The sequence below is a fragment of the Gordonia prachuapensis genome (assembly GCF_036350515.1).
Taxonomy (GTDB): domain Bacteria; phylum Actinomycetota; class Actinomycetes; order Mycobacteriales; family Mycobacteriaceae; genus Gordonia; species Gordonia prachuapensis.
The window spans coordinates 286060-512085 of the sequence record NZ_JAZDUE010000001.1 but is presented as its reverse complement, the minus strand read 5'-3'; the positions used below and the strand labels follow the sequence as shown (position 1 = coordinate 512085).

225 protein-coding genes, 2 tRNA genes, 1 other RNA gene and 1 pseudogene (2 of these 229 cut by a window edge) are annotated in these 226026 nt (G+C 67.3%); 110 read left to right on the top strand and 119 right to left on the bottom strand.

Going from position 1 to position 226026, the window contains the following annotated elements; translation table 11 throughout:
- Positions 1-279: the start of a WS/DGAT domain-containing protein gene (locus V1Y59_RS02340; RefSeq protein ID WP_330503201.1), read on the bottom strand. Its footprint begins 1053 nt before the window's first position; the window shows 279 of its 1332 coding nt (coding positions 1-279); it begins with the start codon at positions 277-279; its stop codon lies beyond the left edge, outside the window.
- Between the two features lie 120 nt (positions 280-399).
- On the opposite strand from V1Y59_RS02340, the gene V1Y59_RS02335 reads away from it, so the two are divergent.
- On the top strand, positions 400-705 hold the full coding sequence (locus V1Y59_RS02335; RefSeq protein WP_330503200.1) for a hypothetical protein: 306 nt from the start codon (positions 400-402) through the stop codon (positions 703-705).
- 152 nt (positions 706-857) lie between these two features.
- Positions 858-2108 carry an HNH endonuclease gene (locus V1Y59_RS02330; RefSeq protein WP_330503199.1) on the top strand — a complete coding sequence of 417 codons (1251 nt, stop codon included), beginning with the start codon at positions 858-860 and terminating at the stop codon, positions 2106-2108.
- A gap of 272 nt (positions 2109-2380) precedes the next feature.
- Here V1Y59_RS02330 and V1Y59_RS02325 read toward each other — a convergent pair whose 3' ends face one another.
- Positions 2381-2899 (bottom strand): hypothetical protein, encoded by a 519-nt coding sequence (locus V1Y59_RS02325; RefSeq protein ID WP_330503198.1) that lies wholly within the window; start codon positions 2897-2899, stop codon positions 2381-2383.
- A gap of 131 nt (positions 2900-3030) precedes the next feature.
- On the opposite strand from V1Y59_RS02325, the gene V1Y59_RS02320 reads away from it, so the two are divergent.
- From V1Y59_RS02320 to V1Y59_RS02300, 5 genes are all read left to right on the top strand, one after another.
- Positions 3031-5418 carry an acetyl-CoA acetyltransferase gene (locus V1Y59_RS02320; RefSeq protein WP_330503197.1) on the top strand — a complete coding sequence of 796 codons (2388 nt, stop codon included), beginning with the start codon at positions 3031-3033 and terminating at the stop codon, positions 5416-5418.
- Between the two features lie 115 nt (positions 5419-5533).
- Positions 5534-6745: an AI-2E family transporter gene (locus V1Y59_RS02315; protein ID WP_330503196.1), complete on the top strand. Its 1212-nt coding sequence runs from the start codon at positions 5534-5536 to the stop codon at positions 6743-6745.
- Positions 6746-6793: 48 nt separating this feature from the next.
- On the top strand, positions 6794-7090 hold the full coding sequence (locus V1Y59_RS02310; protein ID WP_330503195.1) for a YiaA/YiaB family inner membrane protein: 297 nt from the start codon (positions 6794-6796) through the stop codon (positions 7088-7090).
- Between the two features lie 215 nt (positions 7091-7305).
- Complete coding sequence (locus V1Y59_RS02305) at positions 7306-8541, top strand: acyl-CoA dehydrogenase family protein (protein WP_330503194.1); 1236 nt, start codon at positions 7306-7308, stop codon at positions 8539-8541.
- A gap of 12 nt (positions 8542-8553) precedes the next feature.
- Entirely contained in the window at positions 8554-9699 is a 1146-nt protein-coding gene (locus V1Y59_RS02300) for an acyl-CoA dehydrogenase family protein (protein WP_330503193.1), read from the top strand.
- Positions 9700-9713: 14 nt separating this feature from the next.
- Here V1Y59_RS02300 and V1Y59_RS02295 read toward each other — a convergent pair whose 3' ends face one another.
- Entirely contained in the window at positions 9714-10325 is a 612-nt protein-coding gene (locus V1Y59_RS02295; protein WP_330503192.1) for a TetR/AcrR family transcriptional regulator, read from the bottom strand.
- Positions 10326-10424: 99 nt separating this feature from the next.
- Here V1Y59_RS02295 and V1Y59_RS02290 point away from each other — a divergent pair, with 99 nt between their 5' ends.
- Positions 10425-11759, top strand: a complete 1335-nt coding sequence (locus tag V1Y59_RS02290) for a cytochrome P450 (protein ID WP_330503191.1) — start codon at positions 10425-10427, stop codon at positions 11757-11759.
- 81 nt (positions 11760-11840) lie between these two features.
- Here V1Y59_RS02290 and V1Y59_RS02285 read toward each other — a convergent pair whose 3' ends face one another.
- Positions 11841-14102, bottom strand: coding sequence for a glycoside hydrolase family 3 C-terminal domain-containing protein (locus V1Y59_RS02285; RefSeq protein ID WP_330503190.1), 2262 nt, complete (start codon positions 14100-14102; stop codon positions 11841-11843).
- A gap of 111 nt (positions 14103-14213) precedes the next feature.
- Between V1Y59_RS02285 and V1Y59_RS02280 the strand changes: the two genes are divergently transcribed.
- From V1Y59_RS02280 to V1Y59_RS02265, 4 genes are all read left to right on the top strand, one after another.
- Positions 14214-16514 (top strand): carbon starvation CstA family protein, encoded by a 2301-nt coding sequence (locus V1Y59_RS02280; protein WP_330503189.1) that lies wholly within the window; start codon positions 14214-14216, stop codon positions 16512-16514.
- Positions 16514-16705 carry a YbdD/YjiX family protein gene (locus V1Y59_RS02275; RefSeq protein ID WP_330503188.1) on the top strand — a complete coding sequence of 64 codons (192 nt, stop codon included), beginning with the start codon at positions 16514-16516 and terminating at the stop codon, positions 16703-16705. The genes V1Y59_RS02280 and V1Y59_RS02275 overlap by 1 nt, the downstream gene beginning before the upstream one ends.
- 82 nt (positions 16706-16787) lie before the next feature.
- Positions 16788-17423 (top strand): HhH-GDP family DNA glycosylase, encoded by a 636-nt coding sequence (locus tag V1Y59_RS02270; RefSeq protein WP_330503187.1) that lies wholly within the window; start codon positions 16788-16790, stop codon positions 17421-17423.
- Between the two features lie 289 nt (positions 17424-17712).
- Positions 17713-18036 (top strand): transglycosylase family protein, encoded by a 324-nt coding sequence (locus V1Y59_RS02265; protein ID WP_330503186.1) that lies wholly within the window; start codon positions 17713-17715, stop codon positions 18034-18036.
- A 72-nt stretch (positions 18037-18108) separates the two neighbouring features.
- Here V1Y59_RS02265 and V1Y59_RS02260 read toward each other — a convergent pair whose 3' ends face one another.
- From V1Y59_RS02260 to V1Y59_RS02245, 4 genes are all read right to left on the bottom strand, one after another.
- On the bottom strand, positions 18109-19311 hold the full coding sequence (locus tag V1Y59_RS02260; protein WP_330503241.1) for a cation:proton antiporter: 1203 nt from the start codon (positions 19309-19311) through the stop codon (positions 18109-18111).
- A gap of 129 nt (positions 19312-19440) precedes the next feature.
- Positions 19441-19824, bottom strand: coding sequence for a hypothetical protein (locus V1Y59_RS02255; protein WP_330503185.1), 384 nt, complete (start codon positions 19822-19824; stop codon positions 19441-19443).
- Positions 19825-19923: 99 nt separating this feature from the next.
- Positions 19924-20577 (bottom strand): response regulator transcription factor, encoded by a 654-nt coding sequence (locus V1Y59_RS02250; RefSeq protein ID WP_330503184.1) that lies wholly within the window; start codon positions 20575-20577, stop codon positions 19924-19926.
- Entirely contained in the window at positions 20574-21737 is a 1164-nt protein-coding gene (locus V1Y59_RS02245) for a sensor histidine kinase (protein ID WP_330503183.1), read from the bottom strand. Before V1Y59_RS02245 ends, V1Y59_RS02250 begins: the two co-directional genes overlap by 4 nt.
- Positions 21738-21870: 133 nt before the next feature.
- On the opposite strand from V1Y59_RS02245, the gene V1Y59_RS02240 reads away from it, so the two are divergent.
- Both V1Y59_RS02240 and V1Y59_RS02235 read left to right on the top strand, forming a co-directional pair.
- Positions 21871-22785 (top strand): ABC transporter ATP-binding protein, encoded by a 915-nt coding sequence (locus tag V1Y59_RS02240; protein WP_330503182.1) that lies wholly within the window; start codon positions 21871-21873, stop codon positions 22783-22785.
- Positions 22782-23600: an ABC transporter permease gene (locus tag V1Y59_RS02235; protein ID WP_330503181.1), complete on the top strand. Its 819-nt coding sequence runs from the start codon at positions 22782-22784 to the stop codon at positions 23598-23600. The genes V1Y59_RS02240 and V1Y59_RS02235 overlap by 4 nt, the downstream gene beginning before the upstream one ends.
- Positions 23601-23690: 90 nt before the next feature.
- Here V1Y59_RS02235 and V1Y59_RS02230 read toward each other — a convergent pair whose 3' ends face one another.
- Together V1Y59_RS02230 and V1Y59_RS02225 are read right to left on the bottom strand one after the other, a co-directional pair.
- Positions 23691-24740 carry a PHP domain-containing protein gene (locus tag V1Y59_RS02230; RefSeq protein ID WP_330503180.1) on the bottom strand — a complete coding sequence of 350 codons (1050 nt, stop codon included), beginning with the start codon at positions 24738-24740 and terminating at the stop codon, positions 23691-23693.
- A complete protein-coding gene (locus tag V1Y59_RS02225) occupies positions 24737-24916 on the bottom strand; it encodes a hypothetical protein (RefSeq protein ID WP_330503179.1) in 180 nt (59 codons plus the stop codon). Before V1Y59_RS02225 ends, V1Y59_RS02230 begins: the two co-directional genes overlap by 4 nt.
- Positions 24917-24950: 34 nt before the next feature.
- Here V1Y59_RS02225 and V1Y59_RS02220 point away from each other — a divergent pair, with 34 nt between their 5' ends.
- Complete coding sequence (locus tag V1Y59_RS02220) at positions 24951-25655, top strand: guanylate cyclase (protein WP_330503178.1); 705 nt, start codon at positions 24951-24953, stop codon at positions 25653-25655.
- 260 nt (positions 25656-25915) lie between these two features.
- On the opposite strand, the gene V1Y59_RS02215 is transcribed toward V1Y59_RS02220, so the two are convergent.
- On the bottom strand, positions 25916-26950 hold the full coding sequence (locus tag V1Y59_RS02215; protein WP_330503177.1) for an oxygenase MpaB family protein: 1035 nt from the start codon (positions 26948-26950) through the stop codon (positions 25916-25918).
- Positions 26951-27066: 116 nt separating this feature from the next.
- Between V1Y59_RS02215 and V1Y59_RS02210 the strand changes: the two genes are divergently transcribed.
- The 3 genes from V1Y59_RS02210 (at position 27067) to V1Y59_RS02200 (ending at position 29503) form a co-directional block, all read left to right on the top strand.
- Positions 27067-27663 carry a TetR/AcrR family transcriptional regulator gene (locus V1Y59_RS02210; RefSeq protein ID WP_330503176.1) on the top strand — a complete coding sequence of 199 codons (597 nt, stop codon included), beginning with the start codon at positions 27067-27069 and terminating at the stop codon, positions 27661-27663.
- Positions 27664-27759: 96 nt separating this feature from the next.
- Positions 27760-29163 (top strand): S1C family serine protease, encoded by a 1404-nt coding sequence (locus V1Y59_RS02205; protein WP_330503175.1) that lies wholly within the window; start codon positions 27760-27762, stop codon positions 29161-29163.
- 151 nt (positions 29164-29314) lie between these two features.
- On the top strand, positions 29315-29503 hold the full coding sequence (locus tag V1Y59_RS02200; protein ID WP_330503174.1) for a hypothetical protein: 189 nt from the start codon (positions 29315-29317) through the stop codon (positions 29501-29503).
- Positions 29504-29540: 37 nt separating this feature from the next.
- Here the strand turns inward: V1Y59_RS02200 and V1Y59_RS02195 are convergent, their stop codons facing one another.
- Both V1Y59_RS02195 and V1Y59_RS02190 read right to left on the bottom strand, forming a co-directional pair.
- Complete coding sequence (locus V1Y59_RS02195) at positions 29541-30512, bottom strand: isopenicillin N synthase family dioxygenase (RefSeq protein WP_330503173.1); 972 nt, start codon at positions 30510-30512, stop codon at positions 29541-29543.
- Positions 30509-31045 carry a nucleoside deaminase gene (locus V1Y59_RS02190; protein WP_431309082.1) on the bottom strand — a complete coding sequence of 179 codons (537 nt, stop codon included), beginning with the start codon at positions 31043-31045 and terminating at the stop codon, positions 30509-30511. The genes V1Y59_RS02195 and V1Y59_RS02190 overlap by 4 nt, the downstream gene beginning before the upstream one ends.
- 86 nt (positions 31046-31131) lie before the next feature.
- On the opposite strand from V1Y59_RS02190, the gene V1Y59_RS02185 reads away from it, so the two are divergent.
- The gene (locus V1Y59_RS02185; RefSeq protein WP_330503171.1) at positions 31132-32697 is read left to right on the top strand and encodes a helix-turn-helix domain-containing protein; all 1566 of its coding nucleotides are present in this window, start codon (positions 31132-31134) and stop codon (positions 32695-32697) included.
- 9 nt (positions 32698-32706) lie between these two features.
- Here V1Y59_RS02185 and V1Y59_RS02180 read toward each other — a convergent pair whose 3' ends face one another.
- The 4 genes from V1Y59_RS02180 to cynS all read right to left on the bottom strand — a co-directional run bounded on the left by V1Y59_RS02180 (position 32707) and on the right by cynS (position 36308).
- On the bottom strand, positions 32707-34125 hold the full coding sequence (locus V1Y59_RS02180) for a purine-cytosine permease family protein (protein ID WP_330503170.1): 1419 nt from the start codon (positions 34123-34125) through the stop codon (positions 32707-32709).
- 90 nt (positions 34126-34215) lie between these two features.
- Positions 34216-35397: an RNA polymerase sigma factor gene (locus V1Y59_RS02175; RefSeq protein WP_330503169.1), complete on the bottom strand. Its 1182-nt coding sequence runs from the start codon at positions 35395-35397 to the stop codon at positions 34216-34218.
- Between the two features lie 9 nt (positions 35398-35406).
- On the bottom strand, positions 35407-35778 hold the full coding sequence (locus tag V1Y59_RS02170; protein WP_330503168.1) for a YciI family protein: 372 nt from the start codon (positions 35776-35778) through the stop codon (positions 35407-35409).
- A 77-nt stretch (positions 35779-35855) separates the two neighbouring features.
- A complete protein-coding gene (cynS, locus tag V1Y59_RS02165; protein WP_330503167.1) occupies positions 35856-36308 on the bottom strand; it encodes a cyanase in 453 nt (150 codons plus the stop codon).
- A gap of 116 nt (positions 36309-36424) precedes the next feature.
- Between cynS and V1Y59_RS02160 the strand changes: the two genes are divergently transcribed.
- From V1Y59_RS02160 to V1Y59_RS02145, 4 genes are all read left to right on the top strand, one after another.
- Positions 36425-36886: a PNPOx family protein gene (locus V1Y59_RS02160; RefSeq protein ID WP_330503166.1), complete on the top strand. Its 462-nt coding sequence runs from the start codon at positions 36425-36427 to the stop codon at positions 36884-36886.
- An 11-nt stretch (positions 36887-36897) separates the two neighbouring features.
- Positions 36898-38274, top strand: coding sequence for a diacylglycerol/lipid kinase family protein (locus V1Y59_RS02155; RefSeq protein WP_330503165.1), 1377 nt, complete (start codon positions 36898-36900; stop codon positions 38272-38274).
- Positions 38275-38334: 60 nt separating this feature from the next.
- A complete protein-coding gene (locus tag V1Y59_RS02150) occupies positions 38335-38688 on the top strand; it encodes a Fe-S protein (RefSeq protein ID WP_330503164.1) in 354 nt (117 codons plus the stop codon).
- A 191-nt stretch (positions 38689-38879) separates the two neighbouring features.
- Positions 38880-39776 (top strand): formate/nitrite transporter family protein, encoded by an 897-nt coding sequence (locus V1Y59_RS02145; RefSeq protein ID WP_330503163.1) that lies wholly within the window; start codon positions 38880-38882, stop codon positions 39774-39776.
- 3 nt (positions 39777-39779) lie between these two features.
- Here V1Y59_RS02145 and V1Y59_RS02140 read toward each other — a convergent pair whose 3' ends face one another.
- From V1Y59_RS02140 to V1Y59_RS02120, 5 genes are all read right to left on the bottom strand, one after another.
- Entirely contained in the window at positions 39780-40865 is a 1086-nt protein-coding gene (locus tag V1Y59_RS02140) for a YihY/virulence factor BrkB family protein (protein WP_330503162.1), read from the bottom strand.
- Positions 40866-40943: 78 nt separating this feature from the next.
- Positions 40944-42890: a hypothetical protein gene (locus V1Y59_RS02135; protein WP_330503240.1), complete on the bottom strand. Its 1947-nt coding sequence runs from the start codon at positions 42888-42890 to the stop codon at positions 40944-40946.
- A gap of 166 nt (positions 42891-43056) precedes the next feature.
- Positions 43057-44322 carry an ATP-grasp domain-containing protein gene (locus tag V1Y59_RS02130; protein ID WP_330435384.1) on the bottom strand — a complete coding sequence of 422 codons (1266 nt, stop codon included), beginning with the start codon at positions 44320-44322 and terminating at the stop codon, positions 43057-43059.
- Positions 44323-44486: 164 nt separating this feature from the next.
- Positions 44487-44864, bottom strand: a complete 378-nt coding sequence (locus V1Y59_RS02125) for a type II toxin-antitoxin system VapC family toxin (protein ID WP_330503161.1) — start codon at positions 44862-44864, stop codon at positions 44487-44489.
- Positions 44861-45058: a type II toxin-antitoxin system VapB family antitoxin gene (locus tag V1Y59_RS02120; protein WP_330503160.1), complete on the bottom strand. Its 198-nt coding sequence runs from the start codon at positions 45056-45058 to the stop codon at positions 44861-44863. Before V1Y59_RS02120 ends, V1Y59_RS02125 begins: the two co-directional genes overlap by 4 nt.
- Before the next feature lie 112 nt (positions 45059-45170).
- Here V1Y59_RS02120 and V1Y59_RS02115 point away from each other — a divergent pair, with 112 nt between their 5' ends.
- A complete protein-coding gene (locus V1Y59_RS02115; protein WP_330503159.1) occupies positions 45171-45773 on the top strand; it encodes a class I SAM-dependent methyltransferase in 603 nt (200 codons plus the stop codon).
- An 11-nt stretch (positions 45774-45784) separates the two neighbouring features.
- On the opposite strand, the gene V1Y59_RS02110 is transcribed toward V1Y59_RS02115, so the two are convergent.
- Complete coding sequence (locus V1Y59_RS02110; RefSeq protein ID WP_330503158.1) at positions 45785-46279, bottom strand: GNAT family N-acetyltransferase; 495 nt, start codon at positions 46277-46279, stop codon at positions 45785-45787.
- Positions 46280-46368: 89 nt separating this feature from the next.
- Between V1Y59_RS02110 and V1Y59_RS02105 the strand changes: the two genes are divergently transcribed.
- Together V1Y59_RS02105 and V1Y59_RS02100 are read left to right on the top strand one after the other, a co-directional pair.
- Positions 46369-47412 (top strand): TIGR03086 family metal-binding protein, encoded by a 1044-nt coding sequence (locus V1Y59_RS02105; protein WP_330503157.1) that lies wholly within the window; start codon positions 46369-46371, stop codon positions 47410-47412.
- Positions 47413-47563: 151 nt separating this feature from the next.
- On the top strand, positions 47564-48271 hold the full coding sequence (locus V1Y59_RS02100) for a DUF427 domain-containing protein (protein ID WP_330503156.1): 708 nt from the start codon (positions 47564-47566) through the stop codon (positions 48269-48271).
- A 5-nt stretch (positions 48272-48276) separates the two neighbouring features.
- On the opposite strand, the gene V1Y59_RS02095 is transcribed toward V1Y59_RS02100, so the two are convergent.
- The 8 genes from V1Y59_RS02095 to V1Y59_RS02060 all read right to left on the bottom strand — a co-directional run bounded on the left by V1Y59_RS02095 (position 48277) and on the right by V1Y59_RS02060 (position 55006).
- Positions 48277-49158, bottom strand: coding sequence for an acyl-CoA thioesterase (locus tag V1Y59_RS02095; RefSeq protein WP_330503155.1), 882 nt, complete (start codon positions 49156-49158; stop codon positions 48277-48279).
- A gap of 104 nt (positions 49159-49262) precedes the next feature.
- The gene (locus V1Y59_RS02090; RefSeq protein WP_330503154.1) at positions 49263-50210 is read right to left on the bottom strand and encodes a glycoside hydrolase family protein; all 948 of its coding nucleotides are present in this window, start codon (positions 50208-50210) and stop codon (positions 49263-49265) included.
- Positions 50211-50317: 107 nt separating this feature from the next.
- Positions 50318-50755, bottom strand: coding sequence for a VOC family protein (locus tag V1Y59_RS02085; RefSeq protein WP_330503153.1), 438 nt, complete (start codon positions 50753-50755; stop codon positions 50318-50320).
- Between the two features lie 201 nt (positions 50756-50956).
- Entirely contained in the window at positions 50957-51196 is a 240-nt protein-coding gene (locus V1Y59_RS02080) for an AbrB/MazE/SpoVT family DNA-binding domain-containing protein (protein WP_330503152.1), read from the bottom strand.
- Positions 51197-51500: 304 nt separating this feature from the next.
- Positions 51501-51728: a PIN domain-containing protein gene (locus V1Y59_RS02075; RefSeq protein WP_330503151.1), complete on the bottom strand. Its 228-nt coding sequence runs from the start codon at positions 51726-51728 to the stop codon at positions 51501-51503.
- Between the two features lie 355 nt (positions 51729-52083).
- Entirely contained in the window at positions 52084-53163 is a 1080-nt protein-coding gene (gene ychF / locus V1Y59_RS02070; protein ID WP_330503150.1) for a redox-regulated ATPase YchF, read from the bottom strand.
- A gap of 132 nt (positions 53164-53295) precedes the next feature.
- A complete protein-coding gene (locus V1Y59_RS02065) occupies positions 53296-54546 on the bottom strand; it encodes an AI-2E family transporter (protein WP_431309074.1) in 1251 nt (416 codons plus the stop codon).
- Between the two features lie 79 nt (positions 54547-54625).
- Complete coding sequence (locus V1Y59_RS02060) at positions 54626-55006, bottom strand: hypothetical protein (protein ID WP_330503149.1); 381 nt, start codon at positions 55004-55006, stop codon at positions 54626-54628.
- A 123-nt stretch (positions 55007-55129) separates the two neighbouring features.
- On the opposite strand from V1Y59_RS02060, the gene V1Y59_RS02055 reads away from it, so the two are divergent.
- The 4 genes from V1Y59_RS02055 to V1Y59_RS02040 all read left to right on the top strand — a co-directional run bounded on the left by V1Y59_RS02055 (position 55130) and on the right by V1Y59_RS02040 (position 59718).
- Positions 55130-56728: a DNA-3-methyladenine glycosylase 2 family protein gene (locus V1Y59_RS02055; RefSeq protein WP_330503148.1), complete on the top strand. Its 1599-nt coding sequence runs from the start codon at positions 55130-55132 to the stop codon at positions 56726-56728.
- A 74-nt stretch (positions 56729-56802) separates the two neighbouring features.
- Positions 56803-57363, top strand: a complete 561-nt coding sequence (locus V1Y59_RS02050; RefSeq protein ID WP_330503147.1) for a methylated-DNA--[protein]-cysteine S-methyltransferase — start codon at positions 56803-56805, stop codon at positions 57361-57363.
- A 38-nt stretch (positions 57364-57401) separates the two neighbouring features.
- Entirely contained in the window at positions 57402-58607 is a 1206-nt protein-coding gene (locus V1Y59_RS02045) for a DNA recombination protein RmuC (RefSeq protein ID WP_431309073.1), read from the top strand.
- A 34-nt stretch (positions 58608-58641) separates the two neighbouring features.
- The gene (locus tag V1Y59_RS02040) at positions 58642-59718 is read left to right on the top strand and encodes a DUF6542 domain-containing protein (protein ID WP_330503145.1); all 1077 of its coding nucleotides are present in this window, start codon (positions 58642-58644) and stop codon (positions 59716-59718) included.
- Positions 59719-59775: 57 nt separating this feature from the next.
- Here V1Y59_RS02040 and V1Y59_RS02035 read toward each other — a convergent pair whose 3' ends face one another.
- The 5 genes from V1Y59_RS02035 to trhO all read right to left on the bottom strand — a co-directional run bounded on the left by V1Y59_RS02035 (position 59776) and on the right by trhO (position 64795).
- Positions 59776-60546: a fructosamine kinase family protein gene (locus V1Y59_RS02035; protein WP_330503144.1), complete on the bottom strand. Its 771-nt coding sequence runs from the start codon at positions 60544-60546 to the stop codon at positions 59776-59778.
- A complete protein-coding gene (locus V1Y59_RS02030; RefSeq protein ID WP_330503143.1) occupies positions 60546-61478 on the bottom strand; it encodes an SDR family oxidoreductase in 933 nt (310 codons plus the stop codon). Before V1Y59_RS02030 ends, V1Y59_RS02035 begins: the two co-directional genes overlap by 1 nt.
- 51 nt (positions 61479-61529) lie before the next feature.
- Positions 61530-62669, bottom strand: coding sequence for an N-acetylmuramoyl-L-alanine amidase (locus tag V1Y59_RS02025; RefSeq protein WP_330503142.1), 1140 nt, complete (start codon positions 62667-62669; stop codon positions 61530-61532).
- A gap of 162 nt (positions 62670-62831) precedes the next feature.
- Positions 62832-63914 (bottom strand): CobW family GTP-binding protein, encoded by a 1083-nt coding sequence (locus V1Y59_RS02020; protein WP_330503141.1) that lies wholly within the window; start codon positions 63912-63914, stop codon positions 62832-62834.
- On the bottom strand, positions 63911-64795 hold the full coding sequence (gene trhO, locus V1Y59_RS02015) for an oxygen-dependent tRNA uridine(34) hydroxylase TrhO (protein WP_330503140.1): 885 nt from the start codon (positions 64793-64795) through the stop codon (positions 63911-63913). The genes V1Y59_RS02020 and trhO overlap by 4 nt, the downstream gene beginning before the upstream one ends.
- A 136-nt stretch (positions 64796-64931) precedes the next feature.
- On the opposite strand from trhO, the gene V1Y59_RS02010 reads away from it, so the two are divergent.
- The 3 genes from V1Y59_RS02010 (at position 64932) to V1Y59_RS02000 (ending at position 66908) form a co-directional block, all read left to right on the top strand.
- A complete protein-coding gene (locus V1Y59_RS02010) occupies positions 64932-65597 on the top strand; it encodes a hypothetical protein (RefSeq protein ID WP_330503139.1) in 666 nt (221 codons plus the stop codon).
- A 198-nt stretch (positions 65598-65795) separates the two neighbouring features.
- Entirely contained in the window at positions 65796-66134 is a 339-nt protein-coding gene (locus tag V1Y59_RS02005; protein WP_330435432.1) for a histone-like nucleoid-structuring protein Lsr2, read from the top strand.
- 48 nt (positions 66135-66182) lie between these two features.
- Positions 66183-66908, top strand: coding sequence for an alpha/beta fold hydrolase (locus V1Y59_RS02000; RefSeq protein WP_330503138.1), 726 nt, complete (start codon positions 66183-66185; stop codon positions 66906-66908).
- A gap of 58 nt (positions 66909-66966) precedes the next feature.
- Here the strand turns inward: V1Y59_RS02000 and V1Y59_RS01995 are convergent, their stop codons facing one another.
- On the bottom strand, positions 66967-67578 hold the full coding sequence (locus tag V1Y59_RS01995) for a DUF1707 SHOCT-like domain-containing protein (RefSeq protein WP_330503137.1): 612 nt from the start codon (positions 67576-67578) through the stop codon (positions 66967-66969).
- Between the two features lie 91 nt (positions 67579-67669).
- Here V1Y59_RS01995 and V1Y59_RS01990 point away from each other — a divergent pair, with 91 nt between their 5' ends.
- The gene (locus V1Y59_RS01990) at positions 67670-68581 is read left to right on the top strand and encodes a PaaI family thioesterase (protein ID WP_330503136.1); all 912 of its coding nucleotides are present in this window, start codon (positions 67670-67672) and stop codon (positions 68579-68581) included.
- A 25-nt stretch (positions 68582-68606) separates the two neighbouring features.
- Here V1Y59_RS01990 and V1Y59_RS01985 read toward each other — a convergent pair whose 3' ends face one another.
- Positions 68607-69017 carry a TIGR03667 family PPOX class F420-dependent oxidoreductase gene (locus V1Y59_RS01985; protein WP_330503135.1) on the bottom strand — a complete coding sequence of 137 codons (411 nt, stop codon included), beginning with the start codon at positions 69015-69017 and terminating at the stop codon, positions 68607-68609.
- A 118-nt stretch (positions 69018-69135) separates the two neighbouring features.
- Between V1Y59_RS01985 and V1Y59_RS01980 the strand changes: the two genes are divergently transcribed.
- Positions 69136-70392: a DUF3500 domain-containing protein gene (locus tag V1Y59_RS01980; protein WP_431309081.1), complete on the top strand. Its 1257-nt coding sequence runs from the start codon at positions 69136-69138 to the stop codon at positions 70390-70392.
- 89 nt (positions 70393-70481) lie between these two features.
- Here V1Y59_RS01980 and V1Y59_RS01975 read toward each other — a convergent pair whose 3' ends face one another.
- Both V1Y59_RS01975 and V1Y59_RS01970 read right to left on the bottom strand, forming a co-directional pair.
- Positions 70482-71330: an oxidoreductase gene (locus V1Y59_RS01975; protein ID WP_330503133.1), complete on the bottom strand. Its 849-nt coding sequence runs from the start codon at positions 71328-71330 to the stop codon at positions 70482-70484.
- Positions 71331-71423: 93 nt separating this feature from the next.
- Positions 71424-73022: a DUF222 domain-containing protein gene (locus V1Y59_RS01970; protein ID WP_330503132.1), complete on the bottom strand. Its 1599-nt coding sequence runs from the start codon at positions 73020-73022 to the stop codon at positions 71424-71426.
- A gap of 131 nt (positions 73023-73153) precedes the next feature.
- On the opposite strand from V1Y59_RS01970, the gene V1Y59_RS01965 reads away from it, so the two are divergent.
- Both V1Y59_RS01965 and V1Y59_RS01960 read left to right on the top strand, forming a co-directional pair.
- Complete coding sequence (locus tag V1Y59_RS01965; protein WP_330503131.1) at positions 73154-73531, top strand: VOC family protein; 378 nt, start codon at positions 73154-73156, stop codon at positions 73529-73531.
- A gap of 54 nt (positions 73532-73585) precedes the next feature.
- Positions 73586-73807, top strand: a complete 222-nt coding sequence (locus V1Y59_RS01960; RefSeq protein ID WP_330503130.1) for an amphi-Trp domain-containing protein — start codon at positions 73586-73588, stop codon at positions 73805-73807.
- A 58-nt stretch (positions 73808-73865) separates the two neighbouring features.
- Here the strand turns inward: V1Y59_RS01960 and V1Y59_RS01955 are convergent, their stop codons facing one another.
- Positions 73866-74432, bottom strand: a complete 567-nt coding sequence (locus tag V1Y59_RS01955) for a dihydrofolate reductase family protein (RefSeq protein WP_330503129.1) — start codon at positions 74430-74432, stop codon at positions 73866-73868.
- A gap of 68 nt (positions 74433-74500) precedes the next feature.
- Positions 74501-75385 carry an oxidoreductase gene (locus V1Y59_RS01950; protein ID WP_330503128.1) on the bottom strand — a complete coding sequence of 295 codons (885 nt, stop codon included), beginning with the start codon at positions 75383-75385 and terminating at the stop codon, positions 74501-74503.
- Between the two features lie 129 nt (positions 75386-75514).
- On the opposite strand from V1Y59_RS01950, the gene V1Y59_RS01945 reads away from it, so the two are divergent.
- The gene (locus tag V1Y59_RS01945; RefSeq protein WP_330503127.1) at positions 75515-75940 is read left to right on the top strand and encodes a winged helix-turn-helix transcriptional regulator; all 426 of its coding nucleotides are present in this window, start codon (positions 75515-75517) and stop codon (positions 75938-75940) included.
- Between the two features lie 146 nt (positions 75941-76086).
- On the opposite strand, the gene V1Y59_RS01940 is transcribed toward V1Y59_RS01945, so the two are convergent.
- Entirely contained in the window at positions 76087-76689 is a 603-nt protein-coding gene (locus V1Y59_RS01940; RefSeq protein ID WP_330503126.1) for a DUF998 domain-containing protein, read from the bottom strand.
- A gap of 618 nt (positions 76690-77307) precedes the next feature.
- Here V1Y59_RS01940 and V1Y59_RS01935 point away from each other — a divergent pair.
- Complete coding sequence (locus V1Y59_RS01935; RefSeq protein WP_330503125.1) at positions 77308-77706, top strand: VOC family protein; 399 nt, start codon at positions 77308-77310, stop codon at positions 77704-77706.
- 171 nt (positions 77707-77877) lie between these two features.
- On the opposite strand, the gene V1Y59_RS01930 is transcribed toward V1Y59_RS01935, so the two are convergent.
- Both V1Y59_RS01930 and V1Y59_RS01925 read right to left on the bottom strand, forming a co-directional pair.
- The gene (locus V1Y59_RS01930; RefSeq protein ID WP_330503124.1) at positions 77878-78528 is read right to left on the bottom strand and encodes a dihydrofolate reductase family protein; all 651 of its coding nucleotides are present in this window, start codon (positions 78526-78528) and stop codon (positions 77878-77880) included.
- Positions 78529-78713: 185 nt separating this feature from the next.
- Positions 78714-80507: a multicopper oxidase family protein gene (locus V1Y59_RS01925; RefSeq protein ID WP_330503123.1), complete on the bottom strand. Its 1794-nt coding sequence runs from the start codon at positions 80505-80507 to the stop codon at positions 78714-78716.
- A 126-nt stretch (positions 80508-80633) separates the two neighbouring features.
- Here V1Y59_RS01925 and V1Y59_RS01920 point away from each other — a divergent pair, with 126 nt between their 5' ends.
- Positions 80634-81242, top strand: a complete 609-nt coding sequence (locus V1Y59_RS01920; RefSeq protein ID WP_330503122.1) for a TetR/AcrR family transcriptional regulator — start codon at positions 80634-80636, stop codon at positions 81240-81242.
- 49 nt (positions 81243-81291) lie between these two features.
- Here V1Y59_RS01920 and V1Y59_RS01915 read toward each other — a convergent pair.
- The 3 genes from V1Y59_RS01915 to pgm all read right to left on the bottom strand — a co-directional run bounded on the left by V1Y59_RS01915 (position 81292) and on the right by pgm (position 83885).
- Positions 81292-81367 (bottom strand) — tRNA-Ala (locus V1Y59_RS01915).
- A gap of 105 nt (positions 81368-81472) precedes the next feature.
- Positions 81473-82186, bottom strand: coding sequence for a DsbA family protein (locus V1Y59_RS01910; protein WP_330503121.1), 714 nt, complete (start codon positions 82184-82186; stop codon positions 81473-81475).
- A gap of 58 nt (positions 82187-82244) precedes the next feature.
- Positions 82245-83885: a phosphoglucomutase (alpha-D-glucose-1,6-bisphosphate-dependent) gene (gene pgm / locus V1Y59_RS01905; RefSeq protein WP_330503120.1), complete on the bottom strand. Its 1641-nt coding sequence runs from the start codon at positions 83883-83885 to the stop codon at positions 82245-82247.
- Between the two features lie 101 nt (positions 83886-83986).
- Between pgm and V1Y59_RS01900 the strand changes: the two genes are divergently transcribed.
- Positions 83987-84607: an alpha/beta hydrolase gene (locus V1Y59_RS01900; RefSeq protein WP_330503119.1), complete on the top strand. Its 621-nt coding sequence runs from the start codon at positions 83987-83989 to the stop codon at positions 84605-84607.
- Positions 84608-84631: 24 nt separating this feature from the next.
- Here V1Y59_RS01900 and ssrA read toward each other — a convergent pair.
- From ssrA to V1Y59_RS01850, 10 genes are all read right to left on the bottom strand, one after another.
- Positions 84632-85004: a transfer-messenger RNA gene (gene ssrA / locus V1Y59_RS01895) on the bottom strand.
- 118 nt (positions 85005-85122) lie between these two features.
- A complete protein-coding gene (locus V1Y59_RS01890) occupies positions 85123-86349 on the bottom strand; it encodes a glycoside hydrolase family 27 protein (RefSeq protein ID WP_330503238.1) in 1227 nt (408 codons plus the stop codon).
- 46 nt (positions 86350-86395) lie between these two features.
- Positions 86396-86869, bottom strand: coding sequence for an SsrA-binding protein SmpB (smpB, locus tag V1Y59_RS01885; protein ID WP_330435458.1), 474 nt, complete (start codon positions 86867-86869; stop codon positions 86396-86398).
- Between the two features lie 72 nt (positions 86870-86941).
- Positions 86942-87850: a permease-like cell division protein FtsX gene (gene ftsX / locus V1Y59_RS01880; protein ID WP_330503118.1), complete on the bottom strand. Its 909-nt coding sequence runs from the start codon at positions 87848-87850 to the stop codon at positions 86942-86944.
- A 91-nt stretch (positions 87851-87941) separates the two neighbouring features.
- Positions 87942-88628, bottom strand: coding sequence for a cell division ATP-binding protein FtsE (gene ftsE, locus V1Y59_RS01875; RefSeq protein ID WP_330435462.1), 687 nt, complete (start codon positions 88626-88628; stop codon positions 87942-87944).
- Positions 88629-88695: 67 nt separating this feature from the next.
- Positions 88696-89277 (bottom strand): Rv3103c transmembrane domain-containing protein, encoded by a 582-nt coding sequence (locus tag V1Y59_RS01870; protein ID WP_330503117.1) that lies wholly within the window; start codon positions 89275-89277, stop codon positions 88696-88698.
- Positions 89277-90218 carry a mechanosensitive ion channel family protein gene (locus tag V1Y59_RS01865; RefSeq protein WP_330503116.1) on the bottom strand — a complete coding sequence of 314 codons (942 nt, stop codon included), beginning with the start codon at positions 90216-90218 and terminating at the stop codon, positions 89277-89279. Before V1Y59_RS01865 ends, V1Y59_RS01870 begins: the two co-directional genes overlap by 1 nt.
- Positions 90219-90231: 13 nt before the next feature.
- Complete coding sequence (gene prfB / locus V1Y59_RS01860) at positions 90232-91347, bottom strand: peptide chain release factor 2 (RefSeq protein WP_330435466.1); 1116 nt, start codon at positions 91345-91347, stop codon at positions 90232-90234.
- Positions 91348-91411: 64 nt separating this feature from the next.
- The gene (locus tag V1Y59_RS01855) at positions 91412-91813 is read right to left on the bottom strand and encodes a hypothetical protein (RefSeq protein ID WP_330503115.1); all 402 of its coding nucleotides are present in this window, start codon (positions 91811-91813) and stop codon (positions 91412-91414) included.
- 10 nt (positions 91814-91823) lie between these two features.
- The gene (locus tag V1Y59_RS01850; RefSeq protein ID WP_330503114.1) at positions 91824-92147 is read right to left on the bottom strand and encodes a hypothetical protein; all 324 of its coding nucleotides are present in this window, start codon (positions 92145-92147) and stop codon (positions 91824-91826) included.
- Between the two features lie 58 nt (positions 92148-92205).
- On the opposite strand from V1Y59_RS01850, the gene hisN reads away from it, so the two are divergent.
- Positions 92206-93036: a histidinol-phosphatase gene (hisN, locus tag V1Y59_RS01845; RefSeq protein ID WP_330503113.1), complete on the top strand. Its 831-nt coding sequence runs from the start codon at positions 92206-92208 to the stop codon at positions 93034-93036.
- Positions 93037-93163: 127 nt separating this feature from the next.
- Here hisN and V1Y59_RS01840 read toward each other — a convergent pair whose 3' ends face one another.
- Positions 93164-93823, bottom strand: coding sequence for an MBL fold metallo-hydrolase (locus V1Y59_RS01840; RefSeq protein ID WP_330503112.1), 660 nt, complete (start codon positions 93821-93823; stop codon positions 93164-93166).
- Positions 93824-93904: 81 nt separating this feature from the next.
- The gene (locus V1Y59_RS01835) at positions 93905-94390 is read right to left on the bottom strand and encodes a DUF2752 domain-containing protein (RefSeq protein WP_330503111.1); all 486 of its coding nucleotides are present in this window, start codon (positions 94388-94390) and stop codon (positions 93905-93907) included.
- A gap of 145 nt (positions 94391-94535) precedes the next feature.
- On the opposite strand from V1Y59_RS01835, the gene V1Y59_RS01830 reads away from it, so the two are divergent.
- On the top strand, positions 94536-95927 hold the full coding sequence (locus V1Y59_RS01830; protein ID WP_431309080.1) for an acyl-CoA dehydrogenase family protein: 1392 nt from the start codon (positions 94536-94538) through the stop codon (positions 95925-95927).
- A 29-nt stretch (positions 95928-95956) separates the two neighbouring features.
- Positions 95957-97180 carry an acyl-CoA dehydrogenase family protein gene (locus V1Y59_RS01825; RefSeq protein WP_330503109.1) on the top strand — a complete coding sequence of 408 codons (1224 nt, stop codon included), beginning with the start codon at positions 95957-95959 and terminating at the stop codon, positions 97178-97180.
- A gap of 81 nt (positions 97181-97261) precedes the next feature.
- Here V1Y59_RS01825 and crcB (V1Y59_RS01820) read toward each other — a convergent pair whose 3' ends face one another.
- The 4 genes from crcB (V1Y59_RS01820) to V1Y59_RS01805 all read right to left on the bottom strand — a co-directional run bounded on the left by crcB (V1Y59_RS01820) (position 97262) and on the right by V1Y59_RS01805 (position 100757).
- Positions 97262-97630 carry a fluoride efflux transporter CrcB gene (gene crcB, locus V1Y59_RS01820; protein WP_330503108.1) on the bottom strand — a complete coding sequence of 123 codons (369 nt, stop codon included), beginning with the start codon at positions 97628-97630 and terminating at the stop codon, positions 97262-97264.
- Entirely contained in the window at positions 97627-98130 is a 504-nt protein-coding gene (gene crcB / locus V1Y59_RS01815; RefSeq protein WP_330503107.1) for a fluoride efflux transporter CrcB, read from the bottom strand. The genes crcB (V1Y59_RS01820) and crcB (V1Y59_RS01815) overlap by 4 nt, the downstream gene beginning before the upstream one ends.
- A gap of 15 nt (positions 98131-98145) precedes the next feature.
- Entirely contained in the window at positions 98146-100026 is a 1881-nt protein-coding gene (locus tag V1Y59_RS01810; RefSeq protein WP_330503237.1) for a propionyl-CoA synthetase, read from the bottom strand.
- Between the two features lie 119 nt (positions 100027-100145).
- A complete protein-coding gene (locus V1Y59_RS01805) occupies positions 100146-100757 on the bottom strand; it encodes an MSMEG_1061 family FMN-dependent PPOX-type flavoprotein (RefSeq protein WP_330503106.1) in 612 nt (203 codons plus the stop codon).
- A 133-nt stretch (positions 100758-100890) separates the two neighbouring features.
- Between V1Y59_RS01805 and V1Y59_RS01800 the strand changes: the two genes are divergently transcribed.
- From V1Y59_RS01800 to V1Y59_RS01790, 3 genes are read left to right on the top strand one after another with little or no spacing between them, the layout of a single operon-like run.
- A complete protein-coding gene (locus V1Y59_RS01800) occupies positions 100891-101289 on the top strand; it encodes a phage holin family protein (protein ID WP_330503105.1) in 399 nt (132 codons plus the stop codon).
- Positions 101286-101537 carry a DUF3618 domain-containing protein gene (locus V1Y59_RS01795; RefSeq protein WP_330503104.1) on the top strand — a complete coding sequence of 84 codons (252 nt, stop codon included), beginning with the start codon at positions 101286-101288 and terminating at the stop codon, positions 101535-101537. Before V1Y59_RS01800 ends, V1Y59_RS01795 begins: the two co-directional genes overlap by 4 nt.
- Positions 101534-101803, top strand: coding sequence for a DUF4235 domain-containing protein (locus V1Y59_RS01790; RefSeq protein WP_330503103.1), 270 nt, complete (start codon positions 101534-101536; stop codon positions 101801-101803). The genes V1Y59_RS01795 and V1Y59_RS01790 overlap by 4 nt, the downstream gene beginning before the upstream one ends.
- A gap of 154 nt (positions 101804-101957) precedes the next feature.
- Here the strand turns inward: V1Y59_RS01790 and V1Y59_RS01785 are convergent.
- Positions 101958-102034: transfer RNA gene (locus V1Y59_RS01785), tRNA-Met, on the bottom strand.
- 291 nt (positions 102035-102325) lie between these two features.
- Between V1Y59_RS01785 and V1Y59_RS01780 the strand changes: the two genes are divergently transcribed.
- A complete protein-coding gene (locus V1Y59_RS01780) occupies positions 102326-102619 on the top strand; it encodes a hypothetical protein (RefSeq protein ID WP_330503102.1) in 294 nt (97 codons plus the stop codon).
- 55 nt (positions 102620-102674) lie between these two features.
- Here the strand turns inward: V1Y59_RS01780 and V1Y59_RS01775 are convergent, their stop codons facing one another.
- The gene (locus tag V1Y59_RS01775; RefSeq protein ID WP_431309079.1) at positions 102675-105635 is read right to left on the bottom strand and encodes a UPF0182 family protein; all 2961 of its coding nucleotides are present in this window, start codon (positions 105633-105635) and stop codon (positions 102675-102677) included.
- A gap of 232 nt (positions 105636-105867) precedes the next feature.
- Here V1Y59_RS01775 and V1Y59_RS01770 point away from each other — a divergent pair, with 232 nt between their 5' ends.
- Positions 105868-106464 (top strand): PPA1309 family protein, encoded by a 597-nt coding sequence (locus V1Y59_RS01770; RefSeq protein ID WP_330503100.1) that lies wholly within the window; start codon positions 105868-105870, stop codon positions 106462-106464.
- An 18-nt stretch (positions 106465-106482) separates the two neighbouring features.
- Here the strand turns inward: V1Y59_RS01770 and V1Y59_RS01765 are convergent, their stop codons facing one another.
- Positions 106483-107523 carry a YlbL family protein gene (locus V1Y59_RS01765; protein ID WP_330503099.1) on the bottom strand — a complete coding sequence of 347 codons (1041 nt, stop codon included), beginning with the start codon at positions 107521-107523 and terminating at the stop codon, positions 106483-106485.
- Positions 107524-107677: 154 nt separating this feature from the next.
- Here V1Y59_RS01765 and V1Y59_RS01760 point away from each other — a divergent pair, with 154 nt between their 5' ends.
- The 3 genes from V1Y59_RS01760 to V1Y59_RS01750 all read left to right on the top strand — a co-directional run bounded on the left by V1Y59_RS01760 (position 107678) and on the right by V1Y59_RS01750 (position 111583).
- Positions 107678-109156 carry a zinc-dependent metalloprotease gene (locus V1Y59_RS01760; protein ID WP_330503098.1) on the top strand — a complete coding sequence of 493 codons (1479 nt, stop codon included), beginning with the start codon at positions 107678-107680 and terminating at the stop codon, positions 109154-109156.
- 84 nt (positions 109157-109240) lie between these two features.
- Positions 109241-110182 (top strand): hypothetical protein, encoded by a 942-nt coding sequence (locus V1Y59_RS01755; RefSeq protein ID WP_330503097.1) that lies wholly within the window; start codon positions 109241-109243, stop codon positions 110180-110182.
- An 84-nt stretch (positions 110183-110266) separates the two neighbouring features.
- Complete coding sequence (locus V1Y59_RS01750; RefSeq protein WP_330503096.1) at positions 110267-111583, top strand: ABC1 kinase family protein; 1317 nt, start codon at positions 110267-110269, stop codon at positions 111581-111583.
- Positions 111584-111753: 170 nt separating this feature from the next.
- Here the strand turns inward: V1Y59_RS01750 and V1Y59_RS01745 are convergent, their stop codons facing one another.
- From V1Y59_RS01745 to V1Y59_RS01715, 7 genes are all read right to left on the bottom strand, one after another.
- The gene (locus V1Y59_RS01745; RefSeq protein WP_330435498.1) at positions 111754-112044 is read right to left on the bottom strand and encodes a WhiB family transcriptional regulator; all 291 of its coding nucleotides are present in this window, start codon (positions 112042-112044) and stop codon (positions 111754-111756) included.
- A gap of 548 nt (positions 112045-112592) precedes the next feature.
- Complete coding sequence (locus tag V1Y59_RS01740; protein WP_330503095.1) at positions 112593-114638, bottom strand: ATP-dependent DNA helicase UvrD2; 2046 nt, start codon at positions 114636-114638, stop codon at positions 112593-112595.
- Between the two features lie 96 nt (positions 114639-114734).
- Complete coding sequence (locus V1Y59_RS01735; RefSeq protein ID WP_330435501.1) at positions 114735-115019, bottom strand: mycoredoxin; 285 nt, start codon at positions 115017-115019, stop codon at positions 114735-114737.
- A 71-nt stretch (positions 115020-115090) separates the two neighbouring features.
- Positions 115091-116023 (bottom strand): NAD(+) diphosphatase, encoded by a 933-nt coding sequence (gene nudC / locus V1Y59_RS01730; protein WP_330503093.1) that lies wholly within the window; start codon positions 116021-116023, stop codon positions 115091-115093.
- Positions 116023-117096, bottom strand: coding sequence for a potassium channel family protein (locus tag V1Y59_RS01725; RefSeq protein WP_330435506.1), 1074 nt, complete (start codon positions 117094-117096; stop codon positions 116023-116025). The genes nudC and V1Y59_RS01725 overlap by 1 nt, the downstream gene beginning before the upstream one ends.
- Positions 117097-117131: 35 nt before the next feature.
- Positions 117132-120512 (bottom strand): ATP-dependent helicase, encoded by a 3381-nt coding sequence (locus V1Y59_RS01720; protein WP_330503092.1) that lies wholly within the window; start codon positions 120510-120512, stop codon positions 117132-117134.
- A complete protein-coding gene (locus tag V1Y59_RS01715; protein WP_330503236.1) occupies positions 120505-123981 on the bottom strand; it encodes an ATP-dependent helicase in 3477 nt (1158 codons plus the stop codon). Before V1Y59_RS01715 ends, V1Y59_RS01720 begins: the two co-directional genes overlap by 8 nt.
- Before the next feature lie 96 nt (positions 123982-124077).
- Between V1Y59_RS01715 and V1Y59_RS01710 the strand changes: the two genes are divergently transcribed.
- Positions 124078-124869, top strand: a complete 792-nt coding sequence (locus V1Y59_RS01710; protein WP_330503091.1) for an alpha/beta fold hydrolase — start codon at positions 124078-124080, stop codon at positions 124867-124869.
- A gap of 2 nt (positions 124870-124871) precedes the next feature.
- Positions 124872-125183, top strand: coding sequence for an MGMT family protein (locus tag V1Y59_RS01705; RefSeq protein WP_330503090.1), 312 nt, complete (start codon positions 124872-124874; stop codon positions 125181-125183).
- Between the two features lie 260 nt (positions 125184-125443).
- Here V1Y59_RS01705 and V1Y59_RS01700 read toward each other — a convergent pair whose 3' ends face one another.
- From V1Y59_RS01700 to V1Y59_RS01675, 6 genes are all read right to left on the bottom strand, one after another.
- Positions 125444-126190, bottom strand: a complete 747-nt coding sequence (locus V1Y59_RS01700) for a sirohydrochlorin chelatase (protein WP_330503089.1) — start codon at positions 126188-126190, stop codon at positions 125444-125446.
- Positions 126187-127368 carry a uroporphyrinogen-III synthase gene (locus V1Y59_RS01695; protein WP_330503088.1) on the bottom strand — a complete coding sequence of 394 codons (1182 nt, stop codon included), beginning with the start codon at positions 127366-127368 and terminating at the stop codon, positions 126187-126189. Before V1Y59_RS01695 ends, V1Y59_RS01700 begins: the two co-directional genes overlap by 4 nt.
- Complete coding sequence (gene nirD / locus V1Y59_RS01690) at positions 127365-127799, bottom strand: nitrite reductase small subunit NirD (RefSeq protein ID WP_330503087.1); 435 nt, start codon at positions 127797-127799, stop codon at positions 127365-127367. The genes V1Y59_RS01695 and nirD overlap by 4 nt, the downstream gene beginning before the upstream one ends.
- The gene (gene nirB / locus V1Y59_RS01685; protein ID WP_330503086.1) at positions 127796-130366 is read right to left on the bottom strand and encodes a nitrite reductase large subunit NirB; all 2571 of its coding nucleotides are present in this window, start codon (positions 130364-130366) and stop codon (positions 127796-127798) included. Before nirB ends, nirD begins: the two co-directional genes overlap by 4 nt.
- 37 nt (positions 130367-130403) lie before the next feature.
- Positions 130404-131876 (bottom strand): nitrate/nitrite transporter, encoded by a 1473-nt coding sequence (locus tag V1Y59_RS01680; RefSeq protein ID WP_330503085.1) that lies wholly within the window; start codon positions 131874-131876, stop codon positions 130404-130406.
- Between the two features lie 175 nt (positions 131877-132051).
- Positions 132052-132906 carry a TIGR02569 family protein gene (locus tag V1Y59_RS01675; RefSeq protein WP_330503084.1) on the bottom strand — a complete coding sequence of 285 codons (855 nt, stop codon included), beginning with the start codon at positions 132904-132906 and terminating at the stop codon, positions 132052-132054.
- Between the two features lie 148 nt (positions 132907-133054).
- Here V1Y59_RS01675 and V1Y59_RS01670 point away from each other — a divergent pair.
- Together V1Y59_RS01670 and V1Y59_RS01665 are read left to right on the top strand one after the other, a co-directional pair.
- A pseudogene (locus V1Y59_RS01670) lies at positions 133055-134009 on the top strand (RNA polymerase sigma-70 factor).
- Positions 134006-134470 carry an SRPBCC family protein gene (locus V1Y59_RS01665; protein WP_431309072.1) on the top strand — a complete coding sequence of 155 codons (465 nt, stop codon included), beginning with the start codon at positions 134006-134008 and terminating at the stop codon, positions 134468-134470. Before V1Y59_RS01670 ends, V1Y59_RS01665 begins: the two are co-directional and overlap by 4 nt.
- Before the next feature lie 9 nt (positions 134471-134479).
- Here V1Y59_RS01665 and moeZ read toward each other — a convergent pair whose 3' ends face one another.
- Together moeZ and V1Y59_RS01655 are read right to left on the bottom strand one after the other, a co-directional pair.
- Entirely contained in the window at positions 134480-135655 is a 1176-nt protein-coding gene (moeZ, locus tag V1Y59_RS01660) for an adenylyltransferase/sulfurtransferase MoeZ (RefSeq protein WP_330503081.1), read from the bottom strand.
- A gap of 109 nt (positions 135656-135764) precedes the next feature.
- A complete protein-coding gene (locus V1Y59_RS01655) occupies positions 135765-136808 on the bottom strand; it encodes a DUF3152 domain-containing protein (protein ID WP_330503235.1) in 1044 nt (347 codons plus the stop codon).
- A 203-nt stretch (positions 136809-137011) separates the two neighbouring features.
- On the opposite strand from V1Y59_RS01655, the gene fasR reads away from it, so the two are divergent.
- On the top strand, positions 137012-137677 hold the full coding sequence (gene fasR / locus V1Y59_RS01650; protein ID WP_330503080.1) for an HTH-type transcriptional activator FasR: 666 nt from the start codon (positions 137012-137014) through the stop codon (positions 137675-137677).
- 97 nt (positions 137678-137774) lie between these two features.
- Here fasR and V1Y59_RS01645 read toward each other — a convergent pair whose 3' ends face one another.
- Together V1Y59_RS01645 and V1Y59_RS01640 are read right to left on the bottom strand one after the other, a co-directional pair.
- Positions 137775-138008, bottom strand: coding sequence for a DUF3107 domain-containing protein (locus tag V1Y59_RS01645; RefSeq protein WP_330503079.1), 234 nt, complete (start codon positions 138006-138008; stop codon positions 137775-137777).
- Positions 138009-138147: 139 nt separating this feature from the next.
- The gene (locus tag V1Y59_RS01640) at positions 138148-138849 is read right to left on the bottom strand and encodes a ferritin-like fold-containing protein (protein ID WP_330503078.1); all 702 of its coding nucleotides are present in this window, start codon (positions 138847-138849) and stop codon (positions 138148-138150) included.
- 330 nt (positions 138850-139179) lie between these two features.
- Here V1Y59_RS01640 and V1Y59_RS01635 point away from each other — a divergent pair, with 330 nt between their 5' ends.
- A complete protein-coding gene (locus tag V1Y59_RS01635) occupies positions 139180-140787 on the top strand; it encodes a DEAD/DEAH box helicase (protein WP_330503077.1) in 1608 nt (535 codons plus the stop codon).
- Between the two features lie 45 nt (positions 140788-140832).
- Entirely contained in the window at positions 140833-142125 is a 1293-nt protein-coding gene (locus V1Y59_RS01630) for an Rv3212 family protein (RefSeq protein WP_330503076.1), read from the top strand.
- Positions 142126-142275: 150 nt separating this feature from the next.
- Here V1Y59_RS01630 and V1Y59_RS01625 read toward each other — a convergent pair whose 3' ends face one another.
- Positions 142276-143067, bottom strand: coding sequence for a ParA family protein (locus V1Y59_RS01625; RefSeq protein ID WP_330503075.1), 792 nt, complete (start codon positions 143065-143067; stop codon positions 142276-142278).
- 76 nt (positions 143068-143143) lie between these two features.
- A complete protein-coding gene (locus tag V1Y59_RS01620; protein ID WP_330503234.1) occupies positions 143144-143554 on the bottom strand; it encodes a hypothetical protein in 411 nt (136 codons plus the stop codon).
- 219 nt (positions 143555-143773) lie between these two features.
- Between V1Y59_RS01620 and V1Y59_RS01615 the strand changes: the two genes are divergently transcribed.
- A complete protein-coding gene (locus tag V1Y59_RS01615) occupies positions 143774-144742 on the top strand; it encodes a diacylglycerol/lipid kinase family protein (protein ID WP_330503074.1) in 969 nt (322 codons plus the stop codon).
- On the opposite strand, the gene V1Y59_RS01610 is transcribed toward V1Y59_RS01615, so the two are convergent.
- Positions 144655-145842 carry an MFS transporter gene (locus V1Y59_RS01610; RefSeq protein ID WP_330503233.1) on the bottom strand — a complete coding sequence of 396 codons (1188 nt, stop codon included), beginning with the start codon at positions 145840-145842 and terminating at the stop codon, positions 144655-144657. The two genes, V1Y59_RS01615 and V1Y59_RS01610, sit on opposite strands and share 88 nt — an antisense overlap.
- A 470-nt stretch (positions 145843-146312) precedes the next feature.
- On the opposite strand from V1Y59_RS01610, the gene V1Y59_RS01605 reads away from it, so the two are divergent.
- On the top strand, positions 146313-146567 hold the full coding sequence (locus V1Y59_RS01605) for a WhiB family transcriptional regulator (RefSeq protein WP_005170735.1): 255 nt from the start codon (positions 146313-146315) through the stop codon (positions 146565-146567).
- Positions 146568-146696: 129 nt separating this feature from the next.
- Here the strand turns inward: V1Y59_RS01605 and V1Y59_RS01600 are convergent, their stop codons facing one another.
- Positions 146697-148208, bottom strand: a complete 1512-nt coding sequence (locus V1Y59_RS01600; RefSeq protein ID WP_330503073.1) for a sensor histidine kinase — start codon at positions 148206-148208, stop codon at positions 146697-146699.
- Positions 148209-148290: 82 nt separating this feature from the next.
- The gene (locus tag V1Y59_RS01595) at positions 148291-148506 is read right to left on the bottom strand and encodes a biotin/lipoyl-binding carrier protein (protein ID WP_330432545.1); all 216 of its coding nucleotides are present in this window, start codon (positions 148504-148506) and stop codon (positions 148291-148293) included.
- Between the two features lie 87 nt (positions 148507-148593).
- Here V1Y59_RS01595 and V1Y59_RS23675 point away from each other — a divergent pair, with 87 nt between their 5' ends.
- The gene (locus V1Y59_RS23675; RefSeq protein ID WP_370452957.1) at positions 148594-148668 is read left to right on the top strand and encodes a 50S ribosomal protein bL37; all 75 of its coding nucleotides are present in this window, start codon (positions 148594-148596) and stop codon (positions 148666-148668) included.
- Between the two features lie 184 nt (positions 148669-148852).
- Here V1Y59_RS23675 and rsrA read toward each other — a convergent pair whose 3' ends face one another.
- Both rsrA and V1Y59_RS01585 read right to left on the bottom strand, forming a co-directional pair.
- Entirely contained in the window at positions 148853-149176 is a 324-nt protein-coding gene (gene rsrA / locus V1Y59_RS01590) for a mycothiol system anti-sigma-R factor (protein ID WP_330503072.1), read from the bottom strand.
- On the bottom strand, positions 149173-150054 hold the full coding sequence (locus V1Y59_RS01585; protein ID WP_431309071.1) for a sigma-70 family RNA polymerase sigma factor: 882 nt from the start codon (positions 150052-150054) through the stop codon (positions 149173-149175). Before V1Y59_RS01585 ends, rsrA begins: the two co-directional genes overlap by 4 nt.
- A 148-nt stretch (positions 150055-150202) precedes the next feature.
- Between V1Y59_RS01585 and V1Y59_RS01580 the strand changes: the two genes are divergently transcribed.
- Positions 150203-150697, top strand: a complete 495-nt coding sequence (locus V1Y59_RS01580) for an aminoacyl-tRNA deacylase (protein WP_330503071.1) — start codon at positions 150203-150205, stop codon at positions 150695-150697.
- A 64-nt stretch (positions 150698-150761) separates the two neighbouring features.
- Positions 150762-151568, top strand: a complete 807-nt coding sequence (locus V1Y59_RS01575) for an SOS response-associated peptidase (RefSeq protein WP_330503070.1) — start codon at positions 150762-150764, stop codon at positions 151566-151568.
- Positions 151569-151683: 115 nt separating this feature from the next.
- Here the strand turns inward: V1Y59_RS01575 and V1Y59_RS01570 are convergent, their stop codons facing one another.
- Positions 151684-152712: a zinc-binding alcohol dehydrogenase family protein gene (locus V1Y59_RS01570; protein WP_330503069.1), complete on the bottom strand. Its 1029-nt coding sequence runs from the start codon at positions 152710-152712 to the stop codon at positions 151684-151686.
- A 37-nt stretch (positions 152713-152749) separates the two neighbouring features.
- Complete coding sequence (locus V1Y59_RS01565; RefSeq protein ID WP_330503068.1) at positions 152750-154240, bottom strand: flavin-containing monooxygenase; 1491 nt, start codon at positions 154238-154240, stop codon at positions 152750-152752.
- Between the two features lie 136 nt (positions 154241-154376).
- Between V1Y59_RS01565 and V1Y59_RS01560 the strand changes: the two genes are divergently transcribed.
- The gene (locus V1Y59_RS01560) at positions 154377-154799 is read left to right on the top strand and encodes a globin domain-containing protein (protein WP_330503067.1); all 423 of its coding nucleotides are present in this window, start codon (positions 154377-154379) and stop codon (positions 154797-154799) included.
- A gap of 59 nt (positions 154800-154858) precedes the next feature.
- Positions 154859-156103: an MFS transporter gene (locus V1Y59_RS01555; RefSeq protein ID WP_330503066.1), complete on the top strand. Its 1245-nt coding sequence runs from the start codon at positions 154859-154861 to the stop codon at positions 156101-156103.
- Here the strand turns inward: V1Y59_RS01555 and malQ are convergent.
- From malQ to V1Y59_RS01510, 9 genes are all read right to left on the bottom strand, one after another.
- The gene (gene malQ / locus V1Y59_RS01550; protein ID WP_330503065.1) at positions 156100-158247 is read right to left on the bottom strand and encodes a 4-alpha-glucanotransferase; all 2148 of its coding nucleotides are present in this window, start codon (positions 158245-158247) and stop codon (positions 156100-156102) included. The two genes, V1Y59_RS01555 and malQ, sit on opposite strands and share 4 nt — an antisense overlap.
- Positions 158248-158362: 115 nt before the next feature.
- Complete coding sequence (locus tag V1Y59_RS01545) at positions 158363-159742, bottom strand: FAD-binding oxidoreductase (RefSeq protein WP_330503064.1); 1380 nt, start codon at positions 159740-159742, stop codon at positions 158363-158365.
- Between the two features lie 51 nt (positions 159743-159793).
- Positions 159794-160441, bottom strand: coding sequence for an SDR family oxidoreductase (locus V1Y59_RS01540; protein ID WP_330503063.1), 648 nt, complete (start codon positions 160439-160441; stop codon positions 159794-159796).
- 247 nt (positions 160442-160688) lie between these two features.
- Positions 160689-160958, bottom strand: coding sequence for a GlsB/YeaQ/YmgE family stress response membrane protein (locus V1Y59_RS01535; RefSeq protein ID WP_330503062.1), 270 nt, complete (start codon positions 160956-160958; stop codon positions 160689-160691).
- Between the two features lie 83 nt (positions 160959-161041).
- Positions 161042-161332 carry a hypothetical protein gene (locus tag V1Y59_RS01530; RefSeq protein WP_330503061.1) on the bottom strand — a complete coding sequence of 97 codons (291 nt, stop codon included), beginning with the start codon at positions 161330-161332 and terminating at the stop codon, positions 161042-161044.
- A 41-nt stretch (positions 161333-161373) separates the two neighbouring features.
- Positions 161374-162066, bottom strand: a complete 693-nt coding sequence (locus V1Y59_RS01525; RefSeq protein ID WP_330503060.1) for an LpqN/LpqT family lipoprotein — start codon at positions 162064-162066, stop codon at positions 161374-161376.
- A gap of 37 nt (positions 162067-162103) precedes the next feature.
- Positions 162104-162613 carry an O-acetyl-ADP-ribose deacetylase gene (locus tag V1Y59_RS01520; protein WP_330503059.1) on the bottom strand — a complete coding sequence of 170 codons (510 nt, stop codon included), beginning with the start codon at positions 162611-162613 and terminating at the stop codon, positions 162104-162106.
- A gap of 20 nt (positions 162614-162633) precedes the next feature.
- Entirely contained in the window at positions 162634-162861 is a 228-nt protein-coding gene (locus tag V1Y59_RS01515; protein ID WP_330503058.1) for a hypothetical protein, read from the bottom strand.
- A gap of 69 nt (positions 162862-162930) precedes the next feature.
- Positions 162931-163443, bottom strand: a complete 513-nt coding sequence (locus V1Y59_RS01510; protein WP_330503057.1) for a hypothetical protein — start codon at positions 163441-163443, stop codon at positions 162931-162933.
- A gap of 98 nt (positions 163444-163541) precedes the next feature.
- Between V1Y59_RS01510 and V1Y59_RS01505 the strand changes: the two genes are divergently transcribed.
- Positions 163542-164015, top strand: a complete 474-nt coding sequence (locus V1Y59_RS01505) for an NUDIX hydrolase (RefSeq protein WP_330503055.1) — start codon at positions 163542-163544, stop codon at positions 164013-164015.
- A gap of 8 nt (positions 164016-164023) precedes the next feature.
- Here V1Y59_RS01505 and V1Y59_RS01500 read toward each other — a convergent pair whose 3' ends face one another.
- The gene (locus V1Y59_RS01500) at positions 164024-164554 is read right to left on the bottom strand and encodes an SRPBCC family protein (protein WP_330503054.1); all 531 of its coding nucleotides are present in this window, start codon (positions 164552-164554) and stop codon (positions 164024-164026) included.
- On the bottom strand, positions 164551-164940 hold the full coding sequence (locus V1Y59_RS01495; protein WP_330503053.1) for an ArsR/SmtB family transcription factor: 390 nt from the start codon (positions 164938-164940) through the stop codon (positions 164551-164553). Before V1Y59_RS01495 ends, V1Y59_RS01500 begins: the two co-directional genes overlap by 4 nt.
- Before the next feature lie 107 nt (positions 164941-165047).
- Between V1Y59_RS01495 and V1Y59_RS01490 the strand changes: the two genes are divergently transcribed.
- The 13 genes from V1Y59_RS01490 (at position 165048) to V1Y59_RS01430 (ending at position 180637) form a co-directional block, all read left to right on the top strand.
- A complete protein-coding gene (locus V1Y59_RS01490) occupies positions 165048-165989 on the top strand; it encodes an NADP-dependent oxidoreductase (RefSeq protein WP_330503052.1) in 942 nt (313 codons plus the stop codon).
- 62 nt (positions 165990-166051) lie between these two features.
- Complete coding sequence (locus V1Y59_RS01485; protein WP_330503051.1) at positions 166052-166885, top strand: aldo/keto reductase; 834 nt, start codon at positions 166052-166054, stop codon at positions 166883-166885.
- 59 nt (positions 166886-166944) lie between these two features.
- On the top strand, positions 166945-168120 hold the full coding sequence (locus tag V1Y59_RS01480) for a pyridoxal phosphate-dependent aminotransferase (RefSeq protein WP_330503050.1): 1176 nt from the start codon (positions 166945-166947) through the stop codon (positions 168118-168120).
- Positions 168121-168187: 67 nt separating this feature from the next.
- On the top strand, positions 168188-169411 hold the full coding sequence (gene acmB, locus V1Y59_RS01475) for a methyl acetate hydrolase AcmB (protein WP_330503049.1): 1224 nt from the start codon (positions 168188-168190) through the stop codon (positions 169409-169411).
- Between the two features lie 212 nt (positions 169412-169623).
- On the top strand, positions 169624-171261 hold the full coding sequence (locus V1Y59_RS01470) for an aromatic/alkene/methane monooxygenase hydroxylase/oxygenase subunit alpha (protein ID WP_330503048.1): 1638 nt from the start codon (positions 169624-169626) through the stop codon (positions 171259-171261).
- Between the two features lie 302 nt (positions 171262-171563).
- Positions 171564-172604, top strand: coding sequence for a 2Fe-2S iron-sulfur cluster-binding protein (locus V1Y59_RS01465; RefSeq protein WP_330432568.1), 1041 nt, complete (start codon positions 171564-171566; stop codon positions 172602-172604).
- A 26-nt stretch (positions 172605-172630) separates the two neighbouring features.
- Entirely contained in the window at positions 172631-173737 is a 1107-nt protein-coding gene (locus V1Y59_RS01460) for an aromatic/alkene monooxygenase hydroxylase subunit beta (RefSeq protein ID WP_328712963.1), read from the top strand.
- Between the two features lie 8 nt (positions 173738-173745).
- A complete protein-coding gene (mimD, locus tag V1Y59_RS01455; protein ID WP_330432570.1) occupies positions 173746-174084 on the top strand; it encodes a propane 2-monooxygenase effector subunit MimD in 339 nt (112 codons plus the stop codon).
- A gap of 90 nt (positions 174085-174174) precedes the next feature.
- Positions 174175-175221 carry an amidohydrolase family protein gene (locus tag V1Y59_RS01450; protein ID WP_330503047.1) on the top strand — a complete coding sequence of 349 codons (1047 nt, stop codon included), beginning with the start codon at positions 174175-174177 and terminating at the stop codon, positions 175219-175221.
- Positions 175218-175985: an iron-sulfur cluster assembly protein gene (locus tag V1Y59_RS01445; RefSeq protein ID WP_330503045.1), complete on the top strand. Its 768-nt coding sequence runs from the start codon at positions 175218-175220 to the stop codon at positions 175983-175985. The genes V1Y59_RS01450 and V1Y59_RS01445 overlap by 4 nt, the downstream gene beginning before the upstream one ends.
- Entirely contained in the window at positions 175982-177007 is a 1026-nt protein-coding gene (locus V1Y59_RS01440; RefSeq protein ID WP_266062310.1) for an NAD(P)-dependent alcohol dehydrogenase, read from the top strand. Before V1Y59_RS01445 ends, V1Y59_RS01440 begins: the two co-directional genes overlap by 4 nt.
- A 33-nt stretch (positions 177008-177040) precedes the next feature.
- A complete protein-coding gene (groL, locus tag V1Y59_RS01435) occupies positions 177041-178705 on the top strand; it encodes a chaperonin GroEL (RefSeq protein WP_330503044.1) in 1665 nt (554 codons plus the stop codon).
- 186 nt (positions 178706-178891) lie between these two features.
- Complete coding sequence (locus V1Y59_RS01430; protein WP_330503231.1) at positions 178892-180637, top strand: sigma-54-dependent Fis family transcriptional regulator; 1746 nt, start codon at positions 178892-178894, stop codon at positions 180635-180637.
- An 8-nt stretch (positions 180638-180645) separates the two neighbouring features.
- Here V1Y59_RS01430 and V1Y59_RS01425 read toward each other — a convergent pair whose 3' ends face one another.
- On the bottom strand, positions 180646-181314 hold the full coding sequence (locus tag V1Y59_RS01425) for a DUF6891 domain-containing protein (RefSeq protein WP_330503043.1): 669 nt from the start codon (positions 181312-181314) through the stop codon (positions 180646-180648).
- 159 nt (positions 181315-181473) lie between these two features.
- Between V1Y59_RS01425 and V1Y59_RS01420 the strand changes: the two genes are divergently transcribed.
- The 5 genes from V1Y59_RS01420 to V1Y59_RS01400 all read left to right on the top strand — a co-directional run bounded on the left by V1Y59_RS01420 (position 181474) and on the right by V1Y59_RS01400 (position 186385).
- Positions 181474-182130 carry a class II aldolase/adducin family protein gene (locus tag V1Y59_RS01420; protein WP_330503042.1) on the top strand — a complete coding sequence of 219 codons (657 nt, stop codon included), beginning with the start codon at positions 181474-181476 and terminating at the stop codon, positions 182128-182130.
- Positions 182127-183029, top strand: a complete 903-nt coding sequence (locus V1Y59_RS01415) for a carbohydrate kinase family protein (protein WP_330503041.1) — start codon at positions 182127-182129, stop codon at positions 183027-183029. The genes V1Y59_RS01420 and V1Y59_RS01415 overlap by 4 nt, the downstream gene beginning before the upstream one ends.
- A gap of 109 nt (positions 183030-183138) precedes the next feature.
- The gene (locus tag V1Y59_RS01410; RefSeq protein ID WP_330503040.1) at positions 183139-183549 is read left to right on the top strand and encodes a RidA family protein; all 411 of its coding nucleotides are present in this window, start codon (positions 183139-183141) and stop codon (positions 183547-183549) included.
- Positions 183550-183748: 199 nt separating this feature from the next.
- Positions 183749-185134, top strand: coding sequence for an FAD-binding oxidoreductase (locus tag V1Y59_RS01405; RefSeq protein ID WP_330503039.1), 1386 nt, complete (start codon positions 183749-183751; stop codon positions 185132-185134).
- A 111-nt stretch (positions 185135-185245) separates the two neighbouring features.
- Entirely contained in the window at positions 185246-186385 is a 1140-nt protein-coding gene (locus V1Y59_RS01400; RefSeq protein WP_330503038.1) for a LuxR C-terminal-related transcriptional regulator, read from the top strand.
- Positions 186386-186613: 228 nt separating this feature from the next.
- On the opposite strand, the gene V1Y59_RS01395 is transcribed toward V1Y59_RS01400, so the two are convergent.
- Positions 186614-187198, bottom strand: a complete 585-nt coding sequence (locus V1Y59_RS01395; protein WP_330503037.1) for a TetR/AcrR family transcriptional regulator — start codon at positions 187196-187198, stop codon at positions 186614-186616.
- Positions 187199-187303: 105 nt separating this feature from the next.
- Between V1Y59_RS01395 and V1Y59_RS01390 the strand changes: the two genes are divergently transcribed.
- From V1Y59_RS01390 to V1Y59_RS01360, 7 genes are all read left to right on the top strand, one after another.
- On the top strand, positions 187304-189079 hold the full coding sequence (locus tag V1Y59_RS01390) for an acyl-CoA dehydrogenase (protein ID WP_330503036.1): 1776 nt from the start codon (positions 187304-187306) through the stop codon (positions 189077-189079).
- Positions 189080-189118: 39 nt separating this feature from the next.
- Positions 189119-189880 carry an SDR family NAD(P)-dependent oxidoreductase gene (locus V1Y59_RS01385; protein ID WP_330503035.1) on the top strand — a complete coding sequence of 254 codons (762 nt, stop codon included), beginning with the start codon at positions 189119-189121 and terminating at the stop codon, positions 189878-189880.
- A gap of 44 nt (positions 189881-189924) precedes the next feature.
- On the top strand, positions 189925-190704 hold the full coding sequence (locus tag V1Y59_RS01380) for an SGNH/GDSL hydrolase family protein (RefSeq protein WP_330503034.1): 780 nt from the start codon (positions 189925-189927) through the stop codon (positions 190702-190704).
- Between the two features lie 13 nt (positions 190705-190717).
- Entirely contained in the window at positions 190718-191218 is a 501-nt protein-coding gene (locus tag V1Y59_RS01375) for a PH domain-containing protein (protein WP_330503033.1), read from the top strand.
- Positions 191205-192731 carry a PH domain-containing protein gene (locus V1Y59_RS01370; RefSeq protein ID WP_330503032.1) on the top strand — a complete coding sequence of 509 codons (1527 nt, stop codon included), beginning with the start codon at positions 191205-191207 and terminating at the stop codon, positions 192729-192731. Before V1Y59_RS01375 ends, V1Y59_RS01370 begins: the two co-directional genes overlap by 14 nt.
- A gap of 137 nt (positions 192732-192868) precedes the next feature.
- A complete protein-coding gene (locus V1Y59_RS01365) occupies positions 192869-194680 on the top strand; it encodes a hydroxysqualene dehydroxylase (protein WP_330503031.1) in 1812 nt (603 codons plus the stop codon).
- Between the two features lie 45 nt (positions 194681-194725).
- On the top strand, positions 194726-195346 hold the full coding sequence (locus V1Y59_RS01360) for a TetR/AcrR family transcriptional regulator (protein ID WP_330503030.1): 621 nt from the start codon (positions 194726-194728) through the stop codon (positions 195344-195346).
- A 7-nt stretch (positions 195347-195353) separates the two neighbouring features.
- Here V1Y59_RS01360 and V1Y59_RS01355 read toward each other — a convergent pair whose 3' ends face one another.
- Positions 195354-195959 carry a L,D-transpeptidase gene (locus tag V1Y59_RS01355; RefSeq protein WP_330503029.1) on the bottom strand — a complete coding sequence of 202 codons (606 nt, stop codon included), beginning with the start codon at positions 195957-195959 and terminating at the stop codon, positions 195354-195356.
- Positions 195960-196116: 157 nt separating this feature from the next.
- Here V1Y59_RS01355 and ykgO point away from each other — a divergent pair, with 157 nt between their 5' ends.
- From ykgO to V1Y59_RS01340, 3 genes are all read left to right on the top strand, one after another.
- Entirely contained in the window at positions 196117-196239 is a 123-nt protein-coding gene (ykgO, locus tag V1Y59_RS01350) for a type B 50S ribosomal protein L36 (protein WP_330432590.1), read from the top strand.
- A 107-nt stretch (positions 196240-196346) separates the two neighbouring features.
- Positions 196347-196628 (top strand): DUF1490 family protein, encoded by a 282-nt coding sequence (locus V1Y59_RS01345; RefSeq protein ID WP_330503027.1) that lies wholly within the window; start codon positions 196347-196349, stop codon positions 196626-196628.
- 9 nt (positions 196629-196637) lie between these two features.
- Entirely contained in the window at positions 196638-198827 is a 2190-nt protein-coding gene (locus V1Y59_RS01340) for a heavy metal translocating P-type ATPase (RefSeq protein WP_330503230.1), read from the top strand.
- A gap of 73 nt (positions 198828-198900) precedes the next feature.
- Here the strand turns inward: V1Y59_RS01340 and V1Y59_RS01335 are convergent, their stop codons facing one another.
- From V1Y59_RS01335 to V1Y59_RS01300, 8 genes are all read right to left on the bottom strand, one after another.
- The gene (locus tag V1Y59_RS01335) at positions 198901-200115 is read right to left on the bottom strand and encodes an MFS transporter (protein WP_330503026.1); all 1215 of its coding nucleotides are present in this window, start codon (positions 200113-200115) and stop codon (positions 198901-198903) included.
- Between the two features lie 46 nt (positions 200116-200161).
- Positions 200162-201169: an ABC transporter substrate-binding protein gene (locus V1Y59_RS01330; protein WP_330503025.1), complete on the bottom strand. Its 1008-nt coding sequence runs from the start codon at positions 201167-201169 to the stop codon at positions 200162-200164.
- A 1-nt stretch (position 201170) separates the two neighbouring features.
- Positions 201171-201995 (bottom strand): ABC transporter ATP-binding protein, encoded by an 825-nt coding sequence (locus tag V1Y59_RS01325; RefSeq protein ID WP_330503024.1) that lies wholly within the window; start codon positions 201993-201995, stop codon positions 201171-201173.
- A complete protein-coding gene (locus V1Y59_RS01320) occupies positions 201995-202996 on the bottom strand; it encodes a FecCD family ABC transporter permease (RefSeq protein WP_431309078.1) in 1002 nt (333 codons plus the stop codon). The genes V1Y59_RS01325 and V1Y59_RS01320 overlap by 1 nt, the downstream gene beginning before the upstream one ends.
- Before the next feature lie 227 nt (positions 202997-203223).
- On the bottom strand, positions 203224-204081 hold the full coding sequence (locus V1Y59_RS01315; protein ID WP_330503022.1) for a mycofactocin-coupled SDR family oxidoreductase: 858 nt from the start codon (positions 204079-204081) through the stop codon (positions 203224-203226).
- Between the two features lie 87 nt (positions 204082-204168).
- Entirely contained in the window at positions 204169-205683 is a 1515-nt protein-coding gene (locus V1Y59_RS01310; protein WP_330503021.1) for a VWA domain-containing protein, read from the bottom strand.
- Between the two features lies 1 nt (position 205684).
- On the bottom strand, positions 205685-206626 hold the full coding sequence (locus V1Y59_RS01305; RefSeq protein ID WP_330503020.1) for a magnesium chelatase ATPase subunit I: 942 nt from the start codon (positions 206624-206626) through the stop codon (positions 205685-205687).
- Positions 206623-206853: a hypothetical protein gene (locus V1Y59_RS01300; protein ID WP_330503019.1), complete on the bottom strand. Its 231-nt coding sequence runs from the start codon at positions 206851-206853 to the stop codon at positions 206623-206625. Before V1Y59_RS01300 ends, V1Y59_RS01305 begins: the two co-directional genes overlap by 4 nt.
- 244 nt (positions 206854-207097) lie before the next feature.
- Between V1Y59_RS01300 and V1Y59_RS01295 the strand changes: the two genes are divergently transcribed.
- The 7 genes from V1Y59_RS01295 (at position 207098) to V1Y59_RS01265 (ending at position 213599) form a co-directional block, all read left to right on the top strand.
- Entirely contained in the window at positions 207098-207985 is an 888-nt protein-coding gene (locus tag V1Y59_RS01295) for a fructose bisphosphate aldolase (RefSeq protein ID WP_330503018.1), read from the top strand.
- A 68-nt stretch (positions 207986-208053) separates the two neighbouring features.
- Positions 208054-208278 (top strand): hypothetical protein, encoded by a 225-nt coding sequence (locus tag V1Y59_RS01290; protein WP_330503017.1) that lies wholly within the window; start codon positions 208054-208056, stop codon positions 208276-208278.
- Positions 208279-208342: 64 nt separating this feature from the next.
- On the top strand, positions 208343-209506 hold the full coding sequence (locus V1Y59_RS01285) for a GTP-binding protein (protein ID WP_330503016.1): 1164 nt from the start codon (positions 208343-208345) through the stop codon (positions 209504-209506).
- Positions 209503-210636 (top strand): hypothetical protein, encoded by a 1134-nt coding sequence (locus V1Y59_RS01280; RefSeq protein ID WP_330503015.1) that lies wholly within the window; start codon positions 209503-209505, stop codon positions 210634-210636. The genes V1Y59_RS01285 and V1Y59_RS01280 overlap by 4 nt, the downstream gene beginning before the upstream one ends.
- A gap of 24 nt (positions 210637-210660) precedes the next feature.
- Entirely contained in the window at positions 210661-212007 is a 1347-nt protein-coding gene (locus V1Y59_RS01275; RefSeq protein WP_330503014.1) for a dihydroorotase, read from the top strand.
- 171 nt (positions 212008-212178) lie between these two features.
- Positions 212179-212544 (top strand): hypothetical protein, encoded by a 366-nt coding sequence (locus V1Y59_RS01270; protein WP_330503013.1) that lies wholly within the window; start codon positions 212179-212181, stop codon positions 212542-212544.
- 131 nt (positions 212545-212675) lie between these two features.
- On the top strand, positions 212676-213599 hold the full coding sequence (locus V1Y59_RS01265) for an enoyl-CoA hydratase/isomerase family protein (RefSeq protein WP_330503012.1): 924 nt from the start codon (positions 212676-212678) through the stop codon (positions 213597-213599).
- Positions 213600-213653: 54 nt separating this feature from the next.
- On the opposite strand, the gene V1Y59_RS01260 is transcribed toward V1Y59_RS01265, so the two are convergent.
- From V1Y59_RS01260 to V1Y59_RS01250, 3 genes are read right to left on the bottom strand one after another with little or no spacing between them, the layout of a single operon-like run.
- Positions 213654-214367, bottom strand: coding sequence for a cation efflux transmembrane domain-containing protein (locus V1Y59_RS01260; protein ID WP_330503011.1), 714 nt, complete (start codon positions 214365-214367; stop codon positions 213654-213656).
- Positions 214367-214699 (bottom strand): ArsR/SmtB family transcription factor, encoded by a 333-nt coding sequence (locus tag V1Y59_RS01255; RefSeq protein ID WP_330503010.1) that lies wholly within the window; start codon positions 214697-214699, stop codon positions 214367-214369. Before V1Y59_RS01255 ends, V1Y59_RS01260 begins: the two co-directional genes overlap by 1 nt.
- A 48-nt stretch (positions 214700-214747) precedes the next feature.
- Positions 214748-215416: a metal ABC transporter ATP-binding protein gene (locus V1Y59_RS01250; RefSeq protein WP_330503009.1), complete on the bottom strand. Its 669-nt coding sequence runs from the start codon at positions 215414-215416 to the stop codon at positions 214748-214750.
- A 46-nt stretch (positions 215417-215462) separates the two neighbouring features.
- Here V1Y59_RS01250 and aztB point away from each other — a divergent pair, with 46 nt between their 5' ends.
- From aztB to V1Y59_RS01215, 7 genes are all read left to right on the top strand, one after another.
- A complete protein-coding gene (aztB, locus tag V1Y59_RS01245; protein WP_330503008.1) occupies positions 215463-216356 on the top strand; it encodes a zinc ABC transporter permease AztB in 894 nt (297 codons plus the stop codon).
- Positions 216335-217534 (top strand): hypothetical protein, encoded by a 1200-nt coding sequence (locus tag V1Y59_RS01240; RefSeq protein ID WP_330503007.1) that lies wholly within the window; start codon positions 216335-216337, stop codon positions 217532-217534. Before aztB ends, V1Y59_RS01240 begins: the two co-directional genes overlap by 22 nt.
- On the top strand, positions 217531-218451 hold the full coding sequence (gene aztC, locus V1Y59_RS01235) for a zinc ABC transporter substrate-binding protein AztC (protein ID WP_330503006.1): 921 nt from the start codon (positions 217531-217533) through the stop codon (positions 218449-218451). Before V1Y59_RS01240 ends, aztC begins: the two co-directional genes overlap by 4 nt.
- Before the next feature lie 43 nt (positions 218452-218494).
- A complete protein-coding gene (gene aztD / locus V1Y59_RS01230; RefSeq protein WP_330503005.1) occupies positions 218495-219706 on the top strand; it encodes a zinc metallochaperone AztD in 1212 nt (403 codons plus the stop codon).
- A 157-nt stretch (positions 219707-219863) separates the two neighbouring features.
- On the top strand, positions 219864-221759 hold the full coding sequence (locus tag V1Y59_RS01225) for an ABC transporter ATP-binding protein (protein WP_330503004.1): 1896 nt from the start codon (positions 219864-219866) through the stop codon (positions 221757-221759).
- Entirely contained in the window at positions 221756-223516 is a 1761-nt protein-coding gene (locus V1Y59_RS01220) for an ABC transporter ATP-binding protein (RefSeq protein ID WP_330503003.1), read from the top strand. Before V1Y59_RS01225 ends, V1Y59_RS01220 begins: the two co-directional genes overlap by 4 nt.
- Before the next feature lie 9 nt (positions 223517-223525).
- Positions 223526-224188, top strand: coding sequence for a TetR/AcrR family transcriptional regulator (locus tag V1Y59_RS01215; RefSeq protein WP_330503002.1), 663 nt, complete (start codon positions 223526-223528; stop codon positions 224186-224188).
- A 30-nt stretch (positions 224189-224218) separates the two neighbouring features.
- On the opposite strand, the gene V1Y59_RS01210 is transcribed toward V1Y59_RS01215, so the two are convergent.
- A complete protein-coding gene (locus V1Y59_RS01210) occupies positions 224219-225049 on the bottom strand; it encodes a class I SAM-dependent methyltransferase (protein ID WP_330503001.1) in 831 nt (276 codons plus the stop codon).
- Positions 225050-225156: 107 nt separating this feature from the next.
- Here V1Y59_RS01210 and V1Y59_RS01205 point away from each other — a divergent pair, with 107 nt between their 5' ends.
- A protein-coding gene (locus tag V1Y59_RS01205; protein WP_330503000.1) for a LysR family transcriptional regulator crosses the window boundary here: on the top strand, positions 225157-226026 show its 5' portion. It continues 99 nt past the right edge of the window; the window shows 870 of its 969 coding nt (coding positions 1-870); it begins with the start codon at positions 225157-225159; its stop codon lies beyond the right edge, outside the window.

The window sequence follows — 226026 nt, the reverse complement described above, 5'->3', positions numbered from 1 at the left end:
CTTCACCAGGCATTCCGGCCAGGACAGCATGCCGCGGTGAACGACGACCTGCTCGTCGTCGACGGAATCCTCGACCCATATGGGGCGGTCGAGGGAGCCGGGGATGTCCAGGACCCGAATGTTCAGGTCCGGGATCGTCGCCGCGCGTCGGCGGAGTCCGTCAGCGAGGTCCCCGAGCGGAACATCCTGGTACTCAAAGGCATACAGCAGGAACTGGTCGCTGGGTATCACCTTCGACATCCAGTACGTCCGCGCGTCGGCGGGCGCCATGCGCTCCATGGTCGAACGGTAGCGCATCGCGCACGGCACCGTGACCGACGGATCTGTGCGTTCACGCCCGAGGGCGCCGACTCCGGTGCAGCATGGGCCAAGGGCCACCACCGGGAAGAGGAGTTGGCAATGTCGGAACGATTCGCCAGGAGACTGCTCATCGAGGCCGTCGAGGGATGCGGGATCAGGCATTGGGCGCGGATCGACGCCTGGGACGGCGTGGGGTGTGCACGTATCACCGACCTCGGTGGCGAGACATTCGAGCTGAACGTGGAGAACCTGTCGTCCGCACTCGTCGTTCACCTCGACGACAACACGCCCCGGTACCCACTGGATGTCGACAGTTATCTCGCCGACGAGATCGTCCAGACCATGCTGTTCGGTGTCGTCATCTACCGCAGCGAGATCAGGCGGCGACCGGCGCTGCAGTCGTGACCGGCCGGCGACCTCGCCCCTGATGGGGCCAATGTGATTTCTGTTCACTGCAGTCCACCACGGTCTACCGCTGTTCACTGAAGGTGCTGGATGTGTTTGCACCACTTCACAATTCACCTTGATTCGAACATATGTTCGTGTACTCTGGAGGCATGAGAACTTCGGGGGATCTCACCACCATCAGCGATCTATTACGCGACCTATGTGTTGATGACCTTTCGGGTCATGACGCGTTCGAGGCGATGCAGGGCGTCCTCACGATGCGCAATCTCATCGACCATCACGCCGCACGCCTCGCCGGCATGCTGGAACGGCTCGGCGTGGCCAGAGACCACGGCCGCAGCACCCGCGAACTGCTCATCGTGATGGGCTTCGCACCATCGGTCGCCCAACGGCTCCTGCGTATCGCCGGATCGCTGGAGGCGTTACCGACCCTGGACGCCCACGCCACCGACGGCGCCATCTCCGCCGAACACGTCGACGCCATCGCCCGCGGAGTCAGCCACATCGCCAGCAGATCAACGGAACCGATCGACGACGCGCTGCGTCTAAACCACGTGACCGACCTTCTCGGACAGTACTTCTCCGGCGCCACCCCCGCCGACATCGACAAACGTGCCCGCACCCTGGGCAACCAACTCGCCGACGACACCGACGGCCTGCCCGCCGCCGAAGACCGCGAACTCAACGAACTCGCCACCCACATCGACGACGACGGCCGCCTGCACCTCACCGCCGACCTCGACGTCGAAGTCGGCGAAAAACTCACCGCCGCCCTCGAAGCACTCGGCAAGCCACGACCCGAACCCGACGGCCGCACCGACCTGCGCACCACCGCGCGACGCCACGCCGACGCCCTGGACACCCTGCTCGACATCGCCGCCCGCATCGACACCGCCGGCGCCATGTCCGCACCCAAAACCCAAGTCCTGCTCACCGTTCCCGCCGACACACCCGACCAGTCCAGCCTGGAGTTCATGGGATCGATCACCGACGCCACCCTGCGCCGCCTCTCGTGTGACAGCAGCATCACCACCATGATCGTCGACGGCGAACGCGTCCCCCTCGACATCGGCCGCGAACAGCGCCTGTTCCCCGCCCACCTGCGACGCGCCCTACACGTACGCGATCAGGGCTGCATCAAATGCGGCGCACCCGCCACCCGAGCCCACGCCCACCACATCATCCACTGGGCCGATGGCGGCGAAACTTCCTTGGACAACGGGTGTTTGCTGTGTCCGGCCTGCCACACCGACATCCACCACAACGGCTGGGACGTCATCATCGGCGCCGACCACCACCCCTGGCTCATCCCACCAGCCACCGTCGACCCGCAGCGCCGACCCTTGCCCGCCCACAACCGACGAACGTTGAACCTCGACAACCTGCCCGCCGCCGCCTGACCCTGCCCCAGCACTAGGCGCCCCACAGATCTCGATACGCCACCTCGCCCAGCGGCTCGGCGGCTACCCGATCAACAAGACCGCACCCGACCCGGTCGGGACCGCATCCGTACCTTGACAACTCCACAGAGTGAAACACCCACGCCACCAACCGGTGTCGCGCACCCGACGGCCACGGCCCGACCCTTCACCAGGTCGGCGCGGTGCGCGGTCCGCGACACCGCCGTCGGGGGGCCAACACGGTTCCGCGGCGTGACTCGCGAGCGGCCCCGTCAGTCGACCGTGGGACCGGCGTCTCGGACCTCGTCCACCCGGCGCATGGCGTCGCGAAGCTCGTCCAGCCACGAATCCGTGTGCTGACCAACGAGTTTCACACACCACGCCAATGCGTCGGACCGGCTCCGCGCTACACCCGCCGAGACCAGGGTGTCGAGTACCTGGCGCTGCGGTTGGCGGAGCCTCGTCATCACCGGCACCGCGAGATGCGTGAACAATTGAGAGGAGTCACCGCACCGCACACCCCACGCGACCTTTCGATCGAAGCGGTGTTCGGCTTCGCGGGCGATCTTGATCCGCTGATCCCGTGTCGATTCGCGGAACCGCGAGATGCGACCCGCCTCGGCCTGTCGGGTCGCCGTCGCATCGGCGTCTGCCTCGACGTCCGGCGGTGCGATCGTGCCGACGATGGTGATCTCCTCACGATCCACCCGGACCTCTGGCGCCTCCGTGAACAGGCCATCGGGAAGTCGTCCCGCGAGCCACCCGGTCACGCCTGCTTGCGTCTCGGACATCGTTCCTCCTACGTCCGGATGATTACTTGTAATCATAGTATTCCGGTAATAGTCGGCCGTCCAGCGTCGCGGCGCAGCAGGTTCCGGGGTCGCGCGGCGGAGCCATCACCTCAGGTGGATTAATGGAACCCATGTCGACATCTGTTCCCACCGAAGCCCTCGACCCGTCCACGCCCGTCATCGTGGGGGTCGGTCAAGCGTCGGAACGCCTGGGCGACTCCGGCTACCACGGACTGTGCGAGGCGGACCTGGCAGCTCGGGCCGTCGAATCGGCCATGGCCGACACCGGCGCACGCGTGCCGTCCATAGCCGCCGAGATCGACACCGTCGTCGGGGTTCGCACCTTCGAGGAATCGAGCCCGTTGTCATCGTCACCGCTGGGCCGCCCGGACAACATGCCACGCGCGGTGTCGAAGCGGATCGGCATGGATCCCCGCCGGGCCGTGCTGGGCGTGACGGGCGGTCAGAGTCCACAAAGCCTGGTGACCGAGTTCGCCGGCGAGATCGACGCCGGACGATGCTCGGCGGCAGTCGTGTTCGGCGCCGAGGTCATGTCGACCGTTCGGCATCTGGTGTCGACCGTCGCCGACGACGAACGACCCGACTTCACCGAAGAGGTCGGTGGCCAGCTCGAGGATCGTGGTTATGCGATCGCCGGGCTCACCTCCCACCAGGAGGCCAAGCACGGCTTTCTGTCGCCGTTGATGCAGTACGCGGTACTGGAGAATGCGCGTCGTCACCGGCTCGGCGAGTCCCGCGGGCGATACGCGCGCAGGATGGGTGAACTCTTTGCGCCGATGTCCCGCATCGCCGCGACGAATCCGCACTCCGCCGCACCGGTGGCGCGTAGTGCGGAGGAACTGGTGACCGTCGACGAGAGCAACCGGGTGGTCGCCGACCCGTACAGCCGATTGATCGTTGCCCGCGACCAGGTCAATCAGGCAGCGGCCGTTGTGATCATGTCGGTGGGGACGGCGCGCGACCTCGGGATCGATACGTCGCGGTGGGTATTCCTTCACGGCCATGCCGACACCCGGGAACGCACTCTCATGAAGCGCCCGGACCTGAGCACGGGACCGGCGGCTGCAGCCGCGGTGCGGCATGCCCTCGAGGTCGCCGAGGTCGACCTCGACGAGGTCGACCACCTGGACATCTACAGTTGCTTCCCGATCGCGGTGTCCAACGTGATCGACCCGCTCGCGCTCGGCGGGGACGACCGACGCGGTCTGACGCTGACCGGCGGCCTGCCGTTCTTCGGGGGGCCGGGCAACAACTACTCGATGCACGCGATCGCCGAGGCCGTCGACCGTTGCCGCAGCACACCGGACTCGTATGCCCTCGTCGTCGCCAACGGCGGTGTTCTCAGCAAGACCTCGGCCGGGGTGTACAGCACGCGGCCGACGCCATGGGTGACCGACGACTCGGCAGGAGTGCAAGAACTCCTCGATACCGTTCCGGCGGTACAGACACGCGACTACGCCGACGGCCCGGCGACGCTCGAGTCGTTCACCGTCATCCCGGGACGGGACGGGAAACGCACGGGCATCGTGATCGGCCGTCTCGGCGACGACGCGCGATTCATCGCGAACGTCCACGCCGACGACGACGCGATGTTCGACCTGCTCGCCGCAGATCACGCGATCGGCAGCAGGATCCATGTGCGGTCGTCGGCCCGCGGCAACCGGGTGTTCACCGACCGGGCAGCGATGCTGCGTCGCCATCCGCCGAGTTCGCCGTCGTTCCGGACGTCGTACGACCACGTCGAGATCCGTCGCGACGGTCACCTGCTGGAGGTGACGATCAATCGTCCCGCCGCCCGAAACGCCTTGCATCCCGCGGCCAACGCCGAGCTCGACGAGGTGTTCGACGCATACTTCGCCGACCCGGATCTCTGGGTGGCGATCCTGACCGGAGCCGGCGACGCCGCGTTCTCCGCGGGCAACGATCTGTCGCAGACCGCGGGTGCCGGACTGGAGGTACCGAAGAACGGATTCGCCGGTCTCACTTCTCGCCGACATCTACCGAAGCCGATCATCGCGGCCGTCAACGGCTACGCCCTCGGTGGTGGCTGCGAGATCGCGTTGGCGTGCCACATCATCGTCGCGGACGAGCGCGCCACGTTCGGCCTGCCCGAGGTCAAGGTCGGGCTCGCGGCGCTGGCGGGCGGACTCGTCCGTCTGCCGGCCGCGGTCGGCGGCGCCCTGGCGCGCGACATGATCCTCACCGGACGCCGCCTCGACGCCGCCGAAGCGCTCGCCGCCGGACTGATCAGCCGGATCGCTCCTGCGGGCGAAGTGATGAACCTGGCTCGCGACGTCGCCGCCGAAGTCCTCGCCGCATCGCCGACGTCTGTCCGGGAGTCACTGCGCGCCATGGAGACCGCAGGCGCCATCCCCGACGAGATCGACGCGATCGACTCGACCGCGAAAGTCATCGACAGCCTGCTGGTCAGCAAGGACACGATCGAGGGGATCACCGCCTTCGTGTCCAAACGTCCACCGCGTTGGACCGGCCGCTGACCGCCCGACCCGAAACGAACACGGCGACCCGAAACCACCGGGCGGAGGTTACGATTCGTCCCGACCATCGGCGCAGTCGGACGCCGCCACCCAGGACGACACGAGAGGCCCGGGAATGACGCTTGAGCAGGCAGGCACCGAAGAGCCGAAGGGATGGTCCATCCCCCGCGGCACGATCGTCTTGCTGTCGGTCACCGGTCTGATCGTCACGGTCGGCGGCATGAAGGCGGTTGCCGGCCTGGTGGGTCCCATCTTCCTGGCCCTCATGCTGACGGTGGCGGTCCAACCGATTCCGGCGTGGCTGCGCCGCAAAGGGCTACCGACCTGGTTGGCCTTCCTGGCGACGCTGCTCGCGGTGTACGGAATCCTGTTGGGCCTCTTCGGCTCTCTCGTCTTCTCGGTTGCCCGGCTGGCGACGATCCTGCCGGAGTACACCGACAAGTTCCAGGGCCTCATCGACGACTTCCAGCAGGTCCTGACCGACCACGGCATCAGCTCGGACAAAGTGCAGGAGATGATCTCCCACGTCGACCCCGGGAAGGCCCTGAGCTATGTGTCCGCAGTGCTCGAGAGCACGCTGTCCGTCGCCTCTGCACTGATCCTGGTCCTCACCCTGCTGCTCTTCATGGCGGCCGACGCCTTGTCGTTCGACAAGCGCATCGCAGCGGTGAGCGACATGCGCCCCGACATCGCCACAGCCTTCCGGAGTTTCGCCCAGGGCACTCGGAGCTACCTGTTGGTGTCGACGGTCTTCGGTCTCATCGTGGCCGTCTTCGACTCGGTGGCGCTGTGGATCATCGGTATCCCGCTGCCGATCCTCTGGGGCCTCCTCTCGTTCATCACCAACTACATCCCGAACGTCGGATTCGTCATCGGCCTCGTCCCGCCGGCACTCCTGGCGCTCCTCGACGGGGGCTGGGGCCAGATGCTGGTGGTCATCGCCGTGTACAGCGTGATCAACGTCGTGATCCAGTCGGTGATCCAACCCAAGTTCGTCGGCGACGCCGTCGGCTTGTCCACCACACTGACCTTCTTGTCATTGGTGTTCTGGGCATGGGTGATCGGACCATTGGGCGCCATCCTCGCCGTACCGCTGACCCTGATGTCGAAGGCGCTGCTCATCGACATCGACCCGTCGACGCGTTGGGCAGACATCCTGTTGTCGTCGTCTGCGCCCAGTGACGACAAACCCGGTGACGACAAACCGGCTGACGACAAACCCGGTGACGACAAACCGGCCGACAGAACCGCATCCTCGGGCGCCGAGTCTCCGCCGGGTAGCGGCACCGGCGACTCCGATTCGGGTGGCTCCCCCCAGCCCGCCTGAGTATTCACACGCATCCCTTCGGGGGCGGCCCCTGGGAACCTGATCGTCATGAGCGCATCCAACGAGATCCCCCAGGCCCCCACCACCGCCGCCTTCTTCCTGCAGGCCGCCATCGCCTTCGCCGTCAGCCTCGGTACGGCGGTCATCGGCATCCTCTATCTCCCCATCGACCCGTGGCAACGCGGATTCCTAGCCATCACGATGCTGTTCCTCACGTCGAGCACGTTCACGCTCGCCAAGGTCGTGCGCGACCGGCAGGAACAGACATCGGTGCGCGCACGCATCGACGGCGCCCGCATGGACAAGCTGATCGCCGAGCACGACCCGTTCAAGAACGTCGCCTGACCGTCGTAGCGTTGCCCCGCCCGACACCCCACCGCAGTCACCTTTCGAGCCCGGATCGCGTGGGACGAGCGCCCCTCATCCCGCGCAATCCGGGCTCCGACCTTTTCTGCGGCAGGCGCCCTCAAGTACATTCGGCGTGTCACATATATTTGATACGTCAGCTTGTGACACGCCCGTGAGCACGGCGTCAGCGAAGACAGGGGTGACAGCTCGAGATGGACATGACATGGTCGGATGCCGACAACGCCTTCCGCGACGAGGTTCGCGAATTCATGGAGGCCAACCTGACCCCTGACCTGCGTGCCGCCGGACGGTTGCGAACCAGCGTGTACGCCGATCACGAAGCCTCGATGAAGTGGCAGGCGATCCTCCACGAACGCGGTTGGGCCGCACCGGCGTGGCCGGTCGAGTACGGCGGCTGCGATTGGAGCCTCGGCCAGCACTACATCTTCAGCCGCGAATCGATCCTCGCGGGAGCTCCGGCGCTGTCGCCGATGGGCATCCGGATGGTGTCGCACGCGATCATGGCGTTCGGCACCCAGGAACAGAAGGATTTCTTCCTGCCCGGCATCCTCGACGGCAGCGTGTTCTTCTGCCAGGGCTACTCCGAACCGGAGGCCGGCTCGGATCTGGCGTCGCTCTCGATGGCCGCGGTCGACGACGGCGACGACTTCGTCGTCACCGGCAGCAAGATCTGGACGACCCATGCCGCCGAGGCCAACTGGATCTTCTGCCTGGTGCGCACCTCGCGTCAGGAGCGCAAGCAGCAGGGCATCACCTTCCTGCTGATCGACATGACCTCCCCCGGCATCGAGGTGCAGCCGCTCGTCATGGCGTCCGGCGAGCAGGTGCAGGCCCAGGTGTTCTTCGACGGCGTCCGGGTACCTAAGGCCAACGTCCTCGGCAAGGTGGACGAGGGCTGGACCGTGGCGAAGTACCTGCTGATATTCGAGCGCGGCGGCGGCGCTGCGGCGCCCGCCCTGCAGGTCATGACCGAGAACATCGCCGAGCGTGCCGGCGCGATGACGGGCCCGTCGGGGGTGCCGTTGATCGAGGAGCCGGCGTTCGCGGCCAAGCTCGCGGATGCACGGGTGCGCGCCAAGATCCTGGAAGTCCTCGAGTACCGCGCGCTCGCGGCGATGAGTTCCGGCGGCGACGCGGGTTCGCTGGCGTCCATGCTCAAGATCCTCGGCACCGAGCTCAGCCAGAAGATCACCGAGCTCGACCTGGAGGCCGCGGGTGTGCACGGCCGCGTGTACCAGCCGCACGCCGCTGCGCCCGGCGGACCGATCAATCGCTACGAACCCCCCGCCGACGGCTACGTCAGCGGCGAGGCCTGGCAAGCGGTCGCGCCACTGATGTACATGAACGATCGCGCCGGCTCGATCTACGCAGGCAGCAACGAGATCCAGCGCAACATCCTGGCCAAGGCCACCCTCGGACTCGGATAGGAACCCGACCTCATGGATTTCACTCTCACCCCCGAACAACAACTCCTGCGCGACGGCCTCAGCAAGTTCCTCGGCGCCCGCTACGACCTCGAGGCCAGCCGTGAGGCGGCCAAGGTCGGTGCCGGCTGGCAGCCCGAGATCTGGCGGTCGTTCGTCGACGAGCTCGGCGTCATCGGCGCATGTCTCCCCGAATCGGTCGGCGGGGACGACGGAGGCCCCGAAGAACTGATGGTCGTCACCGAGGCACTCGGGCATGCACTCGTCATCGAACCGTTCGTGGACACGGTCGTCCTGGGCGCGCGGCTGCTGGCGCGCACCGGAAGTCCCCGCGCGGCCGCCGTCGCCGAGAAGGTCGCCGCCGGCACCGCGCTCACCGCGCTCGCCGCGGTGGAGGACGGTTCGGGTGGCATGCTCAATCATGTCTCGACGCGGGCGGAGCGCTCCGGCGACTCGTGGGTCATCAACGGCGCGAAGGCCGTCGTCACCACCGCGCCACTGGCGGATCATCTGATCGTCAGTGCCCGTACGTCGGGCGACACCCGGGATCGCGACGGAGTGTCGCTGTTCCTCCTGGACCTCGGTGATGGCGCGCCCGAGGGCCTGACGATGCACGCCGTGCGCACGATCGACGATCGTCGGGCCGCCGACCTCACCTTCGCGGACGTCCGGGTCGACGCCGACGCGCTGATCGGGACCGAGGGCGAGGCACTGCCTCTCCTCGAACACGCGTGGGACGAGGCAACGGCCGCGGTGGTCTCCGAAGCGGTCGGCGCGATGCGCAAGGTCTTCGACGACACGGTCGAGTATGCCAAGCAGCGACAGCAGTTCGGCCAGTCGATCGGCAGTTTCCAGGCCCTGCAGCATCGCATGGTCGACATGTACATCGAGCTGGAACAGGCTGTCGCCGCACAGTATTACGCGATCCTGACGCTGAACGCGCAACCCGCCCAGCGGGCTGCGGCGGTGTCCGCGGCGAAGGCCACCGCCAGTCGCGCGGCCCGGTTCATCGGACAGAACGCCGTCCAGCTACACGGCGGGATGGGCATGACCGAGGAGTTGGCCATCGGCCACTACTTCCGTCGACTCACCGCAGTCGAGTACGAATTCGGTTCGGCGGACGCCCATCTGGCGCGATTCGCCACACTGACGAGCAGCTGATCGCCCAGTGGGCGTCAACGACCGATGTTGGCGCCCACCAAGGCGATGCACGCGCCCACCACCGGTTCCACGATGGTGTACAGCGACCGCTTCTGCTCCACCGCGGACGCCGCCAGTTCGCGTATGCCGCCCCAGATCATCACCGCGGTCTCGTGTGTCATCGGCGATATGCCCGACTCCCGCATGCGCGGCGTGTCGGTGAGTGGCACCAGCACGGCGATCAACGACTCCATCGCGTCCACCTGGATGCGTCGAGCCGACTCACCCAGCGCCGGTAGTTCGCGAATCCAGCTCCACGCGATCTCCGGGTTCTGCTCGGTGACCTCCACATAGGCCTCGACAGCCTGACGGATCTGCGCGGTCCATTCCGCATCAGGATCGACGTTCTCCGAGATCGCCGCGATCATCGCGTCGTTGGTGGTGCGAAGCAACTCGACGAAGCACGCCTGCTTGTCGTCGAACTCTTGATAGAACGACCGCCGCGAGGTCCGGGCGACCCGCACCACGTCGGCGACCGTGGTGTCCCGATATCCCCGCTCCATCACGCACGTGGCCATCGCCTCGAGCAGCCGCCCCCGCACCGGGGATCCGACGTCCGGGGAGACCGTGACGGTGTCGGGAACCATTCCCCTACGATACGACCCCCTTGCCACCAGCTGGAACGTTCGCGTACCGTTCGGTGGTACGCCGATGTACCAGCTCACCCGTGGAAGGGGGTGCGGGCGATGAGCACCGCACACACCACCGCACACGCCACTGAGGTCATGCCGATGCTGCCGCCGGGGCCACGGCTGCCGGCCGCCGTGCAAGGCCTGGGGTTCGCGCTCCGCCGGCGGCAGACCATTGCCACCCTCGCGCGCCGGCACGGACCGGTCTTCACGATCGCGATTCCACTGTTCGGCGATGTCGTGGTGATCGCCGATCCGACCTTGGCCCGGCAACTGTTCACCACGTCGACCGACCGGGTCGTCAACATCCGGCCCAATCTGGGCCGCGTCCTCGGATCGGGGTCCATCTTCTCGCTCGACGGTGGCGACCACCGCCGGCGACGTCGCCTGCTCACTCCCCCGTTGCACGGCAAGCGTATTCGACTCTATGAGGCTGTCGTGGCCGAGGAATTGGAGGCCGAGTCGCGAAGCTGGCCGATCGGCACTCCGTTCCCGACGCTCGAGCCGATGATGCGGGTGACGCTCAACGTCATCCTGCGCACCGTGTTCGGCGCGCAGGGCACCGAGCTGCGCACTCTCCGCGAGATCATCCCGCCGATGGTGGAGGTCGGCTCGCGGATGGCGACCATACCCGACATCCCGATCGCGTTGGGCCGCATCGACCCACGACGTCGGTTCGCGGCGCGGCGCGCGACCTATGACCGTCTCGTCCGATCACTGATCACCCAGGCCCGCAACGACTCCCGGCTCGACGAGCGCGACGACATCCTCGCGTTGATGGTGCAGAGCCGCTACGACGACGGTTCGGCGATGACCGATGCGGAGATCGCCGACGAACTGCTCACCCTCCTCGTCGCCGGTCACGAGACCACGGCCACCACCCTGGCCTGGGCGATCGAACGGCTGCAACGCCATCCGGCGATACTCGACGCTCTGGTCACCGAGGTCGATGCGGGCGGTGACGAATTGATGGCCGCCACGATCACCGAGATCCAACGCAGCCGCCCGGTGATCGACTTCGCCGGTCGACACGTCATCGACGACATGCTCGAGCTCGGGCCCTACCGGATTCCCAAGGGCTACAACATCATGGTCGCCATCTCGCTGCTCCATGACGACAGCCGCCACTTCCGCGATCCGGAGCGCTTCGACCCGAAGCGTTTCCTCGGGAGCACTCCCGGCCCGGCCTGGCTGCCGTTCGGCGGTGGTACCCGTCGGTGCATCGGGGCGGCTTTCGCGCAGATGGAGATGGACGTCGTGCTGCGAACTCTCTTGCGCGACTTCACCGTCGAGTCGACGACGAGACCCGGCGAGCGTTGGCATTCACGCGGCGTCGCCTACGCGCCGGGCGACGGCGGGCGGGTGACTCTCCACCGACGACACGACCACTGACCTGCGGGGTCGGTCGGCAGCAGGGTCGACAGGCAGCAAGGGTCGACAAGCAGGAAGGGTCGGTCAGGCAGCAAGGGCCGGTTAGTCCAGCAGATCTCGCAGCCGCTCGCCGTCGAGTCCCAGCATCGGCGCGACCCGTCGGATCGGGAACGACGAGACGAGCATCAGCATCGTGGGGTCGAGGTCCTCGACACCCATCGTCGTGGCCACCGCGGACCGCACCACGGGTCCGGCGGTGGGGTGCTCGAGCACCTCTCCCACGGTCGCCGACCGGCCCAGCCGCATCGCACGCCCATCACCCTCGACGTCGACGGCCGTACGCGCGCGGATGTCGCGGCTCGAAGCACCCACCTCGATCCGGTACCGTCCGGACTCGACCACCCAATCGTCGAGGTCCCGATCCCAGTAGGCGAGTTCGGACCTGGGAATCTCGAGGTCGAGCACAGTCGTACCGCCCGGTTCGAGGTCGGCCACGCCGATCGCCTTGAGTTCCCGAGGCGGGCGGGAGACTCTCGAGGAGTCGAGGCCCACATACACCTGGCCGACCGCGCGGCCGCCACGCCGACCCGTGTTGGTCACCCTCACAGCCACCCGCACTCCGTCGCGCGTCGCCGACACCTCCAGGTCGCCGAAATCGAAGGTGGTGTAGGACAGTCCGTGCCCGAACGGGTATCGCACGGGGATACGGCGGGCGTCGTACCAGCGGTATCCGACGAACACGCCTTCGCCGTAGCGGACGTGGAGCTGCTCTCCCGGGAAATCGAGGAAGGCCGGGCTGTCCTCGATGCGGTGCGGGATCGTCTCCGCCAGTCGACCGGACGGATCGACCAGCCCGTACAGGACGTCGGCGACCGCGCCGCCGCCGGCCTGGCCGAGCAGCCACGACTCCAACACCGCGGGCGCCTCGTCGATCTCGGTCAGATCTACCACTCCCCCGTTCGACACGACGGCCACGGTGCGTGGGTTGACGTCCAGGACCGCTCGCAGGAGCGCCAACTGGGGTTCCGGCAAGGCCCAGCCCGAACGGTCGAATCCCTCCGATTCGTCGTCGTCACCGAGGCCGAGGAAGACGACTGCGATCTCGGCGGCCGCGGCCGCGGCCACCGCAGTGTCGTGCAGGTCCGGGTCGGATTCGGTTGCGCCGACGGCGAATCCGGGAGCGAAGGAGATCGCGCCGTGGTCCGCGATGGCCTGCATCTCGTCGAGTGCGGCGTCGAGGCGAAATGGATTGATCCTGGAACTGCCGCCGCCCTGGAATCGCGGGGTACGCGCGAACTCGCCGATGACGGCCACCCGCGACCCCGGCCGCAGGGGCAGCAGCGATTCGCCGCCGACCGGATCGTTCTTCAGCAGGACCGCACACCGGCCGGCCACCTCGCGGGCCAGACGGTGATGCGCCTCCCGGTCGTAGGTCGCACCCGACACCCGGTTCGCGTCCGCGGCCAGGGCGAGGGCGACGACGCGCCGCGCCGCGGTGTCGAGCGCCTCGGATGAGAGGTCGCCGTCGGCGATCGCCTGACGCACCGCGGCCGGACCAACGTCGCCGCTCGACGGCATCTCCAGGTCGACGCCCGCCGACAACGCTGCCACCCGGTCGTCCACGGCCATCCAGTCGGACACGACGAGTCCGTCGAAACCCCACCGTCGGCGAAGGGTGTCGGTGAGCAGCCACGAGCTCTCGGTCGCATAGACGCCGTTGATCTTGTTGTAGGAGGCCATCACCGTCCAGGGGCGCGCGGTGCCGACGATGTGTTCGAACGCCCGTAGGTAGATCTCGTGCAACGGCCGCGGGTCGACATCGGCGCTCACCCGAAGTCGTTCGTGCTCTTGATTGTTCACGGCGAAGTGTTTGACCGAGGTGCCGACACCGTGCCGCTGGATACCGCGGATCAGGGCGGCACCGATGCGCCCGGTGAGATAGGGATCCTCGGACAGGTACTCGAAGTTGCGGCCGCCGAGCAGCGAGCGCTTGATGTTGACTCCGGGCCCCAGGATCACCGACACATCCTCGGCGAGACATTCTCGCCCCAACGCATCCCCGACCCGTTCGATCAGTTCCGGATCGAACGACGATGCCATCGCGACGGCCGGCGGAAAGCACACCGCCGGAACGGAATCGTTGATCCCGAGCGCATCGGCATCCCCGCGCTGCTTGCGGATTCCGTGTGGGCCGTCGGTGAGCATCACCGATGCGACACCGGCGTCGGTGATCGCGGCTGTGTGCCAGAAGTCCGCCCCGGTGGTGAGCGACGCCTTGTCCGCGGTCGACAGCCGGGCGACGATCTGCGCCGCCTGCCGTTCGTGGTCGCCGGGGCGTGCGGTCTGGGCGGTCGGACGAGACATGGCGCCCAGATTGCCCGACTTGGCATCTCGTTTCAACGGTGCGGGCAGCAGAGGCAGCGGCTGCGCGTATAGTGACGCGGGCCACACTCGCTACTCGAGGAAGGTGCCACCATGGCGGTGACCGACGAGCGCGCAGATGATCCGAACATCACCTACCTCCGGACCGACCCGGACCTGCCTCCGGTGGCCATCGTGGATCGCTCGCCCATGACCGTCGGCAAGCGCATCCTGTTCGCGGTCATCGGGCTGATCGGCGCCGTGGCCTGGGCCATCATCGCCCTGGTCCGCGGCGAATCGGTCAATGCGGTCTGGTTCGTGCTGGCCGCGGTGTGCACCTACATCGTCGCCTACCGCTTCTACGCCCGACTGATCGAGATGAAGGTCGTCAAACCCCGCGACGACCACGCGACGCCGGCCGAGATCCTCGACAACTCGCGCGATTACATGCCCACCGACCGCCGGGTCCTGTTCGGTCACCACTTCGCCGCGATCGCCGGCGCGGGACCGCTCGTCGGCCCGGTCCTCGCCGCGCAGATGGGCTACCTGCCCGGCACCATCTGGATCATCATCGGCGCGGTCCTGGCCGGCTGTGTTCAGGACTACCTCGTCCTCTCGATCTCCACCCGCCGTCGCGGGCGCAGCCTCGGCCAGATGGCTCGGGACGAACTGGGGGCGGTCGGCGGCACGGCGGCGATCGTCGCGGTCTTCGTCATCATGATCATCCTGATCGCGGTCCTCGCGCTCGTCGTGGTCAACGCCCTGGCCGAAAGTCCGTGGGGCGTCTTCTCGATCGCCATGACGATTCCCATCGCCCTGTTCATGGGGGTGTATCTGCGCTTCTTCCGGCCCGGCCGGGTCAGCGAGGTGTCCGCCATCGGGGTGGTGCTCCTGTTGGCAGCAATCGTGGCCGGCCGATACGTCGGCGAATCCTCCTGGGGCAACGACTGGTTCAGTCTGTCACCGGTGGCGCTGAGCTGGGCGATCATCATCTACGGTGTCGCCGCCGCCATCCTGCCCGTGTGGCTGCTGTTGGCACCGCGCGACTACCTGTCGACGTTCATGAAGGTCGGCACGATCGCACTGCTCGCCGTGGGCATCCTGCTCGTCCAGCCGGTGATGCAGGCGCCGGCGGTCAGCGAATTCGCCTGGAACGGACAGGGCCCCGCGTTCGCCGGTGCGCTGTTCCCGTTCCTGTTCATCACGATCGCGTGCGGCGCGCTGTCCGGTTTCCACTCGCTGATCGCCTCGGGCACCACACCGAAGCTGCTCGCCAAGGAGGGTCAGGCCCGGATCATCGGGTACGGCGGCATGCTCACCGAATCGTTCGTCGCGATCATGGCGCTGATCACCGCGTGCATCCTCGATCAGCATCTCTACTTCGCGATGAACGCCCCCGCCTCGGTCACCGGTGGCGATGCCGCGGGCGCCGCGGAGTACGTCAACGGCCTGGGGCTCGACGGAGCACCTGTCACGCCGGAGTACTTCGAGCAGGCCGCCGAGGGCGTCGAGGAGGCGTCGATCGTCTCCAAGACGGGCGGCGCACCGACGCTGGCGATGGGCATGGCCGAAACGCTGCAGCAGGCGATCGGCGGAGAGTCGTTGCGCTCGTTCTGGTATCACTTCGCGATCATGTTCGAGGCGCTGTTCATCCTCACCACGGTCGACGCCGGGACGCGCGTGGCACGCTTCATGCTCTCCGACGGCCTCGGCAATCTACCCGGCGCCCGCCGGTTCAAGGATCCGTCCTGGCGACCCGGAGCCTGGCTGTGCACCGTGATCGTCTGCGCCGCCTGGGGTTCGATCCTGCTGATGGGCGTCACCGATCCGCTCGGCGGCATCAACACGCTGTTCCCGCTGTTCGGTATCGCCAACCAGCTGTTGGCCGCGGTCGCCCTCACGGTGGTGACCGTCGTGTTGTTCAAACGCGGCCAGTTCAGGTGGGCGTGGATTCCCGGTGTGCCGTTGGTGTGGGATCTGATCGTCACGATGTCGGCGTCGTGGCAGAAGATCTTCTCCGACAACCCGTCCATCGGCTACTGGGCACAGCACCGCGACTTCGTGAACGCCCGCGATCAGGGGTTGACCACCTTCAAGACGGCCACGAGCAGTGACGAGATCGACGCCGTCGTGCGCAACACGTTCATCCAGGGGACGCTCTCGATCATCTTCGCGTCGCTGGTCCTGATCGTCGCCGTGGTCGGCGCGTACCTCTGCGTGAAGGCAGTCCGAAGCGGCGGGCTGCCGACCACGGAGGACGAACCCGTGCCGTCCCGGATCTTCGGACCGCGAGGACTGCTCACGACGCCCACCGAGCGTCGCGTCCAGAAGGAATGGGACGAGTTCCTGCACGACCATCCGCCGGGCTCCCCTCCTGAGCCGGCGACCACCGGCGGCGAGAAGGGTGCACCGTGATGGGTCGTCTGCGGCGCGTGGTCGACGCGGTCCGGTGGTACGTCGGGAGCCTGATGGGTGACCACGACTACCGGCGTTACGTCGAGCACATGGCGCGCACCCACCCGCGTGAACCGGTGCTGTCCGAATCCGACTACTGGCGAGGCCGATACGCCGACCAGGACCGCCGACCCGGCGCGCGGTGCTGCTGATCGCACGGTTGATCGGTGCCCGGACCGGGTAGCACTGCCGGACGAGACCACACGACGTCCATCTCGCCCGGGAGGAGCAACCGTGTCGAAGAAGCAGCAGGACACCGCGACGGCGCTGATCCACCGCGCCGGCCGCACCTACGCCGACGAGGCAGGGATCACCCTCAAGGACACACCCGCGCCACTCTTCCAACTGCTGGTCCTGTCGCTACTGCTGAGTGCGCGCATCTCGGCGGATATCGCGGTCGCCGCCGCGCGCGAACTGAACTCCGCGGGATACCGGACACCGCAGAAGATGGCCGACGCGCCATGGCAGAGCCTCGTCGACGCGCTGGGCCGTGGCCACTACGTGCGCTATGACGAGAGCACCGCAACTCGCCTCGGTGAGGCCGGCCGCAAGGTCGTCGACGACTACGCGGGCGACCTCCGCCGCCTCGCGACGAACGCCGACGGCGACACCGAGCGCGCCGCAGACCTCCTCCAGGAGTTCACCGGCATCGGCCCGACCGGTGCATCGGTGTTCCTGCGGGAGGTCCAGGACATCTGGGGATGGGTGGCGCCCTATTTCGACAAGCGCGCCCTGTCCGCTGCTGCCGACCTCGGTCTGCCCGACGATGCGGCGGCCCTCGGACGCCTCGCCGACGGTAGCCCGGCAACCCTCGCCGCGGCCCTCGTCCGCGCGTCGCTCGACGACTCACTGCGTGCTGACCTGACCTGACGTCCGGGCCCCCGAGAACCCGACCCGGACGCGCCGCAGATGCAGTGACCGATACCACATTTCGGTTGTGCAGTTTCTCACACTGAATCGGATGTCGAATCGTGATCCCGAAGCCGCGACACGCCGCGGTGCGCTGGTACTTCGCGGAATCTCACCCCTGTTACCAACGCGTGATCCAGATGCCGCAGGTAGCTGCGTTGATGTGACCTGTTCGTTACCAGCTTGTACGGTCGCCACCGGTCCGAAGATCAGCCGCCCAGCCCGCTATGGGGTGGCGATAGGAGGAACGATGACCATGAGTTTCAAGAAGCTTGCTGTGCGCGCCGGAGTCGTCGGTGCGCTGTCCCTGGCCCCGTTCGCCGCCGTCGCCGGCACCGCCTCGGCCGCCAACAACTGGGACGCCGTCGCCCAGTGCGAGAGCGGCGGCAACTGGTCGATCAACACCGGCAACGGCTACTACGGCGGCCTGCAGTTCTCGCAGAGCACCTGGGAGGCCAACGGTGGCACCGGCAACCCGGCGAACGCCTCGAAGGCCGAGCAGATCCGGGTCGCGGAGAACACTCTGGCCAGCCAGGGTCCCGGCGCGTGGCCGACCTGCGGCGCCTACCTCTGACCGCGGAGTCCGACCGCTGACATCTCAGCGCGATCGTGATGTGGCCGTTGTCCCGACTGTTCGGGGCGGCGGCTACACGCGTTCGGTGGGCTTGACGAGGCGAGCGATGAGCGGGAACACCAGCACCGTGGTCGCTCCCGCGGCCACCAGACTCGACGCGAGTTGCAGTGACATCAGCTCGGATTCCGTCGCCACCTCGGTGACCGCGACGATGATCGGAAGGCCGGTCGCGGCGTACAGGGCCAGCTGAGTTCGCTCGCGCTTCTCCGTCAGATTCGATCCGTGCGGGATGTAGCGCTCACTCAGCCACACCGGCAGACCTCGGGCGAGGCCGATCGCCACGACGAGGACGACCCACAGGACCGGTTCGCCGAGGACCGCGGTGATGTCGATACCCATTCCCGAGGTCACGAAGAAGATCGGGATCAGCACACCGAACCCGATGACCTCCAACGACTTCCCGACGTCGTGGTTCGCCGGCCCGATCAGCCGCTGCAGGATCAGCCCTGCTGCGAATGCGCCCAACACGACGTCGAGCTCGAACACCGCGGCGACCGTCATCAGCGACACCAGCAGCAGGAACACCACCCGGATCGGCAACTGGAAAGTGCCACCGCTCATCTCGGACAGGGCGTAACGCAACCCGGGGATACGTTCGAGGAGTCGCTGCGGCACCGCACCGATCAGCAACGCGGCCACCCCGAACAGGATCAGCACCACGATGGCGCCGCCGACACTGCGACTGGTGAGCAACAACGACATCGCGAGAATCGGACCGAGCTCACCGACGGCGCCATGGGCCATCACCGAACGGCCGAGCGGCGTATCGAGCAGACCGTCCTGTTTGATGATGGGCAGCAGCGTGCCCAGCGCGGTGGAGGTGAGCGCGATGGCGACCGCGATGTGCGCGGCGAAATCCTCGTCGGGGACTGCCAGGGTGACCGCCACGAGCGCGATCAACAGACCCGCCAGCCAGGTGAACCGGGCGACCCGACCTGATTTGCCGCCCAACAACTTCGGCTCGAGTTCGTAGCCGGCGAGCAGGAACAGCATGCCGAGTCCGAGTTCGCTGAGGATCTCGACACTGTCCCGGTCGGCCCAACCGAGCACATGCGGTCCGATCGCCATGCCGAAGACGAGCAGGACCACGGCGTCGGGAACGTAGCCGCGGAAGATGCGCGAGACGATCGGTGCGACGGCCGCTGCAGCAGCGATCCAGAAAAGTGATTCGATCGCCACGGTATCGGCTGCCGACGACGCCTCGGCGATCACCATCATCCGGTCATCGTGGCACAGTCACCGACCGGATGATCACCGGGACAGCCCGTCACGTCGCCGCACCGCCACCGATGCGAATGAGGCCGGCGGGCACCGCAACGCGCTGCGTCGGCCCGGTACAGCCGTTCACGCCTCGGGCGAATCGTCCTCGTCGAGCGCGCTGACCGTGATCCCGTACGGCAGGAACCGCACCTTGCGTCGGGGGTCGGTGTTGTGCTTGTTGGCGCGCAGCGCGTCGAGCTCGGAGGCATAGACCTGTTCGACCCGCGCACCGCCGTCGTCGCTGACGACGAAGACGGCCCACACGCCGGTTCCGGTCTCGCCGGTGGTCTCCGGTTCGCGGCGCCGCGTCCGACCGGCGTCCTCGAACAGGGTCGACCACGCGCCGGCCGCCGAACCGGGCCCCGTCAGGAACTTGCCGACCATGTCGCGGACACCCTCCGATGCCTCGCGCGCGAAGCGATCGAAATCCTCCGGGTTCATCCCGAACGGGTTGTTGTTGTCCGCCATTGCGACCTCCTGACACCGCGGGTCGGCGTGATAGCCGTGTGCCATCCAGTGTCCACACGATCCGACCGGTGCGCCACCACCGCAGCATCTGCGCGCAGGTCAGGCCAGCCCCGCGTCGTGCAGGATGATCGCCACCTGGACCCGATTGGTGGTGCCGAGCTTGGCGAAGATGTGCGAGATGTGGGCCTTCACCGTCGCCACACTCATGAACAACTCGGCGGCGATCTCCGCGTTCGACGCTCCTTTCGCCACGCCGATCGCGACGTCCCGCTCCCGGTCGGTGAGGGTGACCACCGCGTCGCGTGCCTCCGGCGACCGCGGATGCGCGCCGCCGTCGACGACCTGCTTGATCAGCGTCGCGGTCACCGAGGGGCTGAGTGCCGGCTCGCCGCGCAGCACGTTCTTGATCGCCGCGACGATGTCGTGTGGTGGCGTGTCCTTCAGGAGGAATCCGTCGGCCCCCACGGCGAGTGCACGCACCACGTACTCGTCGGCGTCGAAGGTGGTCAGCACGATCACGGCCGGCGGGTCGTCGGCAGCCTTGAGCTCGCCCGTGGCCGCGATGCCGTCCATGACCGGCATCCGCAGATCCATGAGCAGCATGTCGACGGGCTCGGCGGCGTGCCGGTCGATCGCCTCACGCCCGTTGCCGGCCTCCGCCGTGACCTCGAACTCCGGGTCCCCACCGAGCAGCAGGCGCAGCCCGGATCGGACCAGCGGGTCGTCGTCGACGACCATGATGCGCGCTGTCATGGATGCCACGGTAGCCACACGTGCAAGACGAAGTGGCGGTCGTCGGTGTGCACCGCGGAATGTCGGCCGCCACTGAGCGCAACGCGCTCGGCCACACCCACCAGTCCGAGTCCGGAGGGCGGCGGCGTGACCGTCTCTGCCCGGAGCGGGAGCGGGTTGTCCACCAGCAGGTCGACTCCCGTCGACTCGTCACCCTTGATGCGGACGGTGACCGTGGCGGCCGGCGCGTGTTTGCGGGCGTTGGTGAGTGCCTCCTGCAAGCACCGGTAGAGGGTACGGAAGACCGTCGGCGAGAGTGCCGACAGATCGGCGGTGCAGAGGTATTCGACGCGCATCCCGTTGCGGCGGTTGTCCTCGACCAGAGCGTCGAGATCGGCGGGAACCGCTTGCGGGGACTCCGGATCGGCGTCGCCCGGACCCTCACGCAGGACACCGAGCACTTCGCGCAGTTCGGTGAGGGCCAGACGCGAGGTCTCGTGGATGGTCTGGGCGGTGGCACGGATCTCGTCCCGCCCGAGGTCCTCCCGGAACGCCAACGCACCGGCATGCATGCTCACCGTCGAGATCCGGTGTGCCAGAACGTCGTGCATCTCACGCGCGATCTGAGCGCGCTCCACTGAACGGGCCCGACGCATCTCCGCATCCCGTTCGGACTCCGCGAGCATGGCACGCGCCCGCCAACTGGCCAGGAGCTCACGCCTGGATCCGATGTACATGCCCCACGCAACCATCGTCGCGATGACCGCGACCATGATGCCGTAGCGGAGAATCCAGGGCTCGGCGACATCCGGCACGTTGAAGAACTCCTCGGCGACCACGCCACACACGAGGGCGAGGGCCACCTGGGGGATGATCTCGGGCCACCGGCGACGAGTCGAGAGCGACACCATCGCCAGCGTGGCCGGGCCTGCCGCGCTCGCCGAGATCGCGGTTGCGATGTTGCCGAAGGCGGTCACGGCCACCGGATGCGAGCGCCGGAACCACACGGCGACGTAGGTCAGGAGCCCGATGGTGAGGTCGGCGACGAACCACCAGCGCGCCTGCTCCCATTGGTAGCCGACGCGCGAGCCCCACGCGACCGCGGAGATGAGCAGCATCAGCGCGAGACGCCAGACGTGACTGGCCGCCGACAGACGCGGCTGATAGTCCTCGGGGCGCACCCCTACACCGTAATCGGGGTCGAGTCGGGGTCACCTCAACCATGCGGCCAGACTCGTCTCCGACTTTCGGCTATCCGCATTCTGTCCGCACGGCCGATGCGGGCCGGGGTGCCGGCGAACGACGATGGACGTCATGATCACTGTCGAAAACCTCACGAAGAGATATGGCGACCACACGGCCGTCGACGACGTCTCGTTCAGCTGCACGCCCGGCCAGGTCACCGGATTCCTCGGTCCGAATGGTGCGGGGAAATCCACCACGATGCGAATCATCGCCGGGCTCACCCCGGCGACCTCGGGATCGGCGACCGTCGGTGGGCGCGCCTACCGCGAGATCCCCAACCCGGCGACGCAAGTCGGTGTCCTGCTCGACGCGTCGGCCCAGCACGCCGGGCGCACCGGCGCCGAGATCCTCCGGCTGACGGCGATGACGCTGGGCGTCAACCGGTCTCGGGTCGATGACATGCTCGAGATGGTGAGCCTGACCCCGAAGGAGGCGAACCGACGCGTCCGCAACTACTCGCTCGGCATGCGCCAGCGGCTCGGGATCGCCAACGCGCTCCTCGGTGACCCGCACATCCTGATCCTCGACGAACCGGCGAACGGCCTCGACCCGGCGGGCATCCACTGGATGCGGACGCTGTTGCGCGACTATGCGAATCGGGGTGGAACCGTCCTGCTGTCGTCGCATCTGCTGCACGAGATCGAGATCATCGCCGACGACATCCTGGTCATCGGCCACGGGCGAATCGTCGCCCAGGGCACCAAGTCCGATCTGCTCGCCGCCCAGGGCACCCGGGTCCGCTCTCTGGACGACGCCGCGCTCACCGCCGCCTTGGCGGGCGCCGGAATCCGGACACAGCCGGCCACCGATGGGGGATTCACCACCGACGCCGCACCCGAGGAGGTCGGGCGGGTCGCGGCCACCGCCGGGATAGCCCTGATGGAGTTGCGACCCGGCGACGGCGCGCAACTCGAGGAGATGTTCCTCGAACTGACCCAACAGACCCAACGTGAACAACCCGTCCTACAGGGAGTCCCGTCATGACCGTCCAGAACCCCGTCCGCACCGAGATACCCGAGCCGAGCGTCGATCTCGACGTGCGCAGCACGCCGATCCCGCTGAGTCGACTCACCCTCGTCGAACTCCGCAAACTCGTCGACACGCGGGCCGGTTTCTGGCTGACCGCGTCGATCGGTGTGTTGTCGGTCGTCGTCGCGGTGGCGATGCTGATCACGGAGCGCAACAGTCCGGAGAACCTCAACTTCGGCGAACTGTTCGGTGTCATGAACATCCCGACCGGGATCATCCTGCCGGTCTTGGCGATCCTGCTGGTGACCGGCGAGTGGAGTCAGCGCGCCGCGCTGACCACATTCACGATGGAGCCGCGACGGGAACGCGTGGTGACGGCCAAGCTGCTCGCAGCGCTGATCACCGGCGTCGCCGCGGTGATCATCGCGCTGACGATGGGCGCGGTCGCCACGGTGATCGCCGACATCGTCTACACCGATCCGGCGGGTGCCTGGTCGTTCACCGCGGCCGGTCTGTTCAACTCGTTCCTCTTGCAGATTTTCGGGCTCCTGCTCGGATTCGGTTTCGCCGCGCTCATCCTGAACACCCCGGGCGCGATCGTCGCCTACTTCGCCCTACCGACCGCCCTGATGCTGATGACCGAACTCGTGCCGTGGTTTGCCGACAACCTCGGACAATGGGTCGACACCGGGCTGACGTTGCTGCCATTCCAGTCCGGCGAGTGGGCCACCGGCGGTGAGTGGGCGCGGCTGGCAGTCTCCGCGATCGTGTGGATCGCCATCCCATTGACGCTGGGGGTGATCCGCGTACTGCGCTCGGAGGTCAAGTGAACCGAGAACTCGGGTCGGTCACCGACCGACCTCTGTAGAGCGCACACGCCGACCGGCGGGCCCATTCTCCCAGGACCCGCCGGTCGGCTGTCATGTACCTGCGGCCCAGTCGATCACGCGGTCGACGGTCCAGGTGGTGACGATGCGCTCAGGCTCGATCCCGAACTCTTCGGCGCGGTGCGCGCCGAGCGCCTTGAAGTCCAGTTGACCGGGTGCATGGGCGTCGGAGTCGATCGCGAAGAGGCACCCGAGGTCGCGGGCCAGTTCGATCAGCTCGTCGGGCGGATCCACCCGTTCCGGCCTGGAATTGATCTCCACCGCGGTGCCGTGCTCGGCACAGGCGCTGAATACCTCGCGGGCGTCGAACTGCGACGGCGGCCGAGCGCCCCGGCCCCGCACCACGCGCCTGCCGGTGCAGTGGCCGAGCACGTTGACCCGCGGGTCGCACACGGCGGCGACCATCCGACGCGTCATCGGGGCCGAGTCCATCCGGAGCTTCGAGTGCACCGAGGCGGTGACGACGTCGAGGCGGTCGAGCATGACGTCGGTCTGGTCCAGGGTCCCGTCGTCGAGGATGTCCACCTCGATCCCGGTGAGCACCCGGAGTTCGTCGCCGAGCAGATCATTCAGGGTCGCGATCTCGTCGAGCTGGCGGGTCAGGCGTTCCTCGCTGAGTCCGTTGGCCACGGTCAACCGCGGCGAGTGGTCGGTGATCGCGAGCCACTCCTGGCCGAGCACTGCTGCCGCGGAGGCCATCTCGTCCAAGGACGCGCCACCGTCGCTCCAGTCGGTGTGCGCATGCAGGTCACCACGCAGCGCCGCATACAGGTCGTCACCGCCCTCGGCGAGCGATGCCGGCGCGGTGTCCTGGAGTTGCTGCAGATATCCCGGTACCTCACCGGCCACCGCCTCGGCGATCACCGCTGCGGTGCTCTTGCCGACACCTCGGATGTCGGTGAGCGTGCGCGCCGACGCGCGACGCCGCAGCTCGTCGTCGCCGACCTCGCCTGCGGCGCGGGCCGCCTTCCGGAACGCCTCGACCCGATAGGTGCTCTGCCGGTCACGCTCGAGCAGCCACGCGATGCGGGTCAGCGCGGCCACCGGGTCGACCGGTGCGGTGAGCTCGGGCAGGCTCCTCACGACGGTGGGTCCGCGGCGTCTGCGGCCTGCGCCTGTTCGTGGCGTCGGTGCAGTCGTTCACGGACGTCGTCGGCGCTGTAGGCGTTGCGCTGACGCTGATCACGGGCCACCAGCACACCACCCGCCGCGACGCCGACCGCACCGGCGAGTCCCAACCACTTCCACGCGTTGCGCATGGCTCGAGGATAGTGGCTCGTCTAGTCTGCTCTGGTGCGCACAGACGACGAGTTGGGCGACCGCGGGATCGATCTCGACGAGGCCCTGGACGTGACGCGCACCGGCGACGTGTGGCTGTTCCGCGGGCGCTCCGGACCGGACCGGGCCATCCGCACCCTCACCAACGCGCCCGTCAACCACGTGGCGATGACCGTCGCCATCGATGACCTGCCGCCCCTGCTGTGGCACGCCGAGCTCGGTGACAAGCTCACCGACGTCTGGACCGGCAGCAACCACCGCGGCGTTCAGTTACACGATGCGCGCGAAGCGGTCCGGCAGTGGATGGACCGCTACGACCAGGACTGCTGGCTGCGCCAGCTCACCCCCGAGGTGTCCGTCGCGCAGGAGGACAGCCTGTTGAAGGTGATCGCCCGCCTGGACGGGACGCCGTTCCCGGCGACCGCACGCTTGGCGGGGCGGTGGTTTCGGGGTCGGCTGCCCAACAGTGTCGACGTGGTCCGCGGCGTCCCGTATCTCGACCGGCTCGCCCGCGACCGGCGCGCGCGCCGACACGCCCACGACGCCGGTCTCGAATCGGCGTACTGCGCCGAGGTCGTGGCGATCACCTACACGGACATGGGTCTGCTCGACGCGTCCAAGGACTCCAGCTGGTTCGATCCGGGACGTTTCTGGAGCGGCGACGACCTACCGTTGGCGTCCGGTTTCCGACTCGGCGAGGAGATCGCCGTGCGGCGCTGACACCGTCCCGTTGATCGGCAGCGCACCGTACCTCCCGCTGATCGAGTAGCGACGAGCCGCTACGCGAGTCGCGTATCGAGATCCCGTGTCCCTCCGCTGATCGAGATCCCGTGTCCCTCCGTTGATCGAGTAGCGGCGAGCCGCTAGGCGAGTCGCGTATCGAGATCCCGTGCAGCCGAGAAGGTCTCGATACGCCGCTCGCCTAGCGGCTCGCGGCTACTCGACCAGCGGTGGTGGGGGCGGCCGGCGGTTGAGGGCGATCAGAGGGCGGCCTCGACCTCCGCTCGGTCCAGGGCGGGATCGGTGCCGACGACGTACTGCGGCTCGGTGTGCGCGACGGCGACACCGCCGGCGACGCGGGCGCGGGCCGCGGCGAACTCGGGCAGCTCCCCCATACTCGTCTGAAGACCGTTCAACGCACTCCACACCACACTGCGCCGCGCCCGACGTTCGATCGGGTTCGGCGGGCGATGCATCACGAGCTGGGCCGCCCACTCCGGCATCGTGTCGCGGATCGCCCAATCCACCGCCCCCTGCGCCGGGTTGGTCAGGTTGATGCCCGTGGCAATCGCATTGCCATGTGTCAGAGCAAGTCTGGGCAGGTACTCCTCCAGGCATGCCAGGGTCTCCGCCTTGGTGGCCGGCAGGTCGGTGCCGCCGAGTGCGTGGCCCACCCGGACGAACTCGGCGTAGTAGCGGTCGAGTGCATCGCCACGCAGCGGTCGCGGGTGGTAGATCTCGTGCGCGGTGGCGATCCCCCACACGACCGTCGCATAGTTCCATCGCAGCCAGTCAGGATCATCGGCGTCATAGGCGAGTCCGTCGGGGCGAGTGCCCTTGATGGTGTGGTGCATCGCCCGCACCGTCCGCGCCAACTTCTCGGCCGTGTCGGTCGAGCCGTACGCGGTACCGATGAAGAACGCCAACGAGTGTCCCAGGCGGACCGCCGCACCGGCAGGGTCGATGCGGCCGGTCGGCTCGCCGTCGTCCGACTTCTCCACCAGACGCGAATGATGGACACCCATCCAGAAGATGCTCGGGTCGAGGCGCTCCAGGTACGAGGCGCACTGCAACCCGAAGATCAGCGTCGGCGTGTGCGCGTGGACGTACCACGTGGCACTGTCCGGGCCGAACCATCCGGGGTCACCTTCGGGCTCACCGAACTCCATGCCGCGAAAGAACTTCGCACGCACCGCATCGTCGAAGCGGCCGTTGAGCCACATCCCCATCAACTGGTGTGGCAGCGGAAACGGCAGCACGTTCGGGATCGATGGTGCGCCCAATGTCAATGGCATGTCCCGGTCCTTTCGTGTGTCGATGGCGTGAACTCGATGACTCCAGCATAGATTCTGGTGACGGCCGTGACCAGACTTTGGTTTCCATCTTGCTGACCTCGTCGTACGCTGGGTCGATGTCGAGTCCGACCCGCTGGGCAGGTGTGCCACTCACCGATCGCCGCACCGAGCGGAGGGGGCTGTTGATCGACGCCGCGTTCGAGGTGTTCGGCGCCGCGGGCGCCGCCGGGATATCGGTACGGTCGGTCTGTCGTGAATCAGGGTTGAACACCCGGTACTTCTACGAGAGTTTCACCGACACCGACGAACTACTCGGTGCCGTGTACGACATGGTCGCCGAACGGCTCGCCGTCCGTGTCAGCGAGGCGATGTCGTCGGCCGGTTCGTCTGTTCGCACACGAACGTCGGAAGGCGTCCGGGCGGTCCTCGGTTTCGCCTCCGACGATCCCCGATGCGGACGAATCCTGTTCACCGAAGGCCGTGCACACCCCGTGTTGGCCGCCCGGCGTGCGGCTACGCAGGACCTGCTGATGGATCTCGTGCTCGCCGAGACCGCGTCCGCCCGGCCGGCCCCGGATCCACTGACGTTGCGCACCGGTGCCGCGATGTTCACCGGGGCGATGGCCGAGCTCGCACAGCAGTGGCTGACGGGCACACTCGGCGACGACCTGGACGCGGTGGTCTACCGCACCGTCGCACTCGTGCTGCGCTGAACTTCGGATTTCGCTGAGATCCGACGCAGGAAACTGTCAGCGAATCCGGAGCCCGCCTCTTGAGTTCTTCTCAACCTTCATCGGCATCGTGGTGTCGTGAACCAATCCGATCCCTCCGGCCGCGACGACCGCGGACCCTCGAACAGCCCCGCCGAGCCCGACCCGGCCACCGAACCCATCGCGGCCCAGTCTGCGTATCCGACCGCGCCCCAGCAGCCGTGGTCGGCCGGTCATCCGCTGTACGGCCCCGCACCCCACCAGGGTCCCGCAGCCCACCAGGGTCCGGCACCGCATCAGGGTCCGGCACCGCAGCCTGGTAGGGAGTCACGGTCCCGGACGGTCACGCGGCCCCTCGTCGTGACGGCACTGATCGCCGGCCTGCTCGGCGGTGCTGTCGGCGTCGGCGGCAGCGCCCTGCTCGACAGCGCCGCACCCGCAGGCGTTCCCGTCCTCAGTTCACAGCAGGGGAACGCCCAGCAGGCGGCCGACGTGAAACCGGGATCGGTCACCTACGCCGCCCAGGTCGCCTCCAAGTCGACCGCCGACATCCAGGTGGCGACCGCCCAGGGCACCGCCGTCGGGAGCGGCATCGTGCTCTCCCCGGACGGTTACGTCCTGACCAACAATCACGTGGTCGCCGCGGCGGGCAGCGGCAGCACCATCCAGGTCACCACCGGGGATGGAAAGTCCTACACCGCGAACATCACCGGCACGTCGCCGTCCTACGACCTCGCGGTGATCAAGCTCGACGGCGCCTCCGGCCTGACCCCCGCGACGCTCGGCGACTCCGACACTCTGCAGGTCGGTCAGCAGGTGGTGGCCGTCGGCAGCCCGGAGAACCTGTCCAACACGGTGACGTCGGGCATCGTCAGCGCCCTGTCGCGCACCGTCACCGCCGCGGACGAGAGCGGTTCGGCCGTCACGGTTTACAACGGACTGCAGACCGACACCCCGATCAATCCAGGCAACTCCGGCGGGCCGCTGGTGAACCTGCAGGGCGAGGTCGTCGGCGTGAACTCCGCGGTCAACACCGGGCAGGCCGCCGCCGGCGGTGTGCAGGCCTACGGTCTCGGTTTCGCCATCCCCGTCAACGAGGCCAAGCGGATCGGCGACGAGCTGCTGCAGAACGGGAAGGCCACCAAACCTGTTCTCGGCGTGACGGGTTCACTTGCGTCCACGTCCGGCTCGGAATCCGGCGCGCAGATCTCGGGCGTGGAGCCCGGCGGCGCGGCGGCCGACGCCGGGATCGCCGAAGGCGATGTCATCACCAAGATCGGCGACACCAAGATCAGCAGCTACGCCGACCTCATGGCGCAGGTCCTCACCTATTCACCCGGCGACACGATCACCGTCACCGTGGGTTCGGGTGACGACGCCCGAACCGAGCAGGTCACGCTGGGCAGTGCCGTCGACGAGGCGCAGACCACGATTCCCGAATCCGGCGGCCAATCCGGTCAGCCCCGGTCGCCGTTCGGTGGCGGCTTCGGACTCGTGCCCTGACACCCCGGGGAACGGGGCGGCTCCGTCGATCATCTGATCGACGGAGCCGTTTTGCGTTGCGGAGACACATCCCGCGCCCAAGCTGACCCCAAGTGCGAGCCAAGCGGCCGACGCGATGCTTCTTCCACGACATCCCGAGAGGACTCACGTCATGGCAGTCATCGAATCGCCGAATGCGATCAGCACCGACTCATCGGAAGACGGCGCAAGCCAGGACCGCGCCCGGCACACCGATCCGGCGCACATCGACAACCCGGCCACGGGCCTGCTGTGGCGCAGCGCCGTGATGATGCTGTGTCTCGCCGCCGTCGTCGTCCTCGCGGCAACCGGGTGGTGGTGAGCGGCGCGACGCCGCGTGCTGAGACCGGCGGCCGACTTCACCCGACGGAAATGGCGTCGAGCCGTTCCTTGATGAAGTCTCCCGAGACCACCGGCGGTAGCCCGGAACGTCGCGCCAGCGGCGGAGAAATCGGCGACACGACCGCATCGTGGTCGAGCTCGTAGAAAAAGATCAACGACACCAGATCCTCTTCGGGCGCATCGGGTTGCGGCGGCAGCACGCGATGCCGTCCCGCCGGCCATCGGCCACCCGACCAGTACTCGAGCAGATCACCGATGTTGATGGTGAGCGCGTCGGGCTCGTACGGGGCGTCCGCCCACCCGGACTCGGCGCTGTAGACCTGCAGTCCGCCGGCGCCGGGTTCGCGGTCCAGAACGGTCACCGTGCCGAAATCGGTGTGCGGCCCGATGCGGAACTGACCGGGCTCGGGATCACCCACCACCGCCATCGGCGGGTAGTGGTTGATGTTGGACGTCCAGGTCGAGTTGCCGGCGAGGTCACGAAACGGGTTCGCGTCTCCGGTGAATCCCAGCGACGCCGACATCAGGGCGAGCAACTCGTCCGACAGCGCCTTCACCTGGGTGGTCCACGCGGTGAACAGCGCGCGCAGTTCGGGCGACTCCGTCGGCCAGACGTCCGGGGCGAACCAGTAGTCGTCGACCTCCCGGTCGCCGACCGGGGTCTGTGCGCCGCAGTTGTAGGTCTCCTTGAGATCCGGTGGCGTCTCGGTCCCCTCGGCGTAGCCGTTGGCCTCCATTCCCGGGCCGATCCAGCCGCGCCCACCCACGCCGACGGCATACCGGGACTTGACCTCGGCGGGCAGGGCGAAGAACTCGCGGGCCGCGTGGCGCAGGCCCGCCGACAGTGCGGGATCGACGCCATGACCTCGGACCAGCAGGAAGCCCGCCTGCTGCAAGGACTCATCGACGGCTGCGCACACCCGGTCGGCGGCGGAACCACCCGCGCGCCAGTCGCGTAGGTCGACGGTGAGAATCGGACTGTCGGTCATGAATTCGCGCTCCGGATCGGGTCTGACGGGGTCGGGCTGGTCGGGGTGCTGGTCGGCGTGTCGGCGACGCCGATGTCCTCATGCCACAGCGAGGGATGGGCCGCGATGAACTCGGTCATCATCGATGTGCAGAGGGCGTCGTCGAGGATGGTCACCCGTACGCCGAGTTCGGCCAGCCACTCCTCCCCGCCGCTGAACGTACGGTTCTCGCCGATCACCACCGCCCCGATGCCGAATTGGCGGATCAAACCGCTGCAGTACCAGCACGGTGCGAGTGTCGTCACCATGATCGTCGATCCATAGTCACGCTGGCGCCCGGCAGCCCGAAACGCGTCGGTCTCCCCGTGGACCGACGGATCGTCGTGCTGCACCCGGCGGTTTCGTCCTTCGCCCAGCAGGGTGCCGTCACCCGCGAACAGCGCCGCGCCGATCGGGATGCCTCCTTCGTCGAGTCCGCGTTGCGCCTGCCGGCGGGCGGTGCCGAGCAGGAGCGTCGGGTCGATGTCGGACCACGCGTCCGCGCGAAAGGTCATGTGTCGAGCCTGCCGTCGCTTTCCGAGCACGACAACCGACAGTCCGTCGTGCTGCAGCGTGACGGACATGTGCATATCGTCAGCTGGTGCCGACGTTCTCGTCTCCTACGTCCTCCGCCACACTTCCGAGTCTGCGTGAGGTCATCGCCCTGCACCTCGCCGCCGCCGACCCACGCGTCCTCACCGCACACGAGCGGCTCGGCAATCCGGTGAGGTGGGTGCATTCCAGCGAGATCTTCGAGATCGGACCGTTGCTGACGGGCGGTGAACTCCTTCTCACCACCGGACTCGGCCTGCGCGGACTCGACGCCGGCACACGGCGTCACTATGTCCGTGACCTCGCCGAGCGAGGTGTCGCCGGGCTCGCCTTCGAGGTGGGCCGGACGTTCGACGTGCTCCCCGACGAGATGGTGCAGGAAGGATCTGCGTCCAGGTTGCCGATCATCGAACTGCGTCGCGTGCAACCGTTCATCGATATCTGCCGCCGCGCCAACACCGCCATCGTGGCGGCCGAGGTCGACGAACTGAGATTGCGCGCCCGGCTCGACGAGGCCCTGCACACCGACCTCGTCTCCCCCGGCGGAGTCGCCGGAATGCTCGGTTCTGTCGCGGAGGCGACCGGGTGTCCGGTCGTGTTGATCGGGTCGGGCGGGGCCCTGCTCGCAGCACATGGCGTCGACGACGACCGGTCGGCATGGCGGATCGTCGAGGCCGCCTCGGCAACGACGCCGGTCGTCGTACGTGGCCGCGAGATAGCGCGCCTCGTCGCGGGCACGGGTGCCGGCCATCCTTCCGATCGGGTCGAACGGCTACTCGAGGTCGCCGCAGGCCCGGTCGCCGCGACCCTCACCCGATCGGGGACCCGGGGCTCGACTGTCGGAACACGGCTCGTCGAGGAGATCGTCGGGGGCCGCGCGATCCGTCGCGCCGACCTGCTCGCCCGATTGGTGAGCGCAGGTGTGGGACGTCAGGACTCGGCGCGGCTGGTCACTGTGGCCGCCGAGGCGCCGGACCCCCGGATGGCCGACGCGGCCTTGGCGCGCGCGGCCGGCAGTGTCGGCGGCATCGTGTCGGCGACTGTCGACGCGACGGTGTACGCCCTGATGGTCACGACCTCGGCGACCGACCCGGTCGGCGAGACCGCAGATGCGATCGCCGCGGTCCGGGGCATCGCCGGCGGGATGACGACGGTCGTGGGTGACGCACACCGGCTCGACGACGCTCCGCCAGGCATCGAGTTGTCCGCGCGGCTCGCCGAATCGCTTCGTCGCGCCGGGGAGCGGATCGGTCTCGCGAACGACCTGTCGATCGCGGATCCGACCCGTCAGGTGTTCACCAGCCGCGAACTCGTCACCCACGCAGCTGTCCGCGCTGTCGACGACGACGTGCGTGCGGAGATCGCAGATCTGTTGTCACCGCTCATCGTTCACGACGGGCCGGATGGCCGACTGCTGACGACACTCGAGACCCACCTGCGGCTCGGCTGTAGCGCCACCAGGTCCGCGGAGGTGCTGCACATCGGACGTCAGAGTCTCTATCAGCGGCTCGACCGGATCCGGGGCGTACTCGGGTTCGACCCGACCGCGCCGGACATCTACACCTCGGTGCTGCTCGCGATCGCGGTGGAACGGACCGGCGGACGGCGACGGTGACCGCGCCGATCAGCGATACGCACGCTGCGATTCCTCGACCTGACCACGGGCGAGGACCAGGTAGCCCAGGAACGCGATGACGAATCCGACGAAGGCACCGATGTCACCCAGCTCGGGTACGGCCCGCACCACGATGCCGACGAACTTCTCCTGATTGCAGAAGAGCAGCACCGAGCCGACCAGCGCGACGACGAACGCTGCCACCCCCGCCCAGTTGCGGTAACCGGTGTCGTACAACAGGGCCAACGGGGGCTGCTCGCGCCGCAGGAGCCGATCCGCGAACACGACACCCAGCCACGGCCCGATCCAGTACGCGACCAGCAGCAGGAACGCCTCGTAGGAGGCGGCCGCGTCGTCGAGGGCCCACCACGCGACGAGGAATCCAACGACACCGAAGAAGACGGTGACCAACGCCCGTTGCAATCCCACCGGCAGCCGGAAGCCCATCGTGACGAACGCCATCGCGCCGGAGTACACGTTGATGGCGTTGGCCGCGACGGCTCCGATGGCGATGGCCAGCAGTGTCAGATCCGCCACCGCCGACGGGAGGTTCGCGGTGAACGCTTCGGTCGGGTTGTCGGAGACGGGATCTCCGATGGTGATCGACGCCGCACCCACGACCATGAGGAACGTTGTCGACAGGAACAACCCGGCGGAGGCGAACAGCCCGGTCTGGATCTTCGAGACGGTCGGGGGCAGATACCGGGTGTAGTCGGCCGCGTAGGGTGTCCAGCCCGCCGTGTAGCCGAACGCGGCACCGACGGTCAACAGGAAACCGCCGGTGGAGAATCCGCCGTCGGCCGACGGTGCACCGAGCTGCGATTTGCCGAAGATGATGACGGCCCCGATCACGAAGATCACCGCCAGGATCGGTGCCGCGATGCGTTCGAACCGTTGGACGAGGTTGTGCCCGAAGAACGCGAACGACGTCTGCAACACCACGATGACGACGAGGCCGACCAACGGGGTCATTCCGAACAGGGACGACAACGCGAAGGCGCCGCTGACGCTGTTGGTCGCGAACCAGCCGACACCGCACATCACCGCCATGAACGTCGCCGGGATGACATTGCCCCGATAACCGAAAGCCAGGCGCCCCAACACCATCTGCGGCACTCCGTGCAACGGCCCCTCCGCGGACAACAGGAAATGGGCCGCGGCCCCGAGAAGGTTGCCGAGCGCCATCGCCGCCACGGCCTGCCAGAAGGACAGCCCGAAGTAGAGCACCGAGATCACCCCGACGAAGATCGTCGCGAACTCGAGGTTGGGCGCTGTCCAGGTCCAGAAGAGCCCCCGCGGGGTGCCGTGGCGTGCCTCGAGCGGGATCTGTTCGTTCCCGCCCGGCTCGACCGCGAGAACCTTGTCGCGGTAGTCGGCCTGCGGGGCGGCATGCGCGTCGGGTTGGTCGGTGGGTGCGCCGATGGTCATTGGGCCACTCTGCGGCCTGGTCGGCGCACGATCAACGGACGGAATGTCTACTTCCCTCGGCGCTCGACGCGACAGACCGGTCGGGTCGACCTACCGGGTGTCGAGGTCGGTCCTCCGCCGAGTGAGGTAGTCGCGTTCGGTTGCGTCGATCGTGAGGCTGATCGCTTTGTGGTAGGCCTGCGCGGCGTCGGAGGTACGCCCCAGTCGTTCGAGCAGGTGCGCCCGGGTCACCCATGCCGGTTGGAACCGATGCGCACCATCGAGCGACTCCAGTTTCGCCAACGCCGCTTCGGGGCCGTCGGTCTCGGCGACGACGGCTGCCAGCGCCTGCAGGGACTCGTGCAGTCGGCGCAGCACGTCCCAATCGGGCGGACGGCCGGGCAGGCGCGCGCAGTGCACCGCCCCGATCGCGGCCTCCAACTGGAACCGTCCGATCGACCTCAGCCGGTGGGCCTCCCGAAGGTGAACGTGCGCGTCGGCGATGAGGTCGGCGTCCCACCGCGCCGGGTCCTGCTCCGACAGCGGGACGAAGTTGCCGTCGTCGCCGGTGCGGGCCGGCAACCGCGCCGACGACAACTCCATCGCGGCGACCAGTCCGTGCGCCTCGGCATCGTCGCGCAACACCTCGCTGATCACCTGGCCCAGACCGAGCAACAGTGCGCGTCGTTCGCGCGCGACGGTCGGCCACTCGATACTGAAAGCCGCCCATACGGATTCGAGCACCGGAGCCACCCGACGCCCGACCTCGTCACCCGACGGCACCACGAACTCAAGAGCCCGCTCCTTGATGTGTCGCTTCGCGCGCACCAGTCGCGCCGCCATCGTCGACGTCGGTATCGCGAACGCGCGCCCGATCTGTTCGGCCGTGTAGCCGAGGACGGTGTTCAGCATCAACGGTGCGTGCACACCCGCACTGATCGCCGGATGCGCGCACACGAGTAGCAGTTCGAGTCGACGGTCACGCAACGGTGACACGACTCCGTCCGGCGCGACGCCGGCGTGGATGAACTCGTCGAAGGGCACCGCGGTCCGGAACGCCGCCGAACGCCACAGGTCGCGCTGACGATTGCGAGCCACCGTGAGCAGCCAGGCGTCCGGCTCCGTCGGCACACCGTCGACCGGCCAGCGCCGCAGGGCACGCTCGAATGCGTCACCGAGCGCGTCCTCGGCGGCGGCCACGTCGTGTGTGGCCGCCGCCACCGCGGCAAGCAGCCGACCGTAGGACTCCCGGGCGGCACGCTCCGCGACCTCGGATGCCGATCTCGTGGTCACACGACTGCTTCAGTGCGCCCAGGCACCGTCGACACACGACAGCGCTGCCTGACGCACCTCGACCACCGCGTACTGCGTCGCCGGCAACTTCTCCGCCCAGGTCATCGCCGCGTCGCGGTCGGGCACATCGAGCAGGAAGACGCCGGCCAGAGCCTCACGGGTGTCGGCGAACGGACCGTCCTGGACGCGTAGGTCCCCATCGCGTCGCGTGACCGTCTGGGTGCGTGCGGTGGGCTCGAGGATCTCGGCCGCCACCAGGACGCCGGCGGCGTTCAGGGCGTCGGTGTAGCCGCTCATCGCGACCTGCATCTCGGCGATGGCCTCGTCGGGTATCTGTCCGGGTTCCGGCTCGGCGTTGTTGATCAGTAGTGCGAATCGCATGATGTCCTCCTCGTCTCAGTGTCTCCCCGTGGTGGGAGCCACACCATCAAGACGATCGACGATCCGCGAAATCGACATCACCACCGATAGTCGAGGAACTTTCCGTCGAAGGTCACCACCACCCGGTCACCGTCGGGATCGGGGCGGCGGGACACATCGACCTTGAAGTTGATGGCGCTCATGATGCCGTCGCCGAACTCCTCGTGGATCAACTCCTTGAGCGCCGGCCCGTACACCGCAAGAGCCTCGTGGAACCGATAGATCGTGGGATCGGTGGCCGCCGCGTCGTCGGCCACCCGCGTGGGCTGCTGTATGAGGCTTTCGGTGACGCCCTCACCCAGACCGAGCATCTCGACGACCATGGTGGCCTTGTCCGCAGGCACCGGATGCTTGCCGAGCAACGCGGCGACGGTCCACACGACGGGTGCGCCGATGCGTTCGGCGATGTCGGACCACTTGAGGCCCTGCCGGATTCGCGCAGCGACGATCAGGTCGGCGGCGTCGGACTTGGGCATGATCGGAGCGGTCATGTGCTCTCCTCGTTCGGGTTCAGGTCCTTCCACCTTGCGTCGAGCGGACGATGTCTGCCACACGAGCAGCGCGCGGATCGGTCGCGGGCGCATCGCCGATGGGTACCCTGACTGTCGTGACGAGTCCGGATGCGCCGCAGAAGATGAAGTATCAGGACGCCGCCAATCGGCTCGTCCGAGGCGTGCTGGCCACCCCGGGTCTGCACACACTCGTCAGCGGCCGGTTACTCACCCTCTACGTCATGGGCCGCACGACGGGCCGGCGCTACACCCTCCCGGTGGCCTACAGCCGTGTCGGCGACACATTGCTGATCGGAACCCACTTCCCGTGGCGCAGAAACCTGGTGACGGGCACCCCGATCGAGATCAGGCTGCGACGTCACCGGCACACCGCCGACGTCGAGGCATTCACGGACGAAGCCGACGTCGTCGCCCACTACGGCGAGATCTGTCGCGACCAGCCGCAATTCGCGAAGATGAACAACGTCACGATCCACCCGGACGGAACACCCGACGCCGACGACCTGCATCGCCTGTACGGGGTCGGCGCGCGGTCGTTCCGCCTCACCCCTCGCTGAGCGGTGACGCAATGGGCCGTTCCACCACCGACCACCCCGACGCAGTCGGCAGACCGGGACCTCGACGCCGCGTCGGAGCGATCATCTCTCTGATCGGTCTCGGCGTCTTCCTGGCACTGACAGTGGGCTTCGTCGTACACAGCGTCGCGTCCGTCGCGATCGGCGTGGCCGGCCTACTCACCGCGGTCGCCGGCGCATGGTGGGTGGTGACCGAGCGCGATCGCCGACGCATCTGGGGCGCGATGGCCATCGCCGCGGGTCTCGTGGTCGTCACGTGGGCGATGGGTCACGCGCTGCTCGCGTTCGATGCGATCGTCGTTCGGCTGACGGTCACGGTCCTGGTACTCGGTGTATCGATCGCGTGCGCCAGGTACGCGCTCGTCCCGGACCTGCACGCATTGGATCGTCGACGCGAGTCCCGACCACCCGCCAAGCCGGTACTGATCTGCAATCCACGCTCCGGCGGCGGGAAGGTGCAGCGATACGGGATCCGCGAGGCCGCAGCCGAACTGGGTGTCGAGACGGTGGTCCTCGAGCCGGGCGATGATCTCGAACAGATCGCACGGGACGCGGTGGCCTCCGGGGCCGACTGCCTGGGGATGGCCGGCGGGGACGGTTCGCAGGCCCTCGTCGCCTCCGTCGCGGTGGAGCACGATCTGCCGTTCGTCTGCGTCAGCGCGGGGACGCGCAACCATTTCGCGCTCGATCTCGGACTCGACCGCGCCGACCCTCGCACCACCCTGCGGGCGTTTCGTGACGCCGTGGAGCGCCGGGTGGATTATGCGACCGTCAACGGGCGCCTCTTCGTCAACAACGTCTCGCTCGGTGTCTACGCGACCATCGTGGCCGAGGAGTCCTACCGCGACGAGAAGGCCCAGACCGCGGCGATGCTGTTGCCCGACCTGCTGGGTCCGACCGCGCAGCCCTTCGATCTGCAGTTCACCGCACCGTCGGGCCGCGAGGTCGACGGTGCGTTCATGATCCTCGTGTCGAACAACCCCTACGTCACCGCGACATCGCTGGACGCCGCCACGCGTCGGCGGATGGACACCGGCACGCTCGGGGTGATCGCGGTGTCCACCTCCACGGCCGCCGAGGCTGCGCGGCTGATGGCGCGCTCGGCGTTCGGGCTCCGCAAGACCAGCCCGTTCTGGCACGAGTTCACCGCCGAGTCGGTGGTGATCGATTCCCGCGGCGGCCACGCGGCCGTCGGCATCGATGGTGAGTCCATGGATCTGACCACGCCGTTGACCTTGCGCAGCCACCCCCGCGGTCTGCGTCTGCTCGTGCCCTCCGACAACCGGACAGCCGCCGCGCGGCGCGAGGCCCGCGATGTCAATGTGCGTGCGCTGATCGATGTCGCAGCAGGTCACGAGCCCCACCTGTAGCATCTCGAGTCCATTGACGAGTCCGTAGTGGACACTGCCCGTGTCCGATAATCTGGTCGCGTGGAACTACTACGCAACGTCGTCGTCCTGCTGCACATCGTCGGCTTCGCGGTGACGTTCGGCGCGTGGGCCGCCGAAGCGGCCGCGCGCCGGTTCCGTTTCACCCGGCTGATGGACTATGGCCTGCTCCTCTCCCTGCTCACCGGTCTGGCCCTCGCCGCGCCGTGGCCTGCCGGCATCGACCTCAACTACCCGAAGATCGCCGTGAAGCTGGTCATCCTGCTCGTCCTGGGCGGTGTACTGGGGATGGGTAGCGCGCGACAACGCAAGACGGGCGAGTCTGTGCCCCGGGCCATGTTCGTCGCGGCCGGCGTGCTGTCGCTGACGGCAGCGGGGATCGCCGTCATCTGGTGACCGACGAGATCCCCCGGCGTGGACCCACTTTCGTGCGCCACGTCACAGTGCCACTTCCCCCAGCCACGCAACATCACACGCGTCTGGGGCCATCGTGAGGAGGATGTAACACCGTTTCGTCGCCATGACACAAAAACGACATTCCGGCTCGATTGACTGACGGGCGTTCACTGTCTACCTGAGGAGCTCGCATGTCGTATGTGAAGCCCGCCGAATTCGCCAAACAGATGGTCGATGCCGGCGAGGCAAAGACATTCCTGTCCACCCGGGACACCCTGATCCGCGCCTACATGGCGGGCGCGATCCTCGCCCTCGCCGCGGCGTTCGCGGTCACGATCACGGTACGGACGGGCGAGCCGCTGCTCGGAGCAGTGCTGTTCCCGGTCGGCTTCTGTCTGCTGTACCTGATGGGCTTCGACCTGCTGACCGGCGTGTTCACCCTCGTACCCCTCGCGCTGCTGGACAAACGTCGAGGCGTGACCGTCAAGAGCATGCTGCGCAACTGGGGCCTGGTGTTCGTGGGCAACTTCCTCGGCGCGATCACCGTCGCGTTGTTCATGGCGATCATCGCCACGTACGGCTTCAGTGTGGACCCCGACGCGGTCGGACAGCAGCTGGGTGAGATCGGCCATTCACGCACCGTCGGATACGCCGAACACGGTGCCGCCGGAATGCTGACCCTGTTCATCCGCGGCGTGCTGTGCAACTGGATGGTCTCCACCGGTGTGGTCGCCGCGATGATGTCGACATCGGTGCCCGGCAAGGTCATCGGCATGTGGATGCCGATCATGCTGTTCTTCTACATGGGCTTCGAGCACTCGATCGTCAACATGTTCCTGTTCCCCTCCGGCCTGATGCTCGGCGGCGACTTCTCGATCGCCGACTACCTGGTGTGGAACGAGATCCCCACCGTGGTGGGCAACCTGGTCGGCGGACTCACCTTCGTCGGCGTCATGCTCTACGCGACGCACTACCGCACCGGGCCGTCCCGACGGCTCCCGGAGGGCACCACCGAGATCGACGTACAGGAGGAGATCGCGGAGAAGAAGGCCGACGCCAAGGAACGCGCCGTCGTCGCCGATTCCTGATCTTCACTTCTGATCTCTGAGCCGTTCGTCCCCCGGGACTTCGCAACTCCTCTCTGGAACTCGAGGAGAGTCTGGCGAAACCCGGGGGACGAACTGTGTTCTGAGCTGACGTCGCCGTGCGATCCGGCGGACGCGAGCGAGCCCACTGGTGCCGAGCTCGACCGGTGACCGTCGACGCGGCGGCGGCCAACCGTTGGCCGGATGCGCTTTCTCGATCTCGGCGTTGAGTTCGGCACCGAACAGCAGCACGATCGCCACCAGCCACACCCAGACGAGGATGGCCAACGGTGCCGCGAGCGGGGCATACACCGCGTCCCCGCCGAAGGCGTTACCGGTGTAGAGGCGCAGACCGGCGCTCACCGCCAGCCCGCCGACCGTGGCCAGCAGCGCACCGGGCAGATCCCGATGAAACGGTGTCCGACGCGGTGTCGCCCAGTGGAAGAGCGTAGCCACCACCAGGGTGAGAACCACGACCGCCACCGGCCAGTACGCCACGGTCCACGTCTCGCCCAACATCAGACCCTCGAGCCCCCAGCGCCGTTCGACGATGAAGCCCAGCTGCGGACCGGCGACCACCAGCGGCACCAACACCACGCCTATGACCAGGCCGATCACGGAGAACACCAACCCCAGCACCCGGGCCATCCAGGTGGGACGTTCGTCGTCCAGGTCGTAGGCGATGGTCACCGCGAGGACCACGACGCGCAGAATCCGGCTGGCGGTGAACACCGCGATCAGGAACGAGATCGAGAACACCGACGGCGAGCCCTGGATCAGCAGCTGATCGAGCATTGCCGCGATGACGTCGTCGACGGTCTGCTGCCGGAACACCTGACCGGCGATCTCCTCGATCCGCTCGATGAGCTGGGCGCGGGCGTCGGACCCCAGGACCGGATCGAGCAGCCCCGCCAGCGACACCATCGCGATGGTCACCGCGGGCAGGCTCAGCAGCACCCAGAACGCGATCTCGCTGGCCAGCCCGGTGATGCGGTCGTCGCCGGAGTCCTTGAAGGTCGCGACGGCGAGATCGAGCGCGGAACGCACCCGCCGCGGCAGGCGGGCACGGAACCGCTCCCACAACGCATGCATCGAGGCAACCGTACCGAAGCCCGAGTCCGAACCACCGCGCCGACCGAAGGCGTCAGCTCGATGGTCGGCCCGCCGGACTCAGATCCGCTCCACCTGCCCGTCGGCAGATGCGTTCGGCCGGATCGTGCGGTCGGCACCCCAGCTGCGCTCGACGTAGCCGACGACCTCCGCGACATCCTCGGCCGGCACGTCGTCGGTGGCGCCGTCCTCGAGCGGGTCGGCATGGAAGATGTAGAGGCGCGACGCGAACTGGGCGAACGGCAGCGATCCCTCGCCGGGGCGCTCGCCGTTGCCGGCCGTGCCGACCACGACGCCGTCGCCCCAGTCCTGCCCGCTGTCGTTGTTCGGATTGAAGAAGTAGACGCGGATGTCGCCCGCCGGGTCGGTCGCGACCCGCAGGATGGTGATCGCATGCCAGCCGACGTAGCGCGCCGCGCTGTCGGTGAAGGCGATGCCCGCCGGTTGCGGGTGGATCAGCGGCTGATTGCCGTTGAAGGCCGGATGATAGGCCGCATAGAACTGGCGGACGAAGTCGTCGAGGTCGATGATGTCCCCGGTGGCGACGTCCACGTTGATGCGGAACCCTCGCGCCGACCACCAGCCGTGGAACTCGGGATTCACCCATCGGTGCGGGTCACCCGGACGGTCGGCGCAGCGCCGGACCATCTCGGCGTAGATCCGGTCCAGATGTGGAACCACGAGGAGCGACACGGGATCCAGGTCGATCGGGTCGGCGGTGGCGACGCCACCGACGCTTTCGGTCGACGAGATCGCCTGCCCTTCGAAATGCGCGACCACCTCGTCGTCGCGGGCCGCCCAGGCGACGACCTGAAGCAGATAGTCGGGGTCGTTGTACGCCCACATCGACAACGCCCGCGCCGACTGGCAGGTCGGATTGTCTCCCTGCCCGACACCCAGCGGTTGGCCCAGCATCGACAGCAGGCCACCGAGCAGCAGCGCCTCGGGTTCGGTCGCGGGGCCGAACGCCGACGCCAACCGTTCCCGCACGTCCGGTGAAAGTCGCAGCGCCACCTGACGCCACAGCGACGGGACGACGGGCGGCTGGTGCAGGATGCCGCGATCGAGCAGCAACGCCAAACCGTAGAGACATTGCGCATGTTGCGGGTGCACCGTGCGGACGATCAGCTCGTGCACCAGATCCGAGTAGCGCAACAGGCAGTTGCGCCCCACCTCCGACAGGCCCAGCGCCTCCGGCAGCAGATACACGTTGTCATCCACCAGGAACCGGACGAGGACCGCGTGATAGCCGGACACCAGACCGGTGTCGTGCATGGCCCGCGCGAACCCGCGCGCCTCGAACTCCAGCCCCTCGGCATCCATCGCGGACAGTCGCGACAGGTAGACGTCGACACCGGGGTCTTCCCGGCAGGCCTCGGTGGGGCCGAACAGCGCGGTGGTCAATCGGTCGAGCCCCTGTGCGGCCGTGCCGAGATCGACGTCGGGGTCGCTGCGATGGATTGCCATCCGCGTCACCATCGCCTTCACGTGATCGACCTGGATGGGCCGCTGACGCAGGATTCGCCAGATCTCCTCGACGAGCTCGTCGAGGACACTGTCGTACCCGATCTCGTCGAGCACGTAGGCGAACACCGCCCGGGCCACCCGCCCGGCACCGCCCTGACGTGTCCGTTCGGTCTCCGACGGCGCGGCCAGCAACAGATCGAGGTTCAATGCGAGCACCTGGGACAGGAACCGCCGCGCGTCGTCGGCGGTCAGGTCCGGGTGCTCGTAATCGCCCGCCGCGATCGCGACCAGTCGCAGCTCACTCGTCGACTCCAGGATCACCGTGTCGGTCTGCGCGCTGTGCAGACTCGGACCGGCGAGCGACGGCACCAGGATCGCCGGCTGATCCCAGTCCGAGCCGGCGAAGACACCCGCGCGCTCCAGCACGGCGGCTCTGTCCCGGACCGCCCCGCAGCCGCCCTCCTGGGTCAGCACCCGCCGCAACGAATCCAGCACGCGACGCAGCTTGCCCGGCTTGGCGAAGTCCGGGGCCTCGGCCATCGCCGTGATGGCGTGGTCGAGCTGATCGATCCTCGCGGCCAGGCGGGAGTCCTGGGCACGGCCGGTGTCGGTGTGGTCGATTGATGGCACGGGCACCCTTTTGTTCTCACGATCCGCGTCACGCGGCCGGTCGTCGCCGCGCAGCGCCGTCCCAGACAGCGGAATCTCAGACGTAGAAATCGAGCTCTTCCTGCCGTTTGAGCAGATCGCGCATCCGGTAGGGGTCCTCTCCGAAGAAGTACAGCAGACCCCAGTGGGTTCCGAACGCGGTGCGTTTGGTGACGGTCTCCTCCAGGGGTTCGGAGAGGTCGTTGGTCTCGTAGTAGTCGTCGTCCGCCGTCTCTTCGGGGACCTCGAGATGAGAGACCACACGACGACGCGGATACACGCCGAAGCAGCCGGCGACACCGCTCGCGTCGACCACCTCGCGCGGGAAGAACGCGTCGATCTCCTCCTCGGTGGTCTTCGGATCGAACGAGAGCACCAGCGCCTGGTAGGCGTTGAAACCGTAGGCGCGCTCGAGCAACTCGAACACCTTGAAGCCCGGCGGCCGGTAGGCGACCTCACCGAAGTACATCTCGCCGTCGTTGGTGACGAAGTACTCGGGGTGTACGAACCCGAAGTCGATGTCGAAGGTCTTGATCAGCTTCTCGATCTGCGCCGTGATCGCCGGACGGTACTTCTCCAGCTCGGGGGTCGCCGGAACGAACACCGAGTACCCGAGCGTCACGTATTCGGAGATGTTGAGGAACTTGATCTTTCCGTTGTGAATCCACGCCTCGACCGCGAACTCCCAGCCGTCGAGGTGCGATTCCATCAGCACCGGGAACTCTTCTTCGGGGATGGTGTCCACCTCGTCGGGCGTCCGGATCACCCGGTGCCCGAGGCAGCCGGCCTTGTCGAAGGCCTTCAGGTGGATGGGGTCATTGGGGTCGCCGTCGAGCTTGAGGAGCGTCTGGTTGACGCGACGCAGGAAACGGACGACGTCGTCGCGGTCGTGTGCCTCCTCGAAGATCCCCACCCGGATCCCGCCGAGCTGCGCGCGACGCTTCATCAGCGCCTTGTCGCGCAGGAGCATCGCCTGACCGAACAGGCGCGGCTTGTCCATCAGGACCGAGTTGATCGCCCCGGCCCACTCCACGGTTTCCTCGAACAGCGGGATCGCGACGTCGACGCCCATGTCCTGCAGCGTCTCGGCGATCTCCATCGAGCGGTCGTTGAGTCGCTCGAAGTTCCACGACAGGTAGGGGATGTCGTGCTCGGCGCAATACTCTTCGGCCCATTCGGGGGCCACCACCACATATCGGCGGTCGAATCGGTCGAGGGCCTCGATGGCCCCCAGACTCCAACCCAGCAGTGCCACGTACCCCTTCGAGGGGTCCTTCGGCGTCCTCGCAGGCGCGTCCTTCGGTGTCGTCGCAGGCGCGGTCATGCATGTCCTTTCGCTCGGATTCGTGCGCGGTTCATGCTTCGTACTCCGATCAACCGTACCGAAGTGTGAATGAACCGCCCTGCGGAGGACCTTCGCCGGGGCCGCCTGTCGGGGCGTATCGGGGTGCGGGAAACAATCACCAGAAGCGCCGTCGTGACGCGATGTCACCGACGCGCCGCGTCATCGAACAGGGGCACGCCGTGGTCCGTGCAGGCAGCGCGGAGGCGTTTGTCGCGAGTCCACATCTGGCCGCCCTCGATGAGAACGGCAGCCATCAGATGTGCATCGACAGCACTCAGGCCACGACCCCACAAGTGTCCGCGGTCGACCATCAGCAAGAGTTCCTCATGGCCGACGTTCGGGAACCCCCGCAGGCTGCCGAGGAGATCGAGCACGGTAGCGCGGTCCTTGATCGAACCCAGTGCCAGCTCTTCGATGACCAGCGGATGGCAACCGACCTCATCCATGCCGAGCAGGTCGACCAGGTGCGACTCGGTGGAGTGCAGGTGATCGATCCACACGGAGGTATCGACGAGGATCACGGGTTGGCCGAGCGACCCCGCGGAGCGGACGAGGCAGTTGGATCGGTCCCGCCGAGAGCGGCGAGGCGCCGCGCACTCTCCACCCTGATCAGCGTCTGCAGCCCGTGCCTGAGTAGGGCGACATTCTCGTGAACACCCGTGAGCTCGGCCGCCCGGGCGAGCAGTTCGTCGTCGATGGTGACCGTTGTTCTCATCTCCGCACCTCCAATGACATCAATGATGTCATACGTGATGCAGAGCACGGGCCGCTTCAAACAAGATCGCGCAGAAACCAGGCTGCAGAGCGTGGGTTCGTAGACTGTGAGCGTGCCGGAATCGGAGATCGCAGACAGTTACTCTGCGATCTCCGACTCCTACATCAGACTGTTCGGCTCCACTGCCGCCGTCGATGCCCCCGACCTCGTGTTCCTCGAGCGACATCTCGGACGCCGCGAAGGCGTCGTGGTTGATGCCGGGTGCGGACCGGGACATCTGACCGCCTACCTGTCCGATCGAGGTGTGACGATCCGAGGCCTCGACGTGGTGCCGGCCTTCGTCGACAACGCCCGCTCGAACTGGCCACATCTGGAGTTCGAGGTCGGGTCGATGCGGACGCTCGAGGTTCCCGACGGCACCCTGGGCGGCATCCTCGCCTGGTACGCGCTGATCCACATCGAGCCGACCGCACTCGGCAACGTGCTCACCGAGTTCCGTCGAGCAGTGGCGAAAGGCGGCGTCCTCGTCGTCGGCTTCTTCGAAGGACCTGAGGTCGAACCTTTCGATCACAAGGTCGCGACTGCCTTCCGGTGGCCGGTCGACGCCATGTCACACGTTCTGGCAACGGCCGGATTCACCGAGCTCGAACGTCTCAGCCGCCCCGGGCACGCCGGCGTCCGCCCGCACGCCGCCCTCGCTGCTCGCGCCGAGTGACTCCGTTCGTTTCACGAGCCGGGAGCCGTCCACACCATGACGCCGTCATCTCGTCGTCCCGCCACGTCGACGAAGCCGAGGGACAGATACAACCCGCGCGCTCGCGTATTTCCCGACTCGACCGAGAGACTCACCGCCGCGATGTCGCGGTCGCGCGCGGCGCGGAGGAGCCGTTCTGCGATCGCTCGACCCAACCCTTCGCCTCGGCACCGGGGTGCCACCCACAGGCTGAACTCGGGCGTGCGGTCGCCGACGTGGCCGTAGCCGGCACGTTCGGTGGGCAGGAACAGTGCCCAGCCGACACCGACCGGATCCGGACCACGTTGCGCGACCACACCGAAGTCACCACGGGCAGAGTCGAACTCGACATAGTGGCGAAACTCAGGTCGCGCCCAGACGTCGTCTCGATCGAATCGCGGAGCAGACCAATTCAGGTTCTCCAACGTTGCCGTGACGAGAAGATCGAGGTCGTCGGCCGTCAAGGAACGGAAGGCAATCCCGGGCACACGGTCCACATCTGCAGGTATAGCGCGATGAATCCGACCGCGCAGCCTGGTCACACCAGTACAGAAGAACGCATACCGACGAAAGGCCGATGGTGATCGATTTCCGCGAAGCGTGCGTCGAACTGGGCGAGTTGGTCAGGGCGGTGACCGACGACGACCTCACCGCCCGGACCCCGTGTGCCGACTACGACGTCGCGGCCCTGCTCGGTCACATCGAGGAGTTCGCGACGGGCTTCACGGCGATGGCCGACGCAGAGTCTCCCCGAGCGCAGCAGACGGATTCCCGCGTCGACATCCGGACCCAAGCCGGTCGGCAGCGACTCGCCGACCACCTGATCGACGTCGGCCGCGCGTGGGCACGCCCCGAGCCCTGGTCAGGTGTGAGTGACAACGCCGGACTCGGACTGAGCAACGCCACGTGGGGGCGCATCGTCCTGACCGAGGTGATCGTGCACGGCTGGGACCTCGCCGCCGCGCTCGATGCACCGTTCGCCCCGCCCGCCGACCTCGTGCGCGCCTGCCATGATCACGTGACGGAATTCGTCCCCACCGCGCCCGTGCCCGAGCTCTGGGGTGAGCATGTCGCACTCGACGACGCCGGCATGTTGGAGGCAACCGTGGCCGCGACCGGACGCGATCCACGACCGTGGCCGACGACCACGCGGGGACGGACCGACCAGGCATCACGAGTCATCCGGGCACCGCTACCACGCGTCTTCGCAGCACTCGTCGACCCTGACGCTCTGGTCGAATGGCTTCCCCCGCAAGGGATGACCGGAAGGTTCGACCACTTCGACGCACGTCGGGGCGGGTCGTACCGACTGACTCTGACCTACGCGGTCGCGCCGGCCTCGGGCGGCAAGTCCGGAGCGGACGCCGACATCGTCGAGGCACGCTTCGTCGAGATCGTCCCCGATGTCCGGGTCGTGCAGGCCATCGACTTCGAGTCAGACGACCCCGACTTCGCCGGCACGATGACGATGACGTGGTCGGTATCCGAGGTGGAGTGTGGCACGCACGTACAGATCACGGCCGAGGACGTGCCGCGAGGCGTCTCGGCCGAGGATCACGCCGCCGGTATGACCTCGTCGCTGGCACAGCTCGACGCCTTCCTCAGCGGCCCGCCCGCCTGACGCGGACCGACGACCGCAGCGGAGGTATTGACCCGACATCCGGAGCAGGGCAACCTTCTTCTCCGGGTCGGATGTCGGGAAAGGCGGACCAACACATGAGTCGACGGATCGTCCGTGCGCTGTCGGTGAATCCCTTTGTCGAGGGCGGCCGGTGAGTCTCGTCGCCGGTCGGGGGCCGCTGAGCCCGGACCCCGCCGGGTGGTATTCGAGCCCGGTGCCGGCCGGTCTCGTGTTCGTCGAGCCGCATCCGCGACGCATCCAGGCGGTGCGCGACGGCCAGATCGTCCTCGACACCGAGCAGGCCCTGATGGTGCATCGCCCGTACCAGTTCCTGAGCTACGTGTTCCCCGTCGACGAGGTCGGCGACCTGCCCGGCGAGCCGGAACCGGAGGCGCCGGGCCACGTGCGCGTGCCGTGGGTGGCGGTCGACGAGTGGTACGAGGAAGGCCGCAAGCTCGTCTACTATCCGCCGAATCCCTACCACCGGGTCGATTGCCGCCCGACCAGTCGACGCTTGCGCGTCGAGGTCGCCGGCACGACGCTGGTGGACACCACCGACACCGTGATCGTCTTCGAGACAGCGCTGGAACCGGTGCTCTACGTCGCGCCGTCGCATGTCCGCACCGATCTGCTACACCGCGGTGACCTGACGACGTACTGCAACTACAAGGGCACATCCACCTATTGGACGGCGGTCATCGGTGACACCGTCGTGGAGAACGTCGCCTGGAGCTATGCGGACGCGCTACCCGAGAGTTCGGTCATCAGTGGGTATCTCGGCTTCGACCCGGCCAAGGCCGACGTGATCGCGGAACTGCCGACGCCGGGTGGCCTGGCCGATCGCGGCGGCCATTCCTAGCCTGATCAGAGGCGGGCGCGTGACTCGACGGCGCTGTCGGCCGGGCGCAGCGGGCGGATGAGTCCCTCCTGTACGAAAGACGCCAGCAGCGCACCGTCCTCGCTGTGCACGGTTCCGCGCACATAGGACATGCCGGCACCGACCTGAGTGCTCTCGTGGGAGTAGAGGATCCATCCGTCCCATTCGACCGGCTCGTGAAAGCCGACCGTGATCGTCATCGGGGCGGTCGACACCGTGAGGTGGGCCTGGCTGGTGCCGATCCCCTTGTGGGCGCGCATCGTTGTCGAGATCCCGAGGTGACCGGTGAAGTGCGCCAGCAGCGCCTTGGCCAGGTCGTCGCGTTCAGGGACGGGTTCGTACCGCAGCCACGCGTACAACTCCGGCGGACCGACCTCGTCGGGGCTGTTGACCTCGGTGACGTCGACGAGGCGCACGTCGCGGCCGGGCAGGAGCATCCGGGAGGCGTGGGCGTCGGACGGCGAGGCGACTTCCGGACGTGGCACATGATGGGTGATCAGGTCGTCCGTCGGGACGTCGGCCAGCACCGTGACGGTGACGCACCGCTTGGCGTTCTGTGTCGCCGTGACCACCGCGGTCGCGACGGAACGTCCCTCGTGCACCACATCGAGGTCGAACTCCACCGGCGGGCCGACCGTGACCGCCCGGGCGAATACCGCATGGGCCGATCTGACCGTCTTGTCGGCGAACCGCTTGGCGACCGCGACGATCGCCTGGGCGAGCACCTGCGAGCCCTCCACCACGACACGACCTTCTTCGCCCTCGATCCCGGTCTCGCCGGTGAACCGGTCGGCCCCGGTGCGCGTGACGTCGAACAGGTCGAGCAGAACGTCGAGCGACCAGGCGGTCTCGTCGGTGTTCGTCGGCATGACCGATCATTCCCCGTTCGTGTCTCGGAGTTTCGCTGCGCCGAACGCTACGCCATCTGCCTCTGCGGCCATGACCGGATCGCACGCCCGGCCGCGGAGTCGCGTCACACCGCCTCGCGCAGCACCCCGATGTGCCGCACCGTGCCCGACAGACCGGGAAGCTGCTTCCGAGGCGTCCACGTCCGCAGTCCGTCCGCACTGTCGGAGTAGTAGTACCTGCCCTCCTTGTAGGCGTCGAAGTACATCCGCCACACCCCGTTCGGCAACTGAACCAGGGTCTGACCTTCGACGAACGTTCCCCAATTACCGCCCGGCACAAACGAATAAGGTCCCATGAGTGACGACGCGACCGCGTGGCGGATGATCTTCTTCGACCGCGGCTCCTGCTTGGTGAACGCGTGGAATGTCGGGCCCACCTTCACCACGGTGGTGTCGATGTGGTTGGCACCGATGCCGGGGAGCGGGACCGGCGGGCTCCACAACCGGAAATCCGGGGTGATCGCCGTCATCAGGTACGGGATGAAGCCGCCGCCGGTGGACATGGACAGGATGATGTGGACCCGGCCACCGTCCACGAACCATTCGGGCGCCCAGGCCTTGGTCGTGAACGGCGACAGCGACGGCCCGTCGCTCGACCCGGCCGAGCCCGATGACCCGGGGCCGCTCGACGATCCGAAACCTCGGCCGTCACCGGTGCCCGGCAGCAGTGCGCAGCAGAACGGAACCGGATACTGGTGCAGGAACGTCCAGTTCATGCGGTCGCGGCTGCGCGCGAAGCCGATGTTCGCGCCGTCGGCCGTTGTGTAGGTGATGTAGTAGAACCCGTCGGAGTTGCGGAAGATGCTCGCGTCGCGCACGCGACCCGTCGGGGGGCGATACGCGGACTTCTTGACGAGTCGGAATGTGGTGCCGTCGCGTGACTCGTAGACGTCCATGTCGCGGTCGCTGGCGTTGCTGAACGCCACCATCGTGTACCGCCAGGGCGACGGGGCGGCGTCGCCGATCGCGGGTACCGAGACCACAACACTCGCGGCAGCGAGGATCACGGTCACGATTGCACAGGCGCTTCTCGTCGAAAGGATCACCGCTGCAGTATCGACGACGAGTGGTCCACGATGCAGAACTTTGGTCGACTGTGCGTCACCTGGCCACGAAGCCGTCAGCTCTTGGTCAGGTCCTGGGCCAGCATCACGATGATGCCGCTGGGCCCGCGGACATAGGTGAGTTTGTACAAGTCCTGGTAGTTGCCGACACCGCGGAGCGGGAGGCAGCCGTGCCTCGCGGCGATCTCGAGGGCGGCATCGATGTCGTCGACGGAGAAAGCGACGCGGTGCATCCCGATCTCGTTGGGTCGGGTCGGCGCCGTTTCGATGGCTTCGGGGTTGATGTACTGGAACAGCTCCAGGCGGCCGTTGCCGTCGGGCGTCTGGAGCATCGCGATGTCGGAGTGGTTGCCGTCGAGTCCGACCGCCGTGTCGGTCCATTCGCCGCTGACGGTGTCACGTCCGAGGAGGGTGAGACCGAGGTCGACGAAGAACGCGATCGCCGCGTCGAGGTCCTCGACTGCGATCCCGACGTTCTCGAGTTTGATGGCCATGGCTCTACGCTAATAGCCCGGGGTTACCCCACGATCTCCTCGACCCGAGCCCCCACCGCATCGTATGTCGGACGTGCCCGGGCATCTCGCGTGCAAGCGACCGGCGGCCGACCTAGCATCGAACAATGTCGTGAGCAGGGTGAGACGCAACGAGAAACGGCACCGCAACGCTTGTGTCCACGGCGAATCGTCGACGCACGCTCACCGTCTACTGGAATCGATCAACGCGAACATGACATCGTCAGTCACCGTTGTGTCAGACTTTGCGAGCAGATGCCCGTCGGCCCCCTTCGCCAGGCGTGCGGTCCGCCCAGCCGGAGTCACCAGCAGTCCCGCGCCGTACAGCGAGATGTTCACGGTGGAGCCCGGCGTGATCCCCAACTGTTCCCGAAGTGCTTTCGGCAAGAGCAAGCGCCCGCCCGAATCGATCGTGGCCTCCATGGGAACAGGCTAGTGTGCCGCGCCAGAAATTCGTTTCACGAGTTCGGCCTTCCAGGCGGATGCACCGCGAGGCGGCGGAGGAGGCGGGTACTCGATGTACCTGCGACGACGCCAACGAAGCAAGGCGCCGCATGCGGCGAAATTAACTACGAATTTCCGGTGCGGGACACCTAGCTACCAGCGGAATCCCATTCCCAGCAGCGTCGATTGATCCTTGCGGCCATCGGCTATTTCGTCGTTGCCACCAGACATTGCCGCCGGCACTAACAGCTCCCGATTCGATTGGGCCCCAACACCGTAGAGGTCATGGCGAGGGTGCGACGTATTCGCATTGCAAGTCGGACACCCTCGCAATGTGCTCGAAGTCATGGTCCGCGGCAAGTACCGTCGCATCGTTCACGATGGCGTAACCGGCGATGAGGATGTCGAGCGAGCCCGCTGCGCGGACCAATCCTGCATTGCATAGTGCCGCCTGAATATCGAGCACGAGCGATTCGTCCGGCGCGTGCTCAAGCGGAAATCCGAGGGACATCTGTTCGCGGTAGCGCAGGTGCTCGTCGCGTGTCCGGGCGCTGTGGCAGAACTCGAGCGCCTGGGGCAGACACGTGACGAACAGGTCAGCCGGTGCTCGTTCAATGCGGTGCAGCCTCGCAGTGACGCCCCCGCGCCACTGCCGGCATACAACGCAGCTACTCGATCTGGTCGGCTGCGGACCCTGAGGTCGTCGAGCGACTCTGCCGATCCCACCTGACGAAGTTTGGCAACGCGACCCGCTGAATCCGCGGATCGAGCGAGCGAGCGCGTTCACGACGCCACAGGCGTTCGGTGTCCTTGTTGCCGAACGACCGGATCACGCGATCAGAAAATACCGCGATGCGTTGATAACGCTAGACGTTGAACCGGAACTCGACCACGTCCCCGTCGACCATGACGTAGTCCTTGCCCTCCATGCGGACCTTGCCGGCAGCTTTCGCCGCGGCCATCGTGCCGGCCGAGTCGAGATCGTCGAAGGACACGATCTCGGCCTTGATGAAGCCCTTCTCGAAGTCGGTGTGGATCACGCCTGCGGCCTTGGGGGCGGTGTCGCCGCGGTGGATCGTCCAGGCGCGCGACTCCTTGGGGCCGGCGGTGAGGTAGGTCTGCAGCCCCAGCGTGTGGAAGCCGGCACGGGCCAGCGACCGCAGGCCCGGCTCGTCCTGGCCGATGGAGTCGAGCAGTTCCTGCGCGTCGTCCTCGTCGAGTTCGAGGAGTTCGCTTTCCACCTTCGCGTCGAGGAACACCGCGTCGGCCGGCGCGACGGCGTCGCGGAGCTCCTGTTTGCGGGCATCGTCGGTGAGGACGGACTCGTCGGCGTTGAACACGTACAGGAACGGCTTGGCGGTCATCAGGTGCAGGTCGCGCACAGCAGCCAGGTCGAACGAGTCCTTCTGGGAGAACAGGGTTTTGCCCCCGTTGAGGATCTCCTGCGCCTGCTGCGCGGCAGCGACCGTCTCGGCGAGGTCCTTGTTCTTTCGCGCGTCCTTCTCCATCCGCGGCAGCGCCTTCTCGATGGTCTGCAGGTCGGCGAGGATCAGCTCGGTCTCGATGATCTCGATGTCGGACATCGGGTCGACCCGACCGTCGACGTGCACGACGTCGTCGTCGGCGAAGACGCGCACGACCTGGCAGATCGCGTCGGCCTCGCGGATGTTGGCGAGGAACTGGTTGCCCATCCCCTCCCCCTCGGACGCGCCCTTCACGATGCCGGCGATGTCGACGAAGGACACCGTCGCGGGCAGGATGCGCTCGCTGGAGTGGATCTCGGCCAGCCGGTTCAACCGCGGATCGGGTAGCTCCACCACGCCGACGTTGGGTTCGATGGTCGCGAAGGGATAGTTGGCCGCGAGCACGTCGTTGCGGGTCAACGCATTGAACAGGGTCGACTTGCCGACGTTGGGAAGACCGACGATTCCGAGGGTGAGACTCACGGGCATCCAGTCTATCGGCCGATGAACGGCGAACGTCGTCGGCATCTGCCCGCGCGGGTTGTGTCGGCGAGATTCCGGGTTCTGTCGGCGAAATTTCGGGTTCTGTCGGCGGGATTCCGGGTTCGCTCGGCGCTACTTCTCGCTGGACGTACCCGGGTCGTCGGCGGGTTCGGGAGCGTCGTCGTCGGGCTCCGCGTCGGGCACACCGACATGCGCGGTCACCGGAGTGCTGTGCGGGGGCAGCGTCTCGCCGGCGCGTTCGGCGATCTGCTCGTTGATGTAGCGCAACACGACCGCGAGCGCGGCGGCGGCGGGGACGGCAAGGAACGCTCCCGTGATGCCGAACAGGGTGCCGCCGAGGGTGACCGACAGCAGCACGATCACCGCATGCAGATCCATCGACTTGGACTGCAGCCAGGGCTGCAGCACGTTGCCCTCGAGTTGCTGCACCGCCAGGATGATGCCGAGCACGATCAGCGCAGTCGTGAATCCGTTGGACACCAACGCGATCAACACGGCGAGTGCGCCCGCGACGAACGCTCCGACGATCGGGATGAACCCGCCCAGGAAAGTGATCACGATCAGCACCGCCGCCAACGGCACCCCCAGGATGAACAGGCCCGCACCGATGAGCGCGGCGTCGACGAAACTGACGATCGCCTGGGTGCGGATGAAGCCGCCGAGGGTGTTCCACATCCGGAGCAACACCTCACCGATGTGGGTGCCGGACGGCCTGCCGATGGTGCGGTCGATCCACGGGAGGAACTTGGGTCCGTCCTTGAGGAAGAAGAACACCAGGATGAGCGTGGTGAAGAGGGTGACCACCATCGACGTCGCGGTTCCCACCCCGCTGAACACGCCGGCGGCGATGGTCGAAGCGCTCGACTGCAGGCGTTGGGTGACGGTGTCGACGATGTTGTTGAGCTGTTCGTCCTGCACGTTGAGTGGCGGGCCCTGAATCCACTCCTGCAGGGTGCGCACGCCGTCGGTCGCCCGCGATGCGAACTCGGGCGCCTGGTCGACGATGGACGGCACGATCAGGCTGACCACGCCGGCGAGAACACCGAGGCCCAACAGCATCATCAGCAGCGACGCGAGCGCACCCGGTAGACCGCGTTTGCGGAGCCACCGCGCGGGGGGCCAGAGGACGGTGGAGATGATGATCGCGAAGAGGATCGGCAGCAGGATGACCCACAGCTTGCCGAGTACCCAGATCAGCACCCAGAACGCGGCGACGACCAGCACGAACTGCAGGCAGACGATGGACGTGGACCGCAGGCCGGATAGAACGACCTGTACGCGGCTGGGATAGGACTTGGCCTGCGAGTCCTCGTCGTTGGGTGCCGTTGCGGCAGGGTCGGCCGAACCCGATTGTTCTGTCACGCCCAAATCGTCACACACTCATCGGGCCGACCATGTGAACCGACGGTGACGAATGTCCGCCGCGTCGGCGATCGCCGACTCAGTGTCGCTTGAGCTTTCGCTCCAGATACTTCACCAGCTCGTTGATCGCCTCGAGCTCGATGACCAGCGGCGATGGCGGCGGGACGGTCTGAGAATCCTGCGACGACCCGGACGGACTACCCCGAAACACCGGATCAACGGGCCCAGGATCGGCCTCGTACGCGACCGATGTGCTCCGTACTGATGTGTTTTGTACCGGACTACCGTCGGGCAACTCGGCCCCGACCGCAGGGTTATCGGTCACCTCCTCGGCGCAGGCACGCTCGATCGTGTCGGGCCCGTACAGCCCCATCATGATCTCGAGGCCCCACGCAGGCAGTTCGGACAGTGTCGGTTCGTGGGCCCGTCGTCGTTGACGGCCACCGAACGGTGCGTTCATGAGACACATCGTGCCAGTGATTGTTATCTACGTCACTCAAATGGTCGATTATGCGACGACGATCGTCATGTCCGATTCCCGCGAGGTTTCCACCGCGGAGAATGCGAGAGTGGACGGGTGACAATGTCCGCCGTAACCAGGACCCTCGATTTCGACAGCTGCTACCGCGCCGTGTCGTCCCGTGACAGCCGGTTCGACGGCCAGTTCTTCGTCGCCGTCCGGACCACCGGGATCTACTGCCGGCCGTCATGCCCCGCCCAGACGCCCCGGCCGCAGAACGTGCACTTCGTCCTCACAGCCGCCGCCGCACAGCAACAGGGGTTCCGCGCCTGCCGGCGTTGTGCACCCGATGCGGTGCCCGGGTCGCCGCGGTGGAACTGCGGCGCCGACATGTCGTCACGGGCGATGCGGATGATCGCCGACGGCGCGGTGGAGCGCATGGGGGTCAACGGCCTTGCCGATCATCTCGGCTACACGGCACGCCACCTCAACCGGGTGCTGACGGCCGAACTCGGCGCCGGACCACTCGCTCTCGCCCGGGCCCACCGTGCCGGGACGGCACGGGTGCTGATCCAGCGCACCACGATGTCGATGGCGGACATCGCGTTCGCGTCCGGTTTCCAGAGTGTGCGTCAGTTCAATGACACGATCCGCGACATCTTCGGGCTCACACCGTCGCGGCTGCGAGCCCTCGGCTCCCCCGTCCGTGATGCGGCACCGGCTGCGCTCGGTGAGGTCAGTTTGCGGCTCGCCCACCGGCCACCCCTTCATCTCGGATGGTTGCGCTGGTTCCTCACCGCGCACGCGGTGGACGGCGTCGAGACGGTCGAGTCGACAGACGCCCGCGGCGGGTGGCGGCACCGGCAATCGGTCGAGCTGCCGCACGGACCCGCGTTGGTCACGGTCGAGCCGTCGGCGACGCGGGTCGACGTTCGGATCGCGCATCTGGACATGCGGGATCTGGGCGTCGCGATCAACCGCGTGCGACGTCTGCTCGACCTGGACGCCGATCCGGTCAGCACCGACTCGGCCCTCGCCGGCGACCCCGCGTTGGCCGCGCTCGTCCACGCCGCACCGGGCCTGCGTGTCCCCGGCACGATGAGCCCCGCCCAGACATTGATCGCGACGATGGTCGGTCAGCAGATCAGCGTGAAGGCCGCCCGCCACCATCTCGCCCGGCTGACCGACGAACTCGGCGCACGCACGATGTGGGGCTCGTCCACAGACGACACGGAGTGCGCGCCGCCGGAGGGCGGATGGCGATTGTTCCCGTCGCCGGAGGCGATCGCCGAACACGGCCACCGGGTCCTGCGCGGACCGCGCCGTCGCATCGACGCGATCGTCTCCGCGGCCTCGGCCGTGGCCGCGGGACACATCGACATGCACCCGGGTCGTTCCTCCGACGATCTGCGCGCCGAACTTCTCGCATTGCCTGGAATCGGACCGTGGACCGCCGACTATGTGGCGGTGCGGGTCACCGGCGACCCCGACATCATGCTCGAGCACGATCTCGTCGTCCGGGGCGCCGCGGCCGACCTGGGGCTGGACCTCGCGTCGGCACAGCCGGCCTGGTCACCGTGGCGTTCGTATGCGTCGATGCACCTGTGGCGTCACCGCCTGTCGGTGTCCGAGCCGATACTGGGTGACCAGACGACAGCACCGTCCCACGCGGACCACGACCGGTCGACGACGACGCATTTCACGAGGGCTCCGACATCGTGATCGCAATCCATGCGATCGAACCCACCTCGCCGGACGCACACCGGCGAGCCCTTGGAAGGAACACCATGACGTCCATGACCATCTCCACCCCGCAGGCTTCCACCCCCGAGGCCACCGGTCCTGCGGTCAGCACGGCCCGATGGGCTTCCGTATGCACCCCGGACGGCACCTTCACGGTGCTCGCCGACGCTGCCGACCGGGTCCTCGCATCCGGATGGACCGACGACCCGGACTATCTGACCGCCCTCATCCATCGGTCACTCCGCCCGGAGGCCACACAACGCGCGGACAGCCTCGGCGCGATCACCGACGCGGTCGCCGCGTACTACGCGGGCGATGTCGCGGCCCTCGACGTGGTCGAGGTCCACCAGGAATCCGGGCCGTTCCTCCGCAAGGCCTGGCCCGTCCTGCGGACGGTCGCCCCCGGGGAGCCGGTGACCTATGCCCGTCTCGCCGAACTCGCGGGCGCACCCACCGCGATACGCGGGGCCGCGGCCGCCTGTTCTCGGAACGCCGCCGCCCTGTTCGTACCGTGTCACCGGGTGCTGCGCAGCGACGGATCGCTCGGCGGGTTCCGCTACGGGCTGCCGATCAAGCGGGCCCTGCTCGAACGTGAGGGGTACACCCTCGCCTGATCCGCGGGGGCGGCACTCTGTCGTACCCGTCGGACACGATGGCGGCCATGGATTTCTCCGTCATCGTGGCCGTGCTCGCCGGTCTGCTCGCCGGACTCGTCATCGGATGGTTGGCACAGGCGTCACGCTCCACCGCGGCGCTGGCCGCGACCCGCGCCGAACTGGACTCCGTCCGGGCATCACACGACCTGGCGGCGCGCTCGTTGTCCTCGGCTTCCGAGGATGCGGCGCGTCGCCAGTCGTCCGCGATCGGGTCGCAGGTCGCGCACATCGTCGATCCTTTGCGGGGCCTGCTGGCACAGCTGTCGGACGAATTGCGGCGCACCGAGCATCACCGGATCAGCGCCTACGCCGGGCTCAGTGAACAGGTCCGGGGCATGCACGCCGCCTCGGCGCAGCTCACCGATCAGACCCGGCAGCTCGCCAACGCGCTGCACACACCCCAGATCCGCGGGCGGTGGGGTGAACTCCAGCTCGAACGCGTCGTCGAACTCGCGGGTATGTCGCGTCACTGCGACTTCACCACCCAGGTGAGCGCCGACGGTTCCGCGGGAGCGGTGCGCCCCGACATGGTGGTCCATCTCGCCGGCGGCCGCGACATCGTCGTCGATGCGAAGGTGCCGCTGCACGCCTACCTCCAGGCGATCGAGGCCGACGATCCCGAGTCCTCGGCGCACCTGCACACCGAACACGCCCGCGCCGTGCGCGCCCACATCGTGCAGCTCTCATCCAAGGCGTACTGGTCGGCATTCGAGAACACCCCGGAGATGGTCGTGCTGTTCGTCCCGAGCGATCCGGTCCTCGAGGCGGCGGTCCGCGCGGATCCCGATCTGATCGAGTTCGGCTTCACCAAGAACGTCGTGCTCACGACGCCCGCAACCCTCGTCGCCCTGCTCCGCACCGTCGCGCTCGGCTGGCGACACGATGCGATGGCCCGCGACGCCGCCGCGATCCACCAACTCGGCACCGAACTCCATCACCGACTCGGCGGGGTGCTCGGTCACCTCGATCGGCTCGGCGGTTCCTTGCGTCGAGCGGTGGAATCGTTCAATTCGACGATCGGTGCCGTGGATGCCCGAGTTGGGGTCACGGCGCGCAAACTCGCCGAGCTCGACGCGTTGCAGGGTGAGCCGCACCACGCCCCGACCGCACCCATCGACATCACCGTTCGCAACGCCGGGGGCATCCGGACCAGCGACGACGCGACCGACGACGACCAATGGGCAACATCACGCGGTGGTTAGCGGAATTCACGAGCCCAACCGGTACCGTCTAGATGTGCCTTCTGCCCAACAGCGTTCAGCGGTGCCGCTGGATCAGCAATCCGTGCTGCCCACGGTCCGCGGTGTCCCCTGGTGGGGTGCGGTGTTGGTGGCGACCGTGGTCACCGCCATCGGCGCGGCGATCGACGCGAGCAACACCGAGGGCCTCGGTGCGGTGTTCAAGTTCTGCTATCTCCTCGGATGTGTGACCGCCGCCCTCGCGGTCCGTCGTCGCGCCCTGTTCACCGCTGCCGCGCAGCCACCGTTGATCGCGTTCCTCGTCGGGGTGATCACCCTGTACGGGCTCAACGCGGAGCAGGCGTCGTCCGGCGTCAGAGGTCTGATCTTCCAGGTTCTCCTGCCGATCGCCAACGACTTTCCATGGATGGCGTTGACTTTCGTGGTCACTCTGGGACTCGTCCTCGCCCGGTGGTTCCTCACCCGGGAACCGACCACCGGAGATCGCCGACGCGTCGATGGACCGAAGCGTCCCACCGCCCCCAACCGGAAGTCGACATCGCCGGACGGGGCGAAGCCGAAGAAGAACGAGGCCGCGAAGTCCGCGACGAGTTCTGCCGCCACCGCGAAGGGCACGACTGCCAAGAGCCGGTCTGCGAAAAGGCCGGGAGCGGCCACAGGCGAGCCGGCCAAGCGCGAACCGGCGAGGAGAGACGCGGCACCGGGTGCGACGACGTCGCGGACGGCCGGACCCGAACGGAAGAGTCGACCGGCACCGAAGAACGCCACCCGCCCGTCGAAACCGACAGCCAAGGATCCGTCGCGGCGCGCGCCGACCAACGGTGCATCCGACGGCCCGTCCACTGAATCGCCTGCACCCGCCAAGCCGAACCGGGCGGTGCCCCGGCCGCGGCCGGAGGCCCCGTCGGGCACGCAGCGCTCGACCGCAGGCGCAGTGTTCCGAGCGGGCGCCGGCGAGCAGATAGATGCGATCGACGGGCGAGGCGGTCAAGTGGCCGCTCCGGCATCGACGATCGTGGGGTCGGCCGCAGCCGATGACGACCGCTATGTGCCGGCCGCCCGCCAGACAGCACCGGCCCGGTACCAATCGACCCGCGGACGCAATCAGGCCTGACCCGGATCGCGACCCCACCATTGGCGGAACCAGGCGGCGCGGGCTGTTCCCGGCTGGTCAGCGCTCTCCCGCCGCGGCGACACACGCGCGCGCCGCTCGCCCGAGCGCCGTCCCATACGACGGCCCATGACCTGCGGCATGCACCGCCAGCGGATGGAGCTGATGCAGCGGGATACGCTCACGCCACCCCGACCGCAGCGGGTGATGCGCCTCGTAGCCGGCAATCACCGCGTCGAGCTGTGGGCAGCCGAACAGGTCGAGCATCGCCAGATCGGTCTCACGGTGCCCACCGTGCGCGGCCGGGTCGATGAGGACGACGCCGTCCGGCGTCCACAAGACGTTCCCACTCCACAGGTCGCCATGGATCCGAGCGGGTGGTTCCCCGTCATCGAAGGTCCCGGCGGCGATCAACGCACATGCGCGACGAGTGAACTCGGCGTCATCGGCATCGAGGAATCCGGCGTCGATCGCCGGGGCCAGGTACGGCTCGACGCGCTCGGCTGCGTAGAACTCGCCCCACGTCGAGTGGGTCTGTGAACTCAGCCGCCGGTTCCCGATGTACTGCTTGCCGCCGTACCCGTCGGGTGGGCTCCCGAAGCGCGCGGCGCCCGCATCGTGCATCCGGGCCAGCGCCATGCCGAACTCACGAGCGGAATCGACGCCGGGCCGCGCGGACGCCAGCCGCTGCAGTTCGATGAAGTCGTCGCCGACGTCGAGGACCTCGACCACCGGGCCACCGCCGTCACGCAGCCACCGCAGTCCGGCCGCCTCCGCACGGAAGAAGTCCGGGTCGACGTCGGCGCGGCGCTTGGTGTGGGTGGCCGCCATCAGGGCGTCACGTCGGTGCCGTCGGGGCTCTCACTTCGCCGACGTGCGGATTCCTTGGTGATGGCGGCGAGGCGGTCGAATCGGTCGTTGGCGACCCGCATGACGACTTCGTACGGCAACGCGAACTTGCGCGCCCACCAGTAGCCGAAGCGGACGTCGAAGGACGTGTAGACCAAGAACCTGTTACGCCGAACGCCCGCCAGGATCGCCGCCGCCGCCTTCTCCGGGCTCACCGCGATCGTGTGGAAATGGGCGACCTGCGCCTTGACGCGCGGATCGTCGCGGTCGACGCCGACGATGTCGACCGAGTCCACCAATGGCGTGTCGACCCCGCCCGGGCACACCAGGGAGACACCGATGCCGTGCCGTCGGAGGTCGAACCGCAGCACCTCCGACACCCCCCGCACCCCGAACTTGCTCGCGCTGTAGGCCGCGTGCCAGGGGAAGGCGAGCAGACCTGCCGCCGACGACACGTTGACGAGGTGCCCGCCCGTCCCCCGATGGATCATCTGCGGCACAAAACACTCGATCACGTGGATCGGACCCATCAGGTTGACGTCGACCATCGTGCGCCAATGCCGGTGCTCGAGGTTCTCGACGGTGCCCCACGCGGACACACCCGCGACGTTCATCACCACATCCATGACGCCGACCTCGGCGTCGACCTGCCGGGCGAACGCGCGCACCCACTCGTAGTCGGAGATGTCGCCGGCCTGGTGATACACCACCTCGCCGCCGGACCGGTTGATCGCGGCCACGACGTCGTCGAGGGCATCGGAGTGCAGGTCGGTCAGCACCAGCTGCGCCCCCTCGCGGGCGGCCGCCTCCGCCGTCGCCCGGCCGATCCCGCTGGCGGCGCCGGTGATCAGGACCGTCCGGCCACCGAGAGTGGGCACCGGTGTCTTCATCAGGATCAGGTCCTTGAGCCCCATGGCCCCACCATAGTTGCCGAGTCCTCGATCCGACTCCGACGTGCCGGACGGTCAGCCGATCGGCAGTTCCCCGCCGAACAGTCCGTACACGACGGTCAGCATCGCCTTGAGCACCTGCGCCGACACGTCTTGGCCCTCACCGAGGAGCAGTTCGGCGATCTCGGTCGGGTCCTCGGTGGTGAGCAGCTTCTGGACGAACGGGATCACGATCGACAGTCCCTGGTCGGCGTCGCTCTCCGGCGCGGGAGGCGTGGTCGCCGCAGGATCGGTGCTGTTCGGGGCCGGGTTTGCGGGGGCCGCCCCCTCGGGAGCGGGCGTCGCCGGTTCAGCTGTCGGTGCCGCCCCGCCGCGGACGTGGTTCAGAATCCCGTCGGTGATGGCCATCGCGTACTTGAGCTGCCCGTCCTTGCCCGAGAGCGCCGCGGCCTCCTGCGGGTTCGACAGATTGCCCATCTCGATGAAGACAGCCGGCACCGTGGTGAGGTTGACGGCCGCGATGTCCGATCGCGTCTGGATTCCGTCCTTGACACCCGCGTAGTTCGCCGGCGCGAAGCCGGCCTTGACGAAGGCGTCACGCATCGTCTCCGACGCCTTTCGTCCGTCCCCGGCCTGGGCCCGGTCGGCTGCGGCATCCGGGATCGGCAGCGCGGGCACGATCATGTGGAAGCCCATTTTCGACTCGTCCGCACCCCGGGTGGTCGAGTCCGCGTGCAGACTGACCGCGACGGCCGCACCCGATCGGCTCGCCGCCGCGGCGCGTTGATCCACGCATCCGCCCCAGCCCGTGTCGTCGGGCCGGCTGAGCACCACCCGGGCACCTTGGCTCTCCAGGCCGGCCTTGACCAGCTGCGCGATGTCCCAGTTGACGGTGTGTTCCTTCGCCCCGGTGACGGCCGTGGCGCCGCTGGTCTGGCAGGCCTTCTTTCCGCCACGACCATCGGGGACCTGGGCGTTCATGTCGTGACCGGCTGCGCTGCCCTGGTGGCCGGGGTCGAGGAAGATCGTCTTGCCCGCCGCGGCGTTGCCCGGGGGCGCCGGCACCGGCGCCGCGGTCGCCTCACCGGCCGACAGGGCGGTCAGCGAGCCGACGGCGAGCGCGACGGCGGAGATCGCCGCGACCGCCCCTCGGCGCCGAGTGAACCGGGCGGCCCGACGACGCTTCGTGGTGGACGTGATTCCTGGGATCGTCATGCGTTGCTGGGTCATCACACATCGGGTGCCGGCCGACCCCATTCGGTCGCCGCCACCTCTCTCCTTCCGAGACGCAACACTGGCCACATCAGTCACATTTGTAACAAGTGAAACAGCCGGCTGTCGAAATGGAAAATTCGCGACCAGGCCTGATGGAAACCGTTAGTGAGCTGTGACCAGGTGACGCGTGATACTCAAGATCCCGTGCTCGTCGGGCCGATCGTCCCGGAGATCGGCGCCGACGACGATGGCGTCGAGCCGGCGGCGGACTTCGTCGCGGTCCATCCCCGCCCCGATGACCACGACGCTCGATGTGCGCTCCTCGCGTCCCCATCCACGCCGTTCCACCCGGACGAACCCACCGACCGCGTGGACGACGAACTTCTGCCGGTGCCCCGGCACGTCGAACGCGACCACGCCCTTGATCCGGTAACACCCGGTCGGCGGCCGTTCGAGGAACTCGGCGAGCCGGCGAGGATTCAGCGGGCGCGTCGAGGTGAACTCGACCGAGCCGAACTCGTCGTGCAGGTGCCGATGGTGGTGCCCACCGTGTCCCCCGTCACCGTGACCGACGCACTCGTCGGTGTCCGCCTCGAGAAGTTCATCGAGCGTGAGTTGCCGACTGCGAGATTCGTTGTCGACGGTCCGGGGCCGCGGATCGAACAGCATCGCCGCATCCACGACGCCGTCGGCGGTCACCACCGTCGGTGCGCTGTCGTTGACGCGGCGCACGTCGTCGCACAGCGCCGACAACTCGTCGTCGGTGACCAGGTCCGCTTTGTTCACGACCACCAGGTCCGCGATCTCGACGTGACGGTCGATCTCCGGATGGCGTCGGCGGACCTCGGTGTTCGTGGCTGCGTCGACGACGTAGACGAGTCCCCCGTAGCGCATCCGCGGGTCGTCCATCCCGGTGATCATCCGGATCAGTGCCCGCGGTTCGGCGATACCGCTCGCCTCGATCACGATCGCGTCGATAGCGGACTTCGGCCGCAGCAATCGCGCCAGCGCACTCTCGACACCGTCCGCGTCCACGCTGCAGCACATGCAGCCGTTGGACAGACTCACCGTGTCGTCGGCCTGACCCGCGATCAGCATCGCGTCGATGTTGATCGAGCCGAAATCGTTGACCAGCACCCCGATTCGCGTGCCGTCGGCGGTCCGGAGCAGGTGATTCAGGAGGGTCGTCTTGCCGGACCCGAGGAAACCGGCGACCAGGATGACCGGAATCGTCGGACGGTTCACGACGCCGAGCGCTGCGGATCGGCGTCGTCGGCGACCTCTCGTTGGCAATCGGCGCACAGCACGGCGAGGTCCCGCCCGAGCGAATCCGGATAGTTCGCGACGGCCTTGGTGGGTGACCCACACCGGGTGCATGTCCCGATGACGGCGGCATGGTCGGAGAAGTCGACGGTCATCCGGTTGTCGAAGACGTACAACGAGCCCTGCCACAGCCCGTCGTCGCCGAATTCCTCTCCGTACCGCACGATCCCGCCGTCGAGCTGATAGACCTCACGGAATCCCCGCGAGCGCATCAACCCACTGAGGACCTCGCATCGCACGCCGCCGGTGCAGTAGGTGACGACGGGCCGGTCCTTGAGGTGATCGAAGCGGCCGCTGTCGAGCAGGGGGACGAAGTCACGGGTGGTCTGCGCGTCGGTGACGATCGCACCCGAGAACCGACCCACTTCCGCCTCGATGCGGTTGCGCCCGTCGAAGAACACGACGTCGTCGCCGCGCTCGGCGATCAGGTCATGGACCTCTCGCGGCGTCAGGTGGGTGCCGCCCCCGACGACGCCGTCGGTGTCGACGCGGACCTCCTCGGGCACGCCGAAGGTGACGATCTCGGGTCGCACCCGAACGCTGAGACGGGGGAAGTCGTCACCGGTTCCGTCGGACCACTTGATGTCGGCATCGGCGAACGCCGGATAGGACCGGGTGGCCCTGACGTACCGTTTGACCTGTCTGATGTCGCCACCGACGGTGCTGTTGATGCCGTGTGGTGACACGATGATCCTGCCGCGCAGTCCGTGCTGTTCACACAGCGCCTGCTGCCAGAGGCGGATGGCCTCCGGGTCGGCGAGTGGGGTGAACACGTAGAACAACACGATCTTGGGGGTCGACACAGTGCAAGGGTACGGACACCTGGGCCGCCGCCCGGAGCGCCTGTCGACGGTTGCCGTCGGGACCCTCATGGTGGCGGTACTCGTGGCCGTGGTCGCGGGGTGTTCGTTGTCCGCCGATCCCCAACCGTCGCAGATCGTGCTGCCGCCCACCGATGTCCTGTCCACCGAAACAGAAATCGAGACGACCATCTCGACGACGACCGAGGAGTCGATCGAGGACACCGCCGATGCACCGTTGCCGGATTGGACGATCGGTCGGGTGATTGCGCTTGCGCCTCGCGTCGACAATTCGAGGTATCACCAGGGTTCGACCACACCGGAATCGGCATTGATCGAGACCTCCGACTTTCACTTCTCGCCGCCGGATCGCGCCGTGAACTGTTCTGCCGACGGCCAGACCCTGGCGTGTCGCCTCAACACACAAAGGTCGGGGCCGACGCCGTCGAACGTGCCACGAGGGTGCGAGTGGAAGGGAAATCTCGTGACCCTCGACACGCAAGGCACAGAAGACGGGGTCTGTTCCGAACAGTTTCCCGTTCTTTACCGCAGCACAATCGTCGACTTCGGCCACACAATCTCCATTTCGCGGCTTTCCTGCCTGGTGGAAACAGCCGGCCTCTTCTGCCTCGAGTCACGTTCCGACGCCGGATTCGCAATCACCCCAACGGGTTACCGCGAGATCACTTCTTCCGACCGGGCCCCCCGCGAGCTCCTCGGACTTGCCGGATCGTCCGCTGTTCCGCCCGGCGCCGGTACGGACGTACCGCAACCGCCGACAACGACGGTGGCCCCGACCAACTGATGTGGCGACGACTACCACTCGCCGAATTCTTTGCATACCCGGACGAATGGTGAGTCTCTCAGGAATAATTCATTTTCTGCCCGGTAGTATGTGATCCGACGAGAATACGAAACAATGCCGGACACAGCCCTGGTGCGCCAACCCCGCACCCATTCACTCGAGAACAGATTGTCACGACCAGGAAAGACGGAGTTCACTATGGCGAAGAAGGAAATCGTTCAGGTCATCGACGACATCGACGGAAAGGTTCTCGAAGACTACGAGACCGTTCGGTGGTCTCTCGACGGAAAGACCTACGAGTTCGACACATCCGCAAAGCACGCCGCACAGTTCCGGGATTCGCTGGCGAAGTACATCTCCGTTTCCCGCGTCACCTCCACGTCCCGTGCCGCGAAACGCGCCACCCCGGTGCCGGCCGGTCGCAGCAAGGAACAGACAAAGGCGATTCGCGAGTGGGCGAACAAGAACGGCTACGAGGTCAGCGATCGTGGCCGGATTCCGCTGAACGTCATCGAGGCGTTCGAAGCCGCGCACTAGGCGCACCACGCGCACTGGGCCTCATTCGATTGCAGGTCGGAGAACGACATGGCGACGTTTCTGCTGATTCCCGGGGCGGGCGGCAGCGCGTGGTACTGGCATCGCGTCGTTCCCGAACTGCGCTCTCGGGGACATCGCGCCGTGGCCGTCGAGTTGCCGGCAGGCGATCCCGCCGCGGATCTCCATTCCTACGCCCGAACCTGCGTGGACGCGTATCGCGACGCGTGCGCAGGTTCCCCATCCGGGGGCACGACCGTGGTTGTCGGACAATCGCTCGGTGGTTTCACCGTCCCCCTGGTGGCCGAACAGATCGACTCCGATCGGATCGTCCTGGTGAACGCGATGATCCCGCTGCCGGACGAAACACCCGGCCATTGGTTCGAGAATTCGGGTGCAGGCGAGGCGCGGGCGGAGATGGCCGTCCGGGACGGCAGAGACGTCGGTGCCGGCATCGAACCTATGAACGACTTCTTCCATGACGTGCCCGACGACGTCGTCGCGGCGGCCATGGCACAGGGCGAACCCGACCAAGCGGGCGAGGTCATGGGTTCGGTGTGCACGTTCGACGACTGGCCCGCCCCGGTCACCGTCGTCGGCGGAGCCGAGGATCGCTTCTTCCCCATCGATTTCCAGCGTCGTCAGGCCCGGGAACGGCTCGGCGCCGACATCACCGTCCTGCCCGGCGGGCACCTGATCGCATTGAGCCGACCGGTCGAGTTGGCCGAAGTCCTCCTCGCGGTCGCCGGCGACTCCGTTTCGCCGACAACCGACTGACGCGCTCCGACGGCGGATCCCCGACCGAGAACCAGCGCCGACGGACGGCACCGATCACCTACGGCGCACCGGCGCGTTTGATCTTCACCGACGTCATGGCCGACACGGACCCGGAGACCACGACCACCGCGCCACCGGGACGGCGCGGCGGCCCGGCCTTGTCCTTGATGGTCGACCAGCCCGATGCCTTGAGGTCCGAGGTCTGCACCTCGTCGTCGGCGCGGATTCGGAGCTTGACCGTGGCGGTGGAGACCTGCAGGTGCACTTCGACCGACGGCCCGGGGAAGACGGCGTCAGTGAAGTCCAGATCGACCGTGCCCATCCACCCGGTGACCAACACGCTGCGCGGGACCTGCCACACCCCCTTCCGCCGAACCGCGCTCCAGTCCGCGTCCCACTCGACCGGGGTGACGGCTGAGCCGTCGATCTGCGCCGGCGGCCCGGGCGACTCTCCCGGGAACAGCAGCCCCGCGTTCGGCAGGTCGGCCAGGGTCTCGCGGAGCTCACCCCGGGTGCGGCCCTGCAGAATTCGGTCGGATCGTTGCTCGAACTCGACGATCTCCAGATAACCGGACGAAAACGCGTCGTTCAGCAGCGCGATGGCCCGCTCCCGTTCCGGATGTCCGACACGCACCGCGTCGTCGGAGTTGCTCTCGACCCAGCCAGCCACCCTATCGGCGGGTCGACGACGGCGGGCATGACCGCCGAGAATGCTATTCTCGGAATATGCATGCGATATTTCCGACGTCGGTTGATCGGCGATGAGCACCACGACACCGGCCACCGCCGACGCGGTGAAGACAGCGGTGACGGAGACGAACACCTTCACCTCCGATTTCGGGCTCGTGTCGCTGCAGCCGTGCGCCGAGCGATCCTTCATCCGCGCCGACCTCACCGACCTACTCCGATCCCATGCCGGGACGGCTCCCGTCGGCATGCTGGTGACCGTGCTCGATTTCGTGGCATCGGACCCGGCACTCGTCGCCGCAGCACCGGATTGGACGGCCACCCAGGATCTCGCGCTCCACATGGCCGAGCCGGTCATTGAGGGACCGATCGTCATGGACAGCAGGTTGATCCGGGTGGGCAAGAAGGTCGTGGTCGTATCCGCCGACATCTACGACGCACACGGGCGCACCGACCTGCGAGACATCGCGGCGGCGATCGATACAGGATCCGACCGACCGGGCGGCCCCACGCTCGCCGCCCGCGGGTTGGTGACGTTCGCACGTATCCCCCGCTCCGCAGCTTTCGGAGCGGACGCGTACACGCCCGATCAGTGGATCGGCCAGGTCCGCGAGCGCGCGGTCGTACCCATCGCCGAACCCATCCACGCTCGCCTCGGCATCCGTGCGGTGGAACCGTCGTCCGGCGTCCTCGAACTCGATCGAACACCTTTCGTGGCCAACCAGATCGGCACGATCATGGGTGGTGCGCAGGCATTGCTGATCGAGTGCGCGGCGCAGGCGATGCGACCGGACCTGCTCCCGATCGACATGCAGATGCATTTCCTGGCGCAGGTTCGGGTCGGACCTGCGAGAACCTATGGCACGGTGGTCCGGGACGGCACCGACCACAGCGTGGTGAACATCCGCATGGTCGACGCCGGAGCCGACGACATGACACTCACTCTGGCGACGGTGACACTCGCCCGTACCGGTTCCCGACACTGATGACACGCCACCTCCGGCGACCGGATCACCAGGCGCGCAGCCGCTCCGGTGTGACACGGACGAGAACGGAGTACGAGCGGGCGAATTCGTCGGGCGTCATGTCGATGGAGACGAAGCCGTGCGCATATTTGGTGGTGAAGGCCGCCCACTCCTCGTCGGTGGGGCCCGCGTCGTCGACCTTCGCCTGCCCGGTGAACACTGCGACATCCCCGCCGTGGTCATCCGAGTTCAGGTTGAGCGCGACAGCGGACTCGGCATCGATGTGGCGTAATTTCGCGGTGCCGGGCTGACTGAACAACAGGAAGCTGTCGTCGAACCACAGGAACCAGACCGGTGTCGGCACCGGCCCGTGCCGGGCGTTTACCGTGCTGAGCCAGATGACGTCCTCTGCTGCCAGCCGATCGGACACGCGGGGCGACAGGTGGAATGCGGCCATGTCTGTCGAAACGCCCCTGCGCGACCTGGCATTCCACATCCCGGCTGCGACGTTGGCGGCCTCCCAGCCGGCTGACAGCGTCTTTCCAGTTTCGGGATCTACCGTTCATGCCATGAACATTTCGCCCTCCCATCGCGGCGCGACGATCGTCGCATCTCTTCTTCTCGCGGGTGGTCTCACGCTGGTCGGGTGTACCTCGGGTACCGACGACGCCACCTCTACGACATCGGCGACCTCGACGTCGGCGGCCACTGTCGACAGTTCGGGCACGACGAACCAGGATTCGGCGACGTCCGCGGAGACGATCGCCGCCACGACCGACGCTGCCGCGCAGTTCCTCGACACGTTGACAGACGAGCAGCGCGAGGCAGTCGTGTACGCCTACGACGACGAGACCAAGACGACGTCGTGGTCCAATTTTCCGGTCACCTTCGTCGAGCGTGCCGGACTGAATCTCAACGATCTCGACGAGGAACAGCGACGCGCGGCGATGGAGGTGCTCGAGGCGTTGCTCAGCGACGACGGGTACGAGACCGTGACCGGCATCATCGGCGGTGACGAATTCCTGCTCGACAACAGCAGCTCGTCCGAGGATTCGTTGGGCCAGTACTACATCGCGTTCTTCGGCGACCCGTCCGACACCGAGTCATGGCAGGTCCAGTTCGGCGGTCATCACCTCGGCATCAACGCCACGTTGAACGGGACCGACTCGTCGATCACGTTCGCACCGACCCACCTCGGCGCGCAGCCGGCTGTCTACACCGATGCCGACGGCAACGAGGTGCAGCCGCTCGCGGGGATGTATGAGACGGCGTTCGCCTTCTACGACAGCCTGACCGATGAGCAGAAGGCACAGCTGTACCAGGGAACCGATGTGTCGAACCTGGTGTGCGGTCCCGGCGATACCTGCGACTACCCCTCCGGCACGGGGATCTCGGGCGCGGATCTCACCGATGAGCAGAAGAACCTGCTGTTGGACGTGATCGCCAACTGGGTGGGGATGTCCGACCCGGAGACGACCGAATCAGCGTTGTCGGCGATCGAGGCGACGATCGATCAGACGTACGTCAACTGGTCGGGTGCCACCGAGTACGACATGTCCCAGGGTGACGGAATCTATTTCCAGATCTCCGGTCCCGACGTCTACATCGAGTTCTCGAACCAGCAGGGTTCGGCGGGCGCCGACGTCGATGGGTACACCACCTCCGGATGGGGCCACATCCACACGATCTACCGAGACCCCACCAATGACTACGCCGGTAGCGTGACCCAGCAGGAGGCGTCCGGACCCGGCGGAGCAGGTGGACCCGGCGGAGCAGGTGGACCGGGTGGACCGGGTGGCCCCGACGGCCCCGGCGGGCAACCCGGAAACTGAGTCCACTCGCCTTCCCGTCACGCACGCAGATCTCTCGACGAATCCCGCGCTGATGGCCGCGGGATTCGTCGACGGTCTCCGGTCGCGGATCAGGGACGCGGCACCGAGAACTGGGTGCGCATGGCGAGGTCCCACACCCGGTCGGGAGTGATCCTGCGTTGCGCAATGGCGAGTTTCGCCGACGCGGTGACGGTATAGCGCGGCCGTGGCTTGTCCGCGGTGACGGCCTTCCGGATGGTCTCGGCCACGTCGTCGGGGCCACCACCGAGCACCTTCGCGACCGGACTGCGGTAGATGGAATCCATCGTGTCCGCGACAGCGTTGTTGAAGTGCCCGTAGGGCCCATCGCCGTCGAGACCCGACATCGATGACGTCGCCGCGTTCGCGAACTCGGTGGTGATCAGGCCCGGCTCGATGAGAACCACCTGAATACCGAAGCCCTGCACCTCGAATCGCATGGCATCCGAGATCGCCTCCACCGCATGCTTCGTCGCGTGATAGATGCCGCCACCGGGGAAGGTGAGTTTGCCGCCCATGGAGCCGATGTTGACGATGCGTCCCCGCCCTGCCTTGCGCATTCCGGGCAGGACCAGTTGACTCATCCGGACCAATCCGAACACATTCGTCTCGAACTGCCGCCGGATGTCGTCGAGCGACACCGACTCCACGGCACCGGATTGCGAATATCCGGCGTTGTTGACCAACGCACCCACTGCGCCATGCTCGGCCTCGACCGCTCCCACGGCAGCACTCATCGACGCCTCGTCGGTGACGTCGAGCGCCAGTGTTCGACATCCGGCTTCGGCGAGTTCCTCGAGGGTTTCGGGCTTTCGGGCAGTCGCGTACACGGTATGCCCGTGGCGGACCAGGTCGGCGGCCGCCGCCGCACCTATCCCACTCGAGCATCCGGTGATCAGAATCGCGTCGCCGGCATCCATCCGGGCTCCCTTCCGTCGCGCTCATGCTAACGCGATCGGATGATCCGCACGACCAGCCGACTACCCCAGAATCGGAGCAGCGGCGGGCCCGCGTCATCGGCCGAGAACGAGCATCATGGCCAGGCGTGCTTCGAGAACCGAGGGCGGAGCGATGGTTTGCCTCAGCTGCAGTTGGCCGTGCGTGTCTGCGGTGTCGATCTCCGCGTCGGGCGGATCTGCGCCGGATTCCGGCTCGACTGGACCATGGATGTCGGTGCGGACTTTCGCGAGATTCTCGTCGAACAGCTTTCCGACATCGGGGAGCCGATGCACCCGAGCCGGATTGGGCGGGGCCCCGGGCTCACCGTTCCGGCGCCACCAGGTGCGTCCGGCGTCGGGCCCGATGTCGTGGACACCGGTGGTGAATCCGCCGACCCGATCGTTGACCATACGATTGTGCCTCGGGCATGCCGGTGCCAGGTCGACGATGTCGGTCTTGCCGCCCTCGGCGAAGTCGAGTCGAGAGTGATGCATCTCCACTTGGGTGGCCGGCTGGTCGCAGCCGGGCGTTGAGCAGAACTCGCCGTCGGGACGGGCGAACGAAGCCAACCGCTGCGGCGTTGACGCGAAGCGCTTGCCCCGTCCGAGGAAGAGTGGGATCGCGGTGGCGTCCTCGAACACCGCCAGCCAGGGCTGCGCCTTCGCGGCGAGCCGGATGACATCCGACATCGGCAACAGCGCCCCACTTGCCGTCGTGCCGAAGCCCGCCTCTCGGACGAGATCGCTGAGATCGGCTTTGATGATCAGCTGGACGGGCAGGCCGCGATGGGTCTTTCCGAGCATGCCGTCCTCCAGGACCGCTTTCAGTAGTGCCTTCATCGCATCGTGGTTGCGTTGCGCCGGGCTTCGGCCGTCACGGTCGGCTGCTGCTTTCAACGCGTCCGGGTCAGCGTCCTCGACAGCGCCGGAAGGCGATTCGGGGTCGTCGGGATTATTGAGCCCGGGTTTGGCCCACGTCGCCAACATGACGTCGAGCAGTGCACGCGTCTCCGGATCCAGATGACCGGTCAACTTCGACATCTGATCCGCGCCTTGACGGTTGTTCCACAGGTTCCGTCGGCGGGCACGGTCCTTGTCGTCGGTGATCTCGCCATCGGGATCGAGATGCGCGAGCAGGCGCGCACCGAGGGTGTTGATCTCGGCGGGTGTGTGGTGACGGGCCAGGTCGGCCAGCGTGGCCTCGGCGGCCACCTGCTGATCGTGGGGGACGCTGTGGGGCACCTTGTCCAGCACCTCGATGGTCTTGCGCACATGCGCGGGTCCGATGTCACCGTCGGCGAACGCGTCGGCCAGATTCGGGTACTTGGGTTGTTGCTCCTGCCCGTCAAGGCTGCAAAATCGGCCGGTCGCCACGATGTGGTCACGTCGTCGGCTTGGATCGCTCACCCGTAGATCGACGTTCATGAAGTTGGTGAGCGAGCGATACCCCATCGACCAGTACAGACCCCGATCCGAGATCGCGGTGATCTGCCGATTCCCTTGATACATCAGTCGATTGATCGCGCGTTCGTTCACGCGGGCGACCTCGACCAGTTCGTCATCGGAACACGACGACACATCCGCCGAGGCGAGCCGGTCGAGGACATCGTTCAGTTCGGCGAGCAATCCGGGCACGTCCGACAACGACGCCTCGGCCCGCGGATGTTCAGCCATTCGACCCCCCTCCCCTGGTTTCGAACGTATGTTCGAGTGTAAACCACTGCCGGGCGACGCGCAACCCCATGCCCGAGATTTCTCCGTGATTTCGACGATGGACCGGCGACCTGGGTGACTACCCTTGACCCATGATCACCGCACTTCACACGTTGATCTACTGCGACGACCCCGACGCCACCCGCGCCTTCTTCCGGGACGTCCTCGGCTTGCCGTCGGTCGACACCGGTGGCGGATGGCTGATCTTCAAGACCGGCCCCAGCGAGTTGGGCGCGCATCCCAGTTCGTGGGAGTACCAGGGGACCTCGGGCGGCACTGATCAACGGTTCGACGTGTCATTCATGTGCGACGACCTCACGGCGACGATGGACGAACTCTCGGCGAAGGGCGCCGAGTTCTCCGGCCCGCGGACCGAGGAGCCGTGGGGTGACACCGTGGGGGTGAAGGTTCCGGGCGCCGGCGAGATCACGATCTACGAGCCAAAATACGATCCGCCGGCCCTGAGCTGAGCGATTCCGTGGAGACACCTTGACCCGCCGATTCGCATCGGCTCAGATGTACGCATGGGCGACGAGCTGTTCGAACACGAGACCAAGACCGAGTTGAGCCGGGAAGAGGCCGCGCAGCGGCTCCGTGACCTCGCCGACGCGATTGCGCGGCACAACGAGGTGTCCTATGTGGAGAACAACAAGACGGTGCGCGTGGACATCCCGCCGAAGGTCCAGCTGAAGATCGAGTTCGAACGTGGTGAGGAATCCGAGATCGAGGTCGAGATCTCCTGGTAGCTCCGTGGGCCACCGACCTCCGCACACCCGGGGACAAGCCACATTCAGTCGGGGTGAGTCAGTCGGGATCAATCGGTCGGTATCGCACGGCGACCACCCCCGACCGCAACTCCGTGCGCTCCACGAGCTCCAGCTGGATCTGCTCGCGCAGACCGGCGAGCAATGTCGGTCCGCGTCCGGCGAGCACCGGCTGTACGAGGAACTCGTATTCGTCGATCAGTCCCCGATCGGCCAGCGCGCGAGGCAGCGACACACCACCGACCCACAGGCTCCCGCCCGACTCCTGCTTGAGCTGTTCGATCGCGTCCCCCACGTCCCCGTGCACCAGCTCGGCGTTCCAGTCGACCTCGCTCAGCGTGCTGGAGACGACATACTTCTTCGCCCGGTCGATGGCCTCGGCGAACGGAACCTCCCACTCGCTCATCCAGTCCGGCCACGTGCCCGAGGCCGGTTTCCGCCAGGCCGCCTCCATCATCTCGTAGGTGACCCGACCGAACAGCAGGGCATCGGCCCGTTCCATCTCGGCGGTCCAGTACCGCATCGACTCCTCGTCCGGGGGGAGGCCCGCCTCATGATGGCAGCAGCCGTCAAGGGTGACGTTGATCGAATACCGAAGTGCTCTCATCTCATTCCTCTCCCTGGGCGTGCTCTGTGTTCCTCAGACCCACGTCTCGAAGCGGGTCAGCGGGGCTATCAGCAGGCTATGCCCTCCAGGTGCGCCACGTCCTCGGCGGCGAGCGCAAGCCCCGCAGCGGCGATGTTTGCCCGAAGATGCACAGTGTTCGACGTTCCGGGGATGAGCAGGATGTTCGGGGAACGCCGCAGCAGCCACGCGAGCGCCACGGCCATCGGTGTCGCGCCGACGCGGTCGGCGACCGCGGACAGCGCCTCGGACTGCAGCGGCGTGAAGCCGTCGAGCGGGAAGAATGGTACGTAGGCGATGTCGGCGGCCGCGAGGTGGTCGACGAGGTCGTCGTCGCGGCGGTGCGCGAGGTTGTACATGTTCTGCACGCACACGATCGGAGCGATCTCTCGCGCTTCATCGACCTGATCGGCCGTGACATTGCTGAGGCCGAGATGTCGGATCAGCCCCTGCTGCTGCAGGTCGACGAGGGTCTCGAACGCCTCGGCGAGGGATCCGGATCGCGGGCCGGTCGCGTCGCCCATGCGTAGGTTCACCAGGTCGAGGACCTCGACCCCCAGCGATTCGAGGTTCTCGCGGACCTGAGCACGGAGTTCGTCCGGGCGCCGGGCGGTTGGCCAACCACCGACGGCATCGCGCGTCGCACCGACCTTCGTGGCGATGAGCAAGTCCGGAGGGTAGGGGTGCAGTGCTTCTCGGATGAGCTGGTTGGTGATGCGCGGGCCATAGGCGTCGCTTGTGTCGATGTGGGTGATTCCGGCAGCGACTGCTTCGCGCAGCACGGCGACCGCGCCGACCCGGTCGACCGGTGGGCCCATCACGCCGGGCCCTGCGAGCTGCATTGCGCCATAACCGAATCGGCTGACGGTTCGACTGCCGGCCTGGTCGCTGATGCGCCAGCTGCCGCCGGGAAGAGTGGAGGTGGGAGAGGTCATCGCGAAGTCCTTCATGATGCGAATCTGATGTGGCGGTCGGTGAGCTCACGTATCAGTATTGGAGAGCAGCTCCCCACTGGGAAGTACGCACCCGGAAGTGCGTTACCCACTGCCCGAAAGGTGTCGGTCATGGCGACGAGGAACGCGGCCCAGAAGCGGTCGCAGGCGAAGATCGAGTACAACGCGTTTCTGGCCGTGTGCCCGAGCCGCCGGCTGCTCGACAGGATCTCCGACAAATGGGTGGTGCTGGTCCTCTGCGCGCTCGGCGGGGACGGCGCAGGGTCCGCCGGACGACCGGCCTCGATGCGCTACTCGGAGCTGGCGCGACTGATCGCCGGCGTCAGCCAGAAGATGCTCACGCAGACGCTGCGCTCACTGGAGCGCGACGGTCTCATCACCCGCACGGTGACCCCCACCGTTCCGGTGACCGTCGAGTACGAACTCACCGAACTCGGCGTATCGCTCTACACCACCACACGACAGCTGCGAATGTGGGCGCAGGAGCACATGAACGACGTCGACAGACACCGCGAGGAGTACGACGCCGACAGCTGACACGGCACGGGTGAAAGCGACCCTCGAGCACTTTCGCCGCGTTCGTAGACCGTGCGCGTCAGCTCGATCACGGGCCTGGAGAAGACACCACCGTCGGTGGGCGCGTCGTCGGGCGCGCGGCGACCTCGGCATCGGGTTGTCCACTCTCACGCGGCGAGGCTCACCCCGATCACCACGATCCAGACGTAATAGACCGCGAGGAGCAGGCGTTGCACCAGTCCGGTCAGCGCGGCATCGCGACTGTACGCGACTGCTGTGCAGACCATCAGCGCGAAGCCGATGACGGCCGTCACGGCCGAATAGGCTGATAGCCAGCCGTCGAGCGCGGTCGACACGGCGACACAGCCGCCCAGCAACGCCAGGAACATCAACGGTCCGCACGCATCGTGAATCCGTGCGTGCACACTCGGGAGCTGCGTCGCGGTCCGCACCGAGAACCGGGGCGGGAAACCCCGGACCGCGTCCGGCGTGAACACGCCCGACAGAAGGTTTCCGACAGCGAACGCACCGAGACACACGAAGCCGACGACGGTGCTCAGTGCGTCAAGAATCGCCACCGCGTAAGCGGTCATCCCCACGGACATGCCCACGAACGTCCAGCGCATGATCCAACCACCCTCGCCGAGTTCCAATTCGCTCCCGGTGTGGTACTTCCATCGATATCCCGGTCGACGGGCTCCCTCGATCGCCACGACCGTCCCGAACAGTACGGTCGTGGCGACGCCGATCCACAGCAGAACTTCTGTCACATGCGTCACTCCGTCGGGTTGCTCGACAGTGCCGACGATAACCGGTTTCAGTCCGGGCCACGATGGCAGTGCTTCTGCGGCTGATGTTGTCGAATCTGTTGTCAGCACACCCACTGCGGGTGGTCCGCCAGGCTGAACTCGGGAACGTGTGGCCCTGGGTCAGACACCAACTCCGGTCGCACCTCCCGCTCTCCCCATCGATCTGCGTAACCCACCCGTAGGCAGTCGGATTCGAGACAAGTGGCACTTTCGGATCATCGCGCAGCGGCGATATCAAAGGCATGACCGCCACAGCCGACGACACCGTGCACCTTCACCGATCTCAACCTCTACCTCGACCTTCCCGCTCAGCGGACACACATGGCGTCGACTTCGGTTTGCACTTAGGCGATCTCGTCCCGAATCCACTCCGAATCGCCTCACGCCGTTACATTCCCGCAACCGACACTTTCTCGCACACAACGTTTTTGGACTCGCGCATCCCGTCGCACGACGCGTCCGGCCCGGCCGGAATCTTCTCCGCGACGTCGCGCCATCGACGTTGTCCCGGTTCCACCGCTGGTGGGGCCGATGTACGGTGAAGTGACGCTGACTCTCCCACCAGGAAGGACCAGGGTCATGTCATTTCCAACGCTCACGCACATCGCCGTCACGGTGTCCGACCTCGATGCGAGTACACGATGGTATTCGGCCCTCTTCGATTCCGAGCCGGTGCTCGACGAAGACGAGGAGTCAGGGGACTTCCACCACACAGCGTTCGAACTCGACCACGGCACGCTGTTCGGTCTACACAAGCACACGACCACCGGGCCGGCCGAAGGATTCGACGAGCGACGCGCAGGCCTCGACCACGTCGCGTTCGCGGCGACCCAGGGCGAGCTCCCGGCATGGGAGAAGCGCCTCGACGAACTCGGTATCGAGCACAACGGCATCAAGCACGCGCATTACGGGTCAGGCATCTCGTTCCGCGATCCCGACGACATCGCGCTCGAGTTCTTCGCCCCGCCTCCAGAGTGAGCCCGTTCGCCGAACACCGTCGCCCGGCGCTCGACCGTGTGGTTGTGCTCCCGGTCGCGGATCGTCGGGCCGAATCTCGGATGCCGTGTACGCGGTCCGCCACACCGCCCGGACAGACCTCAGGTCCGTAGGGCGCTCGCGGCCGCGATTCCGGCGTACCGGTCTGGCGGTCTACTCGCTGATGAGTCCGTACTGCGGCGCACCCTTGCTGCGGTATGTCCCTATGACCACACCCGCCGATGTCGTCCGGGAGTCGGTGAGCTCGAATCCGGTCGGCAACGCCTCGGTCGGGAACAGTCGGCGGCCGGTACCGAGAATGACCGGGAAGGTCAACAGGTTGAGGACATCGATGAGTCCGGCGGCGAGTATCGTCTGGGCGAGTCCGCCACTGCCGTGCATCTGCAGCTCTCGACCCGGCTCAGCTTTCAGCGCAGATACCGCGGCGACCGCGTCGCCGCCCGGCACCTCGGTCCCCTCCCAGTCGGCACGGCCGAGAGTGCGAGATGCGACGTACTTGGGCAGCGAGTTGAACGCCTTTGCGATCACGCCCTCGGCGCCGTCTCCGTCGACACCGATCTTCGGCCAGTACGAGGAGAAGATGTCGTATGTCCGCCGGCCGAACAAGAATGCGTCTGCCCTCTCGAATACCGAGACCATGTATCCGAAGTCATCCTCGACGAGGTACGGAGCGGTCCACCCGCCGTGTACGAAACCGCCGGAGGGATCCTCATCGGGGCCGCCGGGTGCCTGGTACACGCCGTCGAGGGTGATGAACTGTGTCAGCGATAGCTCCATGTCGGTCTTCTCTCCGTTGTCGGCCACGCCTCGCCCGGGCCATCACCAATGCTGACCATCCGGAGGATGCAAACTCATCGGACGGACGGACCGGCTCGCGATGCTGCGCGAGCTGGGCGGCACGGCCCGGGCATTGAGACGATCGCCGCGTTCGTCTCGGCAGTCCTGTGCCGAACCCATACACGATCCGCCGACGATGGGTGTCCCGGACGTCACGGCACCACTCGATAGCGCAACATCATGTCGTGGTCCTCGTGATCGAGGATGTGGCAGTGCCAGACGTACCCCTGGAGATCCTTGGTGACCATGCCGTGCACCGGGGTGGCCTCGGCATGGTGGTGGTGTCCGGAAGCGGACGGGGTCACCGCGTGGCCACCCGATGGCCGGGTCCATGTCTGCGTCGGGTCGGAGGAGAAGATCGCGTCCGGATCGAACCCGAGTTCGTCGGCGGTCGGGAACCGCACGACGATCGACGTGACGTGCCCACCGACGGCGTGCACCGTGTCCTTCCATCCGGCCTCCCACGCCAACGGGCCGCGCATCGGTCCGGCGTAGAAGTCGCTCGGATCCGGCGCCCAGTGGGTTCCGATGGGCGGCTGCGGATGTGCCGCTTGATAGGCGACGGTGCGCAACGGCCGACGTCCCAGGATGCGGAACATGACCAGGTGCAGATGAATCGGATGCGGGTCAGGTGTGATGTTGATGATGTCCCAGCGCTCCGTGGTGCCCGCGCGTGGCTTCTCGATCTGCGGATCGGCGTAGCGGAGGTTGTTCAGCGACATGATGGCCGGCGGGACGCGCAGTTCATAGGGCTGCGAGACACTGACCCGCCGGACCCGCTGCGGTGTCGCGATCGGCGGGATGCGGGCGGGTTGTCCCCGACCGCCGCGCAGCGTCGTCGGCACCGGCCGTCGGTCACCGCGATCGGCGCCTGCGACGAACCGGCAGAACCGGGACATGGCGACCTCACCGAGCATGGCCGCCTGGAACGGCGGCGCCAAGTCGTTGCACAGTTCCACCGACTCCCCCGGCGCCAGCGAGCTGAAGTCGACGAGCAGGTCGAATCGCTCCGCCGGCGCTGCGGCGAACGATCGGGTCCGGACCGGCGCGTCGAGCAGGCCGCCCTCGTTGCCGATCACCCAGAACGGCATCCGGTTGGAGAAGAACAGATTCCAGACCGAGAACGATGCCGCATTGATCAGCCGGAACCGATAGAGCCCGCGATCGACCGTCATCGTCGGCCAGACCTTGCCGTTCACCAGACCCCGGTCGCCGACCGCGCCGCCCTCCCACATACCTTGCGGCACAATCGGTGTCGAGCGCAGTGACTGGTGACCGTCCGCGCGGAAGATCTTCTCCTGCAGGATCAACGGGATCTCGTACTCGCCGGCCGGTAGGCCCAGCGGATTGCCTGGCTTTCCGGTGTCGTGGCCGTCGCGCAGGAAATACATCCCGGCCAGGCCCGCGTAGACGTTGGCGCGGGTGATCGCCATCGCGTGGTCGTGATACCAGAGGTGGCCGGCTTCCTGGCGGTTGGGGAACTCGAACAACGCGGTCCCGTGGTGGGGCAGCATCAGGCGCTCCGGGTTGCCGTCGAACTCCGGCGGGGTGACGCCACCATGCAGGTGCATGGAGGTGACAGGTTGGCCCCGATAGCGGTCGGTCACCCCGTGCAGCGAGGTGTCCAGATCCGCGGCGAAGGTGTGCTGACCGAGCTCGCTGCGATAGTGCACGGTGGTCTGCTCCCCGACGTGCGCCTCGATGGTGGGGCCCAGATAGGACTCGTCGTTGTAGGCCATCGCGGGCGCCTTCGGCTGATCCCGGTGGAATCTGGTGCTGGTGCTGCGCGCGACGATCTCGATCGGCTGCGTCGGCGACGAGGTGATGCTGCCCGGCACCGACAGTTCGTCGACATACTTGCGCATGTCCGGCGAATGGAAGATGGTCGGCAGCTTGATTGCCGGCGGATCACCACCCGCCGACCCGGCACCGAGGCGCCCCGCCATCACACCCGAGGCGGCGACTGCCGCTGTCCCCCAAAGGAATCGCCGACGATTCACGTTCTGGCCCACCCGGTTCCCCCTACTCGGCCACTTCGAGACCGGTGAACCATACCATCGGTATGGTGGGGCATGACCAGCTCCCGCCACACCAGACGACTCAGCGCCACCGACTGGGTGGATGCCGCGCTGACTCTGGTCACCTCCGACGGTGTACAGGCGGTCACCATCGCCCGGCTGTGCACGACGCTGAACGTCACCAAGGGCAGCTTCTACTGGCACTTCACCGACCTCGACGCCCTGCGGGAAGCGATGGCGGTGCGTTGGCGGGGGATGAACCGCGCGCGTGTCGCCGACCTCGAAGGTCTGTCCGAACTACCACCCGACGATCGGCTCGCCGCACTGTCAACGATGCTGATCAGCGACGACCACCTGGCGGTGGAGCGCGCCATCCGGGGTTGGGCGCGTAGCAACGACGGCATCGCGCACACGGTCCGCAGCATCGACGAGGAGATCTTCGACGCCATCGACGCCGCATTGCGAGAACTCCAGATGAGTCCGCGCCAGGCCCGCGTGCTGGCCGGCCTGCTGGTGTACGTCGGGATCGGCTATATCCACGGCCACGAGGGACTACCGACCATCTCGGCGCAGGACGTGCAGCACACACTGCCGGGCCTGTTGTCGTTCACCGTCGGGCGGTCGCAGCCGACCGCCGACCGCCGACGCCCAGCGGAGGATTGACATGAACGGAATCGAAAAAACCCCTCCGATGCTGTTCGGAGGGGTTTTCTGGTGGAGCTAAGGGGACTCGAACCCCTGACCCCCACACTGCCAGTGTGGTGCGCTACCAGCTGCGCCATAGCCCCGTATCCTGTTGTTCACCCTCATCAAGGGCAAAGGGAAAACTACACCATCGCTGCGACTCGGACCAAATCCCCAGTAGTCTGATGGCCTACCGCCGGTTCCCCCGATCAGCCGTTGTCGGCCAGCAACGCATCCAGCCACCCGGTCCCGTTCATGATCTTGTCGACCGGTTCACCTCCGGAGAGGACCGTCGGCGTGCCGACCTGGCCGCTGGCCTTCTCGAGCTGGTTACGCGACTGCTCCGCGGCTTCCTGCGCTTCGGCCACCTTCGCGCCGGTCGCCACACACTCCCGGGTCCGGGCCGAGGCGCCCTGGTCCGCCGCCAGCCGTGCCATGTCGGCGTTGCTCAGGTCGCTGTCGCCGCCTTCTTCGGGCTGGTTGTCGAACAACGCCGCGTGGAATCTCTCGAAGACCTCTTTGTCCTCGCCCGCGCCGACACACTGTGCCGCCCCCGCCGCGCGGGTGGAGTAGTCGCCGGAGGCCGACCGATCGTCGAGGAAGGTGAGCATGTGGTAGCGCACACGCAGCGAGCCGTTGTTGATGGCCTGCGTGATCGCTGTCCCCGACTGCTGTTCGAACTCGCGGCAGGCCGGACACATGAAGTCCTCGAAGACGTCGATCGTCTGCGGTGCGGACGGCTCCCCGATGATGAGTGCCGCGTTCTCACTGAGCACCGCCTCGTCGACACCGCCGCCGGACTCCTCGCGGCTGTTCCACAGGAACCCGCCGACGACGAGCGCGACGACGATCAGTGCGGCCACGCCGCCGAGGATGTAGGTGGTGCGGCTCGACGTCGCGCGCGGCTGGTACTTCTCGCTCACCCTGCCGACTCTAATTCACCCGGAAATGCGAAGGTCTCGCAGTCGGGCGCGAACGCACTCAGACGAGCACCGAATCCACCAGCTCCTGCGCCTGGGCCTGCACGGTCGCCAGATGGTCGGCGCCGTTGAACGACTCGGCGTAGATCTTGTAGACATCCTCGGTACCCGATGGGCGCGCCGCGAACCAGGCGTTCTCCGTGGTCACTTTGAGACCGCCGATCGGCGCCCCGTTGCCCGGCGCCTCGGTGAGCACCGCGGTGATCGGTTCACCGGCCAGCTCCGTCGCCTTGACCTGATCCGCGGAGAGCTTGCCGAGCAACGCCTTCTGCGCCCTCGTCGCCGGCGCATCGATACGGGCGTACGCACTCTCGCCGTACCGGTCGGCCAGCTCCCGATAGCGCTGCGACGGCGTCTTCCCGGTCTTCGCGAGCATCTCCGAGGCCAGCAACGCCAGGATGATGCCGTCCTTGTCGGTCGACCACGGACGCCCGTCGAAGGTGAGGAACGACGCGCCCGCGCTCTCCTCCCCACCGAACGCGATGCTGCCGTCGAGCAGTCCGTCGACGAACCACTTGAAGCCGACAGGCACCTCGAGCAAGCGACGATCGATGCCTGCGACCACCCGGTCGATCAGCGACGAACTGACGAGCGTCTTGCCCACCGCCGCCTGTGCCTGCCACCCCGGCCGGTGGGTGAACAGGTACTCGATCGCAACCGCCAGATAGTGATTCGGATTCATCAGCCCGCCATCCGGGGTGACGATGCCATGACGATCGGAGTCCGCATCGTTGCCCGTGGCGATGTCGTAGCTGTCGCGGGCGGAGATCAGCGACGCCATCGCATTCGGCGACGAACAGTCCATCCGGATCTTGCCGTCGGTGTCCAAGGTCATGAAGCGGAAGGTCGGATCGACCGTCGGGTTCACGACCGTGAGATTGGCCAGGTTGTAGCGGAACCCGACCTCGGCCCAGTATCCGACCGAGGCCCCGCCGAGCGGGTCGGCGCCGATGTGGATGCCGGCGTCACGAATCGCCGCCATGTCGACCACCTCATGCAAGTGGTCGACGTATGTTGCGGTGTACGGGAAGTCACGGATGTACTCACTACGGCGCGCCTGTTCGAACGGAATTCGCTTGACCCCGTTCAACTTGTCCGCCAGGAGCTCGTTGGCGCGGCGCGCGACCACGCTGGTGATACTGGTGTCCGCCGGACCCCCGCTGGGCGGATTGTATTTGAAGCCACCGTCGCGAGGCGGGTTGTGGGACGGCGTCACGACGATGCCGTCGGCGAGCACACCGGGGTTGGCCTGGTTGAACCGCAGGATCGCGAAGCTCACCGCCGGGGTCGGCGTGAACTTCTCGTTCTCGGCGATGTAGACGGTGACCTCGTTGGCGGTGAGGACCTCGAGCGCGCTGCGCCAGGCGGGTTTCGAGAGGGCGTGGGTGTCGAAGCCGATGAACAGGGGCCCGCTGATACCGGCGGACCGCCGGTACTCGACGATCGCCTGGGTGGTGGCCAGGATGTGCGCCTCGTTGAACGCCCCATCGAGGCTCGACCCACGGTGACCAGATGTACCGAACACCACCTGCTGCATCGGATCCTCGGGATCGGGCACCGTGTCGTAGTAGGCGCGCTCGACGGCAGCGACATCGATCAGATCCTCGGGGAGCGCGGGTGTTCCTGCTCTCGGATGTGCCATGAGCGCAATTCTGCCATCGGAACCAGTCCGAACGTCGGCAACGAACGAACAGATACTGTGGGCACGAACGAGCCGAGTCGAGGAACTGCGAGTGAGTGGGCATGTTGAGACGCGCACCTGACCCGGTGGAACTGATCGTCCTGGTGCTACCGGGTGGGACCGATCACAGTTATCAGCCCTTCAGCCCCCGGCAGCCCGCGGCACTGCGGATGTATCCGTTCACCTGGTCGCTGCGCGCCCGCTTCGGCCGACGCGTCCTGGTCCGTCAGGTGAGATACCGCTTCTACGGCTGGAACGGGGCGCAGAACAGCCCGATCCCGTACGCCCGCAAGGCTCTCGACGACCTGTCCCGCGAGCACCCGGGAGTTCCGGTCGTCCTCGTGGGCCACTCGATGGGTGGCCGCGTCGGCGCCCATCTGGCCGCCGATCCACGCGTCGTAGGCCTCCTCGCGCTGGCGCCGTGGTGGCAGCACGCAGACTGGCGGTTCATCCATGACGCCGTCCGCGTCGTCGCGATCCACGGCACCGCCGACCAGCGAACCCTTGCTCGTCGCACCGAGAAAGGTGTCCGCGAGCTCGTCGCACGCGGCGTCGACGCCACGTATGTGCCCGTCCCGGACGGTGGTCACGGCATGCTCGATCACATCGGCCTGTGGCAACGGGCCGCGCTGGACTTCGTGGGGCGGACACTCGCCGGCGTCCGCACACGCGAACGGCCCTGACCCGAGATCCGGGCCAGGGCCGTGTCGTGGAGCTGCCGGGAATTGAACCCGGGTCCTCCGTCGCTTCGGTAGGGCTTCTCCGTGTGCAGTCCGCTATGCCTCTACTCGGATCTCTCGGTCACGCGAACAAGCCGAGATGACGATCCCAGTCGCTGTTAAGTGTCCCGTTGCCGTCCGCGACCGACGACAGCGGTGAGCTCCCTGAGATGATGCCGGCGACCGGGCTGGGAGCAGACCCGGGCCGACAGACTAGCCGTCGCTGATCAGGCAGCGAGGGCGTAGTCGCGCTGATTCTTATCGGCGCTTAATTGGTTGCTACGACGCTTAACGGTGGTCTCTAGCCTGCACCGACACGCTTCCCCTACCTCGACGCACGCAGTCGAAACCGATCAGCCCCGAGGTGGCACCCGTCGAATTTCGACGAGCACTTCAGTCTAACAACGTCCGCAACCCGTTTCATCCCGGTCCGGATCGCCCACCGCTGTGCGGCCTCCCGACCCCAGCCGATCTCAACGTCACGCGATCTGCAGCAGCACGGTGTCGTTCACGCCGACGTCGACGGTGATCTCGCCGGCCTCGGCCTGATAGCGACGGCCGGTCCACGCGTCGATCGCGCTCACGGTGGCGTCGCCGACCAAGCCCAGGCTGCTCAGCGACACCGACATCGGACGCGGGTGGTCGTCACGATTGGTCAACGACACCACGAGTCCCTTCTCCCCGATGGCGCGTGCCCAGATCTCCGGATCGTCGTCGACGGGCGCACCCGCACTGACCCGCTCGTCCTGGTCGATCGCGATGACGGCACGGTTGCGGAGCAGGTCGAGGGTCTGCGTCGACATCCTGGTCAGGTCGTTTCCGGCGATCAGCGGGGCCGCCATCATCGCCCACATCGACATCTGGGTGCGCTGCTGGGCGAGGGTGAGGCCGGGGTTGCCGTCGACGCCGACGACGAGCATGTCCGGATCGTTGAACGCCGACGGTCCGACGCGTGGGGCCAGCGTCGACGCGGCGTCGACGATGTCGATGACGCCCTGCGGCCCCGAGGCGTCGGCGTTGGTGGACCACACCGGAGCGATGTCGTTGGTGATCCGGGTCATCGTCGCCACGCCACCCCAGTCGTACTCCGCGCCGGGGACCACGTCGGCGACGCCGCTGTTGGGGTTGATGCTGTACACCATCGGGCGGCCGGTGTCGCGGATCGCGTCGCGCATCGCGGTGAATGCCGCGACCTGTTCGACATGGTCGGAATCGCTTGAACACCAGTCGTATTTGACATAGTCGACCTGCCAATCGGCGAACGTTCGCGCGTCCTGCTCCTCGTGACCCCGGCTTCCCGTCGACCCGGGGTAGGTGCCGAGGAACTGCGTGCACGTCTGGTCACCCGCCCCGGAGTACAGGCCGAACTTCAGGCCCCGCTCGTGCAGGTACTGCCCGAGGGCCGCCATACCGGAGGGGAATCGGCTCGGCTCGGCCTGCAACGACCCGTCAGCAGCGCGTATCGGCGCCACCCAGCAGTCGTCGACGATCACGTGGCGGTATCCGGCATCGCGCAGGCCGGTGACCACCAGCGCATCCGCCTGTTCGCGGACGATCTGTTCGGTGATGTTGCAGCCGAAAGTGTTCCAACTGTTCCACCCCATCGGGGGCACCGCAGGCAGGCCCTCGATCGCGACCCCGTCGCCGCCGATCCGGCCCTCGGGGTCGGGCGTACACGCCACGACACCGAGGAACGCCAACATCATCACCGCGACGGCGACGAACCCACGATCACGTTGTCGGCGCACCGGCTCACATCCCCTTGACGCGCCGACCCATCTCGCGCTCGACCTCGCGTTGCGCGGTGCGTCGTGCGATGTCCTGGCGCTTGTCGTGTGCTTGCTTGCCGCGGGCGAGAGCCAGTTCGACCTTCACCTTGCCGTCGTTGAAGTACAGCGACAACGGGACCAAGGTCAGATTGCCGTCGCGGATCTTGCCGATGAGGTTGTCGATCTCGCGCCGGTGCAGCAACAACTTCCGGTTGCGGCGCGGCGCATGGTTGGTCCACGATCCGCTTCCGTATTCGGGGATGTGCACTGCGCGCAGCCAGATCTCACCGTCGTCGACGGTCGCGAACGCGTCCGCGAGCGATGCCTTGCCCTCGCGCAAGCTCTTCACCTCGGTACCCAACAGCGCGATCCCGGCCTCGAAGGTGTCGAGAATGGCGTAGTTGTGCCGCGCCTTGCGGTTGGTCGCGATGACGTTGCGACCCTTCTCCTTCACCATGTTCCCACCTCCTTGTCCGGCATCCCTCGTGAGTCTGCCTGTCGTGAATCCGTCTGTTGTGAATTCGTGCGGCTACTCGCGAACATAGACCCGCAGCGTCACATATGCGGTGATCCCTGACAACAGAATTCCGCCCAGGATGAGCCACGGCGACACGAACAACACGTCGGAGACACCGATGCGGGCGAGAATGTTCACACCGTACAGATCGCGCAGGGCGTTGTCGAAGAAGAAGACCTTGGCCGCGAACAGGCCACCGATGGCCAGGAAGGCGCCGACGAGCGCCGCCACCACCGCCTCGACCAGGAACGGCAGCTGGGTGTACCACCGGGTGGCGCCCACGAGCCGCATGATCGACACCTCGGTTCGCCGGGTGAACGCCGCGACCTGAACCGTGTTCACGATCAACAGGATCGCGGCGACCGCCAGCACCAGCGCCACCGCGAACGCCGCGTTCCGCGTGCCGTCGAGCACGCTGAAGATGCGCTGGACCAACTCACGCTGGTCGAGCACTCCGTCGACCCCGCGGTCGCGCGCTCCGGAGTACTTGTCGAGCACCGCGCCGAACTGTGTCGGGTCGGACATGCGGACCTTGAGCGACGCCGGGATGGTGCCCTCCCGGATGTTGTCGGCGATGTCCGGGTTGTCCTTGAACGTCTCCTTGGCCGCCTCGAACGCCTCCTCTCGGTCGATGAATGTCACCGATCCGACTCCCGGTTCGTTCTCGATGTCGGCCCGCAGCTCCGCGCACGGAGATTCCTGACAGTTCGGGTCGGCGTCCGAAACCGCGTCGTTGATGAAGAACTGCATCTCGACCCGGTCGAGGAAGATCTGCTGGCTCTTGTCGGCCATCTGGATCACCAACAGGCCGCCACCGAACATGCCGAGGGTGATCGCCGTGGTCAGCACCATGGCGACGGTCATCGTCACGTTGCGGCGGAAACCGTTGAGGACCTCGCTGATGATGAAGTTCGCTCGCATGGGTTGTGCGCAGTCCTAACAGAAGTCGAGGGCGGAAGCGTGGCGCGGAGGCGACGCCTCGCGGTCGGTCTCGTGCGGGGTGGCGTCGGCCTCAGCCGATGCCGTACACCCCTTGCGGGTCGTTGCGGACCAATCGGCCGTTGTCGAACTCGAGGACGCGACGTCGCATCGCGTCGACGATGTGGCGGTCATGGGTGGCCATGACGACGGTGGTGCCACGGCGGTTGACCCGATCGAGGACGTCGACGATCTCTTCGCTGGTCTCCGGATCGAGGTTGCCGGTCGGTTCGTCGGCGAGCAGCACCAGGGGCCGGTTGACGATCGCCCGCGCGATCGCCACCCGCTGCATCTCACCGCCGGACAGTTCGTACGGCATGCGGTCGGCCTTTCCGGAGAGACCGACATAGTCGAGCACCTCGGGCACGATGCGCCGGATGGTCGACGGCGACTTGCCGATGACCTCCAACGCGAACGCGACATTGTCGGCGACCGACTTCTGCTGCAGCAGACGGAAGTCCTGAAACACGCAGCCGATCGACTGGCGCAGCTTCGGAACCGTGCGGCCCTTGAGCGTGTTGACGTGGTACTCCCCCACGTACACCTCACCCGATGTGGGTTTGTCCTCTTTGAGCAGCAGCCGGAAGAAGGTGGACTTCCCAGACCCGGACGGGCCGATCAGGAACGCGAACTCCCCTTTGTCGACCTCCAGGCTGAGGTCGGCCAGGGCAGGCCGGCTCGACGCCTTATACTGCATCGTGACGTTCTCCAGCTTGATCACGAGATGCCAGTGTAGCCACGGGCGCTGAGACGAACGCTCAGGTTCCAGGGCGGGGTGTCTCGCCTGGTCAGCGCTCGGGAACCGTGGTCGTCTCCTGGTTGCCGCCGAAATTCGGGAACGGAAGCTGCGGGAGCCCCGGCCCGGTGGTCTCGGTCGTCGTCTGTTCCTGGCCGGTCTCCGCGCCGGTCTGCGGTTCACCGTCGGTCCCGGTCTCCACCGAGTCGGTCGTGGTGGTCGTGGAGGTGACCGTGCTCGACGGGGTCGAGGTCCAGCTGGGCTCGGTGGTCGTCGACTGGGTGGACCGGGGCGCGGGTGCGGTCGGCGGTTCGACGACGCCGTAGCGCTGCGAGGTGTAGCCGTAGAGGATCACCGAGCCGAGGAACGCGATGACCAGTACCGCGGTACTGGTGCGGATGCGGGTCTTGTAGACGTGGCCCCAGTCGCGGAAGCGTTCCGGGATGATCGGCTTGCGTTCCTCCGGGGCGGCCGTCTTCTCGGCGGCGCTCCGGTCGGCGGCGACCGCCTCCTGCTCGGCCGCGGTGTCCGGTGTGGGCTCGATCTTCATCTCGCGGGTCGGCGTCTCGTCGGCGGGCGTGTCGTCGTCGGGGGTTCCGTCGGGCGTGCCATCGGCGCTGTGTTTCGGGGACATCAGGAATCACGCACCTTTCCGGCCTCGTCGGCGAGCGTCGCGGGTGGACCGCCACCCGCGTCCACCTCACGTCCGGGCGCCACGGTGATGCCCTCGCGAGCCAGCGCGCGCACGATCTCGATGCGCAATGCCCGACTCACGTCGAACTGTTTGCCGGGCAGGGTGCGGGCGACCATCCGCACGGTGATCGAATCGAGTTCGAGGTCGATCACGCCGAGCGGCGACGGCGAGTCCAGCAGCAGGGCGTGCCAACGATTCTGCTCGTAGAACTCATCGCCGATCCGATCGAGCGTCTCGTTGACGAGCGCGATGTCCGCATCGGCGGGCACGGGGACGTCCACGACGGCGCGGGCCCAATCCTTGGACAGGTTGGTGGCCTTGATGATCTGCCCATTGGGCACGGTGATCACCTCGCCCTCGCCGGTGCGGAGCTTGGTCATCCGCAGGGACACATCCTCCACGGTGCCCTCCGCCGTACCGTTCGCGGTGGTCGTCAGGTTGACCACGTCGCCGTACCCGTACTGCTTCTCGGCCACCACGAAGAACCCGGCCAGGATGTCCTGCACCACCCGCTGCGCGCCGAAACCCAGCGCGGCACCGAGCACCGCGCCCGGACCGGCGAGCCCGGTGACGGGTACGCCCAGGATCAGCGCGATCCGGACGATGACGATGATCGCCACGATCACGATCAGCGTCCACGCGACGACGTCGACCAGCGCGCGCCGATGCTTGGCGTCCTCGGTCTGAACGATGAGGTCGCTGGAATCGAACTGGGTCTTGAGCCGAGCGGCGTAGCCGTCGGCGCCCCATCGGATGAAGCGGATGACGAGCAGGCCGGCGAGAATCCAGATCAGGATCTCCAGGCCGTTGGTGGCCAGCCACACGTAGAAGCGTCCGAGCACAGATTGGGTCGCGCCGGGCGCGAAGGCGAGCGACGTCATGGTCGGTCCCATGTCAGGCGTCTGCAGCGGCCATACGCCAGCGGATGCCGGCCTCGATGAACTTGTCGATCTCACCGTCGAGGATCGAGCTGGGATTGTTGTCCTCGACGTTGGTGCGCAGGTCCTTGACCATCTGATACGGGTGCAGCACGTAGGAACGCATCTGGTTGCCCCAGCTCGAGCCGCCGTCGCCCTTGAGGGCGTCGAGTTCGGCGCGTTCCTCCTGACGCTTGCGTTCGAGCAGCTTCGCCTGCAGCACGCGCATCGCGGCCGCCTTGTTCTGGAGCTGGCTCTTCTCGTTCTGACAGGTCACCACGATGCCGGTCGGCATATGGGTCAATCGGACCGCGGAATCGGTGGTGTTGACCGACTGGCCACCCGGGCCCGACGAGCGATAGACGTCGACCTTGACCTCGTTCTCGTCGACCTCGATGTGGTCCGTCGTCTCGACGACCGGGAGGATCTCCACCTCGGCGAACGACGTCTGACGGCGGCCCTGGTTGTCGAACGGGCTGATCCGGACGAGACGGTGGGTGCCCTGCTCGACCGACAGCGTCCCGTACATGTAGGGCGCCTTCACGGCGAACGTCGCGCTCTTGATCCCGGCCTCTTCGGCGTAGGAGGTGTCGTAGACCTCGACGCCGTACTTGTGCTTCTCGGCCCACCGGATGTACATCCGCATCAGCATCTGCGCCCAGTCGGCGGCGTCGACCCCACCCGCGCCCGAGCGGATGTTGACGAGCGCATCGCGCTGGTCGTATTCGCCGGCGAGCATCGTCTTGACCTCCATGGCCTCGACGTCGGCCTTCAGCGAGGCCCGCTCGGAGTCCGCATCGGCGAGCGCGGCCGTCCGGTCGTCGCCCTCTTCCGCGTCGGCCAGTTCGTAGTGCACGGGCAGATCGTCGAGACGCTGGCGGAGTTCGGACACGCGACGGAACTCGGTCTGCGCGTGCGACAACTCGCTGGTCACCTGCTGGGCGTGATCCTGGTCGTTCCACAAATCGGGATCGGAGGCCTGCATCTCCAGTTCCTCGATCCGCCGACGCAACTCATCGAGGTCGAGCACCTTCTCGACCGTGGTCAAGGTGGCGCCGATGGATTCGAGATCTGCTGCTACGTCGGGATGCACGGTAATCAAGCCTACCGCCGCGAAACGCGGCAGGCCTCCCCGCCCGAGGTTCGGGCGCAAACGCTCAGGCGGGCGGGACCTGTCCGGGTGGCACGGTCGGATCTGCCGGCGGCAGCTCGCCGAATCGCCACGACGACGTCGCCTTGCCCGGCTTGTACACCACCGGGAGATCGGCGCCGATCTGCGGCCACGGGTCCGTTTCGCCGAGGACCAGCGTGCCGTACACTTCCGCGGGGTCGGTCTGCGGTCCGACGATCGTGCCGGACACCGTGCAGAACCGCTCCCCCTTGGCGTCGCCCTGCTCGGGCCGTTCACTCACGCCGGTGACCGTGAAGGTCCCCTGGACGAACTGGGCTGCGCGAGAACCACTCAGCGGACGCGGATTGCGGCCACGCTGCCATTGGACGACGAACGCCACGACGACTGCCGCAAGGATGACGGTGAAACCGATCGCGAGCAGATCCATGACGGTCACCCTACCGGTCGGCCTCGGGCAAATCGGACGTTCGTGGGTTCACCTGCGCCCGGCGCTGCGCACGGATTCGGACGACGGGGTCCGGCGAATCGAGGTCGGCCACCGGCCCGGATGTCCGGGAACGCGGCGCGGGACGCGAGACCGTGCGGTCATGAGCGCGCACCGGGAGGGCGTTCCAGGGTCCGAGACCGGGATCATGGTCCGGGAAGCCTCCGCGGCGCTTCTGCTTGCGCCGGGCCAGGATCAAGGACACGGGCACGGCCAGAGTCGCGACCACGGCGAACGTGACGAAGATCGCGGTTTCGACGGTCTCGTGTGATGGCACCCCGACATCATCGCCCGTCGTGACTCTGGACGTCGCGGCGGTGGCCTAACCTACCGGCATGCCTCCCGACAGCGCTGCAGGCCGTAGCGAGCCGTACGCCATCACCGATGATCTCGAACTGGCGTTGTCTCTCGCGGACTCGGCCGATGCCTTGACGATGGAGCGATTCCTGGCGGTCGACCTCCGGGTAGACGACAAACCGGACCTGACACCTGTGTCCGACGCCGACCTGGCGTGCGAGACGATGGTGCGGCAACGGCTGGCGGCCCGTCGTGCCGACGACGCGGTGCTGGGCGAGGAGTTCGGCGGCGACGCGGTCCTCACCGGCCGGCAGTGGGTGGTGGACCCGATCGACGGCACCAAGAACTTCGTCCGGGGTGTGCCCGTGTGGGCCACCCTCATCGCACTGCTCGTCGACGGCACCCCACGAGTGGGCGTGGTGTCCGCACCCGCACTGCGCCGCCGCTGGTGGGCCGCCGAAGGCCACGGCGCATTCGCCGTGTTCGACGGCGAGGAGTTTCCCCGACGAGTGAGCGTCTCCGGCGTCGCCGAGGTCTCGTCGGCGAGCCTGGCGTTCTCCAGCCTGTCCGGGTGGCGTGATCGCGGTATCCGCGACGAGTTCATCGCGCTGACGGACGCGGTCTGGCGGGTGCGCGGGTACGGCGACTTTTACAACTACTGCCTCGTCGCCGAGGGCGCGGTCGACATCGCGGCCGAGCCGGAGGTGTCGCTGTGGGACCTGGCGGCACTCGACATCATCGTGCGGGAGGCGGGTGGACGCTTCACCGCCCTCGACGGCACCGTCGGCCCGGCGGGCGGCAGCGCGGTCGCCACGAACGGAGTACTGCACGACGGGGTGCTCGACGCCCTCTCGCCCACCGCCCCCTGACGCCCGGCGCCCGCCGGCGCCCCGCACGGATGGCGTTCGTCCCCCACGAATCGTTACATCCCCCAGTTGCAGCTGGCGGATGTGACGACTCGTGGGGGAAGAACGGCGTCAGACCCAGGGTTGGGTGTCAGACCTCGGTTGCCGACTCCTTGTCCAGGACCATGAAGTCGGTGGAGGGTGCCTTCATGTCGGCCAGCCGTCCGTAGTGCACGCCGGACCCGGCGTCGGACAGGATCGCCTGATGGATGGGGACCGCGATGCGCGGTGCCATGGCCCGGAGGTAGTCGACGGATTCGCTGAGCTTCATCCACGGCGCGGCCGACGGCAGGGCGAGGACGTCGATCCTCTCGAACGGGATGTAGAACGAGTCGCCCGGATGCATGAAGCGTCCGGTCATCGACTTGGTGTCCAGCACGTAGGCGACGTTGTCGACGACCGGGATCTCGGGATGGATCACCGCGTGCCGCCCCCCGGTGAATCGCGCGGTGACAGCCCCGATCTGCGCGTGCGAACCGGCATTGGCGGTCGTCCAGGGACCCGCGACGTCGTCGCCGTTGAGCTGGGCGGCGGTCTGCGGGTCGGCGAAACGCATCGCCTGCGGATTGGCCGCGACGAGATCGGGCAGTCGTCCGGTGTCGCAGTGGTCGGGATGCTGATGGGTGATGAGGATCGCGTCGAGGTCGGTGACGCCCTCGAAGCCGTGCGAGAAGCTGCCCGGGTCAAAGAGGATTCTGGTGCCGTCGATCTCCACCAGGACGCACGAGTGACCGAAGTGTGTGATCTGCATATGCCCACTCTGCTATCCATCGGCGGCCGCGTCACGTCTCGGAGCGACTCCGTGTCGTCGCGGCGCCCGTTCCAACGCGATTCAGGTGATCGCCGGGAACCAGCCCCAGCCGAATCCCGCATCGGCGAGCCGCACCAGGCCGTAGCCGGCCCACAGACCGACGACGATGAGCATCGGGCGACTCGTCAGGACCGCACGAACCCGATCCAACCCATGCGCGCCGGTGGCCGCCGACCACAGTGCGACCGCGGTCACCACGATGGCCAGCACCATGAACACCGGCCCGAACACATTGAAGGACACCGTCGCCTCGAGGTCGCCGTGCCCGAGCGCCACCCAACTACGGGTCAGTCCGCAGGCCGGGCACGGCAGTCCGGTCATCCGAGCGAACGGGCACAACTCCGGGCCGTCGGCGACCACCTCGGGCTGCACCACGACGGTTGTCGCGAGCGCAGCCAGACCCACCGTGCCGAGGCCCGCAGCGGTCACCCGGGCGCCGGCGTCGATCCGTCGCTGCCCGGTCGTCGACGACGCGGACGAGTCGGCGGAGCGGCGGTCTACGGTCACCCGACCAGCGTAGATCGGCCGGCACGGCGTCGTCTCGAGCAACTACGTGACAAGCTCCTTACCGAATAGTAAGGTCTGTACTTACTACCGAGTAAGATTGCGGTGCGGCCATCCGGTGCGCACCCGACCCGCCCGAGAATTGCTGGTGATCATGACCTCTCACACCGAAACGCGGCACTCCGACCCGCGCGACACCTCCGCAGTCGGCAAGAACCCGCACCCCCGTAACTTCATCGGCACCGCGATGCGCGTGTTGACGACCGTCACCGGGTCGGAGTTCGCCGACAAGTACAAGATCCGCGAGCCACTCAACCGCATCGCCTACCAGGGCACCAAGACCGGTTTCCAGACGCTGGGTGCGGCCAACCGTGCGTTCAAGGCCGCCCAGGGCGGGTCCGGGCAGGCCAAGCGGCTGACCACCTCGCCCAAGGGTTTCTTCAACCTCAACCCCGACGACGAGCAGCAGATGATCGCGGAGACGGTGCGCGAGTTCTCCACCGAGATCCTGCGACCCGCCGCCTACGACGCCGACAACGCGGCCGAGGCACCGGCGGATCTGGTGAAGCGCTCCGCTGAGCTCGGCATCACGATGATCAACGTTCCCGAGGACTTCGACGGCGCAGCGACCGAGCGCGGCGTGGTCACCAACGCGCTCGTCGCCGAGGCGATGGCGTACGGCGACATGGGCCTGGCCCTGCCGCTGTTGGCCCCGAGTGGCGTGGCCACCACGCTGACGAACTTCGGCACCGACGAGCAGCAGCGCACCTACCTGCCGGACTTCGCCGGCGAGGACGTACCGCAGTCGGCCGTCGTGATCGCCGAACCCAAGCCGCTGTTCGACGCATTCGACCTGGGTACCAAGGCAACCCGGGTACCCAGCGGCTACCGCCTCAACGGCGTGAAGTCGTTCGTTCCGGCAGCGGGCTCGTCTGAGCTGTTCATCATCGGAGCGCAGCTCGACGGCCGCCCGGCCCTCTTCATCGTCGAATCCGACACCAAGGGCCTGATCGTCGAGGCCGACCCCGGCATGGGCGTGCGCGCCGCCGGCATGGGTCGCCTGCTGCTGCAGGACGTCGCCGTTCCGGCGTCGGCGCTCCTGGGTGGCGCCGAGGGCGACGCCGCCTTCGCCGCGTACCGCGACGTGGTGCGCCTGTCGCGTCTGGGCTGGTCGGCACTCGCCTCCGGCACCGCCAAGGCCGTCCTCGACTACGTGATCCCCTACGTGAACGAGCGCGAGGCGTTCGGCGAGCCGATCTCCAACCGACAGGCGGTGGCATTCATGGTGGCCAACATCGCCACCGAGGTCGATTCGATCCGGCTGGTGACATTGCGTGGTGCCGCGCGTGCCGAGCAGGGCCTGTCGTTCGCCCGCGAAGCCGCACTGGCCCGCAAGCTCACCATCGACAAGGGTCTGCAGATCGGACTCGACGGCATCCAGTTGCTGGGCGGCCACGGCTTCACCAAGGAACATCCGGTGGAGCGTTGGTATCGCGACCTGCGCGGTGCGGGTATCGGCGAGGGCGTCGTCGTCCTCTAGACGACCGGATCCGGTGAGGAATATCTGACATGAGCATCAATCTCGAACTGCCCAAGAAGCTGAACGCGACGATCGATCAGGCCCACCAGGCCGCGGCCGAGATCTTCCGGCCGATCTCGCGCAAGTACGACCTGCGCGAGCACGACTATCCCGTGGAACTCGATACCCTGGCGAGCCTGTACGACGGTCTCTCGGAAGCCGGTCAGGCCGGCGCGGGCGCCGACGGCGGACGCAGCCAGAAGAAGTCCGACAAGCCGCGTGCGGAAGGCGCCGTGGTCAACGGCGGCAACATGCAGTCGGTGATCAACACGATGGAGACCTCGTGGGGCGACGTCGGCCTGATGCTGACGATCCCGTATCAGGGTCTCGGCAACGCCGCGATCGCCGCGGTCGCGACCGACGACCAGCTCAAGAGCTTCGGCAAGGTGTGGGCCGCGATGGCCATCACCGAGCCCAGCTTCGGCTCGGACTCCGCGGCGGTGTCGACCACGGCGACCCCCGACGGCGACGACTACGTCCTCAACGGCGAGAAGATTTTCGTCACCGCCGGTTCCCGCGCCACCCACATCGTGGTGTGGGCGTCGGTCGACAAGAGCCTCGGACGCGCCGCCATCAAGAGCTTCGTCGTCCCGCGGGAGCACCCGGGCGTCGAGGTGGTGCGGCTCGAGCACAAACTGGGCATCCGCGTGTCCGACACCGCGGTGATCCGATTCGAGAACTGCCGCATCCCCAAGGACAACCTGCTCGGCTCGCCGGAGGTCGACACCAAGAAGGGCTTCGGCGGGGTCATGCAGACCTTCGACAACACGCGGCCCATGGTCGCCGGTATGGCCGTGGGTGTCGCCCGGGCAGCCCTGGAGGAACTGCGACGCATCCTCGAGGAGGCCGGCATCGAGATCGACTACGACCGCCCAGCCGCCGACCAGCATGCCGCCGCAGCGGAATTCATCCGGATGGAGTCGGACTTCGAGGCCGCATACCTGCACACCATGCGTGCCGCGTGGATGGCCGACAACTCCGAACCCAACTCGCTCGAGGCGTCGATGTCCAAGGCCAAGGCCGGCCGGACCGGCACCGACATCACCAACAAGGTGGTGGAACTGACCGGCACCCTGGGCTATTCGGAGCGCCTGCTGGTGGAGAAGTGGGCCCGTGACTCGAAGATCCTCGACATCTTCGAGGGGACCCAGCAGATCCAGAACCTCATCATCGCGCGTCGTGTGCTGAACAAGAGCAGCGCCGAACTGAAGTGAGCGGCTCCGCCGGTCGGGTGGCGAAACGCTACCCGACCGGCGGCGCCACACGACCGGCCGGGCACCCCGACCCACGAGGGCTCACACGACCCACGCCAGGTACAGGCCCAGCCCGCACGCCGCCGCGCTCCCGAGCACAGACACGAGCACATTGAGCACCGCGGCCATCGACCGCCGTTGCTCCAGCAGCCGAACAGTTTCGAAGCTCGCCGTGCTGAATGTCGTGTAGCCGCCGCAGAATCCGGTCCCGACGACGGTCTGCACGTCCGGCTCGAGCGTCGCGAACATCACCGAGCCGGCGATCAGGCCGAGGAGCAACGATCCGCTGATGTTGATCAGCAGCGTCGCCCACGGAAACGTCGTGGGTCGCCACTGCTTGATCGCGCCGTCGAGGATGAATCGCGTGCCGGCGCCCAGGGCACCGGCGACCATCACCAGTACGACGATCACGTGGTCGCCTCCGGCCGCCGACGAACTGCCGCCTGGGCCGCCACGATCCCCAGCCACGCACACAGCACCCCCGCGCAGACACTGGCGATGCCGTAGCCGACCGCGACGGGGAGTGCATCCCGGTGGGTGAGCAGCGACATCTCGAGCGCGAAACTGCTGTAGGTGGTGAACGAGCCACATAGTCCGGTGCCGAGCAACAGTCGATTCCGACGTCGCCCGCCGGCGTCCTCCCCGGAGCGCGCCAGTCCCTCGAGGAGGGCGCCGAGCGCGAACGCACCGACGAAATTCACCAGGAATGTTCCCCAGGGCCAGGCGGTGTCCTCGTGCGGCAGAAGCTCTTCCACCCAGTACCGGAGCCCGGTCCCGCACGCTCCGCCGACGAGCACCCACGCGATCGCGCTCGGCCGCAGGTGCAGGGGACGCACCACATCGGGGTCGGTGGGGAGTTCCCGGTGCGAATCGGCTCGCGATGCTCCGTCAGGCGGGTCTTCTGCCCCCATCGTCCCCCCGCGTCCCTACCCGCCGAGCTGCTTCGCCAGGTCGGCGAGCACGTCCGGATCCTCGATCGTCGACGGTACCGCGTACTCCTCGTGATCGGCGATCTGGCGCATGGTCTTTCGGAGGATCTTGCCCGACCGGGTCTTCGGCAGCGCGGCCACGACGGTCACGTCGCGGAAGGTCGCGACCGCACCGATCTCGTTGCGCACCTTCGCGACCAGCTCGTCACGCAAAGTGTCCGGATCGATTTCCGCTCCGGCCTTGAGGACCACGTAGCCGCTCGGCCGTTGGCCTTTCAGGTCGTCGTGGATGCCGACCACCGCGCATTCGGCCACCGCCGGGTGCGCGGCGACGACGGCTTCGATGCTGCCCGTCGACAGCCGGTGCCCAGCAACGTTGATGACGTCGTCGGACCGCCCGAGCACGAACACGTACCCGTCGTCGTCGAGGTATCCGGAGTCGCCGGTGAGGTAGTACCCGGGGAAGGCCGACAGGTACGACTTGCGGAAGCGCTCCTCGTCGCGCCAGAGGCCGGTCAGCGTCCCCGGCGGCAGCGGCAGCTCGATGACGATGCTGCCCTCCTCCCCCGCCCCCAGCGCGGTGCCCTCGGCGTCGACGATGCCGACCCGGTAGCCCGGCACCGGTACAGTCGGCGAGCCCGCCTTGATCGGCATCGGTTCCAGGCCGCGGAGATTCGCGGCGATCGCCCAGCCCGTCTCGGTCTGCCACCAATGGTCCACGACCGGAACGCCGAGTGTGGCGCTCGCCCACTCGAAGGTGTCCGGGTCCAGGCGCTCCCCGGCGGCGAACAGGGTCCGCAGCGTCGTCGTGTCGTACTTCGTGAGTTCGGCGGCCTCGGGGTCGGCCTTGCGGATGGCGCGGATGGCGGTCGGCGCGGTGAACAGGGCGTTGACCCCGTGGTCGGCGATCACCCGCCAGAACGCACCGGCGTCGGGGGTGCCGACGGGTTTGCCCTCGTACATCACCGTGGTCGCGCCGACGAGCAGCGGACCGTAGACGATGTAGGAGTGTCCGACGACCCACCCGACGTCGGAGGCCGTCCACCACACGTCGCCGGCGCGGATGTCGTAGATGTTCGGCATGGACCATGTGAGTGCGACGGCGTGGCCGCCGTTGTCGCGGACGACTCCCTTCGGTTTGCCGGTGGTGCCCGACGTGTAGAGGATGTAGAGCGGGTCGGTCGCGGCGACCGGCGTCGGGCCGACCGGCGACGCGGACGACATCAGTTCGTCCCAGTCGAGCCATCCGTCGTGATCCGATGCGTCGCCGGCGATCTCGGGCCGGTTCTTGACGATCACGGTCGGTGGCGGCGACGCGGCCAGGTCGAGGGCCTTGTCGATGATCGGCAGATACTCCACCGCACGTCCCGGTTCCAACCCGCCGGACGCGGTCACGATGGCCACCGGCTCGGCGTCGTCGATCCGCGTGGCGAGCTCGCGTGCGGCGAACCCGCCGAACACAACCGAATGAACCGCGCCCACGCGCGCGCAGGCGAGCATCGCGATCGCGGCTTCCGGAATCATCGGGAGATAGATCACCACCCGGTCGCCGGCCGCGACCCCGTTCGCCGACAGCACTCCCGCGAAGCGCGAGACCTCGTCGAGCAGTTCGGCGTAGGTGTACGTGCGGACCGTGCCGACCATGGCCGAGTCCCAGACCATCGCGGTGCGGTCGCCGGCTCCCGCGGCCACGTGCCGATCCAGCGCGTTGTAGGACGTGTTGAGGGTTCCGTCGGGGAACCATCGGTAGAAGGGCGCGGCGGAATCATCGAGCGCACGCGTCGGCGGGGAGATCCAGTCCACCGCATCGGCGGCAGCCAGCCAGAACTCCTCGCGGTCGTCTCGTGCCCGGTCGAACGCTTCGCGGTAGTGGCCCATCATGTCCCCTCGACAGCTGGTCGTCATCGATCCGTGTCCGCACTGAGGTTAACCACGACCGCGAGGGCGCGGCCTCACTTCACCACAGTGATGTCGTGCTCGGGTCGCCCGAGGGCCGTTCAGTACAGCCACTTGCGGAACTCGGGTTCCGCGTACGCCTTCTCGAGTTCGTCGAGGTCGAGTTCGGGCATCAGTGCCTTGGAGATCTGCGCAGTGCTGGGCAATGCGGTCGGACGCCAGGTCTCCGGCCGCCACAGATCCGACCGCAGGAAGGCCTTGGAGCAGTGGAAGAAGACCTCTTCGACGTCGATCTCGACGGCGAGGATGGGCCGGGACCGTTTGACGGTCAGAAGGTCGAAGTAGTCGGCGTCGTCGACGATGCGTGCGCGGCCGTTGACCCGCAGGGTGTCGCCGCGACCCGGGATCACCGCGATGGTGCCCACCTGCGGGTTCTGCAAGATGTTGAGGAATCCGTCGACGCGCCGGTTGCCCGGGCGTTCGGGGATCGCGATCGTCGTCTCGTTCACGACATGGACGACCTGACCCGCCGGGTCCCCTTTCGGCGAGACATCGAGGCGTCCGGCACGGTCGGCGGTCGCGAGGAAGACCATCGGGGTCGCGGCCAACCAGTCGATGTGGATCTGCTGCAGCGTCGGTCGGACCTTGTTCGCCACGGTCTCGTGCGGATGGCCGATGACCGCCCGCAATTGCTCCTCGCTCGTGATCTCCACGTATCCATGGTGGCACCGGGTGCGGGAATCGAGAAACCCGGCGTCGTTTGAACTCGGTGGGACCCGGTTTATCGCTCCGATGGGCGGGTAATCGGTGTCACCTCAGATGGTCGTCCGTGATGAGGAGGTATCGATGAGTGAACTCCCACCCGAGGAGCTCTCCACGGTTCAACTGATCGAGAGGCTGCAGCGCCAGAGCACCGACCTGGTCAAGACGGAGATCCGTAACGCGATGGACGAGGTGAGTGCGAAGGGCACCCGCCTCGGGGTGGGCATCGGGGTCTCGGGAGCGGGTGCGCTGCTCCTGCTGTTCGGGCTCGGCACCCTCGTGGCCGCGGCGGTGCTGGGTCTGGCAGAGGCGGTACCCGCGTGGTTGGCGGCCGTCATCGTCGCCGCAATACTCATCCTGGTCGGCGCGGTGACCGCGCTGGTCGGTGCTCGACGTGCGCGCGCCGCGGTCCCGCCCACACCCGAGCAGGCCACCCAGAGCGTCCGCGACGATGTGACCACCGTGAAGGAGCACCTCCGATGACCACTCCGTCCGATGACGGCGTCACCGACGACGCCCTGCCACCCGTCGAGCAGCAACGTGCAGAACTCGCCGAGACGGTCGACGCGCTGGCACGCAAAGCCGACGTCAAGGCCCGCGTCCAGGATTCGGCCGCCGACCTGGCCCAGACTGCTCGCAACAACCAGAACACCCTGGCCGCAGGCGGTGCCGCCGCGCTCGGCCTCGTGGCCGTGCTCGTGATCACCCGGCGATGGAGGAGGAACCGATGAGCGCCGTATCCAAGGCCATGTACAAGCCTCTGTCGATCGCGACGAGCGTCCTCGGCGGCGTCGTTGCCAGTGCAGCATTCGGTCAGATCTGGAAGCGCATCTCCGACGAACCCGACGTCCCCGATCCCAAAGACCTGCGCCACGGCACCACCGAGGTTCTTGTCGGAGCAGCCGTCCAAGGGTTGATCTTCGCGCTGGTGCGCGCCTCGATCGACCGTGCCGCGGCCCGCGGATACAAGGCGGTCACCCACGAGGACCCGACGTGACCCAGCCGTACGATCGTTGACTTCACGCGGGTCGTCTCTACTCGCGCGGGTCGCCTCGGGTCACGCGAGTGGTCGACGATCCGCGCGACAACGGACGACCCGCGTCGGACATGAAAAAGGCCCACGGTCCCTGTCGGAACCGTGGGCCTTTCCTTGGTAGCGGGGACAGGATTTGAACCTGCGACCTCTGGGTTATGAGCCCAGCGAGCTACCGAGCTGCTCCACCCCGCGTTGGTGAACACAACGTTACACACACGTTCGCGGCAAAGGCAAATCGCCTCCCTCGGCCATCGCGGAATCTCCGCCGAACTGCGAAAACCGCTGTGACGCAAGACACTTTGGTGCCGCCATGAGGACATGGGCGGCAGGAAAACGGGCCCGAATCGACCCGGATGCCGAGTCGACGACCGCGCCCGGAACGGCCTCGGCCACGCGGCTGCGAGGTGGTTCGACTGTGACAAAAATCACAAGGAGGTAGTCTGGCGGTGTACACACGAACACCGTTCAGATCGAGGAGGAACGATGGCATCTCATCATCTGCACATGCCCCATCACGAGAGCCACGGAAATCACCCGATGAGCGTTGTCGGGTATCTGCTGGTGCTCGTCGGATTCGCATCCGCGGCCCTGTGGTTGGTGTCGATGGCCGGCGGTCACGTCGCACTGGCGATCGTCTTCGGACTGATGATGGTGGGCGCGTTCGCCGGCGCCACCGCGATCTTCATGTCTCTGAGCCACCGTCATCACCACAGCCCGGTTCTGCCCGACAACACCGATGCCGAGCTCGGCCGCTACCGCAGTCGCTATCGCGAATGAGTGATCCGGCCGGGTTCCGATTCGTTGCGAACCGGAACCCGGCCGGAGATCCTCACTAATTCGGCAGTGACTCGTACTGCTCCACGGCCGCGTTCAGCTGGTCGAGGGCCTCACCGTAGGCGGTGAAGTTGCCCGAGCTCTGCGCCTCCGCCAGCGCGTCGAGCGCCTGGCTGATCGCCTGGAGCGCGGCGTCGCGTTCCGCGGAGGAACCCGCCGCAGGCGGTGCCGGAACTGCGGCCTGCTGCTCGCCGTCGGGCTGCTGCTCCCCCTCGGGCTGCTCGGTGGCCGGTGGTGCCGCCTCACCGGGTACCAGCGCGGCACCCTGCGGCGAGATACCCACCTGTGAGAGCGCACCCGCCGTGGTCGGTGCGTAGCCGACACGGTTCTCGTATCGCGTGATGACCCGGAACAGGCGCGGGTAGGTGCCCTCGCCACGAGCCTGCGCGTACATCGGGACGACGTACAGGATGCCGCTGTTGCCCACGGGCAGGGTCAACAGGTTGCCGAACATGACGTCGACGTTGCCCTGGAAGTTACGTCGGCTCTCGGCAACCCGGTCGTCCTGCTGCATCGGGTTGAACGCCTGGCGCGGGCCGTCCCGCTGCGTGTTGGTCGGGATCGTCTTGACGGTGATCTCGCCGTAGGACCCGGGATCGGAGGACACCGTCATGTATGACCCCAGGATGGGACGGTTGAGTCGGGTCAGCACCGAGGTCAGCTGGAACGACGGATCCGCGGTGCGCGGCGACGACGCCACGAAGTAGTACGGAGGCTGATCGAGCCCCTGCGCGTCGGCGTCCTCGTTCGTCGGATCCGACGGCACCGACCAGAAGTCACTGCCCTCGAAGAACTGCTGCGGATTGGTGACGTGATACTTCGTCAACAACGACCGCTGGATCTTGAACAGGTCCTCCGGGTAGCGGACGTGCTCGGCCAGTGATTCCTGCTGGTCAAACTCGGAACGCGACTTCACCGTCCCCGGAAAGACGTTCATCCACGTCTTCAAGACGGGGTCCTGATCGTCGAACTGGTAGAGCGTCACTTCGCCCGTGTAGGCGTCGACGGTGGCCTTCACCGAGTTACGGACGTAGGAGACCGTGCGGTTCACCTGGGTGCGGCCCGTCTGGCCCTGATTCAGTTCCTGCGCATCGGTGGTCGCCGCCTGCAGGGAGGTCCGCTGCGCGTACGGATAGTTGTCGAGGGTGGTGTACCCGTCGACGATCCACTTGATCGAACCGTCCTCCATCACCGCCGGATACGTCTTCGAATCGACGGTCAGCCACGGGGCCACCTGCTCGACACGGTCCCGCGGGTCGCGGTTGTAGAGCAGTTTCGAGTTCTCGTTGATCTCACCGGAGAGCAGGAAGTTCCGCTCGGCGAACCGCACCGAATACAGCAGGCGACTGAAGTAGTTGCTCAGCGACACACCAGCGTCGCCCTCGTAGGTGTAGGTGGAGTCCTGTGTGTCGTACTCGCGGGACTGATCGTTGTTCGAGCCGACGATCGCGTAGTCGGGATCCACCTGGGCGATCAGTTCGCCGAAGTAGATGCGCGGCTGCGTGACCTTGATGGGCGCCTCGGCCTGATACTCGTCGGTCTGGAAGTTCGACAGGTCGCTGACGTAGAAGACCGGCGAGCCGCCGCCCTCGACGTCGTCGGATGCCGGCTGATTGACCCGGTTGGCGGGCGCGGCGATGAACCCGTTGCCGTGGGTGTAGACGAGGTGCTTGTTGAGCCAGTTGGTCTGGTTCCCGACCAGGCGTCCCGGGTCGATCTCACGAACGGCGACCACGAAATCGCGCATCTCGCCGTCGATCTCGTACCGATCGAGCGCCAGCTGCGTGGGGAATCCATAGAAGTTCTGCCGCTGCTGCAGCTGCGTGAACGCCGGCGAGACGATGTTCGGATCCAGGATGCGCAGGTTCGACAGCGTCGGGACGTCGGCATCGACGGTGGCCTGATTGACCGGCTCCGCGGTCCAGTTCGGTTGTGTGGTGACCTGTTCGGGCCCGATGCCGTAGGCCTGCTCGGTCGCCGTGATGTTGCGCGCTATGTATTCCGATTCCTTCTGCGCCGCGTTCGGCCGGACCGAGAACTGCTCCATCGCCAGCGGCCAGCCGACACCGATCACCAACGCCGACAACACCATCAGTGCCGTCGCCAGCGCCGGCACGCGCAGGTCGCGCAGCACGATGCCGGCGAAGAATGCGACCGCACAGATGATCGCGATCGACATGAGGATCAGCTTCGACGGCAGCACCGCGTTGATGTCGGTGTAGCTGGCACCGGTGAAGATCTCCTGTTTGCGCTGGCTGGACAGCAGCGAATACCGGTCGAGCCAGTAGGCGGCCGCCTTCAGCAACAGGAAAGTCCCGGCGAGGGCGGCCAGCTGGATGCGCGCCGCGGTCGAGATCGACGGGCCGTTGCCGTTCGAACCGCCGCCGGCGAGGCGGATACCGCCGAACAGGTAGTGCGTCAGCAGGTTCGCCAGGAATGCGATCACCACGACGACGAACAGCAGGTTCAGGATCAGCCGGATGAACGGGAGGTCGAACGCGTAGAAGCTCACGTCCATGCCGAACTGCGGATCGGTGACGCCGAAGCTCTCTCCGTGCAGGAACATCTGCACCGTGGCCCACGACCCCTGGGTGACCAGGCCGGCCAGCAGGCCGATGATGATCGCGGGGATCACCGCGAACCACTTGGTGCGGCCCATCACCGTGGCGCGGTAGCGCGCCAGCGGATCATTCGGCCCCGACGCCGGCACGAAGACCGGCCGGGAGCGGTAGGCCATGGCGATAGCACCGAACACCAGCAGGCCGACCACCAACGTCGTGATCAGGAACAGGATGATCCGGGTCCACATGACCGTCGAGAACACCCGGGTGTACCCGACGTCGGAGAACCACAACCAGTCCGTGCCGAGCCCGACGAGCCGAGGCCCGACCAGGAGCAGCACCAGGATGCCGACACCGATCCCGATGGCGATCTTGCTCCTGCGCGACAGTGTCGGCATGCCTGCCGGCCCGCGAACGCCCACCTGACCCACTCTCCAAAGTTCTCATTCCGGACATCGGCCCGACCGGCGTGAGTGCCCGCCTGACTCGTGCACCCAACTGTACTGGTCCGTCCCGACCCGCATCGACGGGCCACATTGCGCCACCCGCGACCGACAAGGCAACGATCGGCTGCGCGGGTGAGTTCCACGTCACATCCGGATGGGTCGGGGCGGCTTGCGAGGCGGCAAGATGGGACGCGTGAGCACCGAACCCGATCCGGCCACCGAGCCCACCCCGTCCGTCGACGACCTCGGCGCCGCCCTCCGCGACATCGTCGAGTTCGTCGACGCGCAGGGCTGGGGCCTGCCACCGATGCTGTTCGCGCTCGTGCCGACCGCCGTGCTGGCCGCGACCCAGCCCGGATTGATCGACCCGGACGACGATTCCGTGCTCAGTCCGGTGGCCCAGGAACCCATTCCCACAGCCGGGCACGACGAGGACCCGGGTACTGCGCTCGAACAGGTGCTCGCGACGACGACCTGGCCGGAGATGGTCGCGGGCGCGGCCGTCATCCAGGAGATCGTGGTGCTGCCGCCCGGCGCCGACGCAACCGGCGCGCCGCACACCCACCCGGATCGGCGAACCGCCCGGCTCGTCGTCGGCGCACTACGGAACCGGACGACGCTGGCGCTTCTCCACCTGCAGCCGGACAGCGCGCAGCACGACGAGAACGGCTCCGAAGCCTTGGCCGAGATCGAGCTGCTCACCCGCCACGATCTGGCGACCGACCTGCGAAACGCACTCGCCCACACCTTCGACGACCCGACACCTGACACAGCCGGCTGAGCACTGCGGAGGCGATGGTCAGCAGTGCGGCGCGTCCCGACCTTCCCCGATGTCGTCGAGCGCGTCGACCGCACCCTGGAGATCGGCCACCCGCACCAGGGTCAAACCGTCCGGGACGTCCGACGCCGCCTCGGCGCAGTTGCGTTCGGGCACCAGGAAGACCGAGGCACCCGCGTCGCGTGCCGCGCGGGTCTTGTGGGTGATCCCGCCGATCGGCCCGACCGCACCGTCTTCGTCGATGGTGCCGGTACCTGCGATGAAGTCACCGTTCGTGAGCTCGCCCGGACTGAGCCGGTCGATCACGGCCAGGCTCAGCATCATGCCCGCGGACGGCCCGCCGATGTCGCCGACGTTGTAGGAGATCTCCAGCGCGGGATCGGCATTGACCACCTCCGGGGTGACCCCCAGGTAGCCGGCCTCGGCGTCGTCGGGTCGGGCCGCGAGGGTCACCGACACGGTCTGCCGCGCTCCGCCGCGATCGATCTCGACGGGCACCGGGTCGCCCGGCGCCTGGGACATCACCGCGTCCTGCATCTCGGCGGTCGTCGACACCGGACTTCCGGCGACGGTCAGCACCTGGTCCCCCGGTTCCAGCTCCCCCGCGGCCGGACCGTCGTCGGCCACCGAGACGAGCACCAGTTTGGTCGGCCGATCCAGGTAGCGCAGGGCCGCGGCCGTCGCGCTCTCCTCCGACCCCGTCATCTCCTGCTGGTTGCGTTCCCGCACCTGGTCGGGCGTCTGGTCCGGCGGGAAGAGTCGGTCGCGTGGCTCGATGCTGTACGTGCCCGACATCCACATTCCCAGTGCCTGGAACAGCGACATCCCATCGGTGACCGACACGGTCGTCAGGTTGAGATTGCCGGTGGTCGGATCGGTGGGCACCCCGGCGATGTCGACCACCGGCTTGTCGTCGAGTTCCCCCAGCGTGTTGACCGTCGGTCCGGGGCCGAGGGCCACGAACGGGACCTGCACCGAGGTGCCGACGAACAACAGGGCCACGAACACCAGCGCCGTCACGGCGACTGTCGCTATCCGACGATGGCCGGGCTGGAGACTCATTCCGCTCACAGTAGTTGACCTCACCTGTCGATCAGCCCGACGCCCGGCGAGCCCCTACGCGCCCGCCCGGAGGCAATCCACCCTGGTCGCAGGCATTGAGCGGCGTACGCTCAAGGCGAACGCCGAGCGCGAGACCGGGCGGTACCGTGGAGATATGAATGATCTGCCCTTCGGGTTCTCCCCATCCGGCGACGGCGACGACGACCGCCGCGGTGACAACGATCGCCGCAAGAACGAGGGATCTTCGGGCGGCGAGACCCCCGGCGGCGCGCAGAATCCATTCGGCTTCACGCCCGGCAGTGGGGGTTTCGACCCGTCGTCCTTCGATCCGTCCCAGTTGGGACAGATGTTCTCGCAGCTCGGGAACATGCTCAGCGGCATGGGCGCCGGGATGACCTCCGGCCCCGGTGGCGGCGCGGTGAACTACCAGGTGGCGACCAACCTGGCGCGTCAGCAGATCGGCAACTTCACGCCGGTCCTGGACAAGGAGACCACCGCGGTCACCGACGCGGTGCGGCTGGCCGAGGTCTGGCTCGACGACGTCACCACGTTCCCCAGCGGGGTGCGGCAGTCGGTGGCATGGACTCCGGTGACCTGGCTCGAGGAGTCGATGCCGACGTGGAAGCGCCTCTGCGACCCCGTCGCCGAACAGTTGTCGCGCACCTGGGAACAGAACCTTCCCGCCGAGGCCGCGCAGTTCGCCGGCCCGATGATGGGCATGCTCACCCAGATGAGCGGTATGGCGTTCGGCACCCAGCTCGGCCAGGGCCTGGGCCATCTGGCCAAGGAGGTACTCACCTCCACCGACGTCGGACTGCCGTTGGCACCGGAAGGTGTGGCGGTCCTGCTACCGGAGGCCATCGCCACCTTCGCCGACGGACTCGAGCAGCCCGCACAGGAGATCATCGTCTTTCTTGCGGCGCGTGAGGCTGCGCATGTGCGGCTGTTCACGCATGTCCCGTGGCTTCGGCAGCGGCTGCTGTCCACGGTCGAGGAGTACGCACGCGGCATCAGCATCGACTTCAGTGGCATCGCCGACATGACCTCCGACGTGGACCCGCAGGAGCTGTTGTCGAACCCGTCGAAGCTGGAGGAGCTGATCGGATCGTCGGCGTCGTTCGAGCCGACCACGACGCCGGAACAGCAAGCCGCGCTCGCCCGCCTCGAGACGTTGCTCGCGCTCGTCGAGGGCTGGGTGGAGCAGACGGTCTCCGCCGCCCTGTCCGACCGCATCCCCAGCGTCGGCGCCCTGACCGAGACGATGCGTCGTCGCCGCGCGTCGGGCGGACCGGCCGAACAGACCTTCGCGACCCTGGTCGGCATGGAGTTGCGACCGCGCAAGGTCCGCGAGGCGTCGGCACTGTGGCGTCAGCTGCTCGAGGCCGGCGACATCGCCACCCGCGACGGTGTGTGGGCACACCCCGACCTGATGCCCGACGCCGAAGACCTCGACAACCCGGCCGGATTCATCGACGGCGTCATCGGCGGTGCGGTGAGTTCGTTCGACGACCCGATCGCGCAACTCGAGGCGACGCTGGCCCAGGAACGTGCTGCCGAGAAGTCATCCGACGACACGGCCGACGACAACGATTCCGGCCCCGATCGTCCCGACACCGACAAGCGCGACGACTGATCGGCTCACACAGGGTTGTCCACCGGCCGTCCGGCCTGTGGACAACTCTGCGGCGCCGACGCCGGGAGGTGGCACAGTGACGCCATGTCCGATCGAGGTGTGCCGCATGCCGTTCCCGACCACAGCCGGTCCCGGGACGCGACGGCGCCGCCCCCGGACGATCGGAGCGCGTTTCCGCTGATCCGGCCCGGCACCCCCGTGATGGTGCGGCCCGGCAATCGTGTGCACGTGGGTAGCGATCCGCGTCGCAGCCTGGTCGTCGACCTCATGTCGCCACTGCGGGCCGACGATGTCGCGGCGCTCTTGCGTGGCCTGACCCGACCACGATCGGGCGCCGACATCATCCGCCGCGCGGAGCTGATCGGGCTCGCCGCCGCCGATCTCGGCGCAATCCTCGCGCAACTCACCGACGCGGGACTCGCCGTCGCGGCACCGTCACCGGTGACACCGCTGCGGATTCGACTCCACGGACGAGGTCCCATCACCGATCTCCTGTCCATCTCGCTCACCGACGCCGGCATGGCACCTCGACGCTCGACGCGCCGGCTGTCGCTGGCAGCGAGCACCGACGGCTGGACGTCGAACCTGGTGGTGCTCACCGACTACCTGGTCCATGACCCGTCGAACATCAAGGCACTCAACGCCGCTCGTGTCCCACACCTCCAGGTCCGGGTGCGGGACGGAGTGGGGGTCGTCGGCCCGTTGGTGCTGCCCGGCCTGTCGAGTTGCCTACGCTGCGCCGACCACCACCGCGCGACGATGGAGCCGGACTGGCCGATGCTGGCCGCGCAGATGGTCGAGCAACGTGGCCACGCGGCCGCGGGAACCGTACGCGGTACCGCGGCCATCGCACAGGTGCAGATCGAGGATCTCGCGGCGGCATTGGGGTCGGGCACCACCCGGCCGCCACCCCAGTTGCTCAACCGGGCACTGGAGTTCCGACCGGGACCGGCCGAGTTGGTGGCCACCGAATGGCCGCCGCATCCGTTGTGTGATTGCCGGCCCGCCATCGCTCGTGCCGGTTGACCGATCCCGACCGGACACATCCGTGGAGTGCGTGTGGCCGGCCCGATCGGCCGGTCCTCTATTCTGTTGTGGGGAAAGGACGCTATGAGTGACATCGCTCGGGGGCAGGGACGACGGAACGCGAGACTCGCGTCGCTGCCGATCGGAATGGCAGGACGAGCTGCGGCCGGGCTCGGCAAACGTATGGTCGGCCGGGACAAGGACGAGGTCCAGCAGGAGATGCTGGAGCGGGCCGCCGAACAGCTGTTCGCCGTTCTCGGGGAGCTCAAGGGCGGGGCCATGAAGGTCGGGCAGGCCATGTCCATCATGGAGGCCGCGATCCCGGACGAGTTCGGGGAACCGTTCCGCGAGGCCCTGACCAAGCTGCAGGCCGAAGCGCCGCCATTGCCTGCACCGAAGGTGCACAAGGTTCTCGACCAACAGCTCGGGACGAAGTGGCGTGAGCGCTTTCGCGACTTCTCCGACGAACCCGCCGCCTCGGCGAGTATCGGGCAGGTCCACAAGGGCATCTGGTCCGATGGCCGCGAGGTGGCCGTCAAGGTCCAGTACCCGGGCGCCGACCACGCTCTGAAGGCCGATCTGAAGACCTTGTCGCGGATGTCGGGTGTCCTGCAGAGGCTGTCGCCGGGCACCGATGTCAAGGCGATGATGGACGAACTCATCGACCGCACCGAGGCGGAGCTGGACTACCTCGGTGAGGCCGACAATCAGCGGGCATTCGCGAAGGCGTTCGACGGCGATCCCGACTTCGTCATCCCCAAGGTGGTGGCCAGCGCACCCAAGGTCATCGTCTCGGAATGGCTTGTCGGCACACCGTTGTCGAAGATCATCGTCTCCGGCGACCAGCAGACCCGCGACGACGCGGCCGCGAAAATGGCGACATTCGAGGTGAGTTCACCGTTCCGGTCGGGACTCCTGCACGGCGATCCGCATCCGGGGAACTTCTTCATCACCCCGGACGGTCGTTTCGGTGCGCTCGACTTCGGTGCCGTCGGCCACTACCCCAACGGGCTGCCCGCCGAGACCGGACCGATCCTCCGTCTCGCCCGCGACAAGCAGTACGCCGAGCTCAAAGAGCTCATGGTGCAGACCGACTTCATCCTCGCGTCGCGGGCCGATCGGGTCAGTGCGGCCGACATCGAGGCCTACCTCAAGCCGTACGTCGATCCGCTGTACTCCGAGTCGTTCCACTTCACCCGCAAGTGGATGCAGCGGGCCGCCGGCAAGGCGACCGACGTCCGCGGTGACGTGTACAAGACGTCGCGGAATCTGAACGTGCCCAAGAACTATGTGATGGTGTTCCGGGTTCTCGCCGGTTGTGTTGGTATCGCCTCGCAGCTCGAGGCGAATGCGCCCTACCGGGCGATCATGGAGAAGTGGGTGCCCGGGCTCGCGGACTGAGCCCCGGACGGCGGGGCCGGTCAACGCGCACCGTCCGACCAGACGCGCAGGCCGCACGGTGAGCGCGTGGTAGGACGCCGCGCGTTCACTCGCCCTGCCGGCAGCGCCGCCGACAAACACCTACGCGCACCGTCCGTAAGGATCGGTGCGCGTAGGTGTCGATACGGTCGTCACGCGACGTTCTTGCGCGGCCGTCCGCGGGGGCGCTTGCGCGCGATCACCGCGCCGCGCTCGAAGATCTCGCCGCCCCAGACCCCCCAGGGCTCTGCACGGTCGAGTGCGGCCTGCAGGCAGGCACGCTGCAAAGGGCATTCGGCACACATGGCCTTCGCCCGCTCGAGATCTCGGGGATCCTCGGCGAACCACAGATCGGCGTCGGCCACCTGGCAGGGCAGGTCAAGGCGACCGACCGACTCGCGGTCCGCCGAAAGACAGGACTCGAGAACGCATTCGACAGTCATTCTGCTCTCCACATCTGCTCGTGTTGGGTGTTGGTGCACCCGAGTCCCGATGTGAGATTCCGATTGCGGAATGTCGACCTCGACGCCCATCCACTGGGATGAGTGCCGGATGAGGTCATTCACAAAGGGCCACGGGTTCGCCTTCGCGATTCGCCCGTGGCCCGAAGTCGGAGTCAGTGACTCCGAGAATTTCGTATCTGCACGGGGAACCGCTGCGGCGCTCGCGCTGCGGCGATTGCGGCGCCTGCGGGTGCGTTCGCTACCCGCCCGGCTGCCGGATGGAGTGCCATCAGGCGCACTCGGGTCTCGTCGACCCAGGAGCGGTCGCGACGGAATGCGCCGATGGCGAGAGCCATACACGGCTTTGCGACAGGCGCGCCGAGGCTCGCCTGAATGTGGATTCCGTTCACTGATCCGCTCCTTTCTGTGCTCGAGGGCTTCCACTCATGAGGTGACCCGTTACGGACATACGGATCTCTCCCCGTGCTGACGAATCCAGAGTAGAGGTCGCGGCAAAGATCGCACAACCTATTTTTGACCTGCGGTTTTCACCCTGCCCGATTCGTCTTGACGAGTTCGACGAGTTCACCGCCGAACTGCTCGAGCTTCACCGGGCCGATCCCGGGAATGGCCCCCAGTGTCCGGGTGTCGTCGGGTCGGCGGTCCGCGATCGCCTCCAGCATCGCGTCGGTGAGGATCGCGAGTTCGCCGACGCCCCGTTCGCGGGCGTGACTGCTGCGCCAACTGCGCAGGGCCGCGAGCAGGCCGTCACCGCGTTCCTCGATGCGGCAACTCCCGCACCGGCCACGCACGCGGGACTCGGGGTTCACCAGCTGGGCGCCGCACTCACGGCACCGGCTGCTGCGGCGCGGATCGAGGTCGATGCCGTCCAGGAACCGGGTTCGGCGCCTGCTCACGCGGCCACTACCGGTCCGGGACAGGCTCCACGAGAGATACAGGTGCTCACGGGCACGCGTGATGCCGACGTAGAAGAGCCGACGCTCCTCCTCGATCGCCCGAGCCCCGTGCCCGATCGCCTGCGCGATCGGCACCGACCCCTCCGTCAGGCCGACGAGGAAGACCGCATCCCACTCCAGACCCTTGGCCGCATGCAGCGACGCCAGCGTCACGCCGGTCCGTTCGGGTGTGTGGCGCTCTTCGGCACGCATGGTCAGCTCGGTCACCAGGCGCCGCAACGACATGCCCGGCTCGTCGGTGATGAGTTCGTCGACGACGGACATCAACGCGCGCAACGACTCCCACCGTGCCTTCGCGTGCGGCCCGACCGGCTCATCGTCGGTCAGCCCGAGCGGGGCGAGCACCGCACGGACCACGCGGATCGGTTCGGCGTCGGCCGGCAGGTCGTCGCGGTCAGCGGTCGCGGTGAGCTTGCGCATGGCCTGAACGATCTCGGTCCTGGTGAAGAATGCCTCCGACCCACGCACCTGATAAGGGATTCCGACCTCGGTGAGCGCCTCCTCGAAGCGCTCGGACTGTGCGTTGACCCGGTAGAGGATCGCGATCTCCGCCGGGTCGGTGCCGGCACCGACCAGATGTTTGATCTGCGCGACGACCCCGCGGGCCTCCCGCATGTCGTCGGCGAACTCCGCCGGGCGCGGGACGGGACCCCGGGGGCGCTGCCCGATGAGCTCGAGGCGGGTGCCGGGACTGCGTTCCTCGGCCGCGGCGATGACCTGGTTGGCCACCGCGACGACTTCGGGGGTGGAGCGGTAGTCCCGTTCCAGCCGCACCAGTGTGGCCTCCGGGAAGCGGCGGGTGAACCCGAGCAGGTAGTCGGCCGTCGCCCCGGCGAACGAGTAGATCGTCTGGTTGGCGTCCCCGACGACCGTGAGGTTGTCCCGTTCCCCGAGCCAGACGTCGAGCAGACGCTGCTGCACCGGCGTGATGTCCTGATACTCGTCCACGACGAAACACCGGTAGCGAGAACGGAAGTCGGAAGCGGCGTCGGATTCGGCGAGGACCTCGGCGGCGTAGATGATCAGGTCGTCGAAGTCGAACATCAGGTGCGCACCGTCGCGCTTGGCCACCTCATAGGTGTCGAACACGGCGGCCACCGACTCGTGGTCGTACGGGGTTTCCCGGCCCGCCGCGGCGGCGCGCGCCACATAGTCGTCGGGGGTGATCAGAGATCCCTTGGCCCATTCGATCTCGGAGGCGAGGTCTCGCAGCGTCTCGCTGGTCGTCGTGATGCCGACGTGCCGGGCGGCCCGGGCCACCACCGGGAGCTTGTGATCGAGCAGTTCCCAGGTGAGGCCACGCGGCCAGAAATACCGCAGCTGCCGGAGCGCGGCGGCGTGAAATGTCTGTGCCGCGACTGGCGCGCCGGGTCCGATGGCATCGAGCGATCGCAGGCGGGCGCGCATCTCGCCGGCGGCCCGCGTGGTGAAGGTGACGGCGAGGACGTGGGCGGGGCCCACCTGTCCGCTGTCGATCAGATGCGCGATTCTGCGGGTGATGGTGCGGGTCTTGCCGGTGCCGGCGCCGGCGAGAACACACACCGGTCCCCGCGGTGCCAGCACCGCACGCTGCTGCTCGGGGTCGAGACCGTCGAGGATGCGGTGGGGATCGGGCACCGGTCCACTATGCCACCGGCCGCCGACAGCGCGGCCGCGTCACCATGAGGCGTCCGCGCCTCCGTGGCCCTCAGGATGGCGCGTCGCCAAGAACGGTCAGACGCCCAGTTTCGCCTTGACGTCCGCGATCGACGGATTGGTCGCCGTGGTGCCGTCGGCGTAGAGCACGGTCGGGACGACGTGGTTGCCGCCGTTGACGCTGCCCACGAACTCCGCGGCATCGGGGTTCAGCTCGATGTCCACCTCCTGCCACTTCAGGCCGAGGCTCTTCAGCCCGGTCTTCAGTCGTGCGCAGTACCCGCACCAGCTGGTGGTGTACATGGTCAGCTCGCCGGTGTCGGAGACCCGGGCCGAGGCGTCGTCGTCGATCACGTTGCTCATGTCATCCACAACAGCAGATGCCGGGCGCGTGTTCCCGACCGGGCGTCCACGGTCGGCCCCGCCGCCGGACGTCAGCGCTGCCCGTAGGCCCAGGCGCTGATCAGGGACCGCGCGATGGAGATCGAGCCGGGAAGTCGAAGCCGCCGCTCCCCGGCTTCGGTCCCCACCGAACCGTCGCCGCGCACCCATTCGGTCCCGGTTTCCAGGGCGTCGATGACCTCGGCACGGTCGAACCAGGCGGCGTCGCCGATCTCGCCGTCGAGGAACTCCAGGCGCGCGTCCGGGTCGCCGATCGCGGCGAATCCCAACATCAACGACCGCGGGAACGGCCACGGCTGGCTGCCGAGGTAGCGGGGGTCGGTCACGGTGATGCCGACCTCCTCGTGGACCTCCCGGACCACGCACTGTTCCAGTGACTCACCCGGCTCGACGAACCCGGCCAGGGTCGAATACCACCCGTCCGGCCAGACGGACTGCCGGCCCAGCAGCAGCCGGTCGGCGCCGTCGTGGACCACGGTGATGATGGCCGGATCGGTTCGGGGGAACTCGTCGACCCCGGTCTCCGGATGGCGGCGCACCCACCCGCCCCGCGCGGGATGGGTGGGTGTTCCGTCGACCGGCGAGAACCGTGCGGTGGCATGCCAGTTGAGGATGCCGAGCGCGGTGGCCAGCAGGCCCGCCTCGTCGGCTGCGAGACCGTGCGCCCCACGCCGCGGGTCGTCGGTACGGCCGTCGAGCGTGTCGGTGCGCATCGCCCACAGGTCGGTGCCGGCCACACCGAGGAAGACGGCGTCCGCCGGCGGTTCCCTTCCGAGGTCGGTGGCGTCGGCCCACCGCAGCCCGCCGTCCTCGGATACCGGGTAGCGTCCCGCGGCGTCGATCTGCAAGACCAGGGCACCCGGCCACCCCGACCGCATCCGGTCGGGATCATCGCGGATGTCGTCGGCGCGATCGACCGTCGACCGCGCCAGCAGCGGCGGCTCCGCCAGGATGAAGTCACCCATCAGTCCGAGGATCCCTTGCGCACATACAGGAGCCGGTCGCCGACTTCGATCTGCTCGACCTCGCTGTCGTCGACGCGGTGCAGCACGCCGTTGCGCACCACTCCCAGCACGATGTCGCGCGTGTGGGCGGGCGAACCGCCCGACTCTGTCGGCTCGACCTCACGTTCGGCGATCGCGTATCCGGCGTCGGGGGTGAGCAGGTCCTCGATGACCTCCACCACCGACGGCGTCATCGTCGCGATACCGAGCAGGCGGCCCGCGGTCTCCGACGACACCACCACCGAGTTCGCACCGGATTGGCGCATCAGATGGGTGTTCTCGGACTCCCGGATCGACGCGACGATCTTGGCGCGTGGGTTGATCTCGCGGGCGGTCAGGGTGGCCAGGACCGCGGTGTCGTCGCGGTTGGCGGCCACGACGATGCTGGCTGCGTGCGCCACACCGGCCAGCCGCAACACGTCGGACTTGGTGGCGTCGCCGCGCACCGTGACGAGTCCGTCCGACGCGGCCGCGTCGAGCACGTTCGGGTCGGCATCGACCACCACGATCTCCGACGGCTTGGTGCCGTCGCCGATCATCGCATCCACGGCGGTCCGGCCCTTGGTGCCGTAACCGATGACGACGGTGTGGTTGCGCACGGCGTTCCTCCAACGTTGGATCTTGAGTGCCTGCCGCGACTCCTTGGTCAGCACCTCCAGTGTGGTTCCGATCAACACGATCAGGAACAGCACGCGCAGCGGGGTGATGATCAGCAGGTTGGTCAGGCGCGCGAACGGGGTGATCGGGGCGATGTCGCCGTATCCGGTGGTCGACAGGCTCACCGCGGAGTAGTACATCGCATCCAGGAAGCTCAGTCCGTCGCCCTGGGTGTCGCTGTAGCCGTCCCGGTCGAGATAGACGAGCACGGCGGTGGAGAACAGCGCCACGAAGGCGTACACGACGCGCTTGCCGATGGCCCGCGCCGGACTCTGCCGCAGCTCGGGGATCCGGACGACATCGACCAGCGCATAGTCGGGCCCCTCGGACAGGTGCTCGGAACGCAGGCGCCGCCGGAAACCGGACGGTCGCCTCACGTGTGCTGCCGTTCGCTCACGAAGGGGAATCTAGCTCATTTCGCCAACAGTGCAGCGAGAGCGGGTCGATCGGGCAGGTCATCGGGCTCCAGGGTGTAGCCGGAGCGCACGTAGTGGAATGCCGCCCGGACCTTCTCCAACGGCACCCCGGCGAGTTGGGCCCAGGCGATCCGGTAGGCCGCGAGCTGAACGAACAACGACTCGCGTCGCGCCGGTTCGGGGACCGATCCGGTCTTCCAGTCCACGACCAGCCACCCGCCGTCGGGTTCGGCGAAGACCGCGTCGATGCGGCCGCGGATGACCGTCGGACCGATCACCGTCTCGAACGGCACCTCCACCTCGGTCGGGCTGCGTTGGGCCCACCGGGACGCCAGGAATGCCTCGCGCAGCTCGTCGAGATCCGTGTCCGGGGCCGCGGTGGCGTCGGCGGCGCCGGGCAGTTCGTCGATGTCGAGCAGGCGCGTCGCGCCGAACCACCCTTCCACCCAGGCATGGAAGGCCGTGCCGCGGCGCGCCGTCGGGTTCGGCGCGAAAGGGGTGGGCCGACGCAGGCGGCGCGCGAACGCGGCTTCGTCGGCGTCGAGTTCGACGAGTTGACTCACCGAGAGGTGCGTCGGCAACGCGACATCGATCTCTGCCTGATTGGTGCGGTGGTGCTCGGCGAGCAGCGCGTCCACCTCCGATCGCCACGCGGCGATCTCCTCGTCCTCGCTCGTGGACACACCGTCGGTCGCGAGGGTGTCCGGTGTCGGGTCGAACAGTGCCGGGGTACCGCGCCGGGAGATGGCGTCGGCGACCAGACGCGACGCGTCGGCCACCGCGTCGCGCCGCTCCCCCAACGGATCTCGCGGCCATGGCGCGCTGACGACCTGGTCGGCCAGCGGATTCGTCGCGCCGTCGGGCGGTTCCGGCGTGTCGATCGCGATGGCCATGCCCGTCGACTCGATCGTCGGGTCGTCGATCGCGGCGGCGACGATCCCGCGGATCTCGGTGAAGAACGACGATCCGCCCCGGGGCCGGTCCCCCGTCTCCGACCAGTGGTGCGCCGAGATCAGCAGCGAGTGTTTGGCCCGGGTCAGCGCGACGTAGAGGAGGCGCCGGTCCTCCTCGAGTCGGCGCTGCGCGATCGCCTCCTTGTGTTCGGTCAGCGCCGCCTCGAGTTCCTTGCGGTCGGCCGCCGCGCGCAGGTCCAACGGCGGGAACCCTTCCGCGTTGGTGTCGTCGGCGAGATCACCCCGCAAGCCGGCCGGCAACTCCTTCGCGCTGCCGAGCCACGTGGTGTCCGCGCGGCCGCCGGGAAAGATGTTCTCGCACAGATGCGGTACCACCACCACATCCCATTCCAGACCCTTCGCCGCATGCACGGTGAGGATCTGCACCCGCTGCTCGGCCACCTCGATCCGGCCGGGTTCGAGTCCTTTCTCGATGGTCTCCGCGGTATCCAAGAAGGCCAGCAGGCCGGGCAGATTGGCGCCGGGCCGTTCGGCGTAACTGGTGACGTACTCCGCGAACGCGTCCAGATGCTCACGGCCGGTGATCGCCCCGCGCATGCGGCGGGCCCGGATCTGGGCCTCCACGGCCACGCCGATGGTGTTCTCGACGTCGGCGACCAGTTCCGGCAGCGGCTGCCCGATCCGGCGGCGCAGCGACTCCAGTTGTGCGCCGAACGCCCGGATGCGTGCAAAACCCTCGGAGCTGTACCGGTGAGCCTCGCCCGGATCGACGAGGGCGTCGGCGATTCCGGCACGATCGACGATCTCGGTGGGCAGCACCGCGTCGAGAGCCTCGTCGAGCTCTTCCCGAGAGGCGACGACGCCGCCGGACGCGGTGAACTCCACGGCCGCGAGTTCGGTGGCCCGCTTCCACAATGCGGCCAGGTCGCCCGCGCCGAGCTGCCATCGCGCGCCCGTCAACAGCCGCATCGCCGCGGTGCCGGCCATCGGGTCGGCGATCAGTCGCAGCATCGCCACCACGTCCTCGATCTCCGGAACATGCAGCAGCCCGCCGATGCCGACGACCTCGGCGGGTATACCGCGGCTCTCGAGTTCGGCGGCGATGGGCGCGGAGTCGTCGTTGCGGCGGACCAGGACGGCGGTGGTCGGCGGCGCATCTCCGGCGGTCTCGGCGCCCCGATAGATCCGCTCGATGTGCTCGCCGATCCAGCGCCGTTCGTCGACCACGGTCTCGGTCAACGCCACGTCGACACTCCCGGTCGGGGCATCCGGCCTGGGCCGCAGCACACTCACCGGTATCCCCTTGCGGCGAAGCTCTTCCGACGTCTCGTTGGCCAGCCGCAACGCGTGGGCCGCGTTGCGCCAGCTCGTCAGCAGTTCCAGCCGCTGCGCCGGTGACGAGTCGGACTGCCGGAAATCGTCGGTGAAGCGGGGCAGGTTGGCCGCCGACGCGCCGCGCCAGCCGTAGATCGACTGGATCGGATCGCCGACGGCGGTCACCGCCACCGAGGTGTCGCGTGCGGCAGCCCGCTTCGGCTTCCCGGGTGCGCGACCGAACAGCGTCGCGAGCAGCACCCGTTGCGAGTGACCGGTGTCCTGGTACTCGTCGAGTAACACGGCCTTGAACGATTCCCGCTCGGCGGCAACCACTTCCGGATTCCGCATGACCAGCCGGGCGGCCAGTGACATCTGGCTGCCGAAGTCGAGGGCGGTCGCCGCCCGCATCGTCTCACCGAGCGCGATGACCATCGGGATGAGTTCGCGCCGTTCGTCGATGACGTCTTTGACCTTCAGCAATGCCTGGGTCGGGGTGTCGCGCTGACGGGGGCCCTTCGGCAGGGTGTCGATCAGTTCGTACAGATCGTCACCGGCGCGGCGCAGATCATCGATGTCGACGAGATGCTCGGCCATCTCCCCGTAGAGCTTCAGCACCGCCTCGGTGACGCTGGCCGGGACCTTCGTGGTGCGCAACTCGCCCGTCCAGTTCGACACCACCGCAAAGGCCATCTGCCACAACTCGGTTTCCGACAGCAGGGTCGAGTTGGGTTCCACCGGTAGCAGCAGTCCGTAGTCGGCGATCAGGCGTCCGGCGTAGGCGTGATAGGTGCTGACCTCGGGGTCGCCACCACCGAGTCGGGCGGCGATCGAACCGTCCGGGTCCCAGCCGCGCAGCGCGGGTGAACCCGCCAACATCGACAGTCGGCGCCTGATGCGCGCGCCGAGCTCGCTGGCCGCCTTGCGTGTGAAGGTGAGACCGAGGATCTCGTCGGGTGCGACTAATCCGTTGGCGACCAGCCACACGACCCGCGCCGCCATCGTCTCCGTCTTGCCCGCACCGGCGCCGGCGACGACCAGCACCGGTTCCATCGGCGCCTCGATCACTGCGACCTGTTCCGGGGTGGGTGTCGGGAGCCCGAGAGCGGCGGAGATCGCCACGGCCGAGATGGTGGGCCGGTCAGTCATCGATCACCGACTTGCCGCGCAGCTGCGCCGGGCAGCTGGTGGACAGGGCGCAGTGGCTGCAGCCGGGGTTGCGGGTCGCGGCGAACACGGGCCCGATGCTGGCGCGGGCGGCGCCCCGCACCACGGAGATCCATTCGTCGACCTGTTCGGTGGTGAGTGGGTCCTGCACCCGCTCCGCGGCGCCGGTGTTCTTGTTCGCCGACGACACGTACACCAGCCGCCCACCGCCCGGTTCGGCAGGCGCCGTGCCGGATTCCGCGGTGCCGCCGAGCGCCAGGGCGAGCTGATACGTCGCCAACTGTGCGTGGTCCTGCGCGTCTGCCTTGGACACCGCCGACTTTGCGGTCTTCACGTCCACCACCACCGGCCGGCCCTGGGCGTCACGTTCCAGGCGGTCGATCCGCCCGCGCAACCGAACCGCCATCTCGGTGTCGTCGGGCCCGCGCTCACCGGTATCGGGGGCACCGGGGTCAGGGGCACCGGGACCTGCGGGCACCGTCGCGTCGATCTCGGCCTCGACCCCGATCTCCGACAGGTCATCTCGCGAGATCCGCAGCCAGTCCCGGAAATTCGTCAGCATCCCCTCGGCACGTTCGAGCTCACGAACCGAATACCACGCCGCGCCGGTGTCCACGCGGTCCCAGATCCCGCGCAGCGCGGCGGTGACCTCGGCCGGGTCGATCTGTCCGGCGACTGCCTGGACGAGCGTGTGCACGAGGCTGCCCGTCAGCGCGGGCGTACCGTCACCGTCGCGCCCGCCGTGGCGTTCGAGGACCCACCGCAGCGAGCAGCGGGTCAGTGATTCGACGTTGGACGGCGACAAGGTGACCGGCCCCCGGTCCGGGGTCCACAGGGCTGTCTCGGTACTCGGACCGCCCAGTCCGAACCAGTCACGTGGCGCAGCGCCGGCAATGTCGGAATCCGCCAGCTGCGCAAGCAGTTCGGCGGCGGCGACGGCCCGCGGCCCGGGTTCGCCGTCGGGTGAAAGTCCGCGCATGCCCGCGACGACCTCCGACCGCAGCGTCGCCACCAGCGATGGCAACGACAGAACCCGGTCGACGCCCGGATCGAGGGGCAACTCGGCGAGGGCGACGTCCGTCTCGTCGTCTGCGTCCGCCGGGGCCAGGCCCCGATACCGCCGGATCGCGTCGGCGACCTCGACGACGAACCGCGAGGGCGATGCGTCCCCGCCGCCGTCGTCCACGGCGGTGACCAGGAGCCGTCGGCGTGCCCGGGTACACGCCACCAGCAGCAGCCGGCGTTCGTCGGCGAGCGCCGAGGTCGACCGCGCCACGGTGTCGAGGGCATCCGGATCGACGCCGTCGAGGAGGTCGACGAGCTGGCCGGTCGCCAGGACACTGCCGCGACTGCGCAACGACGGCCACAACCCGTCCAGCACACCGGCCACCGCCACCACGTCCCATTCGCGGCCCGCGGCGGCGTGCGCCGAGAGCACCGTGACCGCGTCCGAGGCCGACCCGGCGAGGCGACTGTCCCGCGGGATCTGCAACGCTCCCAGATAGCGGACGAAACCAGCCGGGCCGGCGGCCGGCAGCGTGTCGACGAAGTTCGCGGCCGCCTCGAACATCGCCATCACCGCGTCGAGATCCCGGTCTGCCTGCTCACCCGCCGGGCCACCGCGGATCGCGCTCGATGCCCAGCGTCGTTCCAGGCCGGTGGTCTGCCAGGCCGCCCAGAGGGTTTCCTCGATGCCGCGGCGCGAGCGGTGTGCCCGATCGGCGGCGTCGATGACGTCGAGGGTCCGGACCAGCGGTCGGGCCTCTGCGTCGGTGAGCCCGCGGATGTACTTCTCGGCCGACGTGCGGTCGATCAGCGCGTGCCGGATCGCGATCAGCGAGTCGGTGGCGGCGCCCCCGCCGGTGCGTTCGTCGAGCCGCCGCACCCCGCGCCGCAGGCGCCGCATCGCCCCCGGGTCGGCGCCGCCGATCGGACCGCCCAACAGGGCGACCGCATCGTCGACGGTGAATTCCTCGGCAGCCACGTCCGGTTCGGCCTCCCGCGCCGCCACCACCCGCAGCACCTGCATCAGGGCGGCGACCGCGCGCTGGCGATGCAGCGGCAGGTCGCTCGTCGGAGTCGTGACCGGCACGCCCGCCGACCGGAACGCCCGACGAAGCGCGGGCAGCGCCAGCGAGACCGAACGCACGATGACCGCCATCCGCGACCAGGGCACGCCGCCGAACAGGTGGGCACGTCGCAGCAGGTCGGCCACCGCGGTGGCCTCCTTGGCCGACGAACTGAACACCCTGACCTCCGCGCCGTCGCCGAATCCCGTAAGAGCTTCGGCGCCGTCGCGCTGGAGATCCTCCGGGTACGGGTGCGGGCGTGCGCCGGGTAGGCGCGCGGTGAGCGCGGCCCCGACCGCGGCGATCTCGGGATGGGTACGAAAAGAGCTGTCCAGCAATATGTCCCGCGCTGATCCGGACTCCGCGAGCCCGTCGACGAACCGCGGGCTCGCTCCGCGGAAGCCGAACACCGATTGGTCCGTGTCGGCGGCGATGATCGTCGAATCGGCACCCGTCCCGATCAACGTCACCAGCCCTGCGGCCTGCGGATCGAGGTGTTGTGCGTCGTCGACCAACAGATGCCGGATGCGACGCCGCTGCCCGGCCAACAGGTCGGGGTCGGTGGCGAACGCGGACAGCGCCGACCCGATGAGTTCCGCCGCGTCCACCGCGGGCGCCGAGGCGCCGGGAGCATCGGCACCCACCACCCCGCGCAACAACATGTTCTGCTCGTACTGCGCGTAGGCACGACCGGCCGCCACCCATTCGGGTCGGCGGTGCTCGCGGCCGAGTGCGCCGAGCTCCTCCGGACCCACGCCCCGTTCCGCTGCGCGCATCATCAGGTCGCGCAGGGCCTGTGCGAATCCGTCGGTGCCCAACGCGGGTCGAAGCCGCTCCGGCCAGTACTGTGCGCCGTCCTCGATGTCGCCGGCGAGCAGTTCACGCAGCACCATGTCCTGCTCGGAGCCGGTGATCAGCCGGGGCGGAGGATTCCCGTGGGCCGACGCCTGCAACCGCAGCACCGCGAACGCATAGGAATGCACGGTTCGGACCAGGGGCTCGCGTAGGGCCCGATCCTCCGGGCCGGCGCCGGCCACGTCGGGAGACGCAGCCAGGACCCGCCGGGTGATCTCCTCGCGCAAGGATGCGGCGGCACGCCGTGACGCGGCGAGCACCAGCACGGACTCGTCGTCGACGTCGTCGCGCAGCAGACGTGCCACCGCGGCGTCGACGATCACCGAGGTCTTGCCGGTGCCGGGGCCGCCGTGCACCCGGATCGGCGACCACGCGCGGTCCGTCTCACGGGTCACCGGTGAGTCGATGACCCGGGACACGTGGGCCGGCCACCGTCGTCGCCGGTCGTCGACGGTCGGGGCGGGGGTGAGCCGGGTACGCAGAGCGGACCCGCCACCCGGGGCGGTGGCATCGCTGCGTCGGACCATTTCCCCATCGAAGCATGCGGTCCCGACAACGGTCGCGACGGAGCCGGGCCCGATGCGCACGTCGCCGGCGCGTGCCCACTGCGGCAGGATGGCGTCATGTCGTTGACCACTCATGTGTTCGGGCCGGAGGCGCCGGCGACGCCGACCGTGCTGGCGTTGCACGGGCTGACGGGGCACGGGCTGAGGTGGCAGGCGCTGGCGCGCGAGCATCTGGCCGACGTCCGGGTCGTGGCGCCCGACCTGCTCGGGCACGGCCGGTCACCGTGGACGCCGCCGTGGTCGTTCACCGACCATATCGACGCGCTGGTGGCGGTCGTCGCCGAGCACATCCCGGGTGATGCGGAACCGTTCGTAATCATCGGTCACTCGTTCGGCGGCGCCCTGGCGGTCCGTCTCGCGCATCGGCTCGCGGACGCCGTCCGTGGGCTGGTGCTCCTGGACCCGGCGCAGGGCCTGGACCCGGCGTGGGCCTTGCAGGTCGCCACCGACAGTCTGGCGCACTGGGATTACGCCGATGCAGACGCAGCGCGCGCCGCGAAACGCGAGGAAGGCTGGGCAGACATCCCGGAGTCGTTGCTGGACAGGGAGATCGAAGAGCATCTATGTCCCCTGGACAACGGCCGGGTCGGCTGGCGGGTCAGCGCGGCCGCTGCTGCGACGGCATGGAGTGAGATGGCTCGCGACGCCGTGTTGCCGCCGAGAGGCATCCCGACGAGCATCGTCGTCGCCGACCGGGTGGACCCGCCGTTCGTGCGCCCGGCGTTTCTCGAGGCCTGCGCCGAGGAGGACTCGGTACGTGTCGTGCACGCCGACTGCGGGCACATGGTGCCCTACCTCGAGCCGGCGCTCACCGCACGGCTGATCCGCGAACGGCTGGACGGGGCCTGAGCGTGGCCGCCGTCACCGACGCCGACGTCGAACGGGTCCGCAGCCTCGTCGCGGCGATCCCAGCCGGCAGTGTCACCACGTACGGCGACCTCGCCCACGCGGCCGGATTGTCGAGTCCGCGCATCGTCGGATGGATCATGCGTACCGACTCGGCCGACCTGCCGTGGCATCGAGTGGTCCCGGCCTCCGGGCGGCCGGCCGCGCATCTGGCCTCCCGGCAGCTGGAAAGGCTTGCCGCCGAAGGCGTGCCCATTCACTCCGGGCGGATTGCCCTGCGGGAGTGTCGGTGGACGCCTCAACCGATGGTCGAGTAGCCACGACTCCCCCGATGGTCGAGTAGCCACGAGGCGCTAGCCGAGTGGCGTATCGAGACCTATTTGAGCCGCAAGAGGTCTCGATACGTCGCTCGCCTAGCGGCTCGCTCCTACTCGACCAGCGGTAAGAGGGAGTGCGGCGGCCCCGACCAGCGGTGAGAGGAGTGCGGCGGCCCCGACCAGCGGTGAGAGGAGTGCGGCTACTCGACCACCGGAAATGAAAAAGCGGCCACACAACCAACGGGAACGGAATGGGCCAGTCAGCCACTGACCCGCGCCTGCCGACGGTATGGGCTGATCGCCGCGCGCATGCGGGTCACGATGAGGTCGACGATGCGGCGGTCGGCGCCGAGCGGATCGGCGACGGCATCGGCGCCGTAGGTATGGAGTCGCTGATGAAACAGCCCGGGCGCCAACAGGTAGCTGGCGATCACCACCCGACGGCCGTGGCGCGCGGCACGTTCCACCGCCTCGGGAACCGTCGGCGTCGCCGTCGTGATGAACCCCACCTCGACCCGTCCACCGATGATCGACTCGAGCTGCCGCGCAGCGAGATGCACCTGACCACAAGCGCTCTCGTCGGAGGAACCGGCAGCGGCGAGTACGACGGAGTCGCCGGGTTCCCATCCCGCCTCGACCAACCGCAGTCGCGCGACGTCGGCGATCGCCGGGTCGGGCCCGAGGGCACGCGTCACCACCGTGTCGGCACGCCCGGCGGCCTCGACATGGTGCGGGAGATCTTTGCGCACATGGTATCCCGAGGCGAGGAACGCCGGCACCAACACCGCGGGGCGGTCGACGTCGCCGATGACCTCCGCCGGGGTGGGGCCGAGGACGTCGACGAACGCGGTCCGGGTGGTCCCGACGCGCTCGCCGACCTTCTCGGCGATCTCCGCGATGACGTTGACGCCATGGGGATTCCGGGTCCCGTGTGCAACGAGGACCGGGCTGATGTCACGCAGCCGGTCACCGAACGGCAGGTATTGACGGGTATGACGATGTCTCACTCGCCGTCCTCCTCTCCCTCGTACTCCAGGTCGACCGCGAGGCGGTATCCCCGCTTGACCACGGTCTGGATCATCTTCGGATCACCCAGCGCGTTGCGCAGTCGGGCCACGGCCACTTCCACGGCATGGGTGTCGGAGCTGTCGCCGGGCAGTCCGGCCAGCAGTTCCTGGCGCGAGACCACTCGGCCGGGCGACGCCGCCAACGCCTTGAGCATGATCAGGCTGGTCGCCGACAACTCGCGCAGTTCCCCGTCGACGATCACCGCCTGTCCTCGAATCGCGGTGTCGTGGCCGTGGACTCGCAAGTTGTGGCTTCTCCGGGGCAGCTCGTCGGTGATCAGCCGCGCAAGCGCGCCGAGCCGAAACCGTTTCGGGTAGGTGGTGGGGATCTGCAGCGCCTCGAGCGGACCGGCGGTCACCGAGCCCACACACATCACCGGCACCGCGGTGCGCATGGCGTGCAGGAACTGCTGCAGCTTCCCGAGCTCTTTGGCGCGCGTGAGGATCGACGCGGCGGCCGGCGCGCTGGTGAAGGTGATCGCGTCGATGTCACCACGGATCACGGCGCCGATCATCCGGTCGATGCGATCCACGTCGGGGTGCATGTTCCAGCGGTACACCGGGATCGGCAGCACCTCCGCACCTGCGGCGCGCAGCACGGCGCAGAAATCGGGCAGCGGCTCCCATTCGGTCGTCGCCCCGTGCAACTGCACCGCGATACGCACACCGTCGACCCCCTCTTCCAGGAGACGGTCGAGGACCTCCGACGACGATTCGCTCTCCGGCGACCACTCCTCTCGGAGTCCGGCCGCACGGATCGCGCCCTTCGCCTTGGGTCCTCGCGCGATGAGCCGGCTCTTACCCAAAGCGGTGATCAGTGGCTCGGCACTTCCCCACCCGTCGGCGGCCTCGACCCAACCGCGGAAGCCGATCCCCGTGGTGGCCACCATCAGATCCGGCGGGTCGCCGATGATCGTCTCGGTGACCTCCTCCAGTTCGGTGTCGTCCACCAGCGGCAGGATGCGGATCGTGGGTGCCGCCATCACCTCCGCACCTCGGCGGGTGAGCAATGCCGCGAACTCTTCGGCGCGGCGGGCCGCGGTGATCCCGATCGTGAATCCGGCAAGGGGCAGCGTCTCGGCGTCGTCGGCGAGGGCCGAATCTCTCCTGTTGTTCATCGGCGCTGGAAGTACACCTCGACGATGTCGTCGACGACACGTACGGCGTAACTGGGCACCGACATCGACTCGTCGTCGAGGCAGATACCGGTGCGCAGGGAGAACACCTGCTTGCCCAGCGGACTCGCGACGGTCGGTTCGCCGCCGCGGTCACCGGCCACCCCGCGCGACAGGACCGCGGCACGGGAGAACGGGTCGATGTTGCCGATTGCGTAGAGCCGGGTTCGTCCGACGACGGCCTCACGGTCGGTCTCCATCGCGGGAATGCGGAACAACGCTGCCTGCTCGAAGTCCGGGCCGAGAACACCTGCCCCGCGTCCGATCGCCAGGTCCGAGATCGCGCAGGCGCGCACCCAGGTGCCGGGCACCGCATCGGGGGAGGTCGTCGGGTCTGCGGGCTCGTTCGCCGCCGACTGCTCAGCGACTGTCATGTCGGCACTCCTTCTCGTTCGGTGGCCTCGCGGACGTCGAGCTGACCGTCGGCGCGGCCGGGCATCGACGGCATGTCGAGCAGGACCGGGATCTTGCGTTCGGTGTCGGCGTCGGTGAACTGGATCGTCGGGTCGACCACCTCCGGTGCGTTCACGAACGAGACGAAGCGCTTGAGCTTCTCCTCGTCTTCGAGTACCGCTGCCCACTCGTCGCGGTAGCCGACGACATGGCGTTCCATGGCCGATTCCAGATCGGCCGCGAGACCCAGGCTGTCGTCGCAGACCACCGCCTTCAGATGATCGAGTCCGCCCTCCATCGCCTCCAGCCACGGCGCGGTGCGCTGCAGGCGATCGGCGGTGCGGATGTAGAACATCAGGTAACGATCAATGTAGGCGACCAGCGTCTGGTCATCCACTCCACTGGCCAGCAGCTGGGCATGCTTCGGGCTCTGCCCACCGTTGCCGGCGACGTAGAGATTCCACCCGTGCTCGGTGGCGATGACACCGACGTCCTTGCCCCTCGCCTCGGCGCATTCGCGGGCACAGCCCGACACACCGAACTTCAGTTTGTGCGGCGACCGCAGGCCGCGGTAGCGCTTCTCCAACAGGACCGCCATGCCCACCGAATCCTGCACACCGTAGCGGCACCAGGTGGACCCGACGCAGCTCTTCACCGTGCGCAGGCTCTTGCCGTAGGCGTGCCCGGATTCCATGCCGGCATCGACGAGGCGACGCCAGATCTCCGGGAGCTGGTCGACGCGGGCGCCGAACAGGTCGATGCGCTGACCACCGGTGATCTTGGTGTACAGACCGAAGTCACGGGCGATCTCACCGATCACGATGAGCTGTTCGGGGGTCACCTCCCCGCCCGGCATGCGCGGGACGACCGAGTAGGAGCCGTTCTTCTGCATGTTGGCGAGGAAGTGGTCGTTGGTGTCCTGCAGGGACGCCTGCTCGCCGTCGAGGATGTGGTCGCTCGACGTGGAGGCCAGGATGGACGCCACCGTCGGCTTGCAGATGTCGCAGCCCTGTCCGGATCCGTATCGCTCGATGATCTCGGAGAACGTGCGGATGCCGGTCACCGAGATGATCTCGAAGAGTTCCGCACGGGACTGTTCGAAGTGCTCACAGAGCGCCTTGGACAGTTCGACACCGGATGCGGCGAGCAACGACTTGACGCTCGGCAGACAGCCACCGCAGGTGGTTCCGGCGCAGGTGGTCTTCTTGATGTCGGCGATCTCGCAGGCGCCGTCGGCGATCGCCGAGCAGATGGTTCCCTTGGAAACGCCGTTACACGAACAGATCTCGGCCTCGTCGGGCAGCGCGTCGACGCCGACCGCGGGACCCGAGGCGGGTGCGATGAGTGCCGCGGGGTCGCCGGGGATCTCGCTGCCCACCATCGGTTTGAGCAGCGCGTATGCCGACGCATCACCCACGAGGATGCCGCCGAGCAGTGTCTTGGCGTCGTCGGAGACCACCACCTTGGCGTACCGCCCGGCAACGGGGTCGTGGTAGACGATCTCCAGCGAGTTCTCGGTGGTCGCCATCGCGTCGCCGAAACTGGCGACATCCACACCCAGCAACTTGAGCTTGGTGGACATGTCGGCGCCCGGGAACGTGGTCTGCTGGCCGAGGAGTTGGTCGGCCACGACCTCGGCCGTGCTGTACCCCGGCGCGACGAGGCCGTAGCAGCGACCCTCGACCGCGGCCACCTCGCCGATCGCGTACACGTCGGGATCGTCGGTGCGACAGGAGGTGTCGACGAGCACGCCGCCCCGCTCACCGACCGCGAGTCCCGCGTCACGGGCGACCTGGTCGCGCGGCCGCACACCGGCCGAGAACACCACCACGGCGGCGTCGAGTTCGGTGTCGTCCGACAGGGTCACGGTGAGACCGCCCGACTCGGAATCGGCGATGTTCGCCGTGCCGACCCCGGTGTGCACCGTGAGGCCGAGGTCGGTGACGAGGTTCTCCAGCACCGAGCCGCCGCCGTCATCGACCTGCATCGGCATCAGTCGCGGCGCGAACTCCACGACGTGCGGCGACATGCCCATCAGCTTCAGCGCGTTCGCCGCTTCCAGACCGAGGAGACCACCGCCCACGACGATCCCGGGCGCGCCCGGGCCGGCGGCGTCGGCCGCCGCCCGGATCGCATCCAGGTCGTCGAGAGTCCGGTACACGAAGCACTTCTCGTTGTCGTGCCCCGGCACCGGCGGGACGAAGGCGTACGAACCGGTCGCGAGCACGAGTGCGTCGTAACCGATCTCGCGTCCGGTCGACGTGATCACCCGACGACCGGCGCGGTCGACGTCGGTCACGGCCTCCCCCAGGTGGGTGACCACCTGGGGGTCGCCGACGTAGGTGTTGCCGTCGAGTGCCAGCGAATCCCGCTGCCAGGAACCGACGTACGAGGACAGCCCGACCCGGTCATAGGCGGGATCGGCCTCTTCCGAGACCACCTCGATTCGCCAGGTGTTGTCGGTGTCTCGGGCACGGAGGGTCTGTACGAAACGGTGACCCACCATGCCGTGGCCGACCACGACGACTGTCTTCGATGCTTCGGTCACTGGTAACTCCTTGATGTTTCCGGTCTGGGGCGGCGGCTCAGGCCATCGCCTTGTCGGCGGGTCCCGAACCGTCCTTGGCCTCGGTGGCCGCTGTCTTCTCCGCGGCCACCTGCAGGTCGGTGGTCTCGCTGATGACCATCGGACGACGGACGTAGAACAGATAGGTGATCACACCGGCGAGGACGTAGAAGCCCATGAAGATCCAGAACGCCACGGTGGCCGACTGATTCGACTGATAGCTGGCCCGCAGCACGAGGTTGATACCCACACCGCCGAGACCGCCTGCAGCGCCGGCGATTCCGATGAGTGCGCCGGACATGCTGCGCGACCACTTGGTCTTGCCCAGGGCGTTGAGACCGCCCAGTTCCTTGGACTTGTTCTCCCAGATGGTCGGGATGATCTTGTAGACCGAGCCATTGGAGATGCCGGAGAGCAGGAACAGCAGGATGAAGCCGATGACGAACGCGGTGAGCGTTCCACCGCTGATGGTGCCGTTGCTGTCGGCGATGGTGCCGGCGATCACGAGGATCGACGCGGACAGGGTCATCGCGGCGAAGCACCACAGCGTCACCTTGCCACCACCGATGCGGTCGGCGAGCTTGCCTCCGTACGGCCGTGAGATCGAACCCAGCAGCGGGCCGATCCACGCGATCTGAGCGGCAGCCAGGGCGGGCTTGTCCGCGCCGGCCTCGGTGAAGCTGATGTTGAGCACCTGGGCGAACGCGAATCCGAAGCCGATGAACGAGCCGAAGGTACCGATGTAGAGCAGGCAGATGAGCCAGGTGTCCTTGAACTTCAGGCAGTCGATCATGGCCCGGCCGCTGGAGGTCTGGTGATCCAGGTTGTCCATGTAGATCGCGGCGCCGACACCGGCCACCGCGAGTGCGACGAGGTAGATGGCACAGACGATCTCGGGCTGGTCGGCGAACAACCAGATCACGGCCAGACCGATCAGCTGGACGACCGGGACACCGATGTTGCCGCCACCCGCGTTGAGGCCCAGGGCCCATCCCTTGAGGCGTTGCGGATAGAACGCGTTGATGTTGGTCATCGAGCTGGCGAAGTTGCCACCACCGAAGCCGGTCATGGCTGCGACGGCCAGGAACCAGCCGAACCCGAACTCGCCGGGGTTCATCATCAGCATCATCGTCAGCCCGGTCGGGATGAGCAGCACGATCGCACTGAAGATGGCCCAGTTACGTCCGCCGAAGATCGCGGTCGCCTGGGTATAGGGAATCCGCAGGCAGGAACCGACGAAGGTGGCGGTGGCCGCGATGATGAACTTCTGGTCCAGGGAGATGCCGTACTCGGGTCCCATGAACAGGGCCATCACGGAGAACAGCGACCACACCGAGAATCCGACGTGTTCGCAGATGACCGACCAGATCAGGTTGCGCTTGGCGACGGCGGCGTTGCCGTTGTCCCAGGCTTCGCGGTCCTCCGGGTCCCAGTCGGTGATCCGGTGGTCGCGCGCCAACGCGGTCCGCACGGAGGCGGGAAGTACGGGCATGAGTCATCCAATCGTTTGAGTGAGGCTGATTGACCGACGACTCTGTCGGACGATTGGTGACAAAGTTAGGGAGCCAGTGTTGCCGCGATTTTCCCTCGCGTGACCTGAGAGTCACGTTGTGCTCACATCCGGGGCGATCCGATGTGAGAAGGAAGTGGTGGACGCTGACCTGCGACTACAGCATCAGCCGGACGAGATCGACCACTCGTTGCAGGCCCGGGAGTGCGCCTGAGGTGGCACGGGGATGTAACGCGTGGACGGCCAGGCGAAACATGACGGCGCGCAGCATCATCTGCGACCACTCCGGTTGATCGGCCCAGCGTCGCACGAGATCGTCGTCGGCGCCACCCCATGCCAGGGAGTCGACCACCACCACCGCCGCCGCCCACGATGCCGGGCGCCAGTACGGGACGATGTCGGTGATCCCGGGTGCCGCGGCCCCGGCGAACAGCACGGTGCCAAACAGGTCCCCATGCACCACCTGTGACTCGAGAGAGACGTTCTTACGAAGGGTGGCAAGGGTTTTCAGCATCTGAACGCTGTCCTGGCCGTCCGGAGTGGTCGGCTCGCCCAGACCGGCTGCCCGCGCGGTGCGCAGCGGGACGTCCTCCCAGGCCGCCCGGTCCGCGGCGGTGAACACGTCGACGTCGGTGTGCGGCGGGGCCGGCGACTGCAGCAGGAACCTGGGGCGCTCCAGCCCCGCGGTGGCCGCGTGCAGCCGGTCGGCGACGAGGACGACCTCGTCGTGGCGCGGCTCCGGCGCACCGGCGATGTAGGTGTCCGCCCGCCAGCCGGACACCACATACCGACCGTCGGTGGCGCGGAACGGACGCGCGATGCGCAGGCCTTCGACGTACAGGTTCTCGCGGACGGTCGCCGACCAGGCGGCCCGGGCGTGATCGGGGACCAGCGACAACACGACCTCGCCGACCCGCCACCCACCGATCCAGGAGTCGCCCATCGGGATCGGCGGGTGCGCGGTCAGCCCGAACGTGTTCAGCACGTGTTCGGGTGGCTCGACGGTGTTCACGCCTGCAGAGATTACCGAGCGTTGCAGGCGAAATGCGGCAACGACTCGGGTCTGGCGTGCGCACACGCGCGCGCCGCCACTCGATTTCTGTGATGCACGACACACCCAATGCGCGTCACACCAGGGTCGGGAGCGGTGTCATTGGTACGTGCCCGAGGCTTCCGGAACCGACCACGACACGGTGTTCACCGAACTGCGTCCACTCCTGTTCACCGTGCTACGACATTCTCGGCTCGGCCACAGATGCCGAAGACGTCGTTCACGACTGCTACCTGCGCTGGCGTGCCCAGGACGCCGGTCCGATAGCCGATCCGCGTGCCTACCTGGTGACGGCGGTGAGTCGCACCGCGCTGAACCACCTGCGAACACTGCACCGCAGGCGCGAGACATATGTCGGCGAGTGGCTGCCGGAACCCATCCGGACCGAACCCCATGGGGGCACCGGCGACGCCGCCGACGATGTCGTGCTGGCCGAGTCGGTGTCGATGGCCATGCTGCTTGTCCTCGAGACGCTGTCACCGGTCGAGCGGACCGTGTTCGTCCTTCATGAGGTCTTCGACTACCCGCACGAAGAGATCGCGGCGATCGTCGACAGGTCACCGGCCACCGTGCGTCAGATCGCCCATCGGGCGCGGCGGCACATCTCGGCCCGCCGACCACGCGCGGCGGCGCGCCGGCCCGGGAACCACGTGGATCGTGAACGTCAGGAACACGACCTGGTGGTCCGGTTCCTGCAGGCCTCCCGCACCGGCGACCTCGGCGAACTGCTGTCGGTACTCGCCTCGGATGTGGTGCACATGTCCGACGGCGGCGGGCGGGTCTCCGCCGCGCGGCACGCGGTGCACGGCGCCGACCGGGTGGCCGCCTTCTCCATCGGCCTCGCGCGATCGGCGATGTCGGACGCCCGCGTCGAACTCGCACGATTCAACGAGGCCCCCGCGGTCGTGTTCCGTATCGACGACGTCATCGATTCGGTTGCGGTGTTCGACTGCCGCGACGACCACATCGTCGCTGTGTATGCCGTCCGTAATCCCGACAAGCTGCACCGCATCGACGACCTCCATCGTCTCGACAGAGGAAGGACATCACCATGGAAACCGTGACCGCAGAACGCGTCATCGAAGCCCCCGCCGAGGCCGTGTTCGACTGGATCAGCAACGCGCACAACTACACCGGCATCCCACTTGTGCTTACCGAACGCCTGGCCACACTCGGCCGTGAGGCGCCGTACGGCACCGGCGCGGTACGCGTCCTCGGTTGGGCGGTCGGCTGGTTCTGGGAGCGGATCACCGCCTACGATCCGCCGCACTCGTTCGAGTACGACGTGTACCGCAGCATTCCACCGTCCCGTCATCGCGAAGGCCGGGTGACATTCGACAGCTCGATCGGCGACGACGGCGTCGCGGCCACGCGAGTCGTCTGGCAGACGACGTTCGAACTGTCCATCCCGGTGATCGGCGGCTTCCTCACGCGACGCGTCGGCGTCCCGCTGCTGACCTACGCGTTCCGCCGAATACTCGAAGCCGCCGAGCGCGAGCTCGTCACGGAGCGCGCACTCAGGTGATCGACTAGATCAGTAGACCGGCAGCGTCTTGTCGACCTGATTGGCCCACGCGGTGACTCCGCCCTGCAGGTGGGTGGCGTCCGCGAAACCGGCACGTTTGAGAGCGGCGAGCGCCTCGGCCGACCGGACCCCGGTCTTGCAGTAGAGCACCGTGGGCCGGTCCTGCGGCAGTTTGGCCAGACCGGCGCCCGAGAGGATCTCGTCCTTCGGGATGAGGGTCGCACCGTCGATGTGGACGATGTCCCACTCCACCGGCTCTCGGACGTCGATGATCGCCAGCCGGTCACCCGCGTCGATCTTGTCCTTGAGTTCGGCGGCCGTCAGCGTCGAACCGTCCGCGGCGTCGGCCGCCTCGGTGGACACCACACCGCAGAAGTCGTCGTAGTCGATGAGTTCGGTGACCCGCTCACCCTCCGGATCCTTGCGGATCCTGATGGTCCGGTAGCTCATGTCGAGCGCGTCGTACACCATCAGTCGGCCGAGCAGGGGTTCACCGATACCGCAGATGAGTTTGATCGCCTCGGTACCCATGATGGAGCCGATCGAGGCACAGAGGATGCCCAGCACGCCACCCTCGGCGCACGAGGGCACCATCCCGGGCGGCGGGGCCTGCGGATAGAGGTCGCGATAGTTGAGTCCCCGGCCGTCCGGTGCGTCCTCCCAGAACACCGACGCCTGACCCTCGAACCGGAAGATCGATCCCCACACATACGGCTTGTGCGCCAACACCGCCGCATCGTTCACGAGGTAGCGGGTGGCGAAGTTGTCGGTGCCGTCGAGGATCAGGTCGTACTGCGAGAACAGCTCGATCGCACCTTCGGGTTCCAGACGCTCGTCGTGGATGTTCACGGTGACGAACGGGTTGATCTCGACGATCGAGTCGCGCGCGCTCTCCGCCTTCGGACGCCCGATGTCGGACTGGCCGTGGATCACCTGGCGCTGCAGGTTGGACTCGTCGACCACGTCGAACTCGACGATGCCGATCGTCCCGACACCGGCCGCGGCCAGGTAGAGCAGGGTCGGCGAGCCGAGACCGCCGGCGCCGATCACGAGTACCTTCGCGTTTTTCAGCCTCTTCTGACCGTCCATCCCCACGTCCGGGATGATCAGATGGCGGCTGTAGCGGGCCACCTCTTCGTTGGACAATTCCGCTGCGGGCTCGACCAGCGGTGGCAAGGACGACACAGGCTCCTCCAGTACGTCTGACGATCTTCGGCGATCTCGTTCTGCGTGATCTCCACTCGGGCGATCTGCTTTAGGGCGATCTACTGAGTCAACAGCCGCGACCGCACGGTCATTCCGAATCCGCCCGGACCGCTCCGCCGTTCGGGAACGGCCACGGATTCGGCTTGCACACGAGGTTGCGGTTGGCCTGCATGTCGGGATCGAGCGCCATGATCTCGCTGTTGGCCACCCCGAACGACTGCTGCATCATGACCGGGGCCAGTGCGCCGTCTTCCCGGCAGGGCTCGTGCGCCTCGTAGCCGATCCCGTGACCCGTCTCGTGATTGATGAGGTATTGGCGGTAGGACAGGTCGTCGCCGCTGTAGGACAGCGCGCCGCGCACCCATCGCGCCTCGTTGAGCGTGACCCGCTCTTCCGGCGGGTAGAAACACGACGTCTCGAGTTGGATCTGATAGCCGCACAGCTCCCGGGTGGTGGCCGGCGAAGCCAACGTGATGCGGAGGTCCGGGTCTCCCGAATCGATTCGCCGGAAGCTGACCTTGCCGTCACCGATCCAACTGCGAGGGTTGGCGAGGGTGGAGTCGACCATCCTCGCGAACGACTGGTCACCGCCGAAGTCCCGGGCATTCACGCCGTTCTCCACTTCGACGGTGTAGGTGTACACCTCACCGCCTGTCCCCACTTGCGGGCCGGCGCCGGGAACGACGTGGTAGGTCTCGCGACCCTGCTCGGTGTAGGGCCCACCTGCTGGCAGCGTCCCCGCGGGCAGCGCCTCGGGCTCGATGGTGCCGGTCGGCGCACCGACCGGCGCGGTCTCCTCGCTCACGTCGGTGTTGCGCGACGCCTCATCCGGATTGACGTCGGCAGCGGACACGGAGGCCGAATCGTCTGCCGTGCGGACCGTCACGACGATGAGCACGATGGTCAGGATGAACAAGACCGGGATGGCGTAGGCCCGCCACCCGTAGGTCGCGACGAACTTGCCCAAAGCGCTCTGCTTCTTGCGTTCCGGCTGGGCGTCGCGGTCCACGCGGGGCCGGCCGGTGTCATCGGTGGGATCCCAGCGGGCCCGCAGCGGCTGGTCCGGTCTCGGCCGCGGCCTGGCGGCCTGGGTACCGACGCCGGTGTCCGGTCGCGGACGCCGCGGCCCCACATCCCGCGCGCGAACGCGTCCGTCGCCGACCCCCCCACCGCTCGTACCGGCCGTCCCGGCACCCGCGTTCCCGGAGTTCGACCCGCCTCCTGGGTGACTCACAGGACAACCTTCTCACAGGTCAACGCGCATCCGTGGAGCGGAGTGTCGGGGTGGGAGTGTGCGGCTCCGTCGTCGCCGACGGCCGCGAGTACTCTCAACGCATGTCGACCACCACAAATCCGTCGCACGGTGCCGCGCGCAACACACGGCTGCCGCGCAGCGCCCGCCGCATGCAGCTCCTCGACGCGGCGAGCGAGATCTTTGTGGAGCGCGGCTATCACTCCGCGGGCATGGACGAGATCGCGGTCCACGCCGGTGTCAGCAAACCGGTGCTGTACCAGCACTTCCCGTCGAAGCTGGATCTGTACATCGCCGTGGTCGATTCCCACGCCGAGAAACTGGTCAGTGACGTCAACAAGGCACTGCTGACGACCACCGACAACAAGCAACGTGTCCGGGCCGCGGTGGAGGCGTTCTTCGACTTCATCGACCAGGACAATTCCGGCTATCGGCTCATCTTCTCGTCGGATGCCAAGGACCCGGCCGTGATCCGGCGGGTCGAGGGGGCCACCGAGGCCTGCGTCGACGCGGTCTACGGACTGGTGATGCACGACTCGGGACTCGATCCGTACCGGTCGCGGATGCTGGCGGCGGGGCTGGTGGGCGCCAGCCAGGTCAACGCACGCTACTGGCTGGAGGCCAAGCGTCCCGTCGACAAGCGCGCGGCCGTGGACACGACTGTCGCGCTGTTGTGGGGCGGTCTGTCGCATGTGCCGCTGCAGGGCATGTCGCCCGAGGGCGGGTCCCCCGCCGAACCAGACGCCTAGGGTCCCGCGAGACCAGACACCACAGACCGGCCGCCGTCGATCATGTCGACGGCGGCCGGTCTGTTGATTCTGATTCGCAGGTCGGTGAGTCGTCAGCTCAGGTGGCGACGAAACCGACCCGACGGTTCTCGGTGCTGCCGACCTCGACGTAGGCGATCTTCGTCACCGGCACCAGGAAGCGGGCGCCCTTGTCGTCGGTCAGTGCCAGCAGAGACTGATCACCCGTCAGAGCCGCCTCGATTTCCGCATATGCCTTGTCGCTGGTGAGCGCGGTGTGGATGGACAGCTCACGCGGACTGTCGGTGATACCGATCTTCACTTCAACGGCCATGGCCACCCTTCCGAAGATTTCGCCGCGGCGCGATGTGACGCCGCCCGGCACAACATGTCTGCGGCCCCAGGCTAGTTCAGACCGTTTCGCGGACGACATGGGCTCCGCTCACAGCGGAACCCGGCCTCGCCGGACCGACCTATCCGAGGCCGAGGTCGCGCATCCGTTTGTCGTGTTCGGCGGTGATCGCGTCGAAGAAACCGGCGATACCGTGCAACGACGCCGAGCCCGCGAACAGCAGGTCGGTGACCTCCTCTTCGGCCGCCAACACCCACTGGGCATGCGTGACCGCTTCGCCGAGCAGGCGGCGCCCCCACAAGGTCAGCGGCGACTTGAGTGACGGGTTCGCCGCGACCGCGGCCGAGACCTGCTCCCGCGCGAAGTGTGAGTTGGCGGTCTCGGCCATGACCTCTCTGATCACCGACTGCGCGTCGGCCGGCAACGCACCGGAGACCTCGGTGTAGAAGTCCGCCGCGAGCCCGTCGCCGACATACGCCTTCACCAAGGCCTCGTACCAGGTCTTCGGGGTGGTCACCCGGTGGTAGCGATCGAAGATGGAGCGGTAGCGCTCCACGGCCTGGGTCGGGTCGATGTCGTGTGCGGCGACCTGTTCGGCAAGCGCGTCGAAGTGTCGCATCTCGGACGCCGCCATCCGCGCGATGGCCACCTGGCTGGCCACATCCGGCGCCATTCGTGACTCGTCGACGAGCCGATAGAAAGCGGCGTACTCCCCGGCCAGCAACACCGCGAAAAGCTTGGCGATCGCACCGCCGTCTTCGCTGGTCACGGCGCTGGTCGGCGGATCGGGAGAGACCCCGGACGGGGGCGGCGCAGTCGACATGGTGGTGATGGTATGCGGGGTCCGGGCGTTCACCAAGTACACTTGACGACGGTGTACTGACGCGATCATGACGATCCGGTGCCGTTTCGTCCGGCGAACGCCGGTCGGACCGAATCCGGATCACGCGCGGTCACCGGACAATGTGCGCGCACTCGTCGCCGGGCGTCGACGCCCGAGCGGAGCCACCACACAGTCACCGAAACCGGTTTGCGTGGTCCCTTCCGGACCCCGACGACGCGGTCCGACCAGGACCCTTCCGACGCAGACCGCTCGACCCCACTGTGGTGCCTTTCGTGCGTGCGGGAAATGCAGAAAGGCATACAACCTCACATGAGCGAAACCACCGGGACCGATTCCCGAGACGACATCCAGACCACGATCGTCGACGAGACCCACACGTCGCCGACCTTCGCCGAACTCGGCGTCGACGACAAGATCGTCGCGGCCCTGACCGCCGACGGCAAGACCCACACCTTCGCGATCCAGGAACTCACCCTGCCGCTGGCGCTCAGCGGCGATGACCTCATCGGTCAGGCACGTACCGGCATGGGCAAGACCTTCGGGTTCGGCGTCCCGATGCTGCATCGGCTCGCGAACGCCGAGGCGTCCGGCCTCCGCGCGCTCGACAACACGCCGCGCGCGTTGGTGATCGTGCCCACCCGCGAGCTGTGCCTGCAGGTGACCGGCGACCTCGAGGTCGCCGCCAAGCAACTGGACGTGACCCTGGCCGACGGCACCACCCGTCCACTGAAGATCAGTTCCATCTACGGCGGCCGTCCCTACGACTCGCAGATCGCCGACCTCAAGTCGGGCGTCGACCTGGTGGTCGGCACGCCCGGCCGGCTGCTCGACCTGGCCCAGCAGGGCCATCTCATCCTCGGCAAGGTGACGATGTTGGTCCTCGACGAGGCCGACGAGATGCTCGACCTCGGCTTCCTGCCAGACATCGAACGCATCATGGGCGCCCTGCCCACCCCGCGGCAGACCATGCTGTTCTCCGCGACCATGCCCGGCCCGATCGTCACCCTCGCGCGCACCTTCCTGCATCGACCCACGCACATCCGGGCCGAGCACGCCAACGACTCGGCGGTGCACGAGCGCACCACCCAGTACATCTATCGCGCGCACGCCCTGGACAAGGCCGAACTCGTCGCCCGCATCCTGCAGGCCGACGGCCGCGGCGCCACGATGATCTTCACCCGCACCAAGCGCACCGCCCAGAAGGTCGCCGACGACCTCGGCGAACGCGGGTTCTCTGTGGGTGCGGTACACGGTGACCTGGGACAGGTGGCCCGCGAGAAGGCGCTCAAGCGGTTCCGCAACGGCGACATCAATGTGCTCGTCGCCACCGACGTGGCCGCGCGCGGCATCGACGTCGACGACGTCACCCACGTCATCAACTACCAGTGCCCCGAGGACGACAAGACCTACATCCACCGCATCGGTCGCACCGGCCGCGCGGGCCGCACCGGCATCGCCATCACGCTCGTCGACTGGGACGAACTGCACCGGTGGGAGCTCATCGACAAGGCACTCGGCCTCGAGGTGCCCGCCCCTGTGGAGACCTACTCGACGTCGGAGCATCTGCGTACCGAGCTCGGCATCCCGGAGTCGGCGACCGGCCGGATCGCCGCACCGAAGCAGTCCGCGGACCGCGAGGAGCGGCGCAGCCGGCCCGAGCGGCAGAAGTCCAATCGGGTTCGGCGACGCACCCGGGGCGGCAGAAGTGCCGATCCGAACTCCGCGGAGACGACCGAGAAGACGGCGACGTCGGGCTCCGACGGTGACGCCGTCGGCGCCGACTCGGCGGCCGACGGGGGATCCGGTCGCGGCGACCGGCCGCGTCGACGTCGCCGCCGCCGTGGTGGCGCCAAGCACTCGGCGACCTCGACCGACCAGCAGCAGGAGAAGACCGCCACCGTCGCGTCGGCCGAGTGATCGCTTCCGACTCGATCCGGATCATTCGCGGCGACCGGAGCTCATGTGGCCCGAATCCGACCTGAGCGTCGCACGCCGGTCGACCTCGCGGTGACCGCTGCGATACTCGTCGCGATAGTCGTCGCCGGGCTGGTCATCTGGGCCAACAGTCCGGTCCGGCAGTCCGAGAGCGTGCAGGCCGCCGCGCCGGTTCCCGAGGTCGAACCGTCGTCGGCGGTGCCCGCGAACCTCGCCCCCGCGTGGCGCGCACGCTCATCGGCGACTCAGACCCCGGCGATCGCCGAGGCGACCGTCGTCACCGCCGATGCGGGAGAGGTGGTTGGGCGGGATCCGCAGACCGGCCGCGAGGTGTGGCACTATCGCCGGAATCTGGACCTCTGCGCGGTGATCGCCGCCTGGCCGGCGAGCAACAACAAGGTCCTCGCCGCATATCGCAATGCCCGCGGGTGCGGAGAGGTCACGGCGCTCGACGCGTCGTCCGGCAGTCGAGCGGGGAGCCGCAGCAGTGACGCCGACGACCACATTCGCCTGGTGTCGGACTCCGGATATGTTGTCTCCCAAGGACCCACGCGGCTGGAGACCTGGGGTTCGAACCTGGTGCGCGGCATCGAATACGGCCGCGTCGACGCGCCGGTGAAACCTGGTGTGCAGCCCGGACGACAGGACTGCCGCCTGTACTCCTCGGCGGTGGGCGGCAGCCGGGTCGCGGTGATCGAACGCTGTGGCGACGAACCCGGCTACCGTCTGACAGTTCTCGGCGCCGTTCTCGACGACGACGAGGACGTCGAGCAACACGGGTCGTCGCTCATCACCGACGGCACGGATGGGCCCCCGCCGGTGCTGATCGGGATGAGCAGCTCGGCCATCGCCGTCTACGACGGCGGCGCGAACCCGCCCATGCCGACATCGGATACGCCGGCCCCCGGGTCCCCCGCACCGACCGCCCCGACGATCCGGCAATTCACCACCGACGGGGTTCCCAGCGCCACGAACACCGTCAACGGCGCCCAGCATCCGCCCGCCGGCGTCGCCGTCGCCTCCGGCGGTCTGACCAGCTATTACACCGGCAAGTCGACGGTCGTGATGGATGCCGCCAACCTCCGGCCGATCTATCAGGTGCCCGGGGCGATCGGGACCGGGGATGTCATGGCCGGGCAGCTACTGCTGCCGACACCGGCAGGCGTCAGCGTTCGCGACGCCGCGACGGGTCGCGAACTGCGTGCCATCGCCCTGCCCCGCGACGGCCGTCGCGACGACCAGCCGGTCAGCCTGCGGGTGCTCGGTGCCACCGTCGTCGAACAGTGGGGAACGACCGTCCAGGCCTACCGGCCGCTGTAGCGACGCGCTGCCTACCTCCCCGGATCCCTGAGGTGCGAGCAGCGCAGCGACGACATCCCGTTCCCCAAGAGCAGCATCTAGCGACGACATCCGTTCCCTGAGGTGCGAGGAGCGCTAGCGACGAGCCACGAAGGGCGGCTCACCAGGCGTTCACGCCATGTCGAACGTCGGGACCGGCGTCCCCGCCTCCCAGTGCTTCCACAGGTTCTCGGCCAGCTCGCGATAGGCGTTGGCACCCTTGTTCTTCCTGCCCCGCATCACCGACGTCCCGGACGCCGACGCCTCCGCGAACCGCACAGTCCGCGGGATCGGCGGGTCGAGCACCGGGAGGTCGTACCGATCCGACACATCCCCGAGCACATCGCGGCTGTGCGTGGTCCGCGCGTCGTAGAGCGTGGCCACCGCGCCGAGCGTCGCCAGTCCGGGATTGGTGATCTGCTGCACCTCGTTGACGGTTCGCAGCAGCTGCCCCACGCCTCGATGTGCCAACGTCTCGCACTGCAGCGGGACCACCACCTCGTCGGCGGCGGTGAGTCCGTTCAGGGTCAGCACACCGAGCGATGGCGGGCAGTCGATCAGGATGACGTCGTAGTCCTCGGCGACCTCGGCGAACGCACGTTTGAGTGCGTACTCGCGACCCGGCCGCATCAGCAGCAGGGCCTCGGCACCGGCGAGGTCGATCGTCGCGGGCAGCAAGGTCACGTTGTCGTCGGTGTCGAGCAGGACGTCGGCGATCTCCTCCTCCCCGAGCAGCACGTCGTGAACCGACGACTCCAGCTGGTCTGGGTCGTGTCCGAGCGAAAAGGTAAGACAGCCTTGCGGATCGAGGTCGACGACCAGCACCGACACGTCGAGATCGGCCAATGCCGCGCCGAGCGACGCGACCGTTGTGGTCTTGGCGACCCCGCCTTTTTGATTCGCGATGGCCAGCATCCGGGTCATGGCCTCAACTGTACGGCTGATCACAACCGCAGTAGGTGATACCGACGTTACGACTGTCGCGTCGCGCCCGGGCAGGTCAGCGTCGGCGCGACGAGGAGCCCGATCCGGCCGCGGGGTCGTCGGTCGTGTACTCCCCCACGAGCCAGCGCGTCGATGCGGGACTGAAGATCAGCACGAGTACCGCGAGGGCGGCGATCGCCAGCGGGATGCCGAACCACGGTTGGCCGCTGTCGGTGAGCAAGGCGTAGGCGACCGGGAGCAGCAGGATCTGGGCGACCACGGCGATCGCACGACCCCAGCGGCGCCCGGTCAACAGTGCGATCCCGCCGATCAGGACGCCACCGCCGATGATGCCGAACCATGCGGCGGTGCCGTAGCCACTGATGAACGCCTCGCGATGCCCGGCGGCCTCGCGGATGGCCAGGACGATCGCGACGATGACGGCCACCAGACCTTCGAGTGCGGTGACCGCGCCGGCGGCCCGGATCGTCGTCGGCGGATTCGGCGCAGGGGGGTTCGGCGCAGGGGGGTTCGGCGCAGGGGGGTTCGGCGTCGCCGGGTCGGCGGACCCGTTCGGCTGCGGCTCGCCCTCGGGCGCCCGAGAGCCGCGTCGCTTCTTGCTCACCGCTCCAGACTATGGGGCCTCGACCGGCCGGGACACGGGCGGGTGCACGTCACACCGCCGCAACCAATATCGTGGGGTCTCGTGCGCATGATGCTCATCGTCAACCCCTTCGCCACGGCGACCACGCCCGCCGGGCGCGACGCGCTCGCGCACACCCTGAGTTCGCGGTTCGCCCTCGACGTCGAACACACCACACATCGCGGCCACGCGCGTGAGCTGGCCGAACGTGCGGTCGCCGAGGACTTCGACGTCGTCGTGGTCCACGGCGGCGACGGATCGGTGAACGAGGCCGTCAACGGGCTGCTGGGTGCTCCGGGCTCCGGCCACGACCCCGCCCGCCGGGCGCCGAGGCTTGGTGTGATCCCCGGCGGCAGCGCCAACGTGTTCGCCCGCACGCTCGGCATAGAAGCCGATCCGCTCGCCGCGACGTCGCAGATCATCGGCCTGCTCGAATCCGGCCAGTGTCGCCGCGTCGGCCTCGGCCACACCGCCGACCGGTGGTTCCTGTTCAACACCGGGATGGGCATGGATGCCGTCGTCGTCCATGCGATGGAGCGCAAGCGGCATGCCGGCAAGCCGGCCACACCGGCACGTTATTTCTGGACGACGGTGGCCGCGTTTCTGCGTAACGCCATGGACCGCTCGTCGTTCACCGTCGTGGTCCCCGACCATGACCCCATCACCGGGGTCCGGTTCGGTTTCGTCTCCAACACCAGCCCGTGGACCTACTTCGGCGACTTCGAGATCCGCACGAATCCGACCACCGGCTTCGATAGCCGCCTCGGACTGTTCGCCGCGACCTCCACCGGGGTGGCACGCAACATCCCGCTCGCCGCCCGGCTGCTCACCCATCGCACGCCGAAGGGCGGTCATCTTCACCGCGACGACGATGTGCCGTGGGTACGGTTCCGGGCGGACGAGCCGATCGATGTCCAGATGGACGGCGACTACATCGGCGCACATCACTCACTGGAGTTCGGGCACCGGGCCGATGCCCTGGTGGTGGTGGCGCCCGGAACGAACACCAGCGCGACTCCCAGGGCCACATAGGGAATCGCCGCGAGCGCGAACAGCATCGTCGGCGGCAGCCACTGCGAACCCAGTGCCCACGATCCGAATGCCATCACCGCGACCACCTCTTCACCGACGCCGACCACCGAGGTGACCGTCGCCCGCACCCTCGACGGCACCCGATCCTGCATCATCGCCTCCGCCATCACCGAGGACCACCCGAACACCCCGAACGCGAACGCCACCAGCACGATCCCCGCCGGGTGACCCGATGCCGCACCCGCAGCCAGTGCCACCGCACCGGCCAGGAGCCACGGCGCCAGCCGACGGGGTGACGGCCGGCGCGCGCCGGTCCGTTCGGCCGCGAAACCTCCGCCGATGTCCCCCACGGCCACCACCACCATCAGCAGTGCGACCGCCTCCGCCGTCGAGGCTCCACCCCACATCGCCGCCGCCAACAGAGGCAGGTACTCATCGAGCGCCTCGACCCAGGTCAGGGCGATCACCAGCACGAACAGTCGACGCAACACACCGTCGCGGCACAGGCGACGAATCATCCTCGTCCGGCTGGTCCGGGAATCTGTGATGCCGTCGTTGTCGGTGTCGTCGCTGTCGCGAGGGTCGGCATCCGCACCATCAGCACGTCCAGGGGGCGCATCCTCCGGCAACATCCAGGACGCTCCGGCGCAGATGACGCACGCGACCACGCTCGCCGCCCCGGCCGCGTGGTAGCCGCCCCATGCCGCGAGCGGGACGGCGAGCATCGTGCCCAGCAGTACGCCCAGCGCGGACATCGCACGCATCCGGCCCGCCACCTGCGCGTAGCGCAACGCCAGGCCGTGCGCGGCGAGGGTGTCGTAGACGAGGGCTTCCATGGTCCCCGAGCGCAGTGCCGACCCGGCCGACCAGAGCACGAATCCGGCAGCGAACGCCGCGTAGGACGGCCACCATGTCCAGAGCGCGAAGCCCGCCGCGGTGACGAGCGGACCGATCAGCAGCAGCGGCCGGCGGGGCACCCGGTCGGCGAGGATGCCGGTGGGGATCTCGAACACGAACGAGCACACCGACCACAGGACGAACAGAGATGAGATGGCTGCGGGTGACAATCCGGCTCCGGCGATGTCGCGGTCACCGAACATCACCGCATAGAGCGGGTACAGCGGGATGGCGTCCTCGGCCAGCGAGGCGATCGACGCCGCCGCGGTCAGTCGACGCGCAGGGTCAGACCGCGCCCGTGAGCTCAGCCGGTGTGATGAGGATCAACATCGTCGTCGTGGCATGGTTCACAGATTACCGGCACTGACTCGAAGACCACCAGGGATTTCTTTCGCAGGGCTACGCAGATCACAGACTCTGCGACCACAAACGGAGTAGAGTAGTACATCGGTGCGCAACCAAGTGCAGGCACCCCCTCACGGGGATGATCACCCAACAGTGATATTGCACACGTGTTAACGGAACACCATTGACTTCGCCTGGATTCGTGAAAGTATTCACAAGCAACAGTGCGGAAACATTCGGTGTGTCCGCGTGAACTATCGGTTACAGCCACAACAAACCAGACATTGGGAGTTGTCGAGTGGTGCGTCAAGCACCTGAAGGAGAAGGAATGGACTGGCGTCACAAAGCAATCTGTCGCGACGAAGACCCGGAACTGTTCTTCCCGGTGGGAACCAGTGGACCGGCCATCGCACAGATCGCTGATGCGAAGCTCGTCTGCGCCCGGTGCCCCGTCACGGCCGAATGCCTCTCGTGGGCCCTGGAGTCCGGTCAGGACGCAGGCGTCTGGGGAGGAATGAGCGAAGACGAGCGGCGCGCGCTCAAGCGACGCACCGCACGTACGCGGACGCGGAGCAGCGTCTGAGGGGTCCACAGCCCGAGTCGCCATAGCGACATCGAAGAGACCCGGCCCCGGCCGGGTCTCTTCGTCTGTGGGAGAGAATCTTCTGTCCGGCCGATGACCGGAGTCGTTGAGCCCGAACCCATCCGCCTCTCAGCGGAGCGGGATCTCCACGCTCACTTCGGTTCCCCGTCCACTCGGGCTCGCGCCCATGGTGAGCGTGCCGCCCAGCTCGATCGACACCAGCGTCTGGACGATCTGTAGCCCGAGGCGATCGGATGAGCCGACGTCGAATCCGTCCGGAAGTCCGGAACCGTTGTCGCGCACCGCGATCAGCAGTCGACGAACGTCCCGGTCGGCGACGATTTCGATCTGGGACTGCTCGGCCTCGTTGTCCGGGTCCGTCCCGTCGAATCCGTGCTCGATGGCATTCTGGATCAGCTCGGTGAGCACCATCACCAACGGCATCGCGAGTTCAGCCGACAACACACCCAGCCGATCACGATGCCGCACACCGACACTCGTGTCCCCGGACGCGACGTCCACCAGGATCGGCACCAGCCGATCGACCACCTCGTCGAGATCGACCTCCTCGTCCACGCTGCCGGAGAGCAGCTCATGGACGAGCGCGATCGACGCCACCCGTCGTACCGCCTCGGTGAGCGCCCCACGCGCCTCCGGGTTGGCGGTCCGACGTGCCTGCAACCGCAGCAGCGCCGACACCGACTGCAGATTGTTCTTGACGCGGTGGTGGATCTCGCGGATCGTGGCGTCCTTGCTGATCAGCGCCAGATCCCGGCGTTTCACCTCGGTCACGTCGCGGATCAGCACCACCGCACCCGTGCCGATCCCCCTCGGCCGCAACGGCACCGCGCGGATCAGGACCGTGGCGCGACGGGCATCCGCCTCCATCCGCATCCCGACATCCCGGTACGGCGTCGCCGGGGGCGCCGACACCCCCGCCGCCGCGTCGATGACCGTCGCCACGTCGTCGGACTCGAACGGATCGGTCAGCAATGCGGTGGTCACCTCCGACAACCGCGTGTGCGTGAGCTCGGCGGTCCACCCCATCCGGTGGAACGCGGACAGGGCGTTGGGACTCGCGTAGACCACGATGCCGTTCGCGTCGACGCGGACGAATCCGTCGCCCGCCCGTGGCGTCGACAGCCCTCGTGGATTGCCCTCCTGATGTGGGAACGTCCCGTCCGCGACCATCTGGCACAGGTCGTTCGCGGAGTCCTGGTAGGCCAGCTCCAACGGCGACGGCAACCGCGGATGGGTGAGGTCCACCGCGCGGGTGAGAACCGCGATGGGACCGTCGGCACCCGGGAATCCGACCGGGACCGCCTCCCGACGGATCGCGACCGACCCGAACCACTCCGGGTCCTCCTCGCGCAGGACCCGATCTGCGCGGTCGGCGCGGTCGAGCTGCGGATCGTCGGCAACCGAGCCCACCTCATCGCTGGGGAACACCGTCGACGCGGTGTTGGGCCGGCACTGGGCGACGGTCACCATGTCGCCGTTCTCGGTCCGCACCGACATCAGGAAGTCGGCGAAGGAGAGATCGGCGAGCAACTGCCACTCGGCGACCAGTCGCTGCAGGTGGGCGGCTGCCGCATCGGACAGCTTGGTGTGTTCGGCGAGGAGATCGGACAGTGTCGACATGGCCCGCGTTTAGCCACCACGGGCCGGGGTCGCGACGACCATCGCGGTGTGACCCACCGTCGGCCTGCTCATCGACGGTTTCCTACTCATAGACGGCGATGATGTCGCCTGCCTGGATGACGTCGCCCACCTTGACCCTCACCTCGGCCAGCGTCCCCGCATCCTCCGCGAGAACCGGGATCTCCATCTTCATCGACTCGAGCAGCACCAGGGTGTCGCCGACATCGACGTGCTGGCCGGCATCCGCGCGTACCTCGAGCACACTTGCCACGATCTCCGCGACGACATCTTCTGCCATGCCCATAACCTAGCCCATGGGCGATTGGGATCAGGGCCCGGCGACATGGGACAATCGACGACGCACATCGTATGAAGGAGGTCCGTCATGGGTAAGCGCGGACGCAAGAAGCGCGCACGCAAGAAGAACGCTGCCAACCACGGCAAGCGTCCGAACTCCTGAGTCGTCGACTCGGAGTAGCGCTCGTTGGGTGTCGACCCTTTCACGTCGACAGAACCCGAGAAAACGCCGAGAGCATCCACGTTGGGCTTGGAGAAGTGATTCTCTGAGCTGGGGTGGATGCTCTCGGCGTTTTCTCGGGTTCTGTCGACCGCCGTGGGGCGGGTTGGGGAGGTGACTCTCGGCGTCAGTCGGTGGGGCCGGACTCGCGGACGATCACGGTGCGACGGATCTCCACCCGCAGCCGCTCACGCAGCCCCTCGGGGGCGTGGTCGCCGCCACATTTGCGGTTGATCAGCGTCTTGAGCTGCTGCTCGATGCCGTAGTGCGCGAAGCACGACGGGCAGCTGTCGAGATGGCTCTGCAGCCGCGATCGTGCACCCGAATCGCACTCGTCGTCGAGGAGGAGCCAGACGTCTGCGAGCACCGCGGAGCAGTCGAGTTCGACGAACTCCGGGTCGTCTGCCGCGTCGTCCATCCGGGGGTCGTCGGAGCGGTGTGTGCTGCTCATCGCGCCACCCCGCTCTCCGACGCGCGGGCTGACCGGTTGAATCCGCGCTCACGCGCGACGTCGGCAAGGAGGTCGCGCAACTGTCGGCGTCCGCGGTGCAGACGCGACATGACGGTACCGATCGGGGTGTCCATGATCTCGGCGATCTCCTTGTACGGCAGCCCTTCGACGTCGGCGTAGTAGACCGCCATCCGGAAATCCTCGGGCAACTCCTGCAGAGCGTTCTTGATGTCGTCATCGGGCAGCGCCTCGAGCGCTTCGATCTCCGCCGAGCGCAGCCCTGTCGACGAGTGCTCGGCGGTGGCCGCGAGCTGCCAGTCGGTGATCTCCTCGGTGGGGTACTGCGCGGGCTGACGCTGCTTCTTGCGATACCCGTTGATGTAGGTGTTGGTCAGGATGCGGTAGAGCCACGCCTTGAGGTTCGTGCCCTCCCGGAACGAGGAGAACGCCGAGAACGCCTTGACGTAGGTCTCCTGCACCAGGTCCTCGGCATCGGCGGGATTGCGGGTCATCCGGAGCGCGGCGCCGTACATCTGGTCCAGCAACGGCAGCGCATCACGCTCGAACCGCTCCGTCAGCGCCTCCTGCGACTCACCCGGATCCGCGCGACGCGGGGCCTGTGACCCGGCCCCGGAGGCGGATGAGGAGGTGTCGTCGGCTGCGTCAGCGGGCGCCTGATCCTGCGACTCGGGTTCGACCACTACGATCCCTTCGGTGACGGCCTTGGCGGACGCCGATCCCGACGCTCGCAACACCCACGGGGTGTCGGTCAAGCTTACCGATGACGTGACGCCCGCGGGGCGGCGCCGGGACGGTTGCTGCGGGGAGGGGTGCTGGAGGACCGCCGAGGTGGGTTCGAGCAGACCGGTGTGACTCATCTGGCTGTTCGACCTTCCTTCCGAGTCGGGAAACGAGCAGGTGACGATAGGTGCGACGTCGACTACGGGCGTCGTCACATGGCTCAACAGCCGTCGCCCGACAAATGTTCCGGGTGAGAACGGACCGAACGGCAGAACGGAGATCCAGATGGGCGCGACCCCTGCGGTGACCGCGCTGGAGCGCGCGAAGATCGCCCACTCCGTACATCGCTATCCCCACGACAAGAACAGCAACGCCTACGGCGAAGAAGCCGTCGCCGCGCTCACCACGACACTCGCCGTCAGCGCCGATCAGGTGTTCAAGACACTCGTCATCGACCTCGGCGGACCGCTCGCCGTCGCCGTCGTGCCCGTGCCGCGACGGTTGTCGCTGAAAGCAGCCGCAGCAGCCCTGTCCGCCGTTGCCGGCGCGACCAAGGCCGCGATGGCCGACGAGAAGTCGGTCACCCGGTCCACGGGGTATGTCTTCGGTGGCGTCTCCCCCATCGGCCAGCGCACGCCGCTGCCGACGGTGGTGGACCGGTCCGCGCTGAACTGGCCGACGGTCTTCTGCAGCGCCGGGCGTCGGGGTCTGGAGGTGGAACTCGCGCCCGACGATCTGATCGCGGTCACCGAGGCCGTCGTCGCCGACATCGCGGTCTGACAGATCGCACCGCCACCACCCGCTCCCGGCACACCGTGTCGGTGCGGCGTGTCAGCATGGAAGCATGTGCGGCAGATATGCGGTGACCACCGACCCGGCGAAGCTCGCGGCCGAGATCGACGCGGTCAACGAGGTCCCCGTTCCGTTGGATCCCGCCGCGGACGACGCGTCCGGCGACACGAAGGCCGCAACCGATCAGGACGTCGGGCGCAGTGACACGCCCAGGTCTCCCGGGCCCAACTACAACGTGGCGCCGACAACGACCGTCATGACCGTCGTCCGTCGCCACGCACCGGACGATCCCGACGACGACCCGGCCCTGCGGATCCGCGCGATGCGGTGGGGACTGGTGCCGCCCTGGGCCAAGGAGGTCGGCAAGGGTCCGCTGCTGTTCAACGCGCGGGCGGAGAGCGCGGCGGAGAAGAGTTCGTTCCGGACGTCGGTGAAATCCAAACGCTGCCTCGTCCCGATGGACGGGTGGTACGAGTGGAAGAAGGGTCCGGCGGACGCCAAGGGCAAACCCACCAAGATCCCCTTCTTCATGTCACCGCACGACGGAACCCGGCTGTTCATGGCCGGGCTGTGGTCGGTCTGGCGTCCGAAGGACGCGCCGCGCGATGCGGCACCCCTGCTGAGCTGCTCCATCCTCACCACCGACGCGGTGGGCCACCTGCGCGACGTCCACGACCGGATGCCGTTGATCATGCCGTTCGACAGTTGGGGACCGTGGCTCGATCCGGATCACACGGCGCCCGACGCGCTGTTCGCGCCGCCGAGCGAGGCGGTTGCCGATGCGATCGACGTCCGCGAGGTGTCCCCGCTGGTGAACCGCGTCGCCAACAACGGCCCGGAGCTGCTCGAATCGGTGTGACCGTCGCGACCATGTCGATGTCCCCGGCGTTACGCGCACCCTCCGACCAGACGCGCGGGCAGCAACCTGAGCGTGTGGGTGGTGGCTGCGCGTTTGCGGAGCGGCGACAGCCAGTTCACTCCGGAACCAGCACCGCCGCCCCGTCGAACCGGCCGGCCTTCAGGTCGCGGAGCGCCTCGTCCGCCGATGCCAGCGGGTACGGGTGTGTCGTCGCCCGCACACCGAAACGGGCCGCCAGCGCCAGGAACTCGCGCCCGTCCTCGCGGGTGTTCGCCGTGACCGAGCGGATCTCTTTCTCGTAGAAGAGCTCTCGCTCATAGTTCAGCGGTCCGATGTCACTGAGGTGGATGCCGGCGATCGAGAGGATGCCGCCACGGTCCAGGGCCCGCATCGCGACCGGCACGAGTTCCCCGACCGGCGCGAACGTGATCGCGGCGTCGAGCGGTTCGGGAGGTGCGTCGTGCGATTCGCCGACCGACGCCGCGCCCAGCGAGCGGGCCAGCTCGCGGGAGCGCTCGCCCCGCGTCATCACGTGTACCTCGGCCCCCAACGCGATGGCGACCTGCGCACACAGGTGGGCGCTGCCGCCGAACCCGTAGAGGCCGAGTCGTTGCGGCACCGTGAACCCGAACTCTGCCGCGGGGTCGATCCGGCTCGCGCGTTTGAGGGCGCGGTAGCCGATGATGCCTGCACACAGCAACGGCGCGGCCGCGACGGTGTCGAGGTCGGCCGGCAGCCGGTAGGCGAACGAGGCCGGCACCGTCGTGTAGTCGGCGTAGCCGCCGTCGCGGTCCCACCCGGTGTAGGTCGATGCCGGACAGAGATTCTCGTCGCCGCGTCGGCAGTAGGCACAGGTTCCGTCGGTGTCGTGCAACCAGGCGACACCGACGCGGTCTCCCACGGCGAACCCGTCGACGAGCGGGCCGATGTCCGCGACCTCGCCGACAACCTCGTGCCCCGGGGTGACCCGTTCCCGATGCACGGGCAGATCCCCTTCGGCCACATGCAGGTCGGTCCGGCACACGCCGCAGGCGAGCACCCGCACGAGGACCTCACCCTCGGCCACAGTCGGCACGGCCTTCTCGACGAACTGTAGCGGTCCGTTCTCGATGGGTGCCGGGTCGGTCACCTCCCACGAACGCATGGGACCAGGGTATGGCCGATGCGCCGAACCTTTGGTCCTACTGGAACATGTAGTCGTCGAGCGGGAAGCGGTCCATCTCCCTCAGCGTCGAGAGCGTGGAACTGGGGCGGAGCAACGCCGCCTCACCGTGCTGGTTGAAGTAGTAACTGCGCGCAGAGGAGCAGTCCCCGTTGTAGAACACCGACGAGTCGAGCCGCTCGGTCACGCGATCCAGGAAGGCGTCGTTGGCCTCCTCGGACACCTCGAAGGTGTCGTCCCCGCGTCGCGCCAGTTCGCCGAACAGGCGTCGGATGTGCTTCATCTGCCCTTCGATCGTCGTGAAATACGACAGGCCGCTGTAGGAGTACGGGCTGTTCAGCGACAACAGGTTGGGGAAGCGCGGTACCGAGATGCCCTCGTAGGCCTGGAAACGGTTGTCCCTCCACCACTTCCCCAGGTCGCGGCCCTCGCGTCCGACGATCCGGAAGGCCGGAAAGTTCACCCCCCACAGATCGAAACCCGTGGCGAGGACGAGGACGTCGATCTCGATCCGCTCGCCCGCGACGGTCACGATGGCGTCCGGCTCGACATGGTCGATCGAGTCGGTCTGGAGGCTGACATGCGGATTGTTGAACGACCGCAGGTATGAGTTGGAGAACGTGGGGCGCTTGCACCCGAAGTCGTAGTCGGGCGTGAGCGCGTTACGTGTCCGACGATCCCGGACCTGCATGCGCAGGTGCGCCCGGGCGAGGAGTTCGGCGCCGCGATTACCGGCCTTGGCCTGTTTGAAATGCAGCACCCCGAACACCATCAGCGCCTCGAGTGCTGCCCTGTTCACCAGCCGAGCGGCGCGCTGGGTGACTGGCAGCCGCGCGAAGATCCGCTGCACGACAGTCGGAATCGGGAAGTCAACCTTGGGCACGACCCAGATCGGCGTCCGCTGAAAGACCGTCAGATGCCGTGCCTTGCGGGCGATCTCGGGAATGAGTTGCACGGCAGTCGCACCGGTGCCGACGATGGCGACACGCTCGGAGGTGAAGTCGTGACCGTCCTGCCATGCGGTGGTGTGGATGATGCGTCCACGAAACGACTCCATCCCGGCGAAGTCCGGGGTGTGGGGCTGGGAGAGGAATCCGGTGGCGGTCACCAGGTATCGGCAGGTTCGCTCGGCACCGTCGGCGGTGCTGACGTGCCAGACACGTTGTGTGTCATCCCATTCCGCCAGCGTGACGGTGGTACCGAACTCCATGTGGCGCTTCAGGTCGTAGCGGTCGGCGATGTGTTCGGCGTAGAGCTTGAGCTCTGCTCCCGGGGCGAACAGCCGCGACCAGTACGGGTTCGGCGCGAATGAGTACGAATAGGTCACCGACGCGATGTCGACGGCGAGACCCGGATAGTGGTTGACGTGCCACGTACCGCCCAGATCCTGCTCACGTTCGAGAATCGCGATGTTCTCGAATCCGAGTCGCTTGAACTCGATCCCGGCACCGAGGCCGCCGAAGCCGGCTCCGACGATCACCACGTCGTGGTCGGGCTGTCGCATTCTCATCGCTCCCCGCGTAGGCACACTTGAGTGTTACTGACAGACACGGTAATCGACGTGGGGGTTCCGGACCAGCCCCTGTCGACACCGTTTGTGCCGCGCCGGTAATGGTCCGGTAACAGCAGGTCACGAGCATCGTCTGATGGACAAGAACCTCCTCGAACACAGCCTCGCCCTGGTCGACCTGCCCGACGACGGTCTCACCGTCCGCTTCTACGAGATCCTGTTCGACCGCCACCCCGAGGTCCGGCCCATGTTCGCGCGCGGCATCCGGCAGCAGGCCACCATGCTGCGCACCGCCGTCATCGCGGTGGTCGATCACGTCGAGGATGCCGAGTGGCTGCAGTCGACACTCGGCACGCTCGGTCGGCGCCACGCCGAGTTGGGGGTCACCGAGCCGATGTACGGCGCGGTGGCCGAGTGCATGATCGCCGCGATGTCGGAGATCGGTGGACCGCGGTGGACCACGGAGATGACGGCCGCGTGGTCCGAGGCGTTGACCGCCGTCGCATCATTGATGCTCGCCGCCTATCCCACCGCCGACGACGCGTCCGGCGCGGCCTGAGCTGACCTTCCTGCGACGGCACCGGGAATAGCACCGCCGCCCCGGACGCTGGCAGAGACATGCCATCGACCGGGAGCCGCGCACAGACGTCCGTCGACAACCGTCGGCGCCCATCGACCGGGCGGTCGTTCGCCTCGGCGGTACTCGCGTTCGCGGTGGTCATGCTCGGCACGACACTTCCCACCCCGCTGTACGCGATCTACTCGACGGAACTCGGTTTCGGTGTCGCGACCACCACGGTGATCTTCGCGATCTACGCGGCGGGCGTGATCTTCGCGCTCATCGTGTTCGGCCGCTGGTCCGACGTCGTCGGCCGCCGGCCACTCCTTCTCGCCGGCGCACTGCTGTCCGCGGCGAGCGCGGTGGTCTTCATCACCGCGGGACCGGTGTGGCAGCTGATGGTCGGGCGGGTGCTCTCGGGACTGTCCGCGGGCATCTACGCCGGCGCCGCAACCGCTGCGGTGATCGAACTGGCGCCACCGAAGTGGCGTGGCCGTGCCCCCGCGATCGCGACCGCCGCCAACATCGGCGGCCTCGGGCTGGGCCCGCTGATCGCCGGGTTGCTCGCGCAGTTCGCCCCCGCACCACTGCATCTGGTGTTCGCGATCAACCTCGCGATCCTGGTGCCCGTCCTCGTCGGGATCTGGTTCATCAGCGAACCCGTCGACGTCGCGGCGGGCGCACGACTGTCGGTACAACGGCTCTCGGTCCCCACCGAGGTGCGCGGTGTGTTCGTGCGTGCGGCGATCGCGGCATTCGCCGGCTTCGCCGTGATGGGCACGTTCACCGGGGTGGTGCCCTCGTTCGTGTCGCACGTCCTCGGCATCGACAGTCATGCCGTCGCCGGAATTCTCGTCGCGGTCCTGTTCCTGTCGTCGGCGCTCACCCAGATAGCGGGCCGGTCCCAACCGACGGAACGGTCACTGGTGGTGGGGTGCGCGATCCTCGTCGTCGGGATGGTCGTGGTGATCGCCGGACTGCTCGCCGAGTCGCTGCCCATCCTGATCGCCGGTGCGGTGGTCAGCGGTATCGGTCAGGGGCTGTCGTTCAGCAAGGGCCTGGCCGCGGTGGTCGCCGCCAGTCCATCGAACCGTCGCGCCGAGGTGACCTCCACGTACTTCGTGGTCGCCTACGTGGCCATCTCGGTTCCGATCGTCGGTCTGGGCTTCGCCTCGACCCAGTGGGGCCTGCGGACATCCGGCGTCGTCTTCATGGTCGCGGTCGGCGTGCTGGCCCTGATAGCGCTGGCACTCACCGTGCTCGCGGTCCGGTCGGAGCGGCGCCAGGAGCGGTCAGGGCACTAGTTCGACCCGACGCCCTGTTCGACGAGGGCGGCCACCAGGCTCGCGAACCGCGCGTTGGACGCCAGGTCCTCGACCAGCACCACCTCGCCGTTCTCGTCGGCGAGCGGGATGCACCAATTGGGGTACTGCGACGAATCGGTCCCGGGCTGGTTCTGGATACGCCGCTCCCCGACTGCGTCGACGAGTGCCACCCCCAGCAGGACCGACGGTGTCTGCGCGATCAACCGGTAGAGCGCTTCGACGGTGGTCTGATCGGTCAGCGGCGCGTCGGCGGCGAGCAGGCCGCGACGTCGCGCGAGTTCCAGAATGGCGTCGCGGTCCTTCTCGTCGCGGGCTCGCTCGGCCTCCTCGCCGGTCTCCAGCAGACCGAGGCGTGACCGCAGCTCGATGTGATCGCCGGCCAGATAGCCCAGCGTGGGCGGCAGGTCGTGGGTCGTCACCGACGTCAGACACAGCTGGCGGTATTCCTCCGGCGGCACCGGGGCGTCGGGCCCGTGCTCGAACCAGAGGATCGAGGTGCCCAGAATGCCACGCTGCGTCAGGGCCTCCTGCACGTGGCGTTCGAAGACGCCGAGATCCTCACCGATGACCACGGCGCCGGCCCGCTGCGCCTCCAGCGCCAAGATGCCGATCAGGGCGTCGTGGTCGTACTGCACATAGGTGCCGTGCGCCGGGCTCTTGCCGTCGGGAATCCACCACAACCGGAAGAGTCCCAGGATGTGGTCGACCCGGAGGCCCCCCGCGTGACGCAGCACGGTGCGCAGCATGTCCCGGTAGGGCTCGTAGCCGACTTCGGCGAGTCGTCGCGGGTCCCACGGGGGTTGATCCCAGTTCTGTCCCTGCTGATTGAAGCCGTCGGGTGGGGCGCCGACGGTCGCGCCCCGGGCGAGGACGTCACCGAGCATCCACACGTCTGCGCTGTGCCGGGCCACGCCGACGGCGAGGTCGGCGACGATCCCGATACGCATCCCTGCCGACAACGCCGCGCGCTGCGCCGCGGCAAGCTGTTGATCGCAGATCCACTGCAACCACATGAAGAAGTCGACCCGGTCGGCGAGCTCCTTGCGTTTGGCCTTGACGAACTCCCGGTCCTGCAACCGGGTCGCCCACTTGGGACTGTCGGCCCCGTAGTGCTCGGCGAGGGCGCACCAGGTGGCGAACCTACGCAGACCTTTGCCCTCGCGTCGGCGGAACGCCCGGAAGTCGAAGTCGCGTTGCTCGGAGCGCGGCTGCCGGTAGATCACCTCGAGCGCGCTCATCTTCGCGCGGAATGACTTGTTGCGCTTGATCTTCTCGGTCCTGAGGTTCTCGTCGAAGAACTCCCGCTCCATCGCCTTGAGCTGTTTGCGCACCCGCTTGTCCAGTTCCGCGACCTCCGGGATGTCTCCGACCCGGATGTAGAGCGGGTTCACGAACCGGCGGGTCACGGGCAGGTAGGGAGACTGCTCGATGGGCGGTGTCGGCTGTGCGGCGTGCAGCGGATTGACCTGGACGAAGTCCGCACCGTGGCTGCTCGCCGCGGCTTCACAGATCCCGGCGAGGTCGGCGAAGTCGCCGACGCCCCACGATGTGGACGAGCGCACCGAGTACAGCTGCACGGCCAGGCCCCACCTCCGCTTGCCGAGGAGATCGTCCGCGGTGGACAGGCGTCGTGGGGTGACGATGAGCGGACGGTCGGCGGTCATCTCGGAGACCGGGTCGAAGGCGTGTACCCGGTGGTAGCCCGGGGCGAGGTCGGCGGGGATCTCGAAGGTCGCGCGCCCCAGGAGCACGCCGTCGACCTCGCGCGGGTCCACCCATTCGTCGACCTGCTCCGGCGCGACGGTGTCGCCGTTCTCCGTGACAATCCAGACGTGCACCGGATTCCAGTGCGGGACATGGACGATGAACCGCGCTGTGGCCGCCTCGACCGCGACCGTCACGTTGGGCAGCATCATGCGCCACGGCTCGTCGTCGAGGACGGCGTGCGCCGCCGCGATCTGCTCGGGCGTGTTGGCAGACACCCCGAGAGACCCGAGGACCGCGACGATGGTCTCCGAACTCACCTCGTGGTCGAGTTCGTCCCAGCCCACGTACCGGTCGGCGACGCCACAGCGTCGCGCCAATGCCACCAGGTTTCCGCGCGCCCCATCGTCGGTCGTCACGGATGAATCGTCTCAGGATTCCGCCGGTTGCGCGCGACACGAGCCGGCATGAACCAGGCGTGGTCCACCGATCCGGGGTTCTGTCGGCGCGATCCGGGGTTCCGTCGGCGAGGCGTCAGCCGAACAACACGCCCGGGTTGAACCGTCCGTCGGGGTCGAGGGCGGACTTGATCGCGCGCATCGCGGCCAGGTCGACCTCGCTGCGACCCAGTCCGGTCCAGGGCACCTTCGCGCGACCGATCCCGTGTTCGGCGCTGATGCTGCCACCGTTGGCGGCGACGATCCCGAACACCCGGCCGGTCAACTCCTCGACCCGATCCTCGGGCACATCGAGCAGATTGACGTGGATGTTGCCGTCACCGACGTGCCCGAACAGGATCGGCCGACACGGATGGTCGACCAGGCCGGCGACCGCCCCGAGTTCGGCCAACGCCTCGGGGAGCGCGCGGATGGGCACGGACACATCAAGTTTCACCACAGGGGTGACCGACGACCGCGAGATGGCCTCGGTGTGCTGCTCACGCGACGCCCACAGGTCTCGGGCCGGGCCGGGTTCGAGGACACCGTCGACCACGTCGGCCTCGTCGAGCACACCGACGACGACCTCTTCGATGTCGCCGGTGCCGGAGACCTCGATGAGGGTGTAGAAGGGTGCGGTCGCCGCGACGGGACGCCGCACCCCGTGGTCGTGCACGAGATCGAGGCCGGCCTCGGTCATGATCTCGGCGGCCTCCACGGTCAGGCCGCGCTCGGTCATCGTGTCCAGAAGCGTGAAGATGTCCTCGACGTGGCGCACCGCGGCCACCGTCACCACCGTCTCGGCGGGTGCTGTGACCAGACGGAACAGCACCCGGGTGATCACCGCGAGCGTGCCCTCGCTGCCGGCGAGCAGACCGGGCAGGTCATACCCCACGTTGTCCTTCACCAGCGAAGTCCAGCGCCGCAGCACCCGACCGTCGGCGAGCACCGCCTCGATCCCGAGCACCTGACGACGTGTGTTGCCGTGCCGGATCATCCGCACCCCGCCGGCGTTGGTCGCGACCACACCTCCGGCCGTCGCCGATTCCCGGGAGGCCAGGTCGACGGGAAACGCCAACCCGCATTCGCCTGCGGCACGGTCGATCTGGTCGATGGTGGCACCGGCCTGCACGCCCACACACCGGCCGACGGTGTCGACCTCGTCGATGTCGACCATGCGCGAGGTGCTCAGCACGACCAGCTTGGCAGACCCGTCGGAAGCCGCCGGCGGGACCGATCCGCCCACCAAACCCGTGTTGCCACCCTGCAGCCACAGGGTGGCCCCGGCGTCGGCGCACGCCGAGACGATCGCGGACACCTCGTCGGTGGTGCGCGGACGGACCACCGCATCCGCCGTCCCGGTCCAGCGCCCGGTCCAGTCGGTCAGATACCCGGCCATCGCGTCGGCGTCCGTGAGCACATGGCCGTCGGTGACGACGGAACGCAGCCTCGTCAGCAGCGCGTCGGAACCGGTCATCGTTCGATTGTCGGCGACTTCCGGCCGATTCTCACGTCAGCGGGACCGGCCTCACGACAGGGCGTCGCCGATGGGGGTGTCGCCGTCGTTGAATTCGATCCGCTTGCCCGTCGTCGCGGGGTCGGCGAGTACGGCGGCGGCGACCAGCGCCACATTGTCTCGGCTCACCTGATCGCCGGCCTCCCGGTCGCCGCCCACGGCGATCTGGCCGGTCCCGGGCTCGTCGGTGAGTGCACTGGGCCCGAGGATCGTCCACTGCAGACCCGAATCCACCAGATGGGAATCGGCGGCCGACTTCGCCTCGGCGTAGGTGAAGAAGGAGTTGTCCTCGGGCACACCGTGATCTGGCCGCGCCCCGAAGTACGACACCATCACGTACCGGTTCGCTCCCGCGGACGCGGCGGCATCCATCGAACGGATCGCCGCATCGCGATCGACCGCCATGGTGCGCTTGGGGTCGCCGCCCCCGGCTCCGGCGGACCAGACGACCGCGTCATGATCGGCCAGCACCGAGGCGATCTGCGCGGTGTCGAGGTTCTCGACATCTGCCACCACCGGGTCGGCCCCGGTGGCCTCGACGTCGTCGTGGTGTGCCGGGTTGCGGATGATGGCGGAGACCTTGTCACCGCGGTCGGACAGGATCTTCGCCAGTCGCAGAGCGATCTTGCCGTGTCCGCCGATGATCGCGACTCGTGCCATTGCCGACTCCTCTCGTCTGGTTCCTTCCCGACCAACGTACCCGCCGGCGCGGGACCGAAACCCCGGCCGACGGATACGCCTGTGGAGCTAGTGTCCCGCGCCGGAAATTCGTTGATGAGTTCGGCGGTCCAGGTGGATGCATCGCGAGGCGGCGGAGGAGCAGGTACTGGATGTACCTGCGACGACGCCAACGAAGCGAGGCGCCGCCTGGACGTCGAAATCATCAACGAATTTCCGGTGCGGGACACTAGACCTTGGTTCGACCGCGGACGAGGCCGACGATCCACAACAGCAGGCACGCTCCCGCGATGCAGGTGACGAAGCTGAAGATCAACCCACCACCTTCGACGTCGACGCCGAAGATGCTCAGCAGGAATCCGCCGAGCAACCCGCCCACGATGCCGACCACGATGTTGAGCAGGATTCCCTGCTGCGCGTTGGTCTTCATGATCATGCTGGCCACCCAACCGGCCAGCCCGCCGATGATGATCCATCCGATGATTCCCAGTCCGAGCATGAGCGCCTCCCGTTGTCGACGTTGCGGCGCTCCCCGTCTCGCCCAGGTCGACGAACGCGCCCACCATCGACGCTACGCGCCCGCTACTCGTGGAACTCGTTCTTCGGCAGACGCGGACGGGCCCCCGCCGGACGCCTACGGCCGGGGACGTGCAGTGTCCAGCGCGCCGGGGCCACGGTGAAGTCCATCCATCGACCCTCGCCGAGCCACAGCGACCAGAGGTCCTCGTCGGGGAAGTCGCCCATCCGCACGAAGATCTGTTGGCCGTCGGCGTGGGCGGTCAGCCAGCCCTGATCGTCCGGGTCGTCGGCGAACGACGCCGTGGCCGCCAGGACGCCCTCGAGATCGTCCACCCGCGCATCGCGTCGGACCATGAGACTCCCCCAGTTGTCGAAGTGATCGGTTGTCGACTACGTCAGTCGTCGAAGCGGACGGATCCGACCACGGCTGCGATCGCTCGGCGAAACGCCGCGCCTTCGCGGGCGGGTGCGGTTCCGGTGGCGTGCAACAGATATGCGACGTTGCCGCGACGGTACGCCGCGTACCTGATCGCGCAGAACCAGGTCGCGTCGTCGCCGATGTAGGTGCCCGCCTGCATCGACGAACCCTCGGTCCGGAATCCCGGCTGGGTTCGGGTCGCATCGCTCTCGTCCCAGGCGGGCAGCGCTCGTGCCTCCACGAACGCATGGTCGAGGAGATCGGACACGACCACGCCGTGGTCGACCAGGAAGCGGGTCAGCACGACGGCGACGGTGCCGTCGTGACCGCGCCCGGCGAGGAACAGCCGCAGGTAGCCGGGAGCCGTGACGCTGCTCCAGGTTTCGGCGTCGATGTCGACGAGGATCTCGCCGGGGATGGTCTCGTGGTCGGTGACGCGGCCGGCCGAGATCGCCATCTGCGCCAGCCGGTCCAGGATCGGCGTCTCGGCCACATCCGACCGGCGTGGATCGGGTACGCCCGGGTTCGCGCCGACCCGATGGCCGGAGGCGAGAGAAGTCAGAGGCGGGGCGAACCGCGGAGGCCGGAGGGCGGTGGGTTCGACGCGGACAGATTCGGAATGATCCGACGCCATGCACAGGTGGGTCGCGTCCCCCCGGTTCTCGGCCACGACCAGAGGATAGTCGCGGATCCCCGGGAAGTGGTGATCAGCCGAGCAGGCGGCGTGTGATCTCCGCGATGGTGTCCGAAAACGCCACGAGCGTAATGGATTCGACAGTCGAATCCGCTTCTTTGACAGCGCGAACCTGCTGGGCGACGGCGTCGTCGAGGGGCCATCCGTAGGCGCCGCCGGAGATCAGCGGGAAGGCTATCGACGCCGCACCGAGCGCGTTCGCCAAGCGCAGGCAGCGCGTGTAGCAGTCCCGCAGGGTCGGTGACCGGTCCTCACTCGATGAGTACACCGGTCCGACTGTGTGGATCACCCACCGCGCGGCGAGGTCGCCGGCGGTGGTGGCGACGGCCGCACCCGGTTCGAGCCCGGACGGCAGCGACGTCTCGCGCAGCAGTCGGCAGTCGCGGAGAATGGCCGGTCCGCCGGCGCGGTGGATCGCACCGTCCACACCGCCACCGCCCAGCAGCGATGAGTTCGCCGCGTTCACGATGGCGTCGGCTCGGACCGCCGTGATGTCGCCGACGGTGAGATCGATGTCGACCATCAGTTACGCCGGTCGTCCGTTCAGAACGTCGCAGGCGGGTTCGGGTTCGAGTTCTTGGCCGACCTCGACTTGTAGAGCGCGTAGCCGCCGTAGATCGCGAGGCCGAACACCGCGATCCAGAAGAGGCCCTTGAGCAGCGGGCCCACCATGGCCAGCGCGAGTAGCACCACCGCGATGACGCCGAGCACCTTCCAGAAGTTCATGCCGCTGTTGTTGGTTGTCCCGTTGGGATTCGTTGATGTTGTCATGTCTCCACTGTGATGGTTCGGGCGTCGGAAATCATCAGTCAGCCGTCGAAATCGGGGAAAGTTCAGGGGTCACCCTGACCGTCGGCGATCTGCCGACGTGGCCCGTGGCAGCCTGGCCGGTCGCTGGTAGTGGCAGCCCAGTTCCTCCGGGGTGACGAAACGACAACGGTCGCGGAACCAGGTGACGACGATCTCGGCGATCCGCCGACGCGACCGGCTCATCAGGAATCCGTGCGTGCAGTCGTCGAAAATGTCCTCGTAGAACCACCGGTCGAGCGAGGACCGCCACACCGTGTCGGAGGTCAGCAGTGGCGGCGCCATCAGTGTCGTCGACAACCGCACCAGGTACGTTCTCGCCCCGAGTACCTGGATCTGCGCGCAGTCGACGTCGGCTCCGTCATCGACGGGGATCCCCGAGGGACCGATATCGAGCACCGCGGACCGCGGCATCACCCCCATCGAGTCGACCAGCCACCGATCCATGCCCACCCAGTCGACCGACGGCCGGCGACCGCGCGCCGGGCCGCATCCCGGCCGCTCATGCCGGTGTTCGGGGTGATGATCGGGCTGATGCTCGGTCATGGGCGACACCTCCTGTGACGGGAACCGTGTCAGTGAAGCACCCGCCACCGACAAGGTCGGTTCTGCGGGCCGTACACCGCGCGGGCAGGATGGACGCCGTGCCGATTCCCGATTTCATCCGCGACCTCCGCAGCCACGTCGGCCACCGCCCGCTGTGGCTGTCGGGCGTCAGCGCCGTCATCCTCGACGAGGCCGGACGCATCCTGCTGACCCGGCGCGCCGACACCCGCGAATGGGCGGTGGTGTCGGGGGTGCTCGAGCCCGGGGAGGAACCCGCTCGCGCGATCGTCCGCGAGATCACCGAGGAGACCGGGGTCCGCGCCGAGGTGGTGCGGCTGACAAGTGTCGACGTCACCCCGATGATCACCTATCCCAACGGTGATCAGACGCAGTACCTCGACGTCTGCTTCCTCGCGCGGCACCTCGAGGGCGATCCGCACCCGGCCGACGACGAGAACACCGCCGTCGAATGGTTCGCGCCCGAGAACCTGCCGTCCGACCTCGCCGCCACATCCCGGCTCCGCATCGACAAGGCCCTGCGCGACGAGCCCACCGCCTGGTTTCGCCCCTGACGCGCGGTTCAGGACGACGTGGCCGCGTCGATGATCGCCCGCTGGATGCGGAGGTAGTACTCCCGCTGCGTCGGGTAATAGTCGTCGAAATCAATTGTCGCCGGGTCGGTTCCGTCCATCGTCGCGGTCAACCGATCCAGGTAGTACTCCCAGCCCGGCCCGGTGTTCTCGATCGTCGCCGGATCGTTGACGATCTCGGCGAGGGTCAGCGTCGTGATCCCCCGAGCCTCCGCCAGTTCCACGACCAGGTCCCAGGTGCCGAAATCGTCGGTGGTGTGGATCTGGAGGATCCGTGGTGGCTCACACCGTCGGATGTCGTAGCGCACCGGGACCATGTTGTCCTCGCCCTCGGCGTTCATCGTGAACTGGACGTGGCCTTCCTGTGGATCGCCGCTGTAGAACCCGATCCAGCGGGCGAGCCGATCGGATTCCGTCACCGCGGCCCAGACGTCCTCGATCGAGGCGCGATACGTGCGGGTGAACTCCACGGAGTCGCCTTCGGGTCGAAGCCGACGGCGGCCGGTGGGGATGGTGGTCATGCTGTTTCCTCCTCGTGGTCGGCGCGCGCGGAGCGGCGTTCACGCCTGGTCCTGTACACCTCTGTGTCGAGTGCGTCGAGCATGCTCGGGCCGACAGGTGCGCGCCGGACGAGGTCCGCTTCGTGATCGGCCAGCGACGCGACGAATTCGCTCACCTCGTCCAACGGTGCCGTCTCGAGGCGATAGTGGCGTTCCCGCCCCGACTCGGCCACCTGCACCAGCCCGGCCTCTCCCAGCACCCGGAGGTGTCGGGACACCGCCGGCCGGGAGATCGGGTGGTTGTCGGCGAGTTCCCGTTGGATGTCGACGACCCGTCGTGGGCCGCCGACGAGCATCCCCAGGATCTGTCGTCGCACCGGATCGGCGATCGCATCGAAGGTCGACACCCCTGAATGGTAACCTATGGGTTACCAATTGTCTCGGGTTCGTCGCCATGACCAGCGCGTCCGCGAGCCTCGGAATACTGAGCCGGGACGCGGACCTTGAACCGGGCATGGCCCACACAATCGTCGCGACCGGCTACGGCCCGCCCACCGAGGTCCTGGAACTGAAGGAGACAGAGCCGACGCTTCCCAGCCCCGGGCATGTGATCGTCGAGACGAAGGCGATCGGTGTGAACCCCGCCGACGCCAAGATCGTCCGCGGACAGATGGGTGGGGACGAGTCGAAACTGCCGCTCCCGATCGGCTTCGAGGCTGCCGGGGTGATCGCAGCGGTCGGCGACGGCGCGGTGACCCCCGACGGCACCCTCGGTGTCGGGGACCGGGTGATCGTCTATCGAGCACACGGCGCCTACACCGACCGACTGCAGGCCGACCTCACCGCCGTCCACCGCATCCCCGACGAGCTCGAGTTCGAGCATGCCGCCGGCCTGCTGCTGGTGGGCGTCACCGCCGCCGACACCGTGCAGACCGCGGGCGTCGACGCCGACGACGTCGTACTGATCCACGGCGGCTCGGGCGCGGTCGGTGTCATCGCGATCCAGCTGGCCCGCGCGCGGGGCGCGACCGTGATCGCGACGGCCGGCCCACGCAACCACGATCATCTCCGAGCTCTCGGGGCGATCCCGGTGGCCTACGGCGATGGACTGCTCGACCGAGTCCGGGACGTCGCGCCGGGGCCGATCACGTCGGTCATCGACACCGCCGGCGGCGACGAGGCGATCGACACCTCGCTGGAACTCGTCGACAACCCGGGCAAGATCGTGAGCATCGCCGCGTTCGGTCACTCCTCCGACGGCATCGTTCTGCTCAACGGCAGCACACCGGAGAGCCGTCGTCACCGTGCCGAAGCGGTCGACGGCCTGATCGCCGATGCCGCCACCGGCGCACTGGTCACCGAGGTGGCCAAGACCTTCCCGCTCGCGGCCGCGGCCGTCGCGCTCACCGAGCTCGAAACCAGCCATCCCCGAGGCAAATTCGTTCTCGTGCCCTGAGACCAACGGGCACGATCGCACAGCACGATTCCGCTCGATTCACGAGGAAAGGTGACAGCACCATGTCTGTACCCACGATCACCCTGAACAACGGCGTCGAGATCCCGCAGCTCGGCTTCGGCGTCTTCCAGATCCCGCCGGAGGACACGAAGGCCGCCACATTGACGGCTCTCGAGGTGGGCTACCGCCACATCGACACCGCCGAGATGTACGGCAACGAGAAGGAAGTCGGTCAGGCGGTCGCCGAATCCGGCATCCCACGCGACCAGATCTTCATCACCAGCAAGCTCAACAACGGTTTCCACGCGCACGACGACGCACTGCGCGCCACCGACCAGACGCTGGCCGACCTCGGCGTCGACGCGGTCGACCTGTTCCTCATCCACTGGCCGCTGCCCGGCATCGACGTCGACTACGTCGAGACGTGGCGGGCGATGGAGAAGATCCACGCCGAGGGCAAGGCCCGGGCGATCGGCGTCTCCAACTTCCAGCGAGCACATCTCGAGCGTTTGTTCGCCGAGACCGACGTGGTGCCCGCCGTCAATCAGATCGAGGTGCATCCGTATCTCACGCAGAATGCGTTGCGCGCATTCAACTCCGAGCACGGCATCGCGACCGAGGCGTGGTCGCCGATCGCGCAGGGCGATGTGCTCGACGATCCCGTCCTGGCCAAGATCGCCGGTGAGAAGGGGCGCACGCCCGCCCAGGTGACCCTGCGGTGGCATCTGCAGCGCGGCGACATCGTCTTCCCGAAGTCGGTGACCCGGGCTCGTGTCGAGGAGAACTTCGCCCTGTTCGACTTCGAGCTGTCGCCGGAGGACATGGCGGCCATCGACGGTATGAACAAGGATCGCCGCCGCGGCCCGGATCCGGACGAGTTCAACTACATTCCGTGACGTACATTCCGTGACCCCTCGGCGCGGTGGGCAGATCCTCATGGGTGAACAATGACGCCATGAGGTTCTCCCAGCGCGCCGAGGCGGTCACCCCCTTCTATGCGATGGAGTTCGGCAAGCGGGCGGCCGCACTCGAGGCGGCGGGCCATCATGTGGTCAAGCTCAGCATCGGCGAACCCGACTTCGGTGCCCCACCGGCCTTCCTCGCCGCCGTTCGCGATCTGACCGACGGCCGGCCGCTCACCTACACCGCCGCGCTCGGGCTGCCCGAACTACGTTCGGCGATAGCCGATTTCTACTCCCGTCACTTCGACTGCGAGGTGGACGCCGGTCGCGTCGTGGTGACGTCGGGCGCGTCCGCCGCGCTCCTGCTGAGCTGCGCCGCCCTGATCGATCCCGGCGACGAGGTCCTCGTCGCCGACCCGTCGTATCCGTGCAACCGGCGCTTCGCCGAGAGCTACGGTGCCCGCGTCCGCCTGATCCCCACCACCGCCGCGTCGCGTTTTCAGCTCACCACCGACCTGGTGGCGGACGCGTGGGCACCCGACACTCGGGGTGTCATGGTCGCGACACCATCGAACCCGACCGGCACATCCGTCCCGCACGCCGAGCTGCAACGGCTGTGTGCCGACGTGCGCGAGCGTGGCGGCTGGCGCATCGTCGACGAGATCTACCTCGGCCTCGCCGACGACGTCGACGGTCACGGCCCGCGCAGCATCCTCTCCGCGGACCCGGGCGCGATCGTGATCAACAGCTTCTCCAAGTACTTCGGCATGACGGGATGGCGACTGGGGTGGTGCATCGTGCCCGACGAAATGGTGGCCGTCATGGAACGCCTGGCCCAGAACTTCTACATCTGCCCACCGACGCCCGCCCAGCATGCGGCACTCGAGTGCTTCACCGAGGAATCCCTGGCCCTCACCGAGGCCCGCCGCGAACAGTTCCGAATCCGACGCGACCTCGTCGTCGACGGGCTCGCACGCATCGGTCTGTCGGTACCCGTGCAACCGGATGGGGCGTTCTACGTCTACATCGACGTCGCGTCGACCGGATTGACGTCTGCCGAGTTCTGCGATCGAGCGCTCGCCGAGGCACATGTCTCACTCACGCCGGGAAAGGACTTCGGCCATCACACGGCCGACGACCACATCCGACTGTCGTACGCGGCGTCGACGGACGAGCTGACCGAGGGCATCCGTCGGCTCGGCGAGTTCGTGCAGTCAATGCGTGCCTGACGGGGCAGGATCGACGGTCCGCCTAGACTGCGGGCACACGCCAGCGACGTCGAGGAGGATGCCGGCGATGAGGAGCACGCGCACGGTGGACGCGGCGGGAATCGTCGCGGCCACCGAGTCAGCAGTCGAGTCCGCGACGAGCGGGCCTTCCCGGGTTCCCGGTGTCGTCGCAGGTGTCACCTCTGAGGACGCACTGCTGTCACTGTCGGCTGCGGGCGTCCGAGCCGTCGACAGCCCCGACTCCATGACCACCGACGCGATGACCACCGACACCGTGTTCGCGTTGTTCTCGACCACGAAGGCGATCACCGCAACCGTCGCGCTCCAGCTGGTCGAGGACGGCCGGCTCGACCTCGACGCCCCCGCCGCCGAGTACGCGCCGCGACTTCGTCGGGTGTCGGTCATCGAAGGATTCGACCACGCCGGGAATCCGCAGCTGCGCGCACCTTCCACGCCCATCACGACACGACAATTGCTCACGCACACAGCCGGTTTCGGATACGACTTCTTCAACGAGACCTATCGCAGACTCACCCGCGACCACGGCGTGCCCGGTGTCATCAGCGCGACCCGCGAATCGCTCGCCACTCCGCTGCTGTTCGATCCCGGCACCGCATGGGAGTACGGCAGCAACGTCGACTGGGCGGGACTCGTCGTGGAGGGCATCACCGGCCAACGGCTCGGTGACGTCATGTCCGAGCGGGTGTTCTCACCGCTCGGCATGTCCGACACCTCGTTCACACTGACCGGCGACACGGCCGGGCGCCGGGCCGTGATGCATCACCGCACGGCGGACGGCGGTCTGCGGCCGAACCGGAAGTGGGCCATGCCGGCCGAACCAGAGCTCCACATGGGCGGCCAGGGCCTGTATTCGACGGTGCGCGACTACCTGGCATTCATCCGGATGTGGCTCAACGACGGCCTCTCCGATTCCGGCGACCAGCTGCTGAGGCCGGAAACGATCGCCGCCGCCGAACGCAACCACATCGGCGACCTGCGGGTGCGCAGGCTGCCCGGCGTACTCCCCGCGGTCACCCACGACGCCGAGTTCTTCCCCGGCGTGTCCAAGACCTGGGGGCTGAGCTCCATGCGCCTCGAGGAACCCGCCCCCACCGGCCGGCCGGCCGGCACCCTCGGTTGGGGCGGGCTGGCCAACCTCTACTACTGGATCGACCGACGCAACCGGATCGGCGGATTCTGGGCGGCACAGTTGTTCCCGTTCTTCGATCCGGCTGCGATCGCCGCCTACCTGGATTTCGAGAGTTCGGTGTACGACCTCACCGAGGCCTGACGCGCTCCTGACCTGCCACGATCACGGCAGATCGCGCCTCATCGTCGACGATGCGACGTATGTGCACCCACCGCGTCCAGCGCTGGCGACCCAGAAAAATGTGCCCGCTGTCTCACACTGAGACGGGTATGACCTGAATCACACGGTTACATCGGAGGCGCTCCAGCCCAGCAGGCCGGCACCTCGTCGGCCTTCTCACGAGGAGGCGCACATTGAGCAGGCAGAGCTTGACCAAAGCACATGCGAAGATCACCGAGTTGTCGTGGGAGCCCACCTTCGCGACGCCGGCGACCCGGTTCGGCACCGACTACACCTTCGAGAAGGCCCCGAAGAAGGACCCTCTCAAGCAGATCATGCGGTCCTACTTCCCGATGGAGGAGGAGAAGGACAATCGCGTCTACGGCGCCATGGACGGCGCCATCCGCGGCAACATGTTCCGGCAGGTCCAGGAGCGGTGGCTGGAATGGCAGAAGTTGTTCCTGTCGATCATCCCGTTTCCCGAGATCTCCGCAGCCCGCGCTATGCCGATGGCCATCGACGCGGTCCCCAATCCCGAGATTCACAACGGACTCGCCGTGCAGATGATCGACGAGGTTCGTCATTCGACGATCCAGATGAACCTCAAGAAGTTGTACATGAACAACTACATCGATCCGGCCGGCTTCGACATCACCGAGAAAGCGTTCGCCAACAACTACGCCGGCACCATCGGTCGACAGTTCGGCGAGGGATTCATCACCGGTGACGCCATCACCGCCGCCAACATCTACCTGACGGTCGTCGCCGAGACGGCATTCACCAACACGCTGTTCGTCGCCATGCCCGACGAGGCCGCCGCCAACGGTGACTACCTGCTGCCCACCGTGTTCCACTCGGTCCAGTCCGACGAGTCGCGGCACATCTCCAACGGCTACTCGATCCTGTTGATGGCCTTGGCCGACGAGCGCAATCGCCCGCTGCTCGAACGCGACCTGCGGTACGCCTGGTGGAACAACCACTGCGTCGTCGACGCCGCCATCGGCACGTTCATCGAGTACGGCACCAAGGACCGCCGCAAGGACCGGGAGAGCTACGCCGAGATGTGGCGGCGCTGGATCTACGACGACTACTACCGCAGTTATCTTCTGCCGCTGGAGAAGTACGGTCTCACGATCCCGCACGATCTGGTCGAGGAGGCGTGGAAGCGCATCGTCGACAAGCACTACGTGCACGAGGTCGCACGGTTCTTCGCCACCGGGTGGCCGGTCAACTACTGGCGCATCGACGCCATGACCGACAAGGACTTCGAGTGGTTCGAGGAGAAGTACCCCGGCTGGTACAACAAGTTCGGCAAGTGGTGGGAGAACTACAACCGTCTCGCCTACCCGGGTCGTAACAAGCCGATCGCCTTCGAGAATGTCGACTACGAGTACCCGCACCGCTGCTGGACCTGCATGGTGCCGTGCCTGATCCGTGAGGACATGGTCACCGACAAGGTCGACGGCCAGTGGCGCACCTACTGCTCGGAAACCTGCGCGTGGACCGACACCACCGCATTCCGCGGCGAGTACGAGGGCCGTGAGACACCGAACATGGGTCGCCTCACCGGTTTCCGTGAATGGGAGACGCTGCACCACGGCAAGGACCTCGCCGACATCATCAAGGACCTCGGGTACGTCCGCGACGACGGCAAGACGCTCATCCCGCAACCGCATCTGGATCTCGATCCGAAGAAGATGTGGACGCTGGACGACGTCCGCGGCAACACCTTCCAGAGTCCGAATGTGTTGCTGAACGAGATGTCGGACGCGGACCGGGAAGCCCATGTCGCGGCCTACCGGGCCAATCGCAACGGGGCCGTTCCCGCCTGAGGAAGGTGTTCGCCAGGCGACCCCATCGCCGGTCGAGTAGTCCGAGCCGCTAGGCGAGGACGTTATCGAGACCGCCGCACCAGGTCTCGATACGCCACTCACTCCGTTCGCGGCTACTCGACCAGCGAATTGGGGTCCACCAGCCCAACCGCCGGTCGCGGCTACTCGACCAGCAGACCCGAGACACCCGCCACTCGTCGCTGCTCGACTCCCAACCGCTGGTCGAGTAGCGGCGAGCGAGCGGAGCGAGCCCGGCGCGTATCGAGACCAAGCCACCACACATCCCACACACAGGAGAACCCGTGGCCGACACCCACCGCATCAACTTCGAACCCGTCGACATCGAGATGGAGGTCACCGAGGACGAGACGATTCTCGACGCCGCGTTCCGACAGGGCATCCACCTCATGCACGGATGTCGTGAAGGTCGGTGCTCGGCATGCAAGTCGTACATGCTCGACGGGGATGTCCAGATGGACGACTACTCGACGTTCGCGTGCAACGACGCCGAAGAGGCAGAGGGGTACGTACTCCTCTGCCGGACATACGCATACAGCGACTGCGACATCGAGCTGCTCAACTTCGACGAGGACGAGTTGCTCGGCGGCGCACCGATCCAGGATGTCCGCACCCGGGTCACCGCGATCGAACCGCTGACCCGCGACATCGTGTCCTTGCGGCTCGACGTCGTGGAACCCGCGGCATTCGAGTTCAAGTCCGGCCAGTACGTCGACCTCTTCGTCCCGGGCACCGACGAGAAGCGGTCGTTCTCCATCGCGACCACCCAGCAGACGCCGGACAAGCTCGAGTTCGTCATCAAGAAGTACGCAGGGGGCCTCTTCGCCGGCATGTTGGAGGAGGGACTCTCCGTCGGCGACGAGATCATGGTCAACGGCCCGTACGGGTCATGCACGCTGCGCAGCGGCCATGTGCTCCCGATCGTGGCCATCGGCGGCGGGGCCGGCATGGCCCCCCTGCTCTCGCTGCTGCGCCACATCAGCGAGAACGAGATCAACCGTCCGGTGCGCTTCTACTACGGCGCGCGGACCGCCGCCGACCTCTTCTATCTCGACGAGATCGCCTCTCTCGGTGCGAAGATCGCCGACTTCTCGTTCACCGCGTGCCTGTCGGAATCCATGGCCGACGTCGGTGACGGCGTGCACGTGGCCGAAGGCAACGTCACCGACATCGTCAAGGGATGCGAACCCGACCTAGCCCGAACGGAGGTGTATTTCTGCGGGCCGCCCCCGATGGTCGACGCCGCCTTGGCCCTCGCCGAGACGGCCGGAGTGCCCAGGGACCAGATCTTCTACGACAAGTTCACCAGCCCGGCTTTCGACTAGAAGCCCGAACGACAGGAACGAAAGGTATGTCCGCACCAACCGAACCGCGGGAACGCAGCTTCCCCTCCATCGAGTTCACCGACGCCGAGGCCGGCGCCAAGGAATTCCCGAGCAGCAAGAGCCGCAAGTACAACTACTATCAGCCGGCCAAGAAGCGTGCGACCACCTATGAGGACGTCACCGTCGACGTCCAGCCGGATCCGGAACGTCACCTGACACAAGGGTGGATCTATGGGTTCGGCGACGGACCGGGCGGTTACCCACAGGAATGGACGGCCGCCAAATCCAGCAACTGGCATGCCTTTCTCGATCCCAACGAGGAATGGGATCAGACGATCTACCGCAACAACTCGGCGGTCGTACACCAGGTGGACCTGTGCCTGCAGAACGCCAAACGCGCCCGCGCCTATGACGTGTGGAACAAGCCGTGGCTGAAGTTCATCGAACGCAACCTCGGTGCCTGGATGCACGCGGAGAACGGCCTCGCGCTCCATGTGTTCACCTCCATCCAGCGGTCCGGCCCGACCAACATGATCAACACCGCCGTCGCGGTCAATGCGGCCCACAAGATGCGATTCGCACAGGACCTGGCCCTGTTCAACCTCGACCTCGCTGAGGCGGAGGACGATTTCGACGGCAGCGCGCATCGTGATGTGTGGATGAACGCGCCCGAGTGGCAACCCGTGCGCGAGACGGTGGAGCGACTGACGGCGGTCGGCGACTGGTGCCAACTGCTGTTCGCGACCAACATCGTCTTCGAGCAACTGGTGGGTTCGCTGTTCCGTTCCGAACTCGTCATGCAGGTGGCCGCGGGCAACGGCGATTACATCACCCCCACCATCGTGGGCACCGGAGAGTACGACTACGACCGCGATCTCGCCTACACCCGCAACCTCTTCCGCATCCTCACCCGCGACGAGACCTACGGCGAGTCCAACAAGGCCCTGCTGAACGAGTGGATGGCCGTGTGGGTGCCGCGCTGTCTGGACGCGGCCCGGGCACTGCAACCGATCTGGTCGCAGCCGGCCGACAAGCCGGTCACCTTCGCCGCCAGCCTCGACGCCGCGATCGCCAAGTTCCGCAGCGTCCTCGAATCCATCGACGCCGACATCCCCGAGGAGTTGAACCAGTGAGCACCAGTATGCAATTCGGAGCCGAGACCGAGTTCTCCAACATGTGCGGTGTGACGCTCATGAATACGCCGATCGGCCGGGTCGTCGCCGACGTCATGGGCGCCAAGGACGGCGTGGAACTGACCGAGTACCCGTCGATGATCCGTGTCGACGGCGTCAACCGTCTCGATTTCGACTACGACGAACTGACCGACGCCCTCGGCCAGGACTTCGACGGATCGATCTTCGAGGAGATCAGCTCGACGCACTACGGACGCATGGTCCACCTCGACGACCGCACGATGCTGTTCGCCAGCCCGGAGGACGCCGCCGAGTTCATCGGTTTCGACCTGACCGCGTCCTCGTGAACCTCACCGCCCGGGGGTGACTCCCACATCCCCGGGCGGTGATCTCCACCCCGACCTGTTCCAGCCCAACAGAGAGAACGAGTGAGAAGCATGTACGAGAAGAACGGCGACAAGTACTTCATCGTCGACGGCCATGTCCACCTGTGGGATGGCCGCGAATCCAATCAGCGCAACATCCACGGCAAGCAGTTCATCGACTGCTTCTACGACTATCACAAGAACCTCAGCCCCGAGGAACAGGTGTGGGACTACGACACCTATTGCTACTACGGTGCAGACCAGCTGTGGAACGACCTGTTCGTCGACGGCCCGGTCGACCACGCCATCTTCCAGGCCACCATCCTGCGCGAGTTCTATGTGAACGGATTCGCCCAGGTCGACGACTCACTCAAACTGGCACAGGACAATCCGGGCAAACTGACCTACAACCACGCCTACGATCCGCGTGACGGCGAGCAGGGCCTGGTCCAACTCCGGCGCGACGCCGAGACCATGCAACTGCAGGGCGTCAAGCTCTACACCGCCGAATGGCACGGCGACTCACGCGGATACAAACTCGATGATCCGTGGTCGCGACGGTACCTCGAAGAATGTATCAACCTGGGTATCAAGAACATCCACGTGCACAAGGGGCCGACCATCCGGCCGCTGGACCGCGACGCCTTCGACGTCGCCGACGTCGACAAGGTGGCCACCGACTACCTCGATCTGAACTTCATCATCGAACACGTGGGTCTCCCCCGGTTGGAGGACTTCTGCTGGATCGCCACCCAGGAGTCGAACGTGTATGGCGGTCTTGCCGTGGCCATCCCGTTCATCCACACCCGCCCGCGCTACTTCGCCCAGATCATCGGCGAACTCCTGTACTGGATCGGCGAGGACAAGATCCTGTTCGCCTCCGACTACGCGCTGTGGACCCCGCAGTGGCTGGTGGAGCGATTCGTCGACTTCCAGATCCCCGAGGACATGACGGAGTACGCGCCCATCACCGTCGACCAGAAGAAGAAGATCCTGGGCCTCAACGCGGCCGCGTTGTATCCCAACATCGAAGTGCCAGAGGAGTTGCGAATCCCCACCGATGCCGCCGATCCAGGTGTGGAGGTCGCGGCCGGCGCCAAAGACGCGGTGAGCGCATGACCGCGGTGGCCGACGGGCCGGTGACCACCACGGTCACCGACGCCGTCCTCGCCGCGCTGGGCACGGTGGTCGATCCCGAGCTCGACGAACCGATCACCGACCTCAACTTCGTCCGCTCCATCCTGATCGACGACGACGGCGTCACCGTGCACCTACGGCTTCCCACGTCGTTCTGCTCACCCAATTTCGCCTATCTGATGGCCTCCGACGCACAGGACGCATTGCATCAGATCGACGACATCGGACTGGTCCGTGTGCTACTCGACGACCACCACGACAGCGACAAGATCAACGCCGGTCTGGCCGCGGAGGCGGGCTATGTGGGCACTTTCGGAGCGGAGGCCGACGACAGCCTCGACGAGCTACGGGAGATCTTCGTCCGCAAGGCACACACCGCCGCCATGGAGCGCTGCGTATCCGCGCTGCTGGCGTCCGGCGAGGTCACCATCGCCGACCTGGGGCATCTCACGGTGCGGGATCTGCCGCCGGGGCCGGCGAAAGCCGCGCTGCTACGCCGTCGGGTGAACGCTGGACTGAGCCTGTGCCCCAACAGTCTTGTCCTCGTCGATGACGACGGCCATCCCGTCGCACGCGACGACATCGCCATGGCCCTGCGCTTTGCCCGATCGGTCCGGATCTCCATCGAGGGCAACGGGCATTTCTGCCGAGGCCTGTTGGCCACCCGATACGCCGACGACGCCGACTGCGATGGCCGCAGCGGCCCGGTCATCACCGACCTGCGATCGCCGAGGAGAACATCATGAAAGCCGTCCAGGTGGTCGGATACCACGACAAGCTACAGCTCACCGACATCCCCGATCCGGAGATCACCGGCCCCCTCGATGTGATCGTGAAGATCGGCGGGGCCGGGGTGTGCCGCACCGATCTGCACATCCTGGAAGGCCAGTGGGCCGAGAAGAGCCAAGTGACGTTGCCGTACACGATCGGCCACGAGAACGCCGGTTGGGTGCATGCGGTCGGTGATGCCGTCACCAATGTGGCCGTCGGCGACACCGTCATCCTGCACCCGCTCATCACCTGCGGATTGTGTCGGGCCTGCCGCGATGGCGACGACGTGCATTGTGAGAACAGCGATTTCCCTGGAATCGACACCGACGGTGGCTACGCAGAGTATCTGAAGACAACCGCACGCAGTGTCGTCCGCATCAACGACTCACTGCAGCCGTCGGATGTGGCGGCACTGGCCGATGCCGGCCTCACCGCCTACCACGCCGCGGCGAAGGTCGCGCGGATGACCCGGCCCGGCGACACCTGTGTGGTGATCGGCGCGGGCGGTCTGGGCCACATCGGCATCCAGGTGCTCGACGCCATCTCGGGAGTCACCATCGTCGTCGTCGACCGCAACCCGGCCGCAGTGGAATTGGCGGTCGAGGTCGGGGCGCATCACGGCATCGTCGCCGACGGCACACATGTGCAGCAGATCCTCGAGATGACCGGCGGTCACGGTGCCGAGGCAGTACTGGACTTCGTCGGCGAGGGCGGCGCCACCGCGGAAGGCATCGCGATGTTACGTCGGGCCGGCAACTACTTCGTCGTCGGATACGGCGAGAACATCGACGTCCCCACCATCGACGTCATCTCCACGGAGATCAACTTCATCGGCAATCTCGTCGGGTCCTACAACGACCTGACGGAGCTGATGACCCTGGCCGCCCAGGGCAAGGTCACGTTGCACACGACCAAATATGCCCTCGACGACTATCAGCAGGCGATCGACGACCTCGACGCCGGCCGAGTGCGTGGTCGCGCCATCCTCATCCCCTGATCCCCAACACAATTCACGAAAGGCAGTGACACCATGGCCAAAGAGTTGCGCTACAACGCCGAAGCGCGGCTACGGCTGGAACGGGGCGTCAACGCCCTGGCAGACGCAGTCAAGGTGACCCTCGGACCGAAGGGCCGCAACGCGGTCCTCGAGAAGCTCACCGGCCCACCCACCATCACCAACGACGGGGTCACCATCGCCCGGGAGATCCAACTGCGAGATCCCTTCGCCAACATGGGCGCCCAGTTGGTCAAAGAAGTCGCCATGAAGACCAACGGGGTGGTCGGCGACGGCACCACCACCGCCACGGTGCTGGCGCAGGCCATGGTCCGCGAAGGCCTACGTGCCGTCGATCAGGGCGCCAACCCGATGCGCGTCCGCCGCGGTATCGAACGAGCGGTCGCCGCCGTGATCGACGCGCTGACCGATCAGGCCGTGCAGATCGGCGGCCGCGCCGATCTCGAACGGATCGCCAGTCTGGCCGCCAGCGACGACGAGGTCATCGGCGCGGTGATCGCGTCGGCTGTCGAGCATGTCGGCCGCACCGGTGTGATCACCACCGAGGAGAGCGACGCCCTCGGACTGTCCGTCGACGTGGTCGACGGGATCGAGTTCGACCACGGCTACATCTCCGGCTACATGGTCACCGACCACGAACGCATGGAGGCCGTCCTCGACAACCCGGTCGTGCTGCTGACGAACAAGAAGATCACCTCGGTGCAGGAGATCATGCCCGCCGTCGAGTCGGCCAAGCGTGCCGACCGGCCGCTGCTGGTCCTGGCCGAGGAGGTCGACGGTCCTGCCCTGCAACTGCTGGTCGGCGGCAACATGCACAAGACGATGCAATCGGTGGTGGTGCGAGCCCCCGGTTTCGGACACCGGCGGGTCGCCGAACTCGAGGACCTCGCGATAGCGCTCGGCGGGCAGGTGATCGCCAAGGACACCGGACTCGAGCTCTCGGAGGTCTCGCTCGAGCTTCTGGGCACCTGCGACCGGGTCACGGTCACCGAGAACGAGACCACGATCGTCGGCGCGCATGGCGACCAGTCGATGGTCGACGCACGAGTCGGGCAGCTCGAGGCACAGTTCGGTCGGGCGCGCATCGATGCCGACCGCGACAGTCTGGAGCTCCGGGTCGCCCGGCTCACCGGTCGAGTCGCGGTGATCCGGGTCGGGGGCGTCACCAGCGTCGAACTCAAGGAACGCATGCTCCGCGTCGAGGACGCGCTGGCTGCCACGCGAGCGGCCGTCGAGGCCGGGATCGTGTCCGGCGGCGGCACCGCCCTCGCCCAGGCGCACCGGGCACTCGAATCCCTCACCGCCGACGGTGACGGGGACATGAGGGACGACGCGGTGGGCATCGACGTGGTGCGGCGCTCTCTGGCCGAGCCGCTGTTCTGGATCGCGACGAACGCCGGATTCGACGGAGACGAGGTCGTCAAGGTCGTGACGGGTCTGCCGATCGGGCACGGGTTCAACGCCCTCACCGGTGGATACGGCGACATGTTCGACGAAGGGGTGATCGATCCGTGCAAGGTGACGCGGGCTGCACTGGAGAGTGCCGCGTCGATCGCCGCCCTGCTGATCACCACCGAGACAGCGGTGGTCGAGGAGGTTCTCGGCAATCCCGGTGCGATCGACGCGCCCGGTTTCGGCGATCTCGCGGAGGGGATGGTGAGGCCCTCGAACATCTACTGATCCGCTGTTCCCCGATGAGCTGGGCCGGTCGTGATCCGAACGACAGCGTTCGCGGCGTTGATCGCGACCGGCCCTTCCGGGCCGCCGAGCTCGGTTAGACTCGTGACCGATGTGAGATCCACATCACAAGGGAGTTCGTTTTCTGTGAGTTCTCAGCCCACTTCACAGTCCGGCACGCCCACCGCGATGGCGACGGCGCGTGAACGCTTCCTGTCCGACGACAACATCGCCGCCGGAGTTCGGGACAGCATCTCCACCTCGTGGCGCCGATCCCGGGCCTTCAACGTGCATGCCGACCGCCTCGAGTTGCCGTTCGTCCGCGAGCCCAATCTCGAGAGTCCGCTCGTCACCGCGGCAAGGCCGGTCATCCGGCAGCTGGCCGATGACCTGAGTGCGGAGCCGGTCAGCATCATCCTGACATCGCCCGACGGGGTCGTGCTCTCGAGGGCGACCGCGCACCGGCCGCTGGGACGAATGCTCGACGACGTCAGTCTGGCTCCCGGTTACAGCTACAGCGAGGAACACGCCGGCACCAACGGGATCGGAACCGCACTGGAGAATCGCCAGGCCACTCTGGTCCGCGGGTCCGAACACTACGCCGGGGTCCTCGCCGACCTGTCCTGTGCGGGCGTGCCGATCGTGCACCCGGTATCCGGGGCGTGCGTCGGCGCTCTCGACCTCACCGGGCTGGCCGACGACGGCGGTCCGTTGTTGCTGTCGTTGGCGAAGTCGGCGACCGCGCAGATCGAGCAACGCATGCTGTCTCAGGCAAGCGAACGCGAGTCACGGCTGCTCAACGCCTACTTGGCCACCTGTCGGCGCGCTCCGCAGATGATGGTGCTGGCCATCGCGGGCGAGGTCGTCCTGATGAATCAGCGGTTGCGGCTGGCCATCGACCCGCAGGATCAGATCTCCTTACTCGAGCACGCGGTCGATCAGACCGTCGACGCAACGATGTCCCGACGGGTCGGCACGATGGCCAGCGGCCGCGTCGCTCGGCTCTCCCCGGTGCCGGAGTACTGGGATGCCTCCGCGGGCATGGCGATCTTCCACGTTCACCTCATCGACGGCCACGACCGATTCGAACCGGCGGCGACGCAGCGGCGACGTGGTTCGGCGCTCCCCGGCGTCGTCGGCCGGAGCTCGTCGTGGCGGCAGTCCTGTGATCGCGTGGTCCGCTACACCAGAGACGGAGAGTGGATCGCGGCATCCGGCGAGACCGGCACCGGACGGTCCACCGTGCTGCGGGCCGGCGCGGCGCTCACCCGAGGCAATGTCCGGGTGTTCACGGGTGCGGATCTGCGGGTACCGGAATCGCTCGATGCGCTCGACGCGGAACTGGACCGCGACGACTTCAGTGTCGTCCTGCGCGACATCGACACCCTCGACGGGCCGACGCTGGCACACATCGCGGACATGCTCCAAGGCCGCGAAGGCGCGGGCTGGGTGGGCGTGACGGTCGGCGAGGTGACCGTGGATGCGCTGCACGAAGCCGACGCGGCAGCGATCCTGTTGCCGTTCTTCACCCATACCGTCCCGATACCGCCGTTGCGGCACCGGATCGAAGACCTCCACGACCTGATCCCGACGCTGCTGCGCCAGCTGACGCGCGGACGCGAACTCACCGTCTCGTCGGCGGCCATGCGTCAGCTCAGCAAGTACAGCTGGCCCGGGAACATCGCCGAACTCCGACAGATCCTGCGGGAGATGGTGAGCCATCAACGCTCCGGCGTGATCGACGTCAACCAGCTCCCGCCGTCGTGTCGCACGCTGAGCCGCCATACCCTCACGCGGATCGAGGCACTCGAGCGCGACGCCATCGTTCGCAGTCTGGAGGAGAACGGCGGCAACAAGCCGACCGCCGCGGCCGCGCTGGGTATCTCACGGGCGACGATCTACCGGAAGATCAAGGAGTTCGGCATCGACGTGTGACCCCGTGATCACGACATGGCGTTCTGCGGCAACGGCTTTCGCCACGCGGTGATCCGGACGCCGATGGCATCGAAGCGCGAGCCCGACCATTCGACGTCCAGGTCATGTCTGCGCAGGACATCCACGATCTGTTCGGCCAGCAACGTCTCCGTCTGTTCGTAGGCGAGGTGCTCGGCGTCGGCGTCGCCGTCGGACATCGCGTCGAGCACCGAATCCGGCAACGATTCGTGCGGGCGGAACCCGCTGTAGGTGAGGTGCAGCAGGGGCTCGTCGTCGGCGAGGTGCTCGGCGTCCTGTTCGTCGAAGAACACATACGCCCACTCGCGGAACTTGTACCAGTCGGCCCGATCGGGCGCAGGCGTGCGTTCCTCGTCGATGAGAGCGGTCGCGCAGCGCGCACAGCAGGCGTAGTTCATCCGGGCGAGGACCCCGATGTCGTCGAGCTCGTCGAACGCCGCGCGCAGCCGGCCGTAGTCTCCGGTGTCGGGCCAGTCGGTCTCCTCGGCGGCGCGAACGGCCCACATGTCCTGCACCGCGGCCACGGCTTCGTCGGGTGAACCGCCGGTGTCCTCGGCCCAATCACGCGCGTCCGACTCCAGTTCACCGAGCTCGTGAAAACCCGCCACCAGGCGCGGCCTGATCATCTGCCGTAGATCTGTGAGACTCGCTGCTCGCATGACGCTCCCATCCGTGTGCCCTCGACGGAGTTTGGACGCACATGCCCGCGCGGCGGTTCCACGATCACCGGAGTTCGTTCGTTCGGACGACCGCGAGCACTGTGCCGGCATGCACCGCCACCACCTCGCGGGCACCCGGTGTGCCGTACGCTCACCGACGTGCGGTTCACCGAGGAGCGAACGGATCTGGCGGCTGCGGCGCACCGATTGGATCGCGCCGGGATGACCCACGGGTCCGGCGGGAACCTCTCGGTCCGCGTCGGCGACCACGTCATCCTGACACCGTCGGGTTCCCGGCTCGCCGACGTCACGCCCGAACAGATGGTCGTGGTCGATCTCGACGGCGTGATCGTCGGGGACACCGAGTACGCCCCGACCTCTGAACTTCGCATCCACCTCGACGTCTACCGACACACCGCCGCGACAGCCGTGGCGCACGCCCATCCCGTCGCGTCGATCGCGGTCGCCAACATCGTCGACGAACTGCCCGTCGTCCACTACACCGCGGCAATGCTCGGCGGGACGATCCGCGTGGCGCCCTACGCTGTGTTCGGCAGCGACGAGCTGCGCGACGGTGTCACCGCAGCGCTGTCGGAGCGCACCGCCGCACTGATGCGCAACCACGGCTCGGTGGCGTTCGGAGACGACCTCGAGATGGCCTGCGAGCGCATCGAACTCGTCGACTGGCTGGCCGACGTGTACCTGCGATCCGCGGCCGTCGCACCACCGGCGACACTGACCCACGACGACATCGTCGAGGTGATCGTGACCGCGACGCAACGCCACTACTCGCCGTTCCCCAGGAGGAAAGCATGAGAGTCGCCACCTTCGGTGCCCACGTCCTCGACGTGCTCGCACAACCCGTCGACGAGATCCCCGACGGGCAGGGCGCGGCCCTCGTCCAGAGCATCCGGATGTCGGCGGCCGGACCTGCCGGTGGCACCGCGCTGACCCTGGCCAAGCTCGGCGTCGACACCCACACGGTCGGCGCGATCGGCGCCGACGATCCCGGCGATCTGCTCGTCACGATGCTCGCCCGATTCGGGGTCGACACCAGCCATCTGGTGCGAGTCGGACAGCCGACGTCGATGAGCATGCTGCCCATCCGCAGCAACGGTGACCGACCGGCGCTGCACCAGCCGGGCGCCAATCTCGCCTACCCTCTCGGTGACGCCCCGCTCGAGCTGCTGACCGGGATGGATCACGTCCACATCGGCGCCCCCGAACTCCTCAATCCGCCGGAACTGGCGCCGTTGCTCGCCGACATCCGGGCGGCCGGCACCACGATCTCCGCCGACATCCTCGCCGACGGCGACCCCGGCCTGCTCGCCTGGATCGAACCGGTTCTGCCCCACCTCGACTATCTGCTCCCCAACGACGACCAGGTACGCGGATTCACCGGTGAGGACGACCTCGTCACGGGTTGCCGACGGCTCATCGACCGTGGCGTCGCCTGCGTGGTACCCACCGCAGGCGCCGACGGTGCGTACGTGGTGACCGCCGACGACGCCGAGCACGCCGCCGCCCGCGAGGTCGTCGTCGTCGACACCAGCGGGTGCGGCGACGCGTTCTCGGCGGGCTTCATCGCCGCGCGAGGTCATGACCGGAGCCTGCTCGAGGCAGCCGAAATCGGTTGTGCGGTGGCCGGAATCGTCGCCACCGGGCTCGGCTCCGACCACGGCGACATCACCTGGGAGGGTGTCGCCGCCCGCTGATCGCGGCGCGGCCCAGATCTGACGTCGGACCCACCCCCAGAATTCTGGGTGAGGAAGTTCCCGGCGACGCGGGATGGGAAATGTTGTGCACACGGGCGAATCTCGATACATGAGCACACCAACACCCACCACCGTACGAATCAACCCGTCCCGCTGGAACGCCCAGTTCCGCTTCGACCATGCGCAGTTGCGGCCGGCGCCGCGCGAGGTCCTCACCATCGCCGGTCAGGCCTCCGTCGACAACGACGGCACCGTTCTGCATGAAGGTGACGTCGGAGCGCAGCTCTCGCTGGCGATGCACCACATCGAGGAGATCCTCGCGACGGCGGACATGACGCTCGCCGACGTCTTCATGCTGACCATCTATTCGACCGACATCCCCGCGACACTCGCCGCGTACGAGGCATTGACCGAACGCCTCGACGCGCATGGCGCCACCCCTCCCGCCGCACTGATCGGCGTCGCCGCCCTCGCCCTGCCGGGCCTCGCCATCGAGATCACGGCGCAGGCCGGGCGCTGAGCGTCCGAGGTCTCGATACGCCCTCGGCTAGCGAGTAGTGGCGCCCCTTTTCTTCGCTGGTCGAGTAGCGCGAGGCGCTAGCCGAGCGCGTATCGAGACCTCTCTTCCGCCGGCCGAGCACCCCTTTCTCGCTAGCCGAGCGCGTATCGAGACCAGCATCCACACCCCACTCCCCCAACCCATCTCACAGGAGAAATCCATGTCCCTCACCACCCCCGAAGAACACACCCCGCCGTCGACCACCGCGGCCGTCGCACAGCTCGACGCCGTCGTCGCCGGCCCGGTCCTGACGCCCGATGACGCCGACTTCGCCGCCGAACTGGCGGGCTTCAATGTCGCCGGCGTCCCCGTTCCGGCGCTCGTCGTCGGCGCCACGTCCGCCGCGGATGTCGCCGAGGCGGTCCGATACGCCCGGGCCAACGGCATGCGTGTCGGTGTACGCGCCACCGGGCACGGCCCGGTGATCGACGGCCAGGGCTACCTCACCATCACCACCTCCCGGATGACCGACCTCCACGTGGATTCGGTCGCCAAGACCGCCCGGGTCGGAGCCGGCGTGCGGTGGCGTGATGTTCTCGCGGCGACCGCACCCCACGGCCTGACCGGCCTGGTCGGTTCGTCGTCGTCGGTCGGGGTGGTCGGCTACACGCTCGGCGGCGGTCTCAGTCCGCTCGGGCGGCAGTTCGGCTTCGCGGCCGACCGCGTCCGCCGCATCGAGGTGGTGACCGCCGACGGCACCATCCGCACCGTCGACGCCGGCGCCGGATCCGACCTGTTCTGGGCGCTGCTCGGCGGACGGGACGGCTGCGGCATCGTCACCGCCATCGAGTTCGACCTCGTCGAACTCGCCACGATCTACGGTGGCGGCATCTTCTTCGCCGGCGCGGCCGCCGCAGAGGTGCTCCACGCGTGGCGGGAGTGGGCACCGTCGCTGCCCGACGCCGCGGGTACCTCGATCGCCATCCTGCGGCTACCGCCGGACCCGACGCTGCCGCCGCCGCTGCAGGGACAGACCGCTGTGCACCTGCGTTTCACCTACACCGGCGACCCCGCGGTGGGCGCCCAGCTGCTCGCCCCGATGCGCGACGCCGGCCCGGTGCTGCTGCAGAACGTCGACGTGATGCCGGTCGCGGCGATGGATGCGGTGCACATGGACCCGCCCGGCCCGTTGCCGAGCATGGAACGCGGATGTGGCCTGGCCGACCTACCCGCTCAGGCGGTCGACGCGCTGCTGGCGGTCGCCGGACCGCAGGTGCCGAGCCCGCTGGCCATCATCGAGATCCGTTTACTGGGCGGCGAACTGGTCAGACCGCAAGGAGTGGAGAACGCGGTGACCGGGCGCGGGGCCGCCTACGGATTGCTCGCCGTCGGGGTGCCGGCCGGCCCGCTGGGCGATCAGGCGCCGGCGCACGTGGCGGCGGTCAACGGTGCGGTCGCGCCATGGGCGACCTCGGGTGTCCTCAACTTCGCGGGCCAGACCCCCGCCGCCGAACTGTCCACGCTGTGGTCTGCCGACGACTGGTCCCGGCTCGCCGAGATCCGGCGTCGGCACGACCCCGACGGGATGTTCACGCGGATCGGGTGAACCAACTGCGGATGGGTCGCGGGGATGTCCCGCGGCCCATCTGCACGACCGGGGCGCGTCCCCCACTTATCTGGGATGGACAGATGACCTGCAGAAACGGAGAATCATCGCATGACGCGAAGTCTGGCTGCCGAGCGGGTGCGCAGCGATGTCGACGTGCTCGCCCGCGCCGGGCTCGGAGTGTGCGACTTCATCGGTGAGGCCGTCGAATCAATCACCCGAGCGGTCCCCCACGCCGCGGCGTGCATGGCCACCGTCGACCCGAACACGCTGCTGCTGACCGGCGCACGGAAATACGGCAGCCTCCTCGGTCGCAACGACCACGACGACGAGTGGGGCCTGATCGAGTACGGGATGACCGAGTCGTCGTCGTTCCGGGAACTCGCGATGTCGGGCGTCGACGCCGTCGGCATGCACCAGTTGACCTCCGGTGAGACCCGCCGCTCGCACCGGATGGCCGAGTTCATGGCGCCGATCTTCGACTTCACCGACGAGGCACGCGTCATCCTGCGCGACGGCGAGCAGGTGTGGGGTGCGCTGGCCATCTTCCGCGAAACCGGCGCGTCGGCGTTCACGACCGACGAGGTCGACTTCCTGCGCACGGTGTCCCAGCCGCTGGCGAGAGGGGTGCGCACCGGCCTGCTGGCCACCGTGATCGCCGAGCCGCAAACGCAGCCGTCCGGCCCCAGTGTGCTCATCGTCGACGGCTGCGACCAGGTGATCCAGATGAGCGCAGGAACCGATGGTCGCCTCGACGACCTGTTGGCGGGCAACAACAGTGGCGCCGCGACGTCGGTCATCACCGCTCTCGTCGGCGCGGCCCGCCGCTACGGCCGGGGCGAGACGAACGTGCCTCCCCGACTACGGGTTCGTGGTGCGTCCGGTATGTGGCTGGTGGTGCACGCCTCCCCACTGTCGAACACCGATGGCCGCGTCGGCGAGGTCGTCGTCACCATCGAAGAGGCCCGACCACCCGAGATCGTGCCCCTCGTCGTCGCGGCGTTCGGCCTGACCTCCCGCGAACGCGACGTCACCCAGATGGTGCTGCAAGGCGTGGCGACCAAGGACATCGCCACGACCCTGCACGTCTCCGCCTACACGGTGCAGGACCACCTCAAGTCCATCTTCGACAAAGCCGGCGTCCGCAGCCGCCGGGAACTCATCGCGCGCGTCTACTTCGACCAGTACGCACCCCGGATGAACGAGCCCCTACTGCCGTCGGGTTCGTTCGGCGCCACGCCGACGGGATAGCGCACAGCCGCCTCGCCCCCCCGCCGACAGAACCCCGAATCCCGCCGACAGAACCCGAAAATGCGCCGACGGAACCCAGAACTTCGTCGACAGCATCGCGATCGACCGTGACCTCCGCATCGAGACTCCGCGGTGCGAGCATCTGCACAGGCACATCGGAGAGCCTGAGGATTCACTCAGGCCGACGACGGGTTCTGTCGGCGGGATCTCGGGTTCCGTCGGCGCGGGTCAGCGGACCATTCGGATGGCCAGGTCTCCGTAGGTGCGTCCCAGCACGACGGGATCGCGGTGGGTGCGTGAGGGGAACCATCGGCACACATCGACGCACAACGACGACAACGCGAGGACGGCATCGTCGGCGGCACCGACCGTGAACTCGCCGGAGGCGATCCCGCGTCGCACGATCTCGGCCAGCACCTCGGTGGTCTCGCGCCGGATGGCCGTGATGGTCCGGTAATGCTCGCGGGTCAGGCCGTGCAATTCGTACTGCACGACTTTCGCAAGCTCGTGGTGCTCGGCCTGCCACCGAGCGAACTCCTCGACGACGACGCGCAATCGTTCGCTGTCGGGCAGGTCACTGTCATCGACCGCCCGCATCGCCGCCAGGACCCCTCGGTGACCGTCCAGCGCGATCGCGTAGAGCAACTCTTCCTTCGACCGGTAGTGCGGGTACATCGCGGCAGCGCTCATGTTCAATCGCTTCGCGATCTGCCGGGTGGAGGTACCGCCGTAGCCGACCTCGGCGAACGATGCAATCGCCGCCTGTCGGATACGTTCGGCCGCGGCGGACTCGCCGGTGCGCGTCACGGTCATCGGACACCTCCCTCGACCTCGGTCCCATTGACCGGATCACCCCGTACGGTGCATCATAAGCGAGCGCTTAGAAATGAGCGACCGTTTGGCTGACGAAGGAGTTCCATGGCCGCCCCACTCTCCCGTCGCGATCTCGAGTTCCTGCTCTACGAATGGCTCGACGTCGAGGAGCTGACCACCCGCGAGCGGTTCCGGGAGCACTCCCGCGAGACCTTCGACGCCGTACTGGACCTCAGCGAGGACCTGGCCACCAAGCTGTTCGCACCGGCCAACAAGCTCGGCGACCAGAACGAACCGTACGTCGGCGACGACGGAAAGGTCGTGCTGCCCGACGAGGTCGAAAGCGGCATCAACGAGTACGTGAAGGCCGGTCTCATGGCGGGCTCCTTCGACGAGGCACTCGGCGGCATGCAGCTGCCCACGGTGGTCAACCGCGCATCGAGCGCCTGGTTCCAGGCAGCCAACGCCGCCATGTCGTCGTATGCGTTCCTGACCGTCGGCAACGCCAACCTCCTCGCCGAGTACGGCAGCGGCGAACAGATCGACACCTGGGTGCGGCCGATGGTCGAGGGCCGCTTCTTCGGCACCATGTGCCTCTCGGAGCCGCAGGCCGGGTCGTCACTCGCCGACATCACCACCAAGGCGCAGCCGCAGGCCGACGGCACCTACCGGATCACCGGCACCAAGATGTGGATCTCCGCCGGCGACCACGAACTGTCCGAGAACATCGTCCATCTCGTCCTCGCGAAAGCCCCGGGCGGCGGCCCCGGCGTCAAGGGCATCTCACTGTTCGTGGTACCCAAGTACCTCGCCGACGGCACCCGCAACGACGTCGCGCTCGTCGGCCTCAACCACAAGATGGGCAACCGCGCGACGACCAACACGCTCCTGAACTTCGGTGACGGAACCCATTCCCCGACAACCGAGCCCGGAGCAGTTGGATACCTGGTCGGCGACGAGCACCGCGGTCTCTCCTACATGTTCAAGATGATGAACGAGGCCCGGATCGGTGTCGGATTCCTCGCCACCTCACTGGGATACGCCGGCTATCAGGCCTCCCTGGAGTACGCGAAGGTACGCGCACAGGGTCGCCCCGTCGACCAGAAAGATCCGGCGTCCAAGCCGGTACCCATCATCGAGCACGCCGACGTCAAGCGGATGCTGCTGGCCCAGAAGTCCTATGTCGAAGGCGCTCTCGCGCTGGGCCTGTACTGCAGCAAGCTCGTCGACATCCAGCAGACCAGCACCGGCGACGACCACGAACGCGCCGGCCTCCTGCTCGACGTCCTCACGCCGATCGCCAAGAGCTGGCCGTCCCAGTGGTGCCTGGAGGCCAACAGTCTCGCGATCCAGGTGCTCGGCGGGTACGGGTACACCAAGGAATTCGACGTCGAGCAGTACTACCGCGACAACCGGCTCAACCCGATCCATGAGGGCACGCACGGGATCCACGGACTCGATCTACTCGGCCGTAAGGTCGTGATGTCCGGCGGCGCCGGATTGGCACTGCTGGCCGAGACCATCGGCGCGACAGTCGAACACGCCTCGGGCAACGCCGACACGGCCGCACTCGCCGAGCAACTGCGCACCGCCGTCGACCACCTCGCGACCACCACCGCCACCGCCTGGTCCACCGGCGATCCGGCCGTCGCGCTGGCCAACGCCACCGCCTACCTGGAGGCCGCAGGACACATCGTGATCGCCTGGATGTGGCTCGAACAGCTTCTCGCCGTAAGCGATCGGACCGGCGACTTCTACGACGGCAAGCGTGCCGCGGCGCGGTACTTCTTCCGGTACGAACTGCCGAAGACCCGCACGCAGCTGGACCTGGTCGCAGCGCTCGACCGCACCACCCTCGACACCGACCCCGCCTGGTTCTGACCAGCGCAGGTGACCCCCCCCAGGAGACAGAGGAGTTTCATGTCCGTGATGGATCTGTTCAGCGTGACCGACAAGGTCGTCGTCGTGACCGGAGCGTCCTCCGGTCTCGGTGTCGCGTTCGCCAAGGGCTTCGCCGAGGCCGGCGCCGACGTCGTGCTGGCGGCTCGTCGCGCCGAGAAACTCGCCGACACCGCGGCGGCAGTGGAAGCCCTGGGCCGCAAGGCGCTCAGCGTCCCGGCCGATGTCGCCGACCCCGACCAGTGCCAGGCGGTCGTCGACGCCGCGATGGAGACCTTCGGACGAGTAGACATCCTGATCAACAACGCCGGTGTGGGCACAGCGGTTCCCGCGACCCGCGAGACGCCCGAGCAGTTCCGCTCGGTCATCGACGTCAACCTCAACGGTTCGTACTGGATGGCGCAGGCGTGTGGTCGCGTCATGCAACCGGGCAGCACGATCGTCAACATCTCGAGCGTGCTCGGCATCACCACAGCCGGTCTCCCACAGGCCGCGTACGCCGCGAGCAAGGCCGGGGTCATCGGCCTCACCCGCGACCTCGCCCAGCAATGGGGTTCGCGAAAAGGTATCCGCGTCAACGCCATCGCCCCGGGCTTCTTCGCGAGCGAGATGACCGACACCTACCACGACGGTTACCTCGAGAGTCAGCTGCCGCGGGTCCTCCTCGGCCGCATGGGTCAGGGTGAGGAACTGGCCGCGACCGCCATCTGGCTGGCTTCGGCCGCGTCTGGATATGTCACCGGCCAGACCGTCGCCGTCGACGGCGGCGTGACAGTCACGTAGACACCGCCCATTCACAACAGGGCGTCGAGAGCTACAGGAGCACAATGCGTTACGTCGCGGTCGGCGACAGTTTCACCGAGGGTGTGGGCGGCGATCTCGCCGGCGACCAGGTGCAGGGGTGGGCCGATCTGGTCGCGGCCGACCTGGCCGCCGAGTACGGCGGCATCGACTACGCCAATCTGGCGGTGCGGGGCCGGCTGCTGGCGCCGATCGCCACCGACCAGATCGACGCCGCACTGGCGCTCGATCCCCTCCCGACCCTGCTGACCTTCAACGGCGGCGGCAACGACATGCTGCGCCGCGGGATCGACCTCGCCGGACTGATCGACCTCACCCGGACCGCCGTACGGCGCTGCCGCGACGCCGGGATCGAGGTCGTGTTGCTCGCGGGCGCCGATCCGTCGGGAGGCCTCCCGTTCCGTGACAAGATCCGCGCACGTGGCGAGTACCTGACCACGGAGATCTCGTCGCTGGCCTCCGCGGAGGACATCACGTTCGTCGACATGTTCCACGACGACGAGATCCGTCGCCCGGCGTACTGGTCCGACGACCGCCTCCATCTCAATCCCATCGGACATCAGCGGGTCGCCGCACAGGTACTGCGGACACTCGGCGTACACACCGTGCCGGTTCCGGAGCGCCCCACCGTGACCTCGCGCGTCCCGCGGGCTGTCAACGATCTGCGGTTCGTGCGAAGCCATCTGACGCCGTGGATGATCCGCCGGCTGCGCGGTCGGTCGTCCGGGGACACCCGGTCGGCCAAGTACCCCGATTGGGTGACGATCGACGCCGCGTCGGTCGGCATCGGCGGAGCGGATTCGTAGACTGTCGGGTGCCATGGCATCCACACCTGCGCTGCTGCGCGAACCCGCCCATCAGGTCGACCCACGCGCCGTCACCATGTGGCGGTTGACGCCCTTGCTCGCCGGGCTGCCGATCCTCGCCGCGTCCGTGGTGGTCGCAGCGCTCATCCCGTCGCCGCAACGGTGGATCGCATTAGGCGCCGCGATCCTCACGGTCATGCTCACCGCGTTCTACGTGCTCGTCGTACCGGCGTGGCGGTACCGCTTCCACCGCTGGGAGATCAGCGACGACGCGGTGTACACGCAGGCGGGCTGGTTCGTCCGCAGCCGCGTGATCATCCCGATCGCCCGCATCCAGGTGGTCGACACGGCCGCCGGCCCGGTCGAACAGCTCCTCAACCTCGCCACGCTCACTGTCACCACGGCATCGTCGGCGGGCACGATCCGGATCGTCGGGCTCGACGCCGATGTGGCGCGCCGGACAGCCGCCGACCTCACCGAACGCACCCAGGCCCACGACGATGACGCGACCTGACCAGGCCGTCGACCACCCCGATGCCCCCGGGCAGTGGCACCGGCTGTCGCCGTGGATGATCGCGGTCAAACCCATCGAGCAGCTGCCCCAACTCATCCCGCTGCTGATCGCGATCGTCTTCGCCGGTCGGGGCGCACCCGACCTGGCCATCATCATCGGCATCGTGGTGGTCGCACTGGTCAGCGTGGTGCCGTGGTTGGTCACCCGCTACCAGGTCACCGACGAGCACGTGCGGGTGCGATCGGGGGTGCTCACCCGCAAGGTCGCGACCGCGCGACGCGACCGCATCCGCAGCGTCGACCTGACCGCGTCACCGGCCCACCGCATCGTCGGGCTCACGAAGGTACGGATCGGCACCGGCGGCGACAAGGAGTCGTCGGTGGTGGAACTCAACGCCATCCCCACGGCCGAGGCGAACCTGCTGCACGGGAACCTGATGGCCACCGCGACCCGTATCACCGCTCGCGACGCCGAACCGGAGGATGCGCCCGTCGAGATGACGCCGCCGCAGGAACTGGCCCGGCTGCAGCGGTCCTGGCTTCGGTACTCCCCGTTCTCGCTGACCGGATTCGCCGCAGCCGCGGCGATCGGCGGTCTCGCCGCGCAGGTGGCCAACGAAGCAGATCTCTACGAGCGCGGCGCCTCAGTGGTCTCCGACGTCGGCGACCGCTTGCAGGGCGTACCGGTCGCACTCCTCGTCGTGGTGACCGTGGTGGCCGTTCTCGCGATCGGCGTCGCACTGTCCGTCGGCGGATACCTGTTCTCCTACTGGAACTTCACCCTCACCCGCAATCTCGATGACGGGACCTTGCGGATCCGCCGTGGGCTGCTCACGACGAACGCGACCAGCCTCGACGAGAACCGTATCCGCGGTGTGCACACCCACGAGCCGGTGCTGATGAGGCCGTTGCGCGGTGCCCGCCTCTACGCCATCGCCACCGGGCACGACAAGCATCCGCTGCTGTTGCCGCCGGCTCCCGCCTCCGAAGTCGTCCGGGTGGGCCGACTCGTCGCCCACGACGACTTCGGAGGCGGGGTGGGCGACGAGCTGACCATGCCATTGCGTCGTCACGGTCCCGGCGCATGGTCGCGGCGGATCACCCGCGGCCTGTGGGCAGGCGTCATCGTCGCCGCGGTCGCAGCGGTCCTGGTGGCCGGCCCGTTGACCTGGCCATGGCTGGTGCTCGGCATCCTGATCGCGGCCACCTCCACCATGCTTGGCGTGGTCCGGTACAACCACCTCGGCGTCGGACTCACGGAGCGGTCTGTGGTGATCAGTCCGCCGCGGATTGCGCGCCACCGATATGTGGTGGACCGTGCGAGGACCGTCGGCTGGGCGTCGCGCGCATCGTTCTTCCAGCGTCGACGAGGCGTGGAGACCCTGTCCCTGGCAACCGCGGCCGGTTCCGAGTCGTACGCGATGGTGGACCTCGAGCCCGCGGCGTCCACCGGAGTGATGAGGGCCGTCTCCCCCGACCTGGTCGCGCCGTTCCTGGAGCGCAACCCCGAGTAGATCCCCGCGGCAGCACCGAATGGGTCGGTCGACCAAGTTTTTCGAGACGATTTCGCCAATCAGTCCCAGACCCCTGCGCAACAGTGGTACACATCACATCAGTCAGAGCTGACTGGTTTGCGAAGGGACGGGGAACCATGGACGAGAACCAGAGCGCTTTCTCCCGACGATCTGCGTTGAAGGGCGCAGGAGCCGCGGCGGTGCTCGCCGGGACCGCGGTGACGATGCCCAACGTGTCGGCGCCGTCGGCGCGGGCCGTACCGCCGCCTGGTCGAGGCCGAGGACGAGAGGTCGCCATCTTCGGCGGTGGCATGTCCGGACTGGCGGCCGCCCAGGAGCTCATCGAGCGCGGATTCCAGGTCACCGTCTACGAGCCGTCCTACCTCGGCGGCAAGGCGTTCAGTCACGACGTTCCCGGCACCGCGCGCGGCGGACGGCTGCCGTTGCCCGGCGAACACGGTTTCCGCTTCTTTCCCGGCTGCTACCAACATGTTCCGGACACGATGGAGCGCATCCCCGTCGCCGGCGGCGGCAACGTCCGCGACCGGCACCTGATCAACGTCGAAACCGCCGTCATCGCCTTCGACGACGCCGGCTACGCCCCGGCGACGGCCCCGACATCGCTGATCGGCTTCGCCGACCACGCCCCGGCGATCCTGACCCTCGACAACCTCCGCAACGCGCTGACCACCGGCCTGCGGTTCATCGTCGACGTCCCGCCGCATGAACTCGCCTACTTCGTCACCCGCGAACTGATCATCGCGACGAGTTGCGAGGAACGACGACTCGGCCAGTGGGAGAAACAGTCCTGGATGCAGTTCGTCAAGGCCAACGGCAAATCACCTGCCTACCAACGGTATCTGGCCGGCGCCTTGACGCGCGCACTCGTGGCGGCGAAGTCGCACACCGCATCGGCGCGGACGATCGGCCAGATCGGACTCGCCCTGGCCACCTCGGCCACCGGCCTCATCGGCCAGTACGGCACAGACCTGGTGAGCGGCGGCGTCGACCGAATCCTCAACGCGCCCACCAGCCATGCCTGGATCAATCCCTGGGTGCGGTACCTGCGCGGCCGCGGCGTGCAATTCGTGATGAACGAGGCGGTGGCCGACTTCTCCGTCTCCGGCGGCCGGATCTCCGGTGCCCGCCTCGCCTCAGGCGCCACGGTGACCGCCGACTGGTACATCGCGGCCATGCCCATCGACCGGCTCAAGCCGCTCCTCACACCATCCCTGGTGAACGCCGACCCCTCACTGGCCGGCATCCGTCGCCTGCAGGACGACTGGATGGTGGGCATCCAATACTTCCTGTCCCGGCGAACCGACCTGCCGCCCAGCCACATCGCCGCTCTGGGCACGCCGTGGGCGTTGACCGGGCTCTTCCAGGCGCGGCCATGGAACGTCGACTTCGCCACGACCTACGGCGACGGCCGCGTCCGGGACTGCCTGTCGATCGACATATCCGAGTGGGAGAAGCCGGGCATTCTGTACGGCAAGCCCGCCAAACGCTGCACCAAGCGGGAGATCGCCGCCGAGGTGTGGGCCCAGATGAAACGGGCGATGAACTCCGGCGGCAAGCCCATCCTCCGCGACGAGGAGTTGGTCACCTGGTCGCTCGATCCGGGCATCACCTGGTCGCCGCAGATCGCGAACGCGACACCCTTGATGGTCAACACAGCCGGTTCGTATCAGCATCGCCCCCAGGCGTATACGAAGATCCCGAACTTCTTCATCGGCGGCGACCACGTCCGCACCAACATCGACCTCGCCACCATGGAGGGCGCCAATGAAGCGGGCCGCCGGGCCGCCAATGCGATTCTCGCCGCGGCGGACAGCCCCGCCGCAGCGGCGCCGGTGTTCCCGCTGTGGGAATTGCCGATGCTCGATCCGATCAAAGCCGAGGACCGCAATCGCTATCGTGCCGGCCTGCCACACTTCCTCGACTTCTGACCGGCGCACGGTGGCCGCGGCCGATCGGGACAGTAGGATCGCCGGGTGAACCCTACGTCGCAGGAGTCGTCGCGTGACGTCGCGGCCACGCAGGATCGCGGTGACCGCACGCGTACCCGAATCCTCGACGCCGCGATCCGGGTCCTCGTCGACCGCGGCTACGCACAGGCGAGCACCCTCGCGATCCAGGCCGAGGCGGGGGTCAGTCGAGGGCGCCTCCTGCACCACTACCCGTCGCGCGACAAACTGTTCATGGCAGCTGTCGATCATCTCGCCCGCACCCGTATCGCGGAGATGCCTTCCCAGGTCGAGTGGCCCGCCGATCCGGCCGAACGGATCGGCCCCGCCATCGACCTCGGCTGGACGACCTTCCATCAGCCCTACTTCGTCGCGTCGATGGAGCTGTGGATCGCCGCGCGAACCAACGAACAGCTACGCGGCGCCCTGGTACCGACCGAGCGACGACTCGGGCCCACCGTCCGGGGTGCCGTCGCCGGCTTCCTCGGGTCCGAGTTGACCTCACGCCCACGGTATCCCGAGCTGTACCCGCTCCTGCTGTCGAGCATGCGCGGCGTGGCCACCACCTACCTCATCGACCGTCGCGATCCCACCACGGATCCGCACCTGGACCTGTGGAAGGCGATGACCCGCACATACCTGCTCTGACCCGCGGTCAGGGCAGAATCGTCACCGTCGTTCCGACGTCCACCCAGCGATAGAGTTCGTCCATCGCCGGCCTCGGGACGTGGATACACCCTCGTGAGCCCTGGGTCTGATACCGCGCCGTATCCCCGTAGGCGAACTTCTGCCACGACGAATCGTGGAAGCCGTAGTCGCCGAAGAACGGCAGCCAATAGTTCACGAACACCCGGTAGTCGGAGCCGCTCAGATGACGATCCGTTTCCCGGCTGTTGATGTGCCAGGTGCCCAGCGGCGTGCCGTCGCCCAAGCCCACGCGCCCGGTCGTCACCGGTGAGTAGCCGACCGGGGTGTCGTACTCGCACAGCGCGAGGCTCTGCTCGCCGAGACTCACCTTGACCAAGCGCGGGTCGGTGTTGCCCGCGCAGTCGACCACGGTAGCCATGGGGATCGACCCGACCGAGCTGGTCTCGCCCGGGTCCGACTCCTGATCGTCGGCTCGGGTCTGCCCCGCCGTGCCTGCCAACTGCGACAGGACGAGAACGGTGACCACGACCGCGGCGAGCACCAGAACCAGCGTCCAGGCATTGTCCTTGGCGCCGATCAAGGTGCGGGATCGAATCGTGTTGGCCCAGTTCATAGTCGATGTGTCAGTCGGCAGTTCGCGACCTGCCTGCCTCCGCGAGGCGCAAGCGACGTCCGGTCGCTCCCCCACGCTACCGCTTGATGGCATCGATTTCCGACTCGCAGACCCGACGTGCTCTAATGGAAATCGTTTCCACTTAGGAGGTAGTTCAATGAAGGTGCGCTCGTCGATCCGATCGCTGAAGAACCAGCCCGGTTCGCAGGTCGTCAAACGCAAGGGACGGATCTACGTAATCAACAAGTCGAATCCGCGTTTCAAGGCACGTCAGGGCTGAAGTCGGCGCCGAGGCGGCGTGAGTTCCGGAGCCGAACCGACGCGGCCGGAGTAGCGTTGTCGCCAGTCGTGCCGAGCTCGTCATCGATCTTGTTCAGGAGGACACCAGTGCCCATTCACGGATTGCTCGCCAAGGCGGGATCCACGGTCGTCACCGGTCTGGTCGGAGCCGCCGCCTACGATGTGGCTCGCACCGTGATACGGAAGGCCCCGCTGCGCGAAGGTGCGGTCGTCGCGACGACCTGGGGTATTCGTGGGACCCGTAAGGCCGAGGAAGTCGCCGAGTCGGTGCGCCTGAACACCTCCGACATAGTCGCCGAGGCCAAGGGACGGCTCGGTGAGGAATCCACGCCACCCGGCGCGGCAGTCGCCCACGACCACGAACACTGACCGGTGAGCGTGACGATACCCGCCGGCCTCGACGACTCGGACGCCCCCGCCGGACACATCGTCACACGCTCCGATGCGGCCGGCCGGCTGCGCGTGACCGTCCCGTGGCTGCGCATCTCGGACCGGCGGACAGCAGACCTGCGAGCGGTGGCCGTCGAGGAGAGCGTTGCCCGCGTCAACGGCGTGCGTGCCGTCCACGCATACCCCCGGACGGCTTCGGTGGTCATCTGGTTTCGCGAGGGCACCGACCGTACCGCGGTCGTCCACGCGATCGAGGCCGCTACTCTTGCCGATCCCGACAACCTTCCCGACCGCGCCCCGCACTCGGCGGAGATCACCAACAGTGACCTGCTGCGGATGGGCATCGGCGCGGGTGCACTCGTCCTGCTCGGCGTACGCCGGTATGTGTTCCGGCACCCGCCGCTACTCGGGCCTACCGCCCGCACCGCGGCGACCGGGATCACCGTCTTCTCCGGCTATCCGTTCCTGAAGGGTGCGCTGCGCTCCCTGCGCGGTGGACGTGCGGGCACCGACGCGTTGGTGTCGGCGGCGACCATCGCCAGTCTGCTGCTCCGCGAGAACGTGGTGGCACTGACGGTGTTGTGGCTGCTGAACATCGGCGAGTTCCTGCAGGATCTGACGCTGCGGCGGACGCGCCGTGCCATCTCGGACCTGCTGCGCGGCACCCAGGACACGGCATGGGTCCGGCTCGACGACGGCACCGAGGTGCAGGCACCGATCGATGCGCTGCACGTCGGCGATCACGTCGTCGTGCACGAACAGGTCGCGGTGGCCGTCGACGGCCAGATCGTCGACGGTGAGGCGGTGGTCGATCAATCGGCACTGACCGGCGAGAACCTGCCGGTTGCCAAGCGCGTCGGCGACCGGGTGCAGGCCGGTTCGGTGGTGATGACCGGTCGGATCGTGGTCGCCGCGGACGCCGTCGGCGCCGATACTGCGATCGGTCGCATCATCACCCGCGTCGAAGATGCGCAACGCGACCGCGCACCGATCCAGACCGTCGGCGAGAACTTCTCGCGCCGATTCGTGCCCGCATCCTTCGCGATGTCGGCACTGACACTGCTGGTCACCCGGGATCTACGCCGGGCGATGACGATGCTGTTGATCGCCTGCCCGTGCGCGGTGGGCCTGTCCACCCCGACGGCGATCAGCGGCGCGATCGGCAACGGCGCCCGCCGCGGCATCCTGATCAAGGGCGGTTCGCACCTCGAGGAGTCCAGCCGCATCTCCGCCGTCGTCTTCGACAAGACCGGCACCCTCACCGTCGGACGCCCGATCGTCACCAACGTGGTGTCCTTCTCCGACGAGTGGCAGCCCGAGCAGATCCTGGCTCACGCGGCGAGTTCGGAGATCCACTCCCGACACCCGCTGGCCGAGGCGGTGATCCGGTCCACCGAGGAACGCCACATCGAGATCCCCACGCACGCCGAGTGTGAGGTCATCGTCGGACTCGGCATGCGTACCCGCGCCGATGACGGCCGGGTGTTGCTCCTGGGTAATCCGTCGCTGCTGGAGAACCACGGCGTGGCGATCGCCCAGGATGCCCTCGACTGGGTGGACAAACTGCGCAGAAACAGCGAGACACCGCTCTTGCTCGCAGTGGACGGGAACCTCGTCGGCCTGGTCAGTCTCTCCGACGAGTTGCGGCCCGAGTCGAGAACAGTTCTCGACGCCCTCCGCGCCGACGGAGTCACGGAGATCGCCATGCTCACCGGCGACCACCCCGTCACCGCCGCGACCATCGCCGATGCGCTCGGAATCGATCGCTGGGCGGCCGAGGTCACCCCGGACGACAAGCTCGCCGTCGTCCGCGAACTGCAGGCGCTCGGCCACGTCGTGGCCATGGTCGGCGACGGCGTGAACGATGCGCCCGCACTCGCCGCCGCCGACATCGGTATCGCGATGGGCCTCGCGGGCACCGACGTTGCCGTGGAGACCGCGGACATCGCGTTGGCCGGCGACGACCTTCGCAAACTGCTCGACATCCGGGACCTCGGCGGCCACACCGTCGAGGTGATCCGCCAGAACTATGGCATGTCGATCGCGGTCAACTCGATCGGCCTGGCCATCGGCGCGGGCGGCGCACTGTCGCCCGTCCTCGCCGCGATCCTGCACAACGCGTCGTCGGTTGCCGTGGTGCTCAACAGTTCTCGACTGATCCGCTACCGGGTCTCGTAGCGGTCGGGCCGCCGGTGTCTGCCTGGGCACCCGCGGCCCATCACCGACGTCGGTGATCCCGTTGTCGCCCAGTTCACAACCGCTGTGGTCCGGTTCCGTCCATCATCGCAACGGGGACCAGGGCACCCGCGACAACGACCGGGACCGCCAGTGCGATCCCGAGCCCGAGGCTCCCGCCGACGCTCAGACCGACACCACCGATCGTCGCCCCCGCGAACACACCGAAACTCATGCCGGCCGCGTTGAGTGAGTATGCCGTTGCGGTCACCTCGCCACCGCGGTGGGCGATGAGCGTGGTGACCTGAGCTGCGATGACCGCGTGACCTACTCCCATGGCGACCGTCGCCCCGAGCGCAACCATCAGTACATCCGTGGTGAAGACCACCAGCACGGCCGCCACTACGGCAGCGAGGCTCGCCACGACGGTCATCGCCGGCGTGCGACCGGCGGTGTCGATCCGACGCAGCCACCGTCCCGCGTAGAAGTTGCCGACGAAGAAGCTTGCCCCACTGAGTGTCCACACGAGAGTGAACGTGCCCGCCGACATGTCGAATCGGCTGTCGTAGCGTGCTGCGAGGAACGCCAGATAGCCCATGAACGACGCCGTGCGCAGTGCCGCGATACCGATGAGTGCGAGCAGGTCCGGGCGCGCACGAATCCGGCGGAAGGCTGCCCAGTATCCGATGGCCGATGCCGGTGCACCCTCGGCCGATCGAAAACGGATGACGAGGTAGAGGGCGATCAGGATGGCCAGTCCCGCCGTGACCCACAGCACTCCGCGCCAACCCGTCCAGACCGCGAGGACCCCGATCACCGGTGCGGCCATCACGGCGGCGAGTGTCTGGCACGACGTCACCATGGTTGCCGCACGTCCACCGTCCCTGGTGTCGGTGTACGTACTCGTCGCGGTCGTCAGGAGCGCCGGAAGCAGCATGGCGGTGGCCACGCCGATCCCCAGACAGAAGGTCGCCAACGCCGCGAGCGCGGGGATCGTCCCGACTACCGCAGCCAGCGCCAGCAACACCAAACTCGTCGCGGCGGCCGTGGTCGGTCTCCAGCGGATGAGCAACGGGGCGAACACGATCGCGGTCACCAACGCGGCGACGCCGCCCAGCCCGCGTAGCGTTCCGACCGCGGCGGTGTCCGCTGAGACCGAGTCCGCGATCGGGACAAGGTAGGTCGAGTAGACGGTGAACGGGACAAGGCCGACGATCGCGGCACACAAGACCGGCCACAGGGTCGTGATGATCGACCGGTCTGTCACCGGCACGTACGGATCGCTCGACATTCAGTGTGGCTCCAGGTGTCTGGTGTCTCCCGCCGCCAGTGTCCCGCTAGCCGCGGTTGTTCACGTAGTCACGCAGATACGCACCGAACTTCTCGAGCCCGTCGACGTTGCGGGGGCTCGAGATCGCCTCGTTGTAGTCGAGGATGAAGAACTGGTCGTTGACCACCGCCGGCAGTGCGGCGGTGCGGGGATCCGACTTGAGGAAGTCGATCTTCTCCTGCGCTGGTTGATCGTTGTAGTCGAGGATGATGATGACCTCCGGCGCCGCTTCGACAACCGCCTCCCAGCTCGCCTCGGTCCATCGTGCTTCGACATCGCCGAAGATGTTCTCCCCGCCGGAGAACCGGATGATGTCGTTCGGCGGGACCTGGGATGCCGCGGTGAACGGTTGGTCCGTGCCGCTGTCGTACAGGAACACCTTCACGGGAGGTCCGTCCGGCGCCTGCTCCTGAACAGCTGAGACCCGATTCTTGTACTGCTCCACCACATCCGCAGCACGGTCCTCGACACCGAAGATCGCCCCCAGACGTTCCATGTCGGTATAGAGCCCGTCGAAAGGTGTGTGCTGCTCGGGGAATCCCGGGTAGTTGAAGCATGACTCGGCGTGCATGAAGCTCTGGATCCCCAGCGTGTCGAGGATCTCGGGCGTGATGCTCCGCGAGTCGGAGAAGCCCGAGTTCCAGCCGGCCACAACGAAATCGGAGTTGGCATCGACGACGAGCTCGCGGTTGAGGAGGTCGTCGGAGAGGAACTCGACCTGTTCGTAGTCGGCGGCCCACGGGGACTCGGAGACCGGCGGATTTGCCGGCGGCAGCACGTAACCGTGGACGTGATCGACGAGTCCGAGCGCGAACATCTTGTCCGCACTTCCACCCTCGTACACGACCGCACGTTGCGGAACGGTGTACTCGACGGCTTCACCGCACCTGTTCACAGTGGTGGTCTGCGCCTCGTCGGACTCGTCGACCTCGGCCCCGCATCCGGCCAGCAGCCCGGCGCACAGGGCGAGAGCTCCGAACGCGGCGGATCGTGGACGCGACACTGCAAATTCCATGTCATTCACTCTTTTCGGTCGGTGTTTCGGTATCGGGTACGGACTGCTGCGCCGCCTCCACGCCGGGAAGGGTGAACAACACTTGCGGGTCACCGGTGAGCGGGTGGGGTACGACTGTGACGTCGACGCCGAAGACCTCGGCGATGAGCTGCTCGGTCAGGACGTCGGCCGGTGGGCCGACAGCTGCCGCTCGCCCCTCGGAAAGGACCACCAGGCGATCGCATGTCGCTGCGGCGAGGTTCAGGTCGTGCAGGACAACGAGGCAGGTCGGTCCGGACCCTCGGAGCCGGCCGAGTACGGCGATCTGGTGACGGATGTCCAGATGATTCGTCGGTTCGTCGAGGACGAGGACCTGTGGTTCCTGTACGAGAGCTCGCGCGATCATCACGCGTTGTCGCTCACCGCCGGACAGACTCAGAATCCCTCGGTCGGCCAGATGAGCGATGTCTGTGTGGCGCATCGCGTCTCGACACAGGTCGCGTTCGGCAGCGGTCAACGGTTCGTTGCCGCTCTTGAAGGGTGTTCGCCCCAGCGCCACGACCTCGTCGACGGTGAAGTCGAAGTCCGATTGCGCTTCCTGCGTCAACGCGGCCACGCGGCGCGCGGTTTCCCGCAGTGTCATCTGCGCCACGTCGTCCCCGCCGACACGCACAACCCCGCCCGAAGGTTTCAGCGCGCGGTACACGCAGCGCAATGCCGTTGATTTGCCCGAACCATTCGGTCCGACGAGGCCGACGATCTCCCCCGACGCCAGCGTCAATCCCAGTTCCTGGACCAGGTGGCGCCCGTCGACGGTCACCGTGAGGCCCTCGATGCCGAGGTCCATCAGCGCCCACCGAACACGTAGGCGCGTCGACGCATCAGCGAGATGAACACCGGAACCCCGATGATCGCGGTGAGCACTCCGAGCGGCAGTTCGCGTGGTGCGACCAGGGTTCGGGCCAGCAGATCGACCCAGACCATGAGGATGGCGGCCACGAACGGCGCGATCAGAAGCAGGCGAGCATGCGTTGCACCGACGATCATCCGGGTGATGTGCGGGACAACGAGGCCGACGAATCCGATCGCGCCACTCACCGCCACCATCGCACCGGTCATCACCGCGGTGACGAGGAACAGCTGTTTGCGCACCCGTGATGCCGCGACGCCGAGAGCCGCGGCGGTCTCGTCGCCCAACGCCAGCACGTCCAGGGATCGGCTGCTTCGGCGCAGGGCGAGAGCACCGACGACCACGATGACCGCGACCAAGGGAAGCGAACCCCAGGTGGCCGCGCCGAACGACCCCATCGTCCAGAAGAGAACCGTCGCGGTCGCCTCGCCACTGGGCGTGTAGTAGATCATCACGCTCATCACCGCTTGAAACCCGAACGACAGCGCCACACCGGTCAGCACCAGCCGCAACGGTGTCACGCCCATCCTCCCGTAGGCGATGAGATACACGATCGCAGTGGCGAGCAGTGCACCGATGAAGGCACCCGCGGACACCGCATAGATCCCCAGCATCGCCAGCGCCCCGAACAGCGAGACGGCAACGGCACCTACCGCCGCGCCCGAGGAGACCCCGAGAATGTACGGGTCGGCGAGGGGGTTGCGGACCAGCGCCTGAACCGCCACTCCGACAGCACCCAGGCCCGCACCGACGATGGCGGCCAGCAGTACGCGCGGGGTGCGAATCTGCCAGATGATCTGATACGAGGCGACCTCGTCCGAGGAGATCGAGCCCCCGGTGACGGCGGCCCACAGGTATCGCACCGTGTCCGCCGGCGCCACCGAAGCCGAACCGAGGCCGATCGCGACGAGCACGGAGACGGTGAGCACCACCGTCAGCAGGACACTCCAGACAAGAGGATTCGGCCCACCACCAGACCACCGCCGACGAGACTCCGCCCCTGGGTCAGATCTGATCGGCGCGGATGTCGGCACGGGCGGTCACTCCAGCTGATGGAAACGAATACCACTATCGTTAGCGACGATACCGAACCCGGACTGGCAGCGACCACTCGGGCGGCACCGCCGACGAGATCGACGTTCCGACAGACCCGATGGCCCGACTCTCACAGACCGATCTTCATCCCGGCGCCGGCGTCGACGCGAAGTTGCTGGCCGGTGACGAACCGGGATTCGTCCGAGGCGAGGTAGACGACGGCGTGCGAGATGTCGGCGGCGTCCACCCACGGGGTCGGCATCAATTGCATGAACGGGAATGTCTCCAGGGCATCCTCCCGGGTCGGATTTTCGAGATCCGGCCGGAATGTGCGATACATCGGTGCGCTCTGCAGCATGTCGGTGTCGACGTTGGTGGGATGGATTGTGTTGAGGCGGATGCTCATCGGTCCCAACGTCATGGCCAGCGACGAGGTATAGGCACTCAGCAACTTCTTCGCCAACCCATACCCGTCACCACCGGGACCCTGCAACGCCTCCATGCCGTTGATACCCGTCTGCGGGACGAGTCCGGCGACCGAACCGGTCACCACGATGGATGCCCCCTCGGACAGGTGCGGCAACGCCACGTGCACGGTGTTGACAACCCCGACAAAATCCACATCGAAAGCATCCACGAAACCCTCGACCCCGACCTCCCTACCCAATGGGCAGATGCCGGCGTTGGCGACGACGGCGTGCAGCCCGCCGAGATCAGCCACCGCCTGTCTCAGTCCGCCCTCCAGCGCGACCCTGTCGCGCACGTCCACCTCTCCCACGACGCATCGGCGGCCGGCCTTCTCAACCAGGTTCTTCGTCTCGTCGAGGTCCTCGCGAGTCGCAAGCGCGTACTCGTTCGAGGCGATGTCCGCGCAGATGTCGAAGGCGATGATGTCCGCGCCTTCGTCCGCGAGATGAACAGCGTGGCTGCGGCCTTGACCGCGTGCTGCACCGGTGATCAGAACTACCTTGCCGGCCATCCTGTTCATTGCCCACTCCTTCGTCGATGTGACTGATCACGAAAAGTGAAACACGTTCTACTTCTGCCTTCAAATGCGAATTGCGCTATGAGACAGTCAATTCCCGCGATCTTCACGATCGCCGGGGCCACGAACAATCGCGCCCGCGCGAGTGAACCACTCGAGGTCGTCGGGACGCACGCGCACTCCGGGGTTGGCCGTGGGGATCACGACCACCTGCTCACTGCGCTGCACGAGCAGCTTCAGCGCTGTTTCCGACTGCGCCAGAGCCGAATCGGATTCCGGGGTGACCTCGTCCTCGAGACGCACATTGGTACCACCGTCGGACAGCACGAGTACGCGCGCCTGAATGTCGGGATCGTCCTCGAGCAGCCCCACAGCGAGGAGGAAGGCGGACGCCAGAGGCGTCCCACCACCCGCCGGCAGTCCGGCGATGACGGCGTGTGCGTCCAGCAGATCGCGCGTCGGCTCGACGACCACCTCGGCCGCCGCACCGCGTGCGGCGATGACCGCGACCATCGACCTGTTGGCGATGGTCTCGCCGAGGGCGCCGAGCGCCGTGGCGGCCGCGACCCGCCCACGCACGCCGCTCATCGAGTCCGACCGATCCACGATGATGACGGTCAGTCGGCCGCCTCTACGCACCCGGATACTGCTGCGCAAAGCGTCGCGGTCGAGCTGTCCGCTTCGCCCGGCGGCCGTCAACGTCTGAAGAACATCGAGGCCCAGTGCAGCGTCGTAGTCGACGACCCGCCGCACCCGACCGCGCCGTGCACGCACCAACGCGCCGCGTCGGCCCGGTGAACGCTTCGCGGCGTACCGCCGGGCAGTTGGCACCGTGGCCCACTCGGGCATCGCCACGTGGTCGGCATGGGTCTCGGGCACCCGGGACACGTCGGCCTCGTCCCGACCGAGTTCACCCGCGGCGTTGCCCGAGGCCGGGGCGTCGGCCGGTGGTGCGCCGTCGGCTGTCTCGGGTGCAGCCGACGCCTCGACCATGGGTGCAAGCCGAGGTTCGACGATGTGCCGGGCGAGTGTCGTGCTCAGCGAAGCGCTATCGGCCGCAAGGGTGGTCAAGCATCGGACCGCTCCGATCTCGAGCCGGTGATCGTTGAGCCCGTTGGCCGCCAGCGACCCGACCACCCACGCGTCGATCTGCGCATTGTCGGGCTCGGGCAGTCGCCGGCTTCGCACGGTCGGTCGCACACCGAGCCCGACCACGACGGGCAGGCGTGACAGAAGGACCGCGGGGACGCTTTCCACATCCGGTGCAGAGGCGAGGAGCCGGTCGCACGGGATCATGGTCGCCACCGCGGGGTCGACGAGATCGGCGGACGGGATCATCATGCCGGCCCCGGTGGCCCGTTCGAAGATCGATGGTGTCGGCGCACCGGTGGCGGAGCGGTCGGCGATCAGGTCGGACTCCGACATACTCGCGGTCAACACCGGCGCACCGGGGAGAGTGAGGTGTTTCATCAGGACTTCTCGCGACCACGCATCACCGACCAGCAGCAACCCGAACGTTCCGCTGGTTCGCCACACGCGACAGAGTCGCTCCTGTCCGGACGTCAGGAGCGACTCCGGATGACGTTGCCAGGGAAGTACGGTCATGTCAGGCGGCCACCCGGCCGACGACCGCCGTGACGGCGTTGTGTACCCGGGCGGTCGCCACCGCCGGCCGCTCGAACGGATCGCGCGGGATGCGATGGCGCAACACCGGAATCGCGGCGTCACCGAGATCGGCCGGTGTCACCGCGCGCCGACCACGGAGGGCCGCCAGCGCTCGCGCGGCCCGGATGAGTGTCACCTCGCCACGATGACCGACCGCGCCGACCTCGACACACAGCTGCACCGCAGTGGTGAGAACCCGGTCGTCGACGTCGATGTCATCGACGGATTCGCGGGCGGCGACCAGACGTTGCGCCAACTGACGCTGCCGGACGGCGAATCGGTTCGCGAAACCCGTCGGGTCGGCGTCGAACTCGAGTCGACGCCGGACGATCTGGATGCGCAGGTCGACATCGGCGATCGTCTGCACGTGAGTCGAGAGGCCGAACCGGTCTTCGAGCTGCGGCCGCAATTGTCCTTCCTCCGGGTTTCCCGAACCGACCAGGATGAACCGAGCGGCATGTCGGTGACTGATCCCGTCGCGTTCCACGATGTTGGTGCCGCTCGCGGCGACATCGAGGAGCAGATCCACCAGGAAGTCGTCGAGGAGGTTGACCTCGTCGATGTACAGGTAGCCGCCGTGGGCCTCGGCTAGCAATCCCGGCCGGAACACGGCCTCCCCCGTGCTCAGAGCACGGTCGACATCCAGCGCGCCGACCACCCGGTCCTCGGTGGCACCCAACGGAAGGTCGATCACCGGCGAGGCCACTCCTGCGAGGTCGAGGAGACTTCCCAGTGCGCGGATCAGTGTGGTTTTCGCCGTACCCCGGTCCCCCATCGCCAAGACACCTGAGATCCCCGGGTCGACCGCGGTCAGCAGCAAAGCGCTCTTGAATGCGTCGTGCCCGAGGACGGCGGTGAACGGATAAACAGTCGGCACAGTCATCGACGGCCACGCGGCTTGATCATGACGGGGCGGAGGGTCCGCGGAACCTCCCGACACTCGGCGGACGAGGTGATCTGCGGAATCCAGCTGAGCAGATCGCGCAGCACCGGGGTGCGATTCACCGATGAGAACGCGTGGCCGCACAGTCCCCGCATCGTTCCCGCCTTTCGATACGCGACCGCGACGACGGCACCCTCGTGGCACATCCCGAGACACTGCGACCTCACCAGCACTCCTCCAGGGGTATCCCGGATGGTGTGCCTGAGCTGATCGGAGGTGCGATGGGGCATGACGTCGCCAGGGTCTGTGGACGATTCGTCAAGTAGCTGCCAGAGCGCTCTGCATCGATGACCGGCACACACGGTCACCATCGGACCGCCTCGTTCGTTGTCGACCTCCATGCCACAAATGGTAATCATTCTCGTTTAGGATGTGGAAGGCACCCATCGACGACACACACGGAGGCAGACCATGCCCGCGATCGATCAGCTCACCCGTTTCGAAACCGGCCAGGGATTCATCGCCGCACTCGACCAGAGCGGTGGAAGCACCCCCAAAGCGTTGCGCGACTATGGGATCGCCGACGACCGATACTCCACCGACGAGGAGATGTTCGACCTCATCAACGCCGCACGAACCCGAATCGTCCTCAGCCCGTCCTTCGACAGCTCGCGGATTCTGGCCGCGATTCTGTTCCAGGGCACGCTGGACCGACAGATCGATGGGACGGAGTTCGCACGGTATCTCTGGGAGAAGAAGCAGATCGTCCCGATTCTCAAGATCGACAAGGGCCTGCTCGAGGAGCAGGACGGGGTACAGCTCATGAAGGACATTCCCGGACTCGAGCAGACCCTCGCCGACGCACACGGACGCGGCGTGTTCGGGACCAAGGAACGCTCAGTCATCCACTCGGCGAACGCGGACGGGATCAAGCGGGTGGTCGCCCAGCAGTTCGAGGTCGCCTCGACGGTCCTGGCCGCCGACATGGTTCCCATTCTCGAACCCGAGGTGAGCATCAAGGCGCCGGACAAGGTCGAGGCCGAGGAGCAACTGAAGGCCGAGCTGCTGAACGGGCTTCAGGAGCTCGGGGATGTCAAGGTGTCGATCAAGATCACCATCCCCACCGTCGACGACTTCTACGCAGACCTGATCGCCCATCCCAAGGTTGCGCGGGTCGTGGCGCTGTCCGGCGGCTACTCCCGCGACGACGCCTGCGCACGGCTCGCGAGGAATCCCGGCCTCATCGCGAGTTTCAGTCGCGCACTTCTCGACGGTCTGACCGATCAGCAGGATGACGCGGAGTTCGATCGCACCCTCAACGACTCGATCGAGGTCATCTACCGCGCATCGGTCGACTGAGCGAGACCATGGCGACCAACGGAGGTTCCTGGGTCACTGATACCCAATTTCGGTGTATCGATACAGGTTTGAGAATCCTGACGACGTGGTCCCACGCGGAATACGATTCGGAGGAGGCACTTGCCCGCGCGGTGCGCGATCAACGCGACCCCGACGAGGCCGCGGTCGGATTGGCGACGGTGTCGCGCCTGTTGGCGATCGAGTTGGCCGCGGCTTCGGGCCGGAGTGAGCGAGCCGTGATCGGCGACCTCGAAGCGATGATCCGGTCACTGCAGGGACCCCGGCCCAGGTAGTAACTTGCCAAATCGGCAAGATCCCTGGCGTGCGACGCTTAATGAGAATCGTTACCATTAAGGTATGCACAGCCCGAACTCATCGCGCGTACCCGTCACCGTCCTGTCCGGCTTCCTGGGCGCCGGCAAGACGACCCTGCTCAATCACATCCTCTCCAATCGAGGCGGTATACGTGTCGCCGTCATCGTCAACGACATGAGCGAGGTCAACATCGACGCTCAGCTCGTCGATGGACCGATGGCGGGGTCCGCGCATCTGGACCGGACCGAGGAGAAACTCGTCGAACTCACCAATGGGTGCATCTGCTGCACATTGCGGGAGGATCTGGTGGAGTCCGTCGCCCGGCTTGCTCGCGAGGGGCGCTTCGATCACATCGTCATCGAGTCCACCGGCATCTCGGAACCGATGCCGGTGGCGGCGACGTTCGATTGGGAGTTCACCGATGGATTCTCGTTGGCGACCGTCGCGAAGCTGGACACGATGGTGACCGTGGTCGACGCTGCGACGTTCCTGTCCGAGCTGGCCAAGGGCGAGCGATTGGGCGACCGTGACCTGGAGGCCGGCGAGGGAGACGTGCGATCGATCGCCGACCTCCTCGTCGACCAGGTGGAGTTCGCCGACATCATCGTGCTGACCAAGACCGACCTGGTCCCCGAAAAGCTTGCGGGTGCCACCGAAGCGACCTTGCGGCGGCTCAACCCGCACGTCGAAATCGTTCGTGTGGTCAACGGCGAGATCGACATCACCAAGGTGCTGGGTACCGGACTGTTCGACGTGACGGCCGCCCGCCGCGTTGCCGGGTACGAGGAGGAGTTGGCCGGCGGGCACACCCCGGAGACCGAGGAGTACGGGATCAGCAGCACCGTCTTTCGCTCGGACCGACCGTTCCATCCGCAGCGGCTGCACGAAGCACTGGAGGGCTTGCGAGGGCTGCTCCGGAGCAAAGGCTTCTGCTGGGTGGCGAGCCGGCCTGATACGGCGGCCGTCTGGTCGCAGGCAGGTCCCAATCTGATGATCGAACCCGCGGCTGCGTGGTCGGCCACCGAAGTCCCGCCGGGACAAGAAGTGGTGCTCATCGGCGTGAAGCTCGACAAGTGGGCGCCGAAGGAACTGCTCTCCCGCGCGCTCCTCACCGATGACGAATTGGCGGCGGGACCCGCAGCCTGGGTTGGCTACCCCGATCCCCTGCCGCGCTGGGCTCCGGTCCACGCCCACTCGCACGCGTGAGTCCGGTCAGCAAGAAACGTCGGCCCAAGAAAAAGCGCGGGACCGACACCCGGCAGCGCCGCCACGACCCCGTCGACGACCACATCAGGGCACTCGGACACGCCATGCGCGCGCTGCGCGGTGAGGTCGATCCTCTCAGAAGCGAAGCGTATGCCTCTCAACTCGTTTCCGCGCTGACCACTCGGGACGAGCACGATGAGGACGAAGCGGTGGTGCTCGGGTTCCTGGACACGCTGGCCGACCAGAACGGGCCGGACTACCTGGCATTGGCGAGGGCGATGTCGGCCGTGGCTCCAACAGCCCGCTCCCGGCACGCCGCGGCCCAGGCCGCAGAGCTGATCAGCGGACGGGGCGCCACCGAGCCGAGCTGGAATGCGTACCTGGGTCGAGCGTCCCCGCTCGACACGTATGAGTACGCCGATGTCTTCGGCGACGAATCCACCGTGATGTGCACCTTTACCGGCCCCGAGGAACCGCACGCGCTCGTCGGCTTCGTCAACCTCTCGCACCGCGGCGGCTTCTTCACTGACATCGTGCTGACCACCTCGATCGACAAAGCGATCGCCGGATTCGAACGCTACGCCGCGGAGTCGAACGGGCTGGCGCGGTTCGACTCGGTGCCCTCGTCTGCAGCCTCGGCGGTTCTGGCGCCCGCGCTGACGGAGAGTTACCGCTGCGTGGACGTTCCCGAAGGTGTGCGGGAATTGCGTGCCCTCCTCGGCGCACGGCTCGCAACGCTCAAACGCTCGGAACTCGGCATGTCGGCGAATCATCGGACAGGGGACAATCCGCAGACCGATGATGCGATGGCCGTCCTCATCGCCGACGCCCCACGTATCCAGGCTGCCGTCCTGCAGGCATGGCGAGACTTCGGCGACGAGTACGACGCCGGGCGGACTGCGCGCCTGAGTCCGTCGAAGATCCGCGCGTTCGCGCAGACGGTCGCGGTCTCGGATTCCGATGCCGCCGCCGCGCTGCGAAGCGTCCTCGCCCTACAAGATCAGTGGTCGGTGACCCGGATGTCGCCCCAGGTCCGAGCGATCGTGGAAGCCGTGATCGACGAGACGTTCCCGGCGCCGTCCGGTTTCTCCGTGGACACGAGTTGGATCGACGAACTATCTGAACCATGACGCGAAGTGAGGAGTCACAACCACGTGGGCGACTGGCTGATCCGGAACGCACGACTGGTCAACGAGGGGCGCAGCTGGGACGGTGATCTGCGCGTGCGCGGCGAGCGCATCGAGACCATCGGCTCCGACCTGACCGCGCGACCGCACGATCGCGTTGTCGATGCCGACGGTGCGTGGTTGTTACCCGGTGTCATCGATGACCAGGTTCACTTCCGTGAGCCGGGTCTCGAGCACAAGGCGACCATCGCCACCGAGTCCCGGGCTGCGGTCGCCGGCGGCATCACCAGTTTCATGGAGATGCCGAACACAACGCCGCCAACGACCTCACTGGAAGCGGTCGCCGACAAATACTCTCGGGCGCAGCGTAGTTCGTTGGCGAACTTCGCCTTCTACCTCGGCGCCACCAATGACAACATCGAGGCGATCCGGCGATTCACGCACCAACACGGTTGTGGCGTCAAAGTATTCATGGGTGCGTCCACGGGCAACATGCTCGTCGATGACCCTGCGATCCTGGAACTCGTCTTCCGGGATGCCAACACCTTGATCATCACGCACTGCGAGGACACTCCCACCGTCGAGGCCAACCTGGCGCGCGACAAAGAGCAGTTCGGCGACGACATCGATGCCTCGCGTCATCCTCATATCCGTGATGCCGCGGCGTGCATCACGTCGACCCGCCTCGCCATGGACCTCGCACTGCGCCACGACGCGCGTCTGCATGTACTGCATATTTCGACAGCCGACGAACTCGGCCTGTTCGACCGGCACACCCCGCTTGAACGCAAGCGCATCACCGCCGAAACCTGCGTCCACTTCCTGCATTTCGACGCCGACGACTACACTCGGCTCGGCAACAGGATCAAATGCAACCCGTCGATCAAGTTCCCGCGAGATCGCCGGGAGCTCATCGCCGCGCTCGACGACGGCACCCTCGATGTGCTGGCCACCGACCATGCGCCGCACACTCTCGACGAGAAGGCGGCACCGTACCTCGCGGCGCCCGCGGGGCTGCCTCTCGTGCAGCATTTCCTTCCGGTGGCACTCGAGCGAGTCCTCGACGGCGAGATCTCGATCGAGACCCTGGTCCAGCGGGCCTGCCATGCGCCGGCAACGCTGTTCGGCATTTCCGACCGCGGCTACCTGAGGGAAGGCAGCTTCGCTGACCTGGTTTTGGTCAATCCACGCAAGTCTGCGCGCATCGAACAGGAGCAGTTGCTGGCCAAGTGCGGATGGTCGCCCTTCGAAGGCGAGACATTTCGCAGCACTGTGCAGTCCACGTGGGTCAACGGGCACCGCGCGTGGTACGATGGAGCACTGGACGATTCAGTTCTCGGCCAACGCCTGACGATCGGTCGCGGCCGTGACTAGTACGTACCACCTCACCCTCGCTTGCGACCTGCACCGCGCTGTCGCCACTCCGGTGACGTACTATCGACAACGAATGTCAGCACTGGGTGCCGTGTCCGCATCATCGGTCCGCCAGCGCATCGGTGCCGGTGAGCTCGATGACGTCCCTCGCCCGAGCCGAGGAGCCGACGCGTGAATGCCCTGGTCATAATCGCCGTCGCGCTGTTGGCGTTGGGTACCGGACTGTCCGGATTGGACGTGTGGACAACCGACAGGCGGGGTCGGGGCCTACTGCGCACCGCACAGCTGATGTGGTGTGCGGCAGGGCTCCTGGCGATGGTCGTGATGGCGCCGAGTCTGTCCGGACTCTTGCGTGCCGACGAAACGGAGTCGATCGGCGACCTGATCCGAATGGCACTGCTCGGCGGCGTTGTCGCGATCGGCAGCGGCCTGCTGCTCGCGATGTACGGATTCCCGTTCGGTTCCCGACGAGATATGACCGAACCGGTTGACGGCCACCAGCGCGATCCGCGCTTCGATGAATACGAACAGCCGTGAGCGCGACTGCGAATGGCGTCCGTGTAGGAGACGAACTCGTGCGCTGATCCGGTTCCCAACGATTGATGATCTATTGGAAACCGTTACCAACAAATGTATGGTCCATACGCACGGGATGCGGGGTGTCCCACGTGTGTATCGACCGGTGGTTGTGTGATGGAAGGACGATCATGGCACGAAGGACGCGATTCAGCGAGTACGAGAATCGTTATGCCAACTACAGATTCGAGCTCACCGAAGACGGCATCCTACTCATGCAGTGCCACACGAACGGTGGCAGCCTGGTGTGGGACTGGCAGGCTCATGACGACATGTCGGACGCCTTCGCCGACATCGCGGGTGATCGCGAGATCAAAGTGCTGATCCATACCGGAACCGGCGACAACTACAACGCCAACTGGGGCCGGCTGCCCAACGGTGAATTGCCTCCCGAGCCCATCTATCAGGCCATGCCGGGGGCGAAGGGCCTCCACAAGCTGGACGAGAAGGCCTGGTACGCGCGTCAGACGATCACCAACATCCTCGATGTCGACGTTCCGATGATCAGCGCCGTGAACGGTCCCTGCAACATGCACTCCGAGGTTCCTCTACTCGGCGACATCATGCTGGCCAGCGAGGACGCCTACTTTCAAGACGCGTCACATTTTCCACGTGGTCAAGTGCCCGGCGACGGACAGCATGTCATCTGGAGCTTCCTCGCCGGCCACACGAGGGCGCGATACTTTCTGCTGACCGGCAAGAAACTCGACGCCCACGAAGCGAAGGAGTGGGGTGTCGTCAACGAAGTCCTCCCCAAGGCGCAAGTGCTCGATCGCGCATGGGAGTTGGCGCGTGAACTGGTCAAGCGCCCGCCGCTGACGTTGCGATACACGCGTCAACTGTTCACCAATCCGCTCAAGCGCGCCTTCGTCGACGAGCTGGGACACGGCCTGGGCAGAGAGACCTACGCGCAGCAGGCGTTTTTCCCGTTCGGTGGCGAAATGGAACCCCTCGATCGCCCGTGGGACCAACAACCATGGTCCCCGCGGAACGAAGTCGCAACGGGCGCAGAGTGAACGAGTACGCTCGCCTCGATCGCACGGGCCAGCGGAAGGTGGCGCGAGAACGAGTCAGTCGTCGCAGCAGTCACAGTCATCGGCCGTGACGTCGCGGCCGATGGCCGGCGCACAGCATGCGTCGCCCTTCCATGCATTGACGCCCTCGCGGACCGCGATACCGGCGATCACCAGCGCCGCAATCGGATCGGCCCACGACCACCCGAGCAGACTGTTGAGCAACAGTCCGACAAGCAACACTGCCGAGAGGTAGGCGCACAGCAGCGTCTGTTTGGAATCAGCGACCGCCGTGAGGGATCCGAGCTCGCGCCCGGTGCGACGCTCCGCCCACGACAGCACCGGCATCACGGCCACGCTCGCCGCGGCCAACGCGATCCCGATCGACGAATGCTGGGCCTCATCACCGAAACCGAGGAGCGCGAGAATCGAGTCGGTGCTCACGTAGAGCGCCAGAGCAAAGAAGGAGAAGGCGATGATCCGCAGCGTGATCTTCTCCCGCCGCTCCGGATTACCACCGGCGAACTGCCAGGCCACCGCCGCCGCCGACGACACCTCGATCACCGAGTCGAGGCCGAATCCGATGAGCGCACCCGACGACACCCGCGCCCCCTCGGTGAGTGCGATCACCGCCTCGATCACGTTGTAGGTGATCGTGATCGCGACGAACCACTGAATCCGGCGCTGCAGCAGCTGCCGACGCTCAGCGCTGATTTTCGGACTGCTCGTCGTCCGGCTGCCCGCTGACGGCATCCCCAGTTCCGACGCCATCAGCAGCAGTCCTCGTCAGCGGCATTGTCACAGCAGGCCGGGTCCACCGCCAGAACGAGCCCGAGCAGGTCGTCGAGCGCGTGCGCAATTCGCTGATCGGCCAGTTCATATCGCGTGCGGCGCCCTTCCGGTACCGCAACCACCAAACCGCAACCACGTAGACAGCTCAGGTGATTCGACAGCGACTGCCGCGTGACGCCGATCGACTCGGCCAACTCGGACGGGTAGGCCCCGCCGGTCCGCAGGCGGAGCAGCACCTGTGTACGCGTGGAATCCGACAACGCGTAGCCGAACCTCGTCAACGCATCGCGGACAGCGACCACTGTTTCCATAAGGTCGGACAGTACACGCAATTCTGGATACAGAAAACTCTGTACCGATCAGACGATGGAAGGCTCCGCATCCCGAGGCGCGCGCGTGGATGCCTCAGCGCGAATCGCGATGCGACCCAGGTTGATCACCTGGTCGGCGAAAGCGATCTCGTCACCGTCATGGGTCGCCATGAGAACGGCCTTGCCGGCATCCGCTTTCTCACGGAGCAGGGCGAACAGCAGTTGCCTGCCGGCTGTGTCGAGCGCGGCGGAGGGTTCGTCGAGCAGGTAGAGATCTGCGGGCTGGACCATCGTCTGCGCGATCATCGTGCGCTGACGCTGACCACCGGACAGGTCCCGCATCCGCGCGTCACGATACTTCGCCATGCCCACCCGCTCGATCATCTCGTCGGCGGCCCGACGGTTGGCGGCGCCGAACGGTCGCCACGGCGGCAGCTGCCCATACATGCCGATCCGCACGCAATCTCGAACGGTCAACGGCAATCCGTCGATGTGTTCGGTGCGTTGCGCCAGTAGTGCGGGCCGCGACGGGACCGGCGAGATCGCCCCGGCGTCTGCCCGGATCACACCGGCGCACAGATTCAGCAACGTTGATTTGCCCGAGCCGTTGCCGCCGATCACCGCGGTCACCGCGCCGGCGGGGATCGTCGCATCGAAATCATCGAAGACCGGCGTCCTGCCATGACCGAAGCCCAGCCCTCGTACTGCGTACTCCACCAACCCCTCGCCCTTCCTGAAATCGACAACCATTACCATCATACGAGTGCTGACGACCTTGTTCGACCCACTGACCGTGGGCTTCGTCCAGCGGGCACTCTGGGGCGGCATCATCCTCTCCGCGCTGTGCGCGCTCGTCGGCGTCTGGGTGATCGCCCGGGGGTTGACCTTTCTCGGCGAGGCGATGGGGCACGCGATGCTGCCCGGCGTCGCGATCGCCTCCCTGCTCGGCATCGAACTCGTCGTCGGCGCGGCGGCCAGTGCGGTGGTGATGGTCCTCGGCGTGGAAGCCATTCGCTCACACAAGGATTTCGGTCGGGATACCTCGATCGGGTTGTTGCTGGTCGGCCTGCTGGCGGTCGGCGTCATCATCGTGTCGTACTCGTCGTCATTCGCGACCGACCTCACCGCGTTCCTGTTCGGAGACGTTCTCGCCATCGACGGAGCCGACCTTCTCCAGTTGGCGGTCCTCACCGCCCTGGTTCTGCTGGTGAATATGGTGTTCTACCGGTCGTTCCTGGCGGTGACCTTCGACGAGCGGAAGGCACGGACCCTCGGCGTGCACCCCGTATTAACCAACATGCTGATGGTGCTCACCCTGGCCGTCGCCATGGCGGGCGCCTTCAGCGTGGTCGGCACGCTGCTGGCGTTCGGGATGCTGGTGGCGCCGTCGGCCACGGCACTGCTCATCGTGCGCCGGGTGCCGGTCGCGATGGTGGTCGCCTTCGCTTTCGGCTCACTGTCCACCTTCATCGGCCTGCTCATCTCGTGGCACGCCTCCACGGCAGGCGGCGCAACCATCGCGACCACCGCCGTGTCCCTGTTCTTTCTCACGCTGACCATCCGAACCATCCGACGGGCATTGAACCGGTCGGATGCCGACGGTCGTGACCCTGACACCGGAAAGGAAATACCTCAGTGCGCAGTCGAAACCAGATAGCGGCCGTCGCCCTCACCGCCGTCGTCGGTCTCACCGCCGCGGCATGCGGAAGTGACGACGGCGGGGCGACGGAGTCCTCGGGCGAGGCAACCCCCCACGGGTACGTCGAGGGCGCGCAAGAGATGCCGGAGGCGCAGATCTCGTTGGCCTACACCGCCGATGGAGGCAACCGACTCCACCTTCTCGACGTGGCCACCGAGGAGAGCGCGGCCACCGATCTCTCCGTCGAGGCCGGACAACTCTTCGAGGACGGACGCTTCGTCTACGCCGCCAACGGCAACCGACTCGAGGTGATCGACAGCGGTGGGTGGACGGTCGACCACACCGAGCACGTCCACTACTACCGGGCTCCCGTGAAGAACCTGGGCGTTCTGGATGCGCAGGCTCCGATCACGTCGGTGGCCGGATTCGGCACGGTGATGGCCGTCGGATCGCAGGATGGCGACGTCCTCGTGGTCGATCGCAAGGCCATGGAGTCCGGTGAGCTCGACGAGGTCGGCACTCTGGACACCAACAGCACCTCCGGTTTCGCGGTGCCCTACCAGGACGGTCTCGTGCTGGCGCGGGGTTCCGATCCGCAGCAGCCGGCGGACACATTGGTCTACGCCGACACCGAAGGCAGTTCGCTGGGCACCGAGCAGCCATGCCAGGACCCACAAGGCTGGGCGATCCTGCGGAATGTCGTGGCCGTCTCGTGCGCGCAGGGTGTCGCGCTGTTCACCGAGAGCGGCGACGTGGTGAGCAGCGAGTTCCTCGAATACGGAAACCGCGGACCGCGCGCCGGCGACATCACCTTCCGCCCGCGGAGCAACTATGCTGCCGCGTCGACGCCGGGCGGGGTGTGGACCATCAACTCATCTGCCCGCACACTCGACTGGACGCCGTCGGCCGACCCGGTGGCCACCGCGGTGGCCCCTGGCAAGGACGAGACAATGCTCGCGCTCACCGACGCGGATTCCCTGCGAACCCTCACCATCGGCACCGGAGAGCAGCTCGCGGCCGCCGACCAGGCCGGCACCACCGAGGCGTCGACACTGACCATCGACACCAGCCGGGCATATCTGTCGGCACCGGCGACCAGCCAGATATTCGAGATCGACTACGCCGATGCACTTCGTACCGCACGCACCTTCGTCACCGACGGCGCGCCGAATCTGATGGTGGAGGTCGGACGATGACGAGTCCGAAACGCTATGTTCTCGCTGCGATCCTCGCGATGGTCGCGGCCGTCGCCGCCACCGGATGCGGCACCGAATCCGACGAACGCCCACAGGTTGTCGCCACCACCAACATCCTCGGTGACGTGGTGAACGAGCTCGTCGGCGATCAGGCCGACGTGACCACGCTGATGAAGCCCAACGCTGACCCGCATTCGTTCGGCATCTCCGCGAGCGAGGCGAACACCATGCGCACGTCCGGTCTGATCGTCTACAACGGCCTCGGCCTTGAAGAAGGCATCCAGCAGCATGTCGACGCCGCCGAGGCGGACGGTGTGCCCACGCTCGAGGTCGCCGCGCAGGCTCGCCCGCTGCCCTATGCGACCGGCGACGCCGAGGGTTCGATGGACCCGCACTTCTGGACCGACCCCACACGTATGACCGATGCGACCCAGGCGATCTCGCAGGCGTTGTCCGAGGTCGAAGGCATTGACCAGCAGCAACTTCAGGCATCCACCGACGCTTATCTCGCGGAACTCGACGAGCTCGACCAATCGATGGAAAGCCAGTTCGCTGCCATCCCACCCGATAAGCGCAAGCTGGTCACGAATCATCACGTCTTCGGCTATCTCGCCGATCGATACGACTTCGAGGTGATCGGTGCGATCATCCCGAGCGGGACGACACTGGCCTCGCCCAGCAGTTCCGATCTCGCCTCCCTGGCCACCGCGATCCGCGAATCGAATGTTCCCGCCGTCTTCGTCGACACCTCCCGGCCGGATCGCCTGGCGCAGGCGCTCGCGAACGAGACGGGCGCGCAGATCGAGATCGTGCCGTTGTACTCGGAATCACTCGACCAGCCGGGCACGGAAGCCGACACCTACGTGAAGATGATGCAGACCAACGCATCTCGGATCAGCTCCGCCCTGACGCCCTGACCCCGCTTCCTGACAGCGCGCGACCCTGTGTACTCTCTGAGAAATGACAACCATTTCCATTAGAGACCACAAAGTGCGTCGGCTGAGTACGCTCGTCGCACTCACCGCGTCAACGGCGCTCGCACTGAGCGCATGCTCGAGCGGCGACGATTCCGATACGCCGGCGTCCTCCGAGGCCGCTGCCGACGTCACCATCACCGAGCCGGTCGCCGTGACCTATGACGGCGGTGTGGCACTGCTCGACGGCGAGAGCCTGGAACCGATCCAGCAGGTCGAGATGGACGGATTTCTCCGGGTCAACCCCGCCGGCGACGACAACCACGTGATGGTCTCGACCGACAACGGGTTCAGTGTTCTCGATGCCACCCATGCCTCCCTCACCGACGTGAGCTTCGACGGATCCGAACCGGGCCACGTCGTGCTGCACGGCGGCAAGACGGTGCTGTACTTCGACGGGGACGGCCGGGCAGTCAGTTTCGATCCCCACGAGCTCGCCGAAGGTGAGCCGCAGAACCGCGAATACACCAGCGCCGAACCACATCACGGCGTCGCGGTGGAGCTCGCCGACGGAACGATGATCTCGTCGGTCGGCAACGAAGAGACCCGGTCCGGCGCCCGCGCCGTCGACGCGGACGGCAACGAGATCGCCACCAGCAGCGAGTGCCCCGGCATCCACGGCGAGGCCGTCGCCGCCGACGAGGTCGTCGGGTTCGGTTGCCAGGACGGCGTTCTGCTGTTCAAGGACGGCGAGTTCGTGAAGGTTCCCGGCAGCAACCCGGAGTATGCCTACACCGGCACGCAAGCGGGGAGCGAGGCCTCGCCGATCCTGCTCGGTGACTACAAGGTCGATCCCGATGCCGAGCGCGAGTTCCCCACCCAGTTCGCGCTGGTCGACACCGTGACCGAACAGCAGCGGGTCGTCCCGATGCCCGAGGGTGTCAGCTACAGCTTCCGGTCCCTGGGTCGCGGCCCCGACGGTGAGGCACTCATCCTCGGAACCGACGGGCAGTTGCACGTCATCGATCCGGCCACAGGTGCGTTCACGCAGTCGATCCCGGTCGTCGACGAGTGGCAGGAACCGATGGACTGGCAGGACCCACGTCCGGCGATCTTCGTTCGCGAAGCGACTGTGTACGTGACGGATCCGGCCACCAACTCCATCAAGTCTGTCGACATCGCCAGCGGCGAGGTCAGCCCCGCCACCTCACTCGACTTCACCCCGAACGAGATCAGCGGAACCCTGCACGAGCACTGACCGACAACGACATTCACGGGCCGGCGACCTCGAGGTCGCCGGCCCGTGGTGATCGTAGGTCGTCATCAGTCGCCTCACCCCCTTGTCCATGCCCCCAACGCACCTTAAAGTGAACCTCATTCACAAATAAGTATGGCGACCCTAACTAGGACTGCACATGACGACAACAGCGTCTGCACACGCCGCCCCATCCGATGCCACCGAACCGGATCCGGACACGGCCCAAGCGATGAAAGCGCAACAGAAAGCCGGCGCACGGGCACTCAAGGACCTGATGAGACCGGTGTCGGCGCAACTCACCATCGGCCGGATTCTCGCGGTCGTCTCCGGCATCCTCGCGGTGTTCCCGTACGTCGCGCTGGTCAACATCGGCGTTGTCCTCCTGGACGCCTACAACGCCGGCGTCGCGGTGGATTCGGACGAGGTCGGACGCTGGATTCGCATCTTGGTCATCACTTTTGCGCTTCGCCTGCTCATCTACTTCGTCGCATTGCTGATCACTCATTTCGCCGACGTCAAACTCGGGCACGTCATCCAGGTGCGCCTGGTGAAGCGGTTCGCTCGAGTGCCACTCGCCTGGTTCACCTCCACCAACTCCGGACGCGTCCGAAAAGGCCTGCAGGACGACATCGGCACCATCCACCAGCTCATCGCCCATCAGCCGGTCGACGCGACCAATGCCGTCGCCATGCCGGTGGCGCTGATGATCTACGCCTTCATCATCGATTGGCGGCTGGGCCTCCTCACGATCGCGACGATCCCGCTGTACGTCGCCGCCATGGGACTGTCCATGCGCGACATGGGAGAGAAGACCGCCGAGATGGACCAGCGACTGTCGACCGTGTCGGCGCGGATGGTCGAGTTCGTGACCGGCATATCGGTGGTCAAAGCGTTCGGGCGGGTGGGACGAGCCCACAGCAGCTATCAGGCAGCGGCCGACGACTTCTACGACTTCTACACGGACTGGGTCAAACCACTGATCCGAATCTCCGCGCTGGGAACATCGATCCTCGCAGTACCACTGGTGCTGCTCATCAACATCGGCGTCGGTTCGATCCTCGTCGACAACGGTTCGGTGACCACTGCCGATGTCCTCGCCACCTCGCTCATCGCGTTGCTGATCCCCTACGCACTCGAAACACTGATGAACTCGATGTGGTCCCAGCAGATGGCCGGCGGTGCCGCACTGCGACTCGTCGACCTGGTGAACACCCCCACCCTGCCGGGCAACGACGATCGCCAGGGGGACGAGGAGGGAGATGAACCCCGTTCGCACGACGTGAGGTTCGACTGCGTCAGCTACTCCTACGGCTCCGGACCCGACGCGGTCCTCGCAGTGGACGACGTCAGTTTCACGCTTGCCCAGGGCAGCGTGACAGCACTCATCGGTCCCTCGGGTTCCGGCAAGTCCACGATCGCCACCCTGCTCGCCCGTTTCGACGATCCACTCTCGGGCGAGATCACCATCGGCGGCGTATCGATCGCAGCGCTGACCGACCTGTACTCCCATGTGGGTTTCGTCCTGCAGGACCCGCAGCTGCTGGGCATCAGCATCCGCGACAACATCGCGCTCGGCCGACCGGATGCCACCGACGACGACATCCGCACAGCTGCCACCGCAGCTCGCATTCTCGACGAGATCGAATCACTGCCAAGCGGATTCGACACGATCTACGGCACCGACGCCGGATTGTCCGGCGGTCAGGCGCAACGCATTGCCATCGCCCGCGCCCTGCTCGTCGACGCACCCATCCTCATCCTGGACGAGGCCACGGCGCTGACCGATCCGGAGTCCGAACATCAGATCCAGCAAGCGCTCTCGACCCTTGCGCAGGGCCGCACGGTCCTCGTCATCGCCCATCGTCCCGAGGTCATCAAGGGGGTGGATCAGATCGTGGTGATCAACGGCGGCCGGGTGACGGCCACGGGCACTCACGACGAGTTGCGTGACAACCCCGATTACGCACGCCTGTGGCGCGACACCGGCGCCGACAAACGCCTGCCCGATACCCACCCGTCCGTTCGCGGCGATGCCGAAGGAGTTCAGCGATGACGACGCTCCCCCTCGTGGACATCGTCCCCCGTATGCAGCGCATGGTCTCTCATCCGGAGAACATGCGGCCGGCGATCGCTGGGAGCGTGATCGTGGGCGCGGTCGAAGGTCTGGCACTGGCAGCCTTGCTTCCCACCATCACCGCGTTGGCGCAGGGCACGTCGGTGTGGGGACTGGGCTTTGCCGGTTGGCTGTGGGTCCTGGGCATCCTGGCGGTGGCCGGCTTCGGCCTGAACTACTTTGCCGATCGATCTAATTACGCTGTCGCCCTGGACTTCCTGCGGAGCCTGCACCGACTGGTGGGTGACCAGGTCGCGAAGCAGCCCCTCGGATGGTTTGCCCGACCACTGGCCGGCGCACTGTCCCGCATGGTGTCGACCGAGCTCATGTCGGCCGGCGAGATCTTCGCGCACATGTTCGGGCCGCTGGTCTCGCGGACCACGTCGGCGGTCATCATCATCGTCGCCGCCTGGTTCTGGGACCCGGCTCTCGGCGCCATCCTCACCATCGCCGTGCCGGTGTTCGTACTGATCACGTTGGCGTCCACCGCACTGATGCGCAAAGGCCGGTCGATCCACGAACCGAAAGAAGTCGTGCTGGCCAACCGGGTCGTGGAGTACGCCCAGAGCCAGGGAGCGATTCGTTCCTGCGGACGCAGTGATGACTATCGGCCGCTGAGCCGTGCAATGGACGACGCATACGCCGCGAAGAGCAAAGGCCTGTGGATCGAGACGGTCGGCCTGCTGCTCAGCGGCATGGTGACCCAGGGTGTGATCGTCATCCTCATCACCGTCACCGGGTCATTGGCCGTGGACGGCTCCCTGGAACCGATTCCGGCGCTGGCCTTCATCGGTCTGGCGTTGCGGTTCACCTCCACCCTGCAGGCCATCACCACCAGCGCGATGGCACTGGAATCGCGTCGCCCGCTGCTCGACGGCCTCGACGACGTCCTCACGGCCGAAGCGCTGCCCGAACCGACAACGGCCACCACCCTGCCCGCGCCGGGCAGCGTGGAACTCGATGACGTCACCTTCGCGTACTCGGCCGCCGGGCCACCGGCCCTGCGCAACGTGTCGCTGACGGTGCCGGCCGGCTCCATGGTGGCTCTGGTGGGTCCGTCCGGTGGTGGGAAGACCACCGTCGCCCGAGTCATCTCCCGCTTCTACGACGTCGACAGCGGACGCGTCCTGGTCGGCGGGTTGCCGGTCACCGAACAGACGACCGAACAGCTGATGAGCCAGCTGTCGATGGTGTTCCAGGACGTCTATCTCTTCGACGACACGCTGAAAGCCAACGTCCGGGTCGGGCGGTCCGACGCCACCGAGGATGAGATCCTGGCGGCATCCGACCTCGCTGGTGTCACCGAGATCGCCCACCGACTTCCGGACGGGTGGGACACCCAGGTCGGAGAAGGCGGCCGTGGACTCTCCGGCGGCGAACGTCAGCGCGTGGCGATCGCGCGAGCCCTGCTGAAGAAGGCGCCCATCGTCCTGCTCGACGAGGCGACATCCGCCCTCGACATCGAGAACGAGGCGAACATCGTCGCTGCGATCGAGAAGCTGCGTCAGGAGTCGACCGTGATCATCATCGCCCATCGACTGGCGACGATCGCCGGCGCCGACACGATCATCGCGCTCGACGCCGACGGCCGCGTCGAGGCCCAGGGCACGCACGAGGAGCTACTCGCGGGCGGCGGCACGTATGCACAGTTCTGGCGTCGTCTGGAGAGTGCGCAGGGCTGGCAGCTGACGAATTAGTGTTGAGGCATGAGTTCTGTCGACGTCGATGGTGGGTCCGCGGCGAGATCCGTGGGCAAGAAGGCCGGCCGCAAACCGGCCTTCACCTCCGATGACGTCATCGATGCCGCACTCGCCGAGGGGTTGGATCGCTTCACGCTCTCCGCTGTCGCCCAACGGCTCGGCGTGGTGACCACGGCGATCTACCGCCTGTTCGCGTCTCGTGAGGCACTGGTGGTCGCCTGCCTGGACCGTGCCGCCGCCACCATCCGTCTGCCCGAGCGCGGCGCGGACTGGCGAGTGGTCCTCCGTCTGTTCGCCGACGAGTGCTGGCGAGTCTGTGAGGACTTCCCCGGATTGAGCCGCGTCGTCTATGACTACGCACCCGCGTTCACCCGTATCGAGGATGTCCTGACCGAGTACGCGCGGTGTCTCGCGGTGCACGACAAGACCGAGGGCCAGGCGATGTTCGCGCTCGATTTCGTCGGCGACACCGTCTTCGCCTGCCACATGGGTGTCGAGTCGTGGCGCAACGTCGACGACAGTGGCGCAAGCGGTTTCGACCAGGTGAAGGCTGTGGTCGGCAGCGGGTCCATCATCGAGCCACGGGAGTCGTGGCGGGAGCGAGGAGTGGTCGACGTCAAGGTCGATTTCATTCTCGCCGGTCTGGAACATCGCTGGCCGGAGATCTGACGGCGACGGGGCAGTTTCAGGTCTTCGAGGTCAGGGCCGCCGCGCGGTCGCGATCAGGGTGTCGCACTTGACCTCGGACATGCCGTCGTCGGCAAGTCGACGGAGGAACACGTCACGTAGGTCGGCGACGGTCTGTGGCTCCATACCGAGCAGGGCACCGCGCATCCCGCTACCCAGCACCATCGACCAGGAGAACTCGTCGGTGCGCGGCACCCGCAACGTCAGCACCGACGCCGACGCGTCGACCGCACCGACAGATCCGAGCCATCCGGTGATCTTCTCTACCGTGTCGATCCGGGTGATGGGATGGGGCGGGCCGTCCGACTGGTCACGCGGCGACGGCGGCAGCTCTTCACCCGTCATCCGCGCCACCTCGGTGTAAAAGGTTCCCACGAAGTCGTACAGCGCGTCGTCGTGCCAGACCGCGAAACCCAGTCGCCCACCGGGGCGCAGCAAGGTCAGGAGTCGACGCACGGTGTCATCCATGTCGGGGAGGAAGAACACCCCGAAGCCACAGATCAAGGCATCGAAACCGCCGTCGTCGCGGCCCGGCAGAGCGGTCACGTCGTCGACGCGGAAGTCGATGTTGCGCAAGCCCGCCGCATCGGCGGCCGCACGCGCACGGCCGATCAGATCGGCCGCGAAGTCGACGGCCACCACTGAGCCCTCCGGTCCGACGACCCGGGCGGCGGCCAACGCGCTAGCGCCGGTGCCGGCGCACACGTCGAGGACCCGATCACCGGCCGACAGCCCGACCTCGGCGACGAGTGCCTCACCGGCAGGTCCCCACACCGACGGTGTGACAGTGTCGAAGTCCGGGCTGGTGGAATTGAAGATGTCCGCAAGTGACGGTCCGGTCATGCCCGCAATCTAGTCATATTGGCAACGATTTTCGAGAGCGATCGGTTTCCGCCGCAGCACCGCGGAATCCCGGAATCGACTTCACCGCCTCAAATACCATGGGCTCCATGACCTCGGCCCAGTTGCGCGCCTTCGTCGCGGTTGTGCGGACCGGGTCGGTCAAGGAGGCGGCCGCGGAGCTCGGCCTGACCGAGCAGGCGGTGTCCATGCACGTCGCGCAGCTCCGCAAGAGTCTGGGCGATCAGCTCTTTCGCCGGACGCACTCGGGGCTGGCCTTCACTCCCGGCGGATTGCGACTCGCAGCACGTGCGGTGGAAATACTCGGGTTGCAGGATCAGACGATCAGCGAGGTCGAGGCCGCCGCGGGTGGTCGGCGCACGATCCGGCTGGCGGCGTCGAGCCTGTTCGCCGAACACGCCGCCGGCGGTCTGATCGACTTGTTCACCAAGCGTGCGAAGGACCTCGAGGTCGAGTTGACGGTCCAGCCACCAGACCGGTTCGCCTCCCTGCTCGCCGCCCGAGCGGTCGATGTCGCCATCGGCCCGGCCCCACTCGAGTCGGAGATGGCACCGCCCGGTCCCGCCCTGGCCGTCAAGGAGTTCCTGAGCTACGACGTGGAGGTCATGGCCGCGCCGTCCCACCCGCTCGCCGACCGGCGCGTGAGCCCGGAGGAACTCGCCCGAACACCCTGGAATCTCGGCCCATCCGCAGCCGGCAGCCGAGGCGCGATACCGGAGATGCTGTCCCGCCTCGGAGTCGCCGAAGACTGCCAGCGCATCTTCCAGAGCGATGCGGCCGCATGGGAGGAGACCCAACGCGGCACCGGCCTCACATTGGCCCTGACGTTCGCGGTGAACTCCGACCTACGTACCGAACGGCTCACCCGGGTGACCGGAACCGGGGTGCATCGCCGCGAGACCTGGAGCTCGATGACCCTCGCGCACGATCCCACGAGCACGGCGGGCGAGCTCATGCGG

Excerpts from the sequence above, each read along its gene's own strand:
- V1Y59_RS02335 (WP_330503200.1), top strand. The coding sequence starts at position 400 with ATGTCGGAACGATTCGCCAGGAGACTGCTCATCGAGGCCGTCGAGGGA.
- V1Y59_RS02330 (WP_330503199.1), top strand. The coding sequence starts at position 858 with ATGAGAACTTCGGGGGATCTCACCACCATCAGCGATCTATTACGCGAC.
- V1Y59_RS02325 (WP_330503198.1), bottom strand. The coding sequence starts at position 2,899 with ATGTCCGAGACGCAAGCAGGCGTGACCGGGTGGCTCGCGGGACGACTT.
- V1Y59_RS02320 (WP_330503197.1), top strand. The coding sequence starts at position 3,031 with ATGTCGACATCTGTTCCCACCGAAGCCCTCGACCCGTCCACGCCCGTC.
- V1Y59_RS02315 (WP_330503196.1), top strand. The coding sequence starts at position 5,534 with ATGACGCTTGAGCAGGCAGGCACCGAAGAGCCGAAGGGATGGTCCATC.
- V1Y59_RS02310 (WP_330503195.1), top strand. The coding sequence starts at position 6,794 with ATGAGCGCATCCAACGAGATCCCCCAGGCCCCCACCACCGCCGCCTTC.
- V1Y59_RS02305 (WP_330503194.1), top strand. The coding sequence starts at position 7,306 with ATGGACATGACATGGTCGGATGCCGACAACGCCTTCCGCGACGAGGTT.
- V1Y59_RS02300 (WP_330503193.1), top strand. The coding sequence starts at position 8,554 with ATGGATTTCACTCTCACCCCCGAACAACAACTCCTGCGCGACGGCCTC.
- V1Y59_RS02295 (WP_330503192.1), bottom strand. The coding sequence starts at position 10,325 with ATGGTTCCCGACACCGTCACGGTCTCCCCGGACGTCGGATCCCCGGTG.
- V1Y59_RS02290 (WP_330503191.1), top strand. The coding sequence starts at position 10,425 with ATGAGCACCGCACACACCACCGCACACGCCACTGAGGTCATGCCGATG.
- V1Y59_RS02285 (WP_330503190.1), bottom strand. The coding sequence starts at position 14,102 with ATGTCTCGTCCGACCGCCCAGACCGCACGCCCCGGCGACCACGAACGG.
- V1Y59_RS02280 (WP_330503189.1), top strand. The coding sequence starts at position 14,214 with ATGGCGGTGACCGACGAGCGCGCAGATGATCCGAACATCACCTACCTC.
- V1Y59_RS02275 (WP_330503188.1), top strand. The coding sequence starts at position 16,514 with ATGGGTCGTCTGCGGCGCGTGGTCGACGCGGTCCGGTGGTACGTCGGG.
- V1Y59_RS02265 (WP_330503186.1), top strand. The coding sequence starts at position 17,713 with ATGACCATGAGTTTCAAGAAGCTTGCTGTGCGCGCCGGAGTCGTCGGT.
- V1Y59_RS02260 (WP_330503241.1), bottom strand. The coding sequence starts at position 19,311 with ATGGTGATCGCCGAGGCGTCGTCGGCAGCCGATACCGTGGCGATCGAA.
- V1Y59_RS02255 (WP_330503185.1), bottom strand. The coding sequence starts at position 19,824 with ATGGCGGACAACAACAACCCGTTCGGGATGAACCCGGAGGATTTCGAT.
- V1Y59_RS02250 (WP_330503184.1), bottom strand. The coding sequence starts at position 20,577 with ATGACAGCGCGCATCATGGTCGTCGACGACGACCCGCTGGTCCGATCC.
- V1Y59_RS02240 (WP_330503182.1), top strand. The coding sequence starts at position 21,871 with ATGATCACTGTCGAAAACCTCACGAAGAGATATGGCGACCACACGGCC.
- V1Y59_RS02235 (WP_330503181.1), top strand. The coding sequence starts at position 22,782 with ATGACCGTCCAGAACCCCGTCCGCACCGAGATACCCGAGCCGAGCGTC.
- V1Y59_RS02225 (WP_330503179.1), bottom strand. The coding sequence starts at position 24,916 with ATGCGCAACGCGTGGAAGTGGTTGGGACTCGCCGGTGCGGTCGGCGTC.
- V1Y59_RS02215 (WP_330503177.1), bottom strand. The coding sequence starts at position 26,950 with ATGCCATTGACATTGGGCGCACCATCGATCCCGAACGTGCTGCCGTTT.
- V1Y59_RS02210 (WP_330503176.1), top strand. The coding sequence starts at position 27,067 with ATGTCGAGTCCGACCCGCTGGGCAGGTGTGCCACTCACCGATCGCCGC.
- V1Y59_RS02200 (WP_330503174.1), top strand. The coding sequence starts at position 29,315 with ATGGCAGTCATCGAATCGCCGAATGCGATCAGCACCGACTCATCGGAA.
- V1Y59_RS02195 (WP_330503173.1), bottom strand. The coding sequence starts at position 30,512 with ATGACCGACAGTCCGATTCTCACCGTCGACCTACGCGACTGGCGCGCG.
- V1Y59_RS02190 (WP_431309082.1), bottom strand. The coding sequence starts at position 31,045 with ATGACCTTTCGCGCGGACGCGTGGTCCGACATCGACCCGACGCTCCTG.
- V1Y59_RS02180 (WP_330503170.1), bottom strand. The coding sequence starts at position 34,125 with ATGACCATCGGCGCACCCACCGACCAACCCGACGCGCATGCCGCCCCG.
- V1Y59_RS02170 (WP_330503168.1), bottom strand. The coding sequence starts at position 35,778 with ATGCGATTCGCACTACTGATCAACAACGCCGAGCCGGAACCCGGACAG.
- cynS (WP_330503167.1), bottom strand. The coding sequence starts at position 36,308 with ATGACCGCTCCGATCATGCCCAAGTCCGACGCCGCCGACCTGATCGTC.
- V1Y59_RS02155 (WP_330503165.1), top strand. The coding sequence starts at position 36,898 with ATGGGCCGTTCCACCACCGACCACCCCGACGCAGTCGGCAGACCGGGA.
- V1Y59_RS02145 (WP_330503163.1), top strand. The coding sequence starts at position 38,880 with ATGTCGTATGTGAAGCCCGCCGAATTCGCCAAACAGATGGTCGATGCC.
- V1Y59_RS02140 (WP_330503162.1), bottom strand. The coding sequence starts at position 40,865 with ATGCATGCGTTGTGGGAGCGGTTCCGTGCCCGCCTGCCGCGGCGGGTG.
- V1Y59_RS02135 (WP_330503240.1), bottom strand. The coding sequence starts at position 42,890 with ATGGCCGAGGCCCCGGACTTCGCCAAGCCGGGCAAGCTGCGTCGCGTG.
- V1Y59_RS02130 (WP_330435384.1), bottom strand. The coding sequence starts at position 44,322 with ATGACCGCGCCTGCGACGACACCGAAGGACGCGCCTGCGAGGACGCCG.
- V1Y59_RS02120 (WP_330503160.1), bottom strand. The coding sequence starts at position 45,058 with ATGAGAACAACGGTCACCATCGACGACGAACTGCTCGCCCGGGCGGCC.
- V1Y59_RS02105 (WP_330503157.1), top strand. The coding sequence starts at position 46,369 with ATGGTGATCGATTTCCGCGAAGCGTGCGTCGAACTGGGCGAGTTGGTC.
- V1Y59_RS02095 (WP_330503155.1), bottom strand. The coding sequence starts at position 49,158 with ATGCCGACGAACACCGACGAGACCGCCTGGTCGCTCGACGTTCTGCTC.
- V1Y59_RS02085 (WP_330503153.1), bottom strand. The coding sequence starts at position 50,755 with ATGGCCATCAAACTCGAGAACGTCGGGATCGCAGTCGAGGACCTCGAC.
- V1Y59_RS02080 (WP_330503152.1), bottom strand. The coding sequence starts at position 51,196 with ATGGAGGCCACGATCGATTCGGGCGGGCGCTTGCTCTTGCCGAAAGCA.
- V1Y59_RS02075 (WP_330503151.1), bottom strand. The coding sequence starts at position 51,728 with ATGTCCCTCGGATTTCCGCTTGAGCACGCGCCGGACGAATCGCTCGTG.
- V1Y59_RS02060 (WP_330503149.1), bottom strand. The coding sequence starts at position 55,006 with ATGAACGCACCGTTCGGTGGCCGTCAACGACGACGGGCCCACGAACCG.
- V1Y59_RS02055 (WP_330503148.1), top strand. The coding sequence starts at position 55,130 with ATGTCCGCCGTAACCAGGACCCTCGATTTCGACAGCTGCTACCGCGCC.
- V1Y59_RS02050 (WP_330503147.1), top strand. The coding sequence starts at position 56,803 with ATGACCATCTCCACCCCGCAGGCTTCCACCCCCGAGGCCACCGGTCCT.
- V1Y59_RS02045 (WP_431309073.1), top strand. The coding sequence starts at position 57,402 with ATGGCGGCCATGGATTTCTCCGTCATCGTGGCCGTGCTCGCCGGTCTG.
- V1Y59_RS02035 (WP_330503144.1), bottom strand. The coding sequence starts at position 60,546 with ATGGCGGCCACCCACACCAAGCGCCGCGCCGACGTCGACCCGGACTTC.
- V1Y59_RS02030 (WP_330503143.1), bottom strand. The coding sequence starts at position 61,478 with ATGGGGCTCAAGGACCTGATCCTGATGAAGACACCGGTGCCCACTCTC.
- V1Y59_RS02025 (WP_330503142.1), bottom strand. The coding sequence starts at position 62,669 with ATGACGATCCCAGGAATCACGTCCACCACGAAGCGTCGTCGGGCCGCC.
- V1Y59_RS02005 (WP_330435432.1), top strand. The coding sequence starts at position 65,796 with ATGGCGAAGAAGGAAATCGTTCAGGTCATCGACGACATCGACGGAAAG.
- V1Y59_RS02000 (WP_330503138.1), top strand. The coding sequence starts at position 66,183 with ATGGCGACGTTTCTGCTGATTCCCGGGGCGGGCGGCAGCGCGTGGTAC.
- V1Y59_RS01990 (WP_330503136.1), top strand. The coding sequence starts at position 67,670 with ATGAGCACCACGACACCGGCCACCGCCGACGCGGTGAAGACAGCGGTG.
- V1Y59_RS01985 (WP_330503135.1), bottom strand. The coding sequence starts at position 69,017 with ATGGCCGCATTCCACCTGTCGCCCCGCGTGTCCGATCGGCTGGCAGCA.
- V1Y59_RS01975 (WP_330503133.1), bottom strand. The coding sequence starts at position 71,330 with ATGGATGCCGGCGACGCGATTCTGATCACCGGATGCTCGAGTGGGATA.
- V1Y59_RS01970 (WP_330503132.1), bottom strand. The coding sequence starts at position 73,022 with ATGGCTGAACATCCGCGGGCCGAGGCGTCGTTGTCGGACGTGCCCGGA.
- V1Y59_RS01965 (WP_330503131.1), top strand. The coding sequence starts at position 73,154 with ATGATCACCGCACTTCACACGTTGATCTACTGCGACGACCCCGACGCC.
- V1Y59_RS01960 (WP_330503130.1), top strand. The coding sequence starts at position 73,586 with ATGGGCGACGAGCTGTTCGAACACGAGACCAAGACCGAGTTGAGCCGG.
- V1Y59_RS01955 (WP_330503129.1), bottom strand. The coding sequence starts at position 74,432 with ATGAGAGCACTTCGGTATTCGATCAACGTCACCCTTGACGGCTGCTGC.
- V1Y59_RS01950 (WP_330503128.1), bottom strand. The coding sequence starts at position 75,385 with ATGACCTCTCCCACCTCCACTCTTCCCGGCGGCAGCTGGCGCATCAGC.
- V1Y59_RS01945 (WP_330503127.1), top strand. The coding sequence starts at position 75,515 with ATGGCGACGAGGAACGCGGCCCAGAAGCGGTCGCAGGCGAAGATCGAG.
- V1Y59_RS01935 (WP_330503125.1), top strand. The coding sequence starts at position 77,308 with ATGTCATTTCCAACGCTCACGCACATCGCCGTCACGGTGTCCGACCTC.
- V1Y59_RS01925 (WP_330503123.1), bottom strand. The coding sequence starts at position 80,507 with ATGGCGGGGCGCCTCGGTGCCGGGTCGGCGGGTGGTGATCCGCCGGCA.
- V1Y59_RS01920 (WP_330503122.1), top strand. The coding sequence starts at position 80,634 with ATGACCAGCTCCCGCCACACCAGACGACTCAGCGCCACCGACTGGGTG.
- pgm (WP_330503120.1), bottom strand. The coding sequence starts at position 83,885 with ATGGCACATCCGAGAGCAGGAACACCCGCGCTCCCCGAGGATCTGATC.
- V1Y59_RS01900 (WP_330503119.1), top strand. The coding sequence starts at position 83,987 with ATGTTGAGACGCGCACCTGACCCGGTGGAACTGATCGTCCTGGTGCTA.
- V1Y59_RS01890 (WP_330503238.1), bottom strand. The coding sequence starts at position 86,349 with ATGATGTTGGCGTTCCTCGGTGTCGTGGCGTGTACGCCCGACCCCGAG.
- smpB (WP_330435458.1), bottom strand. The coding sequence starts at position 86,869 with ATGGTGAAGGAGAAGGGTCGCAACGTCATCGCGACCAACCGCAAGGCG.
- ftsX (WP_330503118.1), bottom strand. The coding sequence starts at position 87,850 with ATGCGAGCGAACTTCATCATCAGCGAGGTCCTCAACGGTTTCCGCCGC.
- V1Y59_RS01870 (WP_330503117.1), bottom strand. The coding sequence starts at position 89,277 with ATGTCCCCGAAACACAGCGCCGATGGCACGCCCGACGGAACCCCCGAC.
- V1Y59_RS01865 (WP_330503116.1), bottom strand. The coding sequence starts at position 90,218 with ATGACGTCGCTCGCCTTCGCGCCCGGCGCGACCCAATCTGTGCTCGGA.
- V1Y59_RS01855 (WP_330503115.1), bottom strand. The coding sequence starts at position 91,813 with ATGGATCTGCTCGCGATCGGTTTCACCGTCATCCTTGCGGCAGTCGTC.
- hisN (WP_330503113.1), top strand. The coding sequence starts at position 92,206 with ATGCCTCCCGACAGCGCTGCAGGCCGTAGCGAGCCGTACGCCATCACC.
- V1Y59_RS01840 (WP_330503112.1), bottom strand. The coding sequence starts at position 93,823 with ATGCAGATCACACACTTCGGTCACTCGTGCGTCCTGGTGGAGATCGAC.
- V1Y59_RS01825 (WP_330503109.1), top strand. The coding sequence starts at position 95,957 with ATGAGCATCAATCTCGAACTGCCCAAGAAGCTGAACGCGACGATCGAT.
- crcB (WP_330503107.1), bottom strand. The coding sequence starts at position 98,130 with ATGGGGGCAGAAGACCCGCCTGACGGAGCATCGCGAGCCGATTCGCAC.
- V1Y59_RS01810 (WP_330503237.1), bottom strand. The coding sequence starts at position 100,026 with ATGGGCCACTACCGCGAAGCGTTCGACCGGGCACGAGACGACCGCGAG.
- V1Y59_RS01800 (WP_330503105.1), top strand. The coding sequence starts at position 100,891 with ATGAGTGAACTCCCACCCGAGGAGCTCTCCACGGTTCAACTGATCGAG.
- V1Y59_RS01795 (WP_330503104.1), top strand. The coding sequence starts at position 101,286 with ATGACCACTCCGTCCGATGACGGCGTCACCGACGACGCCCTGCCACCC.
- V1Y59_RS01790 (WP_330503103.1), top strand. The coding sequence starts at position 101,534 with ATGAGCGCCGTATCCAAGGCCATGTACAAGCCTCTGTCGATCGCGACG.
- V1Y59_RS01780 (WP_330503102.1), top strand. The coding sequence starts at position 102,326 with ATGGCATCTCATCATCTGCACATGCCCCATCACGAGAGCCACGGAAAT.
- V1Y59_RS01775 (WP_431309079.1), bottom strand. The coding sequence starts at position 105,635 with ATGCCGACACTGTCGCGCAGGAGCAAGATCGCCATCGGGATCGGTGTC.
- V1Y59_RS01770 (WP_330503100.1), top strand. The coding sequence starts at position 105,868 with ATGGGACGCGTGAGCACCGAACCCGATCCGGCCACCGAGCCCACCCCG.
- V1Y59_RS01765 (WP_330503099.1), bottom strand. The coding sequence starts at position 107,523 with ATGAGTCTCCAGCCCGGCCATCGTCGGATAGCGACAGTCGCCGTGACG.
- V1Y59_RS01760 (WP_330503098.1), top strand. The coding sequence starts at position 107,678 with ATGAATGATCTGCCCTTCGGGTTCTCCCCATCCGGCGACGGCGACGAC.
- V1Y59_RS01755 (WP_330503097.1), top strand. The coding sequence starts at position 109,241 with ATGTCCGATCGAGGTGTGCCGCATGCCGTTCCCGACCACAGCCGGTCC.
- V1Y59_RS01750 (WP_330503096.1), top strand. The coding sequence starts at position 110,267 with ATGAGTGACATCGCTCGGGGGCAGGGACGACGGAACGCGAGACTCGCG.
- V1Y59_RS01745 (WP_330435498.1), bottom strand. The coding sequence starts at position 112,044 with ATGACTGTCGAATGCGTTCTCGAGTCCTGTCTTTCGGCGGACCGCGAG.
- V1Y59_RS01735 (WP_330435501.1), bottom strand. The coding sequence starts at position 115,019 with ATGAGCAACGTGATCGACGACGACGCCTCGGCCCGGGTCTCCGACACC.
- nudC (WP_330503093.1), bottom strand. The coding sequence starts at position 116,023 with ATGGGTGACTTCATCCTGGCGGAGCCGCCGCTGCTGGCGCGGTCGACG.
- V1Y59_RS01720 (WP_330503092.1), bottom strand. The coding sequence starts at position 120,512 with ATGACTGACCGGCCCACCATCTCGGCCGTGGCGATCTCCGCCGCTCTC.
- V1Y59_RS01715 (WP_330503236.1), bottom strand. The coding sequence starts at position 123,981 with ATGGTCCGACGCAGCGATGCCACCGCCCCGGGTGGCGGGTCCGCTCTG.
- V1Y59_RS01710 (WP_330503091.1), top strand. The coding sequence starts at position 124,078 with ATGTCGTTGACCACTCATGTGTTCGGGCCGGAGGCGCCGGCGACGCCG.
- V1Y59_RS01695 (WP_330503088.1), bottom strand. The coding sequence starts at position 127,368 with ATGAACAACAGGAGAGATTCGGCCCTCGCCGACGACGCCGAGACGCTG.
- nirD (WP_330503087.1), bottom strand. The coding sequence starts at position 127,799 with ATGACAGTCGCTGAGCAGTCGGCGGCGAACGAGCCCGCAGACCCGACG.
- V1Y59_RS01680 (WP_330503085.1), bottom strand. The coding sequence starts at position 131,876 with ATGCCCGTACTTCCCGCCTCCGTGCGGACCGCGTTGGCGCGCGACCAC.
- fasR (WP_330503080.1), top strand. The coding sequence starts at position 137,012 with ATGTCGACCACCACAAATCCGTCGCACGGTGCCGCGCGCAACACACGG.
- V1Y59_RS01645 (WP_330503079.1), bottom strand. The coding sequence starts at position 138,008 with ATGGCCGTTGAAGTGAAGATCGGTATCACCGACAGTCCGCGTGAGCTG.
- V1Y59_RS01640 (WP_330503078.1), bottom strand. The coding sequence starts at position 138,849 with ATGTCGACTGCGCCGCCCCCGTCCGGGGTCTCTCCCGATCCGCCGACC.
- V1Y59_RS01635 (WP_330503077.1), top strand. The coding sequence starts at position 139,180 with ATGAGCGAAACCACCGGGACCGATTCCCGAGACGACATCCAGACCACG.
- V1Y59_RS01625 (WP_330503075.1), bottom strand. The coding sequence starts at position 143,067 with ATGACCCGGATGCTGGCCATCGCGAATCAAAAAGGCGGGGTCGCCAAG.
- V1Y59_RS01610 (WP_330503233.1), bottom strand. The coding sequence starts at position 145,842 with ATGTTCGGTGACCGCGACATCGCCGGAGCCGGATTGTCACCCGCAGCC.
- V1Y59_RS01605 (WP_005170735.1), top strand. The coding sequence starts at position 146,313 with ATGGACTGGCGTCACAAAGCAATCTGTCGCGACGAAGACCCGGAACTG.
- V1Y59_RS01600 (WP_330503073.1), bottom strand. The coding sequence starts at position 148,208 with ATGTCGACACTGTCCGATCTCCTCGCCGAACACACCAAGCTGTCCGAT.
- V1Y59_RS01595 (WP_330432545.1), bottom strand. The coding sequence starts at position 148,506 with ATGGCAGAAGATGTCGTCGCGGAGATCGTGGCAAGTGTGCTCGAGGTA.
- rsrA (WP_330503072.1), bottom strand. The coding sequence starts at position 149,176 with ATGAGCAGCACACACCGCTCCGACGACCCCCGGATGGACGACGCGGCA.
- V1Y59_RS01585 (WP_431309071.1), bottom strand. The coding sequence starts at position 150,054 with ATGAGTCACACCGGTCTGCTCGAACCCACCTCGGCGGTCCTCCAGCAC.
- V1Y59_RS01580 (WP_330503071.1), top strand. The coding sequence starts at position 150,203 with ATGGGCGCGACCCCTGCGGTGACCGCGCTGGAGCGCGCGAAGATCGCC.
- V1Y59_RS01575 (WP_330503070.1), top strand. The coding sequence starts at position 150,762 with ATGTGCGGCAGATATGCGGTGACCACCGACCCGGCGAAGCTCGCGGCC.
- V1Y59_RS01570 (WP_330503069.1), bottom strand. The coding sequence starts at position 152,712 with ATGCGTTCGTGGGAGGTGACCGACCCGGCACCCATCGAGAACGGACCG.
- V1Y59_RS01565 (WP_330503068.1), bottom strand. The coding sequence starts at position 154,240 with ATGAGAATGCGACAGCCCGACCACGACGTGGTGATCGTCGGAGCCGGC.
- V1Y59_RS01560 (WP_330503067.1), top strand. The coding sequence starts at position 154,377 with ATGGACAAGAACCTCCTCGAACACAGCCTCGCCCTGGTCGACCTGCCC.
- V1Y59_RS01555 (WP_330503066.1), top strand. The coding sequence starts at position 154,859 with ATGCCATCGACCGGGAGCCGCGCACAGACGTCCGTCGACAACCGTCGG.
- V1Y59_RS01545 (WP_330503064.1), bottom strand. The coding sequence starts at position 159,742 with ATGACCGGTTCCGACGCGCTGCTGACGAGGCTGCGTTCCGTCGTCACC.
- V1Y59_RS01540 (WP_330503063.1), bottom strand. The coding sequence starts at position 160,441 with ATGGCACGAGTCGCGATCATCGGCGGACACGGCAAGATCGCTCTGCGA.
- V1Y59_RS01535 (WP_330503062.1), bottom strand. The coding sequence starts at position 160,958 with ATGCTCGGACTGGGAATCATCGGATGGATCATCATCGGCGGGCTGGCC.
- V1Y59_RS01530 (WP_330503061.1), bottom strand. The coding sequence starts at position 161,332 with ATGGTCCGACGCGATGCGCGGGTGGACGATCTCGAGGGCGTCCTGGCG.
- V1Y59_RS01520 (WP_330503059.1), bottom strand. The coding sequence starts at position 162,613 with ATGGTCGACATCGATCTCACCGTCGGCGACATCACGGCGGTCCGAGCC.
- V1Y59_RS01515 (WP_330503058.1), bottom strand. The coding sequence starts at position 162,861 with ATGACAACATCAACGAATCCCAACGGGACAACCAACAACAGCGGCATG.
- V1Y59_RS01510 (WP_330503057.1), bottom strand. The coding sequence starts at position 163,443 with ATGACCGAGCATCAGCCCGATCATCACCCCGAACACCGGCATGAGCGG.
- V1Y59_RS01500 (WP_330503054.1), bottom strand. The coding sequence starts at position 164,554 with ATGACCACCATCCCCACCGGCCGCCGTCGGCTTCGACCCGAAGGCGAC.
- V1Y59_RS01490 (WP_330503052.1), top strand. The coding sequence starts at position 165,048 with ATGGCCCACACAATCGTCGCGACCGGCTACGGCCCGCCCACCGAGGTC.
- V1Y59_RS01485 (WP_330503051.1), top strand. The coding sequence starts at position 166,052 with ATGTCTGTACCCACGATCACCCTGAACAACGGCGTCGAGATCCCGCAG.
- V1Y59_RS01480 (WP_330503050.1), top strand. The coding sequence starts at position 166,945 with ATGAGGTTCTCCCAGCGCGCCGAGGCGGTCACCCCCTTCTATGCGATG.
- acmB (WP_330503049.1), top strand. The coding sequence starts at position 168,188 with ATGAGGAGCACGCGCACGGTGGACGCGGCGGGAATCGTCGCGGCCACC.
- V1Y59_RS01460 (WP_328712963.1), top strand. The coding sequence starts at position 172,631 with ATGTCCGCACCAACCGAACCGCGGGAACGCAGCTTCCCCTCCATCGAG.
- mimD (WP_330432570.1), top strand. The coding sequence starts at position 173,746 with ATGCAATTCGGAGCCGAGACCGAGTTCTCCAACATGTGCGGTGTGACG.
- V1Y59_RS01450 (WP_330503047.1), top strand. The coding sequence starts at position 174,175 with ATGTACGAGAAGAACGGCGACAAGTACTTCATCGTCGACGGCCATGTC.
- V1Y59_RS01445 (WP_330503045.1), top strand. The coding sequence starts at position 175,218 with ATGACCGCGGTGGCCGACGGGCCGGTGACCACCACGGTCACCGACGCC.
- V1Y59_RS01440 (WP_266062310.1), top strand. The coding sequence starts at position 175,982 with ATGAAAGCCGTCCAGGTGGTCGGATACCACGACAAGCTACAGCTCACC.
- groL (WP_330503044.1), top strand. The coding sequence starts at position 177,041 with ATGGCCAAAGAGTTGCGCTACAACGCCGAAGCGCGGCTACGGCTGGAA.
- V1Y59_RS01430 (WP_330503231.1), top strand. The coding sequence starts at position 178,892 with ATGGCGACGGCGCGTGAACGCTTCCTGTCCGACGACAACATCGCCGCC.
- V1Y59_RS01425 (WP_330503043.1), bottom strand. The coding sequence starts at position 181,314 with ATGCGAGCAGCGAGTCTCACAGATCTACGGCAGATGATCAGGCCGCGC.
- V1Y59_RS01415 (WP_330503041.1), top strand. The coding sequence starts at position 182,127 with ATGAGAGTCGCCACCTTCGGTGCCCACGTCCTCGACGTGCTCGCACAA.
- V1Y59_RS01410 (WP_330503040.1), top strand. The coding sequence starts at position 183,139 with ATGAGCACACCAACACCCACCACCGTACGAATCAACCCGTCCCGCTGG.
- V1Y59_RS01405 (WP_330503039.1), top strand. The coding sequence starts at position 183,749 with ATGTCCCTCACCACCCCCGAAGAACACACCCCGCCGTCGACCACCGCG.
- V1Y59_RS01400 (WP_330503038.1), top strand. The coding sequence starts at position 185,246 with ATGACGCGAAGTCTGGCTGCCGAGCGGGTGCGCAGCGATGTCGACGTG.
- V1Y59_RS01395 (WP_330503037.1), bottom strand. The coding sequence starts at position 187,198 with ATGACCGTGACGCGCACCGGCGAGTCCGCCGCGGCCGAACGTATCCGA.
- V1Y59_RS01390 (WP_330503036.1), top strand. The coding sequence starts at position 187,304 with ATGGCCGCCCCACTCTCCCGTCGCGATCTCGAGTTCCTGCTCTACGAA.
- V1Y59_RS01385 (WP_330503035.1), top strand. The coding sequence starts at position 189,119 with ATGTCCGTGATGGATCTGTTCAGCGTGACCGACAAGGTCGTCGTCGTG.
- V1Y59_RS01380 (WP_330503034.1), top strand. The coding sequence starts at position 189,925 with ATGCGTTACGTCGCGGTCGGCGACAGTTTCACCGAGGGTGTGGGCGGC.
- V1Y59_RS01375 (WP_330503033.1), top strand. The coding sequence starts at position 190,718 with ATGGCATCCACACCTGCGCTGCTGCGCGAACCCGCCCATCAGGTCGAC.
- V1Y59_RS01370 (WP_330503032.1), top strand. The coding sequence starts at position 191,205 with ATGACGCGACCTGACCAGGCCGTCGACCACCCCGATGCCCCCGGGCAG.
- V1Y59_RS01365 (WP_330503031.1), top strand. The coding sequence starts at position 192,869 with ATGGACGAGAACCAGAGCGCTTTCTCCCGACGATCTGCGTTGAAGGGC.
- V1Y59_RS01355 (WP_330503029.1), bottom strand. The coding sequence starts at position 195,959 with ATGAACTGGGCCAACACGATTCGATCCCGCACCTTGATCGGCGCCAAG.
- ykgO (WP_330432590.1), top strand. The coding sequence starts at position 196,117 with ATGAAGGTGCGCTCGTCGATCCGATCGCTGAAGAACCAGCCCGGTTCG.
- V1Y59_RS01335 (WP_330503026.1), bottom strand. The coding sequence starts at position 200,115 with ATGTCGAGCGATCCGTACGTGCCGGTGACAGACCGGTCGATCATCACG.
- V1Y59_RS01330 (WP_330503025.1), bottom strand. The coding sequence starts at position 201,169 with ATGGAATTTGCAGTGTCGCGTCCACGATCCGCCGCGTTCGGAGCTCTC.
- V1Y59_RS01325 (WP_330503024.1), bottom strand. The coding sequence starts at position 201,995 with ATGGACCTCGGCATCGAGGGCCTCACGGTGACCGTCGACGGGCGCCAC.
- V1Y59_RS01315 (WP_330503022.1), bottom strand. The coding sequence starts at position 204,081 with ATGAACAGGATGGCCGGCAAGGTAGTTCTGATCACCGGTGCAGCACGC.
- V1Y59_RS01310 (WP_330503021.1), bottom strand. The coding sequence starts at position 205,683 with ATGACCGTACTTCCCTGGCAACGTCATCCGGAGTCGCTCCTGACGTCC.
- V1Y59_RS01305 (WP_330503020.1), bottom strand. The coding sequence starts at position 206,626 with ATGACTGTGCCGACTGTTTATCCGTTCACCGCCGTCCTCGGGCACGAC.
- V1Y59_RS01295 (WP_330503018.1), top strand. The coding sequence starts at position 207,098 with ATGCCCGCGATCGATCAGCTCACCCGTTTCGAAACCGGCCAGGGATTC.
- V1Y59_RS01285 (WP_330503016.1), top strand. The coding sequence starts at position 208,343 with ATGCACAGCCCGAACTCATCGCGCGTACCCGTCACCGTCCTGTCCGGC.
- V1Y59_RS01260 (WP_330503011.1), bottom strand. The coding sequence starts at position 214,367 with ATGGCGTCGGAACTGGGGATGCCGTCAGCGGGCAGCCGGACGACGAGC.
- V1Y59_RS01255 (WP_330503010.1), bottom strand. The coding sequence starts at position 214,699 with ATGGAAACAGTGGTCGCTGTCCGCGATGCGTTGACGAGGTTCGGCTAC.
- aztC (WP_330503006.1), top strand. The coding sequence starts at position 217,531 with ATGACGAGTCCGAAACGCTATGTTCTCGCTGCGATCCTCGCGATGGTC.
- aztD (WP_330503005.1), top strand. The coding sequence starts at position 218,495 with ATGACAACCATTTCCATTAGAGACCACAAAGTGCGTCGGCTGAGTACG.
- V1Y59_RS01225 (WP_330503004.1), top strand. The coding sequence starts at position 219,864 with ATGACGACAACAGCGTCTGCACACGCCGCCCCATCCGATGCCACCGAA.
- V1Y59_RS01220 (WP_330503003.1), top strand. The coding sequence starts at position 221,756 with ATGACGACGCTCCCCCTCGTGGACATCGTCCCCCGTATGCAGCGCATG.
- V1Y59_RS01215 (WP_330503002.1), top strand. The coding sequence starts at position 223,526 with ATGAGTTCTGTCGACGTCGATGGTGGGTCCGCGGCGAGATCCGTGGGC.
- V1Y59_RS01210 (WP_330503001.1), bottom strand. The coding sequence starts at position 225,049 with ATGACCGGACCGTCACTTGCGGACATCTTCAATTCCACCAGCCCGGAC.